The following is a 170,709-nucleotide window of genomic DNA, read 5'->3' as shown; positions in this document are numbered from 1 at the left end:
CCCCCCCCCCCCCCCCCCCCCCCCCCCCCCCTTTTTTCAAGCAGAAGACGGCATACTAGATACACCGTTAAGTCTCGTGGGCTCGGAGATGTGTATAAGAGACAGGTCGAGACACAGTTCGCAGTGTCTCGACTGCGCTCGACACGAACGGAGGGTGGGTTGATCTTCACTAAAGCCCGCTCATGCTGAGCCTGTCGAAGCATGCTGGCGGGACGGTTGTGCCGGCACCCTTCGACAGGCTCAGGGTGAGCGGAGTCTGGGGAAGTATGTAGCGCAAAGAGACAGCGGAGGCACCCGCAGATGCCCCCACCCAAATCAAAACGCGATGCTAAGCGATCCGCGCACCGAGTAATCGACCACGCCCTGCACTTGCTCCGCGCCGCCCGCCAATTGCCAGGTATAGTCCATGCCGCCTGCCAGAACGCGCGCTTCGGCAGTCCAGCCGGATTTCATCGCATCGGGCGTCAGGCGGAACTGGCTGCCGTCTTCGAAATTGGCCACCGTATCGCCCAGCTTGCCAGCCAGCCGCTGCCGGTAACCGCCTTCCAGCTCCAGCGTCAGCGGGCGCTCGTCGCGCGTCACTTCGCCTGCGCTCCACGATGCGGTCATGCTGCCGGTGCCGGTGGCAAGGCTCGATGTGCGCTTGGCCACGGCCAGCACCATCGCGTCCGATCCGCCTTCGCTATAGCCGTTTTCCGAAAGGCGGAAGTAATCGAACTTTGCCATGGGCCGCAACGAAAGGTTGCCGCCCAGATCGATCTTGTACGATGCGCCACCCTGACCGCCCACGGTCCAGCCCTTCCAGCTGCCATTGGCCGAATAGGCCAGTGCCGTCCCGTTCACCGCCCCGGTAAACGTGCGCGCCGAACTGAGCGAAACCCGGCCGACCGAGGCCTTGGCATAGGCATAGAACGGCCCGCTCGCCATGCGCCAGAACGCGCCCAGCTCGTAATTGCTGGCATCGGTGGTCTGATAATCGCCGGTCGCGATATCGCCTTTGGTGTAGGCGAAGGACAGGCCCACATTGCCGATCCCGGTAATCCGTTCGATCCCGGTGGAAATGCCCCAGCCCGAAACCTTGAACCCGGCGGTGCCGGTCTGGTCCTTGCTGCCACGGAACCAGATCGGCTCCAGCCAGCCGCCCGCGTTGCTGATATCAAACAGCGAACTGTCATCCATCAGATGGCGCGAGGCGAGGCGGCCCGAGCGGGTCACGAAATCAAACACGCCGCCCGCATAGTCAGGCAGCAACTGGTTGAACTGGCCCTGCAGAGCGGCCACGTTCTCCACCTGCAACAGGCTGCTGCCAAGGTTGTCGAAGGCCGTGGCCTGCGTATAGATCGCCTCGTATGCCGCAGATTGCGGCGCGTTCAGGCCCAGTTCCTGCGCAGTCTTGCGCGATACGTCGAGCACCAGTGTCTCGCCCACCACGTTCACATCGCCATTGAACAGCACCGGCAACTCGGTAGTGGTGGCATCAAATGTGGGCGTGCCTTCCAGCGACCCGGCGGTCAGGATGGTATAGCTGCCCTCAGCATCGGCGAGCGAGGATATCGTCGCTGAAACCTTTGACCCGCTGGCAAAATTGGCGGTGTTGACCACGATCTGCGAAGCCGTGCCGGTCTCGCCATCGATATAGACTTTCAGCATGCCGCCCGAATTCACCGTCAGGCTATCGAACGAAAGCGTAGCGGCACTGCCGGTGCCAAAGCTGCCGCCATTGACGATGACATCCAGATTCCCAGCATTGCTGAGAGTGCCGGTGAACCGCGAAGTACCGCCCAGCGTCAGCGTGCCAAGATTGCCAGCAAGGTCCAGATTGCCTTCGAAGAACGAAGTGCCCGCCATGCCCATCGTGGCGCTGCCGGAGCCGAAATTGATGTTCCCGCGATAGCCGCTGTCGCCCGAAAGCAGCACCGAATCGTTGCCCGCACCCAGGAAGCTATTGCCGATGATGCGCCCGGTGGCGATATCGAGCACGTCGTTGCCGCTGCCGGTGTGAATATTGCCGGTAATCGCGGCATAGATCACCGGGTTGCTCGCGTCATAGCCTGATGCCGCCTGTTCGGTGGTCTGCGCGGCCTTGTCGATATCATTCAGGTACTGCTTGATCGTGACGCCCGTGGTGTTGGCGGTCACGTCAATCGCGCGCAGATCATCGGTGCCCGATCCGGTCACCGTGATGAAGCCGGTATTGTTGATCGTGCCCAGCGTGCCCGATTTGTCATGAATGCCATAGGCAGCGCCTTCACCGGGGGAACTGATGCCTGCACGGATCGTGCCGCTGTTTGACAGAGTGGGGACCACAGAGCCCTGATTGATAAGCAGGGCAGTGGCGGTTTCGTCCACGGTGGTGGCGGTGATCGTGCCGGAAACGCCGATGCCATTGGCCATGGTCACCGTGCCACCCTTTCCACCAATCACCACGCCAAAGGCATCGGTGTTGCTGTAGACGCTGTTGGCCGTGATCGCGCCATCAATGGCCAGCGAGAACTCACCGTCGCGGCCTTTGACCTTGCCAATCACGATATCGTTTGCACCACCCACCAGCAGCGCGGGGCTGTTGCCGACAGACGAGATCGCGCCGGTCACTTCCGAAGCATCGGCCACGCCGTCACTGTCTTCGTCGGTGTTGGTGGAGCTGAGGTCATAAGGCGCGGCATCCAGCAGGATACCTCCTGCGACATTGCCCGAAATCTCGACCGCCGCCTTGCCGCTGCGCAGCGCGGTGCGCGAAAGCGTCTGCGTGGTGCCTGCATCGGTGGTGTAGGATGAGGCTTGGCTGACTGTGCCCTGGATGCGCACAGTGCCACCCACATTGCCGCCAACCACCAGCGCCTGCGCGCCTTCGCCCACCACGGCGACGGTGCCTTCAACCGTCACGTTGCCGGTCACGCCCTTGGTGCCGATCCCCACGCTGTTGTCGCCCAGCACAGCAATCGTGCCGGTGTTGGCCACATTGCCGACCAGATCGGATTTCACCGCAATGCCGCCGGAATTCAGGCCATCGACGCGGATCGTGCCGCTGTTGCTGATCGATCCCGTGGTGGCAGCGCCGCTGTTCACCACAATGCCATAACGGTTCGATGCCGATGCAATTGGGCCATCGGCAATGCCGTTGCTGTCGGTATCGGCAGCGGTGAAGGTTTCGGTCACGGTGATTGTGCCCGCGTTGCTGATCGTGGTGGAGCGGCCCGGTTCAACGAAGATCCCGGCATCGCCCGTCTTGCCGCCGGTGTTGGTCATCGTTCCGCCCGATGCGACCGTCACAGTGTTGTTCGAATCCACCGTAGTTGCCACGCCGCCGTTGGCCAGCGTGATCGTGCCGCCGCTGGCCACGGTCACGTTGCCTGCCGTCGCGGTCTTGAGCGGGGCCGTCGTGCTGGTGCTTACGGTCGTATCGGCAAAAGCGGTTTGCGGGATCAGCAGGGCGAGCGCAGCGGGCGCTCCAGCCATTGCGGAAAGAAAAGTCGTGCTGCGAAGATGGTTCATGAAACCCCTCATCCATTCGGGAAAAAGCAGGCCCGCGCCGGGGTGCGGTCGGCACGGGCCAGTCAAGGTGCGACCCGCAAGGGACTCATGCGGGAGCGATCAACAGGTGGAGCTGGCCCGGCGCGGTGCCGGTTGTCCGTCTCCGCAGCGCTTAACGGGAACCTTCGCGAAACCCTTCGCAGCGCTTGGAAAAAAGTTTGCGAAGGCGTTTGATAGCGCGCTGTAAATCTGCCGTTCACTTGAATGACGGCAGGCAGAGCGCGCGGCCTGCATCGGGCCTTGGTGCAAAGACGGCAGGTTTCCTTGACGTTCTATGGCGACGTGAGATCAGAAGCTTTGGCGGGCGATGAAAGCCTGCTGGAATCTGCTGATAGCCTTCATCGTGAGGCCTTGGACGACGCTTCGCTGATGCGCGAAGTGGCAGGCGGGTCGGTCGAGGCCTTTTCCATTCTGGTCGATCGTCATTCGCCCGCGCTCTATCGCGTGGCCATGCGCATGCTGTCCGATCCGGCCGAGGCCGAGGATGTGACGCAGGATTGCTTCACCCGCCTGTGGCAGAATGCGCCGGGCTGGCAGCCCTCTGGGGCCGGGCTGGTCGGCTGGCTGCACCGTGTGGCCATGAACTTGTGCTTCGATCGCAAGCGCCGCTTCCGCGTGGTGACCGTGGAAACGCTGCCCGATCCGGCTGATGACACACCGCTGGCGGACCGCCGAATCGAGGCTGAGCAAGCCTCGAAAGCGGTGGGAGAGGCCTTGGCAGACTTGCCCGAGCGCTATCGCGCCGCGCTAGTCCTCTGTTATTACGAGGGTTTTTCGAACGCCCTTGCAGCACAGGTGCTTGATCTCAATATCAAGGCGATGGAATCGCTACTGTTCAGAGCGCGTCGGCAGATGCGCGGCCTGCTTGAGGCCCGCGATGTGTCGTGCGCCGATCTGGCGGCGCAGGCCTGATGGCGCGCAAGGTTCCCGTTTCACCCGCGCAGGCCGAAGCCGCGCTCCATGCTGCACTGGCCCGCGCCCCGCGCCCCGCCGTGCCGCCCGGCCTTGCCGCGCGGATCGTGGCGCAAGCCACCGCGCAGCCGCAGTTTGCGCCGGGGGCCGATGCGGTTGAGGCGAGGGTGCCCGAAGTGCCGGCTCCGACCGCGCAGGTCATTCCCTTCGCACCAGTCGCCGAGTCTGGCAAAGCCGAACCACCGCGCAACCGGCGGTTCTTTTTCGGCGGGGCCTTTGCGGCGATGGCGGCGAGTCTGGTGGCGGTCGTGGTGATCGACCAGAAAACCGCACCTTTGCCCGGAATGGCAGAAAATGCAGAAATTGCAGTGGGTTCTGAAGTGCACTTAGATGCACCTAGAACACACCAAGCTGCACCAGCCCCGCGGCTGGCCGCTGCAAGGCCCACCCAAAGCGCCGCACCGCGCACCGCAAATGCCATCGTGACGATCACGCCCGAACCGCCGCTGGTCGATCCCGCTCCGGTGCAGATCACCGCGCCCGCACCCCAACTTGCCACCTCTGGCGAGCGTCCGGCACGCGATGTGGCAGGTCCAACCGCCGATCCATCGCCCGCCCCGCGCATCGTTCCCAACGGAGGCCTGATGGGACCGCCCGCGCCGCAGCAGGGCTGGGCCTTTACCGGCGGCGCTGCGGGCAATAGCACGCTGCCAGGGGGGCAATCCCTGCCGAGCCAGACCACCGGCACGATGCCGCCTCCTTCCGGCCCCGGTGGCGCACATCCCTGAAGGTTCGCGGGCCTGACGGGCCTGTAATTGCCTGTAAAACCGGGCTATAGGCCCGCCAATGCAGCAACATCCCATCCTCGTGCTGACTACTGGCGGCACCATCGACAAAGCCTATTTTGACGCGCTGAGCGAGTATCAGATCGTCGAATCCGGCATCCCTGCCGTGCTTGCGCAGGCGCGCGTAGCCTTGCCGATCCGCGTGATGGAACTGATGCGCAAGGACAGTCTGGAGCTGACCGATGCCGACCGCGCGCTGATTGCCGCCGCTGTGCGAGAAGCCCCGGAAACCCGCGTCGTGATCACCCATGGCACTGATACCATGACAGAAACTGCCAAGGCGCTGGCCGATATTCCCGGCAAGATCGTAGTGCTGACCGGCGCATTATCGCCCGCGCGCTTTGCGCAAACCGATGCGCCCTTCAACCTGGGGATGGCCTTTGCCACCGCACAAATCGCCGCGCCCGGCGTGTGGATCGCGATGAGCGGGCAAGTGTTTGACGGGTTGAAGGTGCGCAAAGATCGCGCCGCAGGGAAATTTGTGACCCTCTAAAGCGTTGCAGTCGTGCACGTTAAGGCACGGCTCGCCCAAGGAGAGGCTTTGCATGAATTGGATTTATCTCGCTCTGGCCGGACTGTTCGAAATTGGCTGGCCGGTCGGCCTCAAAATGGCGCAGGCACCCGCTAGCCGGATCAGCGGTACTCTGGTTGCCATCACGTTCATGGCGGTTAGCGGCACCCTGCTCTGGCTGGCGCAACGGACGATCCCCATCGGCACTGCTTACGCGATCTGGACCGGGATCGGTGCAGCCGGGACGTTTATCGTGGGCGTGCTGATCTATAATGATCCCGCCTCGCTGATGCGCTTTGCAGGGGTTGCGCTCATCGTTGCCGGAGTGGTGACGCTCAAGCTGGCGCATTAGAGCCAAATGACGTTAGGTTGCCACGCCGACACTGCCCTTTGGGGCGAAACCGGCCTCCATCTGCGCGGGTTTCAGGCCTGATAGGCATTGTTATTGGACGGTAACGGATCAGCCTCTAAAGCAGAGTCATGACACTTCCCCGGATTGCGAACCAGCGCGCCATTATTGACCGCCGCCAGTTGGCCGATGCCGTCGCTGCCGCCTTTGGCGAACAGGGCGAGAAATCGCGCCCGGCAGTGGTTGAGCTGCTGCGCGGGGCGCTGGAGAGTGGGCGCGCCGAAATTGCGCGGCGGCTGGAAGCCAAGCCCTCGGCAGGCACCGAATGCGCGCAGGCGCAGGCCTTTCTGGTCGATCAGTTGATGCGCATCATCTACGATCACGTGACAGGGCGCATCTATCGCGCCAGCAACCGGTCGATGGGCGAGCGCATCGCCGTGGTCGCCGTGGGCGGCTATGGCCGGGGCGAAATGGCGCCGCATTCGGACGTGGACATCGCCTTCATCACCCCGATCAAGCCGACATCGTGGTGCGAACAGGTGATCGAGGCGATGCTCTATTTCCTTTGGGATCTGGGGCTTAAGGTCGGTCAGTCTAGCCGATCACTGGACGAAGTGGTGCGCATGGCGCGCAGCGATCTGACGATCCGCACCGCCATGCTCGAAGGCCGCTATGTGTGGGGTGACCGCGATCTTTATGATGCGGCATCGGCCAAGTTCTTTGCCGAAGTCGTCCATGGCACCGAAAAGCAGTTCGTTGCCGAAAAGCTTGAAGAGCGCAACCAGCGCCACAAGCGGCTGGGCGATAGCCGCTATGTGGTTGAACCCAATGTGAAAGAGGGCAAGGGCGGCCTGCGCGATCTGCACACGCTGTACTGGATCGGCAAATATATCCACAAAGTGCGCGATGCATCTGAGCTGGTCGATGTGGGCCTGCTGACGGCGGAGGAATACCGCGCGTTCCGCCGGGCCGAGAACTTCTTCTGGGCGGTGCGGTGCCACCTGCACACGCTGACCAACCGCGCCGAAGACCGGCTGACGTTTGACATGCAGCGCGAAGTGGCGATGCGGATGAACTTTGCCGACCGGCCCGGCAAGAGCGCGGTTGAACGGTTCATGCAGTACTTCTTCCTGCAGGCAAAGCAGGTGGGGTCCTTGACCGGGGTGTTTCTGGCGCAGCTGGATGATCAGTTCGCCAAGGAAAAGCGTGGCTTCTTTGCCAGCCTGCGCCGCAAGCGGCCCAAGCGGGTCGGATCGTTCCTGATCGATGCAGGCAAGCTGGGCGTGGATTCGGACGACACCTTCAAGCAGGAGCCGGTGCGGCTGGTGGAACTGTTTGCCGTGGCGGTGGAACAGCAGGTGGAAATTCATCCCGAAGCCATGCGCCTCGCGCGGCGCGATGCCGGGCTTATCGATGCTGCCATCCGCCGCGATCCGCGCGCAAACAAGCTGTTCATGGATGTGCTGACCAGCCGCAATGATCCCGAAACGGTGCTGCGCTGGATGAACGAGGCGGGCGTGTTTGGCCGGTTCATTCCCGATTTTGGCCGCGTGATCGCGCAGATGCAGTTCGACATGTACCACCATTACACGGTGGACGAACACACGATCCGCGCCATCGGGTTGCTGGCCAAGATCGAGAAGGGCGAGGCCCGCGCCGATCACCCGCTGGCCAGTGAAGTGGTCAGCAAAGTGTCTTCGCGCCGGGTGCTCTATCTGGCCACGCTGCTCCACGACATTGCAAAGGGCCGCAAGGGCGACCATTCGGTGCTGGGCGCCGAAGTGGCGATGAAGCTGTGCCCGCGGCTGGGGCTTTCGGCGGCAGAGACCGAACTGGTCGCCTGGCTGGTGCGCTGGCACTTGCTGATGAGCGCGACCGCGTTCAAGCGCGATCTGGCCGATTACAAGACCATCGCCGATTTTGTGCAAACCGTGCAGAGTCAGGAGCGCTTGCGTCTGCTGCTGATCCTGACCGTGGTGGACATTCGCGCGGTGGGGCCGGGCGTGTGGAATTCGTGGAAGCGCCAGCTGCTGGGCGATCTGTTCATTTCCGCCGAAGAAATGCTGCGGCTGGGCCACAAGCAGCATGGGCGGGTGGAGCGCATTGCCGCCAAGAAGAAAGCCGTGGGCGTTCTGCTGAAAGAGCGCGATGCTCTGATCGGCACGGTGGGCAAGCAATTGGGCGATGCCTATTGGATTGCCGAGCCCGAAGACATTATCGCGCTGAACCTGCAGCAGATGGACGTGGCGCTGGGCGAGCCGCTGTCGGTGGAAGCGCACTGGTATCCGGCGCGCGGGGCGACGCTGGTGACGGTGTTGGCGGCAGACCATCCGGGGCTGTTCTATCGCATTGCCGGGGGCATTCATCTGGCCGGTGGCAACATCATCGACGCGCGCATTCACACCGCGCGCAATGGCACGGCGGTGGACAACTTCCTGGTGCAGGACCCGCTGGGCCGCCCGCTGAACGAAGCCAGCCAGATCGCGCGGCTGAAGAACGCCATCGCCGATGCGCTGGCCAACCGGGTGAAGCTGGTGCCGCAATTGGCCGCAAGGCCGTTGGCCCGTCCGCGCGCCGATGCGTTTGATGTGCGGCCCATCGTGATCTTCGACAACAAGGCATCGAACCGGTTTACTGTTATCGAAGTGGGATCGCGTGACCGGCCTGCGCTGTTGAGCCAGCTTGCACGCGCGCTGTTCGAGGCGCGGCTGGTGGTGCATTCGGCACACATCGCCACCTATGGCGAACGAGCGGTCGATACCTTCTATGTCACCGATGTGCTGGGCGAGAAAGTGGAGGACGAAGCGCGGTTGCGCACGGTGGAAAAGCGGCTGCTGGAGGCGGCAGAGGATCGCAAGCTGAAGGCTGCGGCCTGAGAGGCATCAGTTTCCCGCTGTGGGCATCAGGCGTTTGTGCTGTCACGCTTTTCCGCAAACTGATCGTAGGCTTCCACCGCTTGGGCTGCATACATCAGGCTTGGCCCTGCGCCCATGTAAAGCGCCATGCCCATTGTCTCCATCACCTCATCGCGCGATGCGCCGTGTTCGAGCGCGGCCTTGGAATGAAAGGCAATGCAGCCATCGCAGCGGATGGCAACAGAGATTGCCAAGGCAATGAGTTCCTTGGTCTTGGCGTCCAGTGCGCCCGCCTGCGTGGCGGCCTGCGCCATGGCCGAGAACGCCTTCATCACATCGGGCGCGCCCATGCGCACCTGCTTGATCGCGCCCGACAGTTCGGTCGCCATTTCCGGCCAATCCTTGTTCATGGCTGTGGCCCCTTCAGGCTTGGAGATGCGTGATTTTGCGGGCGATCAGCCAGCTGACCGGCAGTGCCAGCACGAACCCTGCCGCAGCGGCAATCACAATCGGCGTCATGCCTTTCATTCCGGCGGCCAGAACCGCCGTTATGCCAGCCCCCATCAGTGTGGTGCCAACAACGGCGTGGAGAATCATTGTCAGACGGAACATCACACGCCCCCATTGCTATCTGCCGAATGGTTAGACCCTTCGGGGTGTGGATGAATTGATGCGCATCAATCGGTTGTTGGGCGTTGGTGAAGACGGGTGACACCTTGATGCACGGCCAATTGATCCTCTGGCAGGCAGCGCAAGCCGTCCCTATCTCTGACCTTATGAGTGAAGCGGAATATCTGAGCGGCCGGTTGCTGCTGGCGATGCCGGGCATGGGCGATGCGCGGTTCGATCACGCGGTGATCGCCATGTGCGTGCACGATGAACATGGCGCGCTGGGCATCGGCATTGGCGCGGTGCGCGAAGGGGTGACATTGCACGGGCTGCTAGCCGATATCGGCATCGATCCCGGCGTTGCGCCCGATGTGCCGGTGCTGGATGGCGGCCCGGTGGAAACGGCGCGTGGCTTTGTGTTGCACACCAATGATTGGGGCGGGGAGGGCAGCGTGACGGTGAACCCGCTGTGCCAGCTGTCTGCCTCGCTCGATGTGCTGCGCGCGATTGCCGAAGGGCGTGGGCCAGCCAAGTTTCTGGTAGCGCTGGGTTATGCCGGATGGGCCGGGGGTCAGCTTGAAGGCGAGATGCGCCACCATGGCTGGTATGCGGCCAAGGGCCATCCCGAAGTGCTGTTCGGCACACCTACGGGCAGGCGCTGGACTCAGGCGTGGAAGCGCGAGGGCATCGATCCGGCGCATCTGGCGGGGCAGACGGGGAGGGCTTGAGTGGCGGTATAGCGTGGGCGCTAACCCCTAATTCGTCATCCCGGGCTTGACCCGGGATCCCGCTTTTTCTTCGAGGTCGCTGAAGGGTAGCGGGACCCCGGGTCAAGCCCGGGGTGACGTGGTTATATAACGTCTGCACGCACTTAAAAACCCGCTCACCCTGAGCTTGTCGAAGGGTGCTCGCGCTGTGCCGGATTTTTCGACAGGCTCAGCATGAGCGGGTTTTTGGGATTACATGTGGGCTTTGATCAGCTCTCGGCCGCCTCGCTGTTGAGCTGGATGTAGTTGGCGATCCCCATGCGTTCGATCATGTCGAACTGCTTTTCGATCACATCGACATGCTCTTCCTCGCTTTCGAGGATCTTGGCGAAGAGATCGCGGCTGACGAAATCGCGCACGCTTTCGCAATGGGCGATGGCATCTTTCAGCAGGGGCAGCGCATCCATTTCGAGCGCGAGGTCGGCCTTGAGGATTTCTTCCACCGATTCGCCCACGCGCAAGCGGCCGAGCGCCTGAAAATTGGGCAGGCCATCGAGGAACAGGATGCGATCGGCCAGCAGATCAGCGTGCTTCATTTCGTCGATCGATTCGTGGCGTTCGTACTCGGCCAGTTTCTTGACGCCCCAGTTGGCCAGCAGGCGATAATGCAGCCAGTACTGGTTGATGGCGGTTAGCTCGTTAAGCAGGGCCTTGTTGAGATATTCGATTACTGTGGCGTCGCCCTTCATCTTGAACACTTTCTGTAAACAGGACAATGATGAGGGATTAGGCGCACAAATAGCGTTCGCCAAGCGCGAACGACTCGCACGGGCTGGCAATCTTTCATTACAAATCAACTAGTAATGCGAACGCTTTGCTTTTCAGCAAGGGCGCAATTTTTCAGGCAACTGCGCAGGCGCGCTCGTCGGCGATGATGTCATCGGCATCTTCGAGGCACTGGCGGCACTGGGGGCGATAACCCATTTTGCCGTAGATATCTTCGGCCCCACCGGCAACGCATCGAGCGGCGGCACGGATGTCTTTTTCGCGGATGGCATTGCAGATGCAGATGAACATGCGGGCAATCCTTCAGCAGATGATCTTGCCAATGATTCGCAGTAATAATGCGACTAGATCGCAATAGCAAGGCTAATTGCACTGCGCGGCAGACGTTGCAAACCTGCGGGCGTCGCTCTACATATCCCAGCACATCGAGAGTTGGGGTGACGCCCCAACGCCAACCTGCCGATCCGGGCAAGGTGGTACCTGATCCAGCGATGGAGAAGGGATGTGGCCGATCCGGCAATCAAACGGACACGGACACTTCAAGGCGTCACCCTGAAAAGGTTGAAGAAAGACGCAAAGACCGTGCCGATCAGAATTGCCGACAACCTGCCCGCCCGCCGCACGCTGGAAGCCGAAGGCGTGATAGTGATGAGCGAAACCGAAGCCGCGCGCCAGGACATCCGCCCGATGCGGATCGCGCTGCTCAACCTGATGCCCGACAAGATCACCACCGAAACGCAGATCGCGCGGCTGTTGGGCGCAACCCCGCTGCAGGTGGAACTGGAGCTGCTGCGCATTTCCGATCACGTGAGCAAGAACACTTCGGCGGGGCATATCTCGGCGTTCTATCGCCCGTGGGAGGATGTGAAACCTGAGAAGTTCGACGGGCTAATCGTAACCGGCGCGCCGGTGGAGACGATCGGGTTTGAGGATGTGAGTTACTGGGACGAATTGCGGCGCATCTTCGATTGGTCGCAGACCAATGCGCATCGCACGCTGTCAATCTGCTGGGGCGCGATGGCGGCGTTGCATCATTATCATGGCGTGGAAAAGCACATGCTGGCCACCAAGGCTTCGGGCGTGTTCCGCCACCGCAATCATGCCCCGGCCAGCCCGCTGATGCGGGGGTTGCCTGATGTGTTCGACGTGCCGGTATCGCGCTGGGCCGAAGTGCGGCGCGAGGACTTGCCTGAGGGGCGGGGCTTGACCGTGCTGGCCGACAGTGCGGAGACGGGCCTGTGCCTTATCGACGATCCGGCCACGCGCACGCTGCACATGTTCAACCATCTGGAATACGATACGCTGACGCTGGCGGGGGAATATGCGCGCGATGAAGCGGGCTATCTGCCGCAGCACTATTTCCCCGGCGATGACCCGCAGAGCCAGCCTGCCAACACCTGGCGCGGGCATGGGCACCTGCTTTATGGCAACTGGGTGAACGCGGTGTATCAGACCACGCCTTATGATGTGGCGGATATCGGAATCTGAAGCGCAACTTGCATTTGTGACGGGCTTCGCCTAACGGCCCGTCCTTCAACCGACACGGATTCGATGATCGGCCTGGCCACAAGGGCTGCCAAGGCGGATCGGACGCGTCGTAATCAGGAGACGAAAATGCCCAAGATGAAGACGAAGAGCGGCGTGAAAAAGCGCTTCAAGCTCACCGCCACCGGCAAGGTGAAGCATGGGGTGGTTGGCAAGCGCCACCGCCTGATGAGCCATAACGCCAAGTACATCCGCCAGAACCGCGGCACCGACGTGATTTCCGATGCAGATGCAAAGGTGATCAAGAAGTGGGCGCCCTACGGGCTGTAAGGAGCACCTGAGTTATGAGTCGTATCAAGCGTGGTGTAACCACCAAAGCCAAGCACAAGAGGATTTTGGATCAGGCGAAGGGCTATCGCGGCCGTCGCAAGAACACGATCCGCGTCGCCCGTCAGGCCGTTGAAAAGGCCGGACAGTATGCCTATCGCGACCGCAAGGTAAAGAAGCGCAGCTTCCGCGCCCTGTGGATCCAGCGTATCAACGCTGCGGTGCGCGCCGAAGGCCTGACCTATTCGCAGTTCATCCACGGCACCAAGCTGGCCGGGATCGAACTGGACCGCAAGACGATGGCCGACCTCGCCATGAACGAGGGCGCGATCTTCACAACGGTGATCGCACAAGCCAAGGCTGCGCTGCCGGCTTAAGGCTGGTTGCGATCCTTGCACCTGAAAAAGGGGCGGGTTTCTTCGGAAATCCGCCCCTTTTTGGTTGCGACTCGTGCAAGTGCGCTGCAATGTGTCTCGGATACTTACGAGAAACACATAAGCGGGGCGCTCAACACTTGACCGGGGACTGCACAGTCCGGGTTCGATTCCATCGGCCACCTGCGCCGCTGGCCCGCTATTTCACGACCTTTTACGTGACCGAGCTCACCGTTCCCGATGGTGGACGCGTGACCGACCATCTCCATCCCGAATGGGCAAATTTGCGCGTCTACTCCGGCGATTTCCCCGATTCCCGGTTGCCGGGACAGCCGGTTCTGGCCGGAAGCCTTGCCAACTTTACCGGGCCGACCAGTGCTGCGCTGGAATTCACGGTCGGCACATCGCGCATCTGGGGGATTGGCATTCTACCACTGGGCTGGGCGCGGTTTATCGGAAGGCCGGCCAAGGACCATGCGGATGCGATCTATCCCGCGGCTGGCCCAGCATTCCTAGCGCATCTCCGGCCGCTGATTACAAGCCTGTTCGGGCCCGAGCCGGATGAAGAGGCCGAGCTGGCGCGAATCAGCAGCTTTTTCCTGAGCGCGTTGGCAGCAGGGCCGAACGAGGACGATCAGCGCATCATTGCTTGCCACACGGCGCTGCTCGATCCCGAAATCGCGACCGTGGCCGAGATGGCAGAGGCGGCACGGCTGCCAGCACATACGCTGGAACGGGTCTGTCGCCGCCACTTCGGCTTTGCGCCGCGGCTGCTGCTGCGTCGCCAGCGCTTCATGCGCTCTCTGGTGCAATACCTGCTCGATCCCTCGCTCCACTGGATCGGCGCGATCGACAGCCATTATCATGATCAGGCCCAGTTCGTGCGCGACTTTCACCGCTTCATGGGGATGAGCCCCAGCGAATATGCCTCCACCCCCAAGCCGATCCTGACAGAGGTGATGCGGGCGCGGCACGAGTTCATGGGCAGCGCGGTGCAGGCGCTGCATTCTCCGGTTCCCCAAGGGTGAGCGCGCGCAACTCCCCACTTTGATTTTGGCGCATTTGGCGCTAGCGGCTGCGCGCATGGAAAACCTTGATCAACAGCAGGCCGAAACGATAAGCGCCATTGCAGCGGCGGCCACGCCCGAAGCGGTGGAGGCGATCCGCGTTGCGGCCCTTGGCAAGCAGGGCTGGGTCAGCGCGCTGCTAAAATCGCTGGGCGGGATGACGCCCGACCAGCGGCAGAGCGAAGGGCCGAAAATCCACGCCGCGCGCGAAGCTGTGACGGCAGCGCTGGCGGAGCGCAAGGCCGCGCTGGAAAGCGCAGTGCTTGAAGCGCGGTTGGCGGCTGAGACGGTTGACCTGTCGCTGCCTGCGCCAGAGGCTCCGCGCGGGTCGGTCCACCCGGTTTCGCAAGTAATGGACGAACTGGCCGAAATATTCGCCGACATGGGTTTTGCCGTGGCGAGCGGGCCGGAGATCGAGGACGACTGGCACAATTTCACCGCGCTCAACATGCCCGAAACGCACCCGGCGCGCGCGATGCACGATACGTTTTATTTCCCGGACAAGGATGCGCAAGGCCGCGACATGCTGCTGCGCACGCACACCTCGCCGGTACAGATCCGTTCGATGCTGAAAGAAGGAGCGCCGCTGCGCATCATCGCGCCGGGGCGGGTCTACCGTTCGGACTCGGACGCAACGCACACGCCGATGTTCCACCAGATCGAAGGCCTTGTGATCGACAAGGGCATTCATCTGGGCCACCTGAAGTGGACGCTGGAGACTTTCCTGAAGGCTTTCTTCGAGCGCGAGGACATCACCCTGCGCCTGCGCCCGAGTTACTTCCCGTTCACCGAACCTTCGGTCGAAGTGGACGTTGGCTACACCCTCATCAACGGCAAGCGTGTGGTCGGCGGCAGCGGCGATGCCGCGAACGGCGGCTGGATGGAAGTGCTGGGCAGCGGCATGGTCAACCGCAAGGTCATTGAATTTGGCGGGCTGGACCCGGATGAATGGCAGGGCTTTGCCTTTGGCACCGGTGTGGACCGCCTTGCCATGCTGAAATACGGCTTGGACGATCTGCGCGCCTTCTTTGATGGCGATGCGCGGTGGCTGGGCCACTATGGCTTTGGCGCGCTCGACGTGCCTACCCTTTCAGGCGGTGTGGGAGTGCGCGCATGAAGTTCTCCCTCTCATGGTTGCAGTCGGTGCTCGATACCAAGGCCGATGCCCGTACCATCGCTGAAAAGCTGACCTCGCTGGGACTGGAGATCGAAGGCGTCGAAGATGCCTCGGCGGCGCTGACGAAGTTCCGCGTGGCGCGCGTGCTGAGCGCGGACAAGCACCCCCAGGCCGACAAGCTGCAAGTGCTCTCGGTCGATCTGGGGGACGGCACCCCGCTGCAGGTCGTGTGCGGTGCGCCCAATGCGCGTGCGGGGATGATCGGCGTGCTGGGCCTGCCCGGTGCGGTGGTTCCCGCCAATGGCATGGAACTCAGGAAGTCGGCCATTCGCGGCGTTGAATCCAACGGCATGATGTGTTCCACGCGCGAATTGTGCCTGGGCGAGGATCATGACGGGATCATCGAACTGCCCGAAGATGCGCCGATCGGCACCAGCTTTGCCGATTACGTGGGCTCTGATCCGGTGTTCGATGTGGCGATCACGCCCAACCGGCCCGATTGCATGGGCGTTTACGGCATTGCCCGCGATCTGGCGGCGGCTGGCCTTGGCGTGCTGAAGCCGATTGCGGCGCAGCCGGTGGCGGGCACCTTCCCTTGCCCGGTCGAAGTGCGCACCGACGATCCTGAAGGATGCCCTGCGTTCTATGGCCGGGTCATTCGCGGGGTGAAGAATGGCCCCAGCCCGAAGTGGCTGCAGGACTTCCTGAAGAGCGCAGGCCAGCGTCCGATTTCGGCGCTGGTGGACGCGACCAACTTTGTGATGCTGGGCTATGGCCGTCCGGCGCACGCCTATGATCTGGCCAAGCTGAACGGCGCGGTGGTTGCCCGCAAGGCACGGGAGGGCGAAAGCTGCCTTGCGCTCAACGGCAAGGAATATGCGCTGGCCCCGTTCATGACGGTGATTGCCGATGACAGCGGCGTGCATGACATTGCCGGGATCATGGGTGGCGAACATTCGGGCTGCACCGACGATACCACCGACGTGCTGCTGGAAGTGGCCTACTTCAATCCGCCAAGCATCGCACGCACCGGCCAGGCGCTGGCGCTGGCATCGGACGCGCGCGGGCGGTTTGAGCGCGGGGTGGACCCTGCTTTCCTTGATACCGGCATGGACCTGCTGACCGCGCTGATCCTTGAGATTTGCGGCGGTGAAGCCAGCGAAGTGGTGCGTGCCGGAGAGCCGCCAGTGGCGCGCAAGAGCGTGGCCTATAACACAACGCTGGCAGGAAGCCTTGGCGGCGTTGATGTGGGCGCGGGCGAGCAAAAGCGCATTCTGACCGCGCTGGGCTTTGGCGTGGGCGACGAGTGGTCGGTTACCGTGCCGACATGGCGGCCCGATGTGGATGGTGCGCCCGATATCGTTGAGGAAGTGATCCGCGTTCATGGGCTGGACGCGGTGCCTTCCACACCGCTGCCGCGCGCAGATGGCGTGGCCAAGCCGACTGCTACGCCAGTCCAGATGCTGGAACGGCGCGTGCGTCGTTCGGCTGCTGCGCGGGGGCTGAACGAGGCGATTACGTGGTCGTTTTTGCCTGAAGCGCAGGCCGATCATTTTGTCCTTCGACACGCCGCTGACGCGGCTGCTCAGGATGAGCGGGATCAATTGTGGAGCCTTGCCAATCCGATCTCTGAAGACCTGAAGGTCATGCGGCCTTCGCTGCTGCCGGGGCTGCTTTCGGCGGCGCAGCGCAATCTGCACCGTGGTGCGGCTTCGGTGCGGCTGTTCGAGATTGGCCGCCGCTATCTGCGCGGTGAGGGCGGGGCGAGTGACGAGAGGCTGAGCCTTGCCATGGTGCTGGCAGGCGACAGCACGCCGCGTGGCTGGGCAACTGGAAAGGCCAAGCCGTTCGATGCGTTCGATGCCAAGGCCGAAGCGCTGGCTTTGCTGGCTGAGGCGGGCGCGCCGGTTGATAACCTGCAGGTCATGGGGGAAGCGGGAGCGCAGTTCCATCCCGGCCAGTCGGCCACGCTGCGATTGGGGCCAAAGACAGTGCTGGCGCGGTTCGGCATGTTGCACCCTTCAACTGCCAAGGCTTTTGATCTTGATGGCCCGGTGGCCGTGGTTGAGCTGTTCCTAGACCGGATTCCGGCGAAGAAGAGTGCGGGCACGTTTGCCCGTCCGCACTTTGCGCCGCCTGCACTGCAAGCCGTGACGCGCGACTTTGCATTTCTGGTTGATGCCGCGCTGCCTGCGGGCGATCTGCTGCGCGCGGTCAAGGGTGCCGACAAGCAGGCGATCACCGCTGCGCGCATCTTTGACGATTTTCGGGGGCAGGGCGTGCCCGAGGGGCAGAAGAGCCTGGCCATCGAAGTGACGCTGCAGCCGGTCGAAAAGTCGTTCGATGAAGCCGCATTGAAGGCGATTGCTGACAAGGTGGTTGCCGCAGCGGCCAAGCAAGGGGCAGTGCTTCGCGGATGAGCGACGATCTGGTCACGATCACCAATGGCGAACTGACCGCGCGGATCAATCCGTTCGGCGCGGAACTTTGGTCGCTGACCGATGCGGACGGCCGCGAATACATGACCGATGCCGACCCGGCGTTCTGGGGCGGGCATGCGCCGCTGCTGTTCCCGATTGTCGGGGCGCTGGTGGACGATACGCTGCGGATCGATGGGCAGGCTTATACGATGCCCAAGCATGGTTTCGCCCGCCGTAGCGCCTTTGCACCGGTTCATGCCGAAGGGGCCGGGGCGCGGTTTCGGCTGACCGATTCGCCTGCTACGCGCGCGGTCTATCCGTTCGGCTTCGTACTGGAGGTGGCCTACCGCATCGTCGGGATGACCCTGCATACCGACGTCAGCGTGTTCAATCCGAACGCGGAGCCGCTGCCTTTCAGCTTCGGTTTCCATCCAGCCTTTGCCTGGCCGCTGCCGGGCGGGGCGGATAAGCACGCGCACAAGCTGGTTTTTGCGGCTGATGAGGAGCCTGTGCTGCGACAGGTTGCGCCCGGCACCGGGGTGCTGCTTCCGGCCACGGTGCCCAGCCCGGTTCAGGGGCGCGAGCTTGCGCTGCACGAAGACCTGTTCCGCGCTGATGCGCTGATCTGGGAGCGGACGGGGAGTAACGCGCTGTCCTATGGCGCGAAGGGTGGAAGCCAGCTTGACTTTAGCTTCCCCGACACGACCTCGCTGGGCGTGTGGCAGGTGCCCGGTGCGCGCTATATCTGCATTGAGCCTTGGCAGGGGCATTCGGACCCGCAGGGCTTTACTGGCGATTTCCGCGAAAAGCGCGGCGTTGTGCTGCTCCCCCCGCGCGAAACCCGCAGCTTCCGCATGGACGTAAGCGTGCAGCCGCGCTAACCGCGCCTTCATGTCCAATCGCCGCACCTTTGCCATCATTTCGCACCCGGACGCCGGGAAGACCACACTGACCGAAAAGCTGCTGTTGCAAGGTGGCGCGATCCATCTGGCGGGCGAGGTCAAGGCGCGAGGGCAGGCGCGGCGGGCGCGGTCTGATTGGATGAAGATCGAGCAGCAGCGCGGGATTTCGGTCACGTCGTCGGTGATGACGTTCCAGAAGGATGGCATCGTCTTCAACCTGCTGGATACGCCGGGTCACGAAGACTTTTCCGAAGACACCTATCGCACGCTGACCGCAGTCGATTCGGCGATCATGGTGATCGACGCGGCCAAGGGCATCGAGCCGCAGACGCGCAAGCTGTTCGAGGTCTGCCGGTTGCGCTCGGTGCCGATCATCACGTTTGTGAACAAGGTGGATCGCGAAGGCCGCAGCGTGTTCGAAACGCTCGATGAAGTGGCCGATGCGCTGGCGCTCGATGTGGTGCCAATGTCATGGCCCATCGGCATGGGCGGCGTGTTTCAGGGCGTGATGAGCTTTGCCGATGAAACCATCGCGCGGCCTGAAGGCGACAGCCGCGAATTTCTGGGCAAGATCGAATCCGCTCCGTATGCCTCTGGCGCTATCCCAGCCGACATTGCCGAGGAGATCGAACTCGCCCGTGCAGGCTACCCCGAATTCGATATTGAGGCCTATCGCAATGGCGATCTGACGCCGGTCTATTTCGGATCGGCGCTCAAGAACTTTGGCGTGGTGGACCTGATCGACGCGATTGCCAAGTTCGCCCCGCCGCCGCGCCCGCAATCGTCGAGCGTGGGCACCGTGGACCCCGAGCGCGCGGATGTGACCGGTTTCATCTTCAAGGTGCAGGCCAACATGGACCCGCAGCACCGCGACCGCATTGCCTTCATGCGCATGGTTTCGGGCACATTCAAGCGCGGTATGAAGCTGACGCCTTCGGGCAGCGGCAAGGCGATTGCGGTGCATTCGCCGATCCTGTTCTTTGCGCAGGACCGCGAGATTGCCGATACTGCCGAGGCGGGCGACATCATCGGCATCCCGAACCACGGCACCCTGCGCGTGGGCGATACGCTTTCGGAAAAGAACGATCTGCGCTTTACCGGCTTGCCCAACTTCGCGCCGGAAATCCTGCGCCGCGTGGTGCTGAAAGATCCGACCAAGACCAAGCAATTGCGCAAGGCGCTCGATGACCTTTCGGAAGAGGGCGTGATTCAGGTGTTCTACCCGGAGATCGGTTCACAATGGATCGTCGGCGTGGTGGGACAGCTGCAGTTGGACGTGCTCGTTTCGCGGCTTGAGGCGGAATACAAGGTTGAAGCGGTGCTCGAACCATCGCCGTTCGATACCGCGCGCTGGGTGAAGGGCAGTGATACGGCGCTGAAATCGTTCACCGATTTCAACATGTCGAACCTTGCCAAGGACCGTGATGGCGATCCGGTGTTTATGGCCCGATCAGCCTGGGATGTGGGATACCAGCAGGAGCGCAATCCCGAGCTCGTGTTCTCTGCCACCAAGGAAAGGTGACGTTGCGGGGTTGAAACCGCGCTCCATCCGGCGCAGTTACCGGCCCATGCAGTTACTCGGTCCCACTTCGAACACCTTCATCTCGCAACGCCTGCGGCTCCATTATGTGGACTGGGGCAATGCGGACAAGCCACCGCTCCTGCTGGTCCACGGCGGGCGCGATCATTGCCGTTCGTGGGACTGGACCGCCGAAGCCCTGCGCGAAGACTGGCACATCATCGCGATGGACCACCGGGGCCACGGGGACAGCCAGTGGACGCAGGATGGCAATTACCGCACGATGGATCTGGTCTATGACGTGGCGCAGCTGATCCACCAGCTGGACCTTGCGCCCGTCACCATCGTTTCGCATTCGTGGGGCGCCAACACCAGCCTTCGTTATGCCGGGTTGTTCCCGGAAAACGTGCGCAAGATCGTAGCGATCGAGGGGCTGTTCCCCACGCCTGACCGCGAAGCGTTGATGAAGAATGTTCCATTCGCGCGACGGGTGCGCGAATTCATCGTGGAAAAGCGCAAGGCGGCAGGCCGCCTTCCGCGCCGCTATCCAACGCTGGAAGACGCCTATGCGCGCATGAAGGGGGAGAACCCCTATCTGACCGATGTGCAGGCACGCCACCTGACGCTACACGGCATCAACCGCAACGAGGACGGCACGTTCAGCTGGAAATTCGATCCGCATCTGAACGTGGACGGCGCGCCCTATGACATCAGCATCGAACAGCGCAACGAGCTGTGGAAGGCGATTACCTGTCCCACGCTGCTGTTGAACGGGGCGGATTCCTGGGCCGGAAACCCTGAGCGCAACGGCATGGCAGACCATTTCCGCAATGCCGAGGTGGTTGAGTTCGAAAACGCTGGGCATTGGGTCCACCATGACCAGTTCGACAAGTTCATTGCGACATTGAAGGATTTTCTCTGATTCAGGGCACGAAGCTTAAGGTCGCCAGCTACAACATCCACAAGGGTGTAGGCCTGGACCGGCGGCGGGATCCTGAGCGCATCCTTACCGTGCTGCGCGAGATCGACGCGGATGTGATTGCTCTGCAGGAGGCGGATCGCCGCTTTGGCCTGCGTGAGGCGGTGATTCCGCGTGCCACGCTAGATGACCACAGTCCGTGGGTTGTGGTTGAACCGGGCCACTATGACAGCGCGCGTACGGCGGCTAGCATGGGCTGGCACGGCAATGCGCTGTTGGTGCGGCGCGGGATCGAGATTGTTGATGCCTGTGCCGTTCCTCTACCCACGCTGGAGCCACGCGGCGCGGTTTGCGTCACGCTGAGGATCGGCGGCGAATTGCTGCGCGTTGTCGGCATGCATCTTGACCTGTCGGGCCTGCGTCGCCGCCAGCAGGTGCGCACGGTCTGCGATCATTTGGGGGCCTACGATGTTGCAGGCCATGCCGTGATGATGGGCGATCTTAACGAATGGTCAGTGAGCGGTGGAGCGCTCTCGGCCTTTGCGCCGCCGCTGCGCGTGCTGGCACCGGGCCGCAGCTTTCCGGCGCGCCGTCCGCTGGCGCAGTTGGACCGGATCGTGGTGAGCCAGAATGTTACTGTCGAAGCGGTCGGCGTTCATCACAGCGCGCTGGCGGCCGTGGGATCGGATCATCTGCCTGTATGGGCTACGCTGAGCCTGCCGTGATTTGAGGCAGGCAGTGCTGCTTAAAAATTAGGCAAAACCCCGGCCATGCACAAGATTCGGGCGCATGAAGCGGCCCAAGCAGCAATCCGGTTCCCGTAGAGCTTCCTATTAACAGGCCGATCCGCAGATTTTCGGATTTGGCACGCCCTTTGCTTAACACTTCATGCCGGCAGGTCGTCCGGCGTGAGGGCAACGAAAAAGGGGGCATGAATGAAATTCATCATCGCCATCATCAAGCCGTTCAAGCTGGACGAAGTGCGTGAAGCACTGTCGGCGCTTGGCGTGGCTGGGATGACGGTGTCGGAGGTGAAGGGATTTGGTCGGCAAAAAGGGCAGACCGAAATTTACCGTGGCGCCGAATATTCGACGAACATGCTGCCGAAGGTGAAGATCGAAATCGCTGCCAGCGACGATCTTGCGCCGCAGATCGTGGAAACGATCCAGCAGGCCGCCAGCACCGAAGCCATCGGTGACGGCAAGGTGTTCGTGCTCGATCTCGCATCGGCCACCCGCATCCGCACTGGCGAAACCGGGGATACCGCGCTGTGAGCGCGCCTTCCATTTCCGACCTTAGGGGAACCAACATGATCCGTAAGATGATCTGTGGCTTGGCGGGAACGGGCGCTTCGCTCTTCGCTGCCACTGCTACTTTTGCCCAGGACGGGCCAATCAAGGCTCCGACCGTTGAACAGATGGCCGGCATGGTCAATAAGGGCGATACGACCTGGATGCTGATTTCGTCAGCCCTCGTCCTGATGATGAGCGTTCCGGCGCTCGCGCTGTTCTACGGCGGCCTTGTTCGCACCAAGAACATGCTCTCGGTGCTGATGCAGGTCTTCATGATCGTTTCGGTCGCTGCACTCGTCTGGGTGAGCTGGGGCTATTCGATGGCCTTCACCAGCGGCGGCCCATTTGTCGGCGGTTTCTCGAAGATGTTCCTGCAGGGCGTGGATGCCACGACATATGCGGCAACCTTCTCGAACAACGTCTACATCCCTGAATATGCCTTCGTCATCTTCCAGATGACCTTCGCCTGCATCACACCGGCGCTGATCGTTGGTGCCTTTGCTGAGCGCGTGAAGTTCTCGGCGCTGATGGTGTTCACCGTTCTGTGGCTGACGGCGATCTACTTCCCGATGGCGCACATGGTATGGTACTGGGCTGGCCCGGACTTCCTGCCCGATGCACCGACCGATGCCGGTTTCCTGTGGGCCATGGGCGCGCTGGACTTTGCTGGCGGCACCGTTGTTCACATCAACGCCGGTATTGCAGGCCTCGTGGGCTGCATCATGATCGGCAAGCGCGTGGGCTTTGGCAAGGAAGCCACTCCGCCGCACTCGCTGACCATGACCATGATTGGCGCTTCGCTGCTGTGGGTGGGCTGGTTCGGCTTCAACGCTGGCTCTAACCTTGAAGCCAACGGCGTAACCGCAGTTGCCTTCATCAACACTTTCGTCGCCACTGCCGCCGCCGCCGTATCTTGGGCGATTGTCGAGCAGCTTCACCACGGCAAGCCGTCGATGCTGGGCGCTGCAACAGGTGCCGTCGCTGGCCTTGTTGCCATCACGCCGGCTTCGGGTCTTGGCGCTCCGATGACCTCGATCGTCCTCGGCCTTGTCGTCTCGCCCATCTGCTACCTCTTCGTCAGCACGCTGAAGAACAAGCTCAAGTATGATGACACGCTTGATGTGTTCGGCGTCCACGGGGTTGGCGGTATCGTTGGCGCCATCGCCACTGGCATCGTCGCGGCTCCTTCGCTCGGCGGCCAGGGTGTGTTCGATTACACCGTGTTCCCAGCAGGTTTCGACGCTGACAGCTACAGCATCGGCACCCAGGTGATGACGCAGATCAAGGCGGTCCTGTTCACCGTGGTGTTCTCGGGCGTCGGTTCGGCCATCCTGTTCTTCATCGTCGACAAGACCATCGGTCTGCGTCCCAGCGAAGAATCGGAGCGCGAAGGCCTCGACATCTCCGAACACGGCGAACGCGCTTACAACTACTGATCGGCCTGCGCCGATTGGCAACTACTGAGTTTAACCGAATTGGCGGGGTGGGAGTACCGGATCCTCTCCCTCTCAAACCCTCACCCCGCCAAACCTTGTTCCTCCTGCGAACAGACTAAGGCCGGAAGCGCTAGCCCGCTTCCGGCCCTTTTTTTGATCATGCCCAGCCGTCCGCTTGCCGGGAACCCGCGCAATCCCTAAGGCGCAGAGCCATGGCACACGCACCGCAAATCCCATCCGCCCCGCAACCGAAAAGCTGGATCACGGGCATTCACGCCTATGTCCCCGGCAAATCGACCGGCAAGGACGGGCAGGCGCTGATCAAGCTGTCGGCCAATGAAAACCCGCTTGGCACCAGTGCCGCCGCGCTGGCGGCGCGCGCCCACGCGGGCGATCCTGCGGTCTATCCCGATCCTGACAGCACCGCGCTGCGCACTGCCATTGCGCAAGTCCACGGCCTTGATGCGGCGCGGGTGGTCATGGGCACCGGATCGGACGAACTGCTCAATCTGGCGGCGCAAGCCTATGCCGGGCCGGGCGATGAAGTGATCTATGTGCGCTATGGCTTTTCGGTCTATGATATCGCCGCGCGCCGCTGTGGCGCGACGCCGGTGGTTGCCCCCGACGCCGATTATGGCACCGATGTCGATGCGCTGCTGGCCTGCGTGACCGAACGGACGCGCGTGGTGTTCCTTGCCAACCCCAACAATCCCACCGGCAGTTGGCTTCCCCGGGCAGAGATTGCGCGCCTGCATGCAGGCTTGCGCCCCGATATCCTGCTGGTGCTGGATGGCGCCTATGCCGAATATGTTGCGCCTGAACAGGATGATGGCGCGCTGGAGCTGGCGACTAGCGCCCAGAACGTGCTGGCCACGCGGACTTTTTCCAAGATCTATGGCCTTGCCGGTGAACGTATCGGCTGGGGCACCGGACACCCGGCCATTGTCGATATGCTCAACCGCATTCGTGGGCCCTTCAACGTCTCGCTTAGCGCTCAGGCCAGTGGCCTTGCCGCCGTGCAGGATCAGGCCTTCGTCGAAGCCTCACGCGCCCACAACGCGCAAGAACGCGCGCGTTTTGTCGAGCGGCTGGAAGCGCTGGGCAACCACGGCGTGCGGCCCTTGCCCAGTCAGGCCAACTTCGTGCTGATCCTCTTCGAAGGCGCATTGACGGCGGAGCAGGTCTATAACGGCCTGATGGACCACGGCTATATCACGCGCTGGCTGTCGGGGCAGGGCCTTCCGCAAGGCTTGCGCATCACAATCGGCACGGCGGCGCAGATGGACCAGATTGCCGATGCCATTGTCCAGATGTGCGAAGCCGCAAAATGATCGCCGCGCCGTTCAGCCAGATCACCATTGTGGGCCTTGGCCTGCTGGGAGGGTCGATCGGCCATGCAGTGCAGGCCTATCTGCCCGGAACGCACGTCGTCGGCTATGACGCTGATCCGCAAGTCCGCACGGTTGCGCGCAGCCTGAACCTTGCCCACCGTATTGCCGACAGCGCCGAAGATGCGGCCGCAGGGTCAGACCTCGTGATCTTTTGTGTGCCGGTGGGCGCAATGGGCGTTGCTGCCCGCGCAATTGCGCCAGGCCTTTCAAAGGAAGCGCTGGTCAGCGATGTCGGCTCGTCCAAGGCGACCGTCGCGGCGGCCTTGGCCGAAGCGCTGCCCGGCCACCACGTAATTCCCGCGCATCCCGTGGCAGGGACCGAGCGTAGCGGGCCAGACGCGGGCTTTGCCGCGCTGTTTCGCAACCGCTGGTGCATCGTCACTCCGCCTGTTGATGCTGATCCGGCGCTCAGCGCGCGCCTCGTGGCCTTCTGGGAAGCGCTGGGCGCGCGGGTGGAAGTGATGGACGCGGATCATCATGACAAGGTACTGGCCGTCACCAGCCACCTGCCGCACCTGATCGCCTATACCATCGTCGGCACTGCATCCGATCTTGAAACGGTGACGCAGAGCGAAGTCATCAAGTACTCCGCCGGGGGTTTCCGCGATTTCACCCGCATCGCTGCATCAGACCCCACGATGTGGCGCGACGTGTTCCTGACCAACCGCGAAGCCGTCCTCGAAATGCTCCAGCGCTTCACCGAAGACCTGACCGAACTGCAAAAAGCCATCCGCAAAGGCGACGGCGACACGCTATTCGACCACTTCACTCGCACCCGCGCGATCCGGCGAGGGATTATCGAGATGGGTCAGGATGATGCGCGACCTGATTTCGGGCGCAGCGATCACAGCCGATCTTCCTGATCGGTCTGTTTACTGCCTTGCGGCCCAACGCTTTTTCTGAGGCACAAAGGCATTGGCCAAATGCCCGAAACCGATTTCGGCTGATTTCTGGTAAATGATCCGGTTCAAAAAACTTTGCTCTATTGAAACGATATCTCTTCCCAGAAACTGGAAAACGTCTGTGCCGGTACCGGCCCAATATGAAGAATTCTTCAGGAAGTTGAAGTAATTTTCATAAAAATCAACGGTGGTAACGTATAGTTTGGCTCTGGTGATTGCAAAAGGCACAATCTTATCACTATTTTCTTCAAGAAAACGAATGATCCCTACGCTTAGATCGGGATACTGTGCGTTCATGAAATCATCAAAAGCAATAACTCCATTGGCGCTTAATGTGGATAGCGCCAGATTTGCGTCATTTTTGATGTGATGAAGTTCGTGTCCGCCATCAATACTAAAGAACCGGATCGGCCCACATTCCTGCAAGACATCCTTCGCGTTCAAATCCAAAGAGCTTCCCGCAAAAAGCTGTGCGAACTGGGACAGGTTCTGGTCTTCAAGGACTTTCTCGACATAGGCCTTCTGCCCGGAAATGTCGAACAGGTCATAACCGTAAACCTTCGAGCCGCGTAACTTTGCATCCTGCGCAAGAAGCGAAAGGGACCGCCCATAAAAAACGCCAATCTCGGCAAGGGAGCCATGCCACGATTGAGAATTCTGGAACTCCAGAACTCGGGCGAAAACCATTGCATCAACGGGATGCATGAATCCACGCACGCGGTAAAGTTTGTGATCCACGTATTGTTGAAACATTGGTTCAACTGCTCACTTTATAAAGCTTTTGTTGCTGGGCCATAGAAATCATCAAGTGCCGAAGCCGTCAAATGCTTATTTTTCAAGAGTGGGCGTTTTCGTCTTTTTTTGGGAGACTGCAGAAGGTTTTCGCATCCTGTCAAGAATTCGTATGTTACTGTATTGGTGTAGTATTGGCTATCCATCACGCTCTGATATGAGCTTGCGTTCCCCATTCAACGCATTGATCGCCGCTTCCACCCGTGCCTCGATCGCCTCGCGGGGCAATCCCGCCGGGATCTCCTCGGCGAAGCGGTAGCGGATGGTGCCGGGTTGTTTCCATGTGCGGTGGTAAAGCGGGCCGCTGTCCACCGCCACCGGGATCACCGGCAGGCGCAGCAGCTTGTAGATGCCGGCAAAGCCTGCCTGCAACTGGCCCGGGGTGCCGTGCGGGGTGCGGGTGCCTTCGGGGAAGATGATCAGCGGTCGGTCTTCGGCGATCAGGCGGCGCGCTTCGGACAGCATCGTGCGTAGCGCCTTGGCGCCTGCCTCACGCTCAACGCCGATCAAGCCAAAGTTGCGCCCGGCCACGCCCCAGCCGGGAATGGCCAGCAGCTCTGCTTTGGCAAACACGACCGGCAGATGGAACAGCCAGGGCATATCAATCGCTTCAAAGAACGATTCATGGCGGATGGCATAGAGCACGCCGGGTTTGAACACCGGGCTTTCCAGTTCCACCCGGATTCCCAGCAGCACACGACAGCATGCCCGGTGCCACCCGCTCCACCCGCGCACGATCGCGCGGAACAGGGCGCGGTGGATGGACATGGTGAGCAGCGTGCCGGTGACGAACAATACCGAACCACCATAGAACGCGATGTAGAACGCAATACTGCGCGGCACTGAGAGCATTTTGCGGATCATTACCAGCCAACCATCCACGCGACCAAACGTGCCACCAGTTTGTTGTATTCGATGAACAGGGTCCGAAAGCTGGGCTGCGATGGCACGGCATCGCGGATGATAATCAGGTTGCTGGGAGCCTGCGCAGCCAGATCGAAGGCAGCGCGGCGCATATGCCAGTCGGTCGTCACCAGCCGCACGGACCGCAGCTTGTTTTGCCCGATCCAGCGGACGGTTTCGACGGCATTGCTGCGCGTATCCACCGCATCATAGCCCAAGGTGACGCAGCAGGCCATCATCCGGTCGGGCACCTTGTATTCCACCGCAAACTCGCGCGGGCGCACTTCGCGGTCCACGCCTGAGACGAGCAGGCGCTTTGCCCTGCCCTTGCGCACCACATCCAGCGCGTGGGGGATGCGCCCGCCCGCGCCAGTAAGGGCAACCACGCCATCGCTGCGCACCGGTTCCACCACCGGCTGCGGCAGGAATACCGAAAACCACACGAAGCCCAGCGACCAGAAGATCAAGAGCAACGAGAACAACCGCCGGAAGATGCCATGTTTTGTCATAGGGGTTTGGTCATAGGAGCTTGGCCAAAGGGGCCAGATCATACTCCATGCTCACAGCATGCCTTTCAGTGCCTGCAGCACTGAAAGACGCGCGGTCAGCACGGCCAGCAGCACGCCGCCCACCGGGATGCAGCAAATCACCAGCCAGTCCGTCCAGCCAAGGCCGCCCGCGGTCATCATGCCTGATCCCAGCGCCGCGAACTGGCGGGCCAGTAGTGCAGTTGTCACCATGCCCAGCAGCAGCCCGCCGATGCCGCCTGCAGCGGCGTCTACCGCCATCGAACGCTGGAAAATACGGGCAATCTGCGCATCGGTGCCACCCAGCATGTGGACGATCTCTATCGTGCCGCGATGATTGCTCAATGCATTGCGTGATGCCAGCAGCACGGTCGCCACCGTGGCAAAGGCCAGCAGCGCGATCAGGCCACCCGCCAGCCATTGCAGCGCGCCGATGGCTTCGAACACCGGGGCCAGCCAGCTTGCCTGTGCATCTATCCGGGCATCGGGTGCAACCGGGCTTATGCGCGCACGCAGACCATTAATGGCGGTGCTGTCGGCATTGCCCGCCAGCCGCACATCGATCAGCGCGGGCACGGGCAGCGCATTTACATCATCGCCCGCCGTTGTGCCCAGCCACGGCTCCACCAGCGCATCCAGTTCCTTTTGCGGCACCAGCCGGGCCGAGGCGACACCGGGCGCGCCTTGCAGCGCTGCGAGTGCGGCCTGCGCCTGCCGGTCTCGCTCACGCGGGGCGCCGTTGACGATCTGCACAGTCACGCCGCCTGCCACATCGGCGCTGGCCACGCGGGCGGTGTTGCGCAGCGCAAGGCCGCAGGCGCTGGCCACCACGGTCAGCCCGATCATGATTGCGATGACCCAAGGCATCGGCCCTGAAAGTTTGCCCTGCGGCAGCAGGCGGCTTTCGGCACTGGCGCGCTGGCGCCACTCCTCGCGCCGGTTTCCGGTAAGGGCGGCGATAACGTTCATCGCAGAATCAGTTCGGGGCGTTGAGCGGCCGTGGCGCGGCGCGGGGGGTAACGCAAGGCGCCGGTGGGATCGGACAGGCGTCCCTTGTCGAGCCGCATGATCAGCGAATCCGGCACTTTGCGCAGCAGGTGGACATCGTGCGTGGCGACCACCACGGTCGTGCCCAACCGGTTCAGCGCTTCGAACAGGCGCAGCAGCTTTATCGCCATATCGGGATCGACGTTCCCGGTCGGCTCATCAGCCACCAGCATATCGGGCCGCCCGATCACCGCGCGGGCAATCGCCACGCGCTGCTGCTCCCCGCCCGAAAGCGTGGCCGGGCGGGCGTGGCTGCGGTCGCCCAGTTCCACCCAGTCGAGCATGTCAGTCACCGGCTTGACAATATCGCGTTCCGGCACCCCGGCCACGCGCAAGGGCAGGGCCACATTGTCAAAAGCCGAGAGGTGCGGGACCAGCCGGAAGTCCTGAAATATCACGCCCAGGCGGCGGCGGAAGCCGGGCAGGCGGTCTCGCGGCAAGGTGATCGCATCGGTGCCGAACATGCGGATCAGCCCGCGCGAGGGGCGCTGGGCCAGATAAAGCAGCTTGAGCATCGATGTCTTGCCCGCGCCCGATGCGCCAGTCAGAAAGTAAAAACGCCCGGAATACAACGTGAAGCTGACATCGGTCAGCACTTCCTTGTCGGTGCCATAGCGCAGCCCGACATTGTCGAAATGGACGATCTCCGCATCTTCGTTCTGGCTCATAAGGTGGAGACTGTACCTGTTTGCTGCGTGCCGATGATTACGCCAGATGGGCCATACGCGGCAATCCATGTGGAAAAAAGGCCGTTGAAGCGTTTCTTCTACAGCGAAGCTATTGTTACAAAGGGCTTGGGCATGCTTAACCCGCAGCCATGATCATCGCGTGCCCCGCCTGTTCGACGCGCTATGTCGTCCCTGACAATGCCATCGGAGTGGACGGCAGGACCGTGCGTTGCGCACGGTGCCGCCATTCATGGTTTCAGGACGGACCAGCCCTGCCTGAACGCAAACCTGCAGAGGTCGTGGTCGAAGCTGTAGCCGACGCTCCTATCGCTGCTCCGGCCGCAGAGTCTGAGCAGGCATCCCAGCCGGCATTTTCCTCCACACCTGAATTAGCGCCACAAGCCGCACCTGCGCCAGAGCCGGTGATGCCGCCGCCCCTGCCCGAAGCGGCACGCCGCGTATCACCGCCGGTCTATTCCGATGATGATCCTTCGCCATTCGAACACCAGCCGCCGTTCCGCAGGCGGCGCAATCCGGCAAAGATGTGGACCATCGCCGGGATCGCTTTTGCGCTGACCATGGCGGCATTGGGCGGCGCTGCGTGGCAATTCGGGCTGCCGCAATGGCTGCCCGGTGCTGTACAGACCTTTGGCGCGGATCGCCCCGATCTTGTCCTGTCCTTCCCGCCCGAAAAGCAGGACCGCCGCCAGTTGCCCAACGGCACGGAGTATTTCGGCGCCAGCGGCACGGTAACCAACAACGGCAAGGACGTGCGGGCCATCCCGCAGATCCTGATCGTGCTGCGCGATGCGCAGGACAAAGTGGTCAAGACCTGGGAAGTCCCGCCTCCGCAAGACGAACTGGCCCCCGGTGAAAGCGTGACGATCAACGCTGCGGTCACCGATGTGCCAAAGTCTGCCAAAGTGGCCGAAATCGGCTGGAAGCCCGACTGATCAGCCTACTAATACAAAAAAGTCCCGATCCTTGTTGCGCCCCGCAATGTCCTTTGCTAGGGGCGCGCTCCTACCCCACCACGGGGTGCAGGTGACAACCTTTGCACCCCGTCTGATTTTGCGGTCGTGGCGGAATTGGTAGACGCGCAACGTTGAGGTCGTTGTGGGCGAAAGCCCGTGGAAGTTCGAGTCTTCTCGACCGCACCAGATAGTCAGGCAAGCTATCGGGCTTTTGCCTGCGGGCATCCCCCATCATTATGCGTGGAAATGCCGCACGGACGTGCAGGCACCCGGCGCATGGCCGGGCACCCGATGCGCGGTTGAGCCATGTCAGAACCCGAGTGCGGCCACCATTTCATCGATCAGCGTGGCGTGGAACTGCACCACGCGTTCGGAAGGCTGCTGGGCCATGAAAAACTCCAGCTCAGGGTCAGTCACCACGCTGCGCTCCCCCTTCAGCCCTTCGAGCACGGCCAGCCCGCAGAACGGCACATAAGCCTCTGCATATCCCCCTTCGTGGACGATGGCGAGCCGACCTTCGCACAGTTCATCGGCAAGGGTGACCATGCGCTGCGTCATGTCCCGGAACGTGTCCGAATGCAGCAACTGGCGCGCCAGCGGATCAACCGCATTGGCATCCAGACCGCTGGCGACCACGATCAGGTCTGGATCGAACTGGCGCAGCGCCGGGATGACGATGCGGTCCAGCGCGGCCAGATATGTCTCATGGCCGCTTCCGGCGGGCAGCGGGATGTTGAGATTGGCCCCAAGACCCACCCCTTCGCCACGCTCTTCAAAGCCGGAATAGCCCGGCGGGAAACACCGGTCCTGGTGGATTGATACGGTCAGCACATCGGCCCGGTCATAGAAGATCGATTGTGTGCCATTGCCGTGGTGCACGTCCCAATCGACCACAGCTACCTTGCCCAATCCATGGCGCGCCTTGGCAACCTCTATCGCAATCGGGATATTGGCGAGCAGGCAAAAGCCCATCGGTTCATGCGCCAGGCAGTGATGCCCCGCCGGACGGCACAAGGCATAGGCATTGCGCGCGCGGCCTGTCAGCACCGCATCCACCGCTTCAATGGCGAGCCCCGCCGAAAGGCTCGCAATCTCGAACCCGCCCTTGCTGAACGGCGCAAACACGCCGAGTTCGCCGCCGCCAGCATCGCTCAGCCGCTTGAATTCATCGATGTAGCTAGCCGGATGCACCCGCAGCAGATCGTCATGCGTCGCAGGGGCGGCGCTGCGCACCTCCAGCGCGCTGTCGAACCCGGCCGCACGCACCAGATTGAGCAGGCGGCGCTTCGATCCCGGCGTATCTGCGCCATAGCTGCCCGCAGGCGGCTCTACCCAGTCCCCCACTGGCATGAACAGCGCCTGCACCCCGGTGCTGTGCCAGAAAGTGCGCTCGTCGGTTAGGAACAGCGTGGCATCGCTCACTTGGCTTCTCCTTCGGCAGCAAAGACTTTCTCGCCCGCAATGTAGGTGGCCAGCACGCGGGTCTTGTGGATTTCCCCTGCTGCCACGGTCATCGGGTTGCGGTCCACCACGATCATGTCGGCCAGCTTGCCGGGTTCAATCGTGCCGCCCTGATCCAGACGCCCCATTTCTGCAGCGCCATTGCGCGTCAGCACGGCCAGCGCCTGTTCGCGGGTGATCCGCTGCCCCGCGTTGATCGGCTCGCCTGTAGCGCCGGGCACCTGCCGGGTGACCAGTGTTTCAAACGCGATCCAAGGGTTGACCGAAGGCACTACCGGCCAGTCCGAGCCGATCACCACGTTCGCGCCGCTTTCGATCACGTCGCGCACCGGCCAGAGCCGCTTCATCCGCTCCGGCCCCACCGCTGCGGCAATATCGACCGACGTGATCGGTGTCGGCCACCAGATGTAAGGGGAAAGCTCCCACGTGAAGTGCAACTCGCGCCCGCGCGGCACATCGGCCAGATCGATAAAGGTGTTGTGGCCTATTTCATGGTGTTGCCCGGTATAACCATTGGCCTTGCGCGCAGCGGCAATCGCATCAGCGGCTTCGCGCACTGCCCCATCGCCTGCCGCATGGAATTTTACCAGAATGCCCTGCCGGTCAAATTCTTCAAGGGCGGGAAACAGCACGTCTTCGGGGATCAGCTTCAGGCCGGTGTTGCCCGCGGCTCCTTTTGCATCATGCGCATGCGCATCGGCGCTGTGTGCATAAGGCTCGATCATCGCGGCGGTGCGCCCTTCCAGCGGCACGCCATCCAGAAACATCTTTACGCAATCCAGCTTCAGCCGCCCGGTGCTCCACGCCTGCCGCTGCGCGATCAGGCCCTCGCTGTTGCCCGAATTCGGCCCCCACACGATGCAGCCGCGCGCATATTGCTTCAGCCCGCCACTGCGCGCGTAGGCCGAAAGCCCGCCCACCATTTCGCTCCGCACTGCCGCATCGGTAAAGCCGACGATGCCGTAGGACAGCATCTCGTCGGTCGCCACTTTCACCGCGCGTGCCTGATCGTCTTCCGAGACTGATGGCGTGAACTTTTCGATGGCGCGCGATGCCGTTTCGCGCAGCACGCCGGTCGGCTCGCCCTTGGCATCGCGGTCGATCACACCGCCATCGGGGTTTGGCGTACCGCGCCCGATCCCGGCGATTTCCAAAACTTTGGAATTCACCCAAAGGCTATGCAAGCTTTCGTCCCAGAGCATTACGGGGTTGTTCGGAGCAGCCGCGTCCAACAGGCGGCGATGCTGTTCCCCCGGCTTGAACGCCGCCCCCACCCAGCTGCCGCCGCTGATCCATTCGCCGGGCTTGGCCTTTGCCGCACAGGCTTTTACCGCAGCGACAATCTCCTTTGCCCGTGCACCTTGGGCAAAGCGGCAGGAAAGTTTGTCGCGCCCGGCGAAATAGGTGTGCACGTGCATGTCATAGAGGCCCGGCATCAGTGTCCGCCCGCCAAGGTCAATCCGCTGAGCGCCTTCAAGTGGCAGCTTCTCGATCTCTGCCACCGATCCCACCGCCACGATCACGCCCTTGGCCACGGCCACGGCCTGCGCGGTGCCAGTGGGGGTCAGCACCGTACCGTTGACAAAGACCATGTCGGGTCGCGCCGCATCGGGCGCAGTCGCTGCCGCGCTATCGCTCTGCGCCATGGCCGGGACTGAGGCCAGCGCAACAGCGCAGACCGCCACGTGGGAAAGAATGGAGAGGGCGGCTGGTCGGATCATGGCGATGGCTCCTGTGGCCAGCATTGGGCGCTGGATGGCGGCGCGATCCCTTGACCGCGCCCACGGCGGATTAGGCCAAACGCACTGGTCAGCAGGCTTGGCCAAACCGGCCAATCTCCTAATTTGGCATTGAAACCATAAAGCAATTCGCCAAACGTTGCAGCCTATGGCCTGCACGCTGCGTTCCTCTGCGCACTGGCGCGTTTTTGCGGCATGACCGGGCCGACGATCTCGGTCGTCGTCATGCGTCACATCGCCCATTGTCTTGATCTTGCAGGTTATCCGCCCGAACCTTTGCTGGCCGAATTCGGTATCCGGCGCGAATGCCTCGATGATAGCCGGGCAATCATGCCGCTGGCTGATTATCTGGCGTTTTTCGAAGCGGCGGCGCAGCGCGCGGGCAACCCCTGTTTTGGCCTTCAGGCCGGAAGGCTGGGCGGGGCAGACAGTTTGGGTGCATTGGGCTTCCTGTTCTTCAGCGCGCCCACCTTGCGCGCGGCGCTGACGGGTTTTGATACCTATCTTGGCGCGATTCAGGAGGCGGTGCGCAATCGCTTTACCGTGGCGGCCGGGATTGCCACTTTCGAATATGCGCTGACCGATCAGGCGCTGCAGAACCGGCGGCAGGATGCCGAATTCTCTCTCGCGCTGATGCACAATTTGTGTCGCAGCTTTGTCGGGCCGGAGTTTGAACTGGTCGAAGTGCGGTTTGAACATTCTCGCCAAGGCAATCCGCGCCTGCACCGTGATCTGTTCCGGTGCGAGGTCTATTTTGATCAGGAAACCAATTCGTTCTCGTTCGAGGAATCGTTCCTGTCGCGCACCGGTGGTGCGATTGATCCGGGCCTGTTCCCGATCATCGAGGAGCATTTGAAGCGCAGCGCCGGGGATGCGCTGCGCAGGCATGGCCTGAACCGCGAAGTGCGCCGGTTGCTGGATCGCAGCGCGCTGGACGAGGCTGTCACGCTGGAAAGCGTGGCCATGTCACTGGGCGTATCGGTCGCCACACTCAACCGCGCGCTGCGAACAGATGGCCTGCGCTGGCGCGATTTGGTGCATGATCGGCGAATGACGGCCGCCGCCCGCCTGCTGCGCCAAAGCCAGCGTGATGTTGCCGAAATTGCGCTCGCCGTAGGTTTTGCCGAAAGCGCCAGCTTTGTGCGCAGCTTTGCCCGGCATTACGGGCAAACGCCCAAGCGCTATCGGGATGCGAAGGTGGATTAGGGCTGCTGGTCCCCATGGTACACACGCTCGCCACCGATCCACGTTTCCAGGACTTTCGTGGCATGGACTTGTGTGATCGGCACCGCAAACGGGTTGTGATCAAGCACCAGGAAATCGGCCAGTTTGCCGGTTTCGAGTGATCCGGCCTTGTCCGCAATGCCCATCCGCCGGGCCGCGTTGAGGCTGAACATCGCGACTGCCTGTTTCAGCGTGACCGCCTGCGCCGCGCCGAATGTGCGCGCCCCGCCGCCAGAATTGCGCCGGGTCACCGCCGTTTCGATCCCGATCCACGGGTTGGGGGAGGGCACCACCGCCCAGTCCGATCCGGCAATCACCAGCGCGCCTGCGTCAAAGCCGTCGCGGATTGGCCATACGCGGTCGATCCTCGGTGTGCCCACAGCGCTGGTGATGTCATCGTTGATCGGCTGCGGATCCCACAGATAGGGGGAATATTCCACCGCCGCATTCAGCGCCTTGAAACGCGGCAGATCAGCCGGGTCAACGAAGGTCGAATGGCCAACCTGATGCATCGGCCCGCCCATGCCATTGGCCTTGCGCGCAGCCTGCACGGCATCGAGCGAGGCGCGCACTGCGCGGTCGCCGGCGGCGTGGAACAGCACGGTAATGCCCTGCCGGTCCCAATCGGCCACGTTGCGCGCCATGGCTTCGGGTTCAAACAGCAGCAGGCCCTTGGCGGGCGCATTGGGCTGGCCGCCATGATAATCGTCGATCATCGCGCCGGTGTGGCTTTCCGTGGGCACGCCATCGGCAAAGACCTTGATGCAATCGGCGTTGAAAGTGGCGCGCGCAAAGCTCTTGCGATCCGCCACTGTGGCATCAAATGCCGGATTGGCCCGGCCCGCTTCGGAAAAGGCGATGCAGGCCTGCACTCGCTGTTTCAGCACGCCCCGGTCCGCCAGCGTGGCATAGACTTCAAGATCGGGTCGAAACGCCATCGCTTCCACAAAGCCGACCACGCCGAATCCCGCCAGCATGCGCAAGTGGCTCGCCAATTGCCGCTCGGTCTCGGCCATGCTTTGCGGCGGTATCTTGCTGGTCACCAGCCGCCCTGCCGTCTCGCGCAGCACGCCTGTGGGCTTGCCCTCCGCGTCGCGCTCGATGATCCCGCCTTCGGGATTGGGCGTGTCTGCGCCGATCCCCGCCAGCGCCAGCGCGCGCGAATTGGCCCATACGCTGTGCCCGCTGACATCGAACAGCATCACCGGATTGTCGGGAGATATGGCATCGAGCGTCGCCGCAGTGATCGGCGTGCCTTTCAGCAGCGATGCCTGCCACTGTCCACCGCTCACCCATTCGCCGGGCTTTGCGGCCTTCACGCAGGCGCTGACCAGTTCGAGCAGGCGGGCCGCCCCTGCATCCTGCGGAATGCGGCAGCGGCCTTCCTCGCCCTTGGCCTGCAGCACCGGGTGCACGTGCATGTCATACAGCCCCGGCATCACCGTGCGGCCTTTAAGATCCACCACGCGCTGCGCCTTCACCTTGCGCCCGATGGCCACGATCCGCCCATCGCGCACGGCGAGCGACGTGCGCCAGCCTTGCGGCGTATAGACCTTGGCGTTGGTAAACAGCACGTCCGCCGGGGGAGCAGATGCCACCCCGGCGGCGGGCAGGGCTGCGGCGAAGACTGTCGCCAGCAAAGCCGCAGCTTTACGCATCAGAACGTATACCCAGCCGTCAGGCCAAAGGTGCGCGGCCGGATCACGTGCGAGCGATAGATCGTCGCCCCGCCATTGTCGCGCGAACGGCGTCCCTGCCACACCGCGCTGCCCAGGATGTTGTTGACGAAGACCGAAACATCCACCCCGTTGAAGCGATAACCGGCACGCGCCGACCACTGGTTCAGCGCAGGCGGATTGGTCAGCGTCGGGTCAGCGCCGCCATTGCGCGGATCGATGCCCGGCGTCAGGTCGTTCTGCTGCGAGCGGTAATCGTAATCGCTGCGGATATAGCCAGTGTTCTCGCCCAGCGGGATATCATACTGGCCATGCAGCGAAATCGTCCACGGCGGGGACAGCACACGGTTGCCTGCGGTCACCAGCGGCACCACCGCAGAAGGCCCGCCGGTGAACGTCTGCAGGAACTTGGCGTTGGTATAGCCGATTTCGGCCTGCACGCTGAACTGGTCGGTGATCTTGGCATCGAACTGCAAATCAAAGCCACGGCTGCGCGCCTTGCCCAGATTGCCGGTGAACTGAAACCCGCAGGAATTGAGCGCCACGGCCTGCTGGATGTCGGTCCAGTCGATCTGGTAAACGCTGCCTTGCACTCCGACGCGCCCGCCCGCCATGCGGGTCTTCACGCCCACCTCATAGCTCCAGACCGAGTCCGAATTGTAGAGCGTTGGCCGTCCGTTGGGATAGCCGATCGCGCCAAGCTCACCGCCGCAGGGCAGGCCGACTTGGGGGTTATAGCCGCCGGGGCGGAAACCCTTGGCCACCGAGGCATAGACCAGCGTGCGCGGATCGATCTGGAAATCGATGCCGAACTTGGGCGTGAACGGGCTTTCCTTCTGCCCGCCGATATCGGTCACCGGCGGCCCGACCACCGGCCCTTGCGCAAACGAATTGATCGAAAACTCGGTGCGGCCATAGCGCAGGCCCAGCGTCAGCGTCACCCGGTCCACCGGCTTGAAGCCCACCTGGCCGAACACCGCATATTGCCGGTCCTTTGAACTGGTCGCCTGATCATAGATCAGCCTGCCATCAACCAGCGGCGGTAGAACGCCCACAAGGAACGGCGCATACTGGTAGAAGGCCCGGTCTTCGACCTGCTGGATCGAAACCTGCTGCGCATCCTGAAAGAAGCCGCCGACCACCCAGGTAAAGGCGCTGTCGGTCGCCGTCGATTGCAGGCGCAGTTCGCCGGTCCAGTTCTTCTGCGTGTTAATGAAGTCCGACGGCGCGGCCTGATCGGCGAAAATCGGCAGGGTGATGCCGGTGAACAAGCTCTGGTTGAAGTTCGTATAGTCCGAACGGAACGTCTGCCGCCGGTCGAAATACGATCCGATGGCAATCAGATCGGCCCCGCCCAGCGCATATTTGATGTTCAGCGATGGCAGGACAAACCGGTCATTGCCGTTTTCGCGCACACGGTTGCCGTTAAGGAACACGCCATTGTCATAGTCCGAGAACATCGCGTTGGGCGATGCCGGGTCACGCTGGATATTGTCCCAGCTTTCCGGGCTGTCGTTGTTCTTGATGCGCTGATAGACGACCGAGGGTGTGATCGTCAGGTCCGGCGTTGGCGTCCACGCCACGGCCACGCGGCCTACGAGCGAATCGATGCGGTTGGCGTTCTTGTCGATTACCTGTTTGTCTTCAAACCGGACCCGATCAATCCAGCCGCCATCGCGCCGGTAATACGCGCTGGCCCGCACCGCCAGCGTATCGGCCACGAGCGGTACGCCAATGGCCCCGCCCATTTCATAGCTCATCCCGCCGCCTTCGGTCGTCGCTACTTCCGAACGGAAGCGGCCCGATGTCTTGGAGGCATCGGGCTGCGGCGTCAGAAAGCGGATCGTGCCGCCCTGCGATCCTGCGCCAAACAGCGTGCCCTGCGGCCCGCGCAGCACTTCGATGCGCTCCAGATCGAAGATCACCGGATAGACGTTGCCGCCCGAATAGCCCAGCGCGCGCACCTGAATCGGCGTATCGTCGATATAGATGCCGGTGGTCGATGCCCCGACCGAGGAATTGATGCCGCGGATGGCGATGTTGGTGGTGGTATTGGTCTGCTCAAACACGATGCCCGGCGTCTGGCGGATCACATCGGCAAAATCGCGCACGCCCCGCTTGTCGAGCGTTTCGGTGCTGAACGCGCTCACGCTGATCGGCACTTTGCTCAACACTTCGTTCTTGCGGGTGGCCGTCACCACGATCTCGCCGCTCTGGTCGGCGTCTTCGGCAGACTGCGGCGCTGCGGTTTCCTGCGCGAGGGCGGGCATCGCTGCCAGCATTGCGATCAAAGCGCTGCCTCCTGACAGGGCGCCGAGAATATGCTTGCTCATGATTTTTTCTCCCCTTCGGTCGCAGCTTGTCGCTGACCAAGCCGTAAACCACTGATGAGAGGCTATAACGGACGGGGAATTTCCAATTGATCGTAAGTGGCAAATCTCGCCTTGATTGACATTTCAGGCACATCGTCAGGCCGAACCCGCAATCTTGGCCAGATTTGCCAAGAACGCTTGCGATTGCTGACAATCTGCAAGCCGCAGTCACGCAAAAACCCCTCCTTCACGCCTGCGCGCGAAGGAGGGGCAAGCAGCTTTGCCAGCGAAGACGGTGCGTCAGCTGACGCTGCCCTCCAGAATTTGCAGCGTCTTCAGATCGGAATGGAAATCCAGCGCATAATCTCCGCCCTCGCGGCCAATGCCCGATATGCCGATCCCGCCAAACGGCGCGGTCAGATCGCGCACCAGGAATGTGTTGACCCACACCGTTCCGCCGCGCACCGCCCGGCCCACGCGCTCTGCCCGCTCGGCATTGCCGGTATAGACCATGCCCGAAAGACCGAATGCGGTGGAATTGGCCAGCGCCACGCCTTGCGCTTCATCGCGGAAAGTCTGGAACGTCAGCACTGGGCCGAACACTTCGTTCTGCACAACTTCGCTGTCGTTGCTTTTCGGCAGGATCAGCGTCGGCTCGATCCAGTTCGCGCCGTCCTTCCACCGCCTCCCGCCACGCACGATAGTATCGCCTGCCGCCCGCGCGCGGTTGATGAAGCCCAACACGCGCTCAGCATGGACGGGATGGATCAGCGCCGACATTGTGGTCGCGCCATCGCGGCTGTCGCCCATCACGTGCGCATCGGTATAGGCATGGAACTTCTTGAGAAACTCCTCGCGCACGCTTTCTTCCACGATGATCCGGGTGCCAGCCATGCACACTTGCCCGCTATCATCATATTGCCCAGCCGCCTTCTTGGCCGCCGCATCGATATCGGCATCGGCAAACACCAGCAGCGGCGATTTACCGCCCAGTTCGGCGGTGAACGGCACGATGTTTTCCGCCGCCGCCTTGCCGATCACGCGCGCGGTGGGCACGCTGCCGGTAAAGCTGATGCGCTTGATGCGCGGGTCGGATGTCAGCGCATTGCCCAGTTCCGCGCCCAAGCCCTGCACGATGTTGAAAACGCCTGCCGGAAAGCCCGCTTCGTCGATCAGGTCCGCCAGCAGCGAAGCCGATAGTGGGGACCAGTCAGCCGGTTTCAGGATCACCGTATTTCCCGCCGCCAGCGCAGGCGCGCACTTCCAGGTGGAAAGCATGAACGGCGCATTCCACGGCGTGATGATCAGCGCCGGGCCTGCGGGCATGCGGATCACCCGATTGGCCGTACCGCGCGATGACCACACCCGCTCCTGATGCTCGCTGGCAAGATCGGCATAGTTGCGGAAATTGGCCGCCCCGCGCAAAATCACGCGCAGACGCAGGCTTTCCAGCAGCATGCCCATGTCGAGGCATTCGATCATCGCCAGCTTTTCGACATTGGCCTCAATCAGATCGGCCAGCCGGTGCAGAAAGGCCCCGCGTTCGGCGGCGCTCAGCGCGGCCCAAGCCGGAAAGGCATCGGTTGCGGCTTGGGCGGCTTGCGCCGCCGTCGTCACAGTCCCGCGCGAAATGTCGGCCAGCTTCCACGACCAGTCGAACGGGCAGCGCGTCTCGAACGTATAGGGCGATGGCACCCGCCTGCCGCCGATGAAGTGATCGGGCGAGATGGAAATGCCGGCAATGTCAATGCGTTCGCGCATGGGGGCCTCAGATATAGGGGAGGTAATAGGCAAGGCCTTCCGCCTCGCTCTTTTCGCCAACGATGCGCACTTCCTCGCGCTTGATAGCGATGAAATTGGCAATCATTTCCGCGCCAACAGCTTGTGTCAGCACCACATCGGCCTCCAGCGCATCCAACGCGTCTGAAAGGCTGTGCGGGGTGTGGCGATCGGTGTTGATCGTCTCCAGCCCGTCGTTCAGTTCGGGCTGAGGCAGATCGTAGCCATGCTCAAGGCCTAGCAATGCTGCTTGCAGCATCGCCGCCATCGCAAAATATGGGCTTGCCGCACAATCAGCCATGCGGTGCTCGATCCGCGCTGCCGGCCCGATCTCTGCCGAAACGCGCACAGTGACCGACCGGTGATCGATCCCCCAGTTCGCCCAGTATCCCGAAAGGCTGGCAGGCTGCAGCCGGGCATAGCTGTTGGTCGTGGGTGCCATGATCGCAGACAGGGCTTCGTGATGGCGGATCAGCCCCGCAATGCAGCCGCGCATTTCGGGCGAAAGCGTGCCGCTCGCCACATCGTTGGCAAACACATTGCTGCCATCGTCGCGCGTAAAACTCAGGTTGAAATGCAGCCCGCTGCCGCTCTTGTCGGCAAAGGGTTTGGGCAGGAACGACAGCAAGTAGCCGCGCTTGTATAGCACTTCGCGCGCCATCTGGCGGAACAGGAAGGCATCGTCCGCCGCCTTCATCGCATCGGCATAGCGCAGTGTCAGTTCAAACTGTGGTGCATCGAATTCGGCATTCATCGATTCCACCGGAATGTCGCAAGCCTGCGCCGTGGCCCAGATCTCGTCAATCAGTCCGGCCGGATCGGAGAACGGCCCGGTGCCATAAACGAAAGCGCCCGGTGTATCGTAAGGCACCCATTGGCCATCTGTATCTCGCTGGAAGATGTAGGCTTCCATCTCGATGCCCACCATCGGCTCCAGCCCTCGCGCGCGCCAGCCATCAATCGCACGTTGCAGCGCGCTGCGCCCGCACAGCACAAAGGGTTCACCCTTGAACCGCAAGGCCCCCAGCGCAATCTGCGTGCCCGCATCCCACGAAGGGCGCATGGCCTTGGGATCGAAGGTCACCTCCATATCGGGCAACCCGTCCAGCATCCCGCCGCCGGGCGCGGCCACCAGCGCCTTGTCATAAGTCACGGCAAAAGTGCCCACGCACATCCGGGTGTGTCCGCGCGCCGCGTCTGCCATCGGCACATATTTGCCGCGCGCCAGATTCAGCTGGTCGGCAAACAGCACCCGGCAGCGGTCCTGCACGGGGGCTTTCACACGCGGGGCGTCGATTTTCGGCATGGTGGTCATGGTTCTCCCCAGGTTGCCCCGTTTGTTCTTTCTGGCCCTTGGTGGGCCACGATTTCAGCAGGCAACGATGCGTACCGGCAGATGTTTGATGCCGTGGATGAAGTTGGATCGCAGATAGCTGTGGTCGGCCACCTGCTCGATCGTGGCGATCCGCTTGGCCAGTTCCTGCATGACGATGGCCACTTCCAGCTTGGCCAGCCACATGCCCAGGCAAATGTGCGGGCCGCCCTGGCCGAACGACAAGAAGGGATTGCGTTCCCGGTGCAGATCGATGGTGTAGGGATTGGCAATCGCGGTTTCATCGCGGTTGCCCGAAAGGAACCACAGCAGCACCTTGTCGCCTGCCTGCACTTGCTTGCCATGAAATTCAAAGGCGCGCGTGGCCGTGCGGCGGAAATGGGTGGTGGGTGAGGCATAGCGGATCATCTCGTCCGCTGCGGCTTCCCAGCTCAGGAAATCGCCATTTTTCAGTGCCTGCAACAGATGCGGGTTGTTGGCGATGGCGTGGATCGTGGCCGAGATCGAATAGCGTGTGGTGTCGTTTCCGGCGGCCACAAGCAGGCAGAAGAAGTTTCGGAATTCATCGCGGCTCATCTGCACACCGGTGCTGGTGGTTTGCCGCACCAGATTGAGCACGCCGATCTGCTCGCCTGCGTCCATCCGGTCGAGCAGGCCATTGGCATAATCGAACAGTTCCACCGCAGCAGGCGACCGGAAAGGCAGCATCCGGTAGGCCTCGGTATCCACCTGATCGACCACGAAATCGGTATAGTCCGGGTCCGAATTGGAAATCAGCGCATCGCCCTTTTCCACCAGCCACGGCCCGTCTTCCTGCGGCACGCCCATGATCTGCGCCAGCATCTGCATCGGCAGGCGCCGCGCGATGCGGTCCACCGCGTCAAACTCGCCCTCATCCAGCGCCACGTCGAGCAGGTCGGTCACGATGGTGCGGATCTGCTCTTCAAATCCCGCAACGGTGCTCTTGGAAAAAGCTTTCGAAACCAATGCGCGAAAGCCGCGGTGGTGGGGGGCGTCGGTTTCCTGAAAGGTCTTGCGCGCCTCGTACTCTTCCTCGGACTGGTCCTCCATGCGGATGCCCTTGGCCGATGACAGGAGATCGGCCTGCCGGTTCAGTTCCAGCAGATCGGCATGGCGGGTGACCGACCAGAAGCCGGTGTCGCCATTGACCATTTCGGACCACGCCATCGGCTCTTCGCGCCGCATCCGGTCAAACGTGGCAAAGGGCGCACCATCATTAAACGCATCTTGCGATGAAAGATCGACGTGTGCGTCGGTCGAGCGCGAAAAGGGAAACTGCATCTGATCCTCCGGTCTTGCAGCGGTGCTAGTCCTGCCGGGGCGTGGGGGACTTGGCTTAAGCGGACAGACTTGCGCAGGGCTATTCAGGTCGGCCCGACTTGCGCTTAACAGCGAGCCTGTAATCGCATCATAAGGAGGCCCAGATGGGCGAGATCATCGCAGCCGGCATCGTCGCACACGCGCCAACGATCATGATGTCGAAGGAAGACCGCTACGAGTTGAACGAAGGCAAGGAAATCAGCCTTGTACCGGGCCTGCACCGGCTGAAAAGCGAAGTGCTCGATGTGCTGAAGCCCGATACCATCGTGCTGCTGGATACGCACTGGTTCACCATCGCCGAATTCTGCGTAACCGCGCATAGCAGGCGGGCGGGGCTGTTCACATCGGATGAACTGCCGCGCGGAATGAAGCAGATTCCCTATGATATCAAAGGCTCACCCGCACTGGCCCACGCCATTGCCGAACGCGCGACGCAGGCCGGGGTGCGCACAACGGCCAATGACGATCCGTGGCTTCCGATCCACTATCCCACTGTAAACCTTACCACATTTCTCCAAGGTGAGGAGGAATGGCTCTCGGTCAGTCACGCCTATTCGGGCGAACCCGATGATTTCCTGACCGTCGGCGAAGGCATTGGCCGCGCGATCCAAGAGTCCGACAAGCGCGTGGTGATCATTGCCAGCGGATCGATGAGCCACCGGTTCTGGCCGTTCAAGCAGATCGCGTTGCACGAAGCCTCCGATCCCATTCACATTTCGAGCCCTGAAGCGCGCGAGGCCGATCTTGAGCGGCTGCGCTGGTTCGCCGAAGGCAACCACGCTGCGGTGATCGATTCGATGCCCGAATACTTGCGCCATGCCCCCGAAGCGCGCTTTGGACATTATTTGATGATGGCAGCCGCATGCGGCGGGCGGAGTTGGAAAGCGAAGGGGCGGCAGTTTTCGGATTACGAAAATGCCACAGGCACCAGCCAGGTCCACGTGTGGTTCGACAAGCCCGCCGACGGGTGGAACTGAGCCGCGAATAAGGGGGCATTTGTGCCCCCTTTGCAGCGCGTTATGGGCGTTTAGGTGCTGCTAGGTGCATCTAGGTGCACTTCAGAACGCAGGCCTTTATCCATGCGATAATCTCTGCGCGGCGCACGGTGTCGTCGGTCAGATCCTCGTCCACGCCAAGCTGCCAGGCAAGGTCTGCGCGGGTGCCATCGGTGGCCAGCGAGGCCAGATTTTCGCGATAGGCGGCCAGTGTTGTGACGTCTGCAAAGAACCCCTGCGCCACCATATCGTCTTCATAAAGCGTGTAGAGTTGCACGATCTGCCCAAGGTCAAACTCGGGATGATACTGCACCGCCCACACCTCGCTGCGGCCCAGCGGAATGACGGCGGCCTGCACCGCGCTGTGGCGGTTGGAGGCGAGCAGCGTGGCGCTTTGGGGCAGGCGCGTCACTTCGTCATAGTGGATACACGGTGCATCGAACACGGCCTGCTTGCCCGCAAACATCGGATGCGCACGGCCTTCAGCGTTCAACGCAATCTTGCGGGCAAAGCCCACTTCGCGCCCGCGCGGGCTTAGGCCCACTTCGCCACCGGCGGCCACTGCGGCAATCTGCAGGCCCCAGCACGATCCGAAGATCGGCAGACCGTGCTCGGCCGCCTGCGCCACCAGCGCGATCTGGTTGGTCACGGCAAAGTCTGTGTCATAGGCGTGGAGCGACGAGCCGGTGATGACGAAGCCATCGTAATCGGCCCATGTGCGCCCCTGCGGCATGACCTCGCCCGGATCGGCACCGTTTAGCACATCGAGTTCGATCTGCGGAAAGTGCGCGGCAATCGCCAGTGCGTAGATCTCGCTGGAATTGCGCACGCCAAGGTCGCGCGCGCGGGCGCGTTTGTCGGCGGTGTTGCCTTCGAGCAGCAGCAATCGGGTCATGGAAGCAGTCTCTGAATCAGTGTGCTGTGCGGGCCAGATTGGACCGGTAGGCCTGCGGGGAAATGCCGCTCCAGCGGTGGAAGGCGCGGGTGAAATTGCTGTGTTCGGCATAGCCCAGACGCAGCGCGATTTGCGCGATGGAAAGGTCGGGGCGGGTGCGGAATTCGAACACCGCTTGCCGCATCCGGCACTCATCAAGCACCTGCTGGAACGAGCTGCCTTCTTCGGCCAGCTTGCGGCGCATGGTGCGGCTCGACATGCCGATCTCGCGCGCGATGCGTTCCTGCTCGATGCCCTGCGTATTCAGATCCCGGAACACCACCTGAGCAAGCCGTTCAACCAGCGCCGTGTTGCGCCGCTGCGCCACCATCTCGCCCGAAAGCTGCCGCAGATCGGCCTGAGGCCCCTGCGTTGGTGGCAGGGCAAGATCGAGCATCTGCGCCGGAAAGCGGATCTGGTTGGTATCTGCGCCAAATGTGCAGGACGCCCGCAGGACTTTGCCAATGTCGCCGCGCATTTCATGGCTTTCGGCTTCGAACGCAAATTCGACCTTGTCCCATGCGCCGCTGGTGCCGCGCCGGATGATCTGGCCGATGATGCCTAGCGAGAACATCGCGTCATGATGGCGCGGCCAGATGTCGGGATCGAGAATGCGATAGCTGACCGAGGCCATGTCCTCCTCACGCTCTAACCGGATATCGGTGCAATCCTGCAGCAGCGCGAAGTAATCGACCATGCGCCGCAGCGCCGTGCCGACCTTTCCGGCAGAATTGATGGCCGTGCCGATCGGGCCGAGCGAGGCGAGATCATAGTGGACGCCTGCCAGCCACGGGATCGCCACATCGCGGGTTTGGTGCACCACATCTTCGGAAAAGCGCACGAAATCAGCCAGCGGGATCGAATTGGCGGCGCTGGACAAAGGGTTGCCGGGCAGGACGGGGTCGCGCAGACAGACGGTGGTTTGCGAGGTGGGCGTTGGAAGTGGTACGGCGGCAGAAGACTTGTCAGCCAGAAGACCGGCCCAACCATCGAGCGCAGCAGTGCGCACTCTTGCATGCGACATCGTTTTCTCCCCGGTGCTGCCCGCCCGAACGCAGGGGTTCGGGTCGGGAACAGGCATTCTCGTTGGAAATGGAGCCTATCGATTCGCATCGCGTGAATATTGATAGAAATCGTCAGAAATTGCCCTGAATTGTCACGTATGGAAAAGGGATGACCGCGCCTGCGCATTGTCCGGTCCTGCCAAGCAGCGCGGCATCATGCGTGGTGTTTTGAACATGAGCCGAACCTTTGAGCGAAGGTAGGCACCGGCGTTTGAAGGGCTTTGCTTTGATGGTGCATGCCAGCGTTGCCAGACTTGAGCCTGCTGCTTCGGGCGTAACGGACGTGAATGGCTGGAAGGCGGTGACCAGTGCCATCGTGCTGGGCACTATCGGTGTGCTGTCGTTCATCGTCCAACCCGGCATCGTGCAGGGATTTGTGACCGAACTGGGGATGAGCGAATCCGCAGCGGTGGATCTTGCCGGGGTGGAAATGCTGGGCGTGGCGTTGGCGACGATGGCGCTGGCGATCTTCGGCGGGCGAGTGGACTGGCGCCATGTCGTGGCTGCAGGCCTGCTGGCGGCGGTGATTGGCAATATCGGTTCGGCGCTCGCCGATGGCGCAGCGTTTGTCGTTTCGCGCTTTGTGGCGGGGCTGGGCGAAGGCACGATCATTTCGATCAGCTTTACCTTTATTGGCGTGACACGGCGGACTGAACGCAATGTTGCGCTTTATCTGGTGCTGCTGCTGACCTATGGCGCTTTTACCCTGTGGCAATTGCCCGCGATCCTTGATGCCATCGGCTTCCCCGGCCTGTTTTCGGCTTTTGCAGTCGTCTCTGTGCTTGCCTTGATCACCATTCCGCAGGTTCCGCGCAGCTTTGTGGAAGATGTTATGGACAATCCCGAAGCGCGGCAGCTTTCGCGTGGGTTGCTGGGCGTGGCGCTGGCCGGAGTGCTGGCCTATAATCTGGCGCAAGGCATTGCCTGGGCTGTGCTTTTTCTGGTGGGCACAGGCGCGGGCCTTGGCGAACAGCAAGTGGCTGACAGCCTGTTCCTTTCGCAAGTTGTGGCGATTGCAGGCGCGCTGGCTTCGGTGTTCCTTGCCAGCAGGCTTAACCGCAACGCCGCGATTGCCTTTGGCATTCTGGTGGGCGCAGCCAGCATTGCGCTGCTGCTGGGCAAACCGTCACTCATGCTGTTCACGCTGGGGGTGTGCGGTTTCAACTTCCTGTGGAACTTCGTCCTGCCGTTCATTCTGGGACGCATTTGCGATTTTGATACCAGCGGACGGATGATGTCATTGGCGATTGCCATGCAGATGACCGGGCTGGGCGGAGGTCCGCTGATCGCCGGGCGGCTGATTGATGGGACCGGCTATGGCGCGGTGCTGGCGCTGTGCATTGCGCTGTTCATCGCCAGTTTTGCGCTGCTGCAAATCCCGATCCGTCAGCATCGAATGTTGATGGCGGCAGAGCGCCCTTCCCACCGAACCTGACGCGATGCGGTGCCCTGTTGCAGGCAAGACACGGCAACAAGCTCCGGCTTGAGAGCGTGATCCGAAAGTCTCCGGGTCGGCCTGACGGGTCTTTTTCGCGCTGATTTCGTCGCGATCTTGCCGCGATGCACCCACATCGCGGCTGCGATCACTCCTCATCAGCACAAAAAATCCCTCGCCAGCCCTCAACCGGAGACTTTCGGATCACGCTCTGAATGAATCGGGTCGATTGGCCGGATCGGGCAAGCGTTTTGCCAGTCTGGAACGCATCGTTCGATGCATCAGGAAAACAAAACCGGCTCTGCCGTGCGGGATCGCATGACAAGAGCACTGGGGGGAAATGATGATGACGTTCGTGAAGTTTGCGTGCACCGCTTCAATGCTGGCCATTGCTGTTTCGGGTTCTTGCGCCTTTGCCCAAGATGTTCAGGCGCAGGCCGATCAATCGGATGCGATGTTTGGCGATATCGTTGTCACCGCCAACAAGCGCGAACAGAACGTGCAATCGGTGCCGATTGCCATCACCGCCTATTCCGGGGATCAGTTGAAGGCGCTGGGCGTGACCGATGCCACGCAGATTACGCAGCAGGTGCCGGGGTTGCAGCTGAACGCATGGTCGCCCAACGTCACGATCTTCAATTTGCGCGGCATTTCGCAGAACAACTTCACCGACTATCTCGAAGCGCCCATCGCGGTCTATATTGATGATGCCTACATGGGATCGATCAACGGGCTTTCGGGGCAACTGTTTGACGTCAGCCGTGTGGAGGTGCTGCGCGGGCCGCAGGGCACGCTGTTTGGCCGCAACGCTACGGGCGGGTTGATCCACTACCTTTCAACCGAGGCGAGCAAGGCGGAGTTCAATGGTTACCTGACAGCAAGCTACGAACGGTTTGACCGGCGCGCGCTGGAAGGCGCGGTGGGCGGATCGCTGACCGAAGGCATCCGCGCACGCATTGCGGGCCGCGTGGTGAAGGCTGATGGTTATATCAAGTCAGCCGCAGCGCTGCCGGGCGTGTTCGATGGCAACGGGCAGGATCTGGGCGCGGAGAACGGCTGGGCGCTGCGCGGCACGATCCAGGCCGATCTTGGCCCTGATGGCAAACTGGACCTGTGGGTCAAGCACAGCGAAGACAACAACGTGGCCACTGGCGGCTATGTGTTTGATAACTGCAACTTGCAGGACAATGGCTATTGCGGAACTGATGCGGCGGGTCTTGGCAATGGCAGCGGTGGGGTGATCAATGGCATCACCGGAGAGCCTGCCAGCCCGTTCCAGAATTTCAGCGATACGCCCGGCATCTTCAACCGCAACACGCAGATCTATCAGGGCAAGCTGACGTATGATCTGGGCGGGGTAAACCTGACCGCGATCACCAACTACACCGATCTGGAAAAGGATTATCAGGAAGACGGCGATGCGCTGCCGGTTGAAGTGATCGTGTTCCGCACCACTGCACGGTACAAGCAGTTCAGCCAGGAAGTGCGGCTTTCGGGCGAGAGCGATGCCTTGCGCTGGCAGGCGGGCGCCTATTACCTCGACATGAAGATCAAGGGCACGATCGACACAGTGGGTGCCCCTGCGATTGGCGCGGCGCTGGCGGCTGGGCTGCCGGGCGTGGCACCGACGATTGCCGAGGTCTATGACCTCAGTTCCAAGAACTGGTCGTTGTTCGGGCAGGCGGAGTATGACTTTTCCGACAAGGTCACGCTGATCGCGGGCCTGCGCTATTCTAAGGATACCAAGCGCGTCGACTATGCCTCGCGCGTGGTGGAAGGCGGGGCATCATCTGTCATCGCGAGCGACGAGACATTTTCTGCCGCGCTGCCGGGGGCGGATCGCATTTCCGATGGCGATATGGCCGCGCGTGTGACGCTGAACTACAAGCCGGCGGATGATACGCTGCTGTTTGCTTCGTGGAACCGGGGGATCAAGGGCGGCAACTTTACGTTGAACGGATATGTGACCGCGCAGACGTTTCAGCACCGGCCCGAGACGCTCAATTCTTTCGAGGCGGGGGTGAAGTGGTCCAACCCATCGCGGACGGTGCGCGTCAATGCCACGGCCTATCACTATATCTACAATGATTATCAGGCCTTTGCCCTGATCGGCGGGGTGCCGCAGGTGGGCAACAGCGATGCCAATGCCACCGGCATGGAGATCGAAACGTTCTTCCAGCCGAGCGAGCGGTTCAACGTGAATCTGGGCGCAACGTGGGAGCGCACGCATGTGGATACCGTGCAGACCGCAGGGTCGCAGTTCCTTTCCGTGTTGGTGCCGGGATCATCGGTGCCGCAATATTGCGCAGACCAGAACGATGGCACTTATTTCTGCGATTATCCGGCCAAATCGGTTTCCGGCGCCCAGTTCCCCAACGCGCCGCGTTTCAGCCTGAATTATGTGGTGCGCTACAACGTGGATCTGGCGGGCGGCAATGCGGTCGCGCAGGTGGATGGCGTTTGGTACGACAAGCAGTTTCTGGAAGTGACCAATGGCCAGTCATCGATCCAGCCTGCCTACAACGTGACCAATGCCTCGGTCAGCTGGACGTCGGACGATGACCGGCTATCGGTGCAGGTCTTCGGGCGCAACGTGTTCAACAAGGCCTATCGCGCCTATGCGCTGAACCTGGGGCCGCTGGGCACGACATCGGTCTTTGCGCGGCCTGCGACTTATGGTGTGAGCGCCACTGTGAAGTGGTGAACTGCTGAACCTTCTACCCTGAACTGGCGCTGCTTTCTTCACCGATTGCAGCGCCATTTTGTTTCTGGCGGCGGTAGCGCCCCGGTGGCATGCCGAAATGGCGGGTGAAGCTGCGCACGAAGGCTGCGCTTTCAGAGTAGCCCAGTGCCAGCGCGATGGCGCTGATATCGCGGTTGCTGTCGCGCAACAGGCGTGCGGCGGCGTCCATGCGGTGTTCGGCCAGAAGCGCGCGCCAGTTGGTGCCTTGATCTGCAAGGCGGCGGTTGAGTGTGGCGAGCGAGCAATCGAGCTGCCGCGCCACATCGGTGGCCACCGGTGGCTGATCAAGCATGGCGGCGCTGATGATCGTGCGCACCCTGTCGGCAAAGCCCATACCTTGCAGTTCGCCGATGGGTTCAAGCCGGCGAAGGTGATCTTCGATGATTGGATGAAGCGCCGGGCTGAGGACTTTGCCCCGCGTTTCGAGCAGGGCACTGTCAAACGAGATGGCATTGGTGGCCTGTTCGAAGAACACGTCGCAGCCGAAGTATTCGCGATAGCGGGCGTATTCGCCCACGCGTTCGTGTTCAAAGCGGACCTCGCGCAGTTCCAGTGTGCCGCCGCTGAACTGGCGGGCGAGGTTGAACATCGCGCCGATCGAGTATTCTGCATCCTGCCGCCGCGCGATCAGGCGCTGATCCTGCACCATGTATTCAAAGGTTGCCCAGTGCTTTCCCACGCTGAAGGATGGGCGCGAGGCCTGCTGCATCAGCGCGAGATAGCGCGTGAAGCTGGCAAAAGCCTCGCCCAATGTGGGCGCGCTGAGGAACAGGAAGCTCAAGGGTCCGAGGCTGTCAGACCCGGCCAGCCGCCCGGCATGAAGCCCGAAATGCGGATTGCGCACGAGCAGGGCCGCACTTTCGAAGAACGACAGGAAGGCGGCGAGGGGGATCAGGCCATCGGGATCATCGAGGTGGGCCTTGGCGATGCCCAGTTCTTCCAGCAGCGGGGCAGGGTTGCGTCCGGTCAGCTCGACACAATTGGCCACATGGCGCAGGAACTGTGCAGAGATGGTCGGGCTGTGCATGGCCGCGCCAGACTAGCGCAAGTGAAGCGCAGCGTCAGGCCCCGCCATAGATCGATTTGATTTCGAGAAATTCTTCAAGGCCAAAGCGGCCCCATTCGCGGCCATTGCCCGACATCTTGTAGCCGCCGAACGGCGCGGCGCTATCAAGCCCTGCGCCGTTGAGGTGGACCATGCCGGTGCGCAAGCGGCGGGCGACGGCGCGCGCGCTGTCCTTGTCGGCACCCCAGACATAGCCGGACAGGCCATAGGGGCTGTCGTTGGCGATTTCTACCGCTTGGTCCACGCTGTCATAGGGGATGATGGCGAGGACGGGACCGAACACTTCTTCGCGCGCGATCAGGGCGTCGGGGGCGACATTGGTGAAAATCGTAGGTGCCACGAACAGGCCATGTTCCAGCCCGGCGGGCGGGGTGGAGCCACCGCACAGGAGGCGCGTGCCTTCGGCGCAGGCCTGATCGATCAGCGTGATGACGCGGGAATGTTGCGCAGCATTGGCCACAGGGCCGATATCGGGATTGTCGGCAGGCATGCCTACGCGGATGGCCGCTGCCGCCGCGCTGGCCAGCGCTTCGACTTCGGCCAACTTGCCGCGCGGGACGAGCAGGCGGGTGGGGGCGTTGCAGCTTTGCCCGGTGTTGAGCATGCAGCCACGGACGCTGGCGGGGATGGCCTTGGCGAAGTCTGCATCGGGCAGAATGATGTTCGCGCTCTTGCCGCCCAATTCGAGCGCAACGCGCTTGATCGTTGGGGCAGCATTGGTGGCGATAGCTACGCCGGCGCGGGTTGAGCCGGTGAAGCTGACCATATCGACATCGGGATGGCCGGTCAGGGCATTGCCGATATCTGGCCCGGCACCGTGGACAAGGTTGAACACGCCTTTGGGCAGGCCAACAGAGTGGATGATCCCGGCAAGGATTGCGGCATCAAGCGGGGCAACTTCGCTGGGTTTTAGGACCATCGTGCACCCGGCGGCAAGCGCGGGAGCGACCTTCGTGGCGATCTGGTTCATGGGCCAGTTCCACGGCGTGATCAGCACGCACACGCCAATTGCCTCGCGCTGGAGCAGGGTGGAGCCCAATGGCACCTCGAACGGATAATCGCGCAGCACGCGGATCACTTCGGCAAAGTGCTGCGGGCCTGAGCCTGCCTGCGCGCCACGCGCAAGGCCGATGGGCGCGCCCATTTCGGCCATGATCGCATCGCCGATTTCGTCTGCGCGGGCGATGAGAGCAGCATTGATGGCTTCGAGGTAGGCCAGGCGCTCCTCTCGGCTGGTGGCAGACCATGCGGGGAATGAGGCCTTGGCTGCAGCGATGGCGGCTTGCGCATCGGCTGGGCCGCCGAGCGCAACCTGGCCCACGACCGAGCGGTCCGCCGGGTTGACGATATCCGCCCGAGTGCCGGCTAAAGGCGCGACCCATGCGCCGTCGATGTAGAACCGCGTTGCGTCAGCCACCTGCGCGCGCTCCCTTACTTCTTCTCGTCGAGCGCTGATTCGTAGAACGCCGCGCCCTGGCCACCGGCGGCGCGCTTGCCGCGGAACTCCCAATCACCGCCCATCGCGGTGGAGATCACTTCCTCGCTTTCGGTCGGCTGTGCGCCGCAATCATCGCGGATCGGGGTGGGGCCATAGACGATGGTGTTGGACAGGCGGCCCAGGCCTTCGACTTCAACATCGACCACATCGCCGATCTGCACCGGGCGGCTGTTGGCAGGCGTGCCCGACAGCAGCACATCGCCCGGCTCCAGCGTGATAGTGCGCGCGATGTCGGCCACCAGATAATGCATGTCCCATTCCATGTTGGCGGTGGTGTCCTCCTGTTTAAGGACGCCGTTCACATAAGTGCGGATCATCTTGTCGCGGAAATCCCAGCCAGTGACGAGGCCGGGGCCGATTGGGCAAAGCGTGTCGGAACCTTTGACGCGCAGCATCGATCCGGCATCGGTATCGCGGAAATCGTGCAGGCCGTAGTCGTTGGAAACGGCATAGCCGAGGATGTAGTCCCCGGCTTCGGCGGGCGAAATGTTGCGGCAGGTCTTGCCGATGACGATGGCGATTTCGCCTTCGTAGTTCAGCCAGTTGCAGCGTTTGGGCCGCACGACCGCGCCCTTGTGCGTATTGAGCGCGGTGATCGGCTTATGGAAATAGGTGGGCGCGGACGGCAGCTTGGTGATGAATTCCTGCACGCGGCTGTGATAGTTCAGGTGGACGCAGATGATTTTTGATGGATTGCACGGGGCCAGATGCACCGCATCGTCCACCCCGATAGTGCGGCCGTCCTTGGTGACCAGTTCATCGCCATGGCGGGTGGTGAGGATCGGATAGCCATCAAGCAGGATGCGGCGGTATTCGGTGGTCATGGACAGGCCCTTCTTGGAATCTTCAGCGCAAGTTGTAGCGCGCTGCGCCTGTTCCGGCTTTGGCCGTTGCGGCCAAGCTAGGCCCCGGCAGGTCGTTAGAACGCGGGTGACTGCAAATTTTCCGAGGTTTCCATGACCGATCTGAAGGGCCTGTTCTATCCCCGCACCCCCACCGGCAAGGCCAGCATCGTGCCGCCGGTGCCGTGGCACTATTCGGGCGAGTTGATCACGCTGGAATACCGCACCGACCCTGCCAAGGTCGCCGCGCTTTTGCCGGAAGGGTTCGAACTGGCTGATGAAGATCCCGGCGCTGTGGCGGCGATCTGGGCTGACTGGCAATCGACCGGCGATGATCCGGCGCAGTTGCTTGATCCGGCGCGCGTGCAGTACAAGGAGATGTTCATCGTCGTGCGCTGCAAGTTTCAGGGCAAGACCTATTCGCGCTGCGTCTATATCTGGGTGGACAAGGAATTCGCGATGCTGCGCGGCATTCATCAGGGTTATCCCAAGAAGCTGGGTTCAATCCAGATGAGCCGCCCGGTCTATGTCGGCAAGGCGGGGCCGCGCCTGGCCGCTGGAGGCACGTTTGGCGTGACGCTGGCCGCTTATGATCGCCGCCTTGCCGAAGGGCGCTTCACGATTACCGAGGCTTGCGACAAGCCCGGCTTCGTCAACGGGCACCCGATGGCGCACAACCGCTGGCTGCCCGCGATCGAGACCGACGGCACGCAAAGCCTGAACGAGGTGGTGACCATGTCGAGCTTTGACGTGGACTTTGGCCGCTGCTTCAAGGGCGAGTTCGATCTGGCCTATTTCGATAGTCCGGTGGAGGAATTGCTCGACATTGCCCCGCAGGAAAAGATTGCCGGATATTGGCATGAAGTGGGCGTATCGTGGAAGGCTGGCACGACTTTGTGGCGTGATAACCTGTAAAGCCTTGCACATACCCGCAGAGTGTCTGGCCTGATTGGGCCGAGCGATACGGCTTGGCTCGTCGGTTCTTGTCCCTCATCCCGCTTGGCGCATGTATCGAAGACCATGCGTAAGGTTACGCATTTCATCATTTCCAGTATGTTTCTGAAACAGTGCGTACAGGCTGGTCGATGGTTGTCCGTTGAGGGCGTCCGGGTTTGAGAAAGCACTGGCATGTTGGACTGGTTCGAGACGCAAGCACCCGTTCGTGAGAAGTTCAATGCGCTCACCAAAGTTCTGGGTCTTGTCGCCGGATTGAACTTCCTTTCGCTTGCGGCTTTGCTGATTGTCCCCAAGCAGGCCCTGGCCATCGTTGCCGCTATAGCGCTGCTTTCGTTTGCGTTGACGATCATTGTTGTGCGCCTGGCGGCTGGCCGCATCTGCACGCCTTATGTCAACACCGTGGCGCGGATGGAGGCCCTGGCCGATGGCGATACGGAAAGTCCGATCAGCTATACGAACTACCGCGATTGCGTGGGCCGCATGACAAAGGCGATGGAAAAGTTTCGCCTGTCTATCCGTGCCTCAACCGATCTGGAAACGCAGCGCAGCGTGATTGAACAGATGAATGCTTCGCTTGCCCGCCTGGCTGCCAACGATCTGACGGCGAACATCCAGAGCGCGTTTCCCGGAGAATACGAGGAGATGCGAGAGAATTATAATGCAGGCATTGCCAGCGTTTCAGCAACGCTGGCCAAGATTCGGGATCTGGCCAATTCCGTTTTGACCGGGGCCGAACAGATCGACGCTGCATCGGCCGATCTTGCTCACCGCAATGAACGGCAGGCCGCGAATCTGCAGCGCGCTTCAAGTTCGATGAACGAGGTTACTACCGAGCTTGCCCGCACGGCAGAGCGCGCCGAAGCCGCCAACCATTCGGTAGCCAGCGTTGCCATCAAGGCTGATGAGGGCCAGGAAGTTGCGACTTCGGCGATGGCATCGATGCATGAAATCGAAAAGTCGTCGCAGGAAATTGGCCGCATCGTCGGCCTGATCGACGGCATTGCCTTCCAGACCAACCTGCTTGCGCTGAATGCCGGGGTTGAAGCGGCCCGTGCTGGTGAAGCGGGCAGAGGCTTTGCTGTTGTGGCCACCGAAGTCCGCGCGCTGGCCCAGCGCTGCACCGAAGCTGCGCAAGATATCAAGACCCTGGTCAACGCCAGCACTGCGACAGTGGCCAAGGGAGTGACGACGGTTGAGCAAACACGCGCCGTGTTGGGCGATCTTTCGAGCCTGATCGAGGAGATCACCAGCTTTATTACCGAAGTATCGCGCGCCACAGCGCATCAGGTCTCGCGGTTGCAAACGGTCAATTCCGATGTGTCTGAAATGGATCTGATGACTCAGCAAAATGCGGCCATGGTTGAAGAATCCGCTGCGGCGGCGCGGAGCCTTGCCGAGCAGGCCAACGCTCTTTCCGGTGGTGTGCGAACCTTTGCGCTCAACGTAGATTCACCGTTGATTCCCCGCATGACTGGTGAGGCACCAGCCTCCCGGCACCGCGCAAAAATTGCGCCGCCGACCAGCCCACGCGCCCCGGCAATTCGTTCTGCTCCTGCTTCTTCGGGCAATCTTGCCCTGGCCCAAAACTGGTTGGAATTCTGAGGCTCTAGGGCCAGCTCTAGCCAGCGAAATTGCGGCATTATACATCTGCGAGGTGTGCTCCAAGGTCATCTTGGCATTGCCGATACCAGATGCTTGATCCCGCCGTATGATGGCGCGCGGATCAGGTGCAGCGTTTGATTCGCTGCCCTGCCAAAGCGTGCCATCCACGACCGCCCGGTGTGAGATTGGAAGGAAATGGCGATGCCTGACAGCAATGGTGCAATGTTTGCCATAAAGGCGTTGGATCATCTGGTGCTGCGGGCGCGCGATCCCGGTGTGCTTGTGGCGTTCTATCGAGACGCCATCGGCTGCGCCGTTGTATGGGAGCGGCCCGAGCTTGGTTTGACCCATCTGCGGGCTGGCGATGCGATGATCGATGTGGTGGATGTGAACGGGCCATTGGGGATCGCCGGGGTGGCTGAAGCGGCACCTTATGGCCGCAATGTCGATCACCTGTGCCTGAGGATTGCGCCGTTCGATTTTGATGCGCTGGTCGTGCATTTTTCCGGGTTCGGAATACCCATCGAGCGCCCTAAGGACCGCTTTGGTGCGACAGGGTTTGGCCAGTCGATCTATCTTGCGGACCCGGAAGGCAACGGCATCGAGCTCAAGTCAGAAGACAGCCGCCCCCGGATCTGACCTAGCAGGATTGGGGGCGGGTAAATCAAGACCGATCAGTCTCCCGTGCTTTTGCGGGTGTTGCCAAACATGGCGGCAGGCAAGCGCGAGACCGAGAATATGGCGATGGCGAGCAGAAGCGCGACTGCAATCGCTCCGGGAAACAGCCCTTGCAGCCGCGCTGTTGCATCGTTGCCGCCAACGGAAAAATAGGCAGCGCCAACCAGCGCTATGCCAAATGCGCCGCCGATTTGCTGGGCTGTGCGCAAGGTAGCGCTGGCGGTTCCTGCGTGTACGCGTGCGACGTCGCTTACTGTGATGGGACCAAGCGGGCCGGACAGCGTGCCAAACCCCACGCCTGCCAGTGTCAGCGCGGCGATGAGCGTCAAACCGGCTTCGGCCCGTGCCTGGATCAGCATCAGCACGGCCAGGATGCCGATGATCATGAGTGTTCCGCCAATTACCGGCAGCATCCGCCCCATGCGCGGCAACAGGCGCGGCACAAGAAAACCGACCCCTGCCATCACGCCCAAGCCGAACGGAATGTGGATCAGCGCAGTATCAAGCGGATCAAGCCCGAGCCCTTGTTGCAGCGACACCGCAAATATCATCAGAAATCCCATCGATGCGCTGGTAAAGGCCATTGCAGCGATGAGTCCCCAGCGAAAAGTGCGCAAGGCAAACAGCATCGGTTCGATCATTGCAGGCATGCCATTTGCAGTCCTTTTGACCGCGCGGTGCCACCCCAGCAAGACCAGCAGAAAGCCGAGCGCCAGCAATGATATCATGCCGCCCAACCCGAACGGCCCATCTGTTTGGATCAGCGCCAGCAGCATGATGCCGAACCCGCTGGCAAAGAGCGCCGCGCCCACAAGATCGATGACGAGACCGCGATGTTCAGCTTCTGCACGGGGCAGGGTGAACCGCCCTAGCAGCAGCGCAAAAAGACCGACCGGCAAATTGATGAGGAAGATCAGCCGCCAACCCAAACCGAACAGGTTCATCTCGATCAGCAGGCCGCCGATGATTGGGCCGACAATCGCCGCCAGCCCGATGATCATGCCGAACCATGCCAGACGCGCGACGCGTTCCAGCGGCGTGTAAAGCAATTGCACGATGGCCATGGTTTGCGGCCCCATCATAGCGCCCGCGCCTCCTTGCAAAATCCGCGCAATCACCAGTTGATCGGGCGTTTGCGCAAGGCCGCACAAGGCCGAGGTTGCGATAAACCCCGCAACACCCCCTAGAAAGAGGCGACGGTGGCCAAAAGCGTCGCCAAGGCGCCCGCCCAGCAGCAGAAGTGCTCCCAGCGCCAACAGGTATCCTGCCACAATCCACTGCATCGCGGCGGGCGAGGCATCGAGTCCATCGCGGATCGCAGGCAGCGCGGTATTTATGATGGTCGAATCTGCCACTTCGAGCACCACGGCGATCAGCACGGTAAACAAGGCGAGCGACTTTTGCCGCCCGTTGAAGTCTTGTGGCGGGCTTTGCGCGGCTAGTGCCGCATCGTGATCTGTTGCCACAATCAAGTTCCAATGTTCATGCCGCCGAAGAGGGCGAGGTGCGGCGGACAAAGACATGTGCGCCCTAAAACTAAAATCTTGCTTCTATTATGAGCAGGTCTAGGCTATGGCAAGGGCAAGCGGGGTGCACAAGCGCTCATAACGCATCAAAAATCATCTGGGAGAGCATCTTGGCAACCGCATCAACGGAATCTAGGAAGCCGGGTCTGCCGCAGGGTCTGACCGTCATCATCGCCGGATTTCTGCCGATTTTGGCCATCGTCTCGATGTTCCCGGCTATCCCTGCGATTATCGGCCACTTTGCGCCGACCGATCCGACTGCCGGCACCAAAGTTCCTTCGATGGTCACCGCGCCGGGCCTTACGATTGCGCTTGTCGCGATGTTTGCGGGGTTGCTGGTTGACCGGTTCGGTAGGCGCAAGCTGCTGCTGATCTCGACGTTTTTCTACGGCATCGTCGGCACCGCGCCGTTCTTTCTGGAAAATCTTGATGCCATCTATGCCTCGCGGTTGCTGCTTGGGCTGTGTGAGGCGGCAATCTTGACCACGATCAACACGCTGATCGCCGATTACTGGCCCGATGAAGGCCGCCGCAAGTGGCTGACGCTGCAGGGGCTGGTTGGTCCTGCGTTATCATCGGTAATGATCTTTTTTGCCGGAACGCTGACTGTGTGGCGCTGGAACGGCATTTTCCTGCTCTATCTGCTGGCGCTGCCGATCTTCGCCGCAATGCTGCGCTATATGTATGAGCCTGCCAGCGACAAAACTGCACGGCAAATGCTGGGTATTGACGAAGAGGGCGTTGCCGCGCCCGGCTTTCCGTGGGCGACGATGGGCAGTATTGCTGGCCTCACGCTGTTTTCCTCGGCCATCTATTATGTGTTCATCGTGAATGGTGCGACCGTGTGGACCGAGCTTGGCGTTTCCGATCCGAAAAGCATCGGGCAGATCACCGCTCTGCCATCGCTGTTCATTCTGGTCGGAGCCACGCTGTTCTGGTGGGTGGGCAAGCGCGGATTTGGCCCGCATGTGCAGATCGCCATCTTCCTTGGCCTGCTGGGTGCAGGGTTGGCCACGATGGGCCTTACCAGCAACTGGCAAGGCATGATCGCAGGCATGGCATTGCAGCAGACGGGCGCGGGCATGGCGATTCCGACGCTGATCGCCTGGGCGCAAAGCCAGTTGCCCTATCAGCATCGTGGGCGGGGCATGGGCATATGGACGGCCACGTTCTTCTTCGGTCAGTTCTCATCGCCCTTGCTGGTATCAGCCTTGCGCGGAAGCGCGGGCACCATGCAGGGCGCGTTTCTGGTTGCGGGGATCATCAGCGTGGTGGGGGCAGGGCTGCTGCTGGTCGTGTTGTCTCGTGGCAGCCGAAAGGCAGGTGCAGCATGAAGTTGGGTTCGAAACTGGCGGCTGTCTTGTTGGGCTGTGGCACGCTTGTTCATGGCGGACCCGCCGCAGCGCAGGCCGAGATCGCGCGCACGACCATGCCAGCGCCGGTGCAACCGAATGTGACCGATCTGCCGGTATCGAGTTGTAATCCGACTAACGAAGTGTGGCACCCGGACGCCGGTCTTGCGGCTGTCCGCAATGTCACATGCCCGACGGTTCAGGCTTTCCTGCCAGCAAAGGGTGCAACCGGCGCGGCAGTTATCGTGGCACCGGGCGGTGCCTTCATGGGCCTGGCCATCGAGAAGGAAGGCTGGCAGGTTGCGCAATGGCTGGCTGATCATGGTATCGCGGCCTTTGTTCTAAAGTATCGCACGTCGACCACACCGGCTGATCAAGGCGTGTTTGTGGACGAACTGCAGAAGGCCCTTCGCGGCCAGCCGACCAAGCTGCCCGCCTTGCCGACCGATACGCCGCCCCATGCCCGCGACGATGGCCTTGCTGCGCTGCGATATGTGCGTGCATACGCCGCAGCGCTTGGGGTTGATCCGGCGCGGGTTGGTTTCATGGGGTTTTCAGCCGGTGGTTTCCTGACGCGTACGATGGTGGAGCTGCCCAACGCGGACCCGCCCGCTTTTGCTGCGCCGATCTATCCCAACATGGCGGCGATGACCGTTGCCGCAGATGCGCCACCGATGTTTGTGGCCATTGCGCAGGACGATTTCCTGCTGGCGCGCGAAAAGGGCTTCCCCCTGATCGAAAGCTACCGCGCTGCGGGCCGCCCCATCGAATTCCACCTTTTCCCCGGCGGTGGCCACGGTTTCGGGCTGGGCCAGCCCGGCACACCGCCAGCGGGATGGATCGAACTGATGCACAAGTGGCTGGATCGGTCAGGCATGCTGGCAGCACAACCGACCAAGCGTTGAGGCTGGACCTGAGGGCTTGATCCTCAAATTTCGTCAGCTTTCAGCAGTTCCACCGCATGAGCCGCCGCCCGGGCAGTGAGTGCCATGTAGGTGAGCGACGGGTTCTGGCAGGCGCTGGAGGCCATCTGTGCGCCATCGGTGACGAACAGGTTGGCCACATCGTGCGCCTGGCTCCATTTGTTGAGCACAGAGGTCATCGGATCATGGCCCATGCGCGCGCCGCCCATTTCGTGGATCGCAGTGCCGCCAGCGCCGGGCCGGTCAAAGCCCATGATGATTTTGCCGCCCGCTTGGGTGAGCATTTCGGCCGCATCGGCCTTGGCCTGCGCCAGCGCTGCGTTTTCCTCTGCGCCGAACGCAAAATCGATCCGCAGTTGCGGAATGCCGTTGCTGTCAACCTTGGTGCGGTCCAGCGTCAGCCGGTTGGACGCGCGTGGGACGCAATCGGCAAAGCCGACCAGTACCATGCGCCACGGTCCGGGCTTGCGCAGCTGCGCCTTGTAGTCCGCGCCGATCCCGGCCTCGCGCTTGCCCGCGGTCCATGTCGATTGCAGCGCGCCACCCTGAAACGAAAAGCCGCGCGTGTGGCCGGTGCCGTCCATCGTTTCCATGTTGCGGTAGCGCGGGATCACAACGCCGGTCGGGCGGTTTCCGAATGTGGTCCACTGTTCAAAGCCGGGCATGATCGCGGCGGCTGACAGCGTGTTCGCATGGTCCATGATATGGGTGCCCAGCACGCCGCTGCTGTTGGCAAGGCCGTGCGGCATGACATCGCTGGCAGAATTGAGCAGCAAGTGCACCGAATTGAAGGCGCCTGCATTGAGGAACACCAAGCGTGCGGTAGCCTGCTCGCGCTGCTTGGTTTTGCTGTTCACCCAGCGCACGCCAGTGACGCGGCGCGTGGCAGGATCGTAGTCCAACTTCTCCACCGCTGCATCGGTGATCAGCGTCAGGTTACCGGTGGCCTGCGCCGCCGGAAGTGTGCTGGATTGGGTGGAGAAATAGGCGCCATAGGAACAGCCGCGCGCGCAGATCGAACGGCTTTGGCATGGAGCGCGGCCATCTTTTTCCTGCGTGAGATTGGCGGTGCGGCCGATGGTCAGGCAGCGTTCGGGCCAGACGGCGCGGATGCGTTCGCGCACGGTTTGTTCAACGACGTTGAGGGCAAATGGCGGCAGGAACTTCCCGTCGGGCAATTGCGGAAGGCCTTCGGCAGCGCCTGACACGCCGATGAATTCTTCGATTTTGTCGTACCACGGCGCAATGTCGGCATAGCGGATTGGCCAATCGGTGCCGTGCCCATCGCGCTTGTTCGCGCCGAAATCATAGTCCGACCAGCGATAGCTTTGCCGTCCCCAAGTTAGCGAACGCCCGCCGAGCTGATAGCTGCGGAACCAGTTGAATGCTGTGTCCGGCCCGGTCTGATAGGGATTTTCGGCATCGTTGACGAAGTGGCCTTGCGTGAATTCGGTGAAGTGCCGGTTGAGCATCTGCACCGGATATTGCTGCGCATAGAGCGCGGCATCGCCTTCGCCGCGGAAGGGCATCTCCCACGGCGCTTTCATCTCGGTTTCATAATCAACCTGATGTTTGATCTTGCGCCCGCGTTCGAGCAGCAGGACCTTCAGGCCTGCCTCGGTCAATTCCTTGGCCGCCCAGCCACCGGTGATGCCTGAGCCGACGACAATGGCGTCGAAATGCAAAGTCTCGTCCATCATCCGAAGTCCACCGCTGTCCAGTCGCTTGAATATGCACGGGTTTCCCGCGTGACCGGCACTTTGGGATCGAACCGCCCGGGCACCAGCTCGTATTGCAGCTCTTTCGAGCCGCCGACTTCGCTGGTGTAATAGCCGGTCAGGATCAGGCCCTTGATCGCGCGCCATGGCTGCGCATCGGCACTGCCTGCTAAAGCGCTCCCAAAGGCTGATGCATCGAGCGCTGCCAGCGCTGCGTGTTGCTGCGCGCGGGGACGGCTCAGCCACTTGGGGCCGAGCGCGTGTTCGAGCCAGCGCACGTGATCGAGGCTTTGATCACTGCGCGCGAAGGGTTGAAGTGCAGGGCCAACCGGCGCGGGAAGCGGGCGGCGCGTGCCTTCCAGCCCGTGGGCCAGCGCCAGAATTGCGAAATCACCTGCGCCAACGGTGCCAGCGCCGGGCGTGTCGGTTGCCGGGATGACCAGATCGCTGACCAGCCGCATCAGCTTGCGTTGGCGCGGCGAGGGTGCATCGCGCGGATCGAGGCTTTCCAGCACCGCCGCTTGACCCGGCATGGCGCTGTGCAAGGCGATGAGTGCCGCCGCGCCTATAAAGCCGCGCCTGCTCCACCCGTACGCAGCATGCCCGCTATTGCCAGCCGCCCGCCTGCTTTTGATTGAGGCCATTTCCAATCCCATCCCGCCCGCAGATTTCGTTTGCGTTATTTAGAGGGACCATTCTAATTTAACGTTAGAGTAGGTCAAGGGAGAGATGCATGGCAAACAGTGAAATCGACCGGCGCGGATTGCTGGCGCTCAGCGGGATGGCCGCTGCATCGACCGTTGCGCCTGCGATGGCGCTGGCTGCGCCTGCTCCTGAGCGGGCCTCTGCGCAGAGCAATGCAGCGCCAGCGCGCTGGGGAAAGGGCATCGAAGGCCAGCGCAAGGCCGATCTTGGCAATGGCATGTTCCGCAATCCGATCCTTGCAGGCGATTATCCTGATCCGTCGATCCTGAAAGACGGCGACGATTATTACATGACGCATTCGAGCTTTGATGCAGCGCCGGGGCTGCTGATCTGGCATTCGCGCGATTTGGTGAACTGGGTGCCGGTGGGGCCGGCTTTGGCACAGCCTATTGCCATCGGTTTTGCGGTGGATCTGGTGAAGCACGCAGGGCGGTACTTCATCTATATCCCTTTCATTCCAGCGCCATGGTCCGCCAAAGTGAAGGATGCGCCGCAGATCTGGGTGATCCATGCCGATGCGATTACCGGGCCGTGGAGCGAACCGGTTGATCTGGGCATCAAGGGCGCGATTGATCCCGGCCATGTCGTGGGCGAGGACGGCAAACGCTACTTGTTCCTGTCCGGCATCGAGCGTGTGCAGCTGACCGATGACGGTCTTGCCACGGCAGGGCCGGTTGCGCATGCCTATGATGGCTGGAAGTATCCTGATGAATGGATCACCGAGGCCTATGCGCTTGAAGGGCCAAAGCTGCTGCGGCGGGGCGAATGGTTCTATATCATCACCGCCGTAGGCGGCACCAGCGGCCCTGCCACCGGGCACATGGTGACAGTAGCGCGATCCCGGTCGGTCAACGGGCCGTGGGAGAATTGTCCGCACAATCCGATCATCCGCACCAGGGATGTGGGCGAGGCGTGGTGGTCACGCGGGCATGCCACGGCGGTCGAAGGGCCGCGCGGTCAGTGGTATTTCGTCTACCATGGTTATGAAAACGGGTATCGCTCACTGGGGCGGCAGACCCTGCTTGAACCGTTCGAATGGACCAGCGATGGCTGGCCGCGCGCGCTGGGGGGTGATCTTTCGCAAGCATTGCCGATGCCCACTGGCCGCGCCGGTGGCACGCATGGTTTTGCCCGGTCCGACAGCTTTGCCACATCGTCGCTGGGCACGCGCTGGACGGGGTACGGCTTGAGCCCTGATGAGGCTGCGCGCATTGCGATGGGTGGCGGCAAGCTGGTGCTGCAAGGCAAAGGCACCGGTCCGGCAGATGGGTTACTGGTAACGCAAGGTGTAGGCGACCTTGCCTATGAAATCACCGTTTCGGTTGAGCTGGAAGGCGAAGTTGAGGGCGGTTTGCTGCTGTTCTACAACCGCCGTCTGTTCCTGGGCATGGGGCTGGAAGGTGCGGGCATGAAAAGCTATCGCGGTGGCCAGCCCATGTATTGGCGCGAACCGGCACCGCTATCGCGCACGATGCACTTGCGCATCGTCAACGATCACCAGATCGTGACATTCTACTACAGCCTCGATGGAATGAGCTGGACCCGGCATGGCGTCCGCTCTGAAGTTTCGGGCTATAACGCCAACACGTCGGATGAACTTGCCAGCTTGCGCCCGGCGCTGTTCGCGGCAGGCAAGGGGCAAGCGGTGTTTCGCGACTTCCGCTATCGCGCGCTGGGCTAGAGCCAGCGCGCGAGCGGCTTTACAGCCCGGTTGCGGGCAGAGTGGCGGGGTTGATTTCAACCGCCTCGCCGGGATCTTCGGCATGGTGCGCAACGCGCACGCGCAGCGGGGCGGGCAGCAATTGCCAGCCAGCCTCGCCCCAGATCATGAAGCGGCGGCGTGGGAGAGGCACGGTCACGCGCTGGCTTTCGCCCGGTGCAAGGTGGACCTTTGCAAAGCCGATCAGCGTTGCCTCGGGCACGTCGCGATACACTTGCACAACGTCCGCGCCAGCGCGGCCTGATGTGTTGGTGACGGTGATGGCCACCCCGCCGTCCGTGCTGGCGGCATCGGCCCACGTGAACTGCGCATAGCCTTGGCCTGCGCCCAGCGTGTGGTGCGCGGTCTTGCCCGCCGAAATCACGCCGCGATAGCCGAGCCGCGTGCCTTCGCAATAGGCCAGCTTGCCATCGGGCGCGGGTTGCAGGGCATAGCCGGGGTAATCGGCCTCGGTGCGGGCGATGGTGACGGGCATGCGCCCGCCGGGTTCGCGGTCTCCGGCCAGCACGGCGGCCAAGGCGGCGGCAAAGCCTTCGCCCGGATACCATGTGGCCAGATGCGCAACGGCGGCGCTTTCCCACGATGCGTCATAGGCGTGGCCGACATTGGTGATGACAGCGCAGCGCGGGTTGGCCGCAGTGACGCGCGCGATCAGTTCCAGCTGGCTGGCGGCAAGGCGGGTATCGGGCCGGTCCTTGCTTTCCACCGAACTGTCGGACGTTTCACCCACGATCAGCAGCACGGCATCGGCCTTGCGGGCGGCATCCACCGCGGCGGCGAGCAGTTCTTCGCCGCTGCCGGGCGCGCGAATGCCATACCACAGCCCGTGAACGCGCGCGCCGACAAAGCCGAATTCGACCACGACGTCGACGCACTGGCCCTCAGCCAGATCGACCGGAGCGCTCAGCGAATCTCCGGCCTTGAGCACGCCCATGGTGTCACCCGGCGGGCATCCGGTGGTGCGAATGACCTCAACGCCATCAACCAGCATGCGCGATGCGCCGGTTGCGCCCAGATGGAAGCGATAGGTGCCCGCGCGGCCAGCGACAAAGCGGCCGGATGCACGGATCGATCCGCCTTGGGCAAAGGGGGCCTGATCGTGCATCCCGGAAAACCAGACCAGCGAATTGGTATCGCGGGTTTCGCGTGTAAGGGGCGCGCCGCTGCAATCGGGAGTGGCGAAATAGTCCACGGTCATGCCGCTGGCGCAGCCATCACCGATATCGTGCATCGGCGTTGCCGTCATGAATGGCAGGCGCGGTGCGGGATCGACGCCGGGTTCGAACAACACGGTGCAATGCGGCGCAAAACGGGCGCGGATCGCCTCGATCGGAGAGGGCAGATCGGGGCGCACCGAAATCTTGGCGAAGGTGCCGCCCTGAAAGCACGGTGCTGCGGCATTGGGGCCGATGACTGCCAGCGTGCCGATGCTGGCCGGATCAAGCGGCAGCATGGCGTTTTCGTTCTTCAGCAGCACGAACCCGGCGGCGGCGGCTTCGACCAGCAAGTCAGAAATTTCGTCCGGAGCAAGGGGCTGTGATTTGGTCCCGGTCACGCGCTGTGCGGTCGCGGCAACGCGAAGCGCGGCATCGTGAATGCACGCTGCATCGACCTCGCCCGCAGCCACTGCGGCAGCCGCTTTTGCGCCCAGAAAGCGTGCTGGCCCCGGCATTTCCATGTCGAGTCCGGCCAGCAAGGTGGGCGCGGTGCTGTGCGTTCCGAACCAGTCGGACAGGATCGCGCCGGTATAGCCCCACTCCTGCTTCACCACTTCGGTCAGCACATGGTATTGTTCGGCGCAGTAGAAATCGTTGACGCGGTTGTAGGCGGCCAGCATTCCGGCGCAGCCTGCATCAGCGGCAAATTCGAACGGCAGCAGATAGACCTCGCGCAAGGTGCGCTCATCCACTTGCACATTCACGCTGTCGCGCGCGGTTTCGCTGTCGTTGCAGACCAGATGCTTGGCGCAAGATCCCGTGCCGGTCGATTGCAGCCCGGTGATCCATGCTGCACCCAGAACTCCTGCCAGCAGCGGGTCTTCAGAGAAGTATTCGAACGCTCTCCCTGCCAAAGGACTGCGGGCAAGATTGATATTGGGGGCCAGCACCATGTCGATGCCGCGCCCCACTGCTTCCTGTCCGACCAGCGTGCCGACGCGCTGGGCAAGGGTGATATCCCAGCTTGCCCCGAGCGCTGTGGCGCAAGGGGAAAGCCGGGCGATATCGCGTTCATCAACCTTGCCGCTGGCAATGCCCATTGGCCCATCGCTCATCGTGAAGGCGGGGATCGCGGCTTCGGGGATCGCGGCAGACGACCACATCGCCGCCCCCGCCGTGAGCGTGGCGGCCTGATCAATGGACATTTCGGTCATGGTTTGGGTTCGTTTCAGGCCGCGAGTGCCAGGACTTTGGTGTCCTTGGTGGTGGGCACGAACGGCAGATAGGATACGCGCATCCGCACCGCGAATTCGATCTTGTGATCGCCTGCGGGCAAGCCGCCGGCCTTCATCGCGATGATCTTGGCCTTTTCGCCAAAGTTCCAGCGATCATCATAGACCGTTTCCATCTGGTCCAGCGTGTAGGTCTTGCCGCGCACATGAAAGCGCACGTCCTCACGCGGGACAAGCTCTCCGTCGACGGTGATCTGGATATCCTCGATCATCGAAAGGCCAAGGCCGCGATAGTAGGGAAGGCGGCCATAGAAGGCGAAGCCCTTGTCCGAGGTTTCGAGGCTGCCCTCGACGATCATCTTGTTGTCCATCATGGTGCAGGGTCCTTTCAGGCTGCAGCGCGGAGCTGTGGGGTGGGCTCACCCAGAAGATTGGCGAGCATGACCTGCTGGCGGCGGACCTGTTCGACGCTGTCGGGCTCCATCATGTCCTCGATCCAGCGGTTGCCTTCGTATTCCGAACAGATGTAGCCGTCATAGCCGCCCTGCTGCAGCACCTTGACGATCTCGTCATAGGGGATCGAAGGCTCCACGTAGTCTGCCGTCATCTCGTAGAACTTGCCGTGGATGTTGTGGATGCGCGGCATGTAATCGAGCATGCGCTTGGGTTCGAAAGCGGCATTGTGGCGCAGCGTTTCGGCCATGGCGATAGCGGGGCCGACGCCGCCCATCTGCTGGACGTTGAGAATGACGTATTCCGACAAGACACGGTCGGCATAGGCCTTTTCAATGTAGTCGGCGATGTGCTGCGGCACGCCCACGCGCATGAACTTCTCTTTCCAGACTGGCGGGAGGGCGTGAAGGAACATGCCCATGTCGGGCAGGAAGCCCAGCGCATCCGAGCCGGACTTTTCGAAGCATTCGGCATGGCGGATGATCCACGGATGGTCGAAGTGCAGCGGGGCGTGGACCTCGATCAGGATCTTGATGCCCTTTTCCTCGGCATGAGGCGCAGCAGCGACCAGCACTTCGGGCGCGATCGAGACGAGCGCGCGGATGTATTTCATGCCGAGGCGCGCACCGAAATCGATGTCCTTTTTCACGCTGGCGACTTGCTCGTCAAAGGGCATCTCGCGGCCCTTGTAGCGCTTGTAATCGAGCATGAAATCATGGCTGACCGGCACGCAATCGTACTTGGCGATGAGCTGGTGCCAGTTCTCGATGGCGGCATCTTCAACGCCTACTTCGGGCCAGCCCCAGAAGGTCTGCTCGCCGATGATCTCGATCCCGTTGGCGCCCATTTCCGCGCAAGTACGGATGCAATCTTCAAGGCTCATTTTTCCTTGAAAGGTCTCATTCTGAAAGCTGTACAGGCTTACGCCGCGCTTGATCGCCATATGGCATCTCCCGTGAAGCGACTGCCAAAGCGCCGCCCATTTTCAACCCGGAACCGCATGGCTTGCGCGATTCCCTTAGTTCAATTAGAATTATCATTCTATTAGTTTGGCACGTTCGTCAAGCGTGCCTTGGGGGGGAGATTGCGATGAACACTGTGCAAAGCCGCAGCCGCAGTGCTGTTGAGCAAAGCGCTCTGGTGCTGCTGGCGCTGCCGATTGCCGCGTTTTCGCTATTCGTGGGCTATAATAAGGCCTTCGCGCCGATTGAGGTCCTGACCAAGCATCTGGCTTGGACGATTCATCTGCCGGTATTCATCGGCAAAGTGCTTGGCGGGCTTGAGCTGGCAGCGGCCAGTGTGTTGCTCGCCTCGCTTGCGGTGAGGGCTTTGCGGCGTCCCGGTTTTTATGCCGCTGCGTGGATTGCGCTCAATCATGCCGTGGCTGCGCTTGTCCATATTGGCGCGCGTGAGTGGTCCACGCTGACGCAGAGCGCGGTGGTAATCCCATTGTGCATGGTCCTCGCATGGCTGTGCTGGCGGCGCGCAAGCGTGGCGTGATCATCAGACAGATGGCCGCGGTCTTTCGCGCCAGTCACCTTCCATCGGCCAGAACCATACGACCAGCGCCTGCAGCGCGAGCAGGCCGCCTGCGACGAGGAAATAGGCGCTGCGGATATCCGCACGCGTAGCATCGGTTACGGCATCGGGCATGTAACCTGCAAACGAGAGCACAAATGCCGCCAGTGCGCTGCCAATGGCCATGCCGACTTTTGTGGACGTGCTGATCCCTGAAGACAGCAGGCCTTCGTAGCGCACGCCGTGCAGCCATTGCTGGTAGTCGACCGATGCTGCGGCCATCGAGAAGATGCCAGTGATCGTGATCGAGGTGACGACCGAAAAGGCGAAATAGGGCAGGAGCAGTGGTGGCACGCTGAGGGAGCCGATCTGCCAATCGGGCTGATGATCAAGAGCGGCCATCGCACCGAACAGGGCCAATGCCACCACGATTGCACCGATGCATCCTTTGCGAAGGCCGGTCCGCGTCAGGATGGGCGGGGCAATGAAGGCCGCAATCAGCAGACCGCCTGAAACCATCGGCAGCATCACCGGGATCAGCCATGGCTTTTGCAGCACGTCCTTGGCGTAGAAGATCGTCAGGCCCAGCATCGCCCCGAAACGAATGAAGTAGAGCAAACAGAAGGCGAAGCACACCAGCCATGCCCGGTTGCCAAGCATCTGCCCGATGGCAGGCAAGATGCGGAATTCGGCGGGGGCCGCATCATCCTCGATCCGTTCATGACAATTGCGGAACAGCATGGTCAGCGCGAACAGCGACAGGGCGCTGAACAGCAAGGCGGTGCCCAAAAAGCCTTTCGCCTCGTCGCCCCCGCCCAGCGCTTCGACCAGTGGCATGGTGGCTGCCGTGCCCAGAATGACGCCAACCGATGTGCCGATCGAACGCCATCCGCCCAGTTTCAGCTGGTCAGCCGGATTGGCGGTCATCATCGGCATCAGCGCGGTATAAGGGATCGAGCCCAGGCTCATGATGATCCCCAGTGCCTTGAAGGTCAGGAACGCGTAGACGAGCTGCGCGCCCTGTCCCCAGTCCGGCACGCTGAAGGTGGCAATGAAAACGCCGACATAGGGCACGGCGGTGAACAGGAAATAGGGCCGCATCCGGCCCCAGCGCGTGCGGGTCTTGTCCACGGCAATGCCCACCAGCGGATCGATCACCGCATCAAGCATTCGGGCAACAAGGAAGATCGTGCCAACCGCCGTCGCTGGCAGGCCGACCACGTTGGTGTAATAATAGAGCAGGAACGCGCCTGCCATGTTGTAGGCCAGACTATAGCCGAAATCGCCAAAGCCATAGCTGGCACGCTCGGCCAGCGACAGTCGGCCGCCCGCCCCGGCGGGGCTAGTCACCCAGCACCTTGCGACTGGTAGCGAGCGAGGCTGTGGCTTTGAGCGTGGGCCGGTATTCGAGGCCGAGTGGGCCTGTGTAGCCAAGGTCGCGCAAGGTGGCCATGGCCACTGCCCAGTCGATGGTGCCAGTGCCCGGTTCATTGCGCCCGGGGCTGTCGGCCACCTGCACATGTTCGACAAGGTGCATCCGCCCGGCCAGAACGCTGCGCATATCCTCGCCCATCACGTGGCTGTGATAAACATCGTAGAGCAGCTTGAGGCGCGGGCTGCCGACTGCTTCAATGATATCGAGCGCGAGCGTGGTATCGACCAGATACATGCCGGGGTGTTCGACCCGGTCGTTAAGCGGCTCGAGCACGAGCGTGACTTGCGCAGCTTCGGCCAGATCGGCAGCACGGCGCAGAACATGTACCGCTTGCGCCTTGTGCTCGTCCATCGAGACGCCTTCGCGGATGAATCCCGAAGCGACGATCAGCGGCGGGGATCCAACGGTTTTGGCTATGGCCAGCGTATCGGCAACGGCTTGCAGCATTTCTTCATGCTGCGCCGGATCAACAATCGAGCGGCGTGGATCGACACAGAAGCCGGTCAGCGTGACGCCGGTTTCATCAAGCGCGGCGGCCAGACCGGCCATGTCCTTGTCGCGCCAGAGGTGGAATTCGGCGTGGCCGAGCCCGGCTGCTTTCGCAGCGCGGACCCGGTCAGCCAGAGTATCGTTGTCTTGGGCAAACTGCCATTCGATGCAGGCGGACAAAACCATGCCCGGTCTCCTTTTTCGTTTGGCAGGCTGCCAGTTGCTGGGGGCGGTCGCCAACCGCCCCCGTTTTGCTATCGCGTCAGAAGTCGAACGAAAGACGCACACCATAGGTGCGCGGTGCGCTGAACTGCCAGTTGTAGATGTCATCCGGCCCGGCCACCGTGAACCCGGCATATGTCAGCGGGCGGACGTTCTCGATATTGCGCACAAAGCCCTGCAGGCTGAAGCGCTTGTTTTCAGGCGCATAGGTCAGCGACAGGTCGGTCTGGGTATAGGCCGTCTGCTTTGAATCCCGATAATTGAAGACATCACCGAAGTAGGCGCTCTTGAACGTCGAGAACACACTGGCCGTCAGGCTGCCCATGTCGCCCAGCGGGATCACCTTGTCGTAGGCCAGCGTGATCGTCCATTCGGGCGTCATTGGCGGGGTGTTTCCGGCAAGGTTGGGCTGAGTGATTGCGCCGGGCGTCGTTTCGAGATTGCCGACGGTCGTCTCGCCATTGCCACCGGCACGGCATCCCGTTCCGGCAACGCAGAACACCGGAATTGCAGTGAGCAGCGAATTGTATTCGGCATTGAGGTAGTTCACCGAGGCCGAGAAGGTATCGTTGTCCGAAAGCTTGATATTCGCTTCGGCTTCGATGCCCCAGATCGTTGCCTTGCCGGCGTTGAAGATCTGCGCGCCCTTGGTCGTATCGAGCAGCACGCCGACCTGCAGATCCTTGTAGTCATAGTAGAAGCCCGCAAGGTTGAAGATGTGCTGCGCGTTGGCGCCGAAGTTCTTCTTGATGCCCGCTTCATAGGCCGTGTTGGTTTCAGGGGCATATACGCCGACGGAATCGAACCCGCCTGCCTTGAACCCGGTTGAGACCTTGCCGTAGATCAGCGTGTCTGCATCGGGCTTGAAGTTCACGCCTGCCAGCCAGGTCAGCTTGTCTGCCGCCGACCCCAGCGTCAGGTTACGCAGCGGGGTGCCCAGATTTGCTGGACGGACTGAGCCGGTGTTGAACAGCGGGTTGGAAGGATTGGCGATGGCACCGCCATAGTCCTTGTACAGCGCCGAGCGCTTGTCATCGGTGTAGCGCAGGCCGCCGACCAGTGTGATTTGGTCGCTTACCTTTACGTCCGCCTGACCGAAGACTGCCCAACTGCGCGATTCCACCGAACGCTGGAAGAAGTTCACGTAACCGCCGTTTGCGCCCAGCAGGAATGGTGGCGGCGGTGCGCGATAGAGACCACGCTCCACTTCCAACTCTTCGCGGAAGTAGAACGCACCGGTCTGCCAGACCAGCAGATCGCTCTCCCCATTCAGGCGCAGTTCGTGGCTTTGCGTCTGGATCGTGTCGATGAACGTGTTGAAGCGATAGGCAGGTGAAAGCGTGACCGCTGAGTTGCGATCGGTTTCACGATAGCCCCCGGTATAAGTCAGGGTCGCACCGCCAAAATCATAGGCGATGCTGCCGCGGGCCGCTGTCGAGTTCTGCTTGTTGAAGCCGAGGCCGGTGGCGGGCGATGCGTAGTTGGACCGGTCGACATTCGCCAGATTGTTGGTCAAGGCCGGGATGCACTGCGTGCCCGGAACGGCAGGGGCAATTTCAACAAAGCCCGGATTGGCAAGGCAGCCAGCGCCGGGCGAATTGCCCGCTGCGTTGAAATTGAAGAACGCCTGGGCCGGGACCACCAGATTTTGTTCGACCCGTTCAACCGCGGCATTGATCTTCAGGCCCGAAACCGGCTCAAGCCGCAGGCTGAGGCGACCGCCCCAAGTGTTGTCGTCGCCGCTGCGCTGATTGATGTTGGGGTGGAAGTTGTACCCATCGCGGTCGGAATAGATGCCCGATGCGCGAATGCCGCCGATATCGCCAAGCGGTACGCTGATGCCGCCTTCAGCCAGAACATGGTTGAAATTGCCGTAGCTGATGCTGCCATTGGCTTCAAATTCGCTGCCAGCCTTGCGCGTGATAAAGTTGATCGCGCCGCCGGTGGCATTGCGGCCATAAAGCGTGCCTTGCGGTCCGCGCAGTACTTCCACGCGCTCAAGATCGAAAAGCGAAGCGTTCAGCACTGTCGGACGGTTGATATACTCGCCATCGATGTTGACGGCGATGGCCTGATCCTGCGCTTCGTCATTGCTGTTGCTGCCAACGCCGCGCACGGTGATGCGCGTCTGGACCGTGTCGTTAACGATCTGCACCACCGGAGCAACACGTTGCAGCGACAGCAGATCGGTGACACCTGCTGACTTCAAAGCTTCGCCGCTCACCACATTGATGGCGATCGGTACATCCTGAACATTCTGCACGCGATTCTGCGCGGTCACGACGATTTCGGCGTTGGTTGGCGCTTCTTCAGCCTGCGCAGCTTCTTGCGCATGGGCAGGGGCCGCAAGTGCAATAAATGCGCAGCTGGCAAGCAGACTTGTACCTTGGATGAAGTTTCGCATAATCCCTCCCGAAATGAACCCCGATTGAAAAGGGGTCTTGGTTGCAGTATTCAGTTAGTATTGAAGCAGAACGAGAATTATTGCCGAACAGTTTCTACCTCTGTTCTACGTTGACAGTTTGATCATGCTGATCATGATCGAACTGCCCAAGACGGTCAGGTTTTTAATGGCACCTGACGGATGTGGTATTCAAATCGATTAGTAAGACGGTTGGCAGGTGCGCCCATTTCGACACTGTGTTTCACCGGGCATTGCTGCCAAGCGCAGGCATCACTTGCTGGGACAACAGGTCCAGTGTCTGATTGCCCAACCTCAGGCGTTCTTCGGTCAACGGGCCGGTGGTGGTGCCACACAGAATGTTGCCGATGCCCAGATCCTTGTAGGGCTGCAGATGCTCGATCACCGTCTCGGGCGAGCCATAGAGGCACCAGGTGCCGATCCAGTCATCGCTCAACGCGTCAGGTGTGCGGTCTGTCTTCTTGTTTTCGGAATTACTTTCGGCGCGCGCGTTGAATTCCGCCTCACGCTCAACCGCGGCCTGATAGGCGCGCAGGATGACTTCCAGTTCCTCGCGGGCCTGATCGTCGCTCTCGGCCACGTGGACGCACTGATAGGTATGCGTTGTCCAGTCGAGCGCGGCCGCCACGGTTTCGTCCGAATGGCCCGCTGCGGTCAGCATCTGGTGATAAGTGTCGAAATACTTCTTCACGTGAACAAAAGGTTCGGTGCCGCCAATCTTGGGCGGGGTGAAGGCAGGGATGAAGGCAGGCCAGCCATGCTGCGCTGCGCGGCGCGTGCTGCTTTCCTTCATCGCCACCGGCATCAGCCGCGCGTGGCCGGGTGTATAGGCTGCAGGGGCAATGCGCTGAATCACGCGGCCCTGATGCGGTCCGTTGGCGATTTCTACCGGCGGACTGTCCATCGTCTTGGCCCAAAGTGCCTCGGCCAGCGCCAGGTTCTGTTCGGCGATGGCCCCTGCGTCCTTGTAGTTGACGCCGAACCCGATCATTTCCTCGGGCGTTGTGCCGCTGCCAATCCCGACAAGCAGTTTGCCATCGGTCAACTGGTCCAGAATATTGATCCGCTCGACAAACCGCACAGGGTGATGAAGCGGCACCGAAACGACCGAAAAGCCGAAATGCATCTCGGGCATTTTCGCGGCAAGATAGGCGGCGAAGATAAAGCTGTCGCTGGCTACGGGCATATAGCCGTTGAAGTGGTGATCGGGCATGAAAATTGCCGAGAAGCCTTGATCCCGCGCGCGCAGCGCATGCGTCTCAAGGTCTTTCATCAGCTGCCGGTCATCTTCCGCACGCATCGTGCGCGCATTCAGAAATACCGAAAACCGCATGTGCCTTTCACCCCCATGGTTTGTTTTTGTTCAGGCCGCTGACAATTAGATTGAAACCGGCGAATCAAATTAGAATTGACGTTCCTGTTTTGATAATGTGTAGCGTCGGTATGTCAACAGATACCATTCACACCGACGCACTCGCGCTTGGCGCGCTCAGCCGCAAACCGCTCCAAGGGCGTAGCCTGGCATCGTATGAGCGGATGCTACAGGCGACCAAATCTCTGATGGTCGAAACGGGAGGAGACGCTTTCACGCTGCAGGACGTGAGCGAGCGAGGGCAAGTATCGATCGGATCGATCTACTTGCGCTTCGAAAGCAAGGATCGGCTACTCCACGCGGTAATCGCTGAAGAACTCAAGACAATCATCCGGCTGGAGCAGGCCATGCTTGAGGAGACAGTTGCCCAATCGCCAACGCTCGGGGATTTCCTGCCGCTTTACATCGAACGCTACAGTAGCTTCCTTAAAGTCCACGCGCCATTGCTGCGCACGATAATGCAGCGCGCTGCGGTTGATCCTGCTGTGTCCGAGCCGGGCAAGGAAACCGCTCGCCGCTCGTCCGGCATGTCGATCGCCGCGATCCTGACATATCGCGATGAGATCAAGTCCGTCGACGCGGCGGACCGGGCGCATGCCGTATTCCAGATTGTGTTTGCCACGATCGCGCGCCAGTTCGGTTTGGGCTCCACGCCTGAATCTGGCGATCCGGAGGTGTGGCAATTTATGAAGGATGAGCTGTCGAAGATGGCGCTCGCCTACCTTCGTCATGCTGATTGAGCGATCACGGCGATAAGCCTGCCTTGTTCGCATAGACGGATTCGCCACAGCATAGACCTGCGGCGAAGCATCTTTTGGAAGCGAAGCGTTGTGCCAAGTTCGTACGTCGGCGCAATGCGCTCGAACCACGCATAAGCTGCTAATCCGCTTGAATTTGGCGAACCGGGAATCCCGGCAACTCAGTTGCCTGAACCGTCCACGGTGTTGAGGCTCTGCACGCCAGCCCAAGCTCCATCACTTTACTGACCTCGCCGCGAAGCGGTTGTCTAAAATGAAGCAGGTTGAGCGGTGACATATACCAAATGGTTCATGAGGCGAGTCCGTTGACCGGCTATCAGGTGTTGGAATTGCCCTGATTGGACGGGCGCTTGAGAGGATCAAAATCACAATGATTTTTGCCCATCGGATCGCCCTGCTGAGCCTTGCCGGATCTCTGCTGTTGCCGCTGGCGGCCCATGCCCAGCAGCAATTGCCGACCCAGCTGGAAAATGGGGCGAAGTCCGAAGTGCCCGTCGCCACGCAGGTCATGCGCTGGCGCATGAATGATGCCGATGTGAACAGCTTTGCCTTCCGCAACATGGACCAGCTGTTCACCACGCGCACCGTGGCGCATGCGGGCGCGCCCTGGACCTTTCCCAAGGTCGAGCGGCCGATGGACTTCACTTATGCCTTTGGCGCGAAGACCTTTACCGCCGATCAGGCGCTTGAGCGGACTTATACCAACGCTCTCCTGATCATGAAGGATGGCCGGATCGTCACCGAGATCTATCGGAACGGTTCGAACGAGCGCACCCGTTTCATGGGTTGGTCGATGACGAAATCGATCACTTCCACGCTGGTTGGCGCAGCGTTGGCCGATGGATTGATCAGTTCAGTGAATGATCCGATCACCCGCTACCTGCCCGAACTGAAAGGCAGCGGATATGATGGCGTGAGCATCCTTCAGATCCTGCAAATGCGTTCGGGCGTGGATTATGAAGAGCGTTACGATTTCGATAATCCCGGCATTGCAGCGTCCAATCATATCAATGCGCTGGTAAAGAACGTGGCGCGCTTTGCCGATGTGGCCCGCACGATCAAGCGCAAGGCAAAGCCGGGCGATGTGTTTGCCTACAAGACCATCGACACCGCCGTTCTGGGCTGGCTGATCGAGCGGGTCAGCGGTGGCTCAGTTGCGGCCTATACCACGCGCAAATTGTGGGAGCCGCTCGGCACCGAGGCCGACGGATTTTACATCATGGACGGCCAGCCCGGAACAGGCCGCGAATTCAGCGGAGCCGGTTTTAACGCAACGCTGCGCGACTGGGCACGCTTTGGCCAGATGATGCTTGATGACGGCATGGCCAACGGCAAGCGCGTCGTGAGCGCGGAATGGGTGAAAACCGCGCAGGCATCGGCAGGGGGTGAAGACAACATGATGGGCGGCTATGGCTATCAATGGTGGACCATGCCCAATTCGCCCGCATATTCGGCAATCGGCCTGCAGGGACAATACGTCTTCGTTGATCCGGCAACGCGCACGGTCGTGGTCAAGCTGAGCTATTTCCCACCGCTTAAGGACGGGGTTGAGCAGGAAACCGCTGCATTTCTGGCAGCGGCTTCGGCCTGGAAGCCCGCACCCTGAGGCACCCTGAGATTACCCAAAAATAGAACATGGGAGGAAAGTGATGAAGGACCAATTGAAGCTGGGCGGGGCCGTGGCCCTTGCCCTGATGGTTTACCCTTGCGCTGCGCAGGCGCAGGCAGGTGATGCGGCGCAAGGTGCGTCCGAGACTGCAGATGTCGGCGTTGGTGAAATCATCGTCACCGCGCAGCGGCGCAAGGAAAAGCTGCAGGACGTGGCCGTATCAGCCACGGCCTTTGATGCCAGCGCCCTTGCCGACAAGGCTGTGACCAATCTGGCGGATCTGCAAAATGCCAGCCCCGCGCTATCCATCACCGATGGGGGCATCACGCAGTCGATCAACATCCGCGGCATCGGCCTTGCCAGCAATTCGCCAAGCGTCACGGCGGGCGTTGCCACTTATGTTGATGGCCTGTTTCAGCCGCCGATCGTACAGGCCAACAGCTTTTACGATCTGGCCAGCGTCGAGGTTCTCCGGGGGCCGCAAGGGACGCTCGTCGGTTCCAATTCCACCGGCGGTGCGATTTTCATCAACACGCAGAACCCGATGCTGGATGAACCGGTTGGTGGATATGCGATGTTCGGCGGCGGCAACTATGCCTCGGTCCAGTCCGAAGCGGCAGTCAATCTGCCAGTGTCCGATACCTTCGGACTGCGCGCGGCAGGCTTTTACCGCAACCGCGACAGCTTTTACACCAGCGTTGGTCCGGTGAGCAACAATGCGGGCAAGCTGCGCGAAGGCGGTGGCCGTCTGACGGCAATGTGGCAGCCCGGCGCCTTTCAGGCGGTGGCGAAGGTTTCCTTTAACGACCGCGATACCGGCGGCTATGCCTATCGCCCGATCAACGGCACACCCTTTGACGTGTTCCGCGTGGGCGATATCCGCACCATCAGCTTCGATACGCCCGTCGCCAACCGCGAGCGCGCCTTTCAGGCCAGCCTTGAACTGAAGCAGGAACTGGCCAGCGGCATCGTTCTGCGCTCTGTCACCGGTTATCAGAACAAGCGGATCAATGCGCTGAACGATGTTGATGGCTCTGCTGCGCCAGGCGGCATTGCCGAGGATTATTTTGCCGGCGAGAAGGTCTACACGCAGGAAATCAATATCATCTCGCCCACAGAAGGCCGGTTTGACTGGATTCTTGGCGGGTACTTCCAGCGTAATGATATTGCGATCAGTATCCTGCAGGATCAGGAAGGTTTCCCGACCGACATCATCGGCGGCAACCAGCGCACCACCACCGGCGTGTTTGCACAGGGCAATTACGAGCTCGCACCGGGGCTGGAGGCGCAACTGGGTGCGCGCTATTCCACCTACAAGGCGACCGGATATGGCGATGTGACCATCGGCAACGGCATTCCGGGTTTTCCGCCGGGAGGCCTGGCGGTTGCTTCGCTGGCGGGCAGCCACAAGGATTCTCTGGCCACGGGCAAGTTTGCGCTCAACTGGAAAGTCGATGCCGACAATTTGCTCTATGCGCTTGTTGCGCGGGGCTACAAGCCGGGCGGTTTCAATTCGCCCACATCGAATTTCGATCCTGAGCGCGTGATCAGCTACGAACTAGGCTGGAAATCGGCATTTCTGGGCAACCGCATCCGCACCCAGATCAACGCGTTCTACAACCAGTATTCGAACTTCCAGTTCAACGTTGTGGAACCTTCGACCGGCTTTTCGGGCGTGGAAAACATCTCGACCGTCAAGATCAAGGGGGTCGAGGCTCAGATCCAAGGACGCTTTGGAGGCTTTGGTTTCGATGCCAATGCGGCATTTGTCGATTCCGATCTTGCCAGCGTGACCTTTGTCAACACGCGCCAATTGGGCGGTGGCAACCTTGGCCCGCAGTGCCCAACCGGCACGCCCTCGTCCCCGCCGCTTTGCTTTGATTATAGTCCGTTCATCCAGACCACCGGCGGCGGTCCCAACCTCTATGCCCCGCGCTGGACCTTTGGCGGGGGCGTGGAATACGTGTTCCCATTGGGCGGCGAAATGTCGCTGACGCCGCGCGTCAACTATGCCTATGTGGGCGAACAGTTCACCTACATCGGGTATTCACCACTGTCGGACCGGCTTAATCCGCGCGGATTGCTGTCGGCCATCGTCACGCTCAGGATCAGCGATCAGCTGAAGATCGAAGCCTGGGGCACCAACCTGACGGACAAGAACTATATCACCGGTCAATTGAACGCGAACGAGTTCTACGGAGCGCCACGCGAATATGGTTTGAGGCTGAACGTCATGTTCTGATGAAGGTCATGTTCTGATAAATAGGGGCCAGAGCGGTGGGAATCGCTTTGGCCCCTATAACCTGGCGAGAGACTGGCACACCTGCCGCACCAGATCGGCTTGCCGACCTACTCCGGTTTTCGACAGCGCGCTTTTCAACTGCATGCGAGCGGTGCCTTCTGCGATGCCGCGATGGGCGGCGAAGTCCTTCACGGTCATTCCGCCGACAAGATGCGCTGTCAAAGTGGCCTCGGCCATCGTCAGCCCAAACAAATCGGCTACTTCACCTGCTTCAATCTGCGGTGCAGTACTGGGCGAACATAATGCGATCAGCGTGAGATTGCGCCCCCACCGCCGTTGATCGGCAGCATCACGCTTGAGCACGCGCAAATGGAGCACATCTGCCGGCAATTCGCCACGGATGCGGCAGGTGTCGCCATGTTTCCCATGAATAAGGTTGCGAACCATCGTGGTCGCCTCGATCGAGCGAAAGCCAAGCCGACCATGGACGACGCAGGACTGCGGAAGTGTCTGCAGAAGACGTTCAGCGGCCGTATTCATCCAGTGCACGCCAAGATCCTCATCACAGGTGATCAGCGCCAGACTGGTGGTGTTCATGAAAGACTCGGTGACAGACAACCGCGCCTCGTATCCCGCAATGCTGGTCAGCAAGCGCGAAATCTGCCTGAAGTGCGGTTGCAACTGGCCCAGGAATTCATCTTCTGCCCGGGTAATATCGCGCCCGTCTCCGACATGGCGGTGGAATATCATCGTGGTGTGTTCACCCGGCGCAGTTTTGCAGCCAATCCAGAAGCCGGCGCCCAACCCGCACATAGTCAGCCCGCGTTGCAATACTTCGCGATCAGCGGCAGAGAAATGCGGGTTGCGGTGATCGCTATCGATCTCCTGCAAGGCGGTCGGCTCAGTGTCTCGGCGAAAGCGAGGGTTGTGCCGAGAATTGGCCCATTCATCATGCCGTGTGGCTTCAAGCGTGGACCATGTATCGCGCAAACTTACGACCGGTATCAGGTCGTCCTTGTTTGCCACAAGACGTTGAAACACGGCACTCGCAACGCCCAACCGAGTCTTGATCGTATCCAAAACATCAGTCCAGCGCGCATCTTCGCCGACTGCGGCATACATCGCGGCAATCAGATCATTATCCAGAACATGGCTCTTGCGCGCTGTCAGTTCGTCCTCCGCAAGAGGCTATTTCGCCTCTTTTCGGAATGTTTCTAAACCAAATGGCGCTTTGCGTATAGCTGCGGGCAGAGTCGGCCCCCAAAAGCGGAACACAGTTCTGCATAGTCTCATGACGGCAAGGGGTTGGCTCAATTCTGCTCTGCTCAGTGCGTTTGGTTTAGATACCCAGCCGGTCGCGCAGAGCGTACCATAGCGAGCCCAGCACCGTGAGAGGCACCCGGAAGTGCCGCCCGCCCGGGAATGGATAATGGGGAAGGCTTGCAAAAACATCGAAGCGCTCCATTTGACCGCCGATAGCCTCGGACAGTAGCCGCCCAAGCAACTGGGTGGTTGTCACACCATGGCCGGAATCGCCGTGCGAGAACCAGACGTTGCTGGAAAGGCGGCCAATCTGGGGCATGCGGTTAAGAGTCAAAGCAAACCTGCCGCTCCAGGCGTAGTCAAGCCGCACACCCTTCAATTGCGGGAAGGTTTTGAGCAGGCCCGGCAAAATCCGTCCTTCGATGCTGGCAGGGTCCGCTCCGCCATAAACGACACCGCCCCCAAACAGGATGCGGCCATCAGCCGTGCGGCGGAAATAGTCGAGGATGTAGTTGGCGTCTTCTACGCACGTGTTTGCCGGAAGGAGTTCCTCGGCCAGCGCGCCAAGTGGTTCAGTGGTCACAACTTGGCTGGATACCGGCATGATTCGGGCCGAAAGCTCGGGCTTTGTGTCACCAAGATAAGCATTGCCGCACAACAGCAAGGTATCGCAGGTAATATTGCCCTCAGCCGTTTCGATCATCGGGCGGGTGCCCTCGGTTATCTTGAGAACGCGGCTGTTTTCAAATATCTGGCCGCCCATCGCTTCAATCGCGGCAGCCTCGCCCAGCAGATAGTTGAGTGGATGGAAATGCCCGCCGACCGGATCGACCATTGCACCTATATAACGGCTGCTGCGCACGATCTGCTGCAGGCCATCGCCTTCGACCAGTTGCATTCCGGGATGGCCGTACCGTGCCCAGACACCGGCCTGCCCTTCCAGCCACCGCATTTGCTTGTCCGTCAGCGCAACAACGGCTGATCGGTCAACCAGATCACAGGCGATGCCAAAACGCGCAACCCGCTCCCTGATGATCGCACTGCCTTCCAGCGCCACCGAAGCCAGATCGCGTGTGCGGTCTTCCCCGAGTTTTTCGGCAAGGAAATCAAAGGGGCGGCTATACCCGTTGATCAATTGCCCGCCATTGCGGCCTGAAGCGCCATAGCCGACGCGCTGATCTTCGACGACCGCCACGCTGAAACCGCGCTGCACCAGTTCCAATGCCGCCGACAGGCCAGTGAATCCGCCCCCGACGATGCAAACATCGAAGGAGTGACTGCCTTTGAGCGCGATTCGTTCGGGAGCCGGATTTACGCTGGCGGCATAGTAGCCGGGCATCGCGGCATAGGATCCGACAGGCGACGCAATCACATTCATCTGAAACATTCCCGTTCTTCCAGCCCGTTGATCTGGCCAATTCTTGTGGCCACGCCCTTTTGCCCAGTGCCCCACGCCCATCCAGTGCGCCACGCCCTTGATGAACGGTTATATCAACCAACTTTCGCTATCTGTGATCTCATATTTCAGGCAATACAAATTGTCCATATTTAAGCAAAGACTGGAACAAAGGTGGAGGTAGGTTCTTGCGTGAGATCGCAGATTGCGCAATGTGTAACCGCACAAGCGCAGCGGCGGACTGCCAGATGAAGGCGAGTTTGCGGACCGTATGGGCCGCATTGGGGGAACACGAATGGCACAAGTCGCTCCGGCCATAGACGCGCCAGCTGTTGCAAAAGCGGGCAAAGGCCTTGCCGGAAACAGTGTGGGCTTGGCCGGAGCTATTGTAATCGGCGTATCATGCGTTGCCCCAGCCTACACCCTGACAGCCGCGCTCGGCCCGATCGTGTCGGTGGTAGGCGTGCAGACTCCTGCAATCTTGCTGATCGGCTTTCTGCCGATGCTGCTTGTGGCGTTGGGCTATCGCGAACTGAACCGTGCCGTGCCAGACAACGGCACATCCTTTGCCTGGGCAACTCTCGCGTTTGGCCCCTATGTGGGCTGGCTGGCTGGCTGGGGACTGGTGGCATCGACAGTGCTGGTCTTGTCGAACAGTGCAGGGATTGCGGTCGACTTTTTCTATCTGATGATCGCGCAGGCCTTTGCGGCACCATGGGTCGCGTCCCTTTCGGCAGACAAGTACATCAATGTTGCAACTTGCCTTGCCTTTATGGGCGGCGCGGCATTCATTTCCTACCGGGGCATGCAGACCACCAAGATCGTGCAATATCTGCTGGTAGGCTTGCAGGTGATTGTCATGGCCGGTTTTGGCATCACGGCTCTGACCAAGGCGCAGGCCGGTCTTGCCTTTGATTTCACGCCGATCCAGATGGACTGGTTCAACCCGCTCGCCGTTACTTCAGCCGGTGCGATTGCGGCGGGCCTTTCGCTGTCGATCTTTATCTTCTGGGGATGGGACGTCACCCTGACGATGAACGAGGAGACCGAAGACGCCGCGCGCAATCCGGGCCTTGCCGCCGCATTGACCGTGGGCGTGACGATGCTGCTCTATGTCTTGGCCTCTGTCGCTGCGATCACATTTGCAGGGACCGGTACTGCAGGGATCGGCATGGGCAACGCCGATGTGCAGCGGAACGTGTTCCTTGCCCTTGCGCCGGCTGTTTTCGGACCGGCCAGCATCGCCATGGCAGTCGCGGTCCTGTGCAGTTCGGCGGCATCCCTGCAATCCACCATGGTAAGCCCGTCGCGCACGCTTCTGGCCATGAGCCATTATGGCGCCATGCCAAAGCAATTCGCGCAGATTAGCCCGCGCTATCACACGCCGCACATCGGCATCTTCGCCTCCTCGATCGTGTCTTCGGTGTTCTATGCGGTCATGCGCTTTATATCAGAGCACGTGTTGTGGGATACGATCACGGCTCTGGGCATCATGATCTGCTTCTATTATTCCGTCACCGCGCTCAGCGTTGTATGGTATTTCCGCACAAGCTGGTTCAACTCCTTTGGCGCGTTCCTGAACCGATTGCTGTTGCCGCTGGTCGGAGGCATCGTGTTGGGCGCACTCTTCTTCCGCACCCTGTCAGACAGCCTTGATCCCGATTTCGGCAGCGGTTCGCATGTGGGCGGTATTGGTCTGGTGTTCGTGATCGGTATGGCGATCTTTGGCATTGGGCTTTTGGCCATGCTGGCCATGCTGGTGCAGAACCCTTCGTTCTTCAGGCATGGGGCAGCGCTCATACGCGCAGGGCAAGAGCGGCCTTGAGCGAACGCATTGGCAGTGGCGCTGCGCTGCTTCCTTCCATCAGCGGGGGGCAGGGGGATCAATCTTTGGCAACGCTTCACCCCGCAAGGCAGCAGCAAGGGCATGGAAGAACCATCGGGACTGCGGATTGGCGGCAAAATCCCATTCCGGGTGCCATTGCGCGGCAAAAACGCAGGCGCTGGCCGAAACCCTGCTGAATGCTTCCACAAGACCATCGCTGGCCACCGCTTCGATCTGCAATCCAGCGCCTAAGCGTTCAATGCCCTGAAAGTGCACCGAATTAACGGTCATCTGGCGGCCTGCCCCGCACTGCGCCAGAATTCCGCCATCAATCACATCCACCGGATGGCGCTCTGCGAACATCTCTTCAAGTGTTGCCGTGGCAGGTGCGTGGTGCTGCACTGGTCCATCCGGCAAATCGCACAACGTTCCGCCGAACAGCACGTTAAGCTCTTGGAATCCCCGACATATGCCAAAGACCGGCTTTCCCGCATCAACCATTTGCGCAGCAAGGCGCAAGCTGGTGGCATCGCGCGCCGGATCGAACGGCCCGGCGCCATCCAGCTTTCCATACCGCGCGGGCATCATGTTTGATGTGCTGCCTGTCAACAACAGGCCGTCCAACCTTCGCCACAGCCCGGCACTGGCAGAATCATCTTCCATGGCCGGAACAAGCACAATGTCAGCATCGCAAATCGCCGCTGCTGCCTGAACGTAGCGATCGATCACGCGGTGTATCTGCTCGCCCTCCAATTCGCGCTGGCAGCAGCCAATACCAAGCAAAGGACGGTGTGCGCCCTGCCTTTGATCCAAACGTAGTGTGTCGCGCAAAACGGGTTACCAAAATGTGTGATCACTGAATGGGCTGGTCTCTACCATAGCGATCAATCTGCGCAAGCGACGGGATGCGAAGCCTAGCACGATAGCATAAAATTTTGGCGATTTACTGGGGGTATTGCCCGGTTTTCCAAAGGTGTCTGGACAGGGCAAACCAGATTCAATATGTGATCACACTATGCAGAAAACGGACATGACCTTCACTGATTGGCTTGCGCTGAACCCGCAAATCACGCGCATCGAGGCATTCCTTGCCGACATCAACGGTGCGCCCAAAGGCAAATGGCTCGAACGTGACAAGGCGCAGGTGGTTGAGGGCAAGGGTTTGCCAATGCCATTGTCGGTATTCGCCCAAGATGCCTGGGGTTGCGACGTTCCGGCTGCAGGTCTGGCCTTTGGCACGGGGGATCCTGATGGGCTGTGCCATGCCGTGCCCCACAGATTTGCGCCCGCCCCCTGGCTTGGTGCAGGATGCGCGCAGTTGCTGATCGCCATGCAGGCCGATGGTGCGCCCGCTGATGCCGATCCGCGCGGGGCGCTGCAGCATGTGCTTGCACGCTTTTCCGCGCGTGGGTTGGTGCCGGTGGTAGCCACGGAACTGGAGTTTTATCTCTACCAGTTGGAAAACGGCTTGCCTGTGCCCCCTGATGGCAACCCCCGACGGAACGACACGCTTTCAACCGCGCCACTCGCCCGGCACGGCGCGTTGTTCGACGCGATTTTTGCAGCGGCGGCTGCCCTTGGCATTCCCGCCGATGGTTTGATCAGCGAAGCGGGGCCGGGCCAGTTCGAAATCAATCTGCTGCACCGGCCCGATGCACTTGCCGCAGCCGACGATGCTGTGCTCTTGCGGCGCGTCATTCGTGATCTGGCTCGCAGCCATGGCTTAGGCGCAACCTTCATGGCCAAGCCATATGCCGATGCATCGGGCAGCGGCATGCACATCCATGCAAGCTTGCTCGATTCTGCCGGATCGAATGTGTTGGCAAAAGGCGATGGCCAGCCCAGCGATGTTCTTCATCATGCGGTCGCTGGCCTGCTGCGAGCGATGCCGGAGACGATGCTGGCATTCGCGCCGAACGCCAATTCATTCCGCCGAATCCGGCCCGATGCCCATGCGCCAATATCCGCCGGATGGGGCATTGATGATCGCTCAGCAGCCGTGCGCGTGATTGTGGCTGATGCGAAATCGACCCGTATCGAACACCGTATCGCGGGCGCAGACACCAATCCCTATATCGCGCTTGCAGCGATGCTGGGCGCAATGATCGCAGGAATTGAAGCAGCTCAGATGCCGCCGCCAGCGCAAGATCCCAAGCAGCCCGGTTCTGGCGAGCGCCTGCCAATTGAATGGGGCGCGGCGATTGACCGGATGGCAGGATCGCCATTGGCCGCCACCATTCTGGGTGAGCGATTCCGCGATATCTTTGTCGCCTGCAAGCGACAGGATCGTGATGAATTTCTCAACCGCATCAGCAGCTTTGAATACGATACCTATCTGTCTTTGCTGTGATCCTAGAGTTTCAACCGGTCCCAATCAGCCATCAGGCTTGAACAATCGCCAATATCCGCCCGGATCGCAGCTTCGACCGCAGCCGGGTCTGACGCGGCAATGGCGTTCGTGGCGGCCTGATGCTGGTCGATCATGCTGGCCGTGCCATACCGGCCATAAACGACGCGCATGAACGGACCGAACTGCATCCACAGGCTTTCGATCATCCGGTTGGCCATCGGCATTTGCGCCGCTGAATAAATCAGCGAATGGAAACGGAAGTTGGACTCCATGTATCCCGTCACATCGCCATCGCGCAGCGCGTTGTCTGTTGCGGCATCGGCCTGACGGATCTGGCGCAGGCGTTCAGCCGTGATGTGCGGAAGTGCAGCCACTGCCAACATCGGTTCAAGCAGAAGCCGCAAGGTCATGATTTCGGCAAAGCGTTCAGCCGTCATCTTTGGCACCGTCACCGCGCGCTTTGACCGGATTTGCAGCGCACCTTCGTTGGCAATGCGTGACAGTGCATCACGCACCGGCATCTGGCTGACATCAAGCTCCTGGGCCAGGCCACGCGTGGAAATGCCGACACCGGGCGCGATCTTGCCTGTGATGAGCCGGAAGCGCAGGTCTTCATACACCTGTTCGCGCAAGGACGGGACGAATTCGGCTGCGTCCCCCTCCGCTTCTTCCGGCCCGCCCGACAGCGTCTCTACTGGCATCATTGCGGCCCTTGAACGGTTCCCAAACTTGTCACCGCAGTGATCCTAGATGAGGACTTCGAACAAAGGAAGGCTTGGTAAAGCTGAGTGACCAGCCAAAGCATCTGCGATGCCAGAGTGCAGTGCTAAAATGCAGTGCTAAAGTCCTAGGCAAGTGAGCTTGATATCAAGGTAATCGTCCATCCCAAACGACGATCCCTCGCGGCCTAGCCCGGATTCCTTGACCCCTCCAAACGGCGCAGCTTCGGTCGAGATCAGGCCAGTGTTCAGACCGACCATGCCATACTCCAGCGCTTCGGGAATGCGCCAACTGCGCGCCAGATCGCGCGTGTAAACATAGGCAGCCAGTCCCGCGTCAGTGTCGTTCGCAATGGCGATGGCTTCTTCCTCTGTGTCAAAGCGGACGAGCCCAGCCACCGGCGCAAAGGTTTCTTCGCGGCATAGCAAAGCATCGCGCGCCACATCGGCAATGACCGTCGGCGCGAAGAAGTTCCCGGCAGCCAGCAGCCCTTCGGCCAGCCGTGTACCGCCTGTCAGCAGGTTGCCACCGCGAGAGACCGCATCATCGACATGCGCTTGCGCCTTGGCCAGCGCCCGCGCATCAATCAGCGGGCCCTGGTCAGTGGGGCCAGACAGGCCGGGACCAACCCGAAATGCCCGCACCCGCTCTGCCAGCCGTGCGGCGAATTCATCATGCACGCCGGACTGCACCAGTATCCTGTTGGCGCAAACGCATGTTTGCCCGGCATTTCGGAATTTCGAGGCCAGCGCCCCTTCGATTGCCGCATCGATATCGGCATCATCGAACACGATGAACGGCGCATTGCCGCCAAGTTCCAACGACACCCGCTTTACCGTATCTGCGCAGCGTGCAGCCAGCAGTTTGCCCACGGCCGTGCTGCCGGTGAAGGTAAATTTGCGCACGCGTTTGTCACTGGTAAGCACGTTGCCAATGGCGGGGGCATCGCCCATCACCACATTGAACACGCCCGGCGGCACGCCAGCGTCCTCGCTAAGGCGGGCGAGCGCCAGAGCGGAAAGCGGCGTCAGTTCAGATGGTTTGACAACGATCGTGCAACCCGCCGCCAGCGCTGGTCCGGCCTTGCGCGTGATCATCGCAAGCGGGAAATTCCACGGCGTGATTGCGGCCACGACGCCTACCGGGCTTTTCCGCACAAGCAGGCGACGATCTGCGGCATGGGGCGAAAGCAGCGCGCCCGCAACGCGGCGCGCCTCTTCGGCAAACCAATCAAGAAAGCTGGCAGCATAAGCGACTTCGCCCGCCGCTTCGGCCAGCGGCTTGCCTTGTTCTGCAGTCATCAACCGGGCGAGCGCTTCACGATGCTGAAGCATGAGAGCGGCCCAGCGCCGCAGAATGTCGCCACGCTCCTTGCCGGTTCTTGCCGCCCAGGCAGGTTGTGCTCGTGCCGCTGCGGTCACGGCCAGTTCTGCGTGGTCAGCACCAAGCAAGGGCACCGTGCCCACAAGTGAACCATCAGCAGGGTTCAGCACATCAAATGTCTGGCTTCCACGAACCCATGCGCCATTGATGTAGGCCGCATCGCACAACAGTTCTGCACCGGTTGCTGCGGCATCAGGACGATTCTTCAGATCATCCATCATGCCACCTCCATGACGGACACAAGCGCGTCGGTCATAATCGCAAGGCCCTCATTGATGATATCGTCGCTTGCGGTCAGAGGCACGAGAATGCGGATGGTCTGGCCCCGCGTGCCGCAGGTCAACAGTACCAATCCGCGATCCAGCGCTGCTGAGGCAACCCGCTTTGCCGTAGTGCCATCTGCCACGCCTGCAGGGTCTGGGACATCGAATGCAATCATTGCTCCGGGGCCACGCAGGCCGGTTATGCTGACGGTATCATTGCGCGCAGCCGCAGCCTCAACCGCGGCCCTGATCCGGGCCCCGATCTTGTTGGCCCGGTCATTCAGTTGTTCGTCCTCGATCACATCAAGCACGGCCAGTGCCGCAGCTACGGCAACCGGCGATCCGGCATATGTCCCGCCAAGGCCGCCAGGCCCGATTGCGTCCATCACTTCGGCCCGGCCAATAACCCCTGCCAGCGGGAATCCGCCCGCAAGCGATTTGGCAACCGTGATAAGATCGGGTTTGACTGGCTGATGTTCGATGCCGAACATCCGGCCCGTGCGCGCAAAACCGGATTGGACCTCATCGGCGATGATCATCATGCCCCACTGTTCGCGAAGGCGATCAAGCGCCTGATAGAGTTCCGGGTAAGGCATGTGAAAGCCGCCTTCACCCTGCACAGGCTCGATGATGAATGCGGCAATGCGTTCCGGCTCGATGTCGGCGGCAAAGAGAAAGTCGAGCGCACGCAGCGCTTCGTCAAGGGTTACCCCATTCGTCGGCGAAGGCAGCGGCACATGGTAGATTTCGGCTGGAAACGGCCCCAGTCCGCGCTTGTAGGGGTTCACCTTGCCGGTCATCGCCGATGACAGCAGCGTCCGTCCATGAAAGCCGCCGGCAAAGGCAATGATACCCGGCCTGCCCGTGGCGGCACGCGCGATCTTTACGGCGTTCTCAGTCGCTTCGGCCCCGGTGGTAAAGAAGATTGTCTTGGCATCACCTTCAACCGGTGCAATCGCATTCAGGCGCTCGGCCAGCTCGATATAAGGTTCATAGGCCATGACCTGAAATGCCGTATGGGTGTAGGCGCGAAGCTGCTGCTCCACCGCAGCGATGACGCGTGGATGGCGGTGGCCTACGTTAAGCACGGCGATGCCGCCTGCAAAATCGACGTAACGCTTGCCTTCAACGTCCCAAATCTCGGCATTTTCAGCACGCGCTGCGAAAACCGGCGTTGCTGTGGCCACGCCGCGTGGCACGGCATTGGCCCGACGGTGGAGAAGAGTCTGGTTGTTCATGGCGCGATTCTTTCGGCTGGAAATATAACGGCACCTTATTGCCCAGCCGATGCTAGTGGGAGGCGCCTTGCACAGCGGCGGTGGTAACACTAGGTTACCACTATGACATTGCCGACATTGCCCCCCTTTGCCGCATTGCGTGCGTTCGACATGGTCGGGCGCAGCGGCGGCATCCGCAAGGCAGCGACACAATTGGGGCTAAGCCATGCTATTGTCAGCCGCCATCTGGCGACGCTTGAACAGCATCTTGGCGTCACTTTGTTCAACCGGCGCACCGGCGAATTGAGCGAGCATGGCCGCCGCTACCATGCGCGCGTTGCTGCGGCCATTGCCGAACTTGAAGCGGCTACCGAAGCGTTCCGAGGAACGCGTGAACGGGCACTGACGATCTGGTGCTCGGCTGGCTTCTCGCTCCACTGGCTGGCCCAACGATTGCCAGACTTTCAGCGCCGCGCAACAGCATCAGCAGTGGTGATTGATCTGCGCTCAACCGACGCCGAACCGTCATTTGACAGCGGCGAAGCAGATGGCGACATCCGCTATCTTTCGGATGGTGCCGCCAATAACCTGCCCGCCTCAGTCAGAACCGAACTGCTGGTCAGGCCCGACGTTTTTCCTGTCGCCTCGCCCGCATTGCTTGGCCAGCAAGCAGATGCCTTGCGGCGTCGCGCCGACATTTTCGAACTTCCCCTGATACACGAGGGCGGGGGCGAGGAATGGGTGCAATGGTTGGCGGTTCAGGGCATTGCAACAAGGGCGACACAGCCGCCCGCAGCGCGGTTCGGGCAGGCCCATCTAGCACTTATGGCAGCCCGTTCGGGGCAAGGCGTGGCCCTTGCCAATACCTACCTTGTTGCCGACGATCTTGCGCGCGGCACACTCGTCCGGGTCCTGCCAACCGATGACACGTGGCAATCTGCACCGATCGGCGCGTATTATTTCCGGTGCGCACGGGCGCGGTGGTCAGACCCGCTGCTGGCGCGCTTCCGGCGGTGGTTGCGCGATGCGGTGCAAGCCTCGGCATAAAACCGCAGCCGCACCGCACGTTGCAATCAGATCACCATTTGTAGCCCGCCGAAACGCCCACGGCGCGCGGCTCACCATATGTGCGATAGAAGCTGCCGACCCCATCGTTGCCCGCATCAGTGATATAGGCCTTGTTGAACAAGTTCTTGCTCCAAACCGAAAGGCTGATGCGGGAATCGGTTTCGAGCATGATCCGCCCATTGGCCACGCCATATCCGGGAATACCGCGCAATGCCTGATCGACCGGCGTCTGGCCGATCCGGTTGGCAGTGCGGAAGTTGTAATCCGCACCAGCAGTCATCGACATTCCGCTGCTCACCGGCGCGGTATAGCTGACAGCAAAGTTGCCGCTCCAGGAAGGCGCAAACTCCAGTCGTTGCCCCTTGAACGGTATCGGCTGATTGTCGAACGAGAAGAACACGTTGTTGCTCTGGGTGATCCGGGTCTTCAGATACCCGAGCGACCCCGAGAGGCGCAGCCCGGTCACCGGGCGCAGCACCACATCAAGTTCCGCACCAAAATTGTAACCGCTGCCGATGTTGGTCAGACGGAAGGCGAACTGTCCCGGCGTTAGCGTGCTGGGCAGTGTGGTGAAGGCCTGGATGTCATCGTGATCGTAGTAGAAGATCGAACCGTTGATCTGCAGTTTGCGATCAAGCCACTCTGTCTTGAAGCCACCTTCGAAGTTGAGGACAAACTCCTCCTGGTAGGGCAATGTATCTTCCGGCGTCTGCGGGAAACCGCCCGGTACGCCACCTGATTTGTACCCGCGCGAAATCGTGGCGTAGAGCAACGCATCGTTGTTCGGGCGGTATGACAAGGTTGCCGATCCGGTCCAGTGATCGCCAAGGCGATAATCGCGGTCGATATCGCCAACGGCGATCAGATCGATCCCCCCCGGTGCGGGGAAACTGGTGATCTTGCGAAAGCCGGTGCGGCCATCCCGATAGGTCGTCCGTTCATCGGAATAGCGCACAGAACCACTGAAGGTAAGATCCGGGGTCAGATCATAGTCGAACTGGCCATAGACACCCCAATAGCGGGTCTTCTGATTATACGTTACGTCAAGGAACAGGTCCTGGAAGCCGACCCCGAAAATGGGGTTGAACGTATCGAAGAGCAGCGGATTGTCGGTCCAGTTGAATTCCTTGAACTCATTGAAGCGATAGTTCGAATAGATCGCGCCCACCTGCCATCGGAATGCGCCCGACGATGGTGATGCAAGGCGCACTTCCTGCGTGAAGTTGCGCAGCTTCGCCTGTTCAACCCAGCCACCCAGATTAAGCTGGCTGGCATCGTAATCGAAAGCAAACCCGAAATCGAACTCGGTATACCCGGTGATCGAGGTAAGCGTAAGGCCGCCAAGATCGGCAGACAGGTTCAGTGCCGTCGAGAACTCCTCGTTATCGAGCCGGTTGCCCGGCTGCGACAGAACCACGCGGCCATCATCGCTTTGTGCGCCTGCTCCGGCCAGCGCCGGATTGATCGCTTGCGCCAAGGTCTGGCAATTGGCCTGATCCAGCCTGCCTGAAAGGATCGCGTTGCAGAAACCCGGACCTGTCGCCGAATAGGCACCCGATGCGGTTGCCAGCACCGTGTCGCTCTTGTCGCGGGCGTAATAGACCTTGAGCTTCGCCGTGACCGCGCCGATTTCAGACTTCAGGATGCCGCGAGCTGCGATCCGGTCGGGTTCGCCCCACTTGCGTCCACCTGCAAGGCTCTGCTGCCAGCCGCCGCCAAAGCTGCCATCGTTGAGGAAGGACAGTCGAAGCGCCGTGTTCTCGCCAAGCGAAAGGGACTGGGCCGCCTCGATCCGATACCTGTTCCACGAACCGTAATCCAGCGTCACATAGCCATCATTGTCACCCGGCTTGGCCTCGTGCGAGATAATCTGCACTGCGCCGCCTACCGCATTGCGGCCATAAAGGCCCGATTGCGGCCCCTTCAGCACTTCCACGCGCTGCAGGTCGAATACGCCACCTGCGCCCATGACAAGCGATGGCTGATAGATTTCGTCGATGTAGATCGATGTCGAAGGGCTGTTGTTGACGTTGAAATCAAACAGGGCAACGCCGCGGATCGTCCAGTTCGGCTGGCTGCCACCCTTGTCCTGATAAATCTGCGTGTTCGAAACCAGCGTGCCGATTTCATCGATCGTGCGGGTCTGCCTCTCGCGCAAGGTATCGCCTGATACGGCCGTGATGGCAATCGGCACGTCCTGCAAGTTCTGCTCGCGCTTTTGCGCGGTCACTACAATCTCATCGCTCTCACCCTGCGCCTGAGCGAGCGCGGGCGTTGCAACAAGAGCAAGGATCGAAGCCGACCCGATCAGCATGGCACGCATTGTTATCTACTCCCCATGGTATTCATTTTCATTCGATCAGGCGATCAACCTCCTCGCCTGCCGGTATGCTTGATGCGTCACGAGTTGAAGCCGCGCGCAGGTCAGGACCGCATGACCTTCCCGGCGGGAGGCTGACCTCTGACATAGTAACTGTGATCACACCAATAATGTGATCACATATGTCTACACACCTTTGTTGTCAACTTGGTCAGCGGTCGATACTTCGGACTGGGCGTTAGTTCAGTTCCGTCCCGCATGGAGAACCCAGGTCTTGAAAGAAGCCGATCCGACTTCAGGGGCGCTGGATGATGTAACCGTCCAGCAGCGCATTCATGGCCAGCTCCGAAATGACATCATGCTGGGGCGCATTGCACCCGGAGAGCCGCTGACCATCAGGGGGTTGGCAGAAAAGCTTGGTGTAAGCGCCATGCCCGTACGAGAAGCGCTACGCCGCCTGGCTGCCGAACAGGCGATCGAACTCCTTGGCAACCGGCGCGTCCGCATTCCGATCATGTCAGTAAACCGGTTCGAGGATCTGCTGGCAGCACGGATTGCCCTGGAATCAGAGGCTGCGGCGCGCGCGCTTCCCCACATTACCGCAGAACTGATTGCGGAAATGGAGCGGCATGATGCTGCCCTCGATGCCGCAATGGCCCGGAACGATTACGATCATTGGCTGTCGGCCAACTTTGCCTTCCACCGCACGCTATACTCCGCCCGTCCCGACTCGGTCTTCCTGCCACTTATCGAATCGCTGTGGTTGCAGGTCGGGCCGTTTCTGCGCATGGCGGTGGAAAGCGTGGGCCCGTCCTATACGGTTGACCGACACGTCGAGGCGTTGAAAGCTCTGCGCGAACGCAATGTCATGGCCTTGCGCATTGCAATCGAAGCCGACCTGCGAGACGGCATCACCCATCTTGGTCAACGTCTGATGCGCTTGCATGAGGCCGTAACGCCACCAACCAAGCAACAAGGCGGTCGGCCCAGAAGCCGCAAAATCAGTCCACCACCAGCTTGAAGATCGATAGCTTCACCGCCGGTGCATCGGCAGTGCCTGCAGGATTGATCGTGCCGGTAAAGACATAGCGGTTCAGCCATGAATAAGGCCCGTCAGGTGCCTCAAACTGGGGTGTTGTCACTGCATAATCTGCTGGCCAGTCGCCCGTCTTGCTATGCCACAGGCCATGATTGCGGATATGGATTTGCACGCCATCATGCGTCTGCATGAAGTATTCCGCAGCAATTTCCCAATAGCCATCAGACCGGACAAGTTGCCAATCATACCCGCCTGCCACGATCTCACCTCGCAGCGTCGGCCCGGCAAAGCTTCCGCCTATAATCGGAACGCGCAATCGCTCCCCTCGGATCGTGCGGCCGTGCGGAATTTCTTTTTGCAGCAGCGCCACCGCATCATATACCCATTCGGCCCGAGGTGCTTTGGTTGGTGCCCCGCTCCCAACCGCGCTCTCAACCGTGCTGGCAAAGCCGCGCGTAGCCCCCAGCAAACCGGTCGCGCCTGCCAGCGTAGTGGCGGCCAGAACATTGCGACGTGTTGGACCTGAAGCCACGCTTGCCCCTCCCAGAAGACGATTATGCGGTTCAGGCTGCCATCCGACAAAATGATTTGCAACAATTTTGTGATCACAATTTTCAGCTGAGTTGCTGAAGCTGATCGTCAGGCGATGGTCGATTATCCACTCTGGAAAAAATCATGTGTACTGAGGCAGTCCCATCGACACGATACTTGCGCCGCCACAACTTTCCGCCGGCAGGTCGCACCAACAGGAACAGGCCGACAGAATAGCAGCGGATTCATAGCAGCGGATTCAACTAGCGCGTTTGCTGGCCGGCTTTCGAAATTCCCAAGCCAAAACGATCATTTCAAATAGAATGCCTGTTTTATTTATGACAAACTGTGCATCATGGGCTTAAGCCGGCATGCGCTTGCCTGCCAGATTTCGAAGGGCCGAGAATGAGGAAATCAGCCGCCAAAGCGGGCACTTTAAGCGCTTTTTTTGCAAGGCTCAGCGCCACCAGTGCTTTGGCACAAGGTGGCCTCATGGCAATGTCAGCCCTCGTATCAGGTCCTGCGCCGGCCCAGCCGCAGACGAATCCGCCAGCTGCGCCGATCCACTATCTGCAAACCCCGCAGCACGCCAAGCCGCGCATTGTCGTCACCACCGATCCTGAACTCGATGATGCCAATTCGATGATCCGCTATCTGCTTTATGCGAGCGATTTCAACACTGTTGGCCTAATCTATGCCAGCAGCGCGGTCCACTGGAGCGGCGACATGAAAGGCACGCGCTTTGCGCTGCCGAACCGCGAATACTCTCGCCCTGGCGTCAAACCTTGCCCCTGTACTTCCTATCGCTGGCCCACCGGCCAATTGCACATCGACCGGACAATCGATGCCTATTCCAAAGTCTACGCCAACCTGAAGGTCCACGATGCGGCCTATCCCACGCCAGATTATCTCCGCTCCATCGTGCGCTGGGGCAACACCGCATTTGAAGGGGATATGTCGCAGGATAGCGCCGGCTCCGATCTCATTCGCGCGCTGCTGCTGGATGATGCGCAGACCCCGGTCTATTTGCTGGCATGGGGCGGTGAAAGCACGATTGCCCGTGCTCTAAAGTCCATCGAGCAGGAGTTTGGCCAGAAGCCCGATTGGCCTGCGATAAAGGCGCGCGTCACGGCCAAAGCGGTGATTGTGCCGATGAGCCATCAGGATGACACGTACGAGACCTATATCAAGCCTGTCTGGCCGCAGATTCGTTATCAGGAACGCGCCGATGGCGTGCCCCTCGGCTATGGCGCGCAGTCCGAGGCAAGCCTTGCCGATGCTGCCTATTTCTCTGCCGCATGGACTGGTGCCAATGTGCTGGGGCGTGGCCCGCTTGGGGCGCTTTACCGCGTCTGGGGGGATGGCCTGCAGATGGTGCCGGGCGACCTTTACGACTATTTTGGCGAGCGCGGCAAATCTGCCAAGTCGCTGGCGGACGAAGGCTTTGTCGTCTGGACGCCGCCGCAAGAGGAGGGCTCCTTCATCTCCGAAGGCGATACGCCCACGTTTCTTGACTTCATCGCCAACGGCCTTGAAGGCTTCCGCTCCGAAGCCCCGGGGGGATGGGGCGGCCACCAGATAACCGAGGCCGACAAAGCGCGCATGGCGAAGATTTACGCCATGTTCCTGAAAGACCCGCAGTCCCTGTCAAAGCTGCCCCGACGCGCCGACGATCCCTTCACGGGTGCCGCGCAGCGAGATTTCGCTGCTCGTCTCGCGTGGTCGGTGGCGCCCACGTATGCAGAAGTGAACCACAATCCCGCGATCACCCTGAAGACGCCAGCCATGGTAATCGCGCGGCGCGGGCAGGTAACTCCGCTTGGTGCCACAGCAACAGACCCCGATGGGGATCGGGTCACGATCCGGTGGCGGCGATGGAAACAGACTGATGCCTATCCCGGCGACACTCCGATCGCTGACGCCGAGTCCCCTGAGGCGCGATTCCACGTTCCGCGCGACGCGAAAGTGGGGCAGGTGTTCCAGATCATCGTTGAGGCCACCGACTCTGGCACTCCCAACCTTAGCCGTTATGCCAAGGTCCTAGTCACCGTCGCGCCTTGATCGCTGCGCAGGCACACACGCGTCCTCCTGAGAACGGCGTGAGTTGGAACTTTGCGGTTATTCCTGCCTGAGGTGCTAAGCGGCAGGTTCATAGCCAACACCCGACTTCCAGCGTTCGCCCGACTGATTTCATACAACGACCGCAACGAAGGCAAAACCGGTCACTCGTGCAGCCGCGTAAGCCTTCGCCGCGCTGTCTGCCAGCGGCCGACGCTTATAGGCTAATCTGATAAAGTGTGACCATCGGTCATTCTTCTGCCGTCCCCTCGTCACCCATGCGGAACTCGTTCCACATGCCGTTGATGATGCCGAATGCCACGGCAAGGCCAAGGCCCAAAATCCAGGTGAAATACCACATCTGCCAGGTTCCTCAGTAAAAGTCGGGGCTGCTTTGGATTTCGCGCATGGTCAGCCGCCCGAACAGCACTTTCATCGCCCATGCGGTATAGGTCAGCACAATCGGCAGAAAGATCAGCGTGACCAGCAGCATGATCCACAAGGTCAGGTGGCTGGACGAGGCGGTCCACACCGTCAGGCTTGATCCCGGATCGATGGAACTGGGCAGAATAAACGGGAACATCGACATTCCCACCGTCGCAATGATCCCCACGGTGGCCAGCGATGATCCGCCGAAGTTAAGCACATGGTTGTTTCGGCGGATGCCGATCAGCGCCAGCACTGGCCCCAGCAGGCCCAGAATTGGTGCAAACAGGGTCCATGGTTGCGCGGCGTAATTATCAAGCCATGCACCTGATGCGGCAGATACGGTCAAGTAGTGTGGGTTCGATGGCCCGGCGGTATCGACCGCGCCTTCCAGCCGGAAGCCAAAGCCGCCCTGCGCCACCATCACTCCGCCGATAACAAACAGCACCACCGAGGCGATGGCAGCAAAGCTGCCGATCTTGCGCGCCCGGTCCAGCACCGCACCATCTTCGATCTTCATCGCCAGCCAGCCCGCGCCATGCAGCACCAGCATGGCCACAGACAGCAGCCCGCTGAGCAGGGCAAACGGCGTGAACAGTCCCAGCAGCGTGCCTTCATAGAAGCTGCGCAGATCGCTATCCAAACGGAACGGTACGCCCAGCAGCACATTGCCCACCGCCACGCCGAACACGAGCGCCGGGATCAGGCCGGACACGAACAGCGCCATGTCCCAGCGATTGCGCCATACACGGTCGGTGTGCTTCGAACGATACTTGAACGCCACCGGCCGCAGAATCAGCGCTGCCAGCACCAGGAACATCGCGATGTAAAAGCCCGAAAAGCTTACCGCATAGACAAACGGCCATGCCGCAAAGATCGCCCCGGCCCCAAGGATCAGCCACACCTGATGGCCTTCCCAGTGCGCCGCCACCGAATTGATCACCAGCCGCCGTTCGCCATCATCCCGAGCCACAAAGGGCAGGAGCGAGGCGACGCCAAGGTCATAGCCATCGGCCAGCGCGAACCCGATCAGCAGCACGCCCATCAGCGCCCACCAGATGATCCGCAGGGTTTCATAATCGAGAGGAATGCCCATCGCCTTGGCTCCTTATTCGGCTGGCATCGGCGCAAAGCCGCCGCCGTATGCTGGTTGGTGTGCCGGCCCACCCCATGGTTCGGGCGCATGCTCCACCGGACCCTTGCGGATGGACGACAGCATCAGCCGCACTTCGATAACCGCCAGCGCTGAATAGAGCGCGGTGAACCCGGCAATTGTTGCCCAGACCTGCCCGACCGTCAGCGACGATGCGCCAAGGAATGTCGGCAGCACGCCTTCCACGGCCCAGGGCTGGCGTCCGATCTCGGCCAGCATCCAGCCGAATTCGATGGCAATCCACGGCAGCGGGATCATCACCACGGCCAGCTTCAGGAACCAGCGCTTTTCAAACTGGCAGGTGGACGAGCAGTAGAACGCCAGCGCAAAGAAGCCGATGAAAAGGAAGCCAAGCCCGGCCATCAGGCGGAACAGCCAGAACATCACCGGCACGTTGGGGATCGTATCGCGCGCGGCCTGCAGGATCTGCGCATCGTTGGCCGTGCGCGGATCGGCGATCTGGCGCTTGAGCAGCAGGGCATAGCCCAGATGCGCCTTGTTGCGCTCAAACGCTTCACGCGCAACCACATCGGTGCGGTTAACCTTAAGCTTTTCCAGCGCATCATAGGCTAGAATGCCTGCGCGAATGCGTTCATCGGCTTTCAGTACAAGATCGTTGATGCCGGCAACTTCACCGGTAAGGCTGCGCGTGGAGATCAGCCCCAGCACATAGGGGATCTTCACTTCATACGCTGTCGTTTCGGTTTCAAGGCTGGGAATGCCAAAGATCGCAAGTCCCGCAGGCCCTTCTTCTGTGTGCCACATCGCCTCAATCGCAGCGAGTTTCATCTTCTGGTTATCAGTCAGGGCATAGCCCGATTCATCACCCAGCACGACCACCGAAAGGCTGGAGGCCAACCCGAAAGCCGAGGCGACCATCATCGAGCGCTTGGCAAAGCCAACCCACTTGCCCTTCAGTAGGAACCACGCCGAAACGCCCATCACGAACACCGATGCGCAGACATAGCCAGCACTTACGGTGTGGACGAACTTGGCCTGCGCCACCGGATTGAACAGCACGGCTGCAAAATCGTTTACTTCCATGCGCATCGTATCGGGGTTGAAATTGGCGCCCACCGGGTTTTGCATCCAGCCATTGGCGATCAGGATCCACAGCGCCGAAAGATTGCTGCCCAGCGCGACGCAGAACGTGACGGCAAGGTGCCCCACGCGCGAAAGCCGGTCCCAGCCAAAGAACATCAGGCCAACCATCGTCGCTTCAAGGAAGAAGGCCATCAGCCCTTCGATGGCCAGCGGTGCGCCAAAAATGTCGCCAACATAGTGCGAATAGTAGGACCAGTTGGTCCCGAACTCGAACTCCATGGTCAGGCCTGTGGCCACGCCCAGCACAAAGTTGATGCCAAACAGCTTGCCCCAGAAACGCGTGATCTGCCGCCAGATCGGGCGGCCCGTCATCACGAAGATGCTCTCCATGATGACCAGCATGAACGACAGGCCGAGTGTCAGCGGCACGAAAAGAAAGTGGTACATCGCGGTCAGTGCAAATTGCAGTCGCGAAAGTTCGACAACGGTCATATCCATCACGAAGATCCCTCTGTTTCGTGAAGCTTCACAAATTTTTGCGCGCGAAGGGCCTCGCCTGACCAGCGCACTGCAAGATGCACGCTTTGGGCGGGGCTCGACATTATCGGTTTGTGAATATAAGACTATTTTAATATGAGAAATGTGTCAATTAGTGAATGCTGTTAAACTTCAGGGATCGGCGCGAAAAATCATGTATGCCAAGCCTGCTGTCCAAGCGCCTGATCCTCGGCCGGAAATCATGCCCCCTGCCATGCTGAAGACAGCGCGGGTTCGCGCCGCTGCCATGTGGTGGGCCACCGATACGGTCGGCGCGGCGGTATTTGCAGCGGCGCTGGCAGCATGGCTGGGTGAATATGCAGCCACGCAGAAGGTTTCGCTAATCGGTACGGCTGTTTTGCTGGCTTTGGCGATTAGCGGCCCCTTGCGCGCGCTGGCGCAGACGCGCGGTGGGGCGCAGGGGCAGGTCGCTGCCAATGCGGCAAAGCAGGCCTTGCGCGCGCGCCTGTTTATGGCCCTGCTGCCCACTGGCTTCCGCCGGGGCCGCCTTCCGGGGGAGGATCTGCGCACCGCCATCGATGATGTCGAAGTGCTTGATGGCTATGTCGGAAAGTTTGCGCCGATCCGCAGCGCGGCGGTATTCTCACCCTTGATCTGTGCCGTGCTTGCCGCATGGGCCAGCTGGGTTGCGGCGCTGATCATGCTGGCCACGTTGATCCCGTTCGCCTTCGGCATGGTCTTGGCGGGCACTGCCGCGCGGGTTGAGGCAGAGCGGCAGCACCTTGCGCTTTCGCGGATGACCGGTCTGTTCGTGGACCGCGCCCGCACACTGCCCACCATTGTCGGCTTTGGTGCAGAAGATCGCGTCATCCGCCAGATCGCCGGTGCGGCACAGGACGTGGCAACGCGCACCTTGCGCGTGCTGCGCATTGCGTTCGTCTCCAGCGCGGTGCTGGAATTCTTCGCCGCGCTCTCGGTCGCGTTGGTAGCAGTCTATTGCGGCTTTTCGCTGCTGGGCATCCTGCCCTTTCCCGCACCCGAAGCACTGGACCTGTCGCGCGCGTTCTTCGTCCTTGCGCTGGCGCCGGAATTCTACCTCGGCATGCGGCGCATGGCCGCCGCCTATCACGAAAAGCAGCAGGGCGAGGCGGCGATGGCAGCGATGGCACCCGAACTGGCACGCGCCGAAGCCATACTCGCGCCAACCGGGCTCACTGGCAGTGCCCTCAAGGGCCTTGCGCTGCAATCGTTGCTCGTGCGCTATGACGATGGCTCCACCATTGGCCCAATCACAGCGCAATGGCCGCAAACCGGGCTTCACGCCATTACTGGCCCCACCGGATCGGGCAAGTCCACGCTGCTCCATGCCATTGTCGGCATGGTTCCGGTAGCTTCGGGCAGTCTGCTCACCCAAGCGGCAGAGGTCGCTCCGGGCGCGCTTAACCCGCATATCGGGTGGAGCGGCCAACGCCCCTTGCTCTTGCCCGGCACGCTGGCTGAAAACATCACGCTTGGCAGTACAACCAATGCCGATTGGCGCGCTCTGGCGCACCGGCTGGGGCTCGGTGCTCTGCTGGGCGCACGCGGGCAGGATCTGGTGATTGATCCGGTCGGCTCGGGTCTTTCGGGCGGAGAGCGCCGCCGCATCGGCCTTGCCCGTGCCATCTTGTCGGGCCGCCCGGTCCTGCTGCTCGATGAACCGACGGCCGATCTTGATGCCGCCATCGCCCGCATGGTCGTAAGTGTCTTGCAAGACGTTGCCCGCACCCGGCTTGTCATTGTCGCCACGCACGATCCACTGCTGATCGAAGTGGCGCACAGCACGGTGGCCTGCGCATGAGCGCCGAATTGCCCGACAATCTGCCTATCGCCGAACTCGCTAGTCACAAGGCAGGCTTTGCCGCAAGCCTAGCCGGTGCGCTGGCCGCGCTGGCGGGCGTGGGCCTGCTGGCGGTTTCGGGCTGGTTCCTGACCGGAGCGGCTCTGGCCGGAGTGGGCGGCGTGGCGGCGGTGCAAGCTTTCAATTACTTGCTGCCCAGCGCCGGCATTCGCGGCCTTGCCATCACCCGCACGCTGGCGCGCTATTTCGAACGGCTGCTCAGCCACCGTGATGCATTGCACAGCCTGGCAGACTTGCGCCCGCGCATCTTCGCACGCCTTGCTGCGGCCGATATGGTGCAGATGGCGCGCCGGGGAAGTGGCACCATCGCGGCAAACCTTGGCAGCGATGTAGAAGCGCTGGAGGATCTGGCGATCCGCCGCGTCTCGGTCACTTCAGCCATAGCGGGCGCGGTGGCGGGGCTGGTGGCAGCCTTGCTGGCGGGTCCACTGACTGCGGCGCTGCTGGGTAGCGGGCTCGCCATAAGCGTCTTTGCCACCCGCACCCTTGCGCCGCGCTGGCTCGCCGGGCTGTGGCGCGATCATGGCGCAGCGGTGGAGCGCTTGAAAACGCTTTATGCCGAATATGCCGGGGCCAGTGTGGAACTGGCGCTGTATGGGCAAGCCGATCGGATCAGCGCGTTGCTGGGGGCAGAAGCCGGGCGGGTTGATCATGCCCGGCTGGCCATTGTGCGCGCCGAAGGGGCTTTGCAGGCGGTGCAATTGACCATGGCGTCATGCACCGTCGCGGCGATGCTGGCCACCAGTTCTGCGCCGGTCACGCTGCAGGCTTTGGCCGCGCTTGCCGGGGCCGCCGCCTTCGAAGCGCTGGGCGGGATCAACCATTCCCTGCTCCAGCGCGCCCGGGTGGATGCCGCCCTCGCACGGCTTTCGCAGATCGCGCAAATGCCGGGGCGCGGGATGGATCAGCATAACGTCCAGCCAGATGCCTCAATCACGCTCGGTTCGGGCGCTCAGGCCATCACGCTGCACCCCGGTGAGCGCGTGCGCATTGCCGGGCCATCGGGCAGCGGCAAGACACGGCTGGTGCAGGCGCTGTGCGGATTGCACCGCGATGCCCCCGACGTCGCGCTGATCGATGGCAGGCCTGTAGAAAGGCTTGGCATCAATCAGTTGCGCGATCTGTTTGCCCTGTCCGCGCAAGATGCGCCGCTGCTGGCGGGGACTGTTGCGGATAACTTGCGGCTGGCGCGGCCCGGCGTGACTGAGGCCGAAATGTGGGCCGCGCTTTCGGTGTCGCACCTTGCCGATACGGTGCGCGCGATGCCCACAGCGCTTGAAACATGGCTCGGCCCAGATGGCGCGCGGCTTTCAGGCGGACAACGCAAACGCCTGTCGCTCGCCCGTGCGCTGCTGGCGGGAAAGCCTTGGCTGGTGCTGGATGAACCGAGCGAAGGGCTTGATCAAAAGACGGAAAATGACGTGGCAAGGGCGCTGGACGCGTGGCTGCGCGAAACCGGCACCGGCCTCATACTGGTCAACCACCGCCCCGGCCTCGATTGGCTGACGCCGCAGGTCTATGCGGTGAATGACACCCAGTTGCGATAGAGCATGTAGGCAGCCACCACCACGATCAGCCCCGCAAACACAGTATTGAGCAAGCCCTTGGCCCCCGCCAACCGCTTGGCCGCCATCGCGCCAAGGACCGAGCCGATAATCCCGCCTGCGATGAAACTGCCCGCCAGCGCAAAGTCCAGCAGGCCCGATGCGGCATAGTTGGCGGCGGTCGTCAGGCCGAAGGCGGCCACGGCGATCAGCGAGGTGCCGATGGCGCGGTAGATCGGCATAGCGGTGGAGGCAACCAGCGCGGGGACGATCAGGAATCCGCCGCCGATGCCGAAAAAGCCCGAAAGGATGCCGGTGCCAATGCCGAACAGCACGACCTTTGGCAGGTTTTCGCGGTTGCACTGCACGCCTTCGATCCCGGTATCGCCGCGCCCGCGATACATCAGGACAGCGACGACGAGCATCAGCAAGGCAAAGAGAAACAACAGTTTTTCACCATCAAACGCCTTGCCCAGCGTCGATCCGCCCAGCGCGCCCATCACCCCTGCCAGCGCAAACGATCCGCCGCAGCGCCAGTTCACGTTCTTCTCGCGCGCATGGGGCACAAGGCTTGCCAGCGCATTGGCGGCGACGGCCAGCGCGCTGGTGCCGATGGCAAGGTGCGGGCTTTTGATGCCGACCACATAGACCATCAGCGGCACCGCCAGGATTGATCCTCCGCCGCCGACAAGGCCCAAAGTGAAGCCGATCAGAACCCCGCTGAAGCCCCCAAGCACATACTGGATTTCGCTGTACATTTGCAGGGTTCCGGTGAGGATCAGGGGCGCTTAGGTGCAGCTAGGTGCATCTAGGTGCACTTCAGAGAATGTTGATCGGAAGCTTCAGATAGCGGGTTCCGTTGTCTTCCGGTTCGGGCAGATGTCCGGCGCGGATGTTGATCTGGATCGAGGGGAGGATCAGGCGCGGCATGCCCAGCGTCTTGTCGCGTGCCTCGCGCATCGTCACGAAATCGTCCTCGGACACATCGGCGTGGACATGGACGTTGGCGGTGCGCTCAGCCCCGATGGTGGTTTCCCACACGAAGGTATCGCGGCCCGGCGCCTTGTAATCATGGCACAGGAATACGCGCGTTTCATCGGGCAGTTGCATCAGGCGGCGGATCGAGCGGAACAGCGTGCGCGCATCGCCGCCGGGGAAATCGGCGCGGGCGGTGCCATAGTCCGGCATGAACAGTGTATCGCCGACAAACACCACATCGCCAATGACATAGGCCATGCAGGCAGGTGTGTGGCCGGGCACGTGTAGCGCCACGGCGGGAATGCTCCCTAGCGCAAAAGCTTCACCGTCGCCCAACAGCCGGTCAAACTGTGACCCATCGCGCGCGAAGTTGTCGGGCTCGTTGAAAATCGCGCCGAACACGCCCTGCACGGTCAGGATATCACGCCCGATCACGATGGTGCCGCCCAGATGTTCCTGCAAATAGGGCGCGTCCGAGAGGTGATCGGCATGGGCGTGAGTTTCAAACAGCCAGTCCACGCTCAAGCCCTCGGCACGGACATAGGCGATGACGGCATCTGCCGACGCATGGCTGATGCGGCCCGATGCCTGATCGAAATCCGCAACCGAATCAATGATTGCAGCACGCCTCGTTGCCGGATCGTGGACCACGTGGGTGGCGGTGAAAGTCGGCGCGTCAAAGAAAGTGCGCACAACCGGGGCGGTGCCACTGGCGATAGTTTCCTGAACTTGCGCAATAGCTTGCTGGAGTGCGGTGTCGATCATTAGTCAATATTCCCGGTCAGCGCGTTGAGCCGCCAGGCGGCGACGGTCTGCATGGCCTCGGCCTGCAACAGCGCGGCTTCAGCCTCGATGGCCTCACGCTCTGCATCGAGCACTGCGAGCATGGGCATGGCCCCGACTTTCGCCTCCAATCGCTTGCCGCGCAAGGCTTCGGCGGCAGCTTCGCTTTGCAGGTGCGAGGCTTCGAGCATCTGGCGCGCGGTGGCAAGGCCCTGCCATGCTTCGATAACCATGCCATCAAGCGTGAGGCGGGCCTGCCGCAGCCGCGCCTGGCTGGCATCGAGATCGGCATCGGCGGCGCGGGTTTGCGCGGCCACGCGGCCTCCGGCAAACAGCGTCCACCGGCCACGCACACCGACAGCAACGGAATCGGCGCGGTATCCGGGGAAGAACTGGTCCCGCACATGCGCAGCCTCGGCAAAGGCACCGACGGTGGGCAGGCCCTCGGCGCGGGCGGCGCGGGTTCCGGCCATGGCCACATCGACGCCCGATTGCGCCTGCCGCAAGGCCGGATTGGCATCGCGGGCAAGGTCGGTCGCCTCGTCCAGCGTGGCCGGGATGGCTGGCAGGGGGGGAAGCGGAGCAAGAGTATCAGCCGGTTTGCCGGTCAGCCGTTCGAAGCTAGCCTCAGCCGCGATGCGGCGGCCCTGCGCCTGCGCGAACCCGGCCTGCGCGGCCGCTTTGCGCGCGCGGGTTTGCGCCACGTCCGAGCTGGCGATTTCGCCAACCTTGAAGCGCAGGTCGGCCTGCCGCTCGCTTTCGGTGAGCGCGGTGACAAGCTGGGCAAAGCGCGCCTCCAGCTTTCGAGCGGTGAGCACTTCGGTATAGGTGGCAACGGCGGTGACGACGGTTTGCAGCCGGGCCTGTTGCGCGCCATACCGCGCCATATCGGCCCCGCCGCGCGCCTGCGCAATGGCAGCAGCGGTACGGCCGCCCGCATAGAGCGGCATTTCCGCCGTGGCCATCAGCGCGGTTGGCGTGACATTGTCGGCAGTCAGGCCGAAATAGCCACCATTGTCGATACGGCCCACGCCATAGGAGCCTTCGGCCCGCAGCAGCGGATTGCCTTCAGCCTTGGCCCGATCAAGCCGGGCGCTCGCCGCCGCTTCACCGGCAGTGGCCTCGGCAATGACGGGGGCATTGGCCAAGGCGTCGGTGATGGCGGCGGCGAGGTCCTGCGCTGACGCCGTGGGGATGGCGCCAGCGCATGACAGAAGCAGGGCAAGGGTTGGAAAGCCACGCATTTCAGGCCCGTTTCATTTGAAGGATTGGCCGGGGCGGACGCCAATTTTCTTGAACACCATCGCCGCCGGGCAGAACCCGGTGAAGCTGGATTGAATGAGGTTCACCCCGACAAAAGCGGTAAGCCAGAGGAAGCCGGGATTGACCCAGTGCGCCAGCGCAAGACTGGCGAGCACGACCACACCGGCAAAGCGAAAGATGGCGGAATCGAGTGTCATGGCGGATGTCCTTATTTGAAGCGGAGCTTGCGGATGCCGAGGGAATGCATGGCGAGCTTTTCGTAAAACGGCTCGCTGGTGCCGCGCCGCACCTTGTGCAGGAAGTACTTCTCGAACCCGATCTTGGCGACGTGGACCCATTTGCCGCTGGATGACCAGTTGAGGTTGCGTGGCGGGATTTGCGGCTGGGCGACGAAGGCCACGCCGCCATCGCCGAAATCGGCAAGGCAGATGGCGTTCCAGGTTGCTTCCTCGTCCGGTTCCTTGCCAGCGAGTTCGAGCGCAAGGTTGTGCGCGATGGCGGTGACCATCGATTCGATCATGAACCCGGTTTTGGGCACACCGACCGGCACCGGCGTGGGGCCGATGGGAGGGATCGCCACGCAGACGCCCAGCGAATAGACGTTCTTGAACGTGGGGTTGCGCTGGTGCTTGTCGGCCAGGATAAACCCCCGCGGATTGGTGAGGCCTTCGATCCCGAACACGGCATCGACACCCCGGAAAGCCGGCAGGATCATCGAAAAGCCAAAAGGCAGATCGTGCTTTTCCTTGACCGAGCCGTCCTCAGCCACTTCTTCAAGGTGCATCATGCCGGCTTCGACGCTGGTGATGCGGGTATTGGTGATCCATTTGATGTGGCGGTTGCGCATCTCGCTTTCGAGCATGCCCTTGGTATCGCCCACCCCATCAAGGCCAAGGTGACCGACGTAGGGTTCTGGGCTGACATAAGTCATCGGCACGCGATCACGAATTTTGCGGCGGCGCAGCTCGGTATCGAGGATCATCGCAAATTCATAAGCCGGGCCATAGCACGAGGCCCCTTGCGCAGCGCCGATCACGATGGGCTTGGGATCTTCGCAGAACTTGTCAAAAGCATCAGCGGCCGCAGCGGCATGATTGGTGTGGCAGACCGACTGGGTGAAGCCATCAGGGCCAAGGCCGGGCACTTCATCATAAGCCATGCGCGGCCCCGTGGCGATGACCAGATAATCGTAAGGCATTGATGTGCCATCGTTCAGTTCCACGCGGTTTTCAGTTGGATGAACCCGCTTTGCGCCAACAGCGGTAAAGCCGATGCCCTTTTTCTTCATGATCGGCGGCAGGTGGACGCGGATCGATTCGGGATCGCGCCAGCGCACGGCGACCCACGGATTCGATGGCACGAACCAGTAGTCTTCCTGATCGCTGACGACCATGACTTGCGCCTTACCTTTCACGGCATCGCGAATTTCATAGGCGGCAATCGTGCCCCCAAGGCCAGCGCCCAGCACGATAATCTGCGGCAACGACATCGTTTTGTCTCCCGTACCCACACGGAACCGCTGACCATCCGGGCGAGCATTCCTGCGGCAATCGCATCGACCGATCAGGCCGCAGCGTTTCGGGATTATCGAAAGGCTCGCCCTGTATCTGACTTGACTTATATAAGATATTTCGGATATGAGCAAGTCATAATGTTAGAGGCTCCGAAACTACAGGTGGACGAGCGCAGTGAATGGAAAGGCCAATCAGATGGTTTTCGGATTTGGAAAGAGCGCACCTGCGCACAAGGAAGTGACCGCAACCGAGCTTCAGGCGATGTTGGCTGCGGGCAATGCATTGGTGGTGGATGTGCGCGAAGCGAACGAATTTGCCGAAGGGCACATTCCGGGCGCGGTGAACATGCCGCTTTCAGACTTTCAGGCATCGAAGCTGCCCGATGGCGGCGGCAAGACGGTGGTGCTGAACTGCCTTGGCGGCAAGCGTTCGGGCATGGCGCTGGACAAGTGCAGCACCGCGCAAGCCGCAGTTGATACGCATCTGGCCGGTGGTTTTGGCGCGTGGACTTCGGCTGGCCTACCGGTCGAGCGTTGATCTGACTTACGCAAGGGATTGAGCGATGCGGGCGATTCTGAAGGCAGCTTCGGCAGCGGGCGCGCTCGCGCTCAGCTTGCCGCTGGCCGGGTGCGGCAGCAGCGAAGAGGCTGCAAAAGTGGCCGCAAAGGCTCCGGCGGGCCCGCGCATCGTCCTTTCCGCCGCTGATACGGTGGATTGGCAGGATGTGAGCGCGGAGATTGCCACGGTCGATCAGGCGCAAGTCATGGCGCGCATTCCGGGCATTCTCACATCGCTGTCGGTCAAGGCGGGCGATATGGTGAACAAAGGCCAGGCCATCGGCCGGATCGTGGACAGCCAGTTGGGCTATCAATCGGGCGCTTATGGCGCACAGGCTGCAGCGGCGCAGGCACAGGCCGCGCAGGCGGCGGCGGAATTGCAGCGCGTGAAGTTCCTGCATGACAACGGCGTCTATGCCAAGGCGCGGCTGGAGCAGGCTCAGGCCGGCGCCGCAGCGGCGCAAGCGCAAGTGCGCGCGGCGCAGGCGCAGCAGGCGGCCGTGGGCGCGGTGGCAGGGCAGGGCGTGGTCGTGGCTCCGGCCAGCGGGCGCGTGTTGCGCGCCGATGTTCCGGCAGGATCGCCGGTTGCGCCGGGAATGCCGATTGCGGTGATTACGGCGGGGCCCACGATTGTGCGGCTGGAACTGCCCGAATCGCTGGCTGGCAAAGTGCGCGTCGGATCGCGCGTGATGGCTCCGGGGTTGAGCGAAGGGCGCGTGGTGAAAGTCTATCCTTCGGTCATGGCGGGCAAGGTGACTGCTGATGTCGACATGCCGGGAATCGATAGCTCGCTGATCGGGCGGCGCGTGGCGGCAAAGGTGGAAACGGGCGCGCGCAAGGCGCTGCTGGTGCCTGCAAGCTATGTGACGACGCGCTTTGGCATCGATTATGTGACCGTGCTGGCCAAGGACGGCAGCGCAGCGGACGTGCCGGTGCAGACCGCGCCTTCGGGCGAGGCGGGGAAGCTGGAAGTGCTTTCGGGCGTGAATACCGGTGATACGCTTATCGGGGCTGCCAAGGTTTCAGGTGGCGGCAAATGAACCTCGGCATCTCGGGCAAGTTGACGCGGGCGACGATCCAGTCGCCGCTCACGCCGCTGTTCCTGCTGGCGGCGATGATCGTGGGGCTGATCGCCACGATCACGATCCCGCGCGAGGAAGAGCCGCAGATCAAGGTGCCGATGGTGGACATCATGGTCCAGGCACCGGGGCTGACCGCGCCGCAAGCCGTGGAACTGGTGGCCAAGCCGTTGGAAACCATCGTCAAGAGCGTAGACGGGGTCGAGCATGTCTATGCCCAGGCGCAAGACAACGGCGTGCTGGTGACCGCGCGGTTTCTGGTTGGATCAGACCCTGAAGACGCTGCGATCCGCATCGGGGATAAGATCGAGGCGAACAAGCACCGGATTCCAGTGGGCATTCCCGCCCCCCAAGTGACAGTGCGCGGGATCAACGATGTGCCGATCGTGGTGCTGACGCTGACGCCAAAACCCGGCGCTGCGGGGCAATGGAATGATCAGGCGCTGGCGGAACTGGCGGGCAAACTGCGGACCGAAATTGCCAAGGTTGATGACGTAGGCCTCACCTTCATCACCGGCGGGCAACGCATGGCGCTGCGCGTGGTGCCTGATCCTGCCAAGCTGGCGCTCTACCGGGTGCCGCTGGGCAACGTGATCGAGGCGGTTTCTCAGGCCAATCGCGCTTTTCCGGCAGGCACCGTGCGCGAAGGCGGGCAGGCGGCGTTGGTGGTGGCCGGGCAGACCTTGCGCGATGCGCAGGAGCTTTCCAGCCTGACCGTGCGGTCGGTTGGCGGCGCACCGGTGCTGCTATCAGACGTGGCGCGGGTGGAGCAGGCCGCGACGCAGGATCAGGCGCGGTCTTGGCGCTGGGCCAAGGGTGAGAACGGCGCTTGGGATATGGCTCCGGCGGTGAGCCTTGCCGTGGCCAAGCGTGCAGGCGCCAACGCGGTGACCGTTTCGGAAGGCGTGGTGGCCCGTGTGGAAGCGCTTGAGGGCAAGCTGATTCCGGCAGGCGTCGAGGTTTCGATCACGCGCAATTATGGCGAAAGCGCGAACGACAAGGCCAACGAGCTGATCTTCCATCTGGCGCTGGCGACCGTGTCCATCGTGGTGCTGATCGGCTTTGCCATCGGCTGGCGCGAGGCGGGGGTGACCGCCATCGTGATCCCCACCACGATCATGCTGACGATGTTCGCCTCCAACGTGATGGGCTTTACGATAAACCGTGTCAGCCTGTTCGCGCTGATCTTTTCCATCGGCATTCTGGTGGACGATGCTATCGTGATGATCGAGAATATCGCGCGGCACTGGGGCATGAAGGATGAGCGTTCGCGCATCGATGCAGCGGTGGAAGCCGTGGCCGAGGTGGGCAATCCGACCATCGTGGCGACGCTGACGGTGGTGGCGGCGCTGCTGCCGATGCTGTTCGTTTCGGGGCTGATGGGGCCCTATATGGCCCCCATTCCGATCAATGCTTCGGCGGCGATGATCTTCTCGTTCTTCGTGGCGGTGATCATTGCACCCTGGCTGATGATCCGCTTTGCCAAGAAGGCTTTGGCGCATGGCCATGATGAGCATGGCGGGAAGCTGGGCGCGCTGTATCGGCACTGGGCGGTGAAAGTGATCGCCACGAAGCAGGGGGCCAAGCGCTTTCTGATCGGGGTGGGGGTTGCCACGCTGGTGGCGTGCTCGATGTTCTATTTCAAGGCGGTGACGGTCAAGCTGCTGCCGTTCGATAACAAGAGCGAAGTGCAACTGGTGGCCGATCTGCCTGAAGGCACGAGCCTTGAGGCGACCGCGCGCGTGCTGGAACAGGCCGCTGCCGTGGCGCGGAGCGTGCCGGAAGTGGTGTCGATGGAGGCCTATGCCGGTGCAACGGCGCCGTTCAACTTCAACGGGCTGGTGCGGCACTATTTCCTGCGTAATCAGCCCGAGATGGGCGATTTGATGGTGACCCTTCTGCCAAAGGAAGACCGGTCGCGTTCCAGCCACGAGATTGCGGTGGTGCTGCGTGACAAGCTGAAGACCGTGCCGCTGCCTGCAGGGGCTTCGCTCAAAGTGGTGGAAACGCCGCCGGGGCCGCCCGTGATGGCGACGCTGCTGGCCGAAATCTATGGCCCTGATGAAGCCTCCCGGCGCAAGACGGCCGAGCAGGTGGAGAAGATCTTCAAGTCGGTGCCCTATATCGTCGATGTGGACAACAGCTTCGGGCAGGCGCGGCCCACGCTGCGTCTGATCCCGGACCGGGCCAAGCTGGACCAGTACGGCCTGTCCGAGCGGCAACTGTTTGACAGCATCGGCGCACTGATGGGGGCGCAAGTGGTGGGCTATGCTCCGCGCGGTGCAGACCGTGATCCTTTGCCCATCGAACTGGCGCTCGACCAATCACAGCGCACGTGGTCTGCGGCAATGGCGGCAACACCGGTGGCGGTGACGCCTGCCGGGCAGATGATCCAGCTGGGGGAACTTGTCACCGCGAAAATGGAGCCGGGTAGTCAGTCCATCTATCGTCGTGACGGGCGCGGGGCGACGATGGTGACGGCAGAGCTGGCCGGACGTTATGAAGCGCCGATCTATGGGATGCTGGCGGTGGGCGAGGCTATCGAGGCGTTCGACTGGAAGGCGCAAGGGCTAACCAAGCCTGCCGTGATCCTGAACGGCCAGCCCTTGGACGAGAGCGCGACATCATTGCTGTGGGATGGCGAATGGGAAATCACATGGGTGACCTTCCGCGATATGGGCGCGGCCTTCATGGTGGCTTTGCTGGCGATCTATGTGCTGGTGGTGGGCCAGTTCCGCAGCTTTACCCTGCCGCTGGTGATCCTGACGCCTGTGCCGCTGACCTTGATCGGGATCGTGCTGGGGCACATGCTATTCAATGCGCCGTTCACGGCCACATCGATGATCGGGTTCATCGCGCTGGCGGGCATTATCGTGCGCAATTCGATCCTGCTGGTGGACTTCATCAACCACACCCGCAGCCCGGACAAGTCTTTGCGCGATACGCTGCTGGAGGCAGGCATGATCCGTTTCAAACCGATTGTGCTGACAGCGGCAGCGGCGATGATCGGGGCATCGGTGATCCTGACCGATCCGATCTTTCAGGGGCTGGCGATCTCGCTCCTTTTTGGTCTGGCCTCGTCCACCCTTTTGACGGTTTTGGTGATTCCTGCCATTTACATCGCTTTGCGGGACGATGATCGTCCTCTTACGGAACCTCGACCATGAAGCCAGTCGATCTCAATGAGCTGAAATCCAATGCGAATGCGATGGCTGGTCGGCTTAAGCTGATGAGCCATCCCGAACGGCTGCTGATGCTGTGCCGTATGGATGAAAGCGAAGTTTCCGTAAGCGAGCTGATCGAGCTGTCCGGCCTATCGCAGTCAGCGGTGTCACAGCATCTTGCGATGCTGCGCGAAGAGGGTGTGGTGGGCATACGCGGTGAAGCGCAGATGCGGTATTACAGTTTACGCGACCCTATCGTCCGGGGCGTAATCCACGCCTTGTGCGATTTGTGCGAGGTTCATCAGGCCTGATGCGCGCGGTTCAGGGTCAAAAAATTCCCGGCATCGCACATAACCTGCAGCGAGAAATATCCTAACCAGCCCGCCATGAATCGCGTTCGAACATTGCTGCTGCGCTATCGCACCATGGCGTTCGTCGTGATTTTTGCCGCGCTGTTCTTCAAAGCGCTGATCCCGGCTGGCACTATGGTGATGCCGGTGAACAAGGTGCTGACTGTGGCGCTGTGCGACGGCATTGCGGGCAATCACGCCGAGCGCGATATCGTCGTGCCGATGAAGAGCAATCCTTTGTCAGGTGAAAATCAGCAGGGTTGCGCGTTTTCGGCGCTGGGCATGGCGATGACCGGCCCCATTGATCCGGTGCAACTGCTGGCCGCGCTGGCCTTTGTGCTGGCGCTGGCCTTTGCGCCATGGCCCTCCCTTCATGTGCAAGCCGTTGCGCGCTTGCGGCCGCCACTGCGCGCGCCACCTCTTACATCCTGAACCCCAACCGCTGATCCCGTCTTTGCGCCGCAGATGCCCGCGCCCAGTGCTTGTTCAGGAAATTTCAGATGACCATTTCTCGTGTTGCCATGACTATGGCGCTCGCCTCCGTTCCATTTGCCCTTAACACCGCTGGCCATGCCGAAGAGGCGGAACGCAATCCCCAAACCATCGTGGTGACAGCGCCGCGTATTACCGCAACACAAGCGACGCAGGAGGATGGCGAAACGCTGGCCACCGGGCCTGATGGCGCGGCTTTCATCGCGCGTCAGCCCGGTGCAGCGTTAATTGATAATGGGGCGCTATCGGGCCAAGTGCAGTTGCGCGGGCTGTTTGGCGAACGCATTCTGCTGCGCATCAACGGCCAGCGCTTTGCCTCGGGCGGGCCGAACGCGATGGACCCGGTGATGCATTATGCCCCGGCAGCGCTGATCGACCGGGTGGAGATTGCGCGCGGAATCTCGCCGGTGCGCGATGGTCCGGGGCTGGGTGGCGGCATCAATACCGTGTTCAAGCATGTGACGTTTGGCGATGGCCCGGCATTGGCACCACAGGTTGATCTGACCGCGCAGTATCGCAGTGTTGACAATAGCGTGGCGGCAGGCGGCATGATCGGCCTTGCCAGCGAAAGCCTGCGCATCGGCCTGATCGCTTCGAAGGAAAAGGGCGATGATACCCGCTTTCCGCGCGGCCGCATTGCCAGCACCGCGTTTGACCGGGCCGTCTATGGCGTGCACGCGGGGTTCAAGGCGGGGTCCAGTGAGCTGAGTTTTGAATATCGGCGGCAGGAAACCGGGCGTTCGGGCAATCCGCCTTTTGCGATGGACATCGTCTATTTCCACACGGACTTTGTGCGCCTTGGCTTTGAGGGCGATCTGACAAGCGATGTGCGGCTGGAGACGCACGCCAACTTTGCCGGTGTCAGCCACCGGATGAACAACTTTTCGCTGCGCCCCGCGCCTGTTGTGGCGTTGCAGCGCCAATCGGATACTTATGCCGGTACTTTTACCGCGGATGTTGCGCTGCGTTTTGGGTCGGCAGAGCAGAACCTGCGCATTGGAGCGGACTTTGAACTGGGGGACCGGGGCTATGTGCTTTATAATCCGGCGGTCCCGGCCTTCTTCATTCATCCGCTGGACCGCGCGCAGGCGGAGCGCTTTGGCGGATTTGCCGAATGGCGCGCGGGGCTTGGCGTAATCGAGGCTGAACTGGGTGCGCGGGTGGATCGGCACAGCGCCAGTACGGCAGCGCCGCGCACTGGGCCGGGGGTTCCTGCAGGCCCCACGAATTTGGCGCTGGCCTTCGGGCGCGCTGACCGGGCGTGGGAAGGCACGAGCTGGGACGCCTCCCTGCGGTTTTGGGCGCAAAGCGGCGCATTGTCTCCGCGCCTGACGCTGGCGCGCAAGACTCGCGTGCCCAGCCTGATCGAGCGCTTTTCATGGCTGCCAACCGAGGCCAGCGGCGGGCTTGCCGATGGCAATATCTATGTCGGCGATGTGAACCTGAAGCCCGAAGTGGCGTGGATCGCCGAGGCGGGGGTCGATTGGCAGGGCAAGACCGCCTATGCCCGCCCAGTGGTCTATTACCGGCGGATCGACGATTTCATTCAAGGCGTGCCGTTTGACAGCACGCCGGGCGTGACCAACAGCCCGGTGGAAATGGTCTCTGCCGCCAATGGCGATGCCACACCGCTGCGCTTTGCCAATGCCGATGCGGAAATCTGGGGGGCAGACGTGGCCTTTGGCGCAAGGCTGGCAGGCCCTTGGCGCGTGGATGGCGTGGCAAGCTGGGTGCAGGGCAAGCGCCGCGATCTGGCCGACAACCTCTATCGCATGGCCCCTGCCAATGGCCGCATCGCACTGACCTGGGAAGCACCAAGCTGGAGCGTAAGCGCCGAAGCCCAAGGGACCGCTGCACAGAACCGCGTTTCTGCCAGCAACAGCGAAGTGCGCACGCCCGGATATGTTTTGGCCAGCCTTTACGGCCACTGGATCGTGCGTGAGGGATTGCGGGTGGATGCAGGGGTCGAGAACCTGTTCGACAAACGCTATGTCGAACATCTTGCCGGATACAATCGCATCACCGGGTCTGACGTGGCGCTGGGCGCGCGGTTGCCGGGGGCGGGCCGTTCGGCCTTTATCCGGCTGCGCTGGGCTTTCAACTGATAGTGACCTGACCAAAGCATAAAGAAGAATTGCCTAATATAATGCTTTGGTTATGGTGGATGAGGCCCTGAACCTTCCGAAGGAACATGCACCATGACAGATACCAACAATGGCCATCCGGTTGTGGAGGACGAGTTCGGGGCCGAGGATTGGGCCGGAGAACTGGGCGCGCGCTGGCTGGCCAACCTGACCGGTTTTGAAAACACGATTGCGCCAGTGGGCGATGCCTTACTGGCCCATGCGGGCTATCAAATGGGCGAGGCGGTGATCGATCTGGGCTTTGGCGGTGGGGCCACCAGCCTTGCCATTGCGCAGGCCGTGGCACCCACAGGCAAAGTGCTGGGCATCGACATCTCGCCCGATCTGGTGGCTGCCACCACGCGCCGCGCGGCGCAGGCAGGGATCACCAATGCCCATTTCCTCTGTGCCGATGCGGGCACGGTGGAGATTGCTGGGGAGCGCTATGACCGGCTCTGTTCGCGCTTTGGCTGCATGTTCTTTGCCCAGCCAGTGGCCGCCTTTGCCAATCTGCGCGGGCTGTTGAAGCCGGGCGGGCGGATTGATCTGGCGGTGTGGGCTGCGCCGCTGGAAAATCCGTGGATGACAGGCGCGATGCTAGTGGCCCGCCGCCATGTGGACATGCCTGCGCCCGAGCCGCGCGCTCCGGGGCCATTTGCGTTTGAAGATACCGGCTATGTGCAAGAAGTGCTTCAGGCCGCAGGGTTCTCGAACATCGTGGTGGAGCCTTTCTCCGGTCTTTTGCCCGTCGGCGGGCTGGGTGCCACCCCGGCCATGGCCCAGCAATTTGCCATGAATGCCATGGCCTTCGGCAAACTTCTGGCTGAAACTCCGCCTGCGGTGCAGGGCCAAGCGGCGATGGAACTGACCGAGCTTTACGCGCGCCATCACCAGCCCGGCGCAGGGGTGATGATGGGATACAAGGTCTGGCTGGTTTCCGCACAGGCATGACCCCTTATGAAACCTTCGGCGGCGATGCTTTTGTACGCTCGCTCTGCGCGCGGTTTTATGCGCTGATGGATGTCCTGCCAGCGGCAGCGGCGTGCCGGGCCGTGCATCCGCCTTCGCTGGTGCGGGCAGAGGAAAAGCTGGTGGAATACCTGACCGGGTGGCTGGGCGGCCCGCCGCTCTATACCGATAAATACGGTCATCCGCGCCTGCGCCAGCGGCATTTTGCCGCGCCGATCGGCAAAGAGGAAGTGGCAGGATGGCTGTTGTGCTTTCATCAGGCTTGGCGCGAATTGGCCCCACAGTCTGCCATTGCCGACGATATTCTGGCCAAAGTCGACAGCCTTGGCTGGCATATGGCCAACAGGGACTGAACGGGACATTGCCTTGCATATAAGAAAAATCTTATGTAAGGTCGTAACGTAAGATTTGGGAGCACTTCGACCATGGCCAGCCGCACGCTTTTCGGAATGGTCCCTGTTGTGCTGGCGCTGTCGGCTTGCGCCAGCAGTGGCGCAGGCATCGCTTCCGATGCCGATATTGCGCAAAAGTCTGCCGCGCTGGCGGACCGTTTTCAGGCTGATTTGCAAGGGCAATTGCAGGCCGCAATTCAGCAAGGCGGGCCGGTGGGGGCGATTGCCGTATGTCATGAAGTGGCTCCGGCCATTGCCCAATCGCTATCGGATGAAAGCGGCGCGCAGGTCAGGCGCATTGCGCTCAGGCAGCGTAACCCGGCGGCGCTGGCCGAGGGCGAACTGCGGGCCAAGCTGGACACGTTGGCCGCAGCGCCGCTTGGGCCAGATGGCAAGCCCGCATCGGTGCAGTGGACCAGCGGAACGGGCAAGGCTGCGCGCGTGCACTATCTGCGGGCTATCCCGATGAAGGAACAGCCTTGCGCCGCATGCCATGGCACCAATGTTGCGCCGCAAGTGCGGGCGCGCATTGCTGAACTCTATCCCGATGACCGTGCCATCGGCTTTCGTCCGGGCGAGTTGCGCGGGGCCATTGCGATTAGCTGGCCTGCAAGTATGCGCAGATAATGCAATTGGCAGCGGGCGCAAAAGGGTAGGCCAACGGTGGCTGATTGCTGGAAGACGATGCCCACATCCGCATGGTGCGCCGCGGCCACGATCTGACATCAGGTTCAGCGCGATCTGCGTTCCGATCCACTCTATCACCTGTGGTTCCAAGACAACTACGGCCTATGTCCCTCGCACCGGTTGGAGCACGTGGGGCCTCTATTTTCGCGACCTCTTCTGGGCTGAGCGCGCAATGCGTTCCATTCAGCCTCCCGCTGCGCTTCTGGCCCAGGTTACGATAGCGCTTGCCGGCATGACACCCGAGGTCCGGGCCACTTCGCGGCCATTGGTGATAAGCACCATTGTTGGGATTGAACGGATGCCGAAGCGTGCCGCAATGGTGGCTTCGGCCTCTGTATCAAGCTTGCCGAGGCGCATGCTGGGTTCCAGCCGGGTGGCGGCAGCCGCAAACTCGGGTGCCATCTGGCGGCAGGGGCCACACCAGCCCGCCCAGAAGTCTACCAGCAGCGGAATGTCGCTGCGTCGGGCATGGGCATCGAAATTGGCGGCAGCAAGGTCGACCGGCTGGCCCGTGAACAAAGCGCCCTTGCAGCGTCCACAGCGTCCTCCATCGCCAAGCCGGTCGCGCGGAACGCGGTTGATCGCCGCGCACAATGGGCAGGCGATCTGCAAACTCTCGCTCATGTCTGGCTGCACTCCGTTTCGCGGCCCGCCTCTCCACCCGAGGCAACGGCGATGTGGCCATCCCGGCCATAGATATCGGGCAGGATGTCCACACCGCCGGCCGGATTGCCGGTAGCGGTGAAATAAGCAACATACACTGGCACGGGCTTGGCGAGATTAATCGTGGTGGTCACCCCCGAGGCGACAATTTTATCCACCTGCTCGCGCGTCATTACCCCGTCGAGCAGCGTCGCCGCATACTCGCTGCGCACCGCAGTCGCTGGTGCCCATGCTTTCTGACCATCTCTTTTCCGTTTCTCGCAGAAATCCGCTGCAATGCCGGTGAACGTTGTTTCGGAATCAATCCGGGATCGAGACTTCTCACGCTGCTTTTCAAGCGAGGGATCCTTGCCTGCTGCGATAAGTTCTCGCGCCTCGTCACGGCGGCGACGGGCGTCTCCAAGACCGACTGCAGGATAGGTCCCCAGCCCAAGCTTTTTCTCCCGCCCATCGATCCGATATTTCAATCGCCACAGCTTGCCGCCAGATGGCTGAACCAGCAGGAACAGGCCATGGGCATCCCCGACTTTGTAGGGCTTTTCCCGGGGCTTGGCATTCCGAATTGCAACGTCAGTCAGCGGCATAAAGCGTCGTCCACTAGCTACCTGTGGCCCCCATTTTGGGGGCCACCGAATTGGCAGCAGACGTATGGCCCCTACTATGGCCCCCAAAGTAGCGCGATTGCACACGGGAACGGGCGGACGCCTACGTCCAGAAATGCTGTGAATACGGCGGTTTATCTGGGAATGTCCAGACGCTGACGGTGGCGAGCGAACAGGAAGTTGGAGCGGGTAGCGGGAATCGAACCCGCCTAGCTAGCTTGGAAGGCTAGTGCATTACCACTATGCTATACCCGCCCGGGCAGCGCGGACTGCCTTAAGTCTGTGTGGTGCGGCGCGCTTGCCATGGTCGGGGCGGTTTCGTCAACCTTGCAATGGCGCGAACTTTGTGAGGGCTTGACAGAATATAATTAAGATATATCTTAATGCTTACTCAAGATCGCAAGCAAGGATTATCATGCCCGCCAGCCACGCCATTGTCCCAACCGCCAGCGCCAGCCGCTATCTCCAGCAACTGTGCAAGCATTGGGGCCACAAATTTGAAGTGACCTTTGACCCGCAGCAGGGCCGCGTTGCCTTGCCGTTCGGGCCGGTGGAATTGAAAGCCGGTGATGCCGCGCTGGAAGTGACCTGCCGAATCGAGGGCGAGGGTGATCTTGCCCGCATGCAGCAGGTGGTGGTGGAGCACCTGAACCGGTTTGCTCACCGCGAAGGCGAACTGGTGTTTGATTGGCAACCTGTGGCCTGATCCGCAAGACCGGGCGCTCTTCAAGGCAGGGCGTCCTTCACCAAAGGGCGGCCTGCAACGGCGCGGACGCCACTTGCCCTTCCTCCGATAATTGTTATATCGCATAGCGAAATCGGAGGATGCCGCAATGTCTGAAGCTGGTCTGCACAATCACACTCTGGCTCACGCCGCGCTCGATCGTTTCCTGCGGCCCAAATCGGTTGCCGTTGTCGGCGCTTCTGACAAGCCCGGCGCATTGGGGGCAACGATCCTCACCAACCTTGATCGCAACGGCTATTCCGGCGCGATCTATCCTGTGAACCCGAAGCGTGAAGAGATCATGGGCAAGCGCTGCTACCCATCGGTCGATGCCTTGCCCGAAGGCGTGGATGTGGCCGTGCTGGCCATCCCGCGCGTGGGCGTGCTGGATGCGGTAAAGGGCCTTGCGGCGCGCAAATGCGGTGGTGTGGTGATCTTTTCGGCAGGCTTTGCCGAAGGAGGCGAAGAGGGCCTTGCCGAACAGCGCGAAATCGCGCGCATCGCGCAAGAGGCGGGCATGGTGGTCGAAGGGCCGAACTGCCTTGGCCTCGTCAACTACGTCGATCGCATTCCGCTGACCTTTGTAGAAACCAATGCCGTGCCACCTGCGGGCAAGCGCGCCATTGGCATCGTATCGCAATCGGGCGCGATGGCGGCGGTGCTGGGCACCATGCTGCTGGCGCGCGATGCGGGCGTTTCCTATTCGGTCTCCACCGGCAATGAAGCGGCCAGCGGTGTGGAAGACTATGTCGATTGGCTGGTCGATCAGGATGATACCCACGTCATCGCGATGATCGTGGAGCAGTTCCGCAAGCCGCAGGTGTTTCTGGCCGCAGCACGCCGGGCCAAAGCAGCGGGCAAGCCGGTGGTGCTATTGCATCCCGGCAAATCGAGCGCTGCGCGGGAATCGGCGGCAACCCACACGGGTGCCATGGCCGGCGATTACAAGCTGATGCGGGCGATGGTCGCGCGAGCAGGCGTGATCTTTGCCGAGACGCTCGAAGAGCTGGGCGACATCTCCGAAATCGCTGTGCGTTGCCCCGCATTGCCTTCGGGCAATACAGTGGTCCTCGGGGAATCGGGGGCGTTCAAGGCGTTGACGCTCGATCTGGCCGAAGAGTTGGATCTGCCGCTGGCCGATCTGCATGACGAGGATTCGCCCGCCTTGCGCGCTGCCTTGCCTCCGTTTGTGCCAGTTTCCAATCCGCTGGACATTACGGCTCAGGGCCTATCCGAACCTGCGATCTATACCCGCTGCATCGAGGCGCTGCTGGCCGATGACCGCGTGGGCACGGTGCTGGCGGGCATCATTCAGGCCGAGCCGATCACTTGCGCCATCAAGTTTCCCGCCGTGCTCGCCGCAGTTGAAGGCAAGACGCTGACCAAGCCGGTGATCTTCGCCGGGCTTGACGAAGGGGCCGATGTACCCGCCGAACGCATCGCTGCTCTGCGCGCGGCAGGGCTGCCTTGGTTCCCAACGACGGAGCGTGCCTTGCGGGCCATCACCCGGCTGACGCATTGGGCGGCGCAGGATCTGTCCGCCAACGATCTTCCCGCAACCCCGCTTGCCGGACTGGACGTGGTTTCGGGTGTGATCCCGGAATACAAGTCGAAGGAATTGCTCGGCCCCATCGGCATTGCCTTTCCCAAGGGCGGATTTGCCGCGAGCGCTGACGATGCGGTCTCCGCTGCTGAAACGGTTGGGTATCCGGTGGCGATGAAGGCGCAAGCTGCGACGCTGGGGCACAAGAGCGATGCTGGCGGGGTGATCCTGAACATTGCCGATGGCGCGGCCGTGCGTGAGGCATGGGAGCGCATTCACGCCAATGTTGCGGCCTACTCATCGGCCATCACGCTCGACGGCGTGCTGATTGAGGCCATGGGCAAGCGCGGCATGGAGATGATCGTTGGGGCCAAGAACGATCCCGAATGGGGCCCGGTCGTGCTCGCAGGCTTTGGCGGCGTGACCGCGGAAATCCTGCAGGATGTGCGCTTGCTGACCGCAGACCTGACGCAGGCGGCGGTTGAGGCCGAACTGATGAAACTCAAGAGCGCAGCGCTGCTCAGCGGCTATCGCGGGTCGCCCGCGCTCGATGTGCCTGCGCTGGCTGCGCTGATCGTCAAGGTCGGGCAAGTGCTGCGCGCCGAACCTTCGATCCGCGAAATCGATCTCAATCCGATGATCCTGCACCCGATGGGCGAAGGCGTGGTGGCGCTGGATGCGCTGATGCTGGTGGATTGAAGTTCGAGCAGAATTGAGGAAAAGGGCGGTCCGTTGGGCCGCCCTTTTGCGTTTCAGATGCCAGTCCAGACAAGGTTGTTTGGTAGGGAAGTGTTTGCGTAATCTATCTGTAGGACGCGACGGCGGCGGGGAATTCGTGCCGCCTCAGAAGCATGCAGGATTGGCGTGGAATAGAGCCAGACGTCACCGGCAATCGCTGTGCAAGCCAGTGTGCCGCATCTCTGCACGGTCGTGGCGATCTCTGGCTCGCGGATCAGGCCAAGGCGATGTGAACCTGGCGCTACTAGAAGAGGCGCGTTCTCTTCTGGCACATCATCGAGATGCACCCGCATCGTGATCATGCCTTCAAGCAGTTCTATAGGCGGGGCTACGTGGTGTGCACCTTGCTTTACGGTCCATGGACCATATCCCGGTGTCGCGATCTTTTCCCTGACGCAGATGGTTCGATCCTGATGCCAGCCTAGCGACCAGTTCGCGGTTGCGGATTTGTCAAAAAGCAAGGCCCGAACCGGCATCGCAGCAGGACCAATAGCCCGTTCGGCAATGTCTCCGAACACGCTACCCTTGCCAATCAATGCGGCCAGCGCTGGAATGCCTCGTAACCGAAGTCCAGGGTGGCCGGACGGGAGATCCGTAAGTGCATCGAAAAGATCGGCCATGACTGGTAAGGCCTGAGCGCTCAGATGAGCAGCGCCCGTGGCGGCAAACTTGTCTTTATCAAACATCGGCAGCCTAGTGCCCCGGAAAGTCCATCAGGGCTTCGACGGCCAAGCCCGCATCGCGCAGGCGGGCTGCGCCGTGGAGGTCGGGCAGGTCGATTACGAACAAAGCGTGGGTGACGTCGGCCCTTGCCGTGCGCAACAGTTCGGCTGCGGCGAGGGCGGTGCCGCCTGTGGCGATCAGGTCGTCGATGATGACCACGCGCTGGCCTGTCTCAATGGCCGTTGGGTCAATTTCCAGCCGGTCGCGTCCATATTCGAGTGCGTAGTCTATGCCGATGGTTGGCACTGGCAACTTGCCCGGCTTGCGGATCGGGATGAAGCCCAGATTCATGCGGGCGGCCACGGCGGCGCCAAAGATGAAACCGCGCGCTTCCATGCCAGCGATGGCTTGTGCACCGGCATCGCGCGCCATGTGGGAAAGGTGGTCGATGCAGGCGGCAAAGCCTGCGCCATGTGCGATCAGCGTGGTGATATCGCGGAACAGTATGCCGGGGGCGGGGAAGTCCGGCACGGTGCGGACAAGATGCTTGAGTTCGTCGCGGGTCATGATGCCGGGATGAATATCGCCAGATACGAAAAAGGCCACCGTTTCCGGTGGCCTTCGTTCGTTTTGCCGACTGGAAAGAAGGGGCGTTACGCGCCCTTCTTGTCTGCCCAGACGTTCTTCTTGGCAAGGTAGGCCAGCACAGTGGCTGCCAGCAGGAAGCCGAGAACGGCCCAGCCGGTCTGCTTGCGCTTGTCGAGGCTCGGCTCAGCCGACCAGATCAGGAACGCCGAAACGTCCTTGGCCATCTGGTCCACCGTCGCCTTGGTGCCATCCGAATAAGTGACCTGATCGTCGCTGGCGATCGGGGCAGGCATGGCAAGGTTCAGGTTGGCGAAGTAGGGATTGTAATACAGACCATCAGGGGTCTTCGAGTCCGGGAACTGCTTGAGCAGTTCGGCGGGCTGTTCCTGATAACCGGTCAGCAGCGAGTAGACGTAGGCACCGCCATCATGACGCGCCTTGGTGATCAGCGAAAGATCGGGCGGCACGCCCTGACCTGCGTAGTACACGGTCGGGATGTAGTCTGACGCAATGTTATCACGCTCAGCGCGTTCGCCGCTCTTTTCATCGAAGGTGGGCTGCTTTGTGCCCCAGTTCTTGGCAATCGCCTTCACTTCAGCTTCGGAATAGCCAAGGTTGGCAAGATCGCGGAACGCGATGTGCTTCATCGAGTGGCACGCGGCGCAGACTTCCTTGTAAACCTGGAAGCCGCGCTGCAGCTGCTGCTTGTCAAACTTGCCCAGCGCCCCGTCGGACGCGAACTTCACGTCCTTGGGGAGCAGGTGGAACTCGTGTTCTGCCGTGGGGGCAGCGGGTTCCGAAATCGCGGAATAGGCGCCGTTACCGAACGACCAGATCAGCGCGACGGCAAAGAACAAGCCGACCAGGGGGCCAAAAAGACGGACCATGGGGTTTTCTTTCTCTTACGCTTCGTAGCTGTCAGGCAGCGGCAGGGGTTGCATTGAGCACTGCGCTCTCATCCTTGCCGAGGATGCTTTCGGTGATCGAGAACGGAAGCGGTTCCGGCTTTTCGATCGACGAGACAAGCGGCAGGATGATCAGGAAGTGCGCGAAGTAGTACAGCGATGCCAGCTGGCTGAGCATCACGTAAGGTTCCGCAGCCGGTGCGCCACCGCAGTAGAACAGTACGGCCATCGTCGGGATGAGGCCGAACCAGAAGAACTTGCGGAACAGCGGACGGTAGTGGCCCGAACGAACCGGCGAGGTATCCAGCCAGGGCAGGAAGAACCACACCAGAATTGCGCCGAACATGGCGAGCACGCCCATCAGCTTGGCCGGGATGAAGAGGAAGTCATACGTGAAGGCGCGCAGGATAGCGTAGAACGGCCAGAAGTACCATTCGGGCACGATGTGCGCAGGCGTCGAAAGCGGGTTTGCCGGAATGTAGTTGTCCGGGTGGCCCAGTGCATTCGGCGCGAAGAACAGGATGCCGCAGTAAATCAGCAGGAAGATGCCGAGCCCGAAGCCGTCCTTAGCCGTGTAGTACGGGTGGAACGGAACGGTGTCGCTCTCTGCCTTCACTTCAACGCCGGTCGGGTTCGATGAGCCGGGGATGTGCAGCGCCCAGATGTGCAGGATGATGACACCGGCAATCACGAACGGCAGCAGGAAGTGGAGCGAGAAGAAGCGGTTCAGCGCAGCGTTGTCGGGGGCAAAGCCGCCTAGCAGCCAAACCTGCAGCGGTTCACCCACCAGCGGGATCGCACCGAACAGGCCGGTGATGACCTTGGCACCCCAGAACGACATCTGGCCCCAAGGCAGCACATAGCCCATGAACGCCGTTGCCATCATCAGCAGGAAGATGACCACGCCAAGCAGCCAGATCATTTCGCGCGGGGCCTTGTACGATGAGTAGAAGAAGCCGCGGAAGATGTGGAGGTAGACGACGACGAAGAACGCCGAGGCACCATTGGCGTGCGCATAGCGCAGCATCCAGCCCCAGTTGACGTCGCGCATGATGTGTTCGGTCGAATCAAAGGCCACCAGCGCGTTCGGCGCATAGTGCATGGCCAGGATCACGCCGGTAATGATCTGAAGCATCAGGCAGAAACCGGCGAGCACGCCGAAGTTCCACATGTAGTTCAGGTTGCGCGGCACCGGATAACCGGCCCCGACAGCGTTATAGACAAAGCGGGGGAGCGGCAGCTTTTCGTCAAGCCACTGCGTCAGCCCACTGGCTGGCTTGTATTCTTTTGCCCAGGCGAAGCTCATGTTTCCTGTCCTCAGCCGATCTTCACGACAGTGTCGGAGATGAATGAATACTCGGGCACCTGAAGGTTCAGAGGTGCCGGCCCCTTGCGGACGCGACCCGCGGTATCATAGTGCGAACCGTGGCACGGGCAGAAGTATCCGCCGAACTCGCCCTTAACTTCACCCTCGCCCGCGCCCAAGGGTACGCAGCCAAGGTGGGTGCAAACACCCATCGTGATCAGCCAGTTTGCCTTGCCTTCCTTGGTCCGCTCTTCCAGCGTCTGCGGATCGCGTAGCGTGGAGGCGTCGACCTTGTCGGCAGATGCGATTTCATCTGCTGTCAAGTTCCGGATGAACACCGGCTGCTTGCGGAATACCGCCTTGATCGCCTGCCCGGTCTGGATCGCGGAAATGTCGATTTCCGTCGAGCTTTGCGCCAGAACGTCTGCCGAAGGTGCCATCTGGCTTACCAGAGGGACCAGAACGGCAAGTCCGCCCACACCTGCAAAACTCACCGCCGCGATATTGATGAAATCGCGCCGACGCACACCTTCTCCGGCCGGTGCCGATCCGGTCCCTACCGAAGTGTCAATGCTTGCTTGTTCAGCCATTGAAATTCCCTGCCTGCTGTCGCCGCGCGCGCGGATCGCACACGATCCTACTTGCAATACTTCAACGGTTCAGGACGGCCGATCCGGCGCGTTATGAACCGCGCGGGGGCGGGGCGCGCGCAAAAGCGCTGGCCCCATCCCGCATGGCGCGCCTGATAGACGCAAAGTTAGGGCTTTGCCAACAGGCATTTTGGTGCGGGATTCCGCCCTTGTTTCCGGCCTTGCGACCCGCTTAGGACCTGCTTTGTGTCCGGCATATTGCAGCGTCGCGAGCCGCTGTTTCTCCGCTTAACGCGGGCCTCAACCCGGGCTTGCGAATCCTGCCCCATCGGGCCAGTCAGGTGCAGCCAAACCCATCACTTTGAACAGGGCACCCATCTGTCCATCGCCGGTCAGCCGATCTCGGGCTGTGCGGATCGCTTCGGCCTGAGTTGGCGCCGCCTTTGCCAAAGCTTCTGTCCGTGCATCAATGCCCAGCGCGCCAAGCCAGCGCCCCTGCTCTTCAGTACCGAGCCACCGAATCCCGCGCGATTGCGCAATCGGGGCGAGGGCCGAAAAATCGACATGGGCCGTCAGATCAGCCTCCCCCGGCGCTGCAAACACATCGACCTTGCGGTGCGCTTTTACCGCCTGAAGCGATGAGCCCAGCCGTGGCTCGGCCGTGCCATAATCGATGAGCAGCGCAGCTCCGCTTTGCGATGCGAGCCGCCCTGCAATTTCATAGACAACTGCAGCGCAGGCGGGCGATGTTTCCAGAATTGCCCCTTCGTGCGCATTGCGGCGATCAGCAGGGACGGCCGCCTCCATCGGGGCGGTTCCAGCCACTGCGACAAGGCGCCCATCGGCCACGCCGATCATGCGCTCGCGCCAGCCTGCGGCGGTCTTCACCAACTGGCGGACCGGCAGCGCATCAAGAAATTCATTGGCCACAATCAGCAGCGGACCATCGGTGGGCAGGGTTGAAAGATCATTGTGCCAGAAGGCTTCAGGATGCAGTTCGAGCTGAAGCGCCTTGAGCGCCGTGCTGGTCTCGACAAAATGGGTGCGCGGATTGAGACCATAGCGCCGCGCCGTGCCCAGCGCATCGCGCGCCAGCGTGCCGCGTCCCGGACCCAGCTCAACGTAATGGACAGGCTCAGTCCGTCCGGCGCGAATCCAGATATCGGCCAGCCACAGCCCGATCAATTCGCCAAACATCTGGCTGATTTCAGGCGCGGTGATGAAATCGCCCGCAGTGCCAAAGGGATCGCGGCTGGCATAATAATGCGCGTTGGATTCGGCCATGTACTGCGCCACGCTGATCGGCCCGGTATTGGTGATCAGGCGGTTGAACGTCTCCAGCAAGGGTCGTATCACGCTGGCGCTGCTCCTCCGGCAGAAACCGGCTTGCGGATCAGCGCGCGCAGGAAGAAGAACAGCCCCACGGCCATCATCGGAATGGTCAGCCACTGGCCCATAGAGAACCCGGTGCGCATCGCAAAGTCCAGCAACTGTGCGTCTGGCTCTCGGAAAAATTCTACCGTAAAGCGGCCCAGCGCATAGCCGAAGGTGAACAGGCCAACCAGCAACCCGGTGCGCCACCGCGCCTGCGTTTTCCAGAACAGGAAGATCAGGAGAATGGCCAGCACCAGCCCCTCAAGTGCGGCTTCATAAAGCTGGCTGGGATGGCGGGCGACTAGACCCCCACCGGGGAAGATCATCGCCCACGGCACTTGCGCTCCGGCCTCGCGGCCCCAGAGTTCGCCATTCATGAAATTGGCGAGCCGGCCGAACAGCAGGCCGGGCGGCACGCAGACCGCAATATAATCGCACACCCGCACGAAGTTCAAACCCGCGCGCCAAGATACCCAGGCAATGGCGATGACCACGCCGATCAGGCCGCCGTGAAAGCTCATCCCGCCTTCCCACAGTTTGATCAGATTCTGCGGTTCACTCAACAGTTCGGGTGCATAGAACAGGGCGTAGCCCAGACGCCCGCCGAAGATGATGCCGAGCGTGGCATAGAAGAACAGGTCATCGGCATGGCGCTGCGCCAGAGGTGCGCCGGGCTGCCGGATCATCTTCGACAGGTGCCAGTATCCGAACACGATCCCGGCCAGATAGGCCAGCGAATACCACTTGAGCGCAAAGAACCCGAGGTCCAGCGCAATGGGGGAAACCCCCAGATCTTCCCAGCGAATCGGGCCTGAAACCGCGCTATCGACCCCCGCAGAAGCAGCCGACGTTACGGCAAGCGCGGTTACCGTTGACACTAGTGACAGCAAGCGGTGAACTCCCTACAAACTTCGGATTGGACCTGCATCCGTGCTGCCGAACGCGCCCTTGTGGTTGCCGTATTGGCACATGGTGAAGGCCGCAGGCAAACCCGAAAAGGCCCACATGCAGATGGGCCTGCGGGCACGGAGAGATGAAAGGGTAGCATGAAGACCGAGCTGGATCTTGCCATGGATCGCACCTTTGGCGCGATGACTGCCGAAGGCGGCATGTTCCGCACAGTCCCGATCAGGCGGTTCGATCATGATTTGCCGATGATTGCTGCGGCACCGCCGCACCTGCCAGCATACTTTGCCTATTTTTGCGCCACGCATGGCGACAAGACCTTTATCGTCGATGGTGAAACCCGCTTGAGCTTTGCCGACGTATACAAGGCCGCACGCCACGTGGCAGGCGGACTTGTGGACGGGCTGAAGCTGCAGAAGGGTGAGCGGGTTGGCATTGCTGCGCGCAATTCATCCAACTGGGTGATCGCCTATATGGCGGTGCTGATGGCGGGCGGCTGTGCCACTTTGCTCAATGGCTGGTGGCAGGGTGAGGAACTGGCGGCAGGCATCGATCTGGTCGACTGCCGTTATCTGATTGCCGATGCCTCGCGCGCAGCACGACTGGAAGGCCATGCCCATGGCGCAACCGTGCTGTCGATGGCGCATGATTCCCCTTATGCCGAAGGTCTTTCAGCTCTGCTGGCCCATGGCGGCGGCATGGAAACGACCCTGCCAAGCCTGACAGGCGATGATTTGGCCACCGTGCTGTTCACTTCGGGTTCTACCGGCATGGCCAAGGGTGCCTATTCCGATCATCGCGGCGTGGTGCAGGGGACGATGAACTACGTCGCCCAAACCGCCGCCATGCTTGGCATCCTGACGGCGCGGGGCGAGGCTCCGGCAGCCGATGTCCAGCCGACCACGCTGGTCAACGTGCCGCTGTTTCATGTCACTGGCGAAGTGCCGGTCTTCCTGCAGTCGTTCGCCATCGGCCGCAAGCTGGTGCTGATGCCCAAGTGGGACGCGGTTGAAGCGATGCGCTTGATCCAACAGGAAAAGGTGACCTACTTCGTCGGCGTGCCGCTGATGAGCTTTGAAATTGCCACGCATCCTGATCGTGACAATTATGATCTGTCCACTTGCGTATCCTTCGCTGCAGGCGGCGCACCGCGCCCGGTCGAACACGTTGACCGTATCCGCAAGGCGCTGCCCCATGCCTTCCCGCTGCTGGGCTATGGCCTGACCGAAACCAACGGCGTGGGCTGCGGCAATCTGAACGAGAATTACATGGCAAAGCCGGGCAGCACCGGCACTGCCTCAAGGCCTTTGGTCGACCTCGCTATCCTTGATGATGCCGGAAACGCCCTGCCGCAAGGCGAAGTGGGCGAAGTCTCGATCCGCTCGATCGCCAACTTCCTCGGCTATTGGAACAACGAAAAGGCCACGCGCGAGGCGATTACGGCAGACGGCTATTTCCGCACCGGCGATCTGGGCTATCTCGATCCCGAAGGCTACTTGTTCATCGTTGACCGCAAAAAGGACATCATCATCCGCGGCGGCGAGAACATTAGCTGCATCGAGGTGGAAAGCGCCATCTACGCTCACCCCTGCATTGCCGAGGCCAGCGTGTTTGGCCTGCCGGATGAAAAGCTGGGCGAAGTGCCTGCCGCCGTCTACCTTGCCAAGGACGATTGTTCTGCCACCAGCGAGGAACTGCAGGAATTCCTGAAAGCCCACATTGCACCGTTCAAGGTGCCGGTCCGCTTCTGGGAAGTCCACGAAGCCCTACCGCGCCTTGGCACCGAAAAGGTCGACAAGCGCACCCTGCGGGATCGTTATACCAAGGAATGGCTAGCCTCAGTAACCTGAAGCCGCAGCGTTTGAAACCAATGGCAAGCGTCTTGCGGGGCGCTTGCCGCTGGACATTCCCCGTTCCACCACCGGATCGCGGTCATCACCGGTCCGCATCAAAAATCCGTCTCGCCCAAAAGGCTTAATGAAAGACGGCGCGTCCGTTCTCATATGCTTTGCATCCGCCTCTGTGCTAATGACCCGCGCGGACGCACATTTTGGGACAAACCGCAGTGTTTGATCATCTTGATCCCGTGATCCTGGCTCGTATCCAGTTTGCCTTCACGGTCAGCTTTCACTTCATATTCCCGTCCTTCTCGATCGGGCTGGCCAGCTATCTGGCGGTTCTCGAAGGGCTGTGGCTGAAGACGGGCAAGAGCGTCTATCTCGATCTGTTCAAATACTGGTTGAAGATTTTTGCAGTCGTCTTTGCGATGGGCGTCGTGTCGGGCATTGTCATGTCCTACCAGTTCGGCACCAATTGGTCGGTGTTCTCGGTCAAGACCGGGCCGATCTTGGGGCCGTTGATGGCCTATGAAGTGCTGACCGCTTTCTTCCTTGAAGCCGGGTTCCTTGGCGTAATGCTGTTCGGCATGAGCAAGGTCGGCCGCAAGCTGCACTTTGCCGCCACCTGCATGGTGGCGCTGGGCACCTTCATTTCGGCAACCTGGATCCTCAGCGTGAACAGTTGGATGCAGACGCCTACCGGCTTTGCGATCAATGCCAACGGCCAGTTCGTGCCCGCAGGATCGTGGCTGACGATTATTTTCAACCCCAGCTTCCCTTATCGCCTGCTGCACACCGTCATTGCCTCATACCTGACGACCTCGCTGGTCGTAGGGGCCGTCGGAGCGTGGCACTTGCTCAAGGACCGCACCAACCTCTATGCCCGCAAGATGTTCTCAATGGCGATGTGGATGGCGGCGCTGGTTGCCCCGGTCCAGATTTTTGCCGGAGACATGCACGGCCTCAACACGCTGGAGCATCAGCCTGCCAAAGTCATGGCGATGGAAGGCCATTACCAAAGCCACCCTGAAGGCGCGCCGCTGATTCTGTTCGGCATACCCAATAGCGCCGAAAAGCGCGTGGATTATGCTATCGAGATTCCCAAGGCGTCTTCGCTGATCCTGAAGCACGATCTGAACGCGCCGATGGCTGGGCTCGATACCATTCCCGATGATCGCGAACCGCCGGTTGCAATTGTGTTCTGGTCGTTCCGCGTGATGGTGGGGCTGGGCTTTGCGATGTTGGGGCTGGGACTGTTCAGCCTGCTCGCCCGCGCGCGGCGCTCGCTTTATGAGTGGCCCCTCCTGCACCGTTTGGCCATTGTGATGGGCCCAACCGGTTTCGTCGCGGTCATCGCCGGATGGATCACGACCGAAGTTGGCCGCCAACCTTACACCGTCTACGGCCAGTTGCTGACCGGCCAATCGCATTCGCCGCTGGCGGCGCCCGCTGTGGCCGCATCGCTGATTGCCTTCGTAGTGGTCTACTTCGCCGTGTTTGGCGCAGGCACATGGTATCTGATCAAATTGATGAGCCAGACACCGCATGCGCACGAAGCGGAACCGCCGCAAACACCGATCCGGTCTGCCGGGATCACGCCCGCCCCGGCTTTGGACGGCGCCCTTGCGCCGGCGGAGTGAGCCATGGCCTATAACTTCGATCTGACTGTGATCTGGGCGTTCATCATTGCCTTTGCGGTGTTCGCCTATGTCGTAATGGACGGGTTCGATCTGGGTATCGGCATCCTCTTCCCCTTCTTTGCGGTGGGGGAGGAACGCGATCAGGCGATGAATTCCATCGCGCCTGTATGGGATGGCAATGAAACTTGGCTCGTGCTTGGTGGCGGCGGCCTGTTTGCGGCGTTCCCGCTGGCCTATGGCATCATCCTGCCCGCCACCTATCCGCTAATGATCGCCATGCTGCTCGGCCTGGTCTTTCGCGGCGTCGCCTTTGAATTCCGCTGGCGCGATCCGCGTCACCGCGCGCTGTGGGATGTGGCCTTTACGCTGGGATCAGTCGTGGCTGCCATGGCACAAGGCATGATTCTGGGCGCGATCCTGCAAGGGGTGACTGTTGTTGAAAGCGTCGAGGCGGGCGGCTGGGCCTATGCCGGAAAGTGGCTCGATTGGCTCACACCCTTCAGCCTGCTCACCGGGCTTGGCGTTGTGGCAGGCTATGCGCTGCTGGGCGCAACATGGCTGAACTGGAAAGTTGAAGGCACGGCGCAGGCCCATGCCGTGCGGCTGGCGCGTATTCTTGGTGTTATCACGCTCGTGGCCATGGCCGCGGTCAGCGCTGCCACGCCGTTCCTCGACTATGCCTATTGGCACCGCTGGTTCGAAATGCCCGGCATATTGTTGACCGTGCCCGTCCCGTTGCTGGTGATGGCCGCTGGCTTCACGTTCTTCAAAAGCCTGAACGCCGGGGGTGAACGCCTGCCGTTTGCCTTGGCGCTGGGGCTGTTCCTGCTGGGCTTTGCGGGCCTTGGGATCAGCATCTTTCCCTACATCGTGCCCGATCAGATCACGATCTGGGATGCCGCTGCCCCGGAACAGAGCCAGATCTTCATGCTGGTCGGCACGGTCTTCATCATGCCCGTGATCATTGCCTATACCATCTGGGCCTATTGGGTGTTCCGCGGCAAGGTCGGCACCCATGGATATCACTGATGGATGACGCTCCCCTGTGGCAGCGGCTGGCGTGGCTGGCAGCCATCTGGACCGCCAGCGTCACCGCTCTCGGCATCATCGCATTCATCATCCGTACGTGGCTGAAGGCTTAGGCGACCAGCCCGGTCACTCCCACTCGATCGTGCCGGGCGGCTTGCTGGTGTAGTCATAGACCACGCGGTTGATGCCCTTCACCTCGTTGACGATACGCGTCGCCACGCGGCTCAGGAAAGCGGCATCGAACGGATAAATGTCTGCCGTCATGCCATCGGTGCTGGTCACGGCGCGCAGGGCACAGACGTTGTCGTAAGTGCGGAAATCGCCCATCACGCCCACGGTCTTGACCGGGAGCAGCACGGCAAAGGCCTGCCAGATCGCATCATAGAGACCCGCGTTGCGGATTTCTTCAAGGTAGATTGCATCAGCCTTGCGCAGCACATCGCAACGCTCGCGCGTCACTTCGCCGGGGATGCGGATGGCAAGGCCAGGGCCGGGGAAGGGGTGGCGGCCCACGAACACATCGGGCAGGCCCAGTTCGCGGCCCAACGCGCGCACTTCGTCCTTGAACAGTTCGCGCAAGGGTTCGACCAGCTTCATGTTCATGCGTTCGGGCAGGCCGCCCACGTTGTGGTGGCTCTTGATTGTGACCGAAGGCCCACCGGTGAAGCTGACCGATTCGATCACGTCCGGGTAGAGCGTGCCCTGCGCAAGGAAGTCCGCACCGCCCACTTGGCGTGCCTCGGCTTCGAACACGTCGATGAAGGTCTTGCCAATGAACTTGCGCTTGGCTTCGGGATCGGTAACCCCGGCCAGACCGCCGAGGAACAGGGCCGATACGTCCTTATGGACCAGCGGGATGTTGTAGTGGTTGCGGAACAGGCTGACGACCTGCTCTGCCTCACCCATGCGCATCAGCCCGTGGTCGACGAAGACGCAGGTCAACTGGTCGCCAATGGCTTCGTGGATCAGCACGGCCGCCACCGCCGAATCGACCCCGCCGGAAAGCCCGCAGATCACGCGGCTAGAGCCGACCTGTTCGCGGATTTCGGCAATCTTGGTCTTGCGGAATTCCGCCATCGTCCAATCCCCGGTGCAGCCACAGACGTGGCGCACGAAGTTGGCGATCAGCTTTCCGCCATCAGGGGTGTGGACCACTTCGGGGTGGAATTGCATGCCGTAATACTTCTTTTCATCGTTTGCGATCACGGCAAACGGCGCGCCGTCTGACACGGCAACGATGCGGAACCCCGGCGCAAACTGCGTTACCTTGTCACCATGGCTCATCCACACCTGATGGCGATCACCCACCGCCCAAAGGCCATCGAACAACACGCAAGGTTCGGTCACTGTCAGAAAAGCGCGGCCAAATTCGCCCGAATCGCCCGGCTCCACTTTGCCGCCTAGCTGCTCGCTCATCACCTGCTGGCCATAACAGATGCCCAAAATCGGCAATCCGCTGTCAAACAGCACTTGCGGCGCGCGCGGGGATCCATCGGCCGGCACGCTGGCGGGCGATCCTGACAGGATGATGCCCGTGGGCTTCATCCGGTGAAACGCCGCTTCGGCCTGCGTGAACGGGGCGATCTCGGAATAGACCCCCGCTTCGCGCACACGGCGGGCGATTAGCTGGGTTACCTGGCTGCCGAAGTCGACAATAAGGATCGATTCTGAAGGCTGGATGCTCATGCGTGGCCGATAGTGGCATGGGCCAATTCTGTCCAGATGGTGCCAGAAATGTGACAGTTGCGTTACATGCAACTGGAGTTGCCGCGTTCGCACTTGCAGCATACGCTATTCGGCGTATTTGGGCGGCAGTTCCGATGCTTCCAGCCCACCCTGCCGGATGAACACGAACTGGGAGGATACCTGCAAGGTGAACCACAACAGGAGGTACACCATGCGCAAGCTTACTGCTATCGCGCTTCCGTTCATCTTCGCTGCTGGTCTCAGCGGCATGATGTTCACCGCCACGCTCGTCTGAGCGCGGCCCCGGTAAAAGGCTGGATGGCCAAAAACCGGACGGAACGCCAAGCACCAACACAAAAGCGGCTGCCCCAGTGGGGCAGCCGTTTTGTTTATGATGCGCGCACTTTCTGTCGGGCTTCTAACGGCCTTTCACTCGCGCTAGGTTGATCGGCTATGACCGTCACCCGCTTTGCTCCCAGCCCCAATGGCCCGCTCCATCTGGGACATGCATATTCCGCAATCGTCGCCCATGACCGGGCAAAGCGCGATGGCGGGGAATTTCTGCTGCGGATCGAAGACATTGATGGCACCCGCTCCCGCCCCGAACTGGCCGCCGAATTCCGCGAAGATCTGAACTGGCTTCGGCTCGATTATCGTGAGGTCACACCGCAATCCTCACGCATCGCCAGCTATCGCACCGCCGCCAACGAACTGCGCGCGATGGGCATTCTCTATCCCTGCACCTGCACCCGCGCCGAAGTGGCCGCCGCAGCAGTTGCCCATGGCCCTGATGGGCCGCTCTATCCCAGCACTTGCCTGCGCCGGGGGCCGGTGCCCGGGCCGGATGTGGCTTGGCGGCTGGACATGGAGCAGGCGACTGAACTCGCCGGGCCGCTAGAGTGGAGGGACGAGCGCCACGGCGTGCAACATGCGCGCCCCGAGATATTCGGAGATGTCGTGCTGTGGCGCAAGGATGCGCCTGCCAGCTATCACCTTGCCGCCACATTGGATGATGCCGCCGATGGCGTCACCCATGTGACGCGCGGCGTAGACCTGTTTCAGGCCACCCACATCCACCGCCTGCTGCAGCACCTGCTCGGCCTGCCCGTGCCAATATGGCACCATCATCCCGTGCTGGTGGAGGCAGACGGCCGCAAGCTGGCCAAGCGGCGCGATGCCCCGGCATTGGCTGATCGTCGGCGCGCTGGCGAGGATGGGCGCGCTGTCGCAGCAGAGGTCCGCGCTACCCTATTTGACACTGGTATTTCACTGTCTGACGCCATAGATCAATGGCCATGAAATACTTCCTGATCCCGCTCATCATCATTTTTGTCGTGCTCACCGTGGTGTCGCTCGTGCGCGGGATCATTGCGTTTCTGAACAGCACCAAAGAAGACCTGAACCGCGATCCGTCCGAAGGAGCGACCGCGAACCAGCTTCTGCAAAACAAGATGATGTTCAACCGTATCAAGTATCAGGGGCTGGCCGTGGTAACGGTGGCTATTTTGCTTGCCTTCGCACGCTAAACGCAAGAACGGAATTGGCGATGGTAAAGCTCAACAAGATCTACACGCGCACCGGCGATGATGGCACCTCGGGCCTCGTTGATGGATCACGCCGCGCCAAATATGACGCGCGGATGCAGGCCATGGGTGAGGTGGACGAGGCCAACAGCGTGCTGGGCCTTGCTGCGCTGGTCACCGATGATGCAACCACCGCCACGCTGCAGCGTATCCAGAACGCTCTGTTCGATCTTGGTGCCGATCTGGCCACGCCGGGCGAGGATTTTGCGCCATCGGAAATGGTGCTGCGCATGGTCGCCAGCCAGGTCGCGTGGCTAGAAAATGCCATTGATGCGCTGAACGAAAGCCTGCCCCCGCTCACCAGTTTCATCCTGCCCGGCGGGTCCGAAGCTGCAGCGCGCATCCACGTCGCACGCGCCACCGTGCGCCGCGCAGAACGCAGCGCGGTGGCACTGGCCGCCGCAGAGCCGGTTAATCCGCAGGCGCTGGCCTATCTGAATCGTCTGTCCGACTACCTGTTCGTGCTGGCCCGCGCGACCAATGCGGGCAATGACCCGCTGTGGGTCCCCGGCGCTTCACGCTAACTCGTGCTAGGCATAGGTAGACTTGCGCCAATCTGACCGTTAGGCACCGCGCCAAACAGCAAATTGGCGAGGGAATCACATGATCAAGACAGTGGCGGTCATCGGCGCAGGCCAGATGGGTTCGGGCATCGCACAAGTCTCTGCACAAGCGGGCATGAAAGTGCTGCTGGGCGATGTATCGATCGACCTTGCCGAAAAGGCGAAGGACAAGATCGCCAAAGGCTTGGCCAAGCTGGTGGAGAAGGGCAAGATCGAAGCCGCACTGGCTTCCTCAACCGTGGCCAACCTGCACAGCTTTTCCGATCACGCGGCCCTTGCCGAAGCCGATCTGGTGATCGAGGCCGCGACCGAGCGCGAGGACATCAAGCACAAGATCTTCGAATCCGCTGGCAAGCATCTGGCACCCCACGCCATCATGGCGTCGAACACTTCGTCGATCCCGATCACCCGCATGGCCGTATCCTCGCCCGATCCGCAGCGTTTCATCGGCATTCACTTCTTCAATCCGGTGCCGTTGATGAAGCTGGTAGAGGTCATTCCCGGCCTTGCCACTTCGGTCGCCACGATCGAATCGGTGCGCGATTATGTGGCCAATATCGGCAAGGAAATCGTGCTTTCGCAGGATGAACCGGGCTTTATCGTCAACCGCATCTTCGTGCCCTTCATCAACGAGGCGGCGTTCGTGCTGGGCAGTGGCACTGGCTCCATCGTCGATATCGACAAGGGCGTGAAGCTCGGCCTCAATCACCCGATGGGGCCGCTGGAACTGGCGGATTTCATCGGGCTCGATACCCTGCTCGAAATCATGAAAATCTACCTCGCCTCGACCGGTGACCCGAAGTACCGCCCTGCACCGCTGCTGCAGAAGTATGTCGAAGCAGGCTGGCTGGGCCGCAAGTCGGGTCGGGGTTTCTATGACTATTCGGGCGATGTGCCGGTTCCCACACGGTAAATTGGAACAGGAGGTTGGTCAGGGCGTAGTCTCTTCACACAAGGAGACATGCCATGACTGACCCCAATGATCCGGCACCCGAAACCGTCAACACCGAACAGGAAGACGGTGAGGCGCAAGCCCAGACCGTTGCCGAAGAAGCGCTTGCCCGCGCCACCAGCGTTGTGGGCGAACAGGACTTGGGGGATCGTGTGCCAGGACAAGGTGACGATACTGGCAGCATGCCCGATCTGGTTGATCACATGAAACAGATGGTCAGCAGCGGCATGATCGACATGAGCGCCTATCGCGGTGAGCGCAACGATGATGACGAGGACGGCATGCTGGGTGACGGCGGCGAGGAGGACTGACTCCCGTCGCCTTACGGCGTTGGAGACGTATTACCCCTTAGCATCAATGCTTTAAGGGCGAATACGGAGGCGAAGAACAAACCCGGATCATCCAGAGTCCGGGCATGAAAAGCCTCTTCCGCATCACCGCCACGCTTGCGCTTCTTTTGCCGTCTGCCGGTCCCTTGCAAGCAAGATCACCCGATGCCGAAGCGGCCCGGTTTGACCAGTGCGGTGCCGGGCCACGCATAACCTGTGTGGTTGATGGAGATACGTTCTGGCTCCAAGGCACAAAGATCCGCATCGCCGACATCAACACGCCTGAAGTCTCGCAGCCGTCCTGCCCGGCAGAGGCCGCACTCGGGCAGCGCGCCAAGGCACGTCTGGTCGAACTGCTTAACAACGGGCCATTCGCTCTGGAAGTGCAGGGCCGCGCGACCGACCGTTACGGCCGCGCACTGCGCATCGTCACACGCAATGGGCGCAGCCTTGGCGCCATCCTTACCGCAGAGGGACTGGCCGAGCGCTGGCAGGGCCGCCGCGGCAACTGGTGCGCAAACGCCTAGGCAGCGCGCAGCCCGGTCAGCGCCTTGGCCCCACGATCGGTGGCCGACAGCCCATCGAACAGAGCATCAATGATCCGGGCCAGTTTGTCCTCGCTCAGCCGCTCCATGAACATCGTCATGGTCTGCAGCGCGCAATAGGGCGCACACATCTGGTTGATCAGGCTGATTGTCTCATCCACCTCAAGCCCGGCAAAGGCCCCGTCGCTCATCCCCTCACCGATGATTTCGCCCAGATAGTGGTCGGCAAGATCGATGTAGCTGCGCACTTGCTCGAAATAGTCGCTGCCCACCTCGATATAGGTCTGCAGCTTGACCGGATCGTCCTCCCACTTCTTGCGCATTTCCACAAAACGGCGGGCGAAAAATTCGTACAGTTTGCGCCGTGGCGGCAAGTCGCTGGCCAGCACCTCTTCCATGATGGCAACCATCGGCTGGAACCAGTGGTCGGCAATGGCCTCCATCAGGTCTTCGCGCGTTTCGAAATAGCGCGATAGGTTCGCCTGGCTGATCCCGGCCCGTGCGGCCAGTTCGGAAAGATTGAGTCCTGCGCCGCCACGCTCCTCGATCATGGCCTGCGCCACATCCACCAGCCGCGCCCGCATGGCTGCATTGTCAGAGCCGGAAAGTGCCATGGCGGAATCGCGTGTCCTGAGTTTGAGAGCGAGCGGGCAGTGTAATGATGTCCGCGTCCGCCGACAATGGCCGCGCATACGAAGAAGGTGCGGTTGCGCCTTCAAAGCATCACGCCGATGGGCTAGGCGGAGACGCAACCCCTTCCAAGGTCGTCCGTTTCATGCCCAGATCGCTCCATTCCGCTGTTGCCCTGCTGCTTCCAACACTTCTCGCCGCATGCGCCGCGCCCATGGCGAGCAATGCGCCAGTAGAACCAGTGCCAACCGGGCCGGTTGAAGTGGGCATCATCGGCCTCAACGATTTCCACGGCGCGCTGGAGCCGCCGCGCCAGTCGGTCAACGTGGCCGATGGCAAGGGCGGGGTGATCCCGGTTCCGGCAGGCGGCGCGGCGTGGCTGGCTTCGGCCATCGATTCGGTCCGCGCACGCCATCCGCAATCGATGACGGTATCTGCCGGAGACATGATTTCCGCCTCGCAACTGGCGTCCTCGCTCTATCTCGATGAACCGGCCATCGGCGTGATGAACCGCATCGGCGTGGATTTCAACGCGGTGGGCAACCACGAATTCGACAACGGCCAGCAGGAACTGCTGCGCAAGCAGACCGGCGGGTGCGAAAAGTTCACGGCCAAGGAACCCTGTGCGCTGGAGCCGTTCACCGGCGCAACCTTCAAATACCTCGCCGCCAGCACCAAGCGGGCCGATGGCTCCACACTGTTTCCCGCCACCGGCCTGAAAACCTTCGGCACCGGCCGCAGCGCGGTGACCGTGGGCGTGATCGGGCTTACGCTGAAAGGCACGCCCAACCTCGTCAGCCCCACCGGCATCATCGGCCTGACCTTCGCGGACGAGGCCGACACGATCAACGCCGCCGTGCCGCAGCTTAAAGAGCAGGGCGCGGACGCAATCGTCGTTCTGATCCACGAAGGCGGGCGCACCAAGGGCGAGCCGAATCCGCAGGGTTGCGAGAACTTTGCCGGAGACATCCGCCCGATCCTTGACCGGCTGGACACGCGCGTCGACGTGGTCGTTTCGGGCCACACGCACTGGTCCTATGTCTGCGATTACGGTGCGCTCAACCCGGCCAAACCGTTCCTGCTGACCAGCGCGGGCGTCTATGGCGCGCTGGTCACCGACATCACGCTGCAGATCGATCCGGTGGCCGGGCGCGTGGTTTCGAAAAGGGCCGAAAACGTGATCGTGCAATCAGCGCCATACACCTCGTCACGCGGGCCGCTAGCCAATACACCGCTGTTTCCGCAGTTCAGCCCCCGCGCCGATGTGGCGGAATATGTGGCGAAATACGTCGAGGCCTCAAAGGCCTATACCCAACGCCCCATCGGCAAGCTGGACCGCCCCGCGCCAAAGGCTGATGGCCCCGAAGGCGACGCCTTGCGCAACCTGATCGCCGACGCCCAACTGGGCGCCACGCGCGATGCCGGGGCGCAGATCGCCTTCATGAACCCCTTCGGCATCCGCGCCCCGCTCGTGCCCACCGCCGACGGCACGCTGACCTTCGGCGACATTTACCAGTGCCAGCCCTTCGGCAACAACGTGGTGACGCAAAGCATGACCGGCGCACAGATCAAGGCCGTGCTGGAAGAGGGACTGGACGACACCGGCCCCAAACAGGCACTCGCCCCCTCCACCGGCTTCGTCTTCACCTATGATCCGGCGCGGCCTTCGGGCGACCGCATCGTCTCGATCACGCTGGACGGCAAGCCGCTGGATATGGCGGTGACCTACCGCGTGACAGTTAACGGATTTCTTGGGCTGGGCGGCGATGGCTTCTCAGGCTTTGTTGGCAAGCCCGATACGGTAACGGGGCCGACCGACATCGATGCGCTGGAAAGCTGGATCAGGGCCGTGCCAGTGCGCGGCGTGCCTCAGGAGGCACGGGTGGTGGTGAAGGGGTGAGCGAAGTAAAGCGGGACCCCGGGTCAAGCCCGGGGTGACGATAGATTTGCGTTAAGTATCTTTTTTACGATCCCACCCCATTCCCGTCACCCCGGGCTTGACCCGGGGTCCCGCTTCCTTCTTCCTCCCGCAATGGACAGAGAACGGAAAGGCGGCTGGGTCTACATCATGGCCGACCGTTATCGCGGTACCATGTACGTCGGCGTCACATCCCACCTCGCCGCACGCATCCACCATCACCGCGAAGGCACCGGCTCAGACTTCTGCGCCCGATACGGCCTGAAGCTGCTGGTCTGGGCAGATCGCGGCGACCGCATCGAAGACTGCATCGCGCACGAAAAGCGCCTCAAACGCTGGCGCAGGGAGTTAAAGTTCAACCTGATCGAACGCGGCAACCCGGACTGGCTGGACCTTTACGACGTGCTGGTTTGACAGGCCGCGCAAAGAAAAGCGGGACCCCGTGTCAAGCACGGGGGGACGGGAAGGGGTGTATGGTCGCGGTTCGAATATTGCGTTCACACTAGCGAGATACGAAGGTCCAGATGGGCCGCGCATAGTGATCACGATTATCGGTCAAATCGATGTCATCATCTTTTACGGGCAGCTTGATTCCTACCGCATCTTTAAAAAGGCATTCATAGTCTGTCGCCGTCAGGCTTTTAGTCTTTATGCGCAATGTAAGATCAATACCGGGCGTACCAACCATTTCAAAACTTTTGACGCATCCGCCGACTGCTTCGAGAAACTGAATTCTTGATTTTTCACTCCAATTAAATCCAGACGCAATAATCATCCCTGATTGATCGCTGCTGATTGTTGTGAGGACATGGCTTGTCAGAAAGGCAGCAGTCGATCCGAAAGCTCCTGCCGCGACCCAAAACAGTCGCCGTTGAGCAAGGCTTTCCACCCATCGTGGTGTGCGCATTTTTGGATTACCCCCGCTTCGGCCACCAAGGCACAAACCCCGAAGTCCGCTCCACGTAGGCCCGATACCCCGGCCGCCGCTCTTCCATGCCCTTTTCCAGCAGCGGCTTGCCCGACCACTTTGTCAGCGTGAAGGTCAGGAACACCGGGCCGATCACGCTGGCCAGCGCGACCCACAGGCCGGCGTCCGCGGCGGTGAGCCAGATGCCCCACCAGACGCAGGCGTCGCCGAAGTAATTGGGGTGGCGGGTGTAGCGCCACAGGCCGGTTTGCAGGACGCGGCCCTTGTTAGCGGGATCGGCGCGGAAGGCGTTCAGTTGCGCATCGCCCACGGCCTCGAACGCGATGCCCACCAGCCACAGCGCGGCCCCGGCAATCGCCAACGCACCCAGCGGTGCGGGCTTTGCGCTGGCCAGCACGCCCAGTTGTGCGGGCAGGCAGGTGATGAACAGCAGCACCGCCTGCGGGGCAAACACGAACTTCAGCGCCGCTGCGGCAAACCGCCCCTCCGCCTTGGCCTTCCCCAGCATTCTGGCATAGCGCGGGTCTTCGCCATGCCCGCGCCAGCGGGTGTAGAGGTGCCACGCCAATCTTGCGGCCCAGATTGCGGCCATCGCGGCGATCAGGCTGGCCCTTGCGCCGGGGCCTCCCGGAACATGCAGCCATGATATAAGCGCCAGCACGCCCATGCCGCCGCCCCACACCGCATCGATGAAGCTGACGTCGCCGATCTTCACCGCCACGCGCCACAGCACCAGCATTCCCACCACCAGCACGGCGGCGTTAAGGCCGAGCGCGACCCAGAGCGTGGGGCCGTGGGTGAGGAAGTGCAGGTCAGGCATCAGGCAATCTCCGGCAGGCTCTTCAACCCGCTGCCCGGATGGCGCGGTGTGACTTTGCTGTAGAATTCAAACAATTTGCGCATGTCTGCCGCATAATCGCCAGATGGCCAGATGGCCGGGCCAAGGCCCCCGGTTTTGTTGCCATAGTCCATCATGCCGATCACGATGGGGACGCCCGCCTTCAGCGCGATGTGATAAAACCCGCTGCGCCACTGGCCCACTTGGGAGCGCGTGCCCTCGGGCGCGATGGTCAGCATGAAGCGGTCGCGCCGCGCGAATTCGGCCACCATCGCATCGACCACATTGGCTCGCGCTTTCCGGTCAATCGAAACCCCGCCCATATCGCGCATGAAGCCACCCAATGGCCAGCGGAACAGGCTGTCCTTGGCCATGAAGTGCGGCTTGATGCCGATGTCTTCGGTAAGGCCAATGAAGTTGACGAAATCCCAGTTCGATGTGTGCGGCGCCGCCACAATCACGCAGCGGCCATCGGCAGGCGGCGCACCAAAGGCTGTCCACCCACGCTTGCGATAGAACCACACCAATGCCTTGCGCACCACGCGCGATAGCAGGCTGGGCCTGCGGTCTGTGATTGCCCCGTCCATGTCGTTCTCCCCGGGGTGAGACTAACGCGGGCGTAACGCTCTGTCTAACCCGTCACTGCGTCCGGCCATTCGACCATGCGCGGCGTAGAGCGCCGCAGGAACAGGCTGGGCAGTTTCACCAGCATCAGCGACTTGTGAATCCAGTAGTCTGCCCAGCGTTCACGCCACTTTGCCTTGGCGCGGCCTTGCGTGTCGAGCCAAGCGGCATAGGGCATCCAGTGGTCAGGCTCGTCCCGCTCCACCACTTCGAAAATGCGCTTCATCGCCTTGTCGGATCGCACAAAGCGGTTGGCCAACAGCACTTCCACCTGCCGTATCCCGCGCTGTTCGGTCAACATGATCACGCGGCACAGCTTTTCAAACGCATCTGGGCTGGCGATCACGCCCTGCGTGTCCAGATCGTCGATGCTGCAGCCGAAGACTTTGAAAATGAACCGGTCGATGTGGCCGCACGTGCTGTCCACTGCCAACGGCATCCGGCCCTGCAGTTCAAACCAGCGCTTGAACATCACATAGTGCTTGCGCTCGTCTCCACGGTGCTTGGCAATGGCGGCGATGAACCCGGGATCGTCCGGGCACCGCACCCGCACCGCCTCCAGCACCCGGTCCAGCGAGGTATAGCCGCGATGCTCATTATAGAGGTAGATCGATGCTAAGACATCGAGGAAGCGGTTGCGGAAGCTGTTCAGGGGGGATGGCACGAGATGACAATCGCATGACTGCGGCCGGCACACCATCTGTTCATTAGGACTTGCCATGGCGGGGCAGGGGCATAAGGCGATCGAACGTTATTCAGGACTCACCGCTATGGCCTTTTTCACGAAAAATCCGAAGTTTGACTGGATTTTCCAATCCGGCCTGAAAGGAACGTGTCCAAAGTGTGCCAAGGCCTCGATGTTCAACGGCTGGCTGAAACTGCGCAAGACGTGCCCGGAATGCGGCCTCGATTACAACTTCGCCAGTGCCGATGATGGCCCGGCATTCTTCGCGCTGTGCATCACTGCCTTCCCGCTCACGTTCCTCGTGGTCTGGGTCGAAGTGGCTTATGCCCCGCCATGGTGGGTGCATGTGATCACGTCGGTGCCCGTCCTCGCCATCGGCTGCCTTGCCACGCTGCGCCCGTTCAAAGGCTGGCTGGTCGCCTCGCAATATGTGAACAAGGCGATTGAAGCGGGCACTGAGAACCTCTGGGCCAAACTCCACGCGCGGGAAAAGGGCGAGGGTGGCTAAACACCCTCGAATGCCCGCCGATATTCATCGCGCAGCAGCCGCTTGAACAGCTTGCCGGTGGGCTCGCGCGGCAGTTCGGCCCGGAAATCGATCTGGCGCGGCATCTTCACGCGGGAGAGTTGCGGCCCCAGCCAGTCGGCCAGCTCCGCCGCCAGCGCCGGGCCTGCCTCGGCCATGTCGCGCGGCTGCACCACGGCCACCACCTTTTCGCCCATGTCCGGGTCGGGCGCGCCGATCACGGCCACATCGGCCACCTTGGGGTGCGTAATCAGCAGGTTCTCGATCTCCTGCGGATAGATGTTTACCCCGCCCGATATGATCATGAAGCTCTTGCGGTCAGTCAGGTATAGATACCCGTCCTCGTCCACCCAGCCCACATCGCCAAGGCTGGTCCAGCCGTGCCGGTTGGTGGCATCACGGGTCTTGTCGGGATCGTTGTGATAGGTGAATGGGCTGCCCCCTTCAAAGAACACCTGTCCTTCGGTCCGAGGCGGCACAGCGTTGCCATCGTCATCACAGATACGGATCGTGCCCAGTAGCGCGCGGCCGACCGAACCGGGGCGCTGTAGCCATTCCTGGCTGGTGATGAAGGTGAAGCCGTTACCTTCGGTCCCCGCATAATATTCGCGCAGAATTGGTCCCCAAAGGTCAATCATCGCCTGCTTTACTGGCACCGGGCAAGGCGCAGCGGCATGAATCGCGCACTTCAGTGACGATGTGTCGTACCGCGTGCGCACTTCGTCCGGCAGCTTGAGCATGCGCACGAAGTGCGTCGGCACCCACTGGCTATCGGTCACCTTGTAGCGCTCGATCAGGGCCAGCGCGTGCTCGGGATCGAACTTTTCCATCGCCACCACCGTGCCGCCCAGCCGGTGAATGGTCATGCTCCACCGCAGCGGCGCGGCATGATAGAGCGGCGCGGGCGACAGATACACCGCATCGCCGGTAATCCCGAAGGCTTGGCTCGCAATGCCTACCAGCGAATTGACCGCGCCAATCTCCGGGTCTTCGGGCAGGGGGATGCGCACGCCCTTGGGCTTGCCCGTAGTGCCCGACGAATAGAGCATGTCGCACCCGGCGCGCTCATCAGCAATCGGCGTGTTGGGCAGCGCAGCCAGCGCGGCGTCCAGCGACAGCGGCCCATCGGTATCGAACCGTAGCTGCACCACCTCCGGTGCGAGCTTCGCCACTTCATCCAGCACGGGCGCAGTCATGGCAGAACCGATCAGCAACCGACTGGCACTGTCGCGCGCGATATAGGCGATCTCGGGCGCGGCCAGCCGGCTAGATACCGCCACATAGACCAGCCCCGCGCGCTGCGCCCCCCACGCCAGCGCAAAGAAATCTGCCCGGTTTTCAAGGCACAGCGCAATCGTATCGCCAATCTGCAGCGCGCGCGCGCGCAGCAAGTGCGCAAACTGGTTCGATTTTGCCTCAAGCTCGGCGTAAGTCACAACCTCGCCGCTACCGCCCATGATCACGGCTGCGCGGCCAGGATTCCTCGCCGCATGATACTTCGGATGAAACTGCACCACGTGCATCCTCTCGCTCTCGGGCAGACTCGCGCTGCCTCTTGAGGAGAGACTTTAATCGATCAATTAAGCGGCGCAACCGCGATTTGCACCAACCCGCAGATCGGCCCCGATACCGCGCCCGCACAATCGGCCCTTGGCCTTTCCAGCGCCACCCCCTAAGCCGCGCTGATGATAGCACGCGAACTTCTTGGCACCGCGCACGTTCCCGATGGCGAAGAGATGCGCCTCTATGCCCATGACCGCGATTTCATGATCGTGGTTGGCAACAATGAACTGATGAGCACGCGCCAGAACGGCTCGGAAATCGCGCTCGCCACGCAAAGTCTTGAGCGCATTCCTAATGCAAAGCGGCCCGCGGTGCTGATCGGTGGCTATGGCATGGGCTTCACCTTGCGCGCCGCGCTCGAAAAGCTGCCTGTCGAAGCGCACGTTACTGTGGCGGAACTCGTCCCCGAAATCATCCAGTGGGCGCGCGGCCCGATGAAGACGGTGGAAGCCGGCTGTCTTGATGATCCGCGCGTGCGGCTGGTCATGGTCGATGTGGCCGATGTGATCTCGGCCAACGCCTATGCTGTGGGTGGCACCGGTTATGATGCGATCCTGCTGGATGTCGATAACGGTCCCGATGGCTTGGTCCGCACCGGCAACAGCCGTCTCTACAAGATGCGCGGCCTGCGCATGGCCAAGGATGCGCTGCGCCCCGGTGGTGTCCTGGCCATCTGGTCAGCCGCGCGCGATCCCAATTTCACGCAACGCCTGAAAGCGGCGGGCTTCAATGTTGATGAAGTGGAAGTGCGCGCCCGGTCCAATGGCAAGGGTGCCAAGCACGTGATCTGGTTTGCAACCGTCTAGCCCCACGTAGTATTCCGCAGGTGCGAAAAAGTCGCGTAATCTGCAACGCCATCGCAACACAGACTCTGATCTGCAACGCCCCCCTGCCAATCGCGGTCCGGGCCAGCACGGCCCGACCACAGCAGGGCCGATACCATGCTCGCAAAGACCTTACGGACAAGCCTTGGCGCGGCATTTCTGGCCATCTCATGCCTTTCTGCCGTTGCCGCTTTTCCGCTCAGCAGCCTTGTCGAACAGGCTACTCTGGCCGATGTTCTGCAGCTTGGCGGCAACCTGTTCCATGTTCAGGGCCTCGCGCTCGAACCGACGCGCATCTGGGCCACCTCGGTGGACAACACCCGTCACAGGGCGTGGCTGCATGAATTTGACCGCGCCACCGGCAAGGCCTTGCGCCGGATAGAATTGACCGACGGTGCCCGCTATCATCCCGGCGGCATCTCGGTGGCCGATGGCGTAATCTGGGTGCCGCTGGCCGAAATGCGGCCAAACAGCACGGCGGTGATCGTGGGAATAGACAGCACGACGCTGAAGATGCGCCGCCAGATTGCCGTGGCCGATCATCTTGGTTGCGTTGCTGTATCGGGCCGGAAACTGGTGGCGGGCAACTGGGACAGCCGCCTGCTCTATGAATTCGATAATGTCACCGGCGCCCAAGTGAAGGTCGTGCCCAACCCTTCACAGACCCGCTATCAGGACATCAAGTTCGAAGGCCACCATCTGGTAGCAGGCGGAAACCGCGATTGGCTCAGCGGCACGGTCGACTGGATCGATTGGCGGACGCAAAAGCTTGTGCGCACGCTTAAGGCTGGAGCGATTGGTCCGGTCCGGCCGTTCGGCCGCGGCGGACCGCTGACGGGTGAGGGCATGGCCATCGAGGGCAGCGATCTTTATCTGCTGCCCGAAGACGGTCCCAGCCGCTTGTTCCGCTATCGCCTGACGATTTGACGCGGGCGGGGCCAGTTTGGCCCAGATCACTCAGCCTTCGCTAAGCCGCGCGAGGAAGCGGCGGCGCACCAGCCACGGCTCGAGAAACCGCCCCACCACATAAAGGATCGCAAACAGCGCGGAAAAGACATAGGCCGCCGTCGCCGAAGGTTTGCGCTCCTTCTCCTTGTCCTTCTTGGGCTTTTCCGGGGCAGGGGCACCAAGCATCTTGTCGATGGGGTGCAGTTCCAGAGCCTTGGCCTCGTCCTTTTTCTTGTCTCTCTTCTCTGCGCCTGCGGCCTTTTTCTTCGCTTCAGCCTGCGCCAGCTGATACTCCCCGACCGCCAGTGTCAACTGGCCAAAGCCGATGAACAGCACGGGCAATAGAAAGCAGAAAAGCAAGGCCTTGCTGACCAGATGATAGCGCAAAGTCCTGCCCTGATCGGTTGCCACGATGGACAGGTCGCCGTCTTCAAACACCGAAAGCGGGTCTTGGGGGACCGGCGCTTTGCGGGTGAACGCTATCCCGTGCCCGATGCGTTCGTACGTCGTGTCCATCTGGTCGAGCATCGGTTCGATCCGGTCGAGCGCTTCTTCTGCGCTCTGGCCCTCGGGCAGCGGTACGCTATCGCGCACGTGCCAGATCCAGTCGATATAGCGCAGGTTCATTTTAAACGCCGAAGGGGCTGGCTGCTGCCAGACGTTTGGCGCCTCTGCACCGCTCATTCTGCCGGAACCGCTGAATCTGGCCCGGCAAAGCCGCCCTTGCGCCCGAACTTGGCTTTGATCGCCTTCCAGCCTTCGGTGAATGGATAGTGCATCGTCTCGCGGATCGACATGCGGCGGCCGCCTTCGATGCCGAGAATCTCCGCCTCGCCATCCACACACGTGCCAAACATGCGGTCAATGATTATCCACGTGCCGGAATAGTTGCTGCGGGTCGCTTCATAATCGCGCGAATGATGCACGCTGTGGTGTTCAATCGTGTTGAACAGGAAACGCCACCAGTTGGGCGTGTTGAAGCGCACGTTGATGTGCTGATAGATGCTCACCGTCAGGCCAAAAGTGCCCGCCAGCAAGAAGGCGCGCGGCAGGAAATCGAAGAAGCCGCCGATGCCAAGACCGATCAGGAACAGCTCAACCGGGTTGCCGACTGCGCCCTTGTTGATGTTCAACTGCGTCACGAAGTGATGCGGCGCATGGGTCAGCCACAGCGGGTGCCAGTTGTGCATGCCGCGGTGCATCCAGTACTGGCCGAAATCAAAGATGAACGAGATCAGGAAAGCCTGCAGTAGCAGTGGCAGCCCTGTGAACCAGCTGAACTTGTCCAGATTCCACTGTTCCTGCACCCAGCCGATCACCACGCCATCACCGATGAAATCATCGACAATGCGCAGCACGGTATAGCCAAGGCCGACATAGAACAGGTCGGTCACCAGCTCCTTCCACGTCAGCTGCCAGCTCTTATAACGCGGGTTGACCCATTCGAGGCCGAGCAGCAGCACTTTGAAGCCAATGCCAATGCCAATCGCGGTCGATGCCTTGGCGATGTCATTCGGCGCATAGTACCAGAAGGCCAGAAGCGCGAAAAATGTCACCGGCTGAAACCAGGTAAAGAAGGCCCGCTTGAACGGACCGCCTTCCACTTTGGGCAGGTTTTCCCAGCCCACGGTGACCGGAGATTCCGCCCCGATAATCCTGTTGCCTACGCGAGTGCCCACCATTGTGCATGACCCCGTATTACTCACTGGCTTTTCCAGTAATAATAAATGCTTAGGTAGTAATAACAGCAAATCACCAAGGCACAATACACGCCGAATGACGTATCTCTGCAAGCGCAATTCGCGCTCCCGATTCTATCCTCGCCCTCAGTCAAAGCCGGTCAGGACTTCGGCCCCCAGCAACCCTTTGGCATGGCGCAGCGTTACAATCTTGGGGCGCCCGGCCGTCCACTTGGCATGGACTGCCTCGGCAATGAAAACGCGGCCCTGAGGAAGGGCGGATCGCCCATGTAAGGGCTCAAGCCACGCCCAGTGATAAAGGCCCCGTCCGCCCCTGCTTGGAGTCGTGATTTCCAGCCGCATCAGTTGCATCGGCGTCTGCTTTTCCGGTCCCAGCGCGATGCCATTGACGCTGGGCAGCACGCCCACACTCCACACCGGCCAGCCCATCAGCGCCGTCACCGCGCAGAAGGTGGCCACGCCCTTGCGCACCTGCCGATCATCCGCTCGCCGCGTGACCAAACCCCACACCGCCGCGCCGGTGAAAGCCGTAGCCACAAGGCCGGCCAGTTTCAGGCCTGATCCCGGCGCGATATTGCGCAGCCACGATTCGCCAACGGTCAGGGCCAGCGCCATCGTGATCAGGATGGGCAGCGCAAAAGGCAGGACGCATTGGCCCAGCGCTGCGGGCGGCAAGACCGGCTCCCGGCGTTTGCGTCTGGCTGATTTCGGGCGCTCCATCGGGCCACGATAGGCCAGCGTCCCCTAAAATTCGATGTTTATGAGTTTACGGCCTAGCGCTGTGCCCAGATCAGCCAGCGCCTGCGGCCCGCTGGTAACCTTGATCGCATGCATGCCCAGCGCCGCCGCCGGTTTGCAGTTGATTCCCAGATCATCAAGATAGATGCACTCATTCGGCGAAAGCTTCAGCACCTCGCACATCATCTGATAGATGCGCGGATCGGGCTTGCGCACTCCGGCCTTGCTGCTTTCGATCACGTGTTCGAACCGCGCCAGAATGCGCTCGATCTCGTCACTGGCATCACGGCTGCGCGCCATGCCCGCTCCGTGGCCGGTCGGTACATTGTTGGTGATGCACCCCAGACGATAGCCTTGGGCTTTCAACCGGTCGAGCGCAGCCACCATTTCCGGGCGCACCGCTCCTGCCAGCACCGTCAACACGGCTGAACCATCCAGCGCAAACCCTTGCGCCTGTGCTTCAGCCGCAAACATCTGGTTAAACTCTTCAGCCGAAATCTCGGCCCGCTCGAACCGCGCCCAGGCGTTGCTGTCGGGGTTGATCGCGTTGACTCGGCGGATGAAATCCTGCGGCAATCCGCGCTCTGCCTCCAGCCGGTTGAACGCTTCGAAAGGGGACGAGGTGATCACCCCGCCGAAATCGAAAATGACTGCTGTAAAGGCCATGCGCGCTCCGATTGCCACCTGCCACTGTCCTTAACTGATCGATGAATTGCATCAACTGCTGAATATCGTTCTGATTTGACCTGAATCATGGTCGGGCGCATGGTGATGGCGCAGGGGGGTGATACCGAACCACAGGAGGATCCCGATGCGCTCCATACTCTGCCCGCTCGATGTTTCCGAAGCTCTTGATGACCGGATCGAAACCGCCCTTGCGCTGGCCCGGGCGTGTGATGGCCATGTCACCTTCCAGATCGCCACGCCGTTTGCGCAGATGGCATCGTGGGAGCCGTTCGGCGGTGCTGCCGTATCGTCCTATGCCATCAAAGAAGCGCGTGAGGCGAATGAGCGGCTGGCAGCCGAACTCGATACCCGCTTTGCATCGCAAGACGTGCCTTTCGACATCGACGTGCTCGATCAGGAACGCATTGCCGCCGCCGCCGCCGCGGCCCGGTTCGCCGATATCGTGATCGGCAGCCTGTCAGACCCGGTGGTTGAGGAAATGACGCTGAACTTGCGCGCACCGCTGCTCGGCGTGCCACGGGGCCTGCCGATGTTGACTTTCGACAAGCCCGTGCTGCTGGCGTGGGACGGCGGCCACGAAGGTGCCAATGCCATGCGCGCTGCCCTGCCGCTGCTGCAAATGGCCAGTACGGTCCACCTGCTGACCGTGCGCGAAAAGGATTCCAGTTTCCCTGCTGCCGAGGCCGCACGCTATCTCTCGCGTCACGATGTCCACGCCGAAACCCATGAACGTGAACGCAACGGTTCGATTGCATTTACAATCGAGGAATGCGCGCGCAGTGTGGGGGCCGGGCTCATCGTGATGGGCTTGTTCGGCCACAGCCGCTTGCGGGAATTGCTGATGGGCGGCGTTTCGCGCGAAATGCTCGACCGGTCACAGATTCCGTTGCTGCTGGCGCATTAGGCCGCAGCAATAGGGAGCAGTGCGGGGCGTATGAAGGCTGGCCGTTTTACTTTCCAGTTGTCGTCGGTGCTAGTGCCACTGCTGCTCGCCGCGTGTTCTGCGCAATCCGATCCGCAACCTGCTCCATCAGCTTCGGCAAAGGCTGGCACGCGGCCAGTCCCCGCCGCTGCTCAGCCAGACCAGTCTCATCCGCAGCTTGGCGAAGGGGATGGCTCTGCTGCCGCTGCCGTTCCCGTGCGGTTCCGAGCGATTGGTACAGAGCCATTCTGGTCGGTTCAGATGGAAGATGGCCTGATGACATATGTCACGCCCGAAATGCCCGAAGGTGAGACTGTCCCTGTTACCATGGAGCAGGCGGGTTCGGCGCAGGTCTATTTTGCCACCATCGATGGCATGCCGATGGAATTGGAAGTGACGCGCAAGATCTGTTCCGATGGCATGTCCGATACGGTCTACCCGATGTCGGTCACCCGCCGGTTTGGGGCAGATGTGCATCAGGGCTGCGCGCGCTAATCGCATACAAAACCCCGTGTTGCGGCGCATCATTCCGAGTCGCAGGCGATCTTTGCAATCAATTGTGAACTAAACCATTTGATTTTGTTTCCACTGCAACGATAATATAATTCAATAAAGACAATAATTTAACTACAAATTTGCAAAAAATACAACCGTTGCCGATTATTTCGCAATTGCACAAAATTCGGGTGCAGTGCATACGAAACTTGCCTTTCAGGCATCCTCTCCCAAAACTTTCCGACCCGGCAGGCAACTGCCGGGTCTTTTTTTGCGCCTGACTCTCTTGCGCTGAATTGGCCGTGGCTTGGCGCTACTGGCTGTCTGCCAGCAGGAAATCCATCTCCACTACAATCCCGCGCTCGGCAAAGCGCCGCGTGATGGTCCCGCCCAGTTGCCGTTCGGATGACCGAATCAGCGCCGAGCCAAAGCCTTCGCTCCCTGGCTCGGATATGGGCGGCGCATTGTCAGCCGCCGTTTCCTCCCACAACACTTTCGCGCGGTTGCCTTCGCGGCTCCACTGCACCTGCACCAGCCCTCCCGGATGCGCCCAAGCGCCGTACTTCACGGCATTGGTCACCAGCTCGTGCAGCACCAGCCCCAGTGGCACCGCGTGCCGCCCCGGCAGGACCAGTTCACCGCCGGAAAGGTCGCACCGTTCCGACGATGAACGATACGGCGCGATGACTTTGGCGATCAGGTCGGCAAAGTCCACGGTCTGGTCCTTGCCCGATCCTTGCGTCACTTCGTGCGATGTCACCAGCGCGTGGATGCGTTTGGCGATGCGGTCCACCGCTGGAGCAGCCGCCTTGTCGCCGCGCGCGCTCATCTTCACGATGGCCAGGATCACCGCAAACAGGTTCTTGACCCGGTGGTTCAGTTCCTTGGCCAGAATGTCGGCCCGGTCGCGCGCTTCGGCAATCACCGCGGCATTGGCTGCCAGCGCCTCGGCCTCGGCCTTGCGGATGGCTTGCCACAGCCCCAGCGCCAGCGCGCAAATGATCACCACGAACAGCGCCGCCAGCGAAGGGAGGATCTTGGCCTCTGCCGCCGAAGCGCGCTCCACAGCTTGGGCCAGCCGCACTTGTTCGATGGCCTCCAATTCTGCCACGGCGGTGCGCAAGCCAGACATGGCAAGCTGCCCTTCATCAGACAGCACCCGTGCATGGGCCTCGGGAATGCGCCGCTGACCGACCAGTTCAATCACGCCTGCCATTTCGGCCCATTTTGCATCCCCCAGCCTGCCAATATCAGCCAACAGATCGGCCTGCTCAGGCGGCAGATCCGTGCCCAGTTGCTGACGCAGATTCGCTATCTGCAAGCCGTAGCTGGCCTTGCCCTCATTATAAGGTGCCAAATAGCGCTCATCGCTTGTGATGAAGTATCCGCGCTGCCCGGTCTCCCCGCTCATTGTGGTACGTACAATCTGGTCCAGTGATTCGAGGATGGCCCCGGTTCGAACCGCTTGCTGGCGCTGGGTTCGCTCGGCCTCGACTGTCGTCAATATGAGCGCAAAGGTGCCCAGCAGCGCCAGCGCAACCACCCCGAACAGCAGCAGTGTCGGGATACGCGGCGCCTTTTGCCACCACCGCAGCGCGCTCGATCCGGCTGGAGCCTCGAATTCCCATTTCATCGCGCGTGCCTAGCGGTTAAGGTGACAACGAGCAACGCATTGCAACGCTTGCACTTCATGCCACAGGCTTGACGGCACGGGCCCCTTCGCCTATCGGCCACCCCCTGATTCCGGCGCGCTGCATTGCTTGCGGCTGCCAGTCCACAGATTCGAACAGAAGAGAAAACCGATGAAGCGCACTTTCCAGCCTAGCAATCTTGTGCGTGCCCGCCGCCACGGCTTCCGCACCCGCACCGCCACTGTCGGCGGTCGCAAGATCCTGCGTGCCCGCCGTGCGCGTGGCCGCAAGAAGCTTTCGGCCTGATCGCTTAAGCTATCCCTCCGGCGCAGGTTGGCACGGGCATGACCCGGATTGCCACCATCCGGAAACGGGCAGACTTTGTTGCTGCCAATCGCGGAATCCGGGTCGCAAGGCCCGGATTCGTGCTGTTGGTGAACCGTGAAACCGTGCCCGCCGATGAAGCGGACATGCGCTTTGGCGTCACCGTCACCAAGAAAATCGGCAACGCAGTTGTCCGCAATCGCATGAAGCGCCGCTTCCGCGCGCTGCTCCGCGAAGCTCTGACGCAAGCAGGCATCGCCGGGGCAGACCATGTGATGATCGGCCGCGAAGGCGGGGTAGAGCGCGATTTTGCCGCGCTCCGCGAAGAGCTGGCGATTGCCCTGTCGCGCGCTGCCGCTGGCAAGGGTGATCCGCCCAGAAAGCGTAGTGGACCCCGAGCACATCACGGGCGGGGCAAAGGTCCGGCCAAGTGAAGCGCCTCTTCATCCTCATTGCGCGCGGTTGGCAACTCGGGCCTTCGCGCATCCTTCCGCCCTCCTGCCGCTACAGCCCATCGTGCTCGCAATATGCGATCGAAGCGCTGGAAAAGCATGGCGCGATTAAGGGTGGCTGGCTGGCGACTAAGCGGCTATTGCGCTGCCATCCGTGGGGTGGATGCGGATACGATCCCGTCCCCTGACGCTTTCGAATTCAGTCCGCAGCCGTTCATCGTCGAATGGCTCGGCATAGACTTACAGGACGCAAAAACCGGTGCAGAATCAGCGTAATGTCATTCTGGCAGTGGTCCTCACCGGCCTGCTGCTGCTCGGCTGGGAAGGCGCGATGCGCTGGTTCTACCCGCAAGCGGCGGTTGCGCCCCAAACTACAGCAGCAGGGCCTGCCGCTTCTGCACCTGCTGCACCCGGCACGCCTACGCGCGAAGGTGGATTGCTCAATCCCGCAGACATCGCGCTGGAAAAGAAAGACCTGAAGGCTGAACTCGCCGCTGGCAATCGCGTTCCCATCGATGCGCCGGGCCTCAAAGGTTCGATCAACCTCAAAGGTGCGCTGATCGATGACGTGACGCTGTCCCGCCACACCGAAACGGTGGAGAAGAACAGTGCCCCTGTGCGCCTGTTCTCGCCCGCCGGAACGCCTGCGCAGCACTATGCGCAGATGGGTTGGGTCGGTGAAGGTATTGCTGCACCCGATGCGAACACTGTGTGGACGGCAGACGGCGCAAAGCTGACGCCGCAGACCCCGGTGACCCTGCGCTGGTCGAACACTACCGGGCAGACTTTTGCGATCCGCTATGTGATCGATGCCGACTACATGATCACCGCCACGCAATCTGTGGCGAACGCAGGCGCTGCGCCCGCTGTGGTCAAACCGTTCGCGCTGGTCAGCCGCACGGACAAGACCGCCAGTCTTGATACATGGCAACTCCACTCTGGCCCGATTGCCGCGCTCGATGGCTCGGTCACGTTCGACAACAACTATTCGACGGTGGTTGAATCGCCTGGGCAGGTCGTGCCGTTGAAGGGAGCGACCAACTGGATCGGCTTTACCGATATCTACTGGCTCTCGGCCCTGATCCCCGATGCCGGGGCTAAGGCAGAAAGCGCCCTGCGCGCCACCGGGCCGGGCCTGTTCCGCGCAGACCTGATCTTCCCCAACGTCTCCGTCGCACCGGGCAAGCAGCAATCGCAGAACGTGCGGCTGTTTGTCGGGGCCAAGGAAAATACCGTCCTTGAAAAATATGAAGCGGCGGGCGTCACCAACTTCAGCCTGTCGATTGATTGGGGCTGGTTCCGCTGGTTCGAAAAGCCGATCTTCTGGCTGCTCGATTCGCTGTTCAAGCTGGTCAAGAACTTCGGCGTGGCCATCATCCTGCTTACGCTCGTCGTGCGCGGTGTGATGTTCCCCATCGCCCAGCGCCAGTTCGCCTCAATGGCGGCCATGCGCGCCTTGCAGCCCAAGATGAAGGCGCTGCAGGAACGCTACAAGGACGACAAGCAGACGCAGCAGCAGAAGATCATGGAGCTGTACAAGACGGAGAAGGTCAATCCGCTCGCGGGCTGTCTTCCCATCTTCCTGCAGATTCCAGTGTTCTTCGCGCTCTACAAAGTGCTGACGCTGGCCATCGAAATGCGCCACCAGCCCTTCGTGCTATGGATCAAAGATCTGTCCGCGCCTGATCCTGCACACATTCTCAACCTGTTCGGCCTGCTGCCGTTCGATCCTCCGGGCTTCCTTGCCATCGGCGTGCTGGCCATCTTGCTCGGCATCACGATGTGGGCACAGTTCAAGCTGCAACCTGCGGCGATGGACCCGGCACAGCAGCAGATCTTTGCCTTCATGCCGTGGATCATGATGTTCGTGATGGCCCCGTTTGCCGCTGGTCTGCTGATCTACTGGATCACCTCGAACGTGCTGACCATTGCCCAGCAGAAGTACCTCTACAGCAAGCACCCGCAGCTAAAGGCGCAGACGGACAAGGACCAGCAGGACATTGATCGCGTTGCCACGCGCGAAAAGAAGGCCACCGGCCAGAAACCCAAACCGCGATGAACGCTGAAGAAGAACAGGCCGCCGAACTGCAGGCCGAAATGATCGAACAAGCGCGCTTGCTGTTTGCAGGCCGGGTTGAATTCATCAAATCGGCCCCGGCGCTCAAATTCCTGCCCGATCCCGATGTGCCCGAAATCGCCTTTGCGGGCCGATCCAACGTCGGCAAATCCTCGCTGCTCAATGCGCTGACGGGCCGCAAATCCATCGCGCGCACCTCGGTCACGCCGGGCCGCACGCAGGAATTGAACTACTTCGAAGTGGGCGAACCCACCCGGCTGCGGCTGGTCGATATGCCGGGCTATGGCTTTGCCAAGGCCCCGCCCAAAGTGGTCGAAAACTGGCGGCGTCTGGTGCGCGATTTCCTGCGCGGCCGCGTGGTATTGAAGCGCACTCTGCTGCTGATCGACAGCCGCCATGGCGTAAAGCCCGTCGATGAAGACATGATGCAGATGCTCGATGAAGCAGGCGTCGGCTATCGCGTGGTCCTGACCAAGGCCGACAAGATCAAGGCTAGCGAACTGGAAGCGGTCACCGCCGCCACCATCGCTGCCGCCCGCAAACGCACCGCCGCCTATCCCGAAATTCTCGTGACCTCGTCCGAGAAAAAGATGGGCATCGAAGAACTGCGCGCCGCAGTTTTGCAGGATTCGTTGGGCTAAGGCCAATTGCCTACCACCCGTTCCCCTAGTGGGGTGGAACGGAAGTTCGGTTGCTTAAGCTAAACACGTCGTCGGCCCGTGCTTGACACGGGCCTTGGCTTTGATTGCCGGCGAAGGTCAGCCAAGCCCCCTGTCAAGCACGGGGCGACGGGGATGTGTTATGCAACTTACTTCAGTTCCAAATGACTAGGTTCCGTTCGTGTCGAGCGAAGTCGAGACACCGCAGGCCAGTGCTGACGTGTCTCGACTTCGTGCCAAAGGCACGAAGTTTATCCCAAGCATGTCGAGGGGCTCGACACGAACGGTGAAGGGGTGTTGAAACCCAACATCCCACCCAACCCCCGCTCATGCTGAGCTTGTCGAAGCATCAAGCACAGCCTTAGCACCAGCACCCTTCGACAGGCTCAGGGTGAGCGGATCTGGGGGATTGGCAAACATCGCCTCTCAAACCCAACACCCCACCATTCCGGCGCAATCCCCGCTGTCCTACAACCCACGCGCTGGCCCACGCTCCCGCGTGCCATGCCCCACCGCACCCCCATCCTCCCCGCCGCCCTCCCCACTGCCGCCACAGCGCGCAATGTCCTCGCGCGTCACGCCACCACCACGCCTGCGCTCGATGAAGAACGCCTCCTCAAACTCCTCGAAACAGACCCGACTCTTTCTGCCATGGACCGTGTAAACTGTGTAAACCTGTTCATGCTCGACACAGCAAACCTGAACAGCTACGCGCCCCAAAAGCGGAACGGGGCAAATACGATGAAGCTGATCATCGGCAACAAGAACTATTCCAGCTGGTCTCTGCGCGGCTGGCTGGCGTGCAAGCAATCGGGCCTCCACTTTGATGAAATGGCCGTCCCTCTGTACGGAGCCGAATGGGAAGCCCTGCGCCGCACCGATGATTTCGCGCCCTCTGCCGGCAAAGTCCCAATTCTATGGGATGGCGAAGGCCCTAATGCGGCGGTCGTCTGGGACAGCCTCGCCATCATCGATTACCTCGCGGACAAAGTCGGGCGTGATCGCTTCTGGCCCAAGGATAACGCTGCGCGCGCCATGGCCCGCTCGATGGCGGCAGAAATGCACTCCGGCTACCTGGCGCTGCGCGAGCAATTGCCGATGAACATCCGCAAGCGTTTTGATCGGGTCGAAATCACCCCCGAAGTCCGCGCCGATGTCGTGCGCATTCTCACCCTCTGGGCCGAAGCGCGCGCACGATTCGGGCAGGGCGGCCCGTTCCTGTTCGGCACGTTCTGCGCTGCTGATATCATCTACGCCCCGGTCGTCTCGCGTTTCCTGACCTATGGTGTGCCTGTCCCGGGCTTCGCATCGGCTTACATGGAAGCGGTCTGGACGCACGGCTGGATGCAGGCTTGGATTGCGGCGGCGCGAAGCGAAGTCTGGACCATTGAAAAGTTTGAGGAGCCTGCCCTGTGATGCCCGCACTTGACCCCGTTCTGCTGGCCGAACAGTTGATTGATTGCGAAAGCGTCACCCCTGCCACTGGCGCGGTATTCGATTGTTTTGAAGCGATGCTGAAGCCGCTGGGTTTCGAAATCCACCGCTTCATCGCGGGCGAAGCGCCCGATGGCCCGGTCGAAAACCTTTTTGCGATCAGGCGCGGCCCGGAAGGTTCACGCCACTTTGCCTTCGCCGGACACCTTGATGTCGTGCCGCCGGGCGAGGGCTGGAGCAGCGCCCCGTTCAAGGCCGAACGCCGCGGTGAATTGCTTTACGGGCGCGGAGCGGTGGACATGAAAGGTTCCATCGCCGCGATGGTCGCCGCTGCGGCTGAAATCCCCGTCGAAGCTGGAACGCTCAGCTTCATCATCACCGGCGATGAAGAAGGCCCCGCGCGCTACGGTACGGTGCCGCTGATAAACCTGATCCGCGAGTTGAAGTCCGAACCGGACCTGTGCCTTGTGGGCGAGCCGACCTCGGTCAACCGCCTGGGCGATATGGTGAAGATCGGCCGGCGCGGTTCGGTCAACATGTGGATCACTTGCAAGGGCGCGCAAGGCCACGTCGCCTATCCGCACCTTGCCGACAATCCGATCCCGCGCCTGATCGCGCTGCTGGCGGAACTTGATGCGCTGGTGCTCGATGAAGGCACCGCATGGTTCCAGCCATCGAACCTTGAAGTGACTGACCTTGAGGTGGGCAACAAGGCCACCAACGTGATTCCGGCGGAAGCCCGCACCCGCATATCGATTCGCTTCAACGACCAGCACACCGGGGCAGGGCTTGTTGCGATGGTCGAAGACGTCGCCCGCCGCCATAAGGGCGAGGTGCGCGCCGTCATTTCGGGCGAGAGTTTCATCACGCTGCCGGGCGATTTTTCAAACTTGATCGCCGCAGCGGTGAAGGCCGAAACCGGTCTCGATCCCGAACTGTCCACCAGCGGCGGTACATCGGACGCCCGCTTCTTGCGCGCGGTCTGCCCGGTCGTGGAATTCGGGCTGTGCAACGCCACGATGCACAAGAAGGACGAAGCGGTGGCGTTGGAAGACTTGGCGGTCCTCCAGCGCATCTACCGCCGGATTACGCTGGCCGCGCTAAACGGTTAGTGCGGCAGAGCCGCAGTTCGGTCGCTTTGCGTCAAACGATTCGTCGCCCTGTGCTTGACACGGGCCTTGGCTTTGTCTGGCGGCAAAGGTTAGTCAAGCACGGGGCGACGGGGAAAGATTTTGGGGTGAGCTTTTTCCTGAATGACTAGCTTTTCACCTTGTTCGCAAAACTCTTACGCAGTTTCATCAACTTGGGCGGGATCACGGCGAGGCAATAGGGGTTGCGCTGCCCTTCGCCGTCCCAATATTCCTGATGGTAGTCCTCTGCCGGATACCAGGTGGACATTGGCTCGATCGTGGTGACGATGGGCTTGGGCAGGTCCGCCTGCGCCCGGGCGATGGCGGCTTCAACCTCGGCCGTCTGCGCATCATCAGCCGGGAACACGGCGGAGCGATACTGCGTGCCCACATCGTTGCCTTGCCGGTTCAACTGCGTCGGATCGTGGGTGGCAAAGAAGATGTCGAGGATCTGGTCCAGCCCGATCACCCCGGTATCGAAGGTTACGCGGATCGCCTCGGCATGGCCGGTCGATCCGCTGCACACCTGCTTGTAGGTCGGGTTGGCCACGCTGCCGCCGATGTATCCGCTTTCCACATTCGTGACGCCGATTACGTCCCGGAACACCGCTTCGGTGCACCAGAAGCATCCGCCTGCCACAATGGCTGTTGCCTGTTCGCTCATGTACCTTATTCTCCTGCGTTGCCGTAGAGATAGGCATCCCCCCGGCGCTTGTCACCGGCACCAAGGAGAATCCCGAAATGCGTAGATTGAGCCTCGCCTTGCTTGCCGCCGTGGCCGCCAGCAGCCTTGCCACGCCCGCCTTCGCCCAGACCGCTGCCACAGCGGCCCCGAAGATCGATCCCGCGTTGGCCGCCGCCGTTGCCGATCCGTTGCGCAAGGATGATGCCGTGCGCGACAAGTATCGCAAGCCTGACCAAACGCTTGCGTTCTTTGATGTTGGCCCGGCGATGAAAGTCGGTGAATATGCGCCCGGCGGCGGCTGGTATTCGCGCCTTCTGGGCATCTACCTCGCGCCCAAGGGCAAGCTGGTGGGCCTCTTCGCCGATGCCAGCGCCGCCAATGCGCAGCGGCAGGCCGCGACGCAGGCCGCCGTGGCCAAGTTCCCCAGCGAAGTGGCGGAATGGGCCAAGCAGCCCGCCGAAAAGTTCAGCGCTTTCTCGCTCGGCGCGATTCCCGATGGGGAGAAGGGCACGTTCGACCGCATTCTGGTGATGCGTGCGCTGCACAACATGCTGCGCTCGAACGTCGCTGATAGCGAAATCAAGAAAATGCGTGAGTTGCTGAAGGATGGTGGCATGATCGGCATCGAACAGCACCGTGCCAAGCCGGACGCCCCCTATGCCTTCACCGATGGCTCGAAAGGCTATCTGCGTGAGGCCGATATCATCAAGTTCATGGAAATCCACGGCTTCACTTTTGTCGGCAAGAGCGAGGCCAACGCCAACCCGAAGGACCCGGCCAACTGGCCCGGCGGCGTGTGGACTCTGCCGCCCTCGCTTGATGGCGCAAAGGATGATGCCGAAAAGGCCAAGCTCCAGGCCATTGGCGAAAGCGACCGCATGACGCTGCTGTTCGCCAAGCGTCCGTGATGCTGGCGTGATCGGGAACGGCGACGGTTGAATTGCGGGGGAAGGGCGCTTAGGTCCGGCCCATGAGCACCATCTCCGTCGCCGCCCTGCAACTCGCCCTGCCCGGGGGCGAGGCTGAGAATATCGCCGCCACCGCAGCACTGGTGGATGAGGCGGCCAAGGGCGGCGCGCAGATCGTGCTGCCGCCCGAACTCTTTGCCGGGCCATACTTCTGTAAGGTCGAGGACGAGGCGCTGTTCGCGCTTGCCTATCCGCTGGATCAGGACCCCTCGGTGCGCGAGATGCGCAAGCTGGCCAAGGCGCACGGCATCGCCATCCCCACCAGCTTTTTCGAACGCGACGGACACCACTATTACAACACGCTGGCTATGATCGGCCCCGATGGCGAGATCATGGGCATCTACCGCAAGAGCCATATCCCCGATGGCCCCGGCTACGAAGAGAAGTACTACTTCCGCCCCGGCAACACCGGCTTCAAGGTGTGGGACGTGTTCGACACCCGCATTGGCGTGGGCGTGTGCTGGGACCAATGGTATCCCGAATGCGCGCGCGCCATGGCGCTGATGGGGGCCGAAGTGCTGTTCTATCCCACCGCCATCGGTACTGAACCGTATGACGCCGATCTGGACACGAGCCGCATGTGGCGGCGTGCAATGCTGGGCCATGCAGTTTCGAACTGCATGCCGGTGATTGCTGCCAACCGCATCGGCATGGAAGATGACCAGCGCTTCTACGGCCACAGCTTCATCAGCGATGAGTGGGGCGATTTTCTGGCGGAGTTCGGCGCAAGCGAAACTGGCGTGCTCCACGCCACGATCGATCTGAAGCGCGCTGCCACGCACCGGGCCGGCATGGGCTTTTTCCGGGATCGCCGCCCGCAGCTTTACGGGCGGCTGGCAGAAGACATCTGACGGTCCAGCGCTATCTCGTCGCGCTGGGCTCCAACCAGCGCCACAACCGCCACGGCGCGCCTGATGCGGTGGTCCGGGCGGCACTTGCTGCGCTGGCGGTGCATCCGATCAGGCTCGTGGCGGTAAGCCCGCTGATTCGCAGCCGCCCGGTCGGCCCATCGCAGCGCGAATATGTAAACGCGGCTGCGGTGGTAGAGACGCGCCTCGATCCGCCCGCCTTGCTTGATATGCTGCAAGATATCGAAGCCCGCTTTGGCCGCAAGCGTCAGGGCCAGCGGTGGCGGGCGCGCACGCTGGATCTGGACATTGTGTTATGGTCGGGCGGGTGCTGGAGCGACGAGACGCTGACGATCCCTCATCGCGAATTTCGCAAGCGCGCCTTTGTGCTTTGCCCTGCAGCCCGCATCGCACGGCTTTGGCGCGATCCTGTGACCGGACACAACGTGGGACATCTTGAATACCGCATCAAGCGCAGGGTTGACCGGCTGCCGCTTGCCCCCTAGGTGACGCGCCACTCCGAAGCGCGTGCGACGTTGCCGAAGGGTGAGGACCCGTAGCTCAGTTGGTAGAGCAACGGACTTTTAATCTGTAGGTCTCGGGTTCGAGTCCCGACGGGTCCACCATCATTTCCAGCACCAATCTTTTATGACGCTTTGCGCGCCTTACAGCTCGAACGAGGGGGAATTGCTGCTGAGAGGATGTTCAGGCGTCGGGTGCAGTCTCGGCCACCTTTACCAGCCCTGCCAGCATCTTTTCGACCGTGTTCTTCCCGGCATCGGTAAGCCGCACCCATGAACGGCGGCGGTCGTTGGTGTCAGGCACACGCAAGACACTGCCCTTGTGCGCAAGCGCATCAAGATAGCGCAAGCCGGTGGTTGAGGGGACACCAGCCATCACGCTTACGCCCGAAACCGAAATCCGCTGATTTTCGTGCAGCGCGATGTAGAGTTCCACCAGCATGATCCAACCGGTACCGGCAGGTTGCAGGCCGGGGACCAGACTCTCGCAATTCTGCAGATGCCGGCGATAGCTTCTGGCAATCCTGTAGTAATTCATGGTGTCGTTTGAGGCATGGACAGACCCAAGCTGATCCTGGGCTCGGTTCTGGACGAGGTACATGTGATCAGACTCCGTAATGTGCCGCGACGTTGAATTCTGTTTTGTGCCTTCACCTTGCCGTGCAGCGCTGCCGGATGCCGGATCGCCCGCACATAGCGCGGACGATCCGGTCTCGATGCGACCCGAGAACATTTTGCCAGGCAGTTCATTTCCTTGCGCCGCCCGCTCTTGATGGCCCCGCTTCTGCCTGCGTGCGTGAAGCCGCGTTCGCGTGCTCTAGCGAAGGTGGATAGGGCATAGTCAGCGAAGGAGCGCCGCAAATGTGCCAAAGACCAGCCAAAGCAAAAGTGACAGCCCCGGTGCAATCATCAGCCGCATCATTCCGGCAATCCGCCGGTCAGGACCCGCAAGACCTTGGCACCAGGAGTGTCAGCCGCGCAGGCTGAAACCCAGACACGGGGTAGCTCGGGCGCAGATGCCCGAGCAGGCTTTGTTCGATGGGCGGCGGTTTGCAACACCTGTACTCCCGTTAATATTATGACGGTTTAGCCGACAAACGCCCGTCGCGGTTGTAAACAGATGTAAACTTGTCGGGCGGGCGGTTACCTGCGCAGCGGTGTGGGGTATGGCGTTTGCAGGCAAGGTCCGGGGAAGTTGATGAAAATCGGGATCGTTGACGATGACGAAACGATGCTTGAGTTCGTGTCCCGCTTGTTCGGCACGGCTGAGTTTCGCTGTGTCGCTTTCAGACGCGGGCGCGATCTGGTCAGCGCGCTGACGCGTGAAACCTTCGATCTGCTGATTCTCGATTGGAACATGCCCGACATGAACGGGATGGACATTCTTGCCTGGGTGCAGGCGCGGATATCGCCTTGCCCACAAATCATTATGCTGACCAGCCGGTCCGATAAGGATGACGTTGCTGCGGCCCTGCATGCCGGTGCCGACGATTATATCGTGAAACCCGAATCGGCGATCGTGATCGCCGCGCGGGTCCGGGCGGTTTTGCGTCGCACGCAACAAAGGCCTGTTGCAGAACGATTCGAATCTTTCGGAGCCTACACCTTTGATCGGGCGAGTGAGACTGTTACGCTTAGTGGGGTGCCCATCGTGCTGACGGGCAAGGAGTTTGCCCTTGCCTATGTGTTCTTTGCCAATCAGCACAAGCCGCTGTCACGCAAGTATCTGATGGAGTCCGTGTGGAAGTCGCTTGCCGATCTGACAACACGGACGCTCGACATGCATGTCTCGCGCATCCGCACCAAGTTGCAATTGCGGTCCGAGAATGGGTTTCGGCTGCAAACCGTATTCAACTACGGCTATCGTCTGGAGGCCTGCTGATGGATATCAAACGCGGTGCAAGGAACTGCTTGTGGCCGCTGCTGGCTGCCGGAATGATCTGCGTTGCAGCGCAGGTGCAGGCCAAGACGGCGCGGTTGCCACGTGATCGGCTGACGGCCCCACAGGACCTGATCGAATACAGCATGCGGCAGGGCGACAACCTGTTCACGTTGGCCCGGCGTGCGCTGGAACGGCCCGATCATTACAGAGTCGTGCAACGGATCAACCGGATTGTCGATCCTCACCGGATTCCGACTGGAACCGTTCTGAAGATTCCCGTGAACCTGCTGCGGGCTGATCCACTTGCTGCACGCGTCGTTGCTGTGCGCGGGACCGTGAACTTGCGCCAGAACGAGGGCTTGGCTCCGGCACGCATGGGTGCTGAGCTATTGCCCGGAGTGGCTATCGAGACTGGCACGGACGGGTTCGTGACTATCGAGTTGCCTAACGGTTCGCGCACTTCGATGCCGACCCACACCCGTTTGAAGATTGTGCGCCTGCACCGCATCGCGCTGACCGGCAGCGTTGATTATGATCTGGCGGTGGATGGCGGCAAGGTGGAGACAACGGCCAGCCCGCTTGGCAGCAATCCCAACAACCGCTTTCGCATCCGCACACCGCGTGCGCTGGCAGCGGTGCGCGGCACTGTGTTCAGGGTGGGCTTCGCCGATGGCGAGGCCGTTTCGCTCACTGAGGTTCTGGAAGGCGCGGTTGCGGCCAGCAGTACGACATCGGGCGCAGAGGCCAGCCTGAGACCGGGTATGGGCGCAGTGATTGCGGCCAACGGAAATGTGCGGACCGAAGCACTGCTATCTCCGCCAGACTTGCGTGATCCGGGGCGCGTGCAGGTTGATCCGCAGGTACGGCTCAATCTGGCTCCGTTGGCAGGTGCCAGTTCCTATCGCCTGCAAATTGCCGAAGATGCGGGCTTTACGCGTGTTCTGGCTGACAGGATTGGCGATGTGGCAGAGTTCGTTATCGATGATATTCCCAATGGCAGCCTGTTCGTTCGGGTCAGCGCGGTTGCCGTGTCGGGGCTTGAAGGGGTGCCACAGACGTATGCGATGCGGCGCGTGCTGGCAGGCGTTACTGCCTCTGCCCAAGCCGATGCAGATACCATGCGCTTTGCTTGGGGTGGATCTGGCGAAGGACGCAGGACTTACAGCTTCCAGCTTGGTCTGGCAGACGGGAAGGGGCCATGGCTGGTTGATGAGGCCGGACTTGAAACCGGCGGGATCCGGCTGCGGCGGCTTGGTCCGGGAGTTTATCGTTGGCGGGTTGGCGTCCGGCAGGAAAGCGGCGGTGAAGTGGTGGAGAACTGGCTTCCGTTTGAAAAGCTGACCGTGGCGACGCCGGAGTAAGCCGGTGCTGCACCGGCGGCTTTACGGTGAATGGTTTGTCGTGGCCGTCGTCGCGTGTCTGCTCGCGTGGGTTGCAACGGCCAATCAGCGCCTATCCCCGCTGGACAACCGCATCTACGATCAGGCGCTTGGCCTGATTGCGCCACCAGTTGATGATCGCATCCTGATTGTAGAGATCGACGAGCCGAGCCTGACGGCGCTGGGGCGCTGGCCGTGGCCGCGCAGCGAACACGCAAGGCTGCTTGAAGTGGTGGCTCGCCAAAAACCTGCAGCGGTTGGCTATTCCGTGTTGTTTCTGGACGAATCAGCGGATGACGCGCGGCTCGCCAGTGCTTTGCAGGCGGCGGCTCCGGTTTTTCTGGCTACACTGGTGGATCGGGATGCCGGAGGTGCGGTGAGTGGTGTGCAGACGCCCGCTGATGCGTTGGCATTGGCGGCTGCAGGGCTTGGCGCAGTTGAGCTTGATCCTGACGGTGATGGCGTCATTCGGGCCATGCCACGTAAAGCGACGGGTGATTCGGTGGCTCTGCTGCCGCTGGGTGTAAAGCTGGCAGGGGCCGCAAAAGCTGATGCGCGTCCTGCGCATCAGGGTTCACGGATTCGCTATGCCCGACGGCAAGATTTTCGCCGGATTTCGTTTGCCAGCCTCGCAGCGGGGGAAGTGCCGGCAGTGCTGATACGCGACAAGCTGCTGTTGGTGGGCGCGACAGCGCCGGGGCTTGGGAACCAGCAGCCGGTTCCGGGCACGGCCGGGAGCCTGCTGTCTGGTGTCGAGATTGAAGCCAATGTGCTCAACACCAGCCTGCAGGATGGTGCCATCACCACGCTTTCTGGCGGACAGGCTGGCAGCTTTGCGGTGCTGCCGATCGTGGTGCTGATGATTGCGTTTTTGGGCCTGTCCCCTTCCGAAGGCTTCTGGCTGGCCATCGGGCTTGCCGCAGGGACAGTCGTTGTCAGCCTTGGCTTGCTGGCCTTTGCAGGGCTGTGGTGGCCTCCAGCTGGAACATTGGCGGGGCTGGTTGCCGCACATGTCTTGTGGGGCTGGCGGCGGCTGACAGTTATCGGCCGCTTTCTGCTGGCCCGGACCCTGCAGTTGCAGCGGGAACCGGGGCTTTCCCTGATGGCCAAGCCTGTGCGGCGCAGCGGCGACAGCATATCGCGCGATGCCGACCGGCTTGCCGACCTGATCGAACAGTTGCGCACGCTTCGGGCTTTTGTCAGCGAGGCCGTGGAATGCCTGCCTGCAGCGATTTGCGTGGCTGATCGCGATGGGCGCATTGTGCTGTGCAACCGTGCTGCTGAGGCGCTGTTCGGGAAAGGCCTTTCCGGTCAGCCGATGGCCGAGGCTGCAGCCATGCTCAGCACGGTGCCTGAAGGAGACAATGGCCTGCTGCGCGATAATAGCGGCCGGTTCTTTCTGCTGGCCACAGCCGAACTGTCAGGCGATTTCCGGATCTATAGCTATGCCGATGTCACTGATCTGCAGCGCATCGCCGACGAGCGCGATGACATCCTGCAATTCCTCAGTCACGATATCCGCTCGCCCAATGCGGCGATTGTCACCCTGCTGGAAACCGATGAGTTGGCAGGCAAACGCGAATCGGTGGCCGCACCTCCAGCGGCAACAATCGCAGCGATCCGCCGTCATGCGCGCCATGCTCTGCGGCTGGCCGACGATTTTGTGCAACTGGCGCGAGCTCGGCGCCGGTCGATGGAACCCGAGCCGCTCGATCTTTGCGATGTGGCGCGTGAGGCCGCCGATATGGTGTGGCCGCGTGCGCGCAGTCGTCAGATTACGGTGCAAGATGATTGCGAGCTCGGCGAAGTGTGGGTCATGGGCGATCGCAGCATGATTCTGCGCGGCGTGCTGAACCTGCTGGAGAATGCCGTGAAGTTTGCGCCGGAGGGAACAACGGTGCGCTACAGCGTGGAGGCCGCGGGCACTCTTGCCAGTCTGGTTGTGGCAGGCCCGGGGCCAGCGATGCCGCCGGGACGCGCTGCCAATCCGTTCGCGCTCTATGCCGAGGGGCGTCCTGCCGATGGGACGGGCAGTCTCGGGCTGGGTCTGGCCTTCGTTCAGACAATGGCCCAGCGCCATGGCGGGCGTGTGACTTACGGCTACCAGGATAGCGTGGGTGGCGAGTTCCGGGTGGATCTGCCCTTGGCGGAGGCAGAAGAGGATCCCGGTCCTAGTCTCGTCCTGACCGTAGTGTGATACGACCATCCTTGCGGTAGAGCGCAGAGACTGCCTGTTCGGCAAGCGCTGGCAGGCTGGCAGCCAGCGCGCCGTGGCAATGGCTTTCTTCTGCCCACGCGCGCACCGGCGGCTGATCCCTGCCTTCCAGCACTAGCAACAGCCTTTGCGTACGGTCTGCGCAGTTTTGCAGCAGGCGTTGCGATTTGGCGGATGAAAGCGTCGCGCCATCATCGGCGAGGATCGCCACATCGGATGGGCGTTCCGACAGGGACACGGTTATTCGGTTTGGAGAATCTGCCGAAATGGCAAGGCCACGATTAGCCAGGACCGCCTTTATTGCAGCGCTTGCAGCGGCAACAGCTTCTCCCGCGCCGGGCGATTCGATCAAGGTGATGCTTTGACCTGCGTCTACATCCACAACGCGGCTGCCCGGTCCTGCAAAGCCGGAATGCGTGGCAATTGGCCCGGCACAGGCGGAAAGCCCGACGCCAGACAGCATCAGCGGAACAAGGCAAAGAGCACGTGACATGGCGGAAGTTCCCAAAAGTTGCGCGATTGTCGCGGGTCTAGGGCACAGCGCCGTACACGACAATCGTCTGGGGGCATCGTGGCGTGGTCATCATTAGCGTCACTGAAGCGGGCAGATTAAGGCTGCTGAAGCTGGGTGACGAAGGAATTTCAAAAAAGTGCAAAGATTGG

At 61.5% G+C, this 170,709-nt stretch carries 156 protein-coding genes, 3 tRNA genes and 1 riboswitch; of the genes, 85 read left to right on the top strand and 74 right to left on the bottom strand.

Features of this window, described 5'->3' with window-relative positions:
- Window positions 1-315: 315 nt before the first annotated feature.
- A complete protein-coding gene (locus tag AC2A1F_RS17895; RefSeq protein ID WP_484210134.1) occupies window positions 316-3,456 on the bottom strand; it encodes a beta strand repeat-containing protein in 3,141 nt (1,046 codons plus the stop codon).
- 339 nt (window positions 3,457-3,795) lie between these two features.
- On the opposite strand from AC2A1F_RS17895, the gene AC2A1F_RS17890 reads away from it, so the two are divergent.
- The 5 genes from AC2A1F_RS17890 (at window position 3,796) to AC2A1F_RS17870 (ending at window position 9,024) form a co-directional block, all read left to right on the top strand.
- A complete protein-coding gene (locus AC2A1F_RS17890; protein WP_484210133.1) occupies window positions 3,796-4,443 on the top strand; it encodes an RNA polymerase sigma factor in 648 nt (215 codons plus the stop codon).
- Window positions 4,443-5,231, top strand: coding sequence for a hypothetical protein (locus tag AC2A1F_RS17885; RefSeq protein ID WP_484210132.1), 789 nt, complete (start codon window positions 4,443-4,445; stop codon window positions 5,229-5,231). Before AC2A1F_RS17890 ends, AC2A1F_RS17885 begins: the two co-directional genes overlap by 1 nt.
- 58 nt (window positions 5,232-5,289) lie before the next feature.
- Entirely contained in the window at window positions 5,290-5,781 is a 492-nt protein-coding gene (locus AC2A1F_RS17880) for an asparaginase domain-containing protein (RefSeq protein WP_484210131.1), read from the top strand.
- 52 nt (window positions 5,782-5,833) lie between these two features.
- Window positions 5,834-6,151, top strand: a complete 318-nt coding sequence (locus AC2A1F_RS17875) for a DMT family transporter (RefSeq protein WP_484210130.1) — start codon at window positions 5,834-5,836, stop codon at window positions 6,149-6,151.
- A gap of 128 nt (window positions 6,152-6,279) precedes the next feature.
- Window positions 6,280-9,024 carry a [protein-PII] uridylyltransferase gene (locus tag AC2A1F_RS17870; protein ID WP_484210129.1) on the top strand — a complete coding sequence of 915 codons (2,745 nt, stop codon included), beginning with the start codon at window positions 6,280-6,282 and terminating at the stop codon, window positions 9,022-9,024.
- A 26-nt stretch (window positions 9,025-9,050) separates the two neighbouring features.
- Here AC2A1F_RS17870 and AC2A1F_RS17865 read toward each other — a convergent pair whose 3' ends face one another.
- Together AC2A1F_RS17865 and AC2A1F_RS17860 are read right to left on the bottom strand one after the other, a co-directional pair.
- Window positions 9,051-9,413 (bottom strand): carboxymuconolactone decarboxylase family protein, encoded by a 363-nt coding sequence (locus AC2A1F_RS17865; RefSeq protein WP_484210128.1) that lies wholly within the window; start codon window positions 9,411-9,413, stop codon window positions 9,051-9,053.
- Window positions 9,414-9,426: 13 nt separating this feature from the next.
- Window positions 9,427-9,615, bottom strand: coding sequence for a hypothetical protein (locus tag AC2A1F_RS17860; RefSeq protein WP_484210127.1), 189 nt, complete (start codon window positions 9,613-9,615; stop codon window positions 9,427-9,429).
- A gap of 164 nt (window positions 9,616-9,779) precedes the next feature.
- On the opposite strand from AC2A1F_RS17860, the gene AC2A1F_RS17855 reads away from it, so the two are divergent.
- Window positions 9,780-10,340 (top strand): YqgE/AlgH family protein, encoded by a 561-nt coding sequence (locus AC2A1F_RS17855; RefSeq protein ID WP_484210126.1) that lies wholly within the window; start codon window positions 9,780-9,782, stop codon window positions 10,338-10,340.
- A 248-nt stretch (window positions 10,341-10,588) separates the two neighbouring features.
- Here AC2A1F_RS17855 and bfr read toward each other — a convergent pair whose 3' ends face one another.
- Window positions 10,589-11,068, bottom strand: a complete 480-nt coding sequence (gene bfr, locus AC2A1F_RS17850; protein WP_484210125.1) for a bacterioferritin — start codon at window positions 11,066-11,068, stop codon at window positions 10,589-10,591.
- Window positions 11,069-11,219: 151 nt separating this feature from the next.
- Window positions 11,220-11,396 (bottom strand): (2Fe-2S)-binding protein, encoded by a 177-nt coding sequence (locus AC2A1F_RS17845; RefSeq protein WP_484210124.1) that lies wholly within the window; start codon window positions 11,394-11,396, stop codon window positions 11,220-11,222.
- Between the two features lie 126 nt (window positions 11,397-11,522).
- Window positions 11,523-11,639, top strand: a riboswitch (SAM-I-IV-variant riboswitch).
- Window positions 11,640-11,687: 48 nt separating this feature from the next.
- Between AC2A1F_RS17845 and AC2A1F_RS17840 the strand changes: the two genes are divergently transcribed.
- From AC2A1F_RS17840 to AC2A1F_RS17775, 14 genes are all read left to right on the top strand, one after another.
- Window positions 11,688-12,593: a homoserine O-succinyltransferase gene (locus tag AC2A1F_RS17840; RefSeq protein ID WP_484210142.1), complete on the top strand. Its 906-nt coding sequence runs from the start codon at window positions 11,688-11,690 to the stop codon at window positions 12,591-12,593.
- A gap of 126 nt (window positions 12,594-12,719) precedes the next feature.
- Window positions 12,720-12,920 (top strand): 50S ribosomal protein L35, encoded by a 201-nt coding sequence (gene rpmI / locus AC2A1F_RS17835; protein ID WP_292631524.1) that lies wholly within the window; start codon window positions 12,720-12,722, stop codon window positions 12,918-12,920.
- A 14-nt stretch (window positions 12,921-12,934) separates the two neighbouring features.
- Entirely contained in the window at window positions 12,935-13,294 is a 360-nt protein-coding gene (gene rplT, locus AC2A1F_RS17830) for a 50S ribosomal protein L20 (protein WP_292631344.1), read from the top strand.
- 215 nt (window positions 13,295-13,509) lie between these two features.
- Window positions 13,510-14,319, top strand: a complete 810-nt coding sequence (locus AC2A1F_RS17825; RefSeq protein WP_484210123.1) for a helix-turn-helix domain-containing protein — start codon at window positions 13,510-13,512, stop codon at window positions 14,317-14,319.
- Between the two features lie 55 nt (window positions 14,320-14,374).
- Complete coding sequence (gene pheS / locus AC2A1F_RS17820; protein ID WP_484210122.1) at window positions 14,375-15,475, top strand: phenylalanine--tRNA ligase subunit alpha; 1,101 nt, start codon at window positions 14,375-14,377, stop codon at window positions 15,473-15,475.
- The gene (gene pheT, locus AC2A1F_RS17815) at window positions 15,472-17,895 is read left to right on the top strand and encodes a phenylalanine--tRNA ligase subunit beta (RefSeq protein ID WP_484210121.1); all 2,424 of its coding nucleotides are present in this window, start codon (window positions 15,472-15,474) and stop codon (window positions 17,893-17,895) included. Before pheS ends, pheT begins: the two co-directional genes overlap by 4 nt.
- The gene (locus tag AC2A1F_RS17810) at window positions 17,892-18,776 is read left to right on the top strand and encodes an aldose 1-epimerase family protein (RefSeq protein ID WP_484210120.1); all 885 of its coding nucleotides are present in this window, start codon (window positions 17,892-17,894) and stop codon (window positions 18,774-18,776) included. The genes pheT and AC2A1F_RS17810 overlap by 4 nt, the downstream gene beginning before the upstream one ends.
- Before the next feature lie 10 nt (window positions 18,777-18,786).
- The gene (locus tag AC2A1F_RS17805) at window positions 18,787-20,319 is read left to right on the top strand and encodes a peptide chain release factor 3 (RefSeq protein ID WP_484210119.1); all 1,533 of its coding nucleotides are present in this window, start codon (window positions 18,787-18,789) and stop codon (window positions 20,317-20,319) included.
- A 46-nt stretch (window positions 20,320-20,365) separates the two neighbouring features.
- A complete protein-coding gene (locus tag AC2A1F_RS17800) occupies window positions 20,366-21,238 on the top strand; it encodes an alpha/beta fold hydrolase (protein WP_484210118.1) in 873 nt (290 codons plus the stop codon).
- Window positions 21,238-21,960: an endonuclease/exonuclease/phosphatase family protein gene (locus AC2A1F_RS17795; RefSeq protein ID WP_484210141.1), complete on the top strand. Its 723-nt coding sequence runs from the start codon at window positions 21,238-21,240 to the stop codon at window positions 21,958-21,960. Before AC2A1F_RS17800 ends, AC2A1F_RS17795 begins: the two co-directional genes overlap by 1 nt.
- Before the next feature lie 210 nt (window positions 21,961-22,170).
- Entirely contained in the window at window positions 22,171-22,509 is a 339-nt protein-coding gene (locus AC2A1F_RS17790) for a P-II family nitrogen regulator (RefSeq protein WP_054107869.1), read from the top strand.
- A 35-nt stretch (window positions 22,510-22,544) separates the two neighbouring features.
- Window positions 22,545-23,963 carry an ammonium transporter gene (locus AC2A1F_RS17785; protein WP_484210117.1) on the top strand — a complete coding sequence of 473 codons (1,419 nt, stop codon included), beginning with the start codon at window positions 22,545-22,547 and terminating at the stop codon, window positions 23,961-23,963.
- Between the two features lie 212 nt (window positions 23,964-24,175).
- Window positions 24,176-25,294, top strand: a complete 1,119-nt coding sequence (hisC, locus tag AC2A1F_RS17780; protein WP_484210116.1) for a histidinol-phosphate transaminase — start codon at window positions 24,176-24,178, stop codon at window positions 25,292-25,294.
- A complete protein-coding gene (locus tag AC2A1F_RS17775) occupies window positions 25,291-26,217 on the top strand; it encodes a prephenate/arogenate dehydrogenase family protein (RefSeq protein ID WP_484210115.1) in 927 nt (308 codons plus the stop codon). The genes hisC and AC2A1F_RS17775 overlap by 4 nt, the downstream gene beginning before the upstream one ends.
- Window positions 26,218-26,226: 9 nt before the next feature.
- Here the strand turns inward: AC2A1F_RS17775 and AC2A1F_RS17770 are convergent, their stop codons facing one another.
- The 5 genes from AC2A1F_RS17770 to ftsE all read right to left on the bottom strand — a co-directional run bounded on the left by AC2A1F_RS17770 (window position 26,227) and on the right by ftsE (window position 30,193).
- Entirely contained in the window at window positions 26,227-26,994 is a 768-nt protein-coding gene (locus AC2A1F_RS17770; RefSeq protein WP_484210114.1) for a class I SAM-dependent methyltransferase, read from the bottom strand.
- A gap of 192 nt (window positions 26,995-27,186) precedes the next feature.
- Window positions 27,187-27,912: a lysophospholipid acyltransferase family protein gene (locus AC2A1F_RS17765; protein WP_484210113.1), complete on the bottom strand. Its 726-nt coding sequence runs from the start codon at window positions 27,910-27,912 to the stop codon at window positions 27,187-27,189.
- Window positions 27,912-28,460 carry a YdcF family protein gene (locus AC2A1F_RS17760; RefSeq protein WP_484210112.1) on the bottom strand — a complete coding sequence of 183 codons (549 nt, stop codon included), beginning with the start codon at window positions 28,458-28,460 and terminating at the stop codon, window positions 27,912-27,914. The genes AC2A1F_RS17765 and AC2A1F_RS17760 overlap by 1 nt, the downstream gene beginning before the upstream one ends.
- A 51-nt stretch (window positions 28,461-28,511) precedes the next feature.
- Window positions 28,512-29,447 carry a cell division protein FtsX gene (locus tag AC2A1F_RS17755; protein WP_484210111.1) on the bottom strand — a complete coding sequence of 312 codons (936 nt, stop codon included), beginning with the start codon at window positions 29,445-29,447 and terminating at the stop codon, window positions 28,512-28,514.
- On the bottom strand, window positions 29,444-30,193 hold the full coding sequence (ftsE, locus tag AC2A1F_RS17750; RefSeq protein ID WP_484210110.1) for a cell division ATP-binding protein FtsE: 750 nt from the start codon (window positions 30,191-30,193) through the stop codon (window positions 29,444-29,446). Before ftsE ends, AC2A1F_RS17755 begins: the two co-directional genes overlap by 4 nt.
- 149 nt (window positions 30,194-30,342) lie before the next feature.
- On the opposite strand from ftsE, the gene AC2A1F_RS17745 reads away from it, so the two are divergent.
- Together AC2A1F_RS17745 and AC2A1F_RS17740 are read left to right on the top strand one after the other, a co-directional pair.
- The gene (locus AC2A1F_RS17745) at window positions 30,343-31,146 is read left to right on the top strand and encodes an MJ0042-type zinc finger domain-containing protein (protein WP_484210109.1); all 804 of its coding nucleotides are present in this window, start codon (window positions 30,343-30,345) and stop codon (window positions 31,144-31,146) included.
- A gap of 120 nt (window positions 31,147-31,266) precedes the next feature.
- Window positions 31,267-31,353, top strand: a tRNA-Leu gene (locus AC2A1F_RS17740).
- Window positions 31,354-31,476: 123 nt separating this feature from the next.
- Here AC2A1F_RS17740 and AC2A1F_RS17735 read toward each other — a convergent pair.
- Window positions 31,477-32,589 (bottom strand): class II histone deacetylase, encoded by a 1,113-nt coding sequence (locus tag AC2A1F_RS17735; protein ID WP_484210108.1) that lies wholly within the window; start codon window positions 32,587-32,589, stop codon window positions 31,477-31,479.
- Complete coding sequence (locus tag AC2A1F_RS17730) at window positions 32,586-34,349, bottom strand: amidohydrolase (RefSeq protein ID WP_484210107.1); 1,764 nt, start codon at window positions 34,347-34,349, stop codon at window positions 32,586-32,588. Before AC2A1F_RS17730 ends, AC2A1F_RS17735 begins: the two co-directional genes overlap by 4 nt.
- 213 nt (window positions 34,350-34,562) lie before the next feature.
- On the opposite strand from AC2A1F_RS17730, the gene AC2A1F_RS17725 reads away from it, so the two are divergent.
- Window positions 34,563-35,573 (top strand): AraC family transcriptional regulator, encoded by a 1,011-nt coding sequence (locus tag AC2A1F_RS17725; protein WP_484210106.1) that lies wholly within the window; start codon window positions 34,563-34,565, stop codon window positions 35,571-35,573.
- Here the strand turns inward: AC2A1F_RS17725 and AC2A1F_RS17720 are convergent.
- The 5 genes from AC2A1F_RS17720 to AC2A1F_RS17700 all read right to left on the bottom strand — a co-directional run bounded on the left by AC2A1F_RS17720 (window position 35,570) and on the right by AC2A1F_RS17700 (window position 43,993).
- On the bottom strand, window positions 35,570-37,249 hold the full coding sequence (locus AC2A1F_RS17720; RefSeq protein WP_484210105.1) for an amidohydrolase: 1,680 nt from the start codon (window positions 37,247-37,249) through the stop codon (window positions 35,570-35,572). The genes AC2A1F_RS17725 and AC2A1F_RS17720 overlap by 4 nt on opposite strands.
- Window positions 37,249-39,600, bottom strand: coding sequence for a TonB-dependent receptor (locus AC2A1F_RS17715; RefSeq protein ID WP_484210104.1), 2,352 nt, complete (start codon window positions 39,598-39,600; stop codon window positions 37,249-37,251). The genes AC2A1F_RS17720 and AC2A1F_RS17715 overlap by 1 nt, the downstream gene beginning before the upstream one ends.
- Window positions 39,601-39,879: 279 nt before the next feature.
- The gene (locus tag AC2A1F_RS17710) at window positions 39,880-41,340 is read right to left on the bottom strand and encodes an aldehyde dehydrogenase family protein (RefSeq protein ID WP_484210103.1); all 1,461 of its coding nucleotides are present in this window, start codon (window positions 41,338-41,340) and stop codon (window positions 39,880-39,882) included.
- 7 nt (window positions 41,341-41,347) lie between these two features.
- The gene (locus AC2A1F_RS17705; RefSeq protein ID WP_484210102.1) at window positions 41,348-42,673 is read right to left on the bottom strand and encodes a type I glutamate--ammonia ligase; all 1,326 of its coding nucleotides are present in this window, start codon (window positions 42,671-42,673) and stop codon (window positions 41,348-41,350) included.
- Window positions 42,674-42,727: 54 nt separating this feature from the next.
- Complete coding sequence (locus AC2A1F_RS17700) at window positions 42,728-43,993, bottom strand: cytochrome P450 (RefSeq protein ID WP_484210101.1); 1,266 nt, start codon at window positions 43,991-43,993, stop codon at window positions 42,728-42,730.
- 143 nt (window positions 43,994-44,136) lie between these two features.
- On the opposite strand from AC2A1F_RS17700, the gene AC2A1F_RS17695 reads away from it, so the two are divergent.
- On the top strand, window positions 44,137-45,009 hold the full coding sequence (locus AC2A1F_RS17695) for a 3,4-dihydroxyphenylacetate 2,3-dioxygenase (protein ID WP_484210100.1): 873 nt from the start codon (window positions 44,137-44,139) through the stop codon (window positions 45,007-45,009).
- A 70-nt stretch (window positions 45,010-45,079) separates the two neighbouring features.
- On the opposite strand, the gene AC2A1F_RS17690 is transcribed toward AC2A1F_RS17695, so the two are convergent.
- Both AC2A1F_RS17690 and qhpR read right to left on the bottom strand, forming a co-directional pair.
- On the bottom strand, window positions 45,080-45,922 hold the full coding sequence (locus AC2A1F_RS17690) for a type 1 glutamine amidotransferase (protein WP_484210099.1): 843 nt from the start codon (window positions 45,920-45,922) through the stop codon (window positions 45,080-45,082).
- Window positions 45,923-45,938: 16 nt separating this feature from the next.
- A complete protein-coding gene (qhpR, locus tag AC2A1F_RS17685) occupies window positions 45,939-46,985 on the bottom strand; it encodes an AraC-like transcriptional regulator QhpR (RefSeq protein WP_484210098.1) in 1,047 nt (348 codons plus the stop codon).
- Window positions 46,986-47,254: 269 nt separating this feature from the next.
- On the opposite strand from qhpR, the gene AC2A1F_RS17680 reads away from it, so the two are divergent.
- Both AC2A1F_RS17680 and AC2A1F_RS17675 read left to right on the top strand, forming a co-directional pair.
- Window positions 47,255-48,460 carry an MFS transporter gene (locus AC2A1F_RS17680; protein ID WP_484210097.1) on the top strand — a complete coding sequence of 402 codons (1,206 nt, stop codon included), beginning with the start codon at window positions 47,255-47,257 and terminating at the stop codon, window positions 48,458-48,460.
- 346 nt (window positions 48,461-48,806) lie between these two features.
- Window positions 48,807-51,164 (top strand): TonB-dependent receptor, encoded by a 2,358-nt coding sequence (locus AC2A1F_RS17675; RefSeq protein ID WP_484210096.1) that lies wholly within the window; start codon window positions 48,807-48,809, stop codon window positions 51,162-51,164.
- Window positions 51,165-51,177: 13 nt separating this feature from the next.
- Here AC2A1F_RS17675 and AC2A1F_RS17670 read toward each other — a convergent pair whose 3' ends face one another.
- From AC2A1F_RS17670 to AC2A1F_RS17660, 3 genes are read right to left on the bottom strand one after another with little or no spacing between them, the layout of a single operon-like run.
- Window positions 51,178-52,230: an AraC family transcriptional regulator gene (locus AC2A1F_RS17670; RefSeq protein ID WP_484210095.1), complete on the bottom strand. Its 1,053-nt coding sequence runs from the start codon at window positions 52,228-52,230 to the stop codon at window positions 51,178-51,180.
- A 34-nt stretch (window positions 52,231-52,264) separates the two neighbouring features.
- Window positions 52,265-53,686 (bottom strand): aldehyde dehydrogenase family protein, encoded by a 1,422-nt coding sequence (locus tag AC2A1F_RS17665; RefSeq protein WP_484210094.1) that lies wholly within the window; start codon window positions 53,684-53,686, stop codon window positions 52,265-52,267.
- A 14-nt stretch (window positions 53,687-53,700) separates the two neighbouring features.
- The gene (locus AC2A1F_RS17660; RefSeq protein WP_484210093.1) at window positions 53,701-54,591 is read right to left on the bottom strand and encodes a fumarylacetoacetate hydrolase family protein; all 891 of its coding nucleotides are present in this window, start codon (window positions 54,589-54,591) and stop codon (window positions 53,701-53,703) included.
- 132 nt (window positions 54,592-54,723) lie between these two features.
- Here AC2A1F_RS17660 and AC2A1F_RS17655 point away from each other — a divergent pair, with 132 nt between their 5' ends.
- The 3 genes from AC2A1F_RS17655 to AC2A1F_RS17645 all read left to right on the top strand — a co-directional run bounded on the left by AC2A1F_RS17655 (window position 54,724) and on the right by AC2A1F_RS17645 (window position 57,807).
- Window positions 54,724-55,524, top strand: a complete 801-nt coding sequence (locus tag AC2A1F_RS17655; protein WP_484210092.1) for an acetoacetate decarboxylase family protein — start codon at window positions 54,724-54,726, stop codon at window positions 55,522-55,524.
- A gap of 213 nt (window positions 55,525-55,737) precedes the next feature.
- A complete protein-coding gene (locus tag AC2A1F_RS17650; protein WP_484210091.1) occupies window positions 55,738-57,168 on the top strand; it encodes a methyl-accepting chemotaxis protein in 1,431 nt (476 codons plus the stop codon).
- Window positions 57,169-57,369: 201 nt separating this feature from the next.
- Window positions 57,370-57,807 (top strand): VOC family protein, encoded by a 438-nt coding sequence (locus AC2A1F_RS17645; protein ID WP_484210090.1) that lies wholly within the window; start codon window positions 57,370-57,372, stop codon window positions 57,805-57,807.
- 35 nt (window positions 57,808-57,842) lie between these two features.
- Here the strand turns inward: AC2A1F_RS17645 and AC2A1F_RS17640 are convergent, their stop codons facing one another.
- Window positions 57,843-59,312, bottom strand: coding sequence for an MFS transporter (locus AC2A1F_RS17640; protein ID WP_484210089.1), 1,470 nt, complete (start codon window positions 59,310-59,312; stop codon window positions 57,843-57,845).
- Between the two features lie 170 nt (window positions 59,313-59,482).
- On the opposite strand from AC2A1F_RS17640, the gene AC2A1F_RS17635 reads away from it, so the two are divergent.
- Both AC2A1F_RS17635 and AC2A1F_RS17630 read left to right on the top strand, forming a co-directional pair.
- Window positions 59,483-60,706, top strand: a complete 1,224-nt coding sequence (locus AC2A1F_RS17635) for an MFS transporter (protein ID WP_484210088.1) — start codon at window positions 59,483-59,485, stop codon at window positions 60,704-60,706.
- Window positions 60,703-61,629: an alpha/beta hydrolase gene (locus tag AC2A1F_RS17630; protein WP_484210087.1), complete on the top strand. Its 927-nt coding sequence runs from the start codon at window positions 60,703-60,705 to the stop codon at window positions 61,627-61,629. Before AC2A1F_RS17635 ends, AC2A1F_RS17630 begins: the two co-directional genes overlap by 4 nt.
- 23 nt (window positions 61,630-61,652) lie before the next feature.
- Here AC2A1F_RS17630 and AC2A1F_RS17625 read toward each other — a convergent pair whose 3' ends face one another.
- Both AC2A1F_RS17625 and AC2A1F_RS17620 read right to left on the bottom strand, forming a co-directional pair.
- Window positions 61,653-63,344, bottom strand: a complete 1,692-nt coding sequence (locus AC2A1F_RS17625; RefSeq protein ID WP_484210086.1) for a GMC oxidoreductase — start codon at window positions 63,342-63,344, stop codon at window positions 61,653-61,655.
- On the bottom strand, window positions 63,344-63,898 hold the full coding sequence (locus AC2A1F_RS17620; RefSeq protein ID WP_484210085.1) for a gluconate 2-dehydrogenase subunit 3 family protein: 555 nt from the start codon (window positions 63,896-63,898) through the stop codon (window positions 63,344-63,346). Before AC2A1F_RS17620 ends, AC2A1F_RS17625 begins: the two co-directional genes overlap by 1 nt.
- A gap of 200 nt (window positions 63,899-64,098) precedes the next feature.
- Here AC2A1F_RS17620 and AC2A1F_RS17615 point away from each other — a divergent pair, with 200 nt between their 5' ends.
- Window positions 64,099-65,751, top strand: a complete 1,653-nt coding sequence (locus AC2A1F_RS17615; RefSeq protein WP_484210084.1) for a family 43 glycosylhydrolase — start codon at window positions 64,099-64,101, stop codon at window positions 65,749-65,751.
- 19 nt (window positions 65,752-65,770) lie between these two features.
- Here the strand turns inward: AC2A1F_RS17615 and AC2A1F_RS17610 are convergent, their stop codons facing one another.
- Genes AC2A1F_RS17610 through AC2A1F_RS17600 form a run of 3 tightly spaced genes read right to left on the bottom strand, consistent with a single transcriptional unit; the run spans window position 65,771 to window position 69,575 of the window.
- Entirely contained in the window at window positions 65,771-68,161 is a 2,391-nt protein-coding gene (locus tag AC2A1F_RS17610) for a beta-glucosidase (RefSeq protein ID WP_484210083.1), read from the bottom strand.
- Window positions 68,162-68,175: 14 nt separating this feature from the next.
- Window positions 68,176-68,553: a C-glycoside deglycosidase beta subunit domain-containing protein gene (locus AC2A1F_RS17605; protein WP_484210082.1), complete on the bottom strand. Its 378-nt coding sequence runs from the start codon at window positions 68,551-68,553 to the stop codon at window positions 68,176-68,178.
- A gap of 14 nt (window positions 68,554-68,567) precedes the next feature.
- Window positions 68,568-69,575 carry a sugar phosphate isomerase/epimerase family protein gene (locus AC2A1F_RS17600; RefSeq protein ID WP_484210081.1) on the bottom strand — a complete coding sequence of 336 codons (1,008 nt, stop codon included), beginning with the start codon at window positions 69,573-69,575 and terminating at the stop codon, window positions 68,568-68,570.
- Window positions 69,576-69,721: 146 nt separating this feature from the next.
- Between AC2A1F_RS17600 and AC2A1F_RS17595 the strand changes: the two genes are divergently transcribed.
- Window positions 69,722-70,132, top strand: coding sequence for a DoxX family protein (locus AC2A1F_RS17595; RefSeq protein ID WP_484210080.1), 411 nt, complete (start codon window positions 69,722-69,724; stop codon window positions 70,130-70,132).
- 3 nt (window positions 70,133-70,135) lie between these two features.
- Here AC2A1F_RS17595 and AC2A1F_RS17590 read toward each other — a convergent pair whose 3' ends face one another.
- From AC2A1F_RS17590 to AC2A1F_RS17575, 4 genes are all read right to left on the bottom strand, one after another.
- A complete protein-coding gene (locus AC2A1F_RS17590; protein ID WP_484210079.1) occupies window positions 70,136-71,500 on the bottom strand; it encodes an MFS transporter in 1,365 nt (454 codons plus the stop codon).
- Window positions 71,493-72,260 carry a TIM barrel protein gene (locus tag AC2A1F_RS17585; protein WP_484210078.1) on the bottom strand — a complete coding sequence of 256 codons (768 nt, stop codon included), beginning with the start codon at window positions 72,258-72,260 and terminating at the stop codon, window positions 71,493-71,495. Before AC2A1F_RS17585 ends, AC2A1F_RS17590 begins: the two co-directional genes overlap by 8 nt.
- A 76-nt stretch (window positions 72,261-72,336) precedes the next feature.
- The gene (locus AC2A1F_RS17580; protein ID WP_484210077.1) at window positions 72,337-74,700 is read right to left on the bottom strand and encodes a TonB-dependent receptor; all 2,364 of its coding nucleotides are present in this window, start codon (window positions 74,698-74,700) and stop codon (window positions 72,337-72,339) included.
- Between the two features lie 241 nt (window positions 74,701-74,941).
- Window positions 74,942-76,051 (bottom strand): LLM class flavin-dependent oxidoreductase, encoded by a 1,110-nt coding sequence (locus tag AC2A1F_RS17575; protein WP_484210076.1) that lies wholly within the window; start codon window positions 76,049-76,051, stop codon window positions 74,942-74,944.
- Window positions 76,052-76,161: 110 nt separating this feature from the next.
- Here AC2A1F_RS17575 and AC2A1F_RS17570 point away from each other — a divergent pair, with 110 nt between their 5' ends.
- From AC2A1F_RS17570 to AC2A1F_RS17560, 3 genes are all read left to right on the top strand, one after another.
- Window positions 76,162-76,830: a TetR/AcrR family transcriptional regulator gene (locus tag AC2A1F_RS17570; RefSeq protein ID WP_484210075.1), complete on the top strand. Its 669-nt coding sequence runs from the start codon at window positions 76,162-76,164 to the stop codon at window positions 76,828-76,830.
- A gap of 388 nt (window positions 76,831-77,218) precedes the next feature.
- The gene (locus tag AC2A1F_RS17565) at window positions 77,219-78,454 is read left to right on the top strand and encodes a serine hydrolase domain-containing protein (RefSeq protein ID WP_484210074.1); all 1,236 of its coding nucleotides are present in this window, start codon (window positions 77,219-77,221) and stop codon (window positions 78,452-78,454) included.
- A 43-nt stretch (window positions 78,455-78,497) separates the two neighbouring features.
- A complete protein-coding gene (locus AC2A1F_RS17560; protein WP_484210073.1) occupies window positions 78,498-80,699 on the top strand; it encodes a TonB-dependent receptor in 2,202 nt (733 codons plus the stop codon).
- A gap of 54 nt (window positions 80,700-80,753) precedes the next feature.
- Here the strand turns inward: AC2A1F_RS17560 and AC2A1F_RS17555 are convergent, their stop codons facing one another.
- Together AC2A1F_RS17555 and AC2A1F_RS17550 are read right to left on the bottom strand one after the other, a co-directional pair.
- The gene (locus AC2A1F_RS17555; RefSeq protein WP_484210072.1) at window positions 80,754-81,590 is read right to left on the bottom strand and encodes a helix-turn-helix transcriptional regulator; all 837 of its coding nucleotides are present in this window, start codon (window positions 81,588-81,590) and stop codon (window positions 80,754-80,756) included.
- A gap of 448 nt (window positions 81,591-82,038) precedes the next feature.
- Window positions 82,039-83,340: an NAD(P)/FAD-dependent oxidoreductase gene (locus AC2A1F_RS17550; RefSeq protein ID WP_484210071.1), complete on the bottom strand. Its 1,302-nt coding sequence runs from the start codon at window positions 83,338-83,340 to the stop codon at window positions 82,039-82,041.
- A gap of 313 nt (window positions 83,341-83,653) precedes the next feature.
- Here AC2A1F_RS17550 and AC2A1F_RS17545 point away from each other — a divergent pair, with 313 nt between their 5' ends.
- Window positions 83,654-85,183 (top strand): APC family permease, encoded by a 1,530-nt coding sequence (locus AC2A1F_RS17545; protein ID WP_484210070.1) that lies wholly within the window; start codon window positions 83,654-83,656, stop codon window positions 85,181-85,183.
- A gap of 39 nt (window positions 85,184-85,222) precedes the next feature.
- Here AC2A1F_RS17545 and AC2A1F_RS17540 read toward each other — a convergent pair whose 3' ends face one another.
- Complete coding sequence (locus AC2A1F_RS17540; protein WP_484210069.1) at window positions 85,223-85,966, bottom strand: gamma-glutamyl-gamma-aminobutyrate hydrolase family protein; 744 nt, start codon at window positions 85,964-85,966, stop codon at window positions 85,223-85,225.
- Between the two features lie 247 nt (window positions 85,967-86,213).
- Between AC2A1F_RS17540 and AC2A1F_RS17535 the strand changes: the two genes are divergently transcribed.
- Window positions 86,214-87,533, top strand: a complete 1,320-nt coding sequence (locus tag AC2A1F_RS17535; protein WP_484210068.1) for a glutamine synthetase family protein — start codon at window positions 86,214-86,216, stop codon at window positions 87,531-87,533.
- A 2-nt stretch (window positions 87,534-87,535) separates the two neighbouring features.
- On the opposite strand, the gene AC2A1F_RS17530 is transcribed toward AC2A1F_RS17535, so the two are convergent.
- From AC2A1F_RS17530 to gabT, 3 genes are all read right to left on the bottom strand, one after another.
- Entirely contained in the window at window positions 87,536-88,234 is a 699-nt protein-coding gene (locus AC2A1F_RS17530) for a GntR family transcriptional regulator (RefSeq protein ID WP_484210067.1), read from the bottom strand.
- Between the two features lie 138 nt (window positions 88,235-88,372).
- Window positions 88,373-89,854 carry an NAD-dependent succinate-semialdehyde dehydrogenase gene (locus AC2A1F_RS17525; protein WP_484210140.1) on the bottom strand — a complete coding sequence of 494 codons (1,482 nt, stop codon included), beginning with the start codon at window positions 89,852-89,854 and terminating at the stop codon, window positions 88,373-88,375.
- Window positions 89,854-91,137 carry a 4-aminobutyrate--2-oxoglutarate transaminase gene (gene gabT / locus AC2A1F_RS17520; protein WP_484210066.1) on the bottom strand — a complete coding sequence of 428 codons (1,284 nt, stop codon included), beginning with the start codon at window positions 91,135-91,137 and terminating at the stop codon, window positions 89,854-89,856. Before gabT ends, AC2A1F_RS17525 begins: the two co-directional genes overlap by 1 nt.
- Window positions 91,138-91,239: 102 nt before the next feature.
- Here gabT and AC2A1F_RS17515 point away from each other — a divergent pair, with 102 nt between their 5' ends.
- Window positions 91,240-92,163, top strand: a complete 924-nt coding sequence (locus tag AC2A1F_RS17515; protein WP_484210065.1) for a LysR substrate-binding domain-containing protein — start codon at window positions 91,240-91,242, stop codon at window positions 92,161-92,163.
- Window positions 92,164-92,194: 31 nt separating this feature from the next.
- Here the strand turns inward: AC2A1F_RS17515 and AC2A1F_RS17510 are convergent, their stop codons facing one another.
- A complete protein-coding gene (locus AC2A1F_RS17510; protein WP_484210064.1) occupies window positions 92,195-94,507 on the bottom strand; it encodes a TonB-dependent receptor in 2,313 nt (770 codons plus the stop codon).
- A gap of 169 nt (window positions 94,508-94,676) precedes the next feature.
- On the opposite strand from AC2A1F_RS17510, the gene AC2A1F_RS17505 reads away from it, so the two are divergent.
- Window positions 94,677-95,525, top strand: coding sequence for a GntR family transcriptional regulator (locus tag AC2A1F_RS17505; RefSeq protein ID WP_484210063.1), 849 nt, complete (start codon window positions 94,677-94,679; stop codon window positions 95,523-95,525).
- Here AC2A1F_RS17505 and AC2A1F_RS17500 read toward each other — a convergent pair.
- A complete protein-coding gene (locus tag AC2A1F_RS17500; RefSeq protein WP_484210062.1) occupies window positions 95,506-96,075 on the bottom strand; it encodes a DUF3237 domain-containing protein in 570 nt (189 codons plus the stop codon). The genes AC2A1F_RS17505 and AC2A1F_RS17500 overlap by 20 nt on opposite strands.
- Before the next feature lie 491 nt (window positions 96,076-96,566).
- Here AC2A1F_RS17500 and AC2A1F_RS17495 point away from each other — a divergent pair, with 491 nt between their 5' ends.
- Window positions 96,567-98,135 (top strand): DUF1593 domain-containing protein, encoded by a 1,569-nt coding sequence (locus AC2A1F_RS17495; protein WP_484210061.1) that lies wholly within the window; start codon window positions 96,567-96,569, stop codon window positions 98,133-98,135.
- Between the two features lie 247 nt (window positions 98,136-98,382).
- Here the strand turns inward: AC2A1F_RS17495 and cydX are convergent, their stop codons facing one another.
- The 3 genes from cydX to AC2A1F_RS17480 are packed head-to-tail and all read right to left on the bottom strand — an operon-like array spanning window position 98,383 to window position 101,253.
- Window positions 98,383-98,493 (bottom strand): cytochrome bd-I oxidase subunit CydX, encoded by a 111-nt coding sequence (cydX, locus tag AC2A1F_RS17490; protein WP_484210060.1) that lies wholly within the window; start codon window positions 98,491-98,493, stop codon window positions 98,383-98,385.
- Window positions 98,494-98,505: 12 nt separating this feature from the next.
- Complete coding sequence (gene cydB, locus AC2A1F_RS17485; RefSeq protein ID WP_484210059.1) at window positions 98,506-99,654, bottom strand: cytochrome d ubiquinol oxidase subunit II; 1,149 nt, start codon at window positions 99,652-99,654, stop codon at window positions 98,506-98,508.
- Window positions 99,655-99,666: 12 nt separating this feature from the next.
- Window positions 99,667-101,253 carry a cytochrome ubiquinol oxidase subunit I gene (locus AC2A1F_RS17480; RefSeq protein WP_484210058.1) on the bottom strand — a complete coding sequence of 529 codons (1,587 nt, stop codon included), beginning with the start codon at window positions 101,251-101,253 and terminating at the stop codon, window positions 99,667-99,669.
- Window positions 101,254-101,494: 241 nt separating this feature from the next.
- Here AC2A1F_RS17480 and AC2A1F_RS17475 point away from each other — a divergent pair, with 241 nt between their 5' ends.
- Entirely contained in the window at window positions 101,495-103,093 is a 1,599-nt protein-coding gene (locus AC2A1F_RS17475) for an ABC transporter ATP-binding protein/permease (RefSeq protein ID WP_484210057.1), read from the top strand.
- Complete coding sequence (locus AC2A1F_RS17470) at window positions 103,090-104,700, top strand: ATP-binding cassette domain-containing protein (RefSeq protein WP_484210056.1); 1,611 nt, start codon at window positions 103,090-103,092, stop codon at window positions 104,698-104,700. Before AC2A1F_RS17475 ends, AC2A1F_RS17470 begins: the two co-directional genes overlap by 4 nt.
- Here the strand turns inward: AC2A1F_RS17470 and AC2A1F_RS17465 are convergent.
- The 5 genes from AC2A1F_RS17465 to AC2A1F_RS17445 all read right to left on the bottom strand — a co-directional run bounded on the left by AC2A1F_RS17465 (window position 104,670) and on the right by AC2A1F_RS17445 (window position 109,210).
- Window positions 104,670-105,455: a sulfite exporter TauE/SafE family protein gene (locus AC2A1F_RS17465; protein ID WP_484210055.1), complete on the bottom strand. Its 786-nt coding sequence runs from the start codon at window positions 105,453-105,455 to the stop codon at window positions 104,670-104,672. The two genes, AC2A1F_RS17470 and AC2A1F_RS17465, sit on opposite strands and share 31 nt — an antisense overlap.
- Window positions 105,456-105,516: 61 nt before the next feature.
- Window positions 105,517-106,440, bottom strand: coding sequence for an MBL fold metallo-hydrolase (locus AC2A1F_RS17460; protein ID WP_484210054.1), 924 nt, complete (start codon window positions 106,438-106,440; stop codon window positions 105,517-105,519).
- Window positions 106,440-107,702, bottom strand: coding sequence for a TolC family protein (locus tag AC2A1F_RS17455; RefSeq protein ID WP_484210053.1), 1,263 nt, complete (start codon window positions 107,700-107,702; stop codon window positions 106,440-106,442). Before AC2A1F_RS17455 ends, AC2A1F_RS17460 begins: the two co-directional genes overlap by 1 nt.
- 12 nt (window positions 107,703-107,714) lie before the next feature.
- The gene (locus AC2A1F_RS17450) at window positions 107,715-107,918 is read right to left on the bottom strand and encodes a YgaP family membrane protein (RefSeq protein WP_484210052.1); all 204 of its coding nucleotides are present in this window, start codon (window positions 107,916-107,918) and stop codon (window positions 107,715-107,717) included.
- A gap of 11 nt (window positions 107,919-107,929) precedes the next feature.
- A complete protein-coding gene (locus tag AC2A1F_RS17445) occupies window positions 107,930-109,210 on the bottom strand; it encodes an NAD(P)/FAD-dependent oxidoreductase (RefSeq protein WP_484210051.1) in 1,281 nt (426 codons plus the stop codon).
- Between the two features lie 220 nt (window positions 109,211-109,430).
- Here AC2A1F_RS17445 and AC2A1F_RS17440 point away from each other — a divergent pair, with 220 nt between their 5' ends.
- The 9 genes from AC2A1F_RS17440 to AC2A1F_RS17400 all read left to right on the top strand — a co-directional run bounded on the left by AC2A1F_RS17440 (window position 109,431) and on the right by AC2A1F_RS17400 (window position 118,988).
- Entirely contained in the window at window positions 109,431-109,772 is a 342-nt protein-coding gene (locus AC2A1F_RS17440) for a rhodanese-like domain-containing protein (RefSeq protein WP_484210050.1), read from the top strand.
- Window positions 109,773-109,797: 25 nt separating this feature from the next.
- Window positions 109,798-110,832: an efflux RND transporter periplasmic adaptor subunit gene (locus AC2A1F_RS17435; protein WP_484210049.1), complete on the top strand. Its 1,035-nt coding sequence runs from the start codon at window positions 109,798-109,800 to the stop codon at window positions 110,830-110,832.
- Window positions 110,829-114,038: an efflux RND transporter permease subunit gene (locus AC2A1F_RS17430; protein ID WP_484210048.1), complete on the top strand. Its 3,210-nt coding sequence runs from the start codon at window positions 110,829-110,831 to the stop codon at window positions 114,036-114,038. Before AC2A1F_RS17435 ends, AC2A1F_RS17430 begins: the two co-directional genes overlap by 4 nt.
- Entirely contained in the window at window positions 114,035-114,346 is a 312-nt protein-coding gene (locus AC2A1F_RS17425; RefSeq protein WP_484210047.1) for an ArsR/SmtB family transcription factor, read from the top strand. Before AC2A1F_RS17430 ends, AC2A1F_RS17425 begins: the two co-directional genes overlap by 4 nt.
- A gap of 75 nt (window positions 114,347-114,421) precedes the next feature.
- Window positions 114,422-114,817 (top strand): hypothetical protein, encoded by a 396-nt coding sequence (locus AC2A1F_RS17420; protein WP_484210046.1) that lies wholly within the window; start codon window positions 114,422-114,424, stop codon window positions 114,815-114,817.
- 68 nt (window positions 114,818-114,885) lie between these two features.
- On the top strand, window positions 114,886-116,982 hold the full coding sequence (locus tag AC2A1F_RS17415; RefSeq protein WP_484210045.1) for a TonB-dependent receptor domain-containing protein: 2,097 nt from the start codon (window positions 114,886-114,888) through the stop codon (window positions 116,980-116,982).
- A 93-nt stretch (window positions 116,983-117,075) separates the two neighbouring features.
- Window positions 117,076-117,951, top strand: coding sequence for a class I SAM-dependent methyltransferase (locus tag AC2A1F_RS17410; protein ID WP_484210044.1), 876 nt, complete (start codon window positions 117,076-117,078; stop codon window positions 117,949-117,951).
- Window positions 117,948-118,322 carry a group II truncated hemoglobin gene (locus AC2A1F_RS17405; protein ID WP_484210043.1) on the top strand — a complete coding sequence of 125 codons (375 nt, stop codon included), beginning with the start codon at window positions 117,948-117,950 and terminating at the stop codon, window positions 118,320-118,322. The genes AC2A1F_RS17410 and AC2A1F_RS17405 overlap by 4 nt, the downstream gene beginning before the upstream one ends.
- Before the next feature lie 72 nt (window positions 118,323-118,394).
- A complete protein-coding gene (locus tag AC2A1F_RS17400) occupies window positions 118,395-118,988 on the top strand; it encodes a c-type heme family protein (RefSeq protein ID WP_484210042.1) in 594 nt (197 codons plus the stop codon).
- A 243-nt stretch (window positions 118,989-119,231) separates the two neighbouring features.
- Here AC2A1F_RS17400 and trxC read toward each other — a convergent pair whose 3' ends face one another.
- The 3 genes from trxC to AC2A1F_RS17385 all read right to left on the bottom strand — a co-directional run bounded on the left by trxC (window position 119,232) and on the right by AC2A1F_RS17385 (window position 120,568).
- Window positions 119,232-119,672 (bottom strand): thioredoxin TrxC, encoded by a 441-nt coding sequence (trxC, locus tag AC2A1F_RS17395; RefSeq protein WP_484210041.1) that lies wholly within the window; start codon window positions 119,670-119,672, stop codon window positions 119,232-119,234.
- On the bottom strand, window positions 119,669-120,295 hold the full coding sequence (locus AC2A1F_RS17390) for an Arm DNA-binding domain-containing protein (RefSeq protein WP_484210040.1): 627 nt from the start codon (window positions 120,293-120,295) through the stop codon (window positions 119,669-119,671). Before AC2A1F_RS17390 ends, trxC begins: the two co-directional genes overlap by 4 nt.
- 199 nt (window positions 120,296-120,494) lie before the next feature.
- Window positions 120,495-120,568: transfer RNA gene (locus AC2A1F_RS17385), tRNA-Gly, on the bottom strand.
- 160 nt (window positions 120,569-120,728) lie between these two features.
- On the opposite strand from AC2A1F_RS17385, the gene AC2A1F_RS17380 reads away from it, so the two are divergent.
- Both AC2A1F_RS17380 and AC2A1F_RS17375 read left to right on the top strand, forming a co-directional pair.
- Entirely contained in the window at window positions 120,729-121,019 is a 291-nt protein-coding gene (locus tag AC2A1F_RS17380; protein WP_484210039.1) for a DUF2218 domain-containing protein, read from the top strand.
- Between the two features lie 127 nt (window positions 121,020-121,146).
- Entirely contained in the window at window positions 121,147-123,279 is a 2,133-nt protein-coding gene (locus tag AC2A1F_RS17375) for an acetate--CoA ligase family protein (RefSeq protein ID WP_484210038.1), read from the top strand.
- 53 nt (window positions 123,280-123,332) lie between these two features.
- Here the strand turns inward: AC2A1F_RS17375 and AC2A1F_RS17370 are convergent, their stop codons facing one another.
- The 7 genes from AC2A1F_RS17370 to lgt all read right to left on the bottom strand — a co-directional run bounded on the left by AC2A1F_RS17370 (window position 123,333) and on the right by lgt (window position 129,634).
- A complete protein-coding gene (locus AC2A1F_RS17370; protein WP_484210037.1) occupies window positions 123,333-124,004 on the bottom strand; it encodes a phytanoyl-CoA dioxygenase family protein in 672 nt (223 codons plus the stop codon).
- Window positions 124,005-124,011: 7 nt separating this feature from the next.
- On the bottom strand, window positions 124,012-124,548 hold the full coding sequence (locus AC2A1F_RS17365; RefSeq protein WP_484210139.1) for an adenine phosphoribosyltransferase: 537 nt from the start codon (window positions 124,546-124,548) through the stop codon (window positions 124,012-124,014).
- Between the two features lie 86 nt (window positions 124,549-124,634).
- A complete protein-coding gene (locus AC2A1F_RS17360; RefSeq protein ID WP_484210036.1) occupies window positions 124,635-125,456 on the bottom strand; it encodes a cytochrome c1 in 822 nt (273 codons plus the stop codon).
- A gap of 31 nt (window positions 125,457-125,487) precedes the next feature.
- Window positions 125,488-126,780, bottom strand: coding sequence for a cytochrome b (locus tag AC2A1F_RS17355; protein WP_484210035.1), 1,293 nt, complete (start codon window positions 126,778-126,780; stop codon window positions 125,488-125,490).
- An 11-nt stretch (window positions 126,781-126,791) separates the two neighbouring features.
- Window positions 126,792-127,370, bottom strand: coding sequence for a ubiquinol-cytochrome c reductase iron-sulfur subunit (gene petA, locus AC2A1F_RS17350; RefSeq protein WP_484210034.1), 579 nt, complete (start codon window positions 127,368-127,370; stop codon window positions 126,792-126,794).
- Window positions 127,371-127,670: 300 nt separating this feature from the next.
- Complete coding sequence (locus AC2A1F_RS17345; RefSeq protein WP_484210033.1) at window positions 127,671-128,726, bottom strand: class I SAM-dependent methyltransferase; 1,056 nt, start codon at window positions 128,724-128,726, stop codon at window positions 127,671-127,673.
- Entirely contained in the window at window positions 128,723-129,634 is a 912-nt protein-coding gene (lgt, locus tag AC2A1F_RS17340; RefSeq protein ID WP_484210032.1) for a prolipoprotein diacylglyceryl transferase, read from the bottom strand. Before lgt ends, AC2A1F_RS17345 begins: the two co-directional genes overlap by 4 nt.
- A 156-nt stretch (window positions 129,635-129,790) precedes the next feature.
- Between lgt and AC2A1F_RS17335 the strand changes: the two genes are divergently transcribed.
- From AC2A1F_RS17335 to AC2A1F_RS17320, 4 genes are all read left to right on the top strand, one after another.
- Window positions 129,791-131,500 carry a class I adenylate-forming enzyme family protein gene (locus AC2A1F_RS17335; RefSeq protein ID WP_484210031.1) on the top strand — a complete coding sequence of 570 codons (1,710 nt, stop codon included), beginning with the start codon at window positions 129,791-129,793 and terminating at the stop codon, window positions 131,498-131,500.
- A gap of 215 nt (window positions 131,501-131,715) precedes the next feature.
- Window positions 131,716-133,128: a cytochrome ubiquinol oxidase subunit I gene (locus tag AC2A1F_RS17330; protein WP_484210030.1), complete on the top strand. Its 1,413-nt coding sequence runs from the start codon at window positions 131,716-131,718 to the stop codon at window positions 133,126-133,128.
- Between the two features lie 3 nt (window positions 133,129-133,131).
- The gene (gene cydB, locus AC2A1F_RS17325; RefSeq protein WP_484210029.1) at window positions 133,132-134,157 is read left to right on the top strand and encodes a cytochrome d ubiquinol oxidase subunit II; all 1,026 of its coding nucleotides are present in this window, start codon (window positions 133,132-133,134) and stop codon (window positions 134,155-134,157) included.
- Complete coding sequence (locus tag AC2A1F_RS17320; RefSeq protein ID WP_484210028.1) at window positions 134,157-134,270, top strand: DUF2474 domain-containing protein; 114 nt, start codon at window positions 134,157-134,159, stop codon at window positions 134,268-134,270. The genes cydB (AC2A1F_RS17325) and AC2A1F_RS17320 overlap by 1 nt, the downstream gene beginning before the upstream one ends.
- A 13-nt stretch (window positions 134,271-134,283) precedes the next feature.
- On the opposite strand, the gene guaA is transcribed toward AC2A1F_RS17320, so the two are convergent.
- Both guaA and AC2A1F_RS17310 read right to left on the bottom strand, forming a co-directional pair.
- On the bottom strand, window positions 134,284-135,843 hold the full coding sequence (gene guaA, locus AC2A1F_RS17315) for a glutamine-hydrolyzing GMP synthase (protein ID WP_484210027.1): 1,560 nt from the start codon (window positions 135,841-135,843) through the stop codon (window positions 134,284-134,286).
- 105 nt (window positions 135,844-135,948) lie between these two features.
- Window positions 135,949-136,188, bottom strand: a complete 240-nt coding sequence (locus AC2A1F_RS17310; RefSeq protein ID WP_484210026.1) for a hypothetical protein — start codon at window positions 136,186-136,188, stop codon at window positions 135,949-135,951.
- A gap of 108 nt (window positions 136,189-136,296) precedes the next feature.
- Between AC2A1F_RS17310 and gluQRS the strand changes: the two genes are divergently transcribed.
- The 6 genes from gluQRS (at window position 136,297) to AC2A1F_RS17280 (ending at window position 139,797) form a co-directional block, all read left to right on the top strand.
- On the top strand, window positions 136,297-137,142 hold the full coding sequence (gluQRS, locus tag AC2A1F_RS17305) for a tRNA glutamyl-Q(34) synthetase GluQRS (protein WP_484210025.1): 846 nt from the start codon (window positions 136,297-136,299) through the stop codon (window positions 137,140-137,142).
- Window positions 137,139-137,369, top strand: coding sequence for a hypothetical protein (locus AC2A1F_RS17300; RefSeq protein ID WP_484210138.1), 231 nt, complete (start codon window positions 137,139-137,141; stop codon window positions 137,367-137,369). Before gluQRS ends, AC2A1F_RS17300 begins: the two co-directional genes overlap by 4 nt.
- A 20-nt stretch (window positions 137,370-137,389) precedes the next feature.
- Window positions 137,390-137,950 carry a cob(I)yrinic acid a,c-diamide adenosyltransferase gene (locus AC2A1F_RS17295; RefSeq protein WP_484210024.1) on the top strand — a complete coding sequence of 187 codons (561 nt, stop codon included), beginning with the start codon at window positions 137,390-137,392 and terminating at the stop codon, window positions 137,948-137,950.
- Window positions 137,951-138,029: 79 nt separating this feature from the next.
- A complete protein-coding gene (locus AC2A1F_RS17290) occupies window positions 138,030-138,902 on the top strand; it encodes a 3-hydroxyacyl-CoA dehydrogenase NAD-binding domain-containing protein (RefSeq protein ID WP_484210023.1) in 873 nt (290 codons plus the stop codon).
- Window positions 138,903-138,955: 53 nt separating this feature from the next.
- The gene (locus AC2A1F_RS17285) at window positions 138,956-139,252 is read left to right on the top strand and encodes a hypothetical protein (protein ID WP_484210022.1); all 297 of its coding nucleotides are present in this window, start codon (window positions 138,956-138,958) and stop codon (window positions 139,250-139,252) included.
- Window positions 139,253-139,356: 104 nt separating this feature from the next.
- Window positions 139,357-139,797 (top strand): thermonuclease family protein, encoded by a 441-nt coding sequence (locus AC2A1F_RS17280; RefSeq protein WP_484210021.1) that lies wholly within the window; start codon window positions 139,357-139,359, stop codon window positions 139,795-139,797.
- On the opposite strand, the gene AC2A1F_RS17275 is transcribed toward AC2A1F_RS17280, so the two are convergent.
- On the bottom strand, window positions 139,794-140,429 hold the full coding sequence (locus AC2A1F_RS17275) for a TetR/AcrR family transcriptional regulator (RefSeq protein ID WP_484210020.1): 636 nt from the start codon (window positions 140,427-140,429) through the stop codon (window positions 139,794-139,796). The two genes, AC2A1F_RS17280 and AC2A1F_RS17275, sit on opposite strands and share 4 nt — an antisense overlap.
- Before the next feature lie 161 nt (window positions 140,430-140,590).
- On the opposite strand from AC2A1F_RS17275, the gene AC2A1F_RS17270 reads away from it, so the two are divergent.
- Both AC2A1F_RS17270 and AC2A1F_RS17265 read left to right on the top strand, forming a co-directional pair.
- Complete coding sequence (locus tag AC2A1F_RS17270) at window positions 140,591-142,345, top strand: bifunctional metallophosphatase/5'-nucleotidase (protein WP_484210137.1); 1,755 nt, start codon at window positions 140,591-140,593, stop codon at window positions 142,343-142,345.
- A 132-nt stretch (window positions 142,346-142,477) separates the two neighbouring features.
- Entirely contained in the window at window positions 142,478-142,777 is a 300-nt protein-coding gene (locus AC2A1F_RS17265) for a GIY-YIG nuclease family protein (RefSeq protein ID WP_484210019.1), read from the top strand.
- Between the two features lie 88 nt (window positions 142,778-142,865).
- Here AC2A1F_RS17265 and AC2A1F_RS17260 read toward each other — a convergent pair whose 3' ends face one another.
- Genes AC2A1F_RS17260 through AC2A1F_RS17245 form a run of 4 tightly spaced genes read right to left on the bottom strand, consistent with a single transcriptional unit; the run spans window position 142,866 to window position 145,417 of the window.
- Window positions 142,866-143,270, bottom strand: a complete 405-nt coding sequence (locus AC2A1F_RS17260; RefSeq protein ID WP_484210018.1) for a hypothetical protein — start codon at window positions 143,268-143,270, stop codon at window positions 142,866-142,868.
- Window positions 143,271-143,277: 7 nt separating this feature from the next.
- Window positions 143,278-144,111 (bottom strand): DUF1295 domain-containing protein, encoded by an 834-nt coding sequence (locus AC2A1F_RS17255; RefSeq protein ID WP_484210017.1) that lies wholly within the window; start codon window positions 144,109-144,111, stop codon window positions 143,278-143,280.
- Window positions 144,111-144,716: a lysophospholipid acyltransferase family protein gene (locus AC2A1F_RS17250; RefSeq protein WP_484210016.1), complete on the bottom strand. Its 606-nt coding sequence runs from the start codon at window positions 144,714-144,716 to the stop codon at window positions 144,111-144,113. The genes AC2A1F_RS17255 and AC2A1F_RS17250 overlap by 1 nt, the downstream gene beginning before the upstream one ends.
- 44 nt (window positions 144,717-144,760) lie before the next feature.
- The gene (locus tag AC2A1F_RS17245; protein WP_484210015.1) at window positions 144,761-145,417 is read right to left on the bottom strand and encodes a ferritin-like domain-containing protein; all 657 of its coding nucleotides are present in this window, start codon (window positions 145,415-145,417) and stop codon (window positions 144,761-144,763) included.
- Between the two features lie 106 nt (window positions 145,418-145,523).
- Here AC2A1F_RS17245 and AC2A1F_RS17240 point away from each other — a divergent pair, with 106 nt between their 5' ends.
- Entirely contained in the window at window positions 145,524-145,946 is a 423-nt protein-coding gene (locus AC2A1F_RS17240) for a DUF983 domain-containing protein (RefSeq protein ID WP_484210014.1), read from the top strand.
- Here AC2A1F_RS17240 and AC2A1F_RS17235 read toward each other — a convergent pair.
- A complete protein-coding gene (locus AC2A1F_RS17235) occupies window positions 145,943-147,478 on the bottom strand; it encodes an acyl-CoA synthetase (RefSeq protein WP_484210013.1) in 1,536 nt (511 codons plus the stop codon). The two genes, AC2A1F_RS17240 and AC2A1F_RS17235, sit on opposite strands and share 4 nt — an antisense overlap.
- A gap of 171 nt (window positions 147,479-147,649) precedes the next feature.
- Between AC2A1F_RS17235 and AC2A1F_RS17230 the strand changes: the two genes are divergently transcribed.
- Entirely contained in the window at window positions 147,650-148,333 is a 684-nt protein-coding gene (locus AC2A1F_RS17230; protein WP_484210012.1) for a polyamine aminopropyltransferase, read from the top strand.
- A 135-nt stretch (window positions 148,334-148,468) separates the two neighbouring features.
- Entirely contained in the window at window positions 148,469-149,278 is an 810-nt protein-coding gene (locus tag AC2A1F_RS17225; protein ID WP_484210011.1) for a DUF6454 family protein, read from the top strand.
- Between the two features lie 30 nt (window positions 149,279-149,308).
- On the opposite strand, the gene AC2A1F_RS17220 is transcribed toward AC2A1F_RS17225, so the two are convergent.
- The 4 genes from AC2A1F_RS17220 to AC2A1F_RS17205 form a co-directional block, all read right to left on the bottom strand.
- Entirely contained in the window at window positions 149,309-149,926 is a 618-nt protein-coding gene (locus tag AC2A1F_RS17220; protein WP_484210010.1) for a hypothetical protein, read from the bottom strand.
- A 53-nt stretch (window positions 149,927-149,979) separates the two neighbouring features.
- Window positions 149,980-150,981, bottom strand: a complete 1,002-nt coding sequence (locus AC2A1F_RS17215) for a sterol desaturase family protein (protein WP_484210009.1) — start codon at window positions 150,979-150,981, stop codon at window positions 149,980-149,982.
- Window positions 150,982-151,125: 144 nt separating this feature from the next.
- The gene (locus tag AC2A1F_RS17210) at window positions 151,126-151,674 is read right to left on the bottom strand and encodes a hypothetical protein (protein ID WP_484210008.1); all 549 of its coding nucleotides are present in this window, start codon (window positions 151,672-151,674) and stop codon (window positions 151,126-151,128) included.
- A 69-nt stretch (window positions 151,675-151,743) separates the two neighbouring features.
- Window positions 151,744-152,403: an HAD-IA family hydrolase gene (locus tag AC2A1F_RS17205; protein ID WP_484210136.1), complete on the bottom strand. Its 660-nt coding sequence runs from the start codon at window positions 152,401-152,403 to the stop codon at window positions 151,744-151,746.
- A 145-nt stretch (window positions 152,404-152,548) separates the two neighbouring features.
- On the opposite strand from AC2A1F_RS17205, the gene AC2A1F_RS17200 reads away from it, so the two are divergent.
- Window positions 152,549-153,328 (top strand): universal stress protein, encoded by a 780-nt coding sequence (locus tag AC2A1F_RS17200; RefSeq protein WP_484210007.1) that lies wholly within the window; start codon window positions 152,549-152,551, stop codon window positions 153,326-153,328.
- Between the two features lie 30 nt (window positions 153,329-153,358).
- On the top strand, window positions 153,359-153,841 hold the full coding sequence (locus tag AC2A1F_RS17195) for a COG3650 family protein (protein ID WP_484210006.1): 483 nt from the start codon (window positions 153,359-153,361) through the stop codon (window positions 153,839-153,841).
- A 313-nt stretch (window positions 153,842-154,154) separates the two neighbouring features.
- On the opposite strand, the gene AC2A1F_RS17190 is transcribed toward AC2A1F_RS17195, so the two are convergent.
- Window positions 154,155-155,474 (bottom strand): sensor histidine kinase, encoded by a 1,320-nt coding sequence (locus tag AC2A1F_RS17190; protein ID WP_484210005.1) that lies wholly within the window; start codon window positions 155,472-155,474, stop codon window positions 154,155-154,157.
- A 169-nt stretch (window positions 155,475-155,643) separates the two neighbouring features.
- Here AC2A1F_RS17190 and rpmH point away from each other — a divergent pair, with 169 nt between their 5' ends.
- From rpmH to dapE, 7 genes are all read left to right on the top strand, one after another.
- Complete coding sequence (gene rpmH, locus AC2A1F_RS17185) at window positions 155,644-155,778, top strand: 50S ribosomal protein L34 (RefSeq protein WP_292625196.1); 135 nt, start codon at window positions 155,644-155,646, stop codon at window positions 155,776-155,778.
- Between the two features lie 38 nt (window positions 155,779-155,816).
- On the top strand, window positions 155,817-156,230 hold the full coding sequence (gene rnpA / locus AC2A1F_RS17180) for a ribonuclease P protein component (RefSeq protein WP_484210004.1): 414 nt from the start codon (window positions 155,817-155,819) through the stop codon (window positions 156,228-156,230).
- Window positions 156,227-156,436 carry a membrane protein insertion efficiency factor YidD gene (gene yidD, locus AC2A1F_RS17175; RefSeq protein WP_292631502.1) on the top strand — a complete coding sequence of 70 codons (210 nt, stop codon included), beginning with the start codon at window positions 156,227-156,229 and terminating at the stop codon, window positions 156,434-156,436. The genes rnpA and yidD overlap by 4 nt, the downstream gene beginning before the upstream one ends.
- Window positions 156,437-156,507: 71 nt before the next feature.
- Entirely contained in the window at window positions 156,508-158,307 is a 1,800-nt protein-coding gene (yidC, locus tag AC2A1F_RS17170; protein WP_484210003.1) for a membrane protein insertase YidC, read from the top strand.
- Window positions 158,304-158,966, top strand: a complete 663-nt coding sequence (gene yihA, locus AC2A1F_RS17165; RefSeq protein ID WP_298283037.1) for a ribosome biogenesis GTP-binding protein YihA/YsxC — start codon at window positions 158,304-158,306, stop codon at window positions 158,964-158,966. Before yidC ends, yihA begins: the two co-directional genes overlap by 4 nt.
- Window positions 158,967-159,725: 759 nt before the next feature.
- Window positions 159,726-160,400 (top strand): glutathione S-transferase family protein, encoded by a 675-nt coding sequence (locus AC2A1F_RS17160; protein ID WP_484210135.1) that lies wholly within the window; start codon window positions 159,726-159,728, stop codon window positions 160,398-160,400.
- Complete coding sequence (gene dapE / locus AC2A1F_RS17155; protein WP_484210002.1) at window positions 160,400-161,530, top strand: succinyl-diaminopimelate desuccinylase; 1,131 nt, start codon at window positions 160,400-160,402, stop codon at window positions 161,528-161,530. Before AC2A1F_RS17160 ends, dapE begins: the two co-directional genes overlap by 1 nt.
- Before the next feature lie 145 nt (window positions 161,531-161,675).
- Here dapE and msrA read toward each other — a convergent pair whose 3' ends face one another.
- Window positions 161,676-162,212 carry a peptide-methionine (S)-S-oxide reductase MsrA gene (gene msrA / locus AC2A1F_RS17150; protein ID WP_484210001.1) on the bottom strand — a complete coding sequence of 179 codons (537 nt, stop codon included), beginning with the start codon at window positions 162,210-162,212 and terminating at the stop codon, window positions 161,676-161,678.
- A 77-nt stretch (window positions 162,213-162,289) separates the two neighbouring features.
- Between msrA and AC2A1F_RS17145 the strand changes: the two genes are divergently transcribed.
- The 4 genes from AC2A1F_RS17145 (at window position 162,290) to AC2A1F_RS17130 (ending at window position 164,675) form a co-directional block, all read left to right on the top strand.
- Window positions 162,290-163,141 carry a class I SAM-dependent methyltransferase gene (locus AC2A1F_RS17145; RefSeq protein WP_484210000.1) on the top strand — a complete coding sequence of 284 codons (852 nt, stop codon included), beginning with the start codon at window positions 162,290-162,292 and terminating at the stop codon, window positions 163,139-163,141.
- A gap of 62 nt (window positions 163,142-163,203) precedes the next feature.
- Window positions 163,204-164,052, top strand: a complete 849-nt coding sequence (gene aguB / locus AC2A1F_RS17140; RefSeq protein ID WP_484209999.1) for an N-carbamoylputrescine amidase — start codon at window positions 163,204-163,206, stop codon at window positions 164,050-164,052.
- A 68-nt stretch (window positions 164,053-164,120) separates the two neighbouring features.
- Window positions 164,121-164,555, top strand: a complete 435-nt coding sequence (folK, locus tag AC2A1F_RS17135) for a 2-amino-4-hydroxy-6-hydroxymethyldihydropteridine diphosphokinase (protein WP_484209998.1) — start codon at window positions 164,121-164,123, stop codon at window positions 164,553-164,555.
- A gap of 44 nt (window positions 164,556-164,599) precedes the next feature.
- A tRNA-Lys gene (locus tag AC2A1F_RS17130) sits at window positions 164,600-164,675 on the top strand.
- Between the two features lie 79 nt (window positions 164,676-164,754).
- Here the strand turns inward: AC2A1F_RS17130 and AC2A1F_RS17125 are convergent.
- Window positions 164,755-165,108, bottom strand: a complete 354-nt coding sequence (locus tag AC2A1F_RS17125; protein WP_484209997.1) for a winged helix DNA-binding protein — start codon at window positions 165,106-165,108, stop codon at window positions 164,755-164,757.
- A 660-nt stretch (window positions 165,109-165,768) separates the two neighbouring features.
- On the opposite strand from AC2A1F_RS17125, the gene AC2A1F_RS17120 reads away from it, so the two are divergent.
- Genes AC2A1F_RS17120 through AC2A1F_RS17110 form a run of 3 tightly spaced genes read left to right on the top strand, consistent with a single transcriptional unit; the run spans window position 165,769 to window position 170,028 of the window.
- Window positions 165,769-166,452 carry a response regulator transcription factor gene (locus AC2A1F_RS17120; protein ID WP_484209996.1) on the top strand — a complete coding sequence of 228 codons (684 nt, stop codon included), beginning with the start codon at window positions 165,769-165,771 and terminating at the stop codon, window positions 166,450-166,452.
- Window positions 166,452-167,813 carry a FecR family protein gene (locus AC2A1F_RS17115; protein ID WP_484209995.1) on the top strand — a complete coding sequence of 454 codons (1,362 nt, stop codon included), beginning with the start codon at window positions 166,452-166,454 and terminating at the stop codon, window positions 167,811-167,813. Before AC2A1F_RS17120 ends, AC2A1F_RS17115 begins: the two co-directional genes overlap by 1 nt.
- Before the next feature lie 4 nt (window positions 167,814-167,817).
- A complete protein-coding gene (locus AC2A1F_RS17110) occupies window positions 167,818-170,028 on the top strand; it encodes a CHASE2 domain-containing protein (protein ID WP_484209994.1) in 2,211 nt (736 codons plus the stop codon).
- Here AC2A1F_RS17110 and AC2A1F_RS17105 read toward each other — a convergent pair.
- A complete protein-coding gene (locus AC2A1F_RS17105; protein ID WP_484209993.1) occupies window positions 170,003-170,539 on the bottom strand; it encodes a hypothetical protein in 537 nt (178 codons plus the stop codon). The genes AC2A1F_RS17110 and AC2A1F_RS17105 overlap by 26 nt on opposite strands.
- Between the last annotated feature and the right edge of the window lie 170 nt (window positions 170,540-170,709).

The sequence above is a fragment of the Novosphingobium sp. HNCC26BN242 genome (assembly GCF_057180525.1).
Note: the sequence above shows the minus strand (reverse complement) of the source record. Positions and strands in the feature narration are given on the sequence as shown.

Bases quoted from the DNA above. Each gene is read 5' to 3' on its own strand.
- AC2A1F_RS17580 (WP_484210077.1), bottom strand. From the start codon at position 74,700: ATGCGAAACTTCATCCAAGGTACAAGTCTGCTTGCCAGCTGCGCATTT.
- AC2A1F_RS17510 (WP_484210064.1), bottom strand. From the start codon at position 94,507: ATGCGTGCCATGCTGATCGGGTCGGCTTCGATCCTTGCTCTTGTTGCA.
- AC2A1F_RS17605 (WP_484210082.1), bottom strand. From the start codon at position 68,553: ATGATGGACAACAAGATGATCGTCGAGGGCAGCCTCGAAACCTCGGAC.
- rplT (WP_292631344.1), top strand. From the start codon at position 12,935: ATGAGTCGTATCAAGCGTGGTGTAACCACCAAAGCCAAGCACAAGAGG.
- AC2A1F_RS17370 (WP_484210037.1), bottom strand. From the start codon at position 124,004: ATGTTTGATAAAGACAAGTTTGCCGCCACGGGCGCTGCTCATCTGAGC.
- AC2A1F_RS17575 (WP_484210076.1), bottom strand. From the start codon at position 76,051: ATGCGGTTTTCGGTATTTCTGAATGCGCGCACGATGCGTGCGGAAGAT.
- AC2A1F_RS17115 (WP_484209995.1), top strand. From the start codon at position 166,452: ATGGATATCAAACGCGGTGCAAGGAACTGCTTGTGGCCGCTGCTGGCT.
- AC2A1F_RS17885 (WP_484210132.1), top strand. From the start codon at position 4,443: ATGGCGCGCAAGGTTCCCGTTTCACCCGCGCAGGCCGAAGCCGCGCTC.
- AC2A1F_RS17285 (WP_484210022.1), top strand. From the start codon at position 138,956: ATGACTGACCCCAATGATCCGGCACCCGAAACCGTCAACACCGAACAG.
- AC2A1F_RS17125 (WP_484209997.1), bottom strand. From the start codon at position 165,108: ATGAATTACTACAGGATTGCCAGAAGCTATCGCCGGCATCTGCAGAAT.
- AC2A1F_RS17645 (WP_484210090.1), top strand. From the start codon at position 57,370: ATGCCTGACAGCAATGGTGCAATGTTTGCCATAAAGGCGTTGGATCAT.
- AC2A1F_RS17715 (WP_484210104.1), bottom strand. From the start codon at position 39,600: ATGAGCAAGCATATTCTCGGCGCCCTGTCAGGAGGCAGCGCTTTGATC.
- AC2A1F_RS17205 (WP_484210136.1), bottom strand. From the start codon at position 152,403: ATGGCCTTTACAGCAGTCATTTTCGATTTCGGCGGGGTGATCACCTCG.
- AC2A1F_RS17450 (WP_484210052.1), bottom strand. From the start codon at position 107,918: ATGACACTCGATTCCGCCATCTTTCGCTTTGCCGGTGTGGTCGTGCTC.
- AC2A1F_RS17355 (WP_484210035.1), bottom strand. From the start codon at position 126,780: ATGAGCTTCGCCTGGGCAAAAGAATACAAGCCAGCCAGTGGGCTGACG.
- AC2A1F_RS17800 (WP_484210118.1), top strand. From the start codon at position 20,366: ATGCAGTTACTCGGTCCCACTTCGAACACCTTCATCTCGCAACGCCTG.
- AC2A1F_RS17675 (WP_484210096.1), top strand. From the start codon at position 48,807: ATGACGTTCGTGAAGTTTGCGTGCACCGCTTCAATGCTGGCCATTGCT.
- AC2A1F_RS17215 (WP_484210009.1), bottom strand. From the start codon at position 150,981: ATGGTGGGCACTCGCGTAGGCAACAGGATTATCGGGGCGGAATCTCCG.
- bfr (WP_484210125.1), bottom strand. From the start codon at position 11,068: ATGAAGGGCGACGCCACAGTAATCGAATATCTCAACAAGGCCCTGCTT.
- gabT (WP_484210066.1), bottom strand. From the start codon at position 91,137: ATGAACAACCAGACTCTTCTCCACCGTCGGGCCAATGCCGTGCCACGC.
- AC2A1F_RS17460 (WP_484210054.1), bottom strand. From the start codon at position 106,440: ATGATCGACACCGCACTCCAGCAAGCTATTGCGCAAGTTCAGGAAACT.
- AC2A1F_RS17430 (WP_484210048.1), top strand. From the start codon at position 110,829: ATGAACCTCGGCATCTCGGGCAAGTTGACGCGGGCGACGATCCAGTCG.
- AC2A1F_RS17475 (WP_484210057.1), top strand. From the start codon at position 101,495: ATGCCCCCTGCCATGCTGAAGACAGCGCGGGTTCGCGCCGCTGCCATG.
- AC2A1F_RS17745 (WP_484210109.1), top strand. From the start codon at position 30,343: ATGATCATCGCGTGCCCCGCCTGTTCGACGCGCTATGTCGTCCCTGAC.
- AC2A1F_RS17670 (WP_484210095.1), bottom strand. From the start codon at position 52,230: ATGCACAGCCCGACCATCTCTGCACAGTTCCTGCGCCATGTGGCCAAT.
- AC2A1F_RS17625 (WP_484210086.1), bottom strand. From the start codon at position 63,344: ATGGACGAGACTTTGCATTTCGACGCCATTGTCGTCGGCTCAGGCATC.
- AC2A1F_RS17240 (WP_484210014.1), top strand. From the start codon at position 145,524: ATGGCCTTTTTCACGAAAAATCCGAAGTTTGACTGGATTTTCCAATCC.
- AC2A1F_RS17410 (WP_484210044.1), top strand. From the start codon at position 117,076: ATGACAGATACCAACAATGGCCATCCGGTTGTGGAGGACGAGTTCGGG.
- msrA (WP_484210001.1), bottom strand. From the start codon at position 162,212: ATGAGCGAACAGGCAACAGCCATTGTGGCAGGCGGATGCTTCTGGTGC.
- AC2A1F_RS17320 (WP_484210028.1), top strand. From the start codon at position 134,157: ATGGATGACGCTCCCCTGTGGCAGCGGCTGGCGTGGCTGGCAGCCATC.
- AC2A1F_RS17530 (WP_484210067.1), bottom strand. From the start codon at position 88,234: ATGCCAGTAGAGACGCTGTCGGGCGGGCCGGAAGAAGCGGAGGGGGAC.
- AC2A1F_RS17690 (WP_484210099.1), bottom strand. From the start codon at position 45,922: ATGACCCGATTGCTGCTGCTCGAAGGCAACACCGCCGACAAACGCGCC.
- AC2A1F_RS17435 (WP_484210049.1), top strand. From the start codon at position 109,798: ATGCGGGCGATTCTGAAGGCAGCTTCGGCAGCGGGCGCGCTCGCGCTC.
- AC2A1F_RS17515 (WP_484210065.1), top strand. From the start codon at position 91,240: ATGACATTGCCGACATTGCCCCCCTTTGCCGCATTGCGTGCGTTCGAC.
- AC2A1F_RS17600 (WP_484210081.1), bottom strand. From the start codon at position 69,575: ATGGCGATCAAGCGCGGCGTAAGCCTGTACAGCTTTCAGAATGAGACC.
- trxC (WP_484210041.1), bottom strand. From the start codon at position 119,672: ATGAGCGAGAGTTTGCAGATCGCCTGCCCATTGTGCGCGGCGATCAAC.
- rpmI (WP_292631524.1), top strand. From the start codon at position 12,720: ATGCCCAAGATGAAGACGAAGAGCGGCGTGAAAAAGCGCTTCAAGCTC.
- AC2A1F_RS17420 (WP_484210046.1), top strand. From the start codon at position 114,422: ATGAATCGCGTTCGAACATTGCTGCTGCGCTATCGCACCATGGCGTTC.
- AC2A1F_RS17880 (WP_484210131.1), top strand. From the start codon at position 5,290: ATGCAGCAACATCCCATCCTCGTGCTGACTACTGGCGGCACCATCGAC.
- AC2A1F_RS17225 (WP_484210011.1), top strand. From the start codon at position 148,469: ATGCTCGCAAAGACCTTACGGACAAGCCTTGGCGCGGCATTTCTGGCC.
- qhpR (WP_484210098.1), bottom strand. From the start codon at position 46,985: ATGTCGCATGCAAGAGTGCGCACTGCTGCGCTCGATGGTTGGGCCGGT.
- AC2A1F_RS17785 (WP_484210117.1), top strand. From the start codon at position 22,545: ATGATCCGTAAGATGATCTGTGGCTTGGCGGGAACGGGCGCTTCGCTC.
- AC2A1F_RS17525 (WP_484210140.1), bottom strand. From the start codon at position 89,854: ATGGATGATCTGAAGAATCGTCCTGATGCCGCAGCAACCGGTGCAGAA.
- yihA (WP_298283037.1), top strand. From the start codon at position 158,304: ATGAACGCTGAAGAAGAACAGGCCGCCGAACTGCAGGCCGAAATGATC.
- AC2A1F_RS17365 (WP_484210139.1), bottom strand. From the start codon at position 124,548: ATGACCCGCGACGAACTCAAGCATCTTGTCCGCACCGTGCCGGACTTC.
- AC2A1F_RS17865 (WP_484210128.1), bottom strand. From the start codon at position 9,413: ATGAACAAGGATTGGCCGGAAATGGCGACCGAACTGTCGGGCGCGATC.
- AC2A1F_RS17495 (WP_484210061.1), top strand. From the start codon at position 96,567: ATGGCAATGTCAGCCCTCGTATCAGGTCCTGCGCCGGCCCAGCCGCAG.
- hisC (WP_484210116.1), top strand. From the start codon at position 24,176: ATGGCACACGCACCGCAAATCCCATCCGCCCCGCAACCGAAAAGCTGG.
- AC2A1F_RS17545 (WP_484210070.1), top strand. From the start codon at position 83,654: ATGGCACAAGTCGCTCCGGCCATAGACGCGCCAGCTGTTGCAAAAGCG.
- AC2A1F_RS17375 (WP_484210038.1), top strand. From the start codon at position 121,147: ATGTCTGAAGCTGGTCTGCACAATCACACTCTGGCTCACGCCGCGCTC.
- pheT (WP_484210121.1), top strand. From the start codon at position 15,472: ATGAAGTTCTCCCTCTCATGGTTGCAGTCGGTGCTCGATACCAAGGCC.
- AC2A1F_RS17725 (WP_484210106.1), top strand. From the start codon at position 34,563: ATGACCGGGCCGACGATCTCGGTCGTCGTCATGCGTCACATCGCCCAT.
- guaA (WP_484210027.1), bottom strand. From the start codon at position 135,843: ATGAGCATCCAGCCTTCAGAATCGATCCTTATTGTCGACTTCGGCAGC.
- AC2A1F_RS17790 (WP_054107869.1), top strand. From the start codon at position 22,171: ATGAAATTCATCATCGCCATCATCAAGCCGTTCAAGCTGGACGAAGTG.
- AC2A1F_RS17390 (WP_484210040.1), bottom strand. From the start codon at position 120,295: ATGCCGCTGACTGACGTTGCAATTCGGAATGCCAAGCCCCGGGAAAAG.
- AC2A1F_RS17730 (WP_484210107.1), bottom strand. From the start codon at position 34,349: ATGATCCGACCAGCCGCCCTCTCCATTCTTTCCCACGTGGCGGTCTGC.
- AC2A1F_RS17360 (WP_484210036.1), bottom strand. From the start codon at position 125,456: ATGGTCCGTCTTTTTGGCCCCCTGGTCGGCTTGTTCTTTGCCGTCGCG.
- aguB (WP_484209999.1), top strand. From the start codon at position 163,204: ATGAGCACCATCTCCGTCGCCGCCCTGCAACTCGCCCTGCCCGGGGGC.
- petA (WP_484210034.1), bottom strand. From the start codon at position 127,370: ATGGCTGAACAAGCAAGCATTGACACTTCGGTAGGGACCGGATCGGCA.
- AC2A1F_RS17855 (WP_484210126.1), top strand. From the start codon at position 9,780: ATGAGTGAAGCGGAATATCTGAGCGGCCGGTTGCTGCTGGCGATGCCG.
- pheS (WP_484210122.1), top strand. From the start codon at position 14,375: ATGGAAAACCTTGATCAACAGCAGGCCGAAACGATAAGCGCCATTGCA.
- AC2A1F_RS17405 (WP_484210043.1), top strand. From the start codon at position 117,948: ATGACCCCTTATGAAACCTTCGGCGGCGATGCTTTTGTACGCTCGCTC.
- AC2A1F_RS17440 (WP_484210050.1), top strand. From the start codon at position 109,431: ATGGTTTTCGGATTTGGAAAGAGCGCACCTGCGCACAAGGAAGTGACC.
- AC2A1F_RS17810 (WP_484210120.1), top strand. From the start codon at position 17,892: ATGAGCGACGATCTGGTCACGATCACCAATGGCGAACTGACCGCGCGG.
- AC2A1F_RS17265 (WP_484210019.1), top strand. From the start codon at position 142,478: ATGGACAGAGAACGGAAAGGCGGCTGGGTCTACATCATGGCCGACCGT.
- AC2A1F_RS17765 (WP_484210113.1), bottom strand. From the start codon at position 27,912: ATGATCCGCAAAATGCTCTCAGTGCCGCGCAGTATTGCGTTCTACATC.
- AC2A1F_RS17455 (WP_484210053.1), bottom strand. From the start codon at position 107,702: ATGCGTGGCTTTCCAACCCTTGCCCTGCTTCTGTCATGCGCTGGCGCC.
- AC2A1F_RS17570 (WP_484210075.1), top strand. From the start codon at position 76,162: ATGTCAACAGATACCATTCACACCGACGCACTCGCGCTTGGCGCGCTC.
- AC2A1F_RS17230 (WP_484210012.1), top strand. From the start codon at position 147,650: ATGATAGCACGCGAACTTCTTGGCACCGCGCACGTTCCCGATGGCGAA.
- rnpA (WP_484210004.1), top strand. From the start codon at position 155,817: ATGACCCGGATTGCCACCATCCGGAAACGGGCAGACTTTGTTGCTGCC.
- dapE (WP_484210002.1), top strand. From the start codon at position 160,400: ATGCCCGCACTTGACCCCGTTCTGCTGGCCGAACAGTTGATTGATTGC.
- AC2A1F_RS17860 (WP_484210127.1), bottom strand. From the start codon at position 9,615: ATGTTCCGTCTGACAATGATTCTCCACGCCGTTGTTGGCACCACACTG.
- AC2A1F_RS17270 (WP_484210137.1), top strand. From the start codon at position 140,591: ATGCCCAGATCGCTCCATTCCGCTGTTGCCCTGCTGCTTCCAACACTT.
- AC2A1F_RS17550 (WP_484210071.1), bottom strand. From the start codon at position 83,340: ATGAATGTGATTGCGTCGCCTGTCGGATCCTATGCCGCGATGCCCGGC.
- AC2A1F_RS17335 (WP_484210031.1), top strand. From the start codon at position 129,791: ATGAAGACCGAGCTGGATCTTGCCATGGATCGCACCTTTGGCGCGATG.
- AC2A1F_RS17470 (WP_484210056.1), top strand. From the start codon at position 103,090: ATGAGCGCCGAATTGCCCGACAATCTGCCTATCGCCGAACTCGCTAGT.
- AC2A1F_RS17655 (WP_484210092.1), top strand. From the start codon at position 54,724: ATGACCGATCTGAAGGGCCTGTTCTATCCCCGCACCCCCACCGGCAAG.
- AC2A1F_RS17695 (WP_484210100.1), top strand. From the start codon at position 44,137: ATGGGCGAGATCATCGCAGCCGGCATCGTCGCACACGCGCCAACGATC.
- AC2A1F_RS17190 (WP_484210005.1), bottom strand. From the start codon at position 155,474: ATGAAATGGGAATTCGAGGCTCCAGCCGGATCGAGCGCGCTGCGGTGG.
- cydX (WP_484210060.1), bottom strand. From the start codon at position 98,493: ATGTGGTATTTCACCTGGATTTTGGGCCTTGGCCTTGCCGTGGCATTC.
- AC2A1F_RS17710 (WP_484210103.1), bottom strand. From the start codon at position 41,340: ATGCGCGAACGCATTGACATTGCCGGCATTTCCATCTCGCCCGATCAC.
- AC2A1F_RS17650 (WP_484210091.1), top strand. From the start codon at position 55,738: ATGTTGGACTGGTTCGAGACGCAAGCACCCGTTCGTGAGAAGTTCAAT.
- ftsE (WP_484210110.1), bottom strand. From the start codon at position 30,193: ATGAGCCAGAACGAAGATGCGGAGATCGTCCATTTCGACAATGTCGGG.
- AC2A1F_RS17895 (WP_484210134.1), bottom strand. From the start codon at position 3,456: ATGGCTGGAGCGCCCGCTGCGCTCGCCCTGCTGATCCCGCAAACCGCT.
- AC2A1F_RS17775 (WP_484210115.1), top strand. From the start codon at position 25,291: ATGATCGCCGCGCCGTTCAGCCAGATCACCATTGTGGGCCTTGGCCTG.
- AC2A1F_RS17760 (WP_484210112.1), bottom strand. From the start codon at position 28,460: ATGACAAAACATGGCATCTTCCGGCGGTTGTTCTCGTTGCTCTTGATC.
- AC2A1F_RS17160 (WP_484210135.1), top strand. From the start codon at position 159,726: ATGAAGCTGATCATCGGCAACAAGAACTATTCCAGCTGGTCTCTGCGC.
- AC2A1F_RS17560 (WP_484210073.1), top strand. From the start codon at position 78,498: ATGAAGGACCAATTGAAGCTGGGCGGGGCCGTGGCCCTTGCCCTGATG.
- AC2A1F_RS17255 (WP_484210017.1), bottom strand. From the start codon at position 144,111: ATGCCTGACCTGCACTTCCTCACCCACGGCCCCACGCTCTGGGTCGCG.
- AC2A1F_RS17610 (WP_484210083.1), bottom strand. From the start codon at position 68,161: ATGACCGAAATGTCCATTGATCAGGCCGCCACGCTCACGGCGGGGGCG.
- AC2A1F_RS17595 (WP_484210080.1), top strand. From the start codon at position 69,722: ATGAACACTGTGCAAAGCCGCAGCCGCAGTGCTGTTGAGCAAAGCGCT.
- AC2A1F_RS17875 (WP_484210130.1), top strand. From the start codon at position 5,834: ATGAATTGGATTTATCTCGCTCTGGCCGGACTGTTCGAAATTGGCTGG.
- AC2A1F_RS17630 (WP_484210087.1), top strand. From the start codon at position 60,703: ATGAAGTTGGGTTCGAAACTGGCGGCTGTCTTGTTGGGCTGTGGCACG.
- AC2A1F_RS17535 (WP_484210068.1), top strand. From the start codon at position 86,214: ATGACCTTCACTGATTGGCTTGCGCTGAACCCGCAAATCACGCGCATC.
- AC2A1F_RS17620 (WP_484210085.1), bottom strand. From the start codon at position 63,898: ATGCCGGGTCAAGCGGCGGTGCTGGAAAGCCTCGATCCGCGCGATGCA.
- AC2A1F_RS17705 (WP_484210102.1), bottom strand. From the start codon at position 42,673: ATGACCACCATGCCGAAAATCGACGCCCCGCGTGTGAAAGCCCCCGTG.
- AC2A1F_RS17145 (WP_484210000.1), top strand. From the start codon at position 162,290: ATGCGTAGATTGAGCCTCGCCTTGCTTGCCGCCGTGGCCGCCAGCAGC.
- AC2A1F_RS17805 (WP_484210119.1), top strand. From the start codon at position 18,787: ATGTCCAATCGCCGCACCTTTGCCATCATTTCGCACCCGGACGCCGGG.
- gluQRS (WP_484210025.1), top strand. From the start codon at position 136,297: ATGACCGTCACCCGCTTTGCTCCCAGCCCCAATGGCCCGCTCCATCTG.
- AC2A1F_RS17755 (WP_484210111.1), bottom strand. From the start codon at position 29,447: ATGAACGTTATCGCCGCCCTTACCGGAAACCGGCGCGAGGAGTGGCGC.
- AC2A1F_RS17120 (WP_484209996.1), top strand. From the start codon at position 165,769: ATGAAAATCGGGATCGTTGACGATGACGAAACGATGCTTGAGTTCGTG.
- cydB (WP_484210029.1), top strand. From the start codon at position 133,132: ATGGCCTATAACTTCGATCTGACTGTGATCTGGGCGTTCATCATTGCC.
- AC2A1F_RS17480 (WP_484210058.1), bottom strand. From the start codon at position 101,253: ATGGATATGACCGTTGTCGAACTTTCGCGACTGCAATTTGCACTGACC.
- AC2A1F_RS17250 (WP_484210016.1), bottom strand. From the start codon at position 144,716: ATGGACGGGGCAATCACAGACCGCAGGCCCAGCCTGCTATCGCGCGTG.
- AC2A1F_RS17615 (WP_484210084.1), top strand. From the start codon at position 64,099: ATGGCAAACAGTGAAATCGACCGGCGCGGATTGCTGGCGCTCAGCGGG.
- AC2A1F_RS17660 (WP_484210093.1), bottom strand. From the start codon at position 54,591: ATGACCACCGAATACCGCCGCATCCTGCTTGATGGCTATCCGATCCTC.
- AC2A1F_RS17290 (WP_484210023.1), top strand. From the start codon at position 138,030: ATGATCAAGACAGTGGCGGTCATCGGCGCAGGCCAGATGGGTTCGGGC.
- AC2A1F_RS17680 (WP_484210097.1), top strand. From the start codon at position 47,255: ATGGTGCATGCCAGCGTTGCCAGACTTGAGCCTGCTGCTTCGGGCGTA.
- AC2A1F_RS17720 (WP_484210105.1), bottom strand. From the start codon at position 37,249: ATGCGTAAAGCTGCGGCTTTGCTGGCGACAGTCTTCGCCGCAGCCCTG.
- AC2A1F_RS17275 (WP_484210020.1), bottom strand. From the start codon at position 140,429: ATGGCACTTTCCGGCTCTGACAATGCAGCCATGCGGGCGCGGCTGGTG.
- AC2A1F_RS17870 (WP_484210129.1), top strand. From the start codon at position 6,280: ATGACACTTCCCCGGATTGCGAACCAGCGCGCCATTATTGACCGCCGC.
- AC2A1F_RS17465 (WP_484210055.1), bottom strand. From the start codon at position 105,455: ATGTACAGCGAAATCCAGTATGTGCTTGGGGGCTTCAGCGGGGTTCTG.
- AC2A1F_RS17200 (WP_484210007.1), top strand. From the start codon at position 152,549: ATGCGCTCCATACTCTGCCCGCTCGATGTTTCCGAAGCTCTTGATGAC.
- AC2A1F_RS17195 (WP_484210006.1), top strand. From the start codon at position 153,359: ATGAAGGCTGGCCGTTTTACTTTCCAGTTGTCGTCGGTGCTAGTGCCA.
- AC2A1F_RS17300 (WP_484210138.1), top strand. From the start codon at position 137,139: ATGAAATACTTCCTGATCCCGCTCATCATCATTTTTGTCGTGCTCACC.
- AC2A1F_RS17585 (WP_484210078.1), bottom strand. From the start codon at position 72,260: ATGGTTTTGTCCGCCTGCATCGAATGGCAGTTTGCCCAAGACAACGAT.
- AC2A1F_RS17400 (WP_484210042.1), top strand. From the start codon at position 118,395: ATGGCCAGCCGCACGCTTTTCGGAATGGTCCCTGTTGTGCTGGCGCTG.
- AC2A1F_RS17380 (WP_484210039.1), top strand. From the start codon at position 120,729: ATGCCCGCCAGCCACGCCATTGTCCCAACCGCCAGCGCCAGCCGCTAT.
- AC2A1F_RS17425 (WP_484210047.1), top strand. From the start codon at position 114,035: ATGAAGCCAGTCGATCTCAATGAGCTGAAATCCAATGCGAATGCGATG.
- AC2A1F_RS17260 (WP_484210018.1), bottom strand. From the start codon at position 143,270: ATGCGCACACCACGATGGGTGGAAAGCCTTGCTCAACGGCGACTGTTT.
- AC2A1F_RS17220 (WP_484210010.1), bottom strand. From the start codon at position 149,926: ATGAACCTGCGCTATATCGACTGGATCTGGCACGTGCGCGATAGCGTA.
- cydB (WP_484210059.1), bottom strand. From the start codon at position 99,654: ATGGGCATTCCTCTCGATTATGAAACCCTGCGGATCATCTGGTGGGCG.
- AC2A1F_RS17565 (WP_484210074.1), top strand. From the start codon at position 77,219: ATGATTTTTGCCCATCGGATCGCCCTGCTGAGCCTTGCCGGATCTCTG.
- AC2A1F_RS17415 (WP_484210045.1), top strand. From the start codon at position 114,886: ATGACCATTTCTCGTGTTGCCATGACTATGGCGCTCGCCTCCGTTCCA.
- AC2A1F_RS17295 (WP_484210024.1), top strand. From the start codon at position 137,390: ATGGTAAAGCTCAACAAGATCTACACGCGCACCGGCGATGATGGCACC.
- AC2A1F_RS17105 (WP_484209993.1), bottom strand. From the start codon at position 170,539: ATGTCACGTGCTCTTTGCCTTGTTCCGCTGATGCTGTCTGGCGTCGGG.
- AC2A1F_RS17280 (WP_484210021.1), top strand. From the start codon at position 139,357: ATGAAAAGCCTCTTCCGCATCACCGCCACGCTTGCGCTTCTTTTGCCG.
- AC2A1F_RS17845 (WP_484210124.1), bottom strand. From the start codon at position 11,396: ATGTTCATCTGCATCTGCAATGCCATCCGCGAAAAAGACATCCGTGCC.
- rpmH (WP_292625196.1), top strand. From the start codon at position 155,644: ATGAAGCGCACTTTCCAGCCTAGCAATCTTGTGCGTGCCCGCCGCCAC.
- AC2A1F_RS17445 (WP_484210051.1), bottom strand. From the start codon at position 109,210: ATGTCGTTGCCGCAGATTATCGTGCTGGGCGCTGGCCTTGGGGGCACG.
- AC2A1F_RS17700 (WP_484210101.1), bottom strand. From the start codon at position 43,993: ATGCAGTTTCCCTTTTCGCGCTCGACCGACGCACACGTCGATCTTTCA.